General features: G+C 60.7%; 193 protein-coding genes and 1 pseudogene (1 of these 194 cut by a window edge). 93 read left to right on the plus strand and 101 right to left on the minus strand.

The genetic code is table 11. The features are described from left to right. Nucleotides 1-127 precede the first annotated feature (127 nt). Both AC2FNZ_RS09655 and AC2FNZ_RS09660 read right to left on the minus strand, forming a co-directional pair. Nucleotides 128-535 (minus strand): universal stress protein, encoded by a 408-nt coding sequence (locus tag AC2FNZ_RS09655; protein ID WP_093964967.1) that lies wholly within the window; start codon nt 533-535, stop codon nt 128-130. A 57-nt stretch (nt 536-592) separates the two neighbouring features. Continuing rightward, a complete protein-coding gene (locus tag AC2FNZ_RS09660) occupies nt 593-1042 on the minus strand; it encodes a phasin family protein (RefSeq protein ID WP_170343047.1) in 450 nt (149 codons plus the stop codon). A gap of 201 nt (nt 1043-1243) precedes the next feature. On the opposite strand from AC2FNZ_RS09660, the gene AC2FNZ_RS09665 reads away from it, so the two are divergent. Further along, the gene (locus AC2FNZ_RS09665) at nt 1244-2416 is read left to right on the plus strand and encodes a cation:proton antiporter (protein ID WP_170404229.1); all 1173 of its coding nucleotides are present in this window, start codon (nt 1244-1246) and stop codon (nt 2414-2416) included. Here the strand turns inward: AC2FNZ_RS09665 and AC2FNZ_RS09670 are convergent, their stop codons facing one another. Then, nucleotides 2417-2824 carry a c-type cytochrome gene (locus tag AC2FNZ_RS09670; RefSeq protein WP_496840395.1) on the minus strand — a complete coding sequence of 136 codons (408 nt, stop codon included), beginning with the start codon at nt 2822-2824 and terminating at the stop codon, nt 2417-2419. A 755-nt stretch (nt 2825-3579) separates the two neighbouring features. Between AC2FNZ_RS09670 and AC2FNZ_RS09675 the strand changes: the two genes are divergently transcribed. Then, complete coding sequence (locus AC2FNZ_RS09675; protein WP_093964964.1) at nt 3580-4800, plus strand: APC family permease; 1221 nt, start codon at nt 3580-3582, stop codon at nt 4798-4800. 42 nt (nt 4801-4842) lie between these two features. Continuing rightward, complete coding sequence (locus AC2FNZ_RS09680) at nt 4843-6459, plus strand: MFS transporter (protein ID WP_496840396.1); 1617 nt, start codon at nt 4843-4845, stop codon at nt 6457-6459. Here AC2FNZ_RS09680 and AC2FNZ_RS09685 read toward each other — a convergent pair whose 3' ends face one another. Continuing rightward, nucleotides 6460-8049, minus strand: a complete 1590-nt coding sequence (locus AC2FNZ_RS09685) for a trypsin-like peptidase domain-containing protein (protein WP_093964962.1) — start codon at nt 8047-8049, stop codon at nt 6460-6462. It abuts the gene before it with no gap. Between the two features lie 219 nt (nt 8050-8268). Further along, complete coding sequence (locus AC2FNZ_RS09690) at nt 8269-8853, minus strand: Hsp20/alpha crystallin family protein (RefSeq protein WP_170370239.1); 585 nt, start codon at nt 8851-8853, stop codon at nt 8269-8271. Between the two features lie 197 nt (nt 8854-9050). Between AC2FNZ_RS09690 and AC2FNZ_RS09695 the strand changes: the two genes are divergently transcribed. Together AC2FNZ_RS09695 and AC2FNZ_RS09700 are read left to right on the plus strand one after the other, a co-directional pair. Beyond that, nucleotides 9051-10355, plus strand: coding sequence for a ferredoxin reductase family protein (locus tag AC2FNZ_RS09695; protein ID WP_093964960.1), 1305 nt, complete (start codon nt 9051-9053; stop codon nt 10353-10355). 336 nt (nt 10356-10691) lie between these two features. Beyond that, nucleotides 10692-11258, plus strand: a complete 567-nt coding sequence (locus AC2FNZ_RS09700) for a flavodoxin domain-containing protein (protein WP_496736494.1) — start codon at nt 10692-10694, stop codon at nt 11256-11258. A gap of 78 nt (nt 11259-11336) precedes the next feature. On the opposite strand, the gene AC2FNZ_RS09705 is transcribed toward AC2FNZ_RS09700, so the two are convergent. The 7 genes and pseudogenes from AC2FNZ_RS09705 to AC2FNZ_RS09735 all read right to left on the minus strand — a co-directional run bounded on the left by AC2FNZ_RS09705 (nt 11337) and on the right by AC2FNZ_RS09735 (nt 18071). Next, complete coding sequence (locus AC2FNZ_RS09705; RefSeq protein WP_170370237.1) at nt 11337-12182, minus strand: universal stress protein; 846 nt, start codon at nt 12180-12182, stop codon at nt 11337-11339. An 88-nt stretch (nt 12183-12270) separates the two neighbouring features. Then, entirely contained in the window at nt 12271-12648 is a 378-nt protein-coding gene (locus tag AC2FNZ_RS09710; RefSeq protein ID WP_093964958.1) for a SnoaL-like domain-containing protein, read from the minus strand. 133 nt (nt 12649-12781) lie between these two features. Continuing rightward, nucleotides 12782-12944 (minus strand): annotated as a pseudogene (locus AC2FNZ_RS09715) (IS6 family transposase); the annotation flags it as partial. Between the two features lie 55 nt (nt 12945-12999). Further along, nucleotides 13000-14126 (minus strand): IS3 family transposase gene (locus tag AC2FNZ_RS09720; RefSeq protein ID WP_496840397.1). Its coding sequence is split into 2 segments (ribosomal slippage): nt 13000-13862 and nt 13862-14126, totalling 1128 coding nucleotides; the frame shifts between segments, so codons are not numbered across the junction. Nucleotides 14127-14308: 182 nt separating this feature from the next. Continuing rightward, entirely contained in the window at nt 14309-15841 is a 1533-nt protein-coding gene (locus AC2FNZ_RS09725) for a HoxN/HupN/NixA family nickel/cobalt transporter (protein ID WP_496840398.1), read from the minus strand. A 108-nt stretch (nt 15842-15949) separates the two neighbouring features. Further along, nucleotides 15950-16705, minus strand: coding sequence for a hypothetical protein (locus AC2FNZ_RS09730; RefSeq protein ID WP_496840400.1), 756 nt, complete (start codon nt 16703-16705; stop codon nt 15950-15952). Between the two features lie 31 nt (nt 16706-16736). Beyond that, the gene (locus AC2FNZ_RS09735) at nt 16737-18071 is read right to left on the minus strand and encodes a metal-dependent hydrolase family protein (RefSeq protein WP_496840401.1); all 1335 of its coding nucleotides are present in this window, start codon (nt 18069-18071) and stop codon (nt 16737-16739) included. 155 nt (nt 18072-18226) lie between these two features. Here AC2FNZ_RS09735 and AC2FNZ_RS09740 point away from each other — a divergent pair, with 155 nt between their 5' ends. After that, the gene (locus AC2FNZ_RS09740; protein WP_496840402.1) at nt 18227-19222 is read left to right on the plus strand and encodes an AraC family transcriptional regulator; all 996 of its coding nucleotides are present in this window, start codon (nt 18227-18229) and stop codon (nt 19220-19222) included. Nucleotides 19223-19808: 586 nt separating this feature from the next. Here the strand turns inward: AC2FNZ_RS09740 and AC2FNZ_RS09745 are convergent. Next, on the minus strand, nt 19809-20816 hold the full coding sequence (locus tag AC2FNZ_RS09745) for a helix-turn-helix domain-containing protein (protein ID WP_170357373.1): 1008 nt from the start codon (nt 20814-20816) through the stop codon (nt 19809-19811). Nucleotides 20817-20948: 132 nt separating this feature from the next. On the opposite strand from AC2FNZ_RS09745, the gene AC2FNZ_RS09750 reads away from it, so the two are divergent. The 4 genes from AC2FNZ_RS09750 to AC2FNZ_RS09765 all read left to right on the plus strand — a co-directional run bounded on the left by AC2FNZ_RS09750 (nt 20949) and on the right by AC2FNZ_RS09765 (nt 24807). Beyond that, nucleotides 20949-22346 (plus strand): amidohydrolase family protein, encoded by a 1398-nt coding sequence (locus AC2FNZ_RS09750; RefSeq protein WP_170337131.1) that lies wholly within the window; start codon nt 20949-20951, stop codon nt 22344-22346. A gap of 26 nt (nt 22347-22372) precedes the next feature. Continuing rightward, a complete protein-coding gene (locus AC2FNZ_RS09755) occupies nt 22373-23137 on the plus strand; it encodes a DUF3299 domain-containing protein (RefSeq protein WP_170337125.1) in 765 nt (254 codons plus the stop codon). Continuing rightward, complete coding sequence (locus tag AC2FNZ_RS09760; RefSeq protein ID WP_496840404.1) at nt 23134-24312, plus strand: carbohydrate porin; 1179 nt, start codon at nt 23134-23136, stop codon at nt 24310-24312. Before AC2FNZ_RS09755 ends, AC2FNZ_RS09760 begins: the two co-directional genes overlap by 4 nt. Nucleotides 24313-24426: 114 nt before the next feature. Further along, nucleotides 24427-24807, plus strand: coding sequence for a hypothetical protein (locus tag AC2FNZ_RS09765; RefSeq protein ID WP_170337130.1), 381 nt, complete (start codon nt 24427-24429; stop codon nt 24805-24807). Nucleotides 24808-25262: 455 nt separating this feature from the next. On the opposite strand, the gene AC2FNZ_RS09770 is transcribed toward AC2FNZ_RS09765, so the two are convergent. From AC2FNZ_RS09770 to AC2FNZ_RS09810, 9 genes are all read right to left on the minus strand, one after another. Further along, complete coding sequence (locus AC2FNZ_RS09770; protein ID WP_496840406.1) at nt 25263-25820, minus strand: amidohydrolase family protein; 558 nt, start codon at nt 25818-25820, stop codon at nt 25263-25265. 18 nt (nt 25821-25838) lie between these two features. Further along, nucleotides 25839-26297 carry an amidohydrolase family protein gene (locus AC2FNZ_RS09775; protein ID WP_496840745.1) on the minus strand — a complete coding sequence of 153 codons (459 nt, stop codon included), beginning with the start codon at nt 26295-26297 and terminating at the stop codon, nt 25839-25841. A 21-nt stretch (nt 26298-26318) separates the two neighbouring features. Further along, a complete protein-coding gene (locus AC2FNZ_RS09780; protein ID WP_496840407.1) occupies nt 26319-26585 on the minus strand; it encodes a hypothetical protein in 267 nt (88 codons plus the stop codon). Nucleotides 26586-27079: 494 nt separating this feature from the next. Then, nucleotides 27080-28258: an acyl-CoA dehydrogenase family protein gene (locus tag AC2FNZ_RS09785; RefSeq protein WP_496840409.1), complete on the minus strand. Its 1179-nt coding sequence runs from the start codon at nt 28256-28258 to the stop codon at nt 27080-27082. Nucleotides 28259-28451: 193 nt separating this feature from the next. Further along, complete coding sequence (locus AC2FNZ_RS09790; RefSeq protein WP_496840410.1) at nt 28452-29471, minus strand: AraC family transcriptional regulator; 1020 nt, start codon at nt 29469-29471, stop codon at nt 28452-28454. Between the two features lie 128 nt (nt 29472-29599). Next, the gene (locus AC2FNZ_RS09795) at nt 29600-30784 is read right to left on the minus strand and encodes an acetyl-CoA C-acyltransferase (protein ID WP_496840411.1); all 1185 of its coding nucleotides are present in this window, start codon (nt 30782-30784) and stop codon (nt 29600-29602) included. After that, a complete protein-coding gene (locus AC2FNZ_RS09800; RefSeq protein ID WP_496840412.1) occupies nt 30781-32901 on the minus strand; it encodes a 3-hydroxyacyl-CoA dehydrogenase NAD-binding domain-containing protein in 2121 nt (706 codons plus the stop codon). Before AC2FNZ_RS09800 ends, AC2FNZ_RS09795 begins: the two co-directional genes overlap by 4 nt. A gap of 11 nt (nt 32902-32912) precedes the next feature. Next, a complete protein-coding gene (locus tag AC2FNZ_RS09805) occupies nt 32913-33599 on the minus strand; it encodes a dimethylsulfonioproprionate lyase family protein (protein ID WP_073256178.1) in 687 nt (228 codons plus the stop codon). Next, nucleotides 33596-35200 carry a fatty acid--CoA ligase gene (locus tag AC2FNZ_RS09810; protein ID WP_496840414.1) on the minus strand — a complete coding sequence of 535 codons (1605 nt, stop codon included), beginning with the start codon at nt 35198-35200 and terminating at the stop codon, nt 33596-33598. Before AC2FNZ_RS09810 ends, AC2FNZ_RS09805 begins: the two co-directional genes overlap by 4 nt. Before the next feature lie 237 nt (nt 35201-35437). On the opposite strand from AC2FNZ_RS09810, the gene AC2FNZ_RS09815 reads away from it, so the two are divergent. Then, on the plus strand, nt 35438-36361 hold the full coding sequence (locus AC2FNZ_RS09815) for a LysR substrate-binding domain-containing protein (protein ID WP_093975765.1): 924 nt from the start codon (nt 35438-35440) through the stop codon (nt 36359-36361). Nucleotides 36362-36394: 33 nt separating this feature from the next. On the opposite strand, the gene AC2FNZ_RS09820 is transcribed toward AC2FNZ_RS09815, so the two are convergent. The 3 genes from AC2FNZ_RS09820 to AC2FNZ_RS09830 form a co-directional block, all read right to left on the minus strand. Continuing rightward, a complete protein-coding gene (locus AC2FNZ_RS09820; RefSeq protein ID WP_299830916.1) occupies nt 36395-37453 on the minus strand; it encodes a quaternary amine ABC transporter ATP-binding protein in 1059 nt (352 codons plus the stop codon). A gap of 12 nt (nt 37454-37465) precedes the next feature. Continuing rightward, nucleotides 37466-38494, minus strand: a complete 1029-nt coding sequence (locus tag AC2FNZ_RS09825; protein WP_496840416.1) for an ABC transporter permease — start codon at nt 38492-38494, stop codon at nt 37466-37468. A 67-nt stretch (nt 38495-38561) separates the two neighbouring features. Continuing rightward, complete coding sequence (locus tag AC2FNZ_RS09830; protein WP_058274113.1) at nt 38562-39533, minus strand: ABC transporter substrate-binding protein; 972 nt, start codon at nt 39531-39533, stop codon at nt 38562-38564. Between the two features lie 443 nt (nt 39534-39976). On the opposite strand from AC2FNZ_RS09830, the gene AC2FNZ_RS09835 reads away from it, so the two are divergent. After that, a complete protein-coding gene (locus AC2FNZ_RS09835) occupies nt 39977-40609 on the plus strand; it encodes a tyrosine-type recombinase/integrase (RefSeq protein WP_496840418.1) in 633 nt (210 codons plus the stop codon). A 251-nt stretch (nt 40610-40860) separates the two neighbouring features. On the opposite strand, the gene AC2FNZ_RS09840 is transcribed toward AC2FNZ_RS09835, so the two are convergent. The 6 genes from AC2FNZ_RS09840 to AC2FNZ_RS09865 all read right to left on the minus strand — a co-directional run bounded on the left by AC2FNZ_RS09840 (nt 40861) and on the right by AC2FNZ_RS09865 (nt 47942). Then, complete coding sequence (locus AC2FNZ_RS09840) at nt 40861-42249, minus strand: FAD-binding oxidoreductase (protein ID WP_496840419.1); 1389 nt, start codon at nt 42247-42249, stop codon at nt 40861-40863. Between the two features lie 62 nt (nt 42250-42311). Then, complete coding sequence (locus AC2FNZ_RS09845) at nt 42312-42839, minus strand: TRAP transporter small permease (protein WP_496840420.1); 528 nt, start codon at nt 42837-42839, stop codon at nt 42312-42314. Between the two features lie 54 nt (nt 42840-42893). After that, on the minus strand, nt 42894-43868 hold the full coding sequence (locus tag AC2FNZ_RS09850; protein WP_496840422.1) for a TRAP transporter substrate-binding protein: 975 nt from the start codon (nt 43866-43868) through the stop codon (nt 42894-42896). Nucleotides 43869-43890: 22 nt separating this feature from the next. Beyond that, entirely contained in the window at nt 43891-45174 is a 1284-nt protein-coding gene (locus AC2FNZ_RS09855) for a TRAP transporter large permease (RefSeq protein WP_496840423.1), read from the minus strand. Between the two features lie 4 nt (nt 45175-45178). Continuing rightward, nucleotides 45179-46690 carry an amidase gene (locus AC2FNZ_RS09860; protein WP_496840424.1) on the minus strand — a complete coding sequence of 504 codons (1512 nt, stop codon included), beginning with the start codon at nt 46688-46690 and terminating at the stop codon, nt 45179-45181. Between the two features lie 139 nt (nt 46691-46829). Continuing rightward, nucleotides 46830-47942: a LysR family transcriptional regulator gene (locus tag AC2FNZ_RS09865; protein ID WP_496840425.1), complete on the minus strand. Its 1113-nt coding sequence runs from the start codon at nt 47940-47942 to the stop codon at nt 46830-46832. Nucleotides 47943-48077: 135 nt separating this feature from the next. Here AC2FNZ_RS09865 and AC2FNZ_RS09870 point away from each other — a divergent pair, with 135 nt between their 5' ends. After that, nucleotides 48078-48428: a hypothetical protein gene (locus AC2FNZ_RS09870; protein ID WP_496840426.1), complete on the plus strand. Its 351-nt coding sequence runs from the start codon at nt 48078-48080 to the stop codon at nt 48426-48428. 669 nt (nt 48429-49097) lie between these two features. Here AC2FNZ_RS09870 and AC2FNZ_RS09875 read toward each other — a convergent pair. Next, entirely contained in the window at nt 49098-49499 is a 402-nt protein-coding gene (locus tag AC2FNZ_RS09875) for a helix-turn-helix domain-containing protein (RefSeq protein ID WP_496840428.1), read from the minus strand. Between the two features lie 143 nt (nt 49500-49642). Continuing rightward, nucleotides 49643-50095, minus strand: coding sequence for an Lrp/AsnC family transcriptional regulator (locus AC2FNZ_RS09880; protein ID WP_093963075.1), 453 nt, complete (start codon nt 50093-50095; stop codon nt 49643-49645). Between the two features lie 114 nt (nt 50096-50209). Here AC2FNZ_RS09880 and AC2FNZ_RS09885 point away from each other — a divergent pair, with 114 nt between their 5' ends. From AC2FNZ_RS09885 to AC2FNZ_RS09950, 14 genes are all read left to right on the plus strand, one after another. Continuing rightward, nucleotides 50210-51409 carry a methionine gamma-lyase gene (locus AC2FNZ_RS09885; protein WP_496840429.1) on the plus strand — a complete coding sequence of 400 codons (1200 nt, stop codon included), beginning with the start codon at nt 50210-50212 and terminating at the stop codon, nt 51407-51409. Nucleotides 51410-51423: 14 nt separating this feature from the next. Next, nucleotides 51424-53805, plus strand: a complete 2382-nt coding sequence (locus AC2FNZ_RS09890; protein WP_496840430.1) for a thiamine pyrophosphate-binding protein — start codon at nt 51424-51426, stop codon at nt 53803-53805. Nucleotides 53806-54220: 415 nt separating this feature from the next. Beyond that, nucleotides 54221-54805 (plus strand): ANTAR domain-containing response regulator, encoded by a 585-nt coding sequence (locus tag AC2FNZ_RS09895; protein ID WP_093963078.1) that lies wholly within the window; start codon nt 54221-54223, stop codon nt 54803-54805. Beyond that, complete coding sequence (locus tag AC2FNZ_RS09900) at nt 54802-55971, plus strand: ABC transporter substrate-binding protein (protein WP_496840433.1); 1170 nt, start codon at nt 54802-54804, stop codon at nt 55969-55971. The genes AC2FNZ_RS09895 and AC2FNZ_RS09900 overlap by 4 nt, the downstream gene beginning before the upstream one ends. A gap of 294 nt (nt 55972-56265) precedes the next feature. Beyond that, a complete protein-coding gene (locus AC2FNZ_RS09905) occupies nt 56266-57633 on the plus strand; it encodes a CmpA/NrtA family ABC transporter substrate-binding protein (RefSeq protein WP_496840434.1) in 1368 nt (455 codons plus the stop codon). 72 nt (nt 57634-57705) lie between these two features. Further along, a complete protein-coding gene (locus AC2FNZ_RS09910) occupies nt 57706-58788 on the plus strand; it encodes an ABC transporter permease (protein WP_093963081.1) in 1083 nt (360 codons plus the stop codon). Nucleotides 58789-58793: 5 nt separating this feature from the next. Next, on the plus strand, nt 58794-60473 hold the full coding sequence (locus AC2FNZ_RS09915) for an ABC transporter ATP-binding protein (RefSeq protein ID WP_496840436.1): 1680 nt from the start codon (nt 58794-58796) through the stop codon (nt 60471-60473). A 4-nt stretch (nt 60474-60477) separates the two neighbouring features. Next, nucleotides 60478-62913 carry a nitrite reductase large subunit NirB gene (nirB, locus tag AC2FNZ_RS09920; protein WP_496840438.1) on the plus strand — a complete coding sequence of 812 codons (2436 nt, stop codon included), beginning with the start codon at nt 60478-60480 and terminating at the stop codon, nt 62911-62913. After that, complete coding sequence (gene nirD, locus AC2FNZ_RS09925; RefSeq protein ID WP_170365874.1) at nt 62910-63242, plus strand: nitrite reductase small subunit NirD; 333 nt, start codon at nt 62910-62912, stop codon at nt 63240-63242. The genes nirB and nirD overlap by 4 nt, the downstream gene beginning before the upstream one ends. Beyond that, nucleotides 63242-65905, plus strand: coding sequence for a molybdopterin-dependent oxidoreductase (locus AC2FNZ_RS09930; protein ID WP_496840439.1), 2664 nt, complete (start codon nt 63242-63244; stop codon nt 65903-65905). The genes nirD and AC2FNZ_RS09930 overlap by 1 nt, the downstream gene beginning before the upstream one ends. A 227-nt stretch (nt 65906-66132) precedes the next feature. Beyond that, nucleotides 66133-68232, plus strand: a complete 2100-nt coding sequence (locus AC2FNZ_RS09935; RefSeq protein WP_496840440.1) for a hydantoinase/oxoprolinase family protein — start codon at nt 66133-66135, stop codon at nt 68230-68232. Beyond that, nucleotides 68229-69878, plus strand: a complete 1650-nt coding sequence (locus AC2FNZ_RS09940) for a hydantoinase B/oxoprolinase family protein (RefSeq protein ID WP_496840442.1) — start codon at nt 68229-68231, stop codon at nt 69876-69878. Before AC2FNZ_RS09935 ends, AC2FNZ_RS09940 begins: the two co-directional genes overlap by 4 nt. Then, a complete protein-coding gene (locus AC2FNZ_RS09945) occupies nt 69875-70957 on the plus strand; it encodes a pyridoxal phosphate-dependent aminotransferase (RefSeq protein WP_496840444.1) in 1083 nt (360 codons plus the stop codon). Before AC2FNZ_RS09940 ends, AC2FNZ_RS09945 begins: the two co-directional genes overlap by 4 nt. After that, the gene (locus tag AC2FNZ_RS09950; RefSeq protein ID WP_496840445.1) at nt 70954-71712 is read left to right on the plus strand and encodes a maleate cis-trans isomerase family protein; all 759 of its coding nucleotides are present in this window, start codon (nt 70954-70956) and stop codon (nt 71710-71712) included. The genes AC2FNZ_RS09945 and AC2FNZ_RS09950 overlap by 4 nt, the downstream gene beginning before the upstream one ends. A gap of 51 nt (nt 71713-71763) precedes the next feature. On the opposite strand, the gene AC2FNZ_RS09955 is transcribed toward AC2FNZ_RS09950, so the two are convergent. Continuing rightward, entirely contained in the window at nt 71764-74640 is a 2877-nt protein-coding gene (locus AC2FNZ_RS09955; protein ID WP_496840446.1) for an ATP-binding protein, read from the minus strand. Nucleotides 74641-74791: 151 nt separating this feature from the next. On the opposite strand from AC2FNZ_RS09955, the gene AC2FNZ_RS09960 reads away from it, so the two are divergent. Together AC2FNZ_RS09960 and AC2FNZ_RS09965 are read left to right on the plus strand one after the other, a co-directional pair. Beyond that, nucleotides 74792-75073, plus strand: coding sequence for an Os1348 family NHLP clan protein (locus AC2FNZ_RS09960; RefSeq protein WP_170341959.1), 282 nt, complete (start codon nt 74792-74794; stop codon nt 75071-75073). Between the two features lie 6 nt (nt 75074-75079). Further along, complete coding sequence (locus AC2FNZ_RS09965; RefSeq protein ID WP_496840447.1) at nt 75080-77047, plus strand: RiPP maturation radical SAM C-methyltransferase; 1968 nt, start codon at nt 75080-75082, stop codon at nt 77045-77047. Between the two features lie 43 nt (nt 77048-77090). Here AC2FNZ_RS09965 and AC2FNZ_RS09970 read toward each other — a convergent pair whose 3' ends face one another. The 7 genes from AC2FNZ_RS09970 to AC2FNZ_RS10000 form a co-directional block, all read right to left on the minus strand. Further along, nucleotides 77091-78236: an iron-containing alcohol dehydrogenase gene (locus tag AC2FNZ_RS09970; protein ID WP_496840448.1), complete on the minus strand. Its 1146-nt coding sequence runs from the start codon at nt 78234-78236 to the stop codon at nt 77091-77093. A gap of 66 nt (nt 78237-78302) precedes the next feature. Then, nucleotides 78303-79685, minus strand: coding sequence for an aldehyde dehydrogenase family protein (locus AC2FNZ_RS09975; protein WP_496840449.1), 1383 nt, complete (start codon nt 79683-79685; stop codon nt 78303-78305). A 93-nt stretch (nt 79686-79778) separates the two neighbouring features. Further along, complete coding sequence (locus AC2FNZ_RS09980; RefSeq protein ID WP_496840451.1) at nt 79779-81131, minus strand: glutamine synthetase family protein; 1353 nt, start codon at nt 81129-81131, stop codon at nt 79779-79781. Nucleotides 81132-81217: 86 nt separating this feature from the next. After that, a complete protein-coding gene (locus tag AC2FNZ_RS09985; RefSeq protein WP_093963096.1) occupies nt 81218-82249 on the minus strand; it encodes a TRAP transporter substrate-binding protein in 1032 nt (343 codons plus the stop codon). Between the two features lie 70 nt (nt 82250-82319). Further along, nucleotides 82320-83645, minus strand: a complete 1326-nt coding sequence (locus AC2FNZ_RS09990) for a TRAP transporter large permease (protein WP_170588808.1) — start codon at nt 83643-83645, stop codon at nt 82320-82322. Next, nucleotides 83645-84163 carry a TRAP transporter small permease subunit gene (locus AC2FNZ_RS09995; RefSeq protein WP_093963098.1) on the minus strand — a complete coding sequence of 173 codons (519 nt, stop codon included), beginning with the start codon at nt 84161-84163 and terminating at the stop codon, nt 83645-83647. The genes AC2FNZ_RS09990 and AC2FNZ_RS09995 overlap by 1 nt, the downstream gene beginning before the upstream one ends. Nucleotides 84164-84179: 16 nt before the next feature. After that, nucleotides 84180-84965 carry an N-formylglutamate amidohydrolase gene (locus AC2FNZ_RS10000; RefSeq protein WP_170596399.1) on the minus strand — a complete coding sequence of 262 codons (786 nt, stop codon included), beginning with the start codon at nt 84963-84965 and terminating at the stop codon, nt 84180-84182. A gap of 104 nt (nt 84966-85069) precedes the next feature. Between AC2FNZ_RS10000 and AC2FNZ_RS10005 the strand changes: the two genes are divergently transcribed. After that, complete coding sequence (locus AC2FNZ_RS10005) at nt 85070-85945, plus strand: MurR/RpiR family transcriptional regulator (RefSeq protein ID WP_170341384.1); 876 nt, start codon at nt 85070-85072, stop codon at nt 85943-85945. A gap of 160 nt (nt 85946-86105) precedes the next feature. Here the strand turns inward: AC2FNZ_RS10005 and AC2FNZ_RS10010 are convergent, their stop codons facing one another. Beyond that, on the minus strand, nt 86106-88145 hold the full coding sequence (locus AC2FNZ_RS10010; RefSeq protein WP_496840453.1) for a dockerin type I domain-containing protein: 2040 nt from the start codon (nt 88143-88145) through the stop codon (nt 86106-86108). 235 nt (nt 88146-88380) lie between these two features. On the opposite strand from AC2FNZ_RS10010, the gene AC2FNZ_RS10015 reads away from it, so the two are divergent. From AC2FNZ_RS10015 to AC2FNZ_RS10035, 5 genes are all read left to right on the plus strand, one after another. Beyond that, nucleotides 88381-92199: an Ig-like domain-containing protein gene (locus AC2FNZ_RS10015; RefSeq protein WP_496840455.1), complete on the plus strand. Its 3819-nt coding sequence runs from the start codon at nt 88381-88383 to the stop codon at nt 92197-92199. A 63-nt stretch (nt 92200-92262) separates the two neighbouring features. After that, complete coding sequence (locus AC2FNZ_RS10020) at nt 92263-93087, plus strand: SapC family protein (RefSeq protein WP_496840457.1); 825 nt, start codon at nt 92263-92265, stop codon at nt 93085-93087. Between the two features lie 178 nt (nt 93088-93265). Beyond that, nucleotides 93266-94417, plus strand: a complete 1152-nt coding sequence (locus tag AC2FNZ_RS10025; protein ID WP_496840458.1) for a TolC family protein — start codon at nt 93266-93268, stop codon at nt 94415-94417. Next, entirely contained in the window at nt 94414-96561 is a 2148-nt protein-coding gene (locus AC2FNZ_RS10030) for a type I secretion system permease/ATPase (RefSeq protein WP_496840459.1), read from the plus strand. Before AC2FNZ_RS10025 ends, AC2FNZ_RS10030 begins: the two co-directional genes overlap by 4 nt. Further along, complete coding sequence (locus AC2FNZ_RS10035) at nt 96545-97855, plus strand: HlyD family type I secretion periplasmic adaptor subunit (protein ID WP_496840461.1); 1311 nt, start codon at nt 96545-96547, stop codon at nt 97853-97855. The genes AC2FNZ_RS10030 and AC2FNZ_RS10035 overlap by 17 nt, the downstream gene beginning before the upstream one ends. Here AC2FNZ_RS10035 and AC2FNZ_RS10040 read toward each other — a convergent pair whose 3' ends face one another. The 12 genes from AC2FNZ_RS10040 to AC2FNZ_RS10095 all read right to left on the minus strand — a co-directional run bounded on the left by AC2FNZ_RS10040 (nt 97856) and on the right by AC2FNZ_RS10095 (nt 113081). Further along, complete coding sequence (locus AC2FNZ_RS10040; protein WP_496833463.1) at nt 97856-99622, minus strand: ABC transporter ATP-binding protein; 1767 nt, start codon at nt 99620-99622, stop codon at nt 97856-97858. Between the two features lie 214 nt (nt 99623-99836). Further along, nucleotides 99837-100538: a response regulator transcription factor gene (locus AC2FNZ_RS10045; RefSeq protein ID WP_496833465.1), complete on the minus strand. Its 702-nt coding sequence runs from the start codon at nt 100536-100538 to the stop codon at nt 99837-99839. Next, the gene (locus tag AC2FNZ_RS10050; protein ID WP_496833467.1) at nt 100538-102433 is read right to left on the minus strand and encodes a PAS-domain containing protein; all 1896 of its coding nucleotides are present in this window, start codon (nt 102431-102433) and stop codon (nt 100538-100540) included. The genes AC2FNZ_RS10045 and AC2FNZ_RS10050 overlap by 1 nt, the downstream gene beginning before the upstream one ends. Before the next feature lie 77 nt (nt 102434-102510). Next, entirely contained in the window at nt 102511-103269 is a 759-nt protein-coding gene (locus AC2FNZ_RS10055; protein ID WP_496840463.1) for a methyltransferase domain-containing protein, read from the minus strand. Beyond that, complete coding sequence (locus AC2FNZ_RS10060; RefSeq protein ID WP_496833471.1) at nt 103266-103883, minus strand: pimeloyl-ACP methyl esterase BioG family protein; 618 nt, start codon at nt 103881-103883, stop codon at nt 103266-103268. Before AC2FNZ_RS10060 ends, AC2FNZ_RS10055 begins: the two co-directional genes overlap by 4 nt. Beyond that, entirely contained in the window at nt 103880-105166 is a 1287-nt protein-coding gene (gene bioA / locus AC2FNZ_RS10065; protein ID WP_496840464.1) for an adenosylmethionine--8-amino-7-oxononanoate transaminase, read from the minus strand. Before bioA ends, AC2FNZ_RS10060 begins: the two co-directional genes overlap by 4 nt. Beyond that, the gene (bioD, locus tag AC2FNZ_RS10070) at nt 105163-105783 is read right to left on the minus strand and encodes a dethiobiotin synthase (protein ID WP_496840465.1); all 621 of its coding nucleotides are present in this window, start codon (nt 105781-105783) and stop codon (nt 105163-105165) included. Before bioD ends, bioA begins: the two co-directional genes overlap by 4 nt. Further along, nucleotides 105780-106910, minus strand: a complete 1131-nt coding sequence (locus AC2FNZ_RS10075) for an 8-amino-7-oxononanoate synthase (RefSeq protein ID WP_496840467.1) — start codon at nt 106908-106910, stop codon at nt 105780-105782. The genes bioD and AC2FNZ_RS10075 overlap by 4 nt, the downstream gene beginning before the upstream one ends. Continuing rightward, nucleotides 106907-107887 (minus strand): biotin synthase BioB, encoded by a 981-nt coding sequence (gene bioB / locus AC2FNZ_RS10080; RefSeq protein ID WP_170341916.1) that lies wholly within the window; start codon nt 107885-107887, stop codon nt 106907-106909. The genes AC2FNZ_RS10075 and bioB overlap by 4 nt, the downstream gene beginning before the upstream one ends. A 116-nt stretch (nt 107888-108003) precedes the next feature. Next, the gene (locus tag AC2FNZ_RS10085; protein WP_496840469.1) at nt 108004-109620 is read right to left on the minus strand and encodes a bifunctional aspartate transaminase/aspartate 4-decarboxylase; all 1617 of its coding nucleotides are present in this window, start codon (nt 109618-109620) and stop codon (nt 108004-108006) included. A 19-nt stretch (nt 109621-109639) separates the two neighbouring features. After that, nucleotides 109640-111325, minus strand: coding sequence for an aspartate-alanine antiporter (gene aspT, locus AC2FNZ_RS10090; protein WP_496840471.1), 1686 nt, complete (start codon nt 111323-111325; stop codon nt 109640-109642). Between the two features lie 220 nt (nt 111326-111545). After that, nucleotides 111546-113081 carry a sulfatase-like hydrolase/transferase gene (locus tag AC2FNZ_RS10095; protein ID WP_496840472.1) on the minus strand — a complete coding sequence of 512 codons (1536 nt, stop codon included), beginning with the start codon at nt 113079-113081 and terminating at the stop codon, nt 111546-111548. Nucleotides 113082-113278: 197 nt separating this feature from the next. On the opposite strand from AC2FNZ_RS10095, the gene AC2FNZ_RS10100 reads away from it, so the two are divergent. From AC2FNZ_RS10100 to AC2FNZ_RS10115, 4 genes are read left to right on the plus strand one after another with little or no spacing between them, the layout of a single operon-like run. Further along, nucleotides 113279-114403: an ABC transporter permease gene (locus tag AC2FNZ_RS10100; protein WP_093963726.1), complete on the plus strand. Its 1125-nt coding sequence runs from the start codon at nt 113279-113281 to the stop codon at nt 114401-114403. A gap of 1 nt (nt 114404) precedes the next feature. Next, nucleotides 114405-115220, plus strand: a complete 816-nt coding sequence (locus tag AC2FNZ_RS10105) for an ABC transporter ATP-binding protein (RefSeq protein ID WP_496840473.1) — start codon at nt 114405-114407, stop codon at nt 115218-115220. A 5-nt stretch (nt 115221-115225) separates the two neighbouring features. Then, complete coding sequence (locus AC2FNZ_RS10110; protein ID WP_093963117.1) at nt 115226-116542, plus strand: MlaD family protein; 1317 nt, start codon at nt 115226-115228, stop codon at nt 116540-116542. Further along, nucleotides 116539-117195, plus strand: a complete 657-nt coding sequence (locus tag AC2FNZ_RS10115; RefSeq protein ID WP_093963118.1) for an ABC-type transport auxiliary lipoprotein family protein — start codon at nt 116539-116541, stop codon at nt 117193-117195. The genes AC2FNZ_RS10110 and AC2FNZ_RS10115 overlap by 4 nt, the downstream gene beginning before the upstream one ends. Nucleotides 117196-117212: 17 nt before the next feature. On the opposite strand, the gene AC2FNZ_RS10120 is transcribed toward AC2FNZ_RS10115, so the two are convergent. The 4 genes from AC2FNZ_RS10120 to AC2FNZ_RS10135 are packed head-to-tail and all read right to left on the minus strand — an operon-like array spanning nt 117213 to nt 123091. After that, complete coding sequence (locus tag AC2FNZ_RS10120; protein ID WP_496840475.1) at nt 117213-119144, minus strand: vWA domain-containing protein; 1932 nt, start codon at nt 119142-119144, stop codon at nt 117213-117215. After that, on the minus strand, nt 119141-119686 hold the full coding sequence (locus AC2FNZ_RS10125; RefSeq protein WP_170341899.1) for an RNA polymerase sigma factor: 546 nt from the start codon (nt 119684-119686) through the stop codon (nt 119141-119143). Before AC2FNZ_RS10125 ends, AC2FNZ_RS10120 begins: the two co-directional genes overlap by 4 nt. A gap of 54 nt (nt 119687-119740) precedes the next feature. Next, entirely contained in the window at nt 119741-121321 is a 1581-nt protein-coding gene (locus AC2FNZ_RS10130) for an FMN-binding glutamate synthase family protein (protein WP_496840476.1), read from the minus strand. A 24-nt stretch (nt 121322-121345) separates the two neighbouring features. Next, nucleotides 121346-123091: a thiamine pyrophosphate-dependent enzyme gene (locus AC2FNZ_RS10135; protein ID WP_496840478.1), complete on the minus strand. Its 1746-nt coding sequence runs from the start codon at nt 123089-123091 to the stop codon at nt 121346-121348. Between the two features lie 224 nt (nt 123092-123315). On the opposite strand from AC2FNZ_RS10135, the gene AC2FNZ_RS10140 reads away from it, so the two are divergent. Both AC2FNZ_RS10140 and AC2FNZ_RS10145 read left to right on the plus strand, forming a co-directional pair. Continuing rightward, nucleotides 123316-123687 carry a fluoride efflux transporter FluC gene (locus tag AC2FNZ_RS10140; protein WP_496840479.1) on the plus strand — a complete coding sequence of 124 codons (372 nt, stop codon included), beginning with the start codon at nt 123316-123318 and terminating at the stop codon, nt 123685-123687. Next, entirely contained in the window at nt 123684-124046 is a 363-nt protein-coding gene (locus tag AC2FNZ_RS10145; protein WP_170341325.1) for a fluoride efflux transporter FluC, read from the plus strand. Before AC2FNZ_RS10140 ends, AC2FNZ_RS10145 begins: the two co-directional genes overlap by 4 nt. A 7-nt stretch (nt 124047-124053) precedes the next feature. Here AC2FNZ_RS10145 and AC2FNZ_RS10150 read toward each other — a convergent pair whose 3' ends face one another. From AC2FNZ_RS10150 to AC2FNZ_RS10165, 4 genes are read right to left on the minus strand one after another with little or no spacing between them, the layout of a single operon-like run. After that, entirely contained in the window at nt 124054-124380 is a 327-nt protein-coding gene (locus AC2FNZ_RS10150) for a cytochrome o ubiquinol oxidase subunit IV (protein ID WP_254435610.1), read from the minus strand. Next, nucleotides 124373-125005 carry a cytochrome c oxidase subunit 3 gene (locus AC2FNZ_RS10155; RefSeq protein WP_093963125.1) on the minus strand — a complete coding sequence of 211 codons (633 nt, stop codon included), beginning with the start codon at nt 125003-125005 and terminating at the stop codon, nt 124373-124375. The genes AC2FNZ_RS10150 and AC2FNZ_RS10155 overlap by 8 nt, the downstream gene beginning before the upstream one ends. Further along, on the minus strand, nt 125002-127092 hold the full coding sequence (locus AC2FNZ_RS10160; RefSeq protein ID WP_496840480.1) for a cbb3-type cytochrome c oxidase subunit I: 2091 nt from the start codon (nt 127090-127092) through the stop codon (nt 125002-125004). The genes AC2FNZ_RS10155 and AC2FNZ_RS10160 overlap by 4 nt, the downstream gene beginning before the upstream one ends. Further along, nucleotides 127089-128051: a cytochrome ubiquinol oxidase subunit II gene (locus AC2FNZ_RS10165; RefSeq protein ID WP_496840482.1), complete on the minus strand. Its 963-nt coding sequence runs from the start codon at nt 128049-128051 to the stop codon at nt 127089-127091. Before AC2FNZ_RS10165 ends, AC2FNZ_RS10160 begins: the two co-directional genes overlap by 4 nt. 139 nt (nt 128052-128190) lie before the next feature. Here AC2FNZ_RS10165 and AC2FNZ_RS10170 point away from each other — a divergent pair, with 139 nt between their 5' ends. From AC2FNZ_RS10170 to AC2FNZ_RS10205, 8 genes are all read left to right on the plus strand, one after another. Then, nucleotides 128191-129426, plus strand: coding sequence for a lytic murein transglycosylase (locus AC2FNZ_RS10170; protein ID WP_496840484.1), 1236 nt, complete (start codon nt 128191-128193; stop codon nt 129424-129426). Nucleotides 129427-129844: 418 nt separating this feature from the next. Next, a complete protein-coding gene (locus tag AC2FNZ_RS10175) occupies nt 129845-131473 on the plus strand; it encodes a peptide ABC transporter substrate-binding protein (protein ID WP_170457629.1) in 1629 nt (542 codons plus the stop codon). Nucleotides 131474-131541: 68 nt separating this feature from the next. Next, nucleotides 131542-132465: an oligopeptide ABC transporter permease OppB gene (gene oppB, locus AC2FNZ_RS10180; protein ID WP_093963128.1), complete on the plus strand. Its 924-nt coding sequence runs from the start codon at nt 131542-131544 to the stop codon at nt 132463-132465. Nucleotides 132466-132477: 12 nt separating this feature from the next. Further along, entirely contained in the window at nt 132478-133407 is a 930-nt protein-coding gene (locus AC2FNZ_RS10185) for an ABC transporter permease subunit (protein ID WP_170341315.1), read from the plus strand. Nucleotide 133408: 1 nt separating this feature from the next. Continuing rightward, nucleotides 133409-135214, plus strand: a complete 1806-nt coding sequence (locus AC2FNZ_RS10190; protein ID WP_496840485.1) for an ABC transporter ATP-binding protein — start codon at nt 133409-133411, stop codon at nt 135212-135214. A 218-nt stretch (nt 135215-135432) separates the two neighbouring features. After that, complete coding sequence (gene galU, locus AC2FNZ_RS10195) at nt 135433-136326, plus strand: UTP--glucose-1-phosphate uridylyltransferase GalU (RefSeq protein WP_093963131.1); 894 nt, start codon at nt 135433-135435, stop codon at nt 136324-136326. A gap of 72 nt (nt 136327-136398) precedes the next feature. After that, nucleotides 136399-137835: a mannose-1-phosphate guanylyltransferase/mannose-6-phosphate isomerase gene (locus AC2FNZ_RS10200; RefSeq protein ID WP_496840487.1), complete on the plus strand. Its 1437-nt coding sequence runs from the start codon at nt 136399-136401 to the stop codon at nt 137833-137835. Between the two features lie 255 nt (nt 137836-138090). Further along, nucleotides 138091-139167 (plus strand): DUF2793 domain-containing protein, encoded by a 1077-nt coding sequence (locus tag AC2FNZ_RS10205; protein WP_496840489.1) that lies wholly within the window; start codon nt 138091-138093, stop codon nt 139165-139167. A gap of 33 nt (nt 139168-139200) precedes the next feature. On the opposite strand, the gene fcl is transcribed toward AC2FNZ_RS10205, so the two are convergent. Together fcl and gmd are read right to left on the minus strand one after the other, a co-directional pair. Next, on the minus strand, nt 139201-140178 hold the full coding sequence (fcl, locus tag AC2FNZ_RS10210; RefSeq protein WP_496840490.1) for a GDP-L-fucose synthase: 978 nt from the start codon (nt 140176-140178) through the stop codon (nt 139201-139203). A 10-nt stretch (nt 140179-140188) separates the two neighbouring features. Beyond that, nucleotides 140189-141313, minus strand: coding sequence for a GDP-mannose 4,6-dehydratase (gmd, locus tag AC2FNZ_RS10215; protein WP_496840491.1), 1125 nt, complete (start codon nt 141311-141313; stop codon nt 140189-140191). Nucleotides 141314-141474: 161 nt separating this feature from the next. On the opposite strand from gmd, the gene AC2FNZ_RS10220 reads away from it, so the two are divergent. Further along, the gene (locus AC2FNZ_RS10220; protein WP_496840493.1) at nt 141475-142779 is read left to right on the plus strand and encodes a UDP-glucose dehydrogenase family protein; all 1305 of its coding nucleotides are present in this window, start codon (nt 141475-141477) and stop codon (nt 142777-142779) included. Between the two features lie 47 nt (nt 142780-142826). Here the strand turns inward: AC2FNZ_RS10220 and AC2FNZ_RS10225 are convergent, their stop codons facing one another. Beyond that, complete coding sequence (locus tag AC2FNZ_RS10225; protein ID WP_496840494.1) at nt 142827-143705, minus strand: phytanoyl-CoA dioxygenase family protein; 879 nt, start codon at nt 143703-143705, stop codon at nt 142827-142829. A 106-nt stretch (nt 143706-143811) separates the two neighbouring features. On the opposite strand from AC2FNZ_RS10225, the gene AC2FNZ_RS10230 reads away from it, so the two are divergent. After that, nucleotides 143812-144702: a LysR substrate-binding domain-containing protein gene (locus AC2FNZ_RS10230; RefSeq protein ID WP_496840495.1), complete on the plus strand. Its 891-nt coding sequence runs from the start codon at nt 143812-143814 to the stop codon at nt 144700-144702. Here AC2FNZ_RS10230 and AC2FNZ_RS10235 read toward each other — a convergent pair. From AC2FNZ_RS10235 to AC2FNZ_RS10250, 4 genes are all read right to left on the minus strand, one after another. Further along, nucleotides 144675-145754, minus strand: a complete 1080-nt coding sequence (locus AC2FNZ_RS10235; RefSeq protein ID WP_496840497.1) for a helix-turn-helix domain-containing protein — start codon at nt 145752-145754, stop codon at nt 144675-144677. The genes AC2FNZ_RS10230 and AC2FNZ_RS10235 overlap by 28 nt on opposite strands. A 55-nt stretch (nt 145755-145809) precedes the next feature. Beyond that, nucleotides 145810-146541 (minus strand): hypothetical protein, encoded by a 732-nt coding sequence (locus AC2FNZ_RS10240; RefSeq protein WP_496840498.1) that lies wholly within the window; start codon nt 146539-146541, stop codon nt 145810-145812. After that, on the minus strand, nt 146538-147080 hold the full coding sequence (locus tag AC2FNZ_RS10245; protein ID WP_496833510.1) for an RNA polymerase sigma factor: 543 nt from the start codon (nt 147078-147080) through the stop codon (nt 146538-146540). The genes AC2FNZ_RS10240 and AC2FNZ_RS10245 overlap by 4 nt, the downstream gene beginning before the upstream one ends. Nucleotides 147081-147173: 93 nt before the next feature. Beyond that, complete coding sequence (locus AC2FNZ_RS10250) at nt 147174-147863, minus strand: GntR family transcriptional regulator (protein WP_496840500.1); 690 nt, start codon at nt 147861-147863, stop codon at nt 147174-147176. A 132-nt stretch (nt 147864-147995) separates the two neighbouring features. Here AC2FNZ_RS10250 and AC2FNZ_RS10255 point away from each other — a divergent pair, with 132 nt between their 5' ends. Further along, nucleotides 147996-149012, plus strand: coding sequence for an Ldh family oxidoreductase (locus AC2FNZ_RS10255; RefSeq protein ID WP_093963141.1), 1017 nt, complete (start codon nt 147996-147998; stop codon nt 149010-149012). On the opposite strand, the gene AC2FNZ_RS10260 is transcribed toward AC2FNZ_RS10255, so the two are convergent. From AC2FNZ_RS10260 to AC2FNZ_RS10285, 6 genes are all read right to left on the minus strand, one after another. After that, entirely contained in the window at nt 149009-150034 is a 1026-nt protein-coding gene (locus AC2FNZ_RS10260) for a trans-3-hydroxy-L-proline dehydratase (RefSeq protein WP_093963142.1), read from the minus strand. The two genes, AC2FNZ_RS10255 and AC2FNZ_RS10260, sit on opposite strands and share 4 nt — an antisense overlap. Before the next feature lie 7 nt (nt 150035-150041). After that, nucleotides 150042-151280, minus strand: coding sequence for an NAD(P)/FAD-dependent oxidoreductase (locus tag AC2FNZ_RS10265; RefSeq protein WP_496833514.1), 1239 nt, complete (start codon nt 151278-151280; stop codon nt 150042-150044). After that, on the minus strand, nt 151277-152212 hold the full coding sequence (locus AC2FNZ_RS10270) for a 4-hydroxyproline epimerase (protein ID WP_496840501.1): 936 nt from the start codon (nt 152210-152212) through the stop codon (nt 151277-151279). Before AC2FNZ_RS10270 ends, AC2FNZ_RS10265 begins: the two co-directional genes overlap by 4 nt. After that, a complete protein-coding gene (locus AC2FNZ_RS10275; RefSeq protein WP_496840503.1) occupies nt 152203-153162 on the minus strand; it encodes a dihydrodipicolinate synthase family protein in 960 nt (319 codons plus the stop codon). The genes AC2FNZ_RS10270 and AC2FNZ_RS10275 overlap by 10 nt, the downstream gene beginning before the upstream one ends. 170 nt (nt 153163-153332) lie before the next feature. Further along, nucleotides 153333-154391, minus strand: a complete 1059-nt coding sequence (locus AC2FNZ_RS10280; protein ID WP_496840505.1) for an ABC transporter ATP-binding protein — start codon at nt 154389-154391, stop codon at nt 153333-153335. Continuing rightward, on the minus strand, nt 154388-155182 hold the full coding sequence (locus tag AC2FNZ_RS10285; protein WP_496840506.1) for an IclR family transcriptional regulator: 795 nt from the start codon (nt 155180-155182) through the stop codon (nt 154388-154390). Before AC2FNZ_RS10285 ends, AC2FNZ_RS10280 begins: the two co-directional genes overlap by 4 nt. Before the next feature lie 142 nt (nt 155183-155324). Here AC2FNZ_RS10285 and AC2FNZ_RS10290 point away from each other — a divergent pair, with 142 nt between their 5' ends. From AC2FNZ_RS10290 to AC2FNZ_RS10335, 10 genes are all read left to right on the plus strand, one after another. Beyond that, nucleotides 155325-156584: an ABC transporter substrate-binding protein gene (locus AC2FNZ_RS10290; RefSeq protein WP_093963148.1), complete on the plus strand. Its 1260-nt coding sequence runs from the start codon at nt 155325-155327 to the stop codon at nt 156582-156584. A 91-nt stretch (nt 156585-156675) separates the two neighbouring features. Next, entirely contained in the window at nt 156676-157599 is a 924-nt protein-coding gene (locus AC2FNZ_RS10295) for a carbohydrate ABC transporter permease (protein ID WP_170341260.1), read from the plus strand. A gap of 1 nt (nt 157600) precedes the next feature. After that, entirely contained in the window at nt 157601-158449 is an 849-nt protein-coding gene (locus AC2FNZ_RS10300) for a carbohydrate ABC transporter permease (RefSeq protein WP_093963150.1), read from the plus strand. 22 nt (nt 158450-158471) lie between these two features. After that, complete coding sequence (locus AC2FNZ_RS10305) at nt 158472-159812, plus strand: alpha-glucosidase/alpha-galactosidase (RefSeq protein WP_496840508.1); 1341 nt, start codon at nt 158472-158474, stop codon at nt 159810-159812. 55 nt (nt 159813-159867) lie between these two features. After that, on the plus strand, nt 159868-161574 hold the full coding sequence (locus tag AC2FNZ_RS10310) for an IlvD/Edd family dehydratase (RefSeq protein WP_496840509.1): 1707 nt from the start codon (nt 159868-159870) through the stop codon (nt 161572-161574). Further along, a complete protein-coding gene (locus AC2FNZ_RS10315) occupies nt 161574-162341 on the plus strand; it encodes an SDR family NAD(P)-dependent oxidoreductase (protein WP_496840511.1) in 768 nt (255 codons plus the stop codon). The genes AC2FNZ_RS10310 and AC2FNZ_RS10315 overlap by 1 nt, the downstream gene beginning before the upstream one ends. 4 nt (nt 162342-162345) lie before the next feature. After that, nucleotides 162346-163239 (plus strand): 2-dehydro-3-deoxygalactonokinase, encoded by an 894-nt coding sequence (locus AC2FNZ_RS10320; protein WP_496840512.1) that lies wholly within the window; start codon nt 162346-162348, stop codon nt 163237-163239. Then, entirely contained in the window at nt 163236-163841 is a 606-nt protein-coding gene (locus AC2FNZ_RS10325; protein ID WP_496840514.1) for a 2-dehydro-3-deoxy-6-phosphogalactonate aldolase, read from the plus strand. Before AC2FNZ_RS10320 ends, AC2FNZ_RS10325 begins: the two co-directional genes overlap by 4 nt. Then, entirely contained in the window at nt 163838-164698 is an 861-nt protein-coding gene (locus tag AC2FNZ_RS10330) for an SMP-30/gluconolactonase/LRE family protein (protein WP_496840515.1), read from the plus strand. The genes AC2FNZ_RS10325 and AC2FNZ_RS10330 overlap by 4 nt, the downstream gene beginning before the upstream one ends. After that, the gene (locus AC2FNZ_RS10335; RefSeq protein WP_496840517.1) at nt 164695-166614 is read left to right on the plus strand and encodes a beta-galactosidase; all 1920 of its coding nucleotides are present in this window, start codon (nt 164695-164697) and stop codon (nt 166612-166614) included. Before AC2FNZ_RS10330 ends, AC2FNZ_RS10335 begins: the two co-directional genes overlap by 4 nt. 42 nt (nt 166615-166656) lie before the next feature. Here AC2FNZ_RS10335 and AC2FNZ_RS10340 read toward each other — a convergent pair whose 3' ends face one another. The 9 genes from AC2FNZ_RS10340 to AC2FNZ_RS10380 all read right to left on the minus strand — a co-directional run bounded on the left by AC2FNZ_RS10340 (nt 166657) and on the right by AC2FNZ_RS10380 (nt 177806). After that, entirely contained in the window at nt 166657-167913 is a 1257-nt protein-coding gene (locus AC2FNZ_RS10340) for an ABC transporter permease (protein ID WP_170461554.1), read from the minus strand. Beyond that, nucleotides 167910-168830, minus strand: coding sequence for an ABC transporter permease (locus AC2FNZ_RS10345; RefSeq protein WP_093963158.1), 921 nt, complete (start codon nt 168828-168830; stop codon nt 167910-167912). The genes AC2FNZ_RS10340 and AC2FNZ_RS10345 overlap by 4 nt, the downstream gene beginning before the upstream one ends. 12 nt (nt 168831-168842) lie before the next feature. Beyond that, nucleotides 168843-169955, minus strand: a complete 1113-nt coding sequence (locus tag AC2FNZ_RS10350) for an ABC transporter ATP-binding protein (RefSeq protein WP_093963159.1) — start codon at nt 169953-169955, stop codon at nt 168843-168845. A 124-nt stretch (nt 169956-170079) separates the two neighbouring features. Continuing rightward, the gene (locus AC2FNZ_RS10355; protein WP_170341229.1) at nt 170080-171204 is read right to left on the minus strand and encodes an extracellular solute-binding protein; all 1125 of its coding nucleotides are present in this window, start codon (nt 171202-171204) and stop codon (nt 170080-170082) included. A 351-nt stretch (nt 171205-171555) separates the two neighbouring features. Next, nucleotides 171556-172638 carry an ABC transporter ATP-binding protein gene (locus AC2FNZ_RS10360; protein ID WP_496840518.1) on the minus strand — a complete coding sequence of 361 codons (1083 nt, stop codon included), beginning with the start codon at nt 172636-172638 and terminating at the stop codon, nt 171556-171558. Between the two features lie 3 nt (nt 172639-172641). After that, nucleotides 172642-174297 carry an alpha-glucosidase gene (locus tag AC2FNZ_RS10365; protein WP_496840519.1) on the minus strand — a complete coding sequence of 552 codons (1656 nt, stop codon included), beginning with the start codon at nt 174295-174297 and terminating at the stop codon, nt 172642-172644. 9 nt (nt 174298-174306) lie between these two features. Continuing rightward, nucleotides 174307-175455 (minus strand): carbohydrate ABC transporter permease, encoded by a 1149-nt coding sequence (locus tag AC2FNZ_RS10370; protein WP_093963163.1) that lies wholly within the window; start codon nt 175453-175455, stop codon nt 174307-174309. An 11-nt stretch (nt 175456-175466) separates the two neighbouring features. Then, nucleotides 175467-176474 carry a carbohydrate ABC transporter permease gene (locus AC2FNZ_RS10375; RefSeq protein WP_093963164.1) on the minus strand — a complete coding sequence of 336 codons (1008 nt, stop codon included), beginning with the start codon at nt 176472-176474 and terminating at the stop codon, nt 175467-175469. A gap of 63 nt (nt 176475-176537) precedes the next feature. Then, nucleotides 176538-177806: an ABC transporter substrate-binding protein gene (locus AC2FNZ_RS10380; RefSeq protein ID WP_093963165.1), complete on the minus strand. Its 1269-nt coding sequence runs from the start codon at nt 177804-177806 to the stop codon at nt 176538-176540. Between the two features lie 231 nt (nt 177807-178037). On the opposite strand from AC2FNZ_RS10380, the gene AC2FNZ_RS10385 reads away from it, so the two are divergent. Genes AC2FNZ_RS10385 through AC2FNZ_RS10400 form a run of 4 tightly spaced genes read left to right on the plus strand, consistent with a single transcriptional unit; the run spans nt 178038 to nt 183049 of the window. Further along, complete coding sequence (locus AC2FNZ_RS10385; protein WP_093963166.1) at nt 178038-179069, plus strand: LacI family DNA-binding transcriptional regulator; 1032 nt, start codon at nt 178038-178040, stop codon at nt 179067-179069. Nucleotides 179070-179071: 2 nt separating this feature from the next. Then, nucleotides 179072-181399, plus strand: coding sequence for a GH1 family beta-glucosidase (locus tag AC2FNZ_RS10390; protein WP_496840522.1), 2328 nt, complete (start codon nt 179072-179074; stop codon nt 181397-181399). A gap of 39 nt (nt 181400-181438) precedes the next feature. Continuing rightward, the gene (locus AC2FNZ_RS10395) at nt 181439-182365 is read left to right on the plus strand and encodes a carbohydrate kinase family protein (protein ID WP_496840523.1); all 927 of its coding nucleotides are present in this window, start codon (nt 181439-181441) and stop codon (nt 182363-182365) included. A gap of 18 nt (nt 182366-182383) precedes the next feature. After that, nucleotides 182384-183049, plus strand: coding sequence for a D-lyxose/D-mannose family sugar isomerase (locus AC2FNZ_RS10400; RefSeq protein ID WP_496840525.1), 666 nt, complete (start codon nt 182384-182386; stop codon nt 183047-183049). Here AC2FNZ_RS10400 and AC2FNZ_RS10405 read toward each other — a convergent pair. Together AC2FNZ_RS10405 and AC2FNZ_RS10410 are read right to left on the minus strand one after the other, a co-directional pair. Beyond that, a complete protein-coding gene (locus tag AC2FNZ_RS10405) occupies nt 183046-183972 on the minus strand; it encodes a cation efflux transmembrane domain-containing protein (RefSeq protein WP_496840527.1) in 927 nt (308 codons plus the stop codon). The two genes, AC2FNZ_RS10400 and AC2FNZ_RS10405, sit on opposite strands and share 4 nt — an antisense overlap. 71 nt (nt 183973-184043) lie before the next feature. Beyond that, nucleotides 184044-185669, minus strand: a complete 1626-nt coding sequence (locus AC2FNZ_RS10410) for a GMC family oxidoreductase (protein ID WP_496840529.1) — start codon at nt 185667-185669, stop codon at nt 184044-184046. 161 nt (nt 185670-185830) lie between these two features. Between AC2FNZ_RS10410 and AC2FNZ_RS10415 the strand changes: the two genes are divergently transcribed. Continuing rightward, the gene (locus tag AC2FNZ_RS10415) at nt 185831-187381 is read left to right on the plus strand and encodes a trimethylamine methyltransferase family protein (RefSeq protein ID WP_496840530.1); all 1551 of its coding nucleotides are present in this window, start codon (nt 185831-185833) and stop codon (nt 187379-187381) included. A 41-nt stretch (nt 187382-187422) separates the two neighbouring features. On the opposite strand, the gene AC2FNZ_RS10420 is transcribed toward AC2FNZ_RS10415, so the two are convergent. The 7 genes from AC2FNZ_RS10420 to AC2FNZ_RS10450 form a co-directional block, all read right to left on the minus strand. After that, nucleotides 187423-188763, minus strand: a complete 1341-nt coding sequence (locus AC2FNZ_RS10420) for an NAD(P)/FAD-dependent oxidoreductase (protein WP_496840531.1) — start codon at nt 188761-188763, stop codon at nt 187423-187425. Next, the gene (locus AC2FNZ_RS10425) at nt 188760-190256 is read right to left on the minus strand and encodes an aldehyde dehydrogenase (RefSeq protein WP_496840533.1); all 1497 of its coding nucleotides are present in this window, start codon (nt 190254-190256) and stop codon (nt 188760-188762) included. Before AC2FNZ_RS10425 ends, AC2FNZ_RS10420 begins: the two co-directional genes overlap by 4 nt. A gap of 3 nt (nt 190257-190259) precedes the next feature. Then, nucleotides 190260-191177, minus strand: coding sequence for a dihydrodipicolinate synthase family protein (locus AC2FNZ_RS10430; RefSeq protein WP_496840535.1), 918 nt, complete (start codon nt 191175-191177; stop codon nt 190260-190262). A gap of 152 nt (nt 191178-191329) precedes the next feature. Then, nucleotides 191330-192481, minus strand: a complete 1152-nt coding sequence (nagA, locus tag AC2FNZ_RS10435; protein ID WP_496840536.1) for an N-acetylglucosamine-6-phosphate deacetylase — start codon at nt 192479-192481, stop codon at nt 191330-191332. Then, a complete protein-coding gene (locus AC2FNZ_RS10440) occupies nt 192478-193509 on the minus strand; it encodes an SIS domain-containing protein (RefSeq protein WP_093963177.1) in 1032 nt (343 codons plus the stop codon). Before AC2FNZ_RS10440 ends, nagA begins: the two co-directional genes overlap by 4 nt. Before the next feature lie 8 nt (nt 193510-193517). Beyond that, nucleotides 193518-194285: a GntR family transcriptional regulator gene (locus AC2FNZ_RS10445; RefSeq protein WP_496833551.1), complete on the minus strand. Its 768-nt coding sequence runs from the start codon at nt 194283-194285 to the stop codon at nt 193518-193520. Continuing rightward, nucleotides 194282-195169, minus strand: coding sequence for a glucosamine kinase nucleotide-binding domain-containing protein (locus tag AC2FNZ_RS10450; RefSeq protein ID WP_496840537.1), 888 nt, complete (start codon nt 195167-195169; stop codon nt 194282-194284). Before AC2FNZ_RS10450 ends, AC2FNZ_RS10445 begins: the two co-directional genes overlap by 4 nt. 157 nt (nt 195170-195326) lie before the next feature. On the opposite strand from AC2FNZ_RS10450, the gene AC2FNZ_RS10455 reads away from it, so the two are divergent. The 6 genes from AC2FNZ_RS10455 to AC2FNZ_RS10480 all read left to right on the plus strand — a co-directional run bounded on the left by AC2FNZ_RS10455 (nt 195327) and on the right by AC2FNZ_RS10480 (nt 201362). Further along, a complete protein-coding gene (locus AC2FNZ_RS10455) occupies nt 195327-196220 on the plus strand; it encodes an N-acetylmuramic acid 6-phosphate etherase (protein ID WP_254920163.1) in 894 nt (297 codons plus the stop codon). A 32-nt stretch (nt 196221-196252) separates the two neighbouring features. Continuing rightward, nucleotides 196253-197503 (plus strand): ABC transporter substrate-binding protein, encoded by a 1251-nt coding sequence (locus AC2FNZ_RS10460; RefSeq protein WP_496840539.1) that lies wholly within the window; start codon nt 196253-196255, stop codon nt 197501-197503. A gap of 68 nt (nt 197504-197571) precedes the next feature. Beyond that, nucleotides 197572-198486 (plus strand): carbohydrate ABC transporter permease, encoded by a 915-nt coding sequence (locus tag AC2FNZ_RS10465; RefSeq protein ID WP_093963180.1) that lies wholly within the window; start codon nt 197572-197574, stop codon nt 198484-198486. 14 nt (nt 198487-198500) lie between these two features. Next, on the plus strand, nt 198501-199340 hold the full coding sequence (locus AC2FNZ_RS10470) for a carbohydrate ABC transporter permease (RefSeq protein ID WP_170341791.1): 840 nt from the start codon (nt 198501-198503) through the stop codon (nt 199338-199340). Beyond that, nucleotides 199337-200365 (plus strand): Gfo/Idh/MocA family protein, encoded by a 1029-nt coding sequence (locus tag AC2FNZ_RS10475; RefSeq protein ID WP_496840541.1) that lies wholly within the window; start codon nt 199337-199339, stop codon nt 200363-200365. Before AC2FNZ_RS10470 ends, AC2FNZ_RS10475 begins: the two co-directional genes overlap by 4 nt. A 1-nt stretch (nt 200366) precedes the next feature. Then, nucleotides 200367-201362 (plus strand): ABC transporter ATP-binding protein, encoded by a 996-nt coding sequence (locus tag AC2FNZ_RS10480; RefSeq protein ID WP_496840543.1) that lies wholly within the window; start codon nt 200367-200369, stop codon nt 201360-201362. 10 nt (nt 201363-201372) lie between these two features. Here AC2FNZ_RS10480 and AC2FNZ_RS10485 read toward each other — a convergent pair whose 3' ends face one another. Further along, entirely contained in the window at nt 201373-202074 is a 702-nt protein-coding gene (locus AC2FNZ_RS10485; protein WP_496840544.1) for a Crp/Fnr family transcriptional regulator, read from the minus strand. Nucleotides 202075-202253: 179 nt separating this feature from the next. Between AC2FNZ_RS10485 and hemA the strand changes: the two genes are divergently transcribed. Further along, nucleotides 202254-203477: a 5-aminolevulinate synthase gene (hemA, locus tag AC2FNZ_RS10490; protein ID WP_496840546.1), complete on the plus strand. Its 1224-nt coding sequence runs from the start codon at nt 202254-202256 to the stop codon at nt 203475-203477. A gap of 58 nt (nt 203478-203535) precedes the next feature. Here hemA and AC2FNZ_RS10495 read toward each other — a convergent pair whose 3' ends face one another. From AC2FNZ_RS10495 to AC2FNZ_RS10520, 6 genes are read right to left on the minus strand one after another with little or no spacing between them, the layout of a single operon-like run. Then, entirely contained in the window at nt 203536-203811 is a 276-nt protein-coding gene (locus AC2FNZ_RS10495) for a cytochrome C oxidase subunit IV family protein (RefSeq protein WP_170421557.1), read from the minus strand. Nucleotides 203812-203815: 4 nt separating this feature from the next. Further along, nucleotides 203816-204364 carry a cytochrome c oxidase subunit 3 gene (locus AC2FNZ_RS10500; RefSeq protein WP_496840548.1) on the minus strand — a complete coding sequence of 183 codons (549 nt, stop codon included), beginning with the start codon at nt 204362-204364 and terminating at the stop codon, nt 203816-203818. Continuing rightward, complete coding sequence (locus AC2FNZ_RS10505; protein WP_496840550.1) at nt 204361-206283, minus strand: nitric oxide reductase activation protein NorD; 1923 nt, start codon at nt 206281-206283, stop codon at nt 204361-204363. The genes AC2FNZ_RS10500 and AC2FNZ_RS10505 overlap by 4 nt, the downstream gene beginning before the upstream one ends. 8 nt (nt 206284-206291) lie before the next feature. Then, complete coding sequence (locus AC2FNZ_RS10510) at nt 206292-207107, minus strand: CbbQ/NirQ/NorQ/GpvN family protein (protein WP_093963187.1); 816 nt, start codon at nt 207105-207107, stop codon at nt 206292-206294. Beyond that, nucleotides 207104-208504: a cbb3-type cytochrome c oxidase subunit I gene (locus AC2FNZ_RS10515; protein WP_093963188.1), complete on the minus strand. Its 1401-nt coding sequence runs from the start codon at nt 208502-208504 to the stop codon at nt 207104-207106. Before AC2FNZ_RS10515 ends, AC2FNZ_RS10510 begins: the two co-directional genes overlap by 4 nt. Before the next feature lie 15 nt (nt 208505-208519). Continuing rightward, nucleotides 208520-208969, minus strand: coding sequence for a c-type cytochrome (locus tag AC2FNZ_RS10520; RefSeq protein ID WP_093963737.1), 450 nt, complete (start codon nt 208967-208969; stop codon nt 208520-208522). Between the two features lie 244 nt (nt 208970-209213). Between AC2FNZ_RS10520 and AC2FNZ_RS10525 the strand changes: the two genes are divergently transcribed. Beyond that, nucleotides 209214-210320, plus strand: coding sequence for a Hint domain-containing protein (locus tag AC2FNZ_RS10525; protein WP_496840551.1), 1107 nt, complete (start codon nt 209214-209216; stop codon nt 210318-210320). A gap of 5 nt (nt 210321-210325) precedes the next feature. On the opposite strand, the gene AC2FNZ_RS10530 is transcribed toward AC2FNZ_RS10525, so the two are convergent. Then, complete coding sequence (locus AC2FNZ_RS10530) at nt 210326-211519, minus strand: NnrS family protein (protein WP_496840553.1); 1194 nt, start codon at nt 211517-211519, stop codon at nt 210326-210328. Nucleotides 211520-211752: 233 nt separating this feature from the next. Between AC2FNZ_RS10530 and AC2FNZ_RS10535 the strand changes: the two genes are divergently transcribed. The 18 genes from AC2FNZ_RS10535 to AC2FNZ_RS10620 all read left to right on the plus strand — a co-directional run. Continuing rightward, entirely contained in the window at nt 211753-213429 is a 1677-nt protein-coding gene (locus AC2FNZ_RS10535) for a cytochrome D1 domain-containing protein (protein WP_093963191.1), read from the plus strand. Nucleotides 213430-213574: 145 nt separating this feature from the next. After that, nucleotides 213575-215362, plus strand: a complete 1788-nt coding sequence (locus tag AC2FNZ_RS10540; RefSeq protein ID WP_496840555.1) for a NapC/NirT family cytochrome c — start codon at nt 213575-213577, stop codon at nt 215360-215362. A gap of 54 nt (nt 215363-215416) precedes the next feature. Continuing rightward, entirely contained in the window at nt 215417-215824 is a 408-nt protein-coding gene (locus tag AC2FNZ_RS10545; RefSeq protein ID WP_496840557.1) for a cupredoxin domain-containing protein, read from the plus strand. A gap of 212 nt (nt 215825-216036) precedes the next feature. Beyond that, nucleotides 216037-216798 carry a uroporphyrinogen-III C-methyltransferase gene (cobA, locus tag AC2FNZ_RS10550; protein WP_093963194.1) on the plus strand — a complete coding sequence of 254 codons (762 nt, stop codon included), beginning with the start codon at nt 216037-216039 and terminating at the stop codon, nt 216796-216798. Beyond that, nucleotides 216791-217141, plus strand: a complete 351-nt coding sequence (locus AC2FNZ_RS10555; protein WP_261392159.1) for a c-type cytochrome — start codon at nt 216791-216793, stop codon at nt 217139-217141. Before cobA ends, AC2FNZ_RS10555 begins: the two co-directional genes overlap by 8 nt. After that, nucleotides 217138-218286: a cytochrome D1 domain-containing protein gene (locus AC2FNZ_RS10560; protein WP_496840559.1), complete on the plus strand. Its 1149-nt coding sequence runs from the start codon at nt 217138-217140 to the stop codon at nt 218284-218286. The genes AC2FNZ_RS10555 and AC2FNZ_RS10560 overlap by 4 nt, the downstream gene beginning before the upstream one ends. A gap of 3 nt (nt 218287-218289) precedes the next feature. Continuing rightward, on the plus strand, nt 218290-219279 hold the full coding sequence (gene ahbB, locus AC2FNZ_RS10565; protein WP_496840561.1) for a siroheme decarboxylase subunit beta: 990 nt from the start codon (nt 218290-218292) through the stop codon (nt 219277-219279). Further along, complete coding sequence (locus AC2FNZ_RS10570) at nt 219276-219728, plus strand: Lrp/AsnC family transcriptional regulator (protein WP_496840562.1); 453 nt, start codon at nt 219276-219278, stop codon at nt 219726-219728. Before ahbB (AC2FNZ_RS10565) ends, AC2FNZ_RS10570 begins: the two co-directional genes overlap by 4 nt. Further along, nucleotides 219725-220207, plus strand: coding sequence for a siroheme decarboxylase subunit beta (gene ahbB / locus AC2FNZ_RS10575; protein WP_496840564.1), 483 nt, complete (start codon nt 219725-219727; stop codon nt 220205-220207). Before AC2FNZ_RS10570 ends, ahbB (AC2FNZ_RS10575) begins: the two co-directional genes overlap by 4 nt. A 5-nt stretch (nt 220208-220212) precedes the next feature. Continuing rightward, entirely contained in the window at nt 220213-221427 is a 1215-nt protein-coding gene (nirJ, locus tag AC2FNZ_RS10580) for a heme d1 biosynthesis radical SAM protein NirJ (RefSeq protein WP_496840566.1), read from the plus strand. A 70-nt stretch (nt 221428-221497) separates the two neighbouring features. Next, entirely contained in the window at nt 221498-223006 is a 1509-nt protein-coding gene (locus AC2FNZ_RS10585; protein WP_496840746.1) for a cytochrome D1 domain-containing protein, read from the plus strand. Beyond that, entirely contained in the window at nt 222963-223226 is a 264-nt protein-coding gene (locus AC2FNZ_RS10590) for a hypothetical protein (protein ID WP_093963201.1), read from the plus strand. Before AC2FNZ_RS10585 ends, AC2FNZ_RS10590 begins: the two co-directional genes overlap by 44 nt. Before the next feature lie 120 nt (nt 223227-223346). Then, complete coding sequence (locus AC2FNZ_RS10595) at nt 223347-223811, plus strand: DUF2946 family protein (protein WP_254444321.1); 465 nt, start codon at nt 223347-223349, stop codon at nt 223809-223811. Then, nucleotides 223808-225982: a 4Fe-4S binding protein gene (locus AC2FNZ_RS10600; RefSeq protein ID WP_496840747.1), complete on the plus strand. Its 2175-nt coding sequence runs from the start codon at nt 223808-223810 to the stop codon at nt 225980-225982. The genes AC2FNZ_RS10595 and AC2FNZ_RS10600 overlap by 4 nt, the downstream gene beginning before the upstream one ends. A gap of 14 nt (nt 225983-225996) precedes the next feature. Beyond that, on the plus strand, nt 225997-227904 hold the full coding sequence (gene nosZ / locus AC2FNZ_RS10605; protein WP_170369480.1) for a TAT-dependent nitrous-oxide reductase: 1908 nt from the start codon (nt 225997-225999) through the stop codon (nt 227902-227904). A gap of 3 nt (nt 227905-227907) precedes the next feature. Then, nucleotides 227908-229164 carry a nitrous oxide reductase family maturation protein NosD gene (locus tag AC2FNZ_RS10610; protein ID WP_496840568.1) on the plus strand — a complete coding sequence of 419 codons (1257 nt, stop codon included), beginning with the start codon at nt 227908-227910 and terminating at the stop codon, nt 229162-229164. Then, nucleotides 229154-230047 carry an ABC transporter ATP-binding protein gene (locus AC2FNZ_RS10615; protein WP_480776281.1) on the plus strand — a complete coding sequence of 298 codons (894 nt, stop codon included), beginning with the start codon at nt 229154-229156 and terminating at the stop codon, nt 230045-230047. The genes AC2FNZ_RS10610 and AC2FNZ_RS10615 overlap by 11 nt, the downstream gene beginning before the upstream one ends. Then, a protein-coding gene (locus tag AC2FNZ_RS10620) for an ABC transporter permease (RefSeq protein WP_170369486.1) crosses the window boundary here: on the plus strand, nt 230044-230686 show its 5' portion. 179 nt of this gene lie beyond the right edge of the window; the window shows 643 of its 822 coding nt (coding positions 1-643); it begins with the start codon at nt 230044-230046; its stop codon lies off the right edge, out of view. Before AC2FNZ_RS10615 ends, AC2FNZ_RS10620 begins: the two co-directional genes overlap by 4 nt.

Genomic DNA, 230686 nt, shown 5'->3' on the forward strand with positions numbered 1-230686 from the left:
AAGAGGCAGGTTTGGTCATGGGCAAAAGCTACGCAACCGTCCTGCCTGCCTCAAGACAAGTTCTTCTGACAAGACCCCAAGTTCTTCTGACAAGACCCCACAGAGATCTCGCATCGCTAGCTTTGGATCACCGAATTACGTGAACCGAACACTTGGCATGATGCACGACTCTGTTCGCAGTGGAACCTAGAAATATGTCCTCGAATCCGGGCTTATGCGAAGCTAAGACGATGCAATCGGCGTCGCTCTGGTTTGCGAATTCGACAATTGCCCTACCCGCATGCCCGGAGATGAGCTGTACCTTCGCGTCTGAGATTTCAGAGGCAGTGTTATGCAGATTCTCCAATATCTCATGCCGCGTATGTGCAAGCACTTCACTTGGAATCTGAGAACCCACATATGCCGGAATAGGTTCTTGGACGTGCACAACGGTGAAAACAGCGTCGGCATCAGCCAATTGGCGCGCAGCCTTAAACGACGCTTGAGTGTCGTGTTCTTTGTCCAGAGCAACCGGGATCAGGATGTTTTTGTACATTTGACCTCCTATCTACTGCTCCGATGATTTCAGTTTGGTTTTTCGGCGGCACGAACCCTAAACAGGCTCAGACTTTGAAGATTTCCCCGCGCTGTTTGTAGCGGCTACGACATCATCAACTGTTTTCTCAACAGCTTCAGCTTCGGTTTCAGCGACATAAGATGCACAACGAGACACGGTTTCGAACCATTCCTGCGCGTCAGCAACCAACCGCTCAGCCGAATGGCGCTGCCACTCCGTCATACTCTGAAGGGCTTTCGATGGATCGGACGGGTTCGCAGAAGACACTTTGCGTGCAGCTTGTAGAGCCGTCCGAACCGCCTCATGACGCCGTTCGAACCAATGCTGCGCAAAGGCCTCTGTTTCTTCGAGCATTTTTTCTTGTGCGTCCCAAAATTGTTCGATCTGGGCACCGAAGGCTGGATTGCCAGACATGGGCGGCTGCATTTGCTTGAAAACATCCACAAGTGAGGTCGGGCTATTTGTGCTAGATTTCTTTGTCGGCATCGAAAGTTCCTCCTCATTTCCTTAATGAGCTATTGTGCCACCTGCGGCGCGCTTTCGCCTTAATACAGATCAATATCCCCCATTTTTTAGGATCTTCGGCTTAGGCTGCCACGGGACATTGGCATTCTCTCCGACATCGGTTCCAAGATGGCAGGGGTGGAGTTAAAGTAGTTTAGACAAGAACTTAACGCTTGGATCTCTATGCACATTGCCGGCTTTCTGATTACCCTAGGTGTCCTCTTCCTTGCCGGATTGGCGGCCGACCAACTTGGCCGGGTAACGCATCTTCCTCGTGTTACAACCTTGCTTTTCCTCGGTCTGATCGCCGGGAACGCCCGAATGGGTTTGATCCCACTCGACGTTGCAATGTGGTTCGACGAGATTTCCATTGTGGCTTTAACGATGGTCGCGTTTCTTCTTGGAGGTTCCTTAACCCGCGAGAACCTGGTTCGGCATGGCAGAGCCATTCTGACGATTTCGATTTCAATCGTGGTTGCAACCCTTGTTATCGTGTCTGCTGGATTGACCGCAATCGGCGTACCCTTCGGGTTGGCACTGGTGCTGGCGGCAATTGCTACGGCTACGGCTCCGGCCGCCATGACAGACGTGATCAAGCAATCTGGGGTGTCCAACAGCTTCACAGAGACATTAAAGGGCGTCGTCGCAATTGATGACGCTTGGGGTCTGATCGTTTTCAGCATCGCCTTGGTTCTGGCCGGTCATTCGGATGGTTGGGCCACCGTCACGACCACAGCGATGTGGGATTTCGGAGGGGCTATTTTGTTGGGTTCCGCGCTAGGCGTGCCATCCGCTTACCTCACAGGTCGCTTGAAGCCGGGAGAGCCAATGCAAGCCGAAGCGGTGGGAATCGTGTTTCTGACAGCAGGCCTTTCGTTGTGGCTAGAAGTTTCGTTCCTTGTCGCAAGCATGGTTGCTGGCGCAGTTATTGGGAATCTTGCCCGCCATCACGACCGTGCTTTTCATGAGATCGAGCACATTCAGTGGCCGTTCATGATTTTGTTCTTCCTACTGGCTGGCGCCACGCTGGATATTGAAGCCTTCGGCTTGATGGGCTGGGCTGGTGGTCTTTTCCTATTCTTGCGCGCCGTAGCCCGCCTCGTCGGGGGTTATTGTGGAGCGAGACTTGGCGGCCTGCCTAGCCGTCAGACCCGCTGGTACGGCCCAGCTTTGTTACCACAGGCCGGTGTCGCGGTAGGAATGGCCCTCGTCGCCGGAGAGCAATTTCCACATTGGGCCGCGTCGATCATGGCCTTTACTCTAGCCAGCGCTGTGGCCTTCGAGGTGTTGGGGCCGCCGTTGACTCTCATGTCAATCAGACGAACGGCTGACACAGATGAGCAGATTGGTCAGTAACTATTCAGACTGGATCGATTCAAGAAAGGCGAGCAAATTCGCCAACGGCAGGCCTACCATCATAGGTTGCCCATTAGGCAGAGCCACCGCGATTTGTTGGTCTGTCTCAAACACCGCGCCAAAGATTGGCATTTCGCCCCCATGGGCGAGCAATTGTGAACGACCGTCAATCTGTTCAGCTGTAAGATCTATCGGAAACACACCGCCGTTCTCGCCCGCCAATTTGGTAAGGTCAGGTGTTCGAATAGCCAGCATTTCCGCCATTGGCCCGTCTCCGGTTGCTTCGAAACCGTGACATTGCCAGCAATACGTCCGGTACAAATCACTTCCCTCATCAACGCTGACCTCCTGCGCTAGTACGGGCCCCGTGACGAACAGTGCCAGTAAAATCCCTCGAAAAATCTGCATATGCTCCTCCAATTTGCTGCCCCGGAAGAAGATCTAATTATAAGGCATCCTTAAGAAAGCACTTTGACCTTGCTCATTTTGGACGCTCCTGTACGAGGATTGGCGTTTCAGTCGAATAGCGTTTGGTGTACGCGCCTAATTTATTCCTGCCGGCCTACAACTACGCCACCTCATCGTTGACCTCACCACCCTTGCGCGCAGACCGTTCTCCTTCCAATATATTCATATACCTGAGAATTCGTCAGAGGTGATAAGGCACGCGATGCAACCATCTGAGCGCATCCATCCGAGCCCAAGACTGGTAACAGGTTCCAAAGCGTCACGAATTGCTTTCCACCCTAAATCTGAAACCATCGAACATGTTTGCTTTGCCTTTAAGTCCGACGACAAACGACAGTTGGGTTGCGTTCAGCCTCGCAGACCCGTCGCAGCGAGGTGATTGACATAAATCAAAGCACCAACATGAATTACATAGTAAAATTCGAATGTTTCAACATATTCTACGTTCACCGTCCTGTCCCCAAGTAAACACAAAGGTGAATGGAATTTTGAAGGAGTGGAAGTTCCACCCACGGGGGCTCGGCAGGAGTGATGGCGAGCCCCCAGTTAGTTGATTGGCGCCCAATGTGCCCAGGTTGAGACACACGGCATTCGGTGCAGCTTTGACCATAGGATTAAGCCGCTGCGCCAATCGAGACAAAAAGAGAAGGACGCCACTGACGACGTTCGGAGTGGGCAGTTGGCGGAAATCACTTATGAACTCTGTTGATCCAAACGAACAGAAACTCAGGCGGGCCCTTACAACCCCGTTGCTCACGCTTTATGGCCTTGGGGTAACGGTCGGAGCGGGCATTTATGTTTTAGTCGGCGCGACAGCAGACATTGCTGGACCGTTTGCAGCGTTTTCGTTCGTTTTAGCCGCGCTCGTCGTATCACTCACCGCGCTTTCGTATGCAGAACTCGCAACACGATTTCCCGTCAGCGCAGGTGAAGCGGCCTATGTTGAAGCGGGATTTCAGAAAAGATGGATGGCGGTTTTCGTCGGCCTCGCGGTCGCAGCTTCGGGGATTATCTCTGCCTCTGCAGTTGCAATTGGCGCAGCATCATACCTGCATGCTTTAACCGGTTTTGCGATCCCTGTTTTGACCATCAGCGTCGTTTTGATCATGGGTTTAATCGCACTTTGGGGGATCACTGAGTCGGTCTTTGTTGCGGCTGTCATTACGATCATCGAGATCGCAGGCCTTATCTTTGTGATTGGCTGGGGCATGTCGGTTCACGATCCGCAGGGATACGGAATCAGTTCGATGCTTCCACCGCTTGAATTCGACGCGTGGAGAGGCATTTTCGCGGCATCACTTCTCGCCTTCTTTGCATTTGTTGGCTTCGAGGACATGGCCAACGTGGCAGAAGAGGTTAAAGACCCGGTCCGCACGATTCCAAAAGCGATTTTACTAACCCTCGTTTTGGCGACCGTGTTGTATCTAGGAACCTCAATGACGGTTCTACTTGTTGTTCCGATCGATGTTCTTTCGACATCCGCAGCCCCCCTCGCGCTTGTGTTTTCAAACGCGCCCGAGGTGATCAAACAGGGCTTTTCCGCAGTCGCGATTGTGGCGACAGTCAACGGAGTACTGATCCAGATGATCATGGCCTCGAGGGTGATCTACGGCCTAGCTGACCGTAACCATTTACCGAAGGTTCTGGCGATTGTCCCAAAAGCAACTCAGACACCAGTTATCGCTACTTTGCTGGTCGTGGCGATCATCGTTTTGCTGACCCAAACTATACCGCTTGGTATTCTGGCAGAGCGCACGTCTCAGATCGTTCTCGGCGTCTTTGTACTGGTCAATATTTCGCTGATCCTGCTGAAGATGAAGCCGGACGAGTCCGCAAAGCACTTCCGCGTTCCTCTTGTGATACCGATCCTTGGGGTGATCACCAGTGCATTGCTTTTCGGATCTGGATTTCTCTAACTGATACAACGACCCAAAGGCCTCAACGAGCTGCCACGGCATATGACGACTGACCAAACTTCCATAGGATCAAAACTTTCGGCCTGGTGGCATAGAACGTTTGTGGATCTGGTTCAGCAGCTGCAATGGTCCTATCTGCCACCACTGATGGTCTATTTTGCGGCCGGCGTGTCCGGCCTGACCTCGGTCGTTGGTGCTTTTTTCCTAAAAGACTACCTCGATTTATCCGCCTCTTTCGTTGCAGGGCTAGCATTTTGGGCTGGTATCCCGTGGATACTAAAAATGCCGCTTGGTCATGTCGTGGACCTGTTTTGGCGCTGGAAGTCCCTGCTGATCTTGTTCGGCGCGTCCTTGATCACGTTGTCTTTGCTCACCATGTACGGGCTCGTGACCGCACCTGCGCAGATGTCCAGTTTCATGCCGCTGGAAGACTGGTATGTTGTTGCCTTGCTCTTGGCGCCTTCGGGCTATGCCATTCAGGACGTTGTTGCCGACGCCATGACGGTTGAGGCGGTGCCGAAGGTTGACCAGCACGGCCTACCATTTTCGCCTGAAGAAACCCGTGCTCAGCACACGACGATGCAAACCTTGGGCAGAGTTTCCATTATTTCTGGGTTTGCCGCTGTTGCGGCTGTAAACATCTGGATTTTCTCTGGAACAGAGGATCTGCAAAAATCCGATCGCCTTGCGCTTTATGGCCAGGTGTACCTGATAGCTCTGGCCATCCCTGTGTTATCCGTCAGCGGTGTCGTTCTTCACAGCTTGATCCAGCGTCAGCGTATAAGATCGGGCGACCCGCCCTACGCGCCGGATGAAGTCACCGAAGTCAAATGGTCCATATTGCTGGGCGGCTTCGCATTCGTTGTGCTTAGCATCGTGTTGGGAACCGCCGATTTCGAGTTTGCGCAAGAAACAGTCTTTGCGGTTTCTCTAACGGTGATCCTGTACCTTATGTCGCGCCTGTTGAAAGAGCTGGAACCAGCACAAGCCAGAGCCCTGATCGGGACAGCGACAATCATTTTTGTGTTTCGCGCTGTGCCGCTATCAGGACCAGGCCTGACTTGGTTTGAAATCGATGAACTGGGGTTCGATGAGCAATTCTTGGCAATCCTGGCATTGTTGACCTCGCTGCTGGCCTTGCTCGGGTTAATTGTTCTGCGGCCATTCATGGCCAACCGTTCGATTGCGCACGTAGTGGTACTGTTGACTATTGCGGCGGGCGTGCTCGCGCTGCCCAACCTTGCCCTCTATTACGGTGTGCATGAATGGACGGCGGCGCATACCGGTGGTGTTGTCGACGCAAGATTTATTGCCATCCTCGACACTGCTGTTGAATCGCCGCTTGGACAGATTGCCATGGTCCCGATGTTGGCTTGGATTGCACGCAATGCCCCTGTTCAGTTGAAAGCGACCTTTTTTGCGGTGATGGCATCATTCACAAACATGGCTTTGTCGGCGAGCAGCCTCAGCACCAAATACCTCAACCAAATATACGTCGTCACACGCGCCGCCACATATCCAGAGACCGGTGAGGTCACGTCTGCCGCGGACTACAGTCAACTTGGATACTTGCTGATCTCCGTAGCCGTGATCTCGGTGATCGTTCCACTGGCCACAGTGTTTTTCGTTCAAAACTCGCGCTTCCGAACGAGTGAATGATCACTGGCTTTCAACCTCTCTCAGCAGAGCTCTGAGATGTGAAACCGGGACGCCGATGTTTGAGCCACCAAACTCGGGCAGGATCGCAGCATTGATCGCAACGACCTCGCCCCGCCGATTCAATGCTGGCCCCCCGCTCCCACCGGTCGTGGTCTCGGCGTCATAAACGATGGCGCTCTCACTTGTTCGTGCAACGATCCCCCGGCTTGCGAGTGGGTGAATCTTGCTTTGAGTAGAAAGCCGGGACGCGATCGACCAAAAGTTCAGCGTTCCTTCTGCCTCCAGTTCCTCTAGAAAGCCCGGACCGGCCTGCGCGATCAAAGCTTTCAAACCCGTTGGATATCCCAACAGAAAAAGCTCTTCACCGACGCGCGACGTGGCATCCGCCAACGGAATTCCGAGGTCTTGAACGCTTGGCTCAACTGCCAAAATCGCCAAGTCTGCTGCTTCGCTGAACCGAACCAAACGCGCCTCTATTGGTTCCGTTTGATCAGGCAAATAGGCCAACAGCCTCAACATTTCAGGCTCAAGGCCAGCGTCGCTCAACGCCTTCTCTCGGTTCCCCGAAGTCCAGGGCAAAGCGACATGGCGGTTGGTGGCCATCAACGGTACCCCAGCAATCAAAAAGCCGGTTCCGGTGAATTGAAATTCTGCAGGTTCGCCGGTCCCGTCCGGTTCGATCCAAGGTTGGCCGAATGGGGTTTTCAGGTTTTCTCCATTCGGTCCCAATACATGCCGCAATATCTTCCCGCTTTCCACGTGGCGCAGTCCATAAGCCCCCTGAAGGAAAGCGACGGACCGGGTCGAGGCAGCGATCACCCGCGTGGGGGCTCCGGCCCGCTGCTCCAAGGTTCCAAGACGCTGCTCGGTCGACAGAACCTGGTTCTTAAAAGCTTCACGCAAAGAAGCCAAGTCATCAGGCGTAAGTGCATCTTCTCGCGTCTGGGCGAGCATAATCGCGACCGCTTCGATCTTGCGGGACTCCTGTTCAATACTATCCGCCAAGCGCCGGTCGTTTTGGTAAAGCAGGTACCCAAACCCCGCGATCACAAGAAGCGTCGCAAGTACTGTGATCCTGAACAGTATCGTGGTCTGAGACGCAAGCCGCCGCCCGCTGTCGCGCAGGGCACCAGACATCTTTTTAGCGAAGGGTCGACGGCTCGTTCGGGTGTAAGCATAGGCGTCACTGAGGATATCTTCGACTGTGTGGTGCGCGGGAAATGAGTGATCGCACAACCTGTATCGAGACATTGGGCCCTTTTCGCCGAACTCGATCATATCGCCATGCCTCAGAAGCGCCGATGAGGCTTTTTGTCCGTTCACCCATACATTGCGCCCTGCTGACGCGGCTATCGTGTAACCGTCGTCAGCCCACTTTAAGGTGGCAATATCGTTGTCATGCGGAGGCAGGTCGTCTTTAGGTCGAAGGCTTAACACCCTGCCATCGTTAACAGAAACGGTCAGGGCTTTATCGACCAGCCAGTTCACGTAGCCGCGCGATGGTCCGGTCAGGCTCTCCAGAAAGGCCCGCACCTCACCTTCACCAGCATGTCCTGAGGGTGTCATGCCACTCTCTTCTGGTTTTCGCATTGTGGCCCCCTACCCAAACGCGTGAGGGCATTCTACCACGCTTAAACGCCAAACCCATGGCCTGGTACGAATGTACAAAAAACACATTTGTACAGGTGCTTGCGGTGCCTGCGCGGATTCAACCAAAGACACTTATCAGGCCGCAACTCTAAGAAGGTCGATCCACGATCGACCCTCTGCTTTGCTCTTTTCAAGCACGGTATCGAGCCACCAGACCGTCTATTTCGACGATACCTTGATCTTACGGCTTGGGTCCTGAGGCTCAATCTTCGGCATTTCTATATGCAGAACGCCCTTGTCGAACGTCGCTGAAATCTTGTCGATTTCTACAGTATCTGGCAGCGACATGGCTCTTGAAAAGCTGCCATAGCTTCTTTCGCTGACACGAAGATCGCCCGTTTCATCATGCGCAATCTTCTTCTGACCGCGCAGGATTAGCCTGCGATTCTTGATTTCAATTTCCACATCATCTTCTTCGAGCCCCGGCAATTCAGCCGTCAGGACAATCGCAGAATCCGTTTCTTGGACATCGATTGCCGGTGAAATCGCACCCGTCATATCAAGGGACGGAAAACCCGTGCGTTGCGCAGCCGTTTCCATCGGCAGGAAGGGTGATCCTTCCCCAAGAAAACGCGACATCAGGGTTTCCATTTCACGCCGAAAGTTGTCAGAGAGCGGATGCATTCCAGTGAAAAGTTGCGGGGACTTTTTGTCTTCTAACATTTTGAGCCTCCTCCATTGGCCTGATTTCACGCGCGCAACATTATGACAGGAAAAGCGGTCAAGGACCTTGATCTTGCGCAAGCATGCAACCTCAGGATCAGCCAGACCGAACGCGGCGGCTGAACGAACAGAAACGGGAAACTTCGTTCACTAAACTTGCCTCGTCGTGGTGAAGTTAACACCATTCTCAGTAGTCTTGATCGGAATCCCAGGTCAGCTTAGCGTTTATTTTGAATGAGCCCGAGCTGCCTAGCTTTAGCACAGTGGAGCAAAACTGTATGAAATGGCCTTATCTGGCGCTGATTTACGTTTTGCTGATCTTGGCTCCCTTGGGTTTTTCTTGGTCCTTGGGGTGGCCACCACGATCATTTAATCAAGAGCTCGCGTCCGGGCTTGGGATGCTGGCTTTTTCAATAATCTTAGTCGAGTTCCTGCTGTCTGGGCGGTTCAGGTTCATCTCTTCCGGTCTGGGTATGGATGTAACCATGCGGGTGCATCAGTTGATGGCGCGTACAGCACTCGGCTTTGCGCTGATACACCCGCTTCTCTATCAGGGTACGCCTTCGGGCGGACGCCGCCCGTGGGATGAAACAAACCAACTTACGATTTCCACCGACTTTTCTACGCTGGTATCGGGCATCGGCGCATATCTATTTCTGTTCATTTTGGTCGCCTCGGCAATTGCCCGCAAATCCCTTGATTACAAATACGAAACATGGCGCCTCTTACACGGGCTGGGAGCCTTGGTGATCGCATGCCTGTTGTTGCATCACACGGTCTATGCTGGGCGCTACGGTGGGCATCCGCTACTAACCTATCTCTGGCTTGCCCTAACCAGTATTGCAGTTGGAACTTTGCTGTATGTCTATCTCGTTCGCCCTTTACGTCAGAGGAAGAGACAGTGGCGCGTCACGTCTGTGTCTCGACTAACACCGAAGCAATGGGAGTTGCGCGTCGTTCCAGATGGTCACAACGGACTAAACTTCGAAGCAGGGCAATTTGCTTGGCTAAACGTCGGCCACAGTGTTTTTTCGCTGCATGAGAACCCATTCTCGATTAGTTCGGCACCAGCCGAAGGCCCCGAAGTTTCATTCATGATAAAGGAGCTTGGGGATTTCACATGCGGCCTCAGACAGATCGCTCCGCAAACCACGGCCTATCTGGATGCCCCGCACGGAAATCTATCGATCAGCCACCGAACTGAGAAAGGCATTGTTCTGATCGCAGGTGGTGTCGGGATCGCGCCCATGTTGAGCATTGTGCGTCAGGTACGGTTGAGTGGAACACAGTACGAGCTCAAGCTTATCTATGGCAACCGGGTGGAGGAGCAGATTGCTTTTCGCCAGGAGTTGTCCAAAGAAGAAACAGTATTTGTTCTATCCGAGCCGCCAGAGGATTGGTCCGGAGAGACAGGCTTGATCGACGGTCATCTGTTGGACCGCAATTTGTCTTCTGAACAATTTGAAAGCTGGCTTTTTGTTCTCTGCGGCCCCCCTGCCATGATGGACACGGTCGAAGATCATCTGATTGAGCGGGGCACCGCGTCACACCGGATTTTGTCTGAAAGGTTTGACTATGATTAGACTGCTCAGAAACCTGCCCGCACGCCAACAAGTAAAACTCGCAGTTTGGTTGATCAGTATTTCAATCTTCGTCGCTGTCTTGGCCTTTTGCTTAAGGTAGAAAGCTAGACCGCCAGGGGTTGGCTAGCTTCAAGGCTGCCGGCCGAAAAGGCAGGTATTCTTGGAGATGGATGCCGTCACGAACTTCCTAATAAACATGCTCCGCGTGGACAGCATGAGCATACCGCAACGATCCAGATATGCCCCCATGAAACGCCTTTGATGGAGATCAAGGGCAACGCACGTCACTTATTCATAATAAGCAATCTATTCAGACCGATTTTTGGGAGGATCGGAATGACTTTACTCATCGCCTTCGCCACGGTCGAAGGCCAAACAGCAAAGATTGCGCGCTTCATCACCGATCTCGCGAAGAATGCCGGTTTCGATGCAAAGCTGATCAATACCGATGAAACGCCCAGCCACGTTTCACTTGACGAAGTGGTCAAGGTTATTCTCCTGGCCCCTGTCCACGAGCGTAAGCACCCCAAGTCATTCGAAGCATTTGTCGCTTCAAATAGAGATGCCTTAATGAAGCGAAAGTCTCTCGTGCTTTCCGTCGGTCTAAAAGCTGCTTTCGCGTCAGGTCGAGAAGAAGCACGCGACTATCTTGACGAAATGCTTCTTCGAACAGGTTTTGAACCAAATGCGACGGCTTTGATCGCAGGCGCGGTGAGGCCCGAAAACTACGGGTATTTTGAGAGGGAGATTCTTCAGCGCGTCGTCTTGCTCGGTCGAAAAATCGATCCACGAGAAGGGGCAAGGGAGTTTACTGACTGGGATGAACTCACGTTAATTGTGATAGAGTTCCTTGGCGAAAACGGGCGGGCAAACACGCTTCAACCTCAAGCGAGTACCCAATAACAACTGGCTGTTCCCGTATTAACCGATGAACGTATAGAGCTACCTATACCAGCAAATCACAGTCGCCAGTTCTCTTCATCAGTGCCCGAACAGCACTGGCAACCTTGTCTGCTCCAACATTGCTTGTGTCGTTCCCCCAAATACCGACTGACGCAAATGGGAATGCCCGTAAGCGCCCATAACAACGAGGTCGGCCCCCAATTCTCTTGCGCGTTCCTGAATGCAGTGTTCAATTGAATTCCCGCCGCACCGAAACTGCGACACGGTCACAGTGCAACCGTGATGGCTGAGCCATCCAGCTAGGTCGGTTCCGGGCGCTTGACCTTCTACGTCATCAGGCGACGGCAAATCAAAACACCCAATCACAACTTCGTTGGCCGCCAGAAGAATGGGTAAAGCTAAATGCGCAACCCTAGACGCAGGCAGGCTATCATTCCATGCCAAAAAAATGCAGTCGCGTTGGGCAAACGGATCTCCATTTATCATCAGGCCTACCGGCGAATGGAACAATACTCCGTACGCGATCTTATGAAACAAATCGGGGTCTTTTCGCAACTCAGCGTCTAGAAAGGCGATATCAGAGCGATTGGCTTGGCCAGCCACAAGATGCTTCAACTCTGCTCCAGATCCCATAAAGGCAATTACATTTGCAGATACGCCTTGCCCTACCAGAAGCGCTTCAACTTCTGTGGCGCGGGACTTCAAGGCGGCATTTTTTCCGTTAAGAACATCCAACCAGTTTGAGGGAAGACCCGCCTCAACGAACCTGTTTGATCCATACTTTAGGTACGGCAGGTTGGGTAAGTCCGCGATCAACACGCAATTCAAGTGAATGTTGTGGTTACAAGCAGTTTCAGCGCATTCCAAAATCGACGCGTCGTCAGCATCAACTCCTACATAATATGCCACTGTTTTGTGTTGCATTCCCGACCTCCGTCCGGAATTTCAATTCGCCCAAAGGCCGTGCGCACGGATTAAACCTACGAAGAGACAGTGTTGTTGGTCGCTCTTCTTATTTCGGCAGCATGAAAAACTCTTCCAGCACAATCTTGCCTTCCGCCACCGAATACACCGCGATCTCGCGCAGGGTCATACGCTCACCCGTGGCCTTCTGAACGACCTCGGCTCTGAAGCGCACTCCAAAGCGGTTGGGTGGGTGGACGTAGGGGCCATCCACTTCTAGTTCTTGGATTTCATGCGATGCCAACCAATCCTCTCTTTTTCCCTTGATGGCTTCTCGCCCCTTTGAAACGCGGAATTGTCGAACCGGAGGCACGACTGCCTCTATCGACTGTGCGTTTTCGGCATACATTTCATCAACACTTGCAAGGCCCCTGCGCTCACGCATGGCCTGGGCGAATGATCTTCCGATTTCGATCAACTCTTCCATGAGCCCCCCCCTGAATTACCATTGACAGTACCACGTCTTGCCCGCGCCAATCTTGACAAGGATCAATAAGAATATCGATGGATACTGTGAGGCCGGTTCGAACAAGTCTCAGCTAGGCCAACAGACATGTCGCTTATAGCGCGCCAAGTTCGCGCCACTCGGCAAGAGCGGCGGCGCCGTGACAACTTGAAGGTGTCTCGGTTGGGAAGGGATCGCCCCAGGCTGAAGTGATTGGAGACGGAGGAGTGAACGGCGACGAGCTTCTGCAAACTTCGCATCCGCCTTAACCGCTGCATCGTATGTCGCGAAAGGTTGTTTGAGCAGCCCCAACTGACTGGTCCAAGTTGATTGTTAGTGCATCATCGGCCTGTGATCCATCGGGATGATGGTTTCGGGCGCTGGCGGGCGGTAACCCAGAGCACTGTGGGGTCGTTTTGTGTTGTAGTGTTTTCTCCATTGTTCGATCAGAATTTGAGCTTCGCGCAGGCTGTAGAAGATCTCACCGTTGAGCAACTCGTCCCTGAACCTGCCGTTGAAGCTTTCACAGTATCCGTTCTCCCAAGGGCTGCCAGGTTCGATGTAAGCCGTCTGGGCGCCAACTGCGGCGATCCAGTCTCGGACGGCCTGGGCGATAAATTCTGGCCCATTGTCTGAACGTATGAAGCGGGGTGCACCGCGCAGTATGAACAGATCCGTCAGGGCATCGATCACATCGACCGAGTTCAGCTTGCGCTTCACTCTGATCGCAAGGCACTCCCGGCTGTGCTCATCAAGGATGTTCAGCGTCCGAAAAGCTTTGCCATCGTCGGTTCGACAATGAACGAAGTCATAGCTCCATACATGATTGCGATACTCCGGCCTCAGCCGAACACACGAGCCATCGTTCAGCCAGAGCCGCCCCTTCCTCGGTTGTTTTGCGGGAACCTTCAGCCCCTCTCTCCGCCATAGTCGTTCGACACGGCCATCGCTGACCGACCAACCTGCCTCTCTGAGCAAGGCCGCAATTCGACGATAGCCGTATCGACCATACTGCCTGGCCAATTCGATCATGTCGGCAACCAACCGATCCTCATCGACACGGCCTCTCGGGATGTGCCTCTGTGTGGAACGATGTTGTCCCAGCACGCGACAGGCTCTGCGCTCAGACACTTTGAACTGGCGACGCACATGTTCGATGCAGGCGCGACGGCGAGCGGGGCTCAGAAGTTTCCCTTTGCAGCCTCCGTCAAGATCAGCTTGTCGAGCGTCAGGTCTGACACAGCTCGTCTCAGCCGATCATTTTCCTTCTGAAGCCGCTTCAGTTCCTTCAGTTGATCTACACCCATTCCGCCGTATTGCTTGCGCCATCGGTAATAGGTCTGTTCAACAACACCAATCTGTCTGATTGCATCCAGCCGGGGCATGCCTTGCCCCATCAGCACCTCAACCTGCCGTAACTTTGAGACAATCTCTTCCGGCTTCGGTCGCTTGTTTGCCATTCTTGGTCCTCCGTTTCCTAAACATAGCGGTGGACCAGTTCAAATGGGGAGGCTCAGCGTAGATCCACAGGTGAGCTGTCAGAACATGTTGAATTCTTCTAGCTCGACGTACCGCTCGCCAGATCAAGATTAATAGAAGCGGGGCGAGTAAACCTGCTGTCGTCAATTTACAAAAACTCTCGCTAATAAAAGCTTGAAGCCAACTCTGCTTGAGGCAAAGTCGCAACGGGTGAATGCTTGTAGTTGATCCAGAATAGGGTCACGCCGATTGCAAGAACACAAATGGCACCTACCAAGCGCGTACTCAGTTCGAAGGTTTGTCGCCGCTTATCCGTCATGTCAAAGCGGCCATGGGCCCAGCTGCGGCCCCAAAGGGCAGCAATGCCAATGGCTGACATTGCCATAGCCATGCCGAGTGATATTGCGCAAACCATCAGAATTGCTGGTACGATTAAGTCGTTTGCAAGCCCAAAAAGCATGACAATTAAAGCGCCGGTGCACGGCACTATACCGACAGCCGCCGCGATCCAAACGCTGCCCGCTGGAGCAGTGCTCGCGGCGCAGGCGGCGCATCCGTGAACATGGTGATCGTGGTGATCGTGATCATGTGCCTGGGCTCCGAGATCCCCAGCTTTCAACGCAAGCCGCGTTGCTGAAAGCGCTTTCCATAGCATGAACATACCAATCGCAATAATCAGCCCGTAGCTGACTAGGCGAATGGCTCGATAGTCTGAAGGTGCTGCACCAGTGGTTTGACGTACGGCGAAATCCAACAAGAACACAACTACCACGGCCGAAACAACGTGAATTATTGCTATACGGAAGCCCATCACGAGTCCGCGCCGCAAGCTACCGCCAGAGCCGATAAAATAGGAAATAACGACCGCTTTTCCGTGCCCCGGGCCCAAGGTGTGTAAAGCGCCGTATCCGAAGGCAAGAAATAAGGCTGTAAACAATGCCCCGGTTGTTTCTCCGTTCCGGATAGATGTCATGGCCGTTGTGAAAAGGCTGTTTACCCATACCTGCGCGCGGTCCAGAACAGGCAGATCCGACATTGATGATGCAACAATATTCTGCGGCGTTCCGGATATTGTGACGTTTGCCATACTGTATGACACAGGGATGTCAGTAGATCCGTCGACGAGGAACAGTTGATGTACCCCAGGCTCGTGCCGCAGAACGCCGGACAAACGAATACTTTGAAAACGGTTTTCTAGAATCAAACCTTTTGGGACCGACACATGGACGATCTGGTTTGGCAGTGGAGGCGGAGTGTGGATACAAGCGCCTATCCAAGGCACCAGAAGGAATTCATAAACTTTTCCCGCCGTGACAGACAGTGGCAGCGCATAGCCGTCCAAAGTCAGCTCAGCACCTAGGAGTCTGGTGGTCACACCCGTTGATTCTTCTTCGCGCCGCTCCATGACAACTAGACGCTGTTCCAAAAGCTGGTCGGCATTGAGCCCAGCTGCATCTAACCTGTTGCGGGCCTGCTCGGCTGCTTTGCTGGCTTCGGCGTCATTTTGGCCTTGTTCCTTGCCAATTTGGTCAAGCAGAATTTTCCGCAGGTCGGACTTATGCTCGTACTTCATTTCCAGAAACGGGTCGTCATAAGGCTCTACCGAGGGCACAAGGGCATCCCACGAAACAAGGTTTTCTTCTGCGGCCGGCAACGGCACTGCCGCAAAGAAGAAAGCGAATGTAAGAAAAGCCATTGCGGCTCCGCGCATCGACAATGTTGGCATCCGGCTAATCCCTTCCGTTCAGATTTTTAAGTCGAACCATTCGAGTTTCGCGGGGTTCAACTTTTACGTACCGCAACGTTAGAAAGGTACTTTTACTCCCAAAAATGCGCCGGAAAGGGTAACTTCACTGAAAGGTCCAAATTCGCCTAAGTCCCAGTCCAAGTATCGGTAGCCGACGGTTAGGTCGACGGAATTTAACCTGTAGTTAATGGCTGCCGCTGCTTGCCATGTTAGATCACTGTCGCCGGTGCCGATGTCAGCGTAGTAGCTGAGATACCAATCCTCATTGATGTTTGTCTCACCTCTGAAGCCAATCACCGCATCCCAGTTTGTGCCAGATTCCGACTCGGCGATTGGAGCGCCAAGTCCACTAACACTCACGTCGCCATCTAAATACAAGGCCCTTGCACCACCGGTGATATCAAGAGACCCACCACTAGTCTCAAGCACGCGGTAGCCGGCTCCTAGCGTGGTTATGAAGCCTTTGAGACCAATATCCGCAGTAACTGGAACACTTGCTCCACCCAAGTTGACGGAAGTGCTATCAGACTCATCTACATCAAGATAGATGACGTCAGCTATCAAAGACAATCGGTCGTTTCGCGCGACGAGAGTGCCCATGACACCAAAATTCAGGTCCTCGATAATCTTGTCTATGCTGATATCGACATTGCCACCAGTTGTGGTTTCTCCTCCAACGGACGCTCCCCAGAAGTAGAGTTGGGCACCCCATTGCCAATCTTCCTCAGCTGCTGCCGTGGATGCTGTAAGTGTCGCTGCGGCGAGGGTAGATAGTGTAAATTGTGATAGGCTTTTGGGTTCGAGAAAATTCACTTTTCATCCCTTCCGATTGCGTACAACACCTTCACTCGAGAGTGTTTTTGTAGATCACCCCGTCTTTCATGATGATTTTGATGTTTTCGCGATCCGTCACTGCGCTTAGGTCTTCGAGAGGGTTGCCGTCGACTAGCAACAAGTCCGCCAACGCGCCTTCTTCAACGCGCCCGATCACACCTGGGTATGGGTTTCTTGGCCCGGAAAGCTGGAGCAACTCTGTAAAGTTACCGGTCGACATTTTCAGTATTTCGTAGGGGGTAAACCAGTCCAGAAGCCGCTCCATCTGTTCGACCTGCTCGCTGACACCGATCCCTGGCCCAGGGCTGATAAAGATGTCGGTTCCGTGGACAACCTTTAGCTCAGGAAGTCCCTTGATCCACTCATAGACTGATCCCGTACCTTGGCACACAATAGCTTGTTTTGCGTTCTGTGCATCATTCAGTCCAGGCTCGCTGCATAACGTAAACGGTTGAATACTTAACCAGATCCCATCTTTCGCCATCCTCTCCAACGTCGGCTTGTCGAGAAGTTGACCGTGCTCAACAACCTTAATTCCGGCATCAATTGCTTGATTAACGGCTCGAGGAGTGTAGCCGTGTACGGTAACGTAGGTTCCCCAGTTTTCCGCGGCTGCTGTGGCTGCTTGGATTTCTTCAAACGTGAACTGCGTTGTGTCTAAGGGGTCGTTGGGTCCGCTTACAGAGCCGCCAATTGCAAGTTTGACCTGTGATGCTCCAAGCCGCAGTTGCTCGCGTGTCGCCGCCAGCACTTTTGGGACCCCATCTACCAGTGTACTGTTTCCCGTTAAATCAGTGATTGGCGGCTTTCCACCCAGCAATGGGTTGCGCTCGTTCCTAAATCTGAAATCCGCATGGCCGCTTGTTTGAGATATCATTGAACCTGACGGGTAAATACGAGGTCCGACAATAGAACCCTCGTCAATCGCACGCTTGAGGCTAAAAACCTCACCGGCCATATCGCGTGCTGTGGTCACACCATTCATCAGCATGTCTCGAGCGGTATCGACCGAACGGATGGATTGGTAACCTGGCAACTCGAAAAGCACGTCAGCGAACGTAATCCCAGACAAAGCTAAGTGAGAGTGTCCCTCAATGATGCCGGGCATCAGAGTGTGCCCATTGCCCTCAACAACCAGGCCGTCGTTTGCCGAAAGTTCTTCTTGCGAAATCTTTGAGATAATATTGCCGTCGATGAGGACGTTCACATCTTCTATGAGCGTTTCATTTACGCCGTCAAAAACATCAACATTGGTAATGAGTACAGAGCTATCTTGCGCGTTCGCTGTGGCTCCAAAGATCGAGGCCGTGTAAAAAATTGCTCCGAATAATCTGTTGCAAGTCATGATGTTCTCCTTGATTTGGAGGGTACTTTGAAACTTGGCGTGGTAACCAGCGTTCCATCCCAAGTGCTATCAACAAAGAAGATTCAGTGTTCATTTCTTCCGGTGCCTAACATTTGTGCGACTTCCAGTTTTCTTCAGACCTTTGACAACTTTAGTTGGCGAATTACACTCTTCAGAATAAATGCCGGGAGCCTGAAAGATTCTGGATTGCAATGTGGTCACCTAAGACGACTTTTAACACCTATATGAATGACTTCCCGGTCAGAGAGACCGAGTTGGTTCAACTGGGTGGTGGGCCGCTTGGGTTGCGTGCAGAGATGGTATTTGGCGCCGACACTGTCCTGTCAAAGGTCGAATGTGATGCCAATACAGTTTGGAGAATGCTCGCTGAAAAAGACTGGGTCGGGCTTGTCCTGCCGGTCATTTGGCAAGGAACCTACAAGTTGGATGGTTGGGACGCGGCACCAGGGGATGTGTTCTTTCTTGATGGCAGAGTTGAGTTCACTACCAGCGCAAGCAACCGTACATCCATTATGCTTGCAATACGCAGAACGCGGTTGATCGAGGTCATTCACCGTGTTGCTGGATCTAATTTCTTCGAGATCGGCCCGAACCACGTGCTACTGCAACTCGACGACAATCAACTACACCAACTTAGATCTCGCATTGCACGCATGTTTTCCGTCGCTAAATTCCATGGAGACTTCACTGGCCATTTATTCATGCCACCAACACATGAAAAAGATATGCTTTCCTTTCTAGGCGAATTTCTTCTGAAATGCGTGCCTCAGAAGGCCTACAAGAATTTGCTTCCAAGCCGCGATTTTAAGACTGTGGGTCGAGCTCTCCAATTCGCGCGAAAGAACAGATATGAAGATGTTAATTTGGCTACTCTGTGTGAAGGCGCCGGAGTAGGAAGAACCACCTTATATCAAGCGTTTGAAGGAGTTTATGGAATTACACCTATGCAGTTCATTTATAAGTTGCGACTGACTGGCGCTAAAGAGTGGCTGTCAGATCCTTCTGACCCACCTCAATCTGTCAAGCAGGCCGCACTGAAATACGGATTTGTAAGCTTTGGACGTTTCGCAAAGAATTATCGTGAATTGTTTGGTGAAAGCCCTTCTGAAACTCTCCTCAGGGCACGATAGCCGTTTGAACAATCGTCAGTATCAGCGCGACATCGAAATAGGAGAACACAACAGAGTTCTCCGCAGAATGGGCACTTGTTCAATACTGCGAAAATAGGCTTCTGTTGCGACCCGTACCAAAGACTTTGCAAAGTCCGCATACTGTGCATTGCTGTCATTGGGACATCGCGCAGCATCGGTCAAAATGGGCTCAGTGTTGCCGTTCTCCGCAGCAAGCATGATTGGCTGGTCCCAGCCTGAAGCAGGCATTCACAATCACGCTTTTCAGTTTTGCACCAAGCCATTGACTAGGACATGCGCGACGTTCAGGAAATCATGTTGTCTGCTGTAAACGACTGAATTGGGCTCGGTGCCATCGTTGTCTGCTGTTAGCATGATTGGCCGCACGCAGCCCGAAGCGGACCTTCGCAACCAAGCTTTGCTAACTCCGAAATACACAACGAAACGGCCAGTTGCAGAGGTTGTATCGGCGGTGGCAACCAACCATTCATGTCGTCGACTAACCTGTTCAACGTCGCACTACAACTTCTCCGAACTGATCCCACGAGGACCTAATCTTCGAAGCGTTCATTTGGCTCGACCACATTTACTTGCTTCGGAACTTGGTCGGTGTCATTCCGGTCTGACCTCGGAAAAAGCGAGTGAAATGGGACTTGTCAGAATAGCCGAGCATCAGTCCGATCTCTGCAATTGTCATCTGGTTTTGTTTGAGGTGCTCCTTGGCGACATCGATACGCAGCCGTTTGATTTCGCGCGGTAGCGTTGTGCCTTGTTTTTGAAGCGCTTTCAGAAACCGTTCCGGTTGTATTCCCAGCATTCCAGCCACCATCTCTGGTCCCAAATCGGTTTCATCCAGTTTGTCGCGTAAGACAGATCGCAAAGCTGCCACCACGGTTACTTCTTCATCTTGTCGAAGTGATGCTATGGGCTTGGCAGAACCCTCAGAGACGTGGTGCAAAAACAACCATTCCACAGGAAAACTAATTTGCATTCCGGGATCAGTCCCAAGGCCAACCTCGATCCCTTTGTAGTCGATAGGCAGCCCATTGATGTATCTGCTTTCCCATCGCACACGGGAAGAGTCCCAGGACTCTCCGACGACGGTCTGCAATAGGCGTACATAGATTGCGGCACCAAAACCGGTCACCTGAATGGGTGGGACGGTTGGTTCCTGTTGCCTCTCGATACGATAAGTCGCTTTGTCTGCTTCAATGACAAGGCTGTGCCGCACAGAATTGGACTCCTGCGGCACGAGCTCAACAAAGCGGGTAAAAAACTCGAACAGCGTTTTTGTAGATTGCAAGGCTTGAGCGAAGGGCGGCCATCCTTGTAGGTCAAACGCTTCCCCTACATTCAGTCCTAGGTATCGATCCCCTGATACTTCTGAGAAAGCATTTACCAAGCCGTAAACCAACTCGGAGTGAACGAACACGGATGGGTTAGTCATCAGTTCAGCTTTCAAGCCGACCTGATCCAATGCTGGTTGCGGATTGATCTTACGTTCGGTGAGATATTGCAGAAAGGGAGCGGCTAAAGAGAGGCGAACAAAGCCCTCGCTATGCTCTCGGGAGGTGGAGTTGAAAGGCAAGCTCATAACCCTTGTTGGATTAGCTTTAAGAAGTGGCCATTTTTGCAGTCACATTCGTACATCCTAATTCAAAAGGGGCAACCGAGCCAATGAATTCCAGACTATAGTTGGCAAAACATGAATATGAAGGGAGTACTTATGTCCGGCTTACGAATGTCTCTTTGCTCGACGGCAATTGTCGCGGCAGTTCTTTCTTTTTCGGCGACCGCGCAGGCTCAGGATCAAGAAGAACCCCAAACGCTGTTTACCAACGTGCATGTCTTCGACGGTGTGAATGAGCAACGCATTGAAAATGCCAGTGTTCTGGTCGAGGGCAATCTGATCAAGTCCGTCTCAACCGATGCCATTGATGCGCCGAGCGCGACGGTTATCGACGGCGGTGGGCGCACTCTGACACCGGGCTTTATAGAGAATCACGCGCACCTGATGCTCATGGGGCCATCGATTGCCGAGATGGAAACCAACTCGACCTGGGAGGATTTCGCCATCCACGGGACCCGGATGGCCGAAATGTACCTGATGCAGGGCTTCACGACCGTTCGCGATGCCGGGGGCGCTGGCGGCGGGCTGCGGCGCGCAATTGACGCCGGCCAGATCGTCGGCCCCCGCTTTTATCCTTCCGGGGCATTTCTCGGAACACGTGGTGGTCACGCCGATTTCGCATCCTTCACATCTCCGCCGGGTGGGGTGACCAACTTTGGGACTCTGAATATGGCCCAACAGGTCAACGGTGTTGACGAAATTTACATGTATGGCCGCAACAACCTGCGCATGGGTGCCACGCAATTGAAGTTCATGCAATCAGGTGGGGTGATTTCGGCATTCGATCCATGGCAGTTGCTCGCCGGTTCGAAAGAAGAGATCGAGGCCGCTGTTCAGGTTGCCAACGAGTACGGCACCTATGTCATGGCACATTCCTACCGCAAAGAAGCGATCATCAATGCCCTGAATGCAGGGGTCAGAACCATTGAACACGGATTTCACTTTGACTGCGAGATTTCTGCTTTGATGAAAGAAAAAGGAGCGTACATCACGACGAACATCACAGCATTTGATCCAGGCCTACTTGATGTTCCTTCCGTGAAAAACAACCCCAACAGTTTGAGGAAGGCCAAATCGGCCTCGGCGACCTTCGAAGCCTACATTCCAAGTATGAAGGAATGCCCGGCGCCGCGCGGTTTCCAAACCGATTGCGTCGGCTCGGTCGAAGCGTGCAACATCCAGATCGCCTACGAGAAACATCTGAATAACCATTTCTTCGGCCCCTATGCGTCGATGGTAACCCTAACTTCGGTAGGTGGCGAGATCGCGGCACTTAGCGGTGATTTCATGAACCCCTATCCGGAAGGCAAACTGGGTGTGATCGAAGAAGGCGCCTATGCCGACATCCTGCTGATAGACGGCAACCCCCTCGAAGACTTCTCTGTCGTTGGAACAGGCGATCAGTGGTTCGGTGCGGACCCGAGGCCGGACAGCCCGGAAACAATCCGCCTGATCATGAAGGACGGTGTGATCTACAAAAACACACTGGATTGACCAGATAAAGCAGCCGGAGAGCATTCATGCGAAATTGGTTTTGCTCCGCAGTATTCGCAGGGTTGGTTTTGTGCGGTTATGATGCTGCGGCGACGCCTGGAACCGCGTTGGACTGGGCAGATCTGCCAGATCCGTCTGCGCAGGTCTTTGATGACCCCTATCGTGAACTCAGCCCCGAACAGTTCGACGATGTTCTTTTCGTTGTGCGTATACGCGGCAGGTTGCAGCAGGAGGTTGGCAGCGCCGAAGAACGGCAGAAATGGCAATTGCTTTTAGCAGAGACCGAAGACGCCTTGGTGTCAGACGGAATTGACGTCGACTGGTTACTCGATCAGCGCGAGGTTGTGACTGAACGTCGAAGAAAGGCTGGAACGAGCGGAAACCCGCAATTCGACGGCAGAACAATCACACTCGCGGGCTTTGCCATTCCTGCTCCAAGCGATCCGGACGGCCGGCCTGTGGCGTATTTGGTGCCAGAAAGAGGGATGTGCAGCCACATGCCTCCACCTCCGCCTAACCAGATGATCCGTGTGCGGTTGAACGGGGACTGGGCGCCTAGCTATTTCCACGAACCCGTTCGGCTGACAGGCACGCTGACTATCGATCCTTCCGTTCATAATATGATGGTTGTGGATGGCCTCATGCCTATGAATGCGACTTTCCAGCTAGAGGCGGAACGTGTCGAAACTCTGGAAACCGAGGCAGACAGGTTGGAATGGAAGCAGCGTGCTGCTGATCGCATCCGCGCGGCAGGAAATCGCAAGACCGGTGGGGCACAGGCGTCAAAATGATAAGACTTCTGGTTGCCGCATTGAGCATTGCATTTGCTGGCGCAGCGTCGGCTCAGGGACTATCCGGGCCATCTTCAGTCGAAGCCGATCTTGCGCCCGGAGACGGGCTCACCGATCCGCAATATCGTTCCGATTTTCCACGCAACATCGCACCGGGTTGGTTTCAGTGGAAAGACCGACTGGCTGAGGGTGGTTTTCGGTTCAACATTGACTACCTGGCATTGGGCCAAACCACGGATGCTGATCTGGGAACCGGCGAAGCAGCCAGCGGAATTGCGCGGTTCTACGGCAGTTGGCAGGCAACTGAACGGGGGGCTCTGACATTCAAGATCGAAGACAGGCACAGTTATACTGACGTTGCTCCGCAATTTCTCGGGCTGGATGGCGGAGCCCTTTCAATCACGGGAACAGCCTTCAATGACAACGGTTTGCTTCTGACCAATTTGTTCTGGACCCAAAGGGCTGAGAATGGGTCGTGGGCGCTGCAAGTCGGCCAGATTGATGTAACGGACTTTGTGGATATCTACGGGTTGGTAAGCCCCTACAGTGGTTTTCAAAACCTGTCTTTCAATACCAACCCGACAATCAACACGCCCAACCAAGGCCTTGGTATTGCCGGTGGGGTAAAGCTGAGCGAGAACCTCTACGCCGTTGCCAGCGTATCAGACGCAAACGCCGACCCGTCCGATCCAAACTTTGATGTGTTTAGCGACGGCAATCTCTTCAAGTCGCTCGAACTTGGGTACACGTCCGGCTTTGATCGCATCTACTTCGACAATATCCATCTGACCCTCTGGCATGCGGATGCGGCTGACGATGGCAGTCGAGCAGAAGATTACGGCGCAGCGTTTTCCGCCGCATGGTTTGTTGACAATAAATGGATGCCGTTCTTCCGTGCAGGGGCCTCGAAGGGAACCGCAGCGCTTTATGAACGGTCGATTTCTGCCGGTCTCGGTTACTATGGTCGCAACACCGATTTGGCCGGTCTGGGCCTAAACTGGGCCGAAGCAAGAGGCATAGATGGCGATCAGTTCACGCTTGAAGCTTTCTACCGCTTTTCAATCTCACCCGGACTGCAGATCACGCCATCGGTACAATTCATTTCCGACCCGCTTCTAAATCCCGATCAGGACCGGATTACCCTGTTCGGTCTAAGAACCCGGATCGTTTTCTAATGCGGGGTGAAGGCAGTCACTAAGGGGTGTGCCAAAGGGCAACTAAGAGAGATCAAGCGCGTGCCGGAATTTTCAACGCCGGTCGAATGAAGTTGGGAAGCAAAGGAACAATCTATGAAGATTGCATACGGAATTCTTGCAGCCTTAGCAGTTGTGTTTTTCATCCTTGGAGGCAGCGATGCCCATGCCAAAGACAACAAGGGTAAAAAGCCGAACAAGGGGGGCAAGAACGGTGATGTCAGCATTCAGATAGAAGACAAACCCGGCAAAGGCCCAAAAGCTGTACCACCTGGACAGATCAAGCGCTACACGCGCGGTGCCAAGCTCCCATCTGACCTGGAGTTCGAGGATATTGGGGACCTTTCCAAATGGAAGCTTGGGGAGCCGGGCAAAGGAAACCGCTACATTCTGGTCGATGACGAAGTCCTCGAAGTTACGAATGACCTGTCTACCGTGGTCGATGCCGTCGGCATCGTCGGTGATCTTCTAAATTAGGCGAAAGTACGATGTTTCAGGGCAAGAACTACCTCGTTTGCCCTGACGCTGGCCGGGGCGATCATTTGTGACCCCCGGCCCAAGTTCAAAACCCGGATCCGAGGCGCTACGATGATAAAGGCCCTTCTTGTTCTTTTTGCGCTTGCTACCTTTTCGTCAGCACGCGCCCTACTCGCTCAGGAAAACGGTGCAACTGAAGTCCCGCAAACAATACGCTTTGAGGGCTATGTATAGCCCAGTCGCGAAGCAGAACTGTCGCCTTTGGTGGACAATGTGGTCAACCGGACTTTGCAAAGTCTGCTTTCTGCGCATCGCTGACCTTAAAGCGCGTTGAAGCATTTTGTATTTTGGGCTCGTAGCGGTCATTTGTTGCATTCGCCATGAGCAACCGCTGTGCGGACTCTTCGATCATTCGCATGCAACACCAGTGTCTATCTTGACCCTTGGCAAATGGCTCAGGCCAGATTGTTCTTGTGCGCTTTGCCGTTCTTCATAATCACATCGAAATTGTCCGCAGAGCCCATGATCGTAAGGTCGGCAATCGGGTCTCCGTCCACGAGCAGAGTATCGGCGTAGGCCCCGGGTTGGATGACACCGACTGGACCAGCCTGGTAGGGATTACGCGGGCCGGTCAAGTCCCAAAGCTGACCATTTAGACCAGTTGCCTGCCGCAAAATCTCGGCGTTGCTGAACCATGGCGTCCTGAGCTGCAATTCCTCCAACTGCGTTGCTTTCGTTTGCCTCGATCCGACGAAGTCTGTTCCGAGTGCAATCTTAGTGCCGGACTCTCGCGCTAATCGAAGCATGGCGTCGAGACCATCAAACGCCATCTTTTGGCGCTCTGCCTGGGCGGGTGTGAACCCTGCCGGAATTTCTGCTGCAAAAAAGCCAACCTGGGTTGAAAGCCAGACCCCTTTTTCCACGACCAACTCCATCGACTCAGGCGTCATGAGGTTGCAATGTTCAATACATTGGTAACCCGCCTCAATGGCGGCCCGAACCGATGTGTCCATGTATGCGTGCGAGGTCGCCTAAGTGTTCCAACGTTTGGCCTCCTCTACTGCCGCTTCGAGTTCTGCCGGCGAATACTCGTTGATATCCAATGGGTCGTAGAGGCCAGTCACGGCGCCGCCTGAAAAGACCTTGATGAAGTGCGCACCCTGCCGGAACTGCTCGCGTGCAGCCGCCAGAACTTCAGGAACTCCGTCTGCGAAAAGTGTGATCCCAAGTCGCTCCGCTTCTGTGAACGGCGGCCCGCCGAAGGCTCTCGGACGCACGGATCGCGGCCGAAGGTCGCCATGACCGGCGGTCATTGAAATCGCAGCGTTTGACGCCTGAATGCGCGGACCGGGGTGAAGGCCCTCGTCTATGGCGCGCGCCAAACCGAGAATGCCGCCACCAGTATCACGGACACTGGTAAAGCCACGCATCAGGGTGGCTTCACTTTCGCTCAATGCCAATGCAGCAATGTAATCTGGACGTGCTGTCAGGAAGCCAGCAGGGTCCTGGTTTCACTGCAGGTGCACATGCATGTCGAGGAGCCCCGGCATCAAGGTCCGTCCATCTCCATCGACGCGCGGCACTTCTGGCGCGGCATCAACAGCGGGCGAGACATCCTTGATCATCTCCCCTTCGACAAGAACGTTCGTGAGTTCGGTCAACTCATCGGACATCCCGTCATAAACACGCACGTTCGTGAAGAGCGTTGCATCTGGAGCTTGAGCTCGGGCTCGCGCCGGCACCAGCGCCAGCGCAGCGGTCGATGCAAGGCTGGACAAAAAATACGCGTTTGGAGATCATAACTGAACCCTCAAGATGGCGAAGAAGTTATTGAAGGCTACCTCAGGCTCGCCTGTAAAACCATCTGGTAAACCTGATGAAGAGGGTGACGTAAGGTATCGAGCTATTAGGGCGTTAAACTGAAGGTAATCCTACGTAGCAAGAACGCCCGCTTTGGGCTCGAAGCCGACCTGTGGCGGCGCGGCATGCATCGCGAGCGCCCACCCCTCAGATCGACATCAACGGCCCATTGCTGCCGTTCACCACCACATCTCGCTGCTGCGGTCGCAGCCCGCTTTGCGGTCATTCGCTGCAGGCGCAAACTCCGGGCTTCGTCGAACTCACACATCGCGGACAAAGGGTGAATCCGCTGCGTTTGCACCAAGGTCTGCAATCTCGAGTAACCGGCCGCACGTGTGCGGCTGGACTTTCGACTTTACCGATTTCTGAGGAGATTTTCAGGTCGGCTCCGCTTCTCCGGGAGCTGGGATGTTCAGCCGGTTTCACCGAATCCTTTCGGTACTGGTAGATCAGGCAAGGTCACCGCACGTTTTTGCAGGGCCCGCCCGATGACCACGCGGCTGATTTCCGTCGTCCCGTCCACGATCCGCAGCATTTGTGCAAGACGGGACAAACGATCCAGACCATAAGGCTGCAGCAGACCCATGCCGCCCAACACTTGCGTACAGGTGTTCGCAGCCTTCACTGCGGCATCTGGCACAAACCGTTTGGCATGAGCGGCCATCAGAGGGCCTTCGGGTGTGCCAAGGGATTCTGCCGCCTTTCGGTAAAGCAGCTTGGAGGCTTCAAGATCGGTTGCAACCTCGCCCAGCATCCACTGGATTCCGTCCAGATCGAGGTTCTTGCCGCCAAACATCTTGCGGTTCTTGGAATAGGACAGAGCCGTATCCAAGGCAGCTTGCATCAATCCACAGCATCCTGACGCAATCGACACACGGGCGATATCGATCGCCATGAGCGAGCCTTGCAAGCCCTGACCGATCGGCAGGATGATGTTGTCTTCGCTCACCACCACCTTGTCCATGTACATCTCGGCCAGCGGCAGGAAGTTGTAGGACGGGGTGTCGTAGAGCGGACCAAAGCTGAGGCCCGGCGCGTCGGCGGGAATGGCGATCATCGCCATATCCTTGTGGCCGGGTGCGTCACTGGTCTTGACCACGGTGAAATAGATATCAGCCTCGGTCGCCAGGCTGACCCATGCTTTGGCTCCGCTGATCGTCCAAGTGCCGTCATCATTGATCACGGCCCGCGAATACATGTTTGTGGCATCCGATCCCGATTGCGGTTCGGTCAGTGCAAAGTTCGCCAGTTTGCGGCCCGAGGTCAGATCCCGTGCCCATTTTTCCTTGAAGGTATCTGTGCCATAGCCGCAGCCCGCGAAGGTACAGATGTTATGCATCGACAGGGCAAAGGCATAAGCGCCGTCCCCCAGCCCCAGTTGTTCATAGACCTGAATGCCCTCTGCCAGCGGCAAGCCCTGACCACCAAACTCCTCGGGGGCGTAGAGCCCCGTCAGGCCAGCGGCCCCGGCCTTGTCAGACGCATCACGGGGCCATGTCTTTGCGGCGTTCCATGCGTCCACATTGGGCAGGATGACCTGCTCGGTGTGGTCGCGTGCGGCCTGGAGTATGGTGGCGAGATTGTCTGACATTGGCGGATCCTTTCAAGGGCGGCCGTTCTCATATGACGCCACATCCCAGCACCTGCTGAGGGGCCGCCGATCAAGCTTCTTGAGTAGAATCAGATGAGAATGCTTTGCATTGCGCAAGGTTTAGCAAGGGAAACTTCTTCGCTCTATCTCGTGCAGTGACAGGTTATTGTCCAAAAGTGACAAAAAGCACGTCTCAAATGCTCGCCTTTCGGTACGAGCTGGGGGTGCTGCCGGTCCAGCGTTGAAAGGCCCGGTGAAAATTGGCAGCCGAGGAGAATCCGACATCATGTGCGATGGCCTCGACGCTTTTGCGTCCCGCCTGCAGGTCGCGGATCGCGATGTCGCGGCGCAGGGCATCCTTGATCGCCTGAAACGATGTGCCATCCGCCTGCAACCTGCGGATCAGGGTGCGCGGGGTCATGTGCATTGCGGATGCTGTCTGGGTCAGGGTCGCCGCGTCCCATCCCGTTTGACCCAGATAGGTGCGCACCCGCAGCGATTGGGTGTGCTCGCGCGAAGAGGTGAAGATCCAGTCCCGGGGCGCGTTTTGCAAAAACCGGTCAAGGTCAGCGGTGCTGCGCGTCTGCACGGGACCCAGTGTATTCGGATCGAACGACATTGCGGTGGCGGGCTGGCCAAACCGCAGCGGTGCAGGAAAGATGATCGCGTAATCCTGATCAAAGTCCGGGCGGTCAAACGCGAAATCGACAGCCTTAACCGGAACCTCATGCCCTGCCAGCCAAGACATGAGCCCGTGGGCAAGTTTGAGGATCAGCATATGCCCAAACCGCTGAATCGGAGCGTCGCCTTGTGGTTTCAGGGTAAGCACCAATGCGCCTTCGGATTCATCCAGATCAAACTGATAGTCATCCAGCAGCAAATTCCAGAAGGTCGAAAACCGGTAAAGAGCCGATGACAGAGACGTGGCCTCTCTGACAGTCGTCAAAAGGTGTTGTAGGGCCCTTGGCCGGACGGGTCTGCTCCAAAGCCCCATCATCTCATCACCGGTCTCAACTGCGGCGAGTTGATAGAGACATACGATCTGATCCAGCGTGACGCGACCATTCGGCGAGCGCGAGTCGGCGTTCAGACCGGACCGGCTAAGCAGCGACGCCATCTGCGCCTCTGGGCACAGGGCACGCAGCGCCGCCAGCCAGTCATCGACAAACTGGCTGGAAACCGTGGAAAGGATCGTTGGCGCGACATTGGTCATAACGCCTCAGGAGGTATCACCAATTCCGGTCGACATGAAACGCAGGCTTTCAGATGGTGGCCTTCGCAGATACCAGAATGTCAATGTCCCAAACAGATAACGCTCTGCTTGAACTCATTTCAGCAGGGTCAGGCGACTTCGAACAACGCTGCGGCCCCCATGCCTCCGCCAACACACATGGACGTAACCACGTATTTTACACCACGACGCCTCCCCTCAAGCAGAGCGTGCCCGACTTGTCTCGCGCCTGTCATACCATAGGGGTGGCCAATCGATATCGCACCGCCGTTCACGTTGTAGATTTCGGGATCGATCCCAAGATGGTCGCGGCAATAGAGAACCTGGCAGGCAAAGGCTTCGTTAAGTTCCCAAAGGCCAATGTCTTCGATGCGAAGACCTGCATTCTTCAGCAGCTTTGGAATGGCATAGATCGGGCCGACACCCATCTCTTCCGGTGCGTTTCCTGCAACTGCCATACCGCGATAAATACCTAGCGGTGTGAGGCCCCGCTGCTCAGCCATTTTGCCTTCCATGAGAACACAAGCCGAGGCCCCGTCAGAAAGCTGGCTTGCGTTTCCGGCAGTGATCACGCCGCCTTCGACAACCGGGTTCAACTGGCCAAGAGTTTCGGCCGTCGTGCCCGGCCGGTTGCCTTCGTCTTTTGACAAGGTCACCTCTTCCAGGGTTTCCTCTCCGGTTTCGCGGTTCTTGACCCGCTTAATCGCTGTGATCGGGACGATCTCGTCATCAAAGGCGCCAGCGGCCTGAGCCCGGGCGGTCCGACCTTGCGAAAGTGCGGCGTATTCATCCTGCACCTCGCGGCTGATCCCATAGGTCCGGGCCACATTTTCCGCCGTCATCAGCATCGGCATGTAGGCATGCTCGGACCTCGCGATAACGTTTGGATCTTTCTCATCGCCCGCCCATTTCAGATAGGCATTCTGAATGGCGGAAATATTTTCCTGCCCGCCTGCCACGGCGACATTCTGACCATCCACAATGACCTGCTTTGCAGCCGTCGCGATGGCCATCAACCCGGATGAACATTGCCTGTCGATCGTCTGTCCTGCCACCGTATTGGGAAGGCCCGCCGCCAGCGCCGACAAACGAGCGACATTCATGCCTGCGGTTCCCGCTGTCAAGACCGATCCAATGACGACATCTTCGATCGAACCGGGGTCCACGCCTGCACGTTCAACCGCGTGCTGAATGGCGTGCCCCATCATGGTGGGGGATTTGATGTTGTTCAGCGCACCTTTGAAGGCCACCCCAATAGGGGTTCGTGCGGTTGAGACGATAACGGCTTCTCTCATGATTTTTCCTTTTTGGCATCAAAATGTGCGGCAAGTGTCACACCCGAGGTTGCAAGTTGTTCCAGCAAAGGCGCAGGCGTGAACCACATCTCACCATAGGCGCCAAGCGATTCCCGATAGTGGTTCATGCGTTCCAGCACGTGGCTCAATCCAATCTCGTCGGCATAGTGCATCGGGCCGCCGCGCCAGTTCGGAAAGCCATAGCCGTTGGTCCAGATCAGGTCGCAATCACCCGAGCGCGTTGCAATGCCCTCTTCAAGAATCAAGAAGCCCTCGTTGATCAGGGGGAACAGACAACGCTCAAGGATTTCCTGATCGTCGATTTCCCTGCGCTTCACGCCATGCAAGTCCGCCAAATGGGCACTGATTTGAACAATCTCAGGGTCTTCGACTCGTGTCCGCCCCTCGTAGACATAGCTTCCTCGCCCGGTTTTCTGACCCAGTCGGCCCAGTTCAAACAACCTGTCCTGTACAGTCTGGTATGTCCGGTCATGTGCGATTTCACTGCGCCGTTCCTGACGCACGCGGGCGCCCACATCGACCCCGGCCAGATCCGCCATCGCGTGAATGCCCATGGCCATGCCGAAGTTCTCAAGGACGTCATCCACCTGTTTCGGCGTCGCCCCCTCAAGAAGCAGACGAGACCCTTCGCGGAAGTATGGCTCTAGCATCCGATTTCCAACAAAGCCGTAGCACACGCCAACCGTGACAGGGAGCTTTCGGATCTTCTTTGCGACCGTGATTGCCGTTGCAATGACATCGGGAGCGGTCTTGGCGCCCCGCACCACCTCTAGCAAGCGCATGACGTTCGCCGGGCTGAAGAAATGGAGACCAATCACATCCTCCGGACGGGACGTGACCGCAGCTATTTCATCAAGATCCAACGTCGATGTGTTTGAAGCCAGTATTGCGCCAGGTTTGGCGTGTCGGTCTAACGCTTCGAAAATCTGGCGTTTGACATTCATGCTTTCAAACGCCGCTTCAATAATCAGGTCAGCCTTCGCAAGGCCTGCATAGCTGAGCGTCCCGGTGGCGCTGGCGGAAATTGCCTCTGCCCGATCGGCACTGAGCCGCCCTTTTTGAGCCGCACGCTGGAAATGCTCCCGGACCTTTTCCAGCCCCTGCTCGAGCGCGCCTTGCGTAGTTTCAAGAAGCGTGACCGAATACCCCGCCTGCAGAAAGGCGATGGCAATGCCACGCCCCATTGTTCCCGCGCCGATCACGGCGACCGATGCAATGTCACGTGGTCGGTCCGCACGGGTAACTCCCGGAACCTTGGTGCATTCACGCTCTGCAAAGAACAGATGCCGCCCGGCGCGCGATTGAGGTGTGTCGAGCAGTTCAGCAAAACCTGCCTTCTCTTGTGCCAACCCCTCGGACAGCGGCAATTCGCACGCGGCCTCGATGGATACCAGGCAGCGTTCAGGGGCGACAAGGTTTTTGGACCTGTGCGCTATCTGGTCTCGGAAACCCGCGAGATAACCCTTCGGATCAGGGTGTGTGACGGTCATATCCGCGCAACTGCGTTTCGGATCGCCCTCATGGCTGACACGGGTGGCGAAACCCAAAACATGCGCGCGAAAATCCTGGTCGTTCTCAAACAGTGCATCGATTAGCCCGCAAGACAGGGCAAATTCGCCTGTCACGGGATCACCCGAAAGGATCATTTGCGTTGCCGCTTCCAGTCCGGCAATCCGTGGCAACCTTTGGGTGCCCCCGGCGCCTGGCAGCAACCCCAGCTTGATCTCTGGCAGCCCCATCACTGCATCCGGCGTTGCGACACGGTAATCACAGGCAAGCGCGATCTCAAGCGCGCCACCCATCGCGGGACCTGCTATCGCGGCGATAATGGGTTTCTTGCAGGTTTCAATCGTTACACACAGGTCTGGCAGGTCCGGCTTGTCCCAAACTGCCCCGGTGCGGAACTCAACGATATCAGCGCCGCCGCAAAAGAGCGGTAGAGCCGAACACAGAACGATGGCTTTGACCTGGTCATCAGTTTCCAGGTCGTGAATGGCCGAAGAAAGCGCCTGTCGCATCTTCAGGCCAAGGGCGTTCACCGGTGGGGCATTCAGCTCAATGAAAGCGACACTCTTGGTGTGTTTAATGGAAATCATGTTCGGAAACCTCAATTGGACTGTTTGGCAAGATCCTGTTCGACCTCTGCCCAGTCGTCGAAATGGATTACATTGCAGGGTGAATGCACGTTCTCGAGCCAGACAAAGACCGAGATGAACGGTTGATCATAGACCCGGGTGGCGTGGGGATCGCCCGCTGCGTTCCAGATAAGTGATCCAGCCGGATAATCCTGCCAATCGCGAGTGCCAAACCGCCAACCCGATTTTTCGGACAGGTTCAGATAGAGCTCTGGCGCGTCGTGGTTGTGGTCGCGATACAGCGTCCGTGGACCCAGCATGAAAATGCCAAGGTTGAAATCGGGATGGTGATGTCCACATGCGTCTGGCCCAATCAGCAGAGTATGTAGGTTACACTTTGTGTATCCCTCGCCCAATTCGGCACCAGGGGGATAGAATTGGGCGTTGTCTTCGCGCCAAATCAGATCATCCTTGGCGGCTTTCAGACAACCTGCGATGTCCTGCAATTCGGGGGCGACAACCCCGTCGATGGCGTTCTTCAGAACCTCATCATGCCGGGTTCCTTGGGAGGGTAAGTCAATGAGCCTCTCGTCAGACAGGTCCATGGTTGCCAGCTTGTCCAACGTCAGATCAACGCCGCGCGTGGCAGCTCTGTGAGCCTGCAGATAGGTGACAATGGATTGAATAAGCGCCTGAATGCGACGTTGTTTGTCTGTCATGATTTTAAGTCCGAGCGCGTCGAAATATCTTGCCGCACGAGTTTCTTATCGAGTTTGCCGACGCTGGTTTTTGGAAGGCGGTCGACAAAGATTAATTCGTCCGGAACTGCCCATTTTGATATCTCACCTGCGTCGACACGCGACTGGATTTCTTTCATAACGCTCTGGCGTACAAGATCCGGGTCGGCATCCTTTGCGACTTGAGCGACCAACACTGGCCTTTCGCCCCACTTCGCGTGTGGCAGCCCGATCGCGGCGACGTCCTCGATGCCATCACAAGACGATGCTATGTTTTCCAGTGCCAGTGAGGATATCCATTCGCCGCCGGTCTTGATCACGTCCTTGAGGCGGTCAGTAACCTGCAACGATCCATTCTCGCGGATATACCCAACATCCCCGGTATGCAGATACCCACCGTCCCAAAGCGCGTCCGAGGCTTGCGCATTGTCCAGATAGCCTTGTGTCAACCAGGGAGCCCGAGCAACAACTTCGCCGGTTGTTTCACCGTCATGCGGAACGTCCTGCATATCCGGTGTCACAACACGAAGGTCGACAAGCGGGCCGGGAAAGCCGGTTTGCGCCTGCATCTCGGGGTCATTGCTGGACAAATCGGCCACCGTCAGAAACGGACAGGTTTCGGACATACCATAGGCCGCATGCAAGGATATGCCTGCCGCAGCAGCACGGTCTTGCAGACTGCGCGGCAAAGCGGCCCCGCCAATGATCACTTTCCATCTGTGCAGGTCAATTTGTGGGCAGTCCGGATGGTCGAGCACCATTGACAGAACCGTGGGCACGCAATGGGAAAAGGTGACGCCTTCGGCTGCAATCAATCCCAAGATTGTGTCAGGGTCATATCGACCGGGATAGACCTGACGCAGCCCCAGCATCGTTGCGGCATATGGAAATCCCCAGCCGTGGACATGAAACAAGGGTGTCAGCGGCATGTAGACGTCGCCGCGATGAAATCCGGCATTCCCGGGCCATGCGCCGAAACCTGCGATCAAGCCCAATGTGTGAAGGACCAACTGCCGATGTGAATAGCTCACCCCCTTGGGATTGCCGGTGGTCCCGGTTGTGTAAAACAAGGTTGCCGTTTGGTTTTCATCGAAGTCTGGGAAGTCAAAGCTGCCTAGGGCCTTACCTATCCACTCTTCATACCCTTCACCGTCTCCAATCGGTACAACGATGATGTCCCGATCAAAGCCCGATTTGATATCATCAATGAGCGGCATGAAGTCCCGATGAACAATGATCAGGTCCGGTTTGCCGTGGTTGATCGTATAAAGTACCTGCGCAGGAGACAGCCGCACGTTGATCGTGAAAAGGGTTGCGCCCATCATCGGGACCGCAAAAAAACATTCAAGATAGCGGTGCGTATCCCAATCCATGACACCGACGCGCATGCCCTCATGTATCCCGCTGGCCTTTAGAGAATTGGCAAGTTGGCGCACGCGTTTGCCCAACTCCGCGTAGCTCAGCCGCATTTCGGTGCCGCTGACGATCTCTTGGCTGGCTGACGCAAGCTGAGATCCGGCCAGCAAGTGTTTAATCAGCAACGGATAGCCATATGCATTTGACGAAGGTGATAATGGTGGCATGAAGGTGGAATCCTTGAGCGTCTTTAGCCCTTAATCTGGCATCTCTTCCCCAGCTGAAGAACTGAAAGAAATTTCCCTTCATCAAGATTTTCTAACCGATCGCGTCGTGCCGCACATTGCGTGTCATCCTTTGAAAAGCTATGAGAAGGTGCATAACAAGTCTGCTGCTATTACGCCCGTCGTCGGTTAACTGTGCTTGAGGGTAAGCAGTTTTTGTTTCTTCAAGGAGATGCAGTAATGACCACTCACATGCCCACGCTGGTTTCACTGCGCGCTTTTGAGGCGGTGGCACGTCACAAGAGTTTCCGAAAGGCCGCTGACGAGATTTGCGTGACCCATGCGGCAGTCAGCCACCAGGTCAAAGCACTGGAAACATCAATCGGCGTTAAACTGCTGGAACGCACAAGCCGTTCGGTCGAGCTAACACCGGCTGGCGAGCAGTATTACCCACCAGTACGCGAACACATTCAGGGCATTATCAAAGCCACACGGCGCATCCAGACACCTGAGGAACCGGACGTGTTGCTTGTCCAGTCCTACGCAAGTTTCAACACAATGTGGCTCCAGCCCAGATTGGCAGACTTTCTTCAGGATAATCCGGACACACGCGTGCGCATCGTCTCTACCTTTGAAGACGGTGATTATGACATGCACCGGTTCGATGTGGGCGTGTTCAACGCGCCACCATTTGACAAACGGTTTGACTATAGCCCCTTGTTCGAAACGGATATCTACCCGGTATGTGCTCCGGAGGCCTTGAATGCGCCAAGCGGTGGAATGCCGCTGGAAGAGCTAGGAAACTACCTATTGCTGAGCGTCCCAAGCACATGGAATGAGCCGGATGACTGGGACTGCTGGTTGGATGCGGCGGGCTTAGATCGCGAAACGATGAAATTTGGCTCTGTTTTCGACAATTACCCACTAGTCCGTGAGGCTGTTCTAAATAATCACGGTATCAGCGTCGCAAGGGCACCATTTTGCGCGCGTGATCTTGAGAGGGGGCGTCTGGTCAGACCCTTTGACATTTCGGTGCCAGAGCCAGGCCGCTGGTATCTGGCGACGCAAAAAGAACGTGCACCCAACCCCAAGCTCGATACATTTATCGACTGGCTGTTCGAACAGATCGAGGCCGACCCAACCATGCGGCTATTTCGGGCCTGATCTGATGAATTCCAGCTCTGCGGTCAGCGCGCGTCAGGACTGACGCGCACCGGCCTCGGATGCGACGCGAGGGACAAGAGCGCGAACCAGTTCGGTCATATCCAGTGTGCCGACCGTCTGCTCCCCATCTTTGACGATATAAGCGTGTGACGTATCCCCGCCGGACCGCGCGATCATGCTTTCGAGCGTGTCGTTCACGTCCACTTCGCCATGGGCATCCGCAGGCACTTTGTCCCCCCCAAGTGGGGTCATAATCGAGCGCACCCGCAGAACCCGTGCGCGGTTGATGTCGCTCACGAAGTCTTCGATGTAGGGATCACCCGGGTTCAACAGGATGTGCTGCGGCTCGCCCTGTTGCACGACAAAGCCGTCCTTCAGGATCACAAGGTGATCGGCCAGCTTCAGCGCCTCATCAAGATCGTGAGTGATGAAGATGATGGTCTTGTGCAGCTCTTTTTGCAGCTCGAGCAGCAGGTCCTGCATATCGGTTCGGATCAGCGGATCAAGGGCCGAGAAAGCCTCGTCCATTAGCATGATCGGTGTGTTTGCGGTCAGCGCCCGGGCAATGCCTACCCGCTGCTGCATCCCTCCAGACAACTGCGCTGGATAATGGTTCTCGAACCCGCTCAGACCGACGCGGTCCAGCCATTTCGCGGCTTCGCGGTCACAGGTGACCTCGTCTTCGCCACGCACCGACAAGGGCATGCCTGCATTCTTCAGCACGGTCTTGTGCGGCAACAACGCGAACTTCTGGAAAACCATCGACATCTTTTCTTGACGGGCATGACGCAGCCCGTCCTCGGACAGTTGCATCACGTCTTCGCCTTGCACGATGATCTCGCCCGCTGTGGGTTCGATCAACCGGTTCAGGTGGCGGATCAGCGTGGATTTACCCGAGCCTGACAGGCCCATGACCACTGTGATTTCCCCCGCCTGCATAACGACGTTGATGTTGTTGAGGCCCAGAACGTGTTTGTGCTGCGCCAGCAACTCTTCCTTGCCCATGCCGCCCTGGACATGGTGCAACACGTCCTTGTCGCGGGCGCCAAAGATTTTATAGAGCCCGGACAGGCGGACCATTGGTTGTGTCATTGAACCGGCTCCTTAATGTTTGACTTGGGTCTTATCGACTCGTGTGAGAGCTGCCTTGGACACGCGGTCAAGGATCACGGCCAGCAGAACAATGCCGATGCCAGCGACGATGCCCACACCCAGTTCAAGGTTTCGGATACCGCGCAACACGTTCACGCCAAGGCCAGGGGCCGAAACAAGAGAGGCGATCACGACCATGGCAAGGCTCATCATGATGGTCTGGTTGATCCCGGCCATGATGTTCGGTAGCGCCAGCGGCAATTGTACCCGCACCAGTTTCTGACGGTCATTCATGCCAAAGGCGTTGGCCGCTTCGATCACATCCCTGTCGACAAGACGGATGCCCAGATCGGTCAGGCGGATCACCGGGACAATCGCGTAAAGGATGATCGCAATCCCGTACAGTTTGGATTCCGTGACCGAGAACAAGAAAATCAGAGGGATCAGGTACACGAAGGTCGGCAGGGTCTGCAGCAGGTCGAGTAACGGAACGACGCTTTTTTGCAATCGGTCGGATTTCGACATGGCAATTCCAATGGGCACACCGAACAGCACCGATATCGTCGTACATACAAAGATGATCGACAGAGTCTGCATCGCCACATCGTAGTGGTCTACGACGGCCAGCAGCATAATCGAGACGGCGACGAAGATCGTCACAGGGCGCGAACGCGACGCGTACCAGGAAATCGCCACCAGAAGCGGGACCATGATGAACCATGGCGTCGCTTCAAACAGCCAAAGTGCGCCATCCAATATCCAGCTCAATGGCTGTGTGATCGGGTCCAGAACGGTTTTCAGGACCGGTTTGGCTGCCAGAAACCCTTCTTCGATCCCGTTGGTTACATCGCGCGACTGCCATATGCGGTTGCAGCTTTCGTGCAGATTATCAAATGAGGGAATTGGAACGAACGGCCCAGAGGCCTCTTCTCCTCCTGCTTGCGCCGCAAGGTCCGCCAGCGAAAGAGGCGCTTTGTCATCTGACGTGCCACACCATTCGCTCAAACCCAATGCGCTGAATAACTTGTCATAGAAGGCCATTTATCCCACTTTCCGATCTACTTCAGTGCGTTAGGGGCATCGCTGAGGATGCCCCTGTCCATGCAGTTTACTGCAGCAATGCGGAAAGTTTGTCGCGCGCAGCATCGTTAAGCCACGCTCCCCAGACATCCTTGTAGGTCGTCAGAAAGTGCACCGCACCTTCATCGTAGGAGGCATTGTTGTCCTCGACCCATGCCAGCGTTTCGCCCATCTGTGCGTTGGTGAAGGACAGATTTGTCATCAGGTCAGACACTGCTGCGTTTTCGGCCATGAATTCTTTCGACAGAACTGTAACGACTTCACTGCGGGGGAAGGCGCTCATTTCTGGCGTCGCGCATTCCGCTGTGATGTTGCAGGCGTGCTTTTCAGGGTCATGGGGGCCCATATCGACCAGGGTCATCGGGTATTTGCCCAGTACCGATGTCGGTGCCCAATAAAAGCCGAACCACGGCTCTTTGTTTTCGTAGGCGGCAGCGATCGAAGCCGCAAGGGTTTCGCCTGATCCATGCACGAAGTTTTCAATGCCTGCATCAATCAGCCCGCCTGCCTTCATCAGGTTGGTGCTGACATTCAGACAGGTCCATCCCTCTGGGCAATTGTGAAAGCGATTTCCGACGAGTTCGGGGTTGGCTGCGATGCCTTCAATTGTTGCCAGTTCCGGATGCTCCTCCACAAGGTAGTTCGGAACAAAGAACCCTTCGACACCGCCATCTGACAGAACTTCGGTCACAGGAATGATTGCACCTGAGTCAACCAGCCCTTGGTAAGCCGGCGCGCCGTTTGTCCAGATTTCAGTCAGAATATCGGGCTCTCCTGTCTCGGAAACGGATGCCAGCGCAGGGTTGCTCGAGAGCGGAACCGTGGTCACTTCGCAACCATAGCCTTGCTCCATCAGAAACTTCGAGACCGCGGTCACAATTTGCGCTGACCCCCAATCGGCCTGCATCAGTGATACTTCACCGCATTCGTTTGCCTGGGCCGCCGAAGCGGTGATTGCCGCAGCAAATACACACCCGAGACCCGCTGATATCTTGAACATTTCTTTCCTCCTTGTCATCGGCGAAACAGGGGCAGAGAAACGATCCAAGCCAAAATTCGCCTTGTTTGTAGCGAAGAGTTGTACCGACAGGTCTATGAGCAAAGAACTGAAAAGAATTTTGAATCATGTACAGTTGTTTACAGGTGGAGAGATGAAGCCAGGCTCGAATTTAGCGACCTTCGTTCCAACGAAAGCTTCTTAGATGTAAATCCATAGGTGGCTTATGCGTGTGTATAATTGCCTCTTCTCAAGAGTCGGCAGGAGGAGTGATCAAACCCGGGGACGTCCGTTCTGTGCTCATCACGCCCATTCGAACCAGCTGCAGCATCGGTAGATTTGGGCTCCAAGCCGACCTCGGATGCGACGCAGCATCCTGTGATATGGTGGCATCGTCAACGTCAGGTTGTCGTTGTGGGAGGGTGTGGCGGATCGGAGGATCAGTCATGCAAACACCAAACCTACCAGCCATTCGCGCACTCCGTCCCGCTTGGAACAAGGGGCGGATCGTCGGGCAGAAACGGCCATTGAAACCAAAACACGTTTGGGCAATCCGTGTTCGACTTGAACTGGCCGAGAACCATCGAGACCTCGCGCTGTTCAATATGGCCATCGACAGCAAGCTGCGCGGCTGCGACCTTGTGAAGATGAAAGTCGTCGACGTCATGGCGTCTGGTCAGATCAAGGAACGGGCATCGGTTCTGCAAAGCAAGACACAGAAACCTGTGCGTTTTGAGATATCCGAGGGCACACGCGCCTCGGTAGAAAAGTGGATGGAAGATGAGCTCATGGTTAGCTCGGAGTACCTATGGCCGGGGCGGTTCCATGAACGTCTGCACATCTCGACACGCCAGTACGCCCGGATCGTCCGCGATTGGGTCACGTCGATTGGTCTGGAGGCCAGCGCATACGGAACGCATTCGATGCGGAGGACAAAAGTCACACAAATCTACATGAAGACCGGCAATCTGAGGGCGGTCCAGCTGCTACTTGGGCACACCAAAATGGACAGCACCGTCAGGTATCTCGGCGTTGAACTGGAAGATGCCCTTGCGATTGCAGAGGCCATTGAAATCTAACAACTTGGGCCGTCTTCGCGGACGGCCCCAAACGGACCTTGATCCAGCAGCATTTCGCTGCGTTGCAGTTTCGCCGAAGCGGTCGTTCCAAAATGGATGAAACCGCATCAAATGGTTGCTGTAACTTAGGTCATCCGATGCAACCGAGTTGTTAAAACACTAAATGCCTCCCTCAAGAAATGCATCGCGTAAGCGGCCAGTGGCTTTTTACCCCTGTTTCAACGAGCCTCGATCACTCGTTGAAACAGAGGCTATATATGAACTTCAACTGTCTTCCCGGGATTCATGATATTCTTCGGATCGACGGCCCGTTTCAACGTTGCCATGAGCGCATAGGCGGCGCCGTGCTCTTCCTCCATGTAACGCTTCTTGCCAGTGCCCACGCCATGCTCACCAGTGACGGTCCCGCCAAAAGAAAGAGCGAGCCTATTGACCTCCGAGGCCAGTGACTTGGCCCGCGTCAGTTCGTCGGGGTCGTTCGGGTCAATCAGAATCATGAGGTGGAAGTTGCCATCGCCGACGTGACCGACAATTGGGGCGATCATGCCGGAGGTCTCCACCATGTCCTTTGACCGCGAGATGCATTCGGCCAGCGCCGAGATCGGAACACAGCAATCGGTAATTAGACCTTCGCAGCCTTTGCGTAGCGATTTCCCGGCGTAATAGGCGTTGTGCCGCGCGGTCCACAGCCGATTGCGATCTTCGGCCTTGGTGGCCCACTGAAAGCCCGACACGCCGAACTCCTCGCCGACGCTTTCGAACATCTCGACCTGCTCTTTCACGCCGGCGTCAGACCCATGAAATTCCAGAAACAGGTGCGGTTTTTCGGGCAGGCTCAGATCGGGGTTGAAGATGTTCATGCCTTTCATCTGAACCTCGTCCAATAATTCGATCCGCGCCATCGGTATGCCCATCTGAATGGCCATGATCACCGCGTTCACGGCGTCGTCGACGGTCTCGAAGGAACAGGTCGCGGCCAGGATGGTGTCGGGCTGGCCGAACAGCCGCACCGTCAACCTGGTGATGATGCCGAGCGTGCCTTCTGAACCAACGAAGAGGTGTGTCAGGTCATAACCGGCCGAGGATTTTCGCGCGCGGGAACCGGTTTCGATGATAGTGCCATCGGGTAGTACGACTTCGAGCGCCAGAACGTTTTCGCGCATGGTGCCGTAGCGCACGGTATTGGTCCCCGAAGCTCGGGTGGCAGCCATTCCTCCCAATGTCGCATCCGCGCCGGGATCGACCATGAACATCAGGCCCGTTGCACGCAGCTCATCGTTGAGTTGCGTTCGCGAGACGCCAGGCTGCACGACGGCGTCCAGATCGCTGTCATGAATTTCGAGGATCCTGTTCATGCGGCTGGTGTCCACACTGATCCCGCCGTAAATCGGGATCACGTGGCCTTCGAGCGACGTGCCGATGCCGAAAGGGACAACCGGAACCGCGTGGCGCGAACAGATCTTCATGATCGCGGAGACTTCTTCGGTGGTTTCAGGAAAAGCGACCGCATCCGGCAAGGCGGGCTCTGAATAGGCCTCGTCCCGGCCATGTATTTCCCGGATGGACTCACCGGTTGAGAGGCGCTCGCCCAACAGGTTTTTCAGGTCGGAGATGGCTTGAGCGGTCGGCTCCGTGGTCATGGAAGGTCTCTTTGAAAAATTGTCTAATGGTGTGGTTCCGGCTTGTCTGACTTGGGCCAATCTCAGTCCAGTTGCGTGTCGGCGGTGTCGATCTGATCATCGCCGGCCCAACGGGCGGCGAGGTGCAAGAGTATGATGATCATGGCAATCGGCACCGACATGGAGATCCAGACCATCGGAATGCCAAGCGTGTCGGCGGTCAAGCCGGATTGGCGGGCCAGGTAGCCCTTGGCAAAGCCACCTCGCAAGCCAATGAAGCAGAAATAAACAACAGGCAGAACGAAGATCAGAACCGCCGCGCTTTGAACCGCTTCAGCAAGATGGCCCAGCAGGTGAGGCCGCTCAGGCGCGACGCTTTGCATCAGCACCGCGTCCGCGCGCGTCTTGAATGACAGGGTCGCCCCCAGCAATCCGGTCCAGACCATGGCATACCGTGCCACGTCTTCGGTCCAGACGGGGGGCGCGGAAAACACGTAGCGGGCGATGATTTGCAACACCACGGTCAGGAACATCAGGCAGACGGCGAAGACGGCGGCGCCACGCGCGACGCGGTGAACGCTGTTGCTGGCTGTGATGATGGCATTGCGCATGCGTCGTCTCCTGCCGAAGGAGCCGGGCCTCGGATAAGGCCCGGCGGTTGCGCGTCAGCGGTTGGCGTCGGACAGTTCGGTCCAGGTTGCCACGTCTTCCGAAGGCATCAGGCCAGAGTCGTATACCGGCTTGGAGGCTTCACGGAACACCGCGCGCTCTTCCGCAGTCAGGCGCTGTACGGTGACGCCTTTTTCCTCCAGAGCCACGAGGCCGCGCTCGGAGGCTTCCGCCAGCCACGCGCGGGCCGCTGCATCGGCGGTTTCGACGGCGCTGTCCACGGCGGCCCGGTCGGCCTCGGACAGGCCGTCATACCAGCTCTTGGAGACGAGGACAGCGCGCATCGGGATGATCACGCCGGCATCCGAGAAGTTCTTGACGAAGTCGGTCTGCCCGAACATCACCGGCACGAAGGGCGAGTTCAGATAGCCGTCGATCACGCCGGTTTGCAGGCCGGACGGCACTTCGCCCCACGGCACGATGGTGCCGCTGGAGCCCCAGGCCTGGTACATGGCGATCTGCGCATCGTCGAGCGCACGCATCCGCAGGTCCGACATGTCGGCGGGCGACCGAACGACCGCATCGGTGGTGATGATGCCCGACAGCGGTCCGAGCGGGGCCAGCGCTAGCACGACGACATCCTGATCGGCCAGCTTTTCGTTGACGCGGTCAAAGACCTTGCCCGCTTCCAGCACGCGGTCCATGTGGTCGACATCGTCGAAGATATAAGGCAGGCGCACGCCATAGATGAACGGATCGACCTGGGCGATAGCGCGCACATCCGACAGCGACACTTCGAGCAGTCCGGTCGACACCTGGTCGAACTTCTCGGCTTCGTTGCCGACTGCGCCACGCGGCATTTCGCGGACTTCCATCCCGGCTTCGGTCAGGGCCGCTCCGAAGGCATGTGCCCAGTTGTAGGATCCGCTGGTCTCCAGGTCCGGCGCGCTGTCCAGTGCAATCTTGACTTCCGCGCTGACCGCGCCGGACATCGCCAGCAATGCCGCCAGTGAGAGTGCCTTGAGTTTCATGATAGTCTCCTCCTTGAGTATTCTAGTTGACTGAAAAGCCGAACAAGCCGGGCAATGCGAGCGATAGGGCGGGCCAATAGACAAGCGCCATCAGCAGCAGAACCTGAACGACGATGAACGGCAGAGAGGCGTAGGCCAGCCGCCAGTAGTTGAGGTTTGTCAGCGCCGAGACGACCACGAGGCACTTGCCCAGCGGCGGCGTGATCAGGCCGACACACAGGTTGAAGCACAGCACGATGCCAAGCTGGATCGGGCTAATGCCCTGTTCCAGCGCTTGCGGCGCGAAGAGCGGAATGAGCAGCGTCAGGGCCACGGGCGTGTCCATGAACATGCCCGCAATCAGGAAAATCGCGACGAGGAAGAACAGGTATTTCGTGCCAGTCAGCCCAAAGGACCCAACCCAATCCGCCAGAGCGCTCGACCATCCGAGTTGCCCGGCCAGGTAACCAAGCACCGAAATCGCGGCCAGGATGATGAAGATCGTGCCGGTCATCTTGGCCGTCGCCTCGACCGCGTCGAATATCATGCGCAGGGTCAGCCCCTTGTAGAACTGGCCCGCCATCAGCGCGACCAGCACCGCGATGGCCGAGCCTTCAGTCGGCGTTGCCAGCCCGAAGACCAGCGATCCGAGGATCACAACCGGCAGACACAAGGCTGGCGCTGCGTTCAACAGGCTGGGTAGGAATGGCGGCAGGTCGTCCGACTTTCCACCGGGATGTCCCTTCATCGCGGCGATACCGGCATTCAGCGCCATCAAGGACGCGGCCAGAAGCAACCCTGGAACCACGCCTGCGATGAACAGCGCGGCCACCGATGCGCCGGTCAGACCGCCGTATATGATCATGATTATCGAAGGCGGAATGATCGGCCCGATCATCGAAGAAGCCGCGGTGATGGCTCCGGCGTAGTAGGGATCATAGCCGCGGGCCTTCATCTCGGGCACGAAGGTGCGAGATAGGGCGGCGCTGTCCGCGATGGCCGAACCTGAAATGCCGGCAAAGAACACGCTGGTCAGGATGTTGACATGCCCCAGCCCGCCACGAAAGCGGCCGACGATGGACATGGCGAAATCGATCAGGCTGCGCGTGACCCCCGCGCGGCCCATGATCTCGGCGGTTAGGATGAACAGCGGCATTGCCATGAAGGCAAAGACATCGAGCTGGGCAAAGATGCGCTGCGGCAGGATCGACAGGAACTGGCTCTTGTCGAGGGCCACGAAGGTCAGCACCGAAACGGCCCCCATCAGATAGGCAAAGGCTGTTCCGCTGATCAGCAGTATGATGAAGACGATCGGGATCAGATACATGGTGCTACACGGCCGTCCGCATGGCAGCCGTCTCGGACTGACCAGCGCCGTTCAGGATCGGCGGATGGGTCACGATAGAACGCAGGTCGGTGTCAGACGGCGCAAGCCCCGACATATCGGGGCATGGTCGCTCCGTTTCCGGGTCTGCCGCGAAAAAGGCCTCGACCGCCTTGGCCGCAGCCAGAACAGCCTCATCCTTCCGGACCGGCCCCAACATCTGCAGCCCGAACGGCATGCCGTAGGGATCACGGCCGCAAGGTAGCGTGATCGACGGGCCGCCCATAAGCGAGCCGCGATAGTTCAGCGCCAGCCAGCGGTAGTATATATCCATGCTTTGGCCGTCGATTTCAGTGGCGTGCCCTTGGGTCCAGGGAAACGGAGAAACCGGCGAGGTGGGAAGCAGGATCACGTCGACATCCCGCATCACCTCGTTAAACCGACGCAGGATGCGGGTCTGTTCGGCATGGGCCCATGCCCGGTCGGACAGCGACATGGACAGCCCCAGTTCGACATTGGCGGCGATATCGGGACCGAAGGCGTCCGGGTCGGATTTGATAACCTCGCCAAAGGCCGAGACGAAACTCTCGGCGCGCAATATGTCGAAGCACCGGTCCATGTCTCCAAGCGCCAGATCAGCCGCGCGGCAGTCCCGAACATGCGGCGCGATCTTCTCGACACGCGCGCGGAACGTCGCCCGAATGGCGGGGTCCACCGGCGCCCCGCCGAAATCCTCACTAAAACCCACGCGCAAGTTTGAGAGGTCGACCGCCGGCAGCGTCGCAAAACGGTCCGGCGCGGCCGGTGAAGACAGCGGATCGTCGGCGTCAAACCCTTGGCAGACTTGCAACATCAGAACCAGATCATCCATCGTGCGCGCCATCGGACCCAGCACCGAAATGCCCGACCATCCCAAAGGCCGCGTCGGATGGGAGATGACGTCGACGGACGGCCGATAGCCTACGATACCGCAGAGTGCCGCCGGCAATCTGAGAGACCCGCCCGTGTCCGACCCGGTGCAGAGGGGCAGAAGATCTGCCGCCAACGCCGCCGCCGATCCGCCAGAAGACCCGCCAGCGATCAGGTTGGCGTCGAACGGATTGCCTGTCGCGCCCCAGACCGGGTTGCGGCTGTGGCCGCCGGCGCCGCATTCCGGAACATTGGTCTTGGCCAGAATGATCGCGCCCGCGGCGCGCAGCCGCGCTACCATGGGCATATCCACCTGTGGACAGTTGGCCCGCATCCGAGGGCTACCATGGGTGGTCAGCAACCCCTTGGTGTCCTGAAGATCCTTCACACCCACCGGCAAGCCGTCCAGCGGCCCCTTGGGCGCTCCGGCCCGCCATCTGCCTGTTGCCTGGACCGCTTCGCCGACCGCGCGTTCGGCATCGATCGCGGTGAGGGCGTTGATCTTGGGATTGACCTGCGAGATCCGCTCGAGGCAGGCCGCCAGATACTCGCTCGGGGTCAGCCTGTGGTCCGCAAAGCGCTGCAACACCTCGCGTGCAGACAGGGCCATCATTGTGTCCCCTCTCATGCGCCTACACGGACCGACTCTAGCCAGATCGAACCTGCCATCGCCTTCCCTCCCCAGAAACGATTTCAGTTAAGATAAAGCGGGTCGTTCCCGAAGGATATTGAAAGTTCCGTCAGTAACCTTAACCAAAAGGAATGGTTTTCAGGTCTTCCGTCGCCTTCTCCAGACACTTCAAGAAGAACGTCAGGGTCGGATTCGTGTCGACCTGTTCGCTGCGCCAGAAGCAGCGCGCTTCGGACAGGAGACCGCGGGTGTCCAATGGAAGCGAAACGATGTCGCCGCGCGCTGCATGGGCCTGAGCTAGGCGTTGCGGCATGAGACCCAGTGCGGGGATCGCCTCCAGCAGGGCGAGGTTCAACGTCAGCGATAGGGAGGCAATCGTGTTGGCCGGTGGGGTCAGCCCGTACCCGGCAAAAAGCGCATCAATCGCGCGCCGTGCAACCGAGTTTGCCTGAGGCAGAATCCACGGAAAATCCACGACATCGCCCCAGTCCAGTTCAGCCAGTTTTGCCAGCTTGTGATTGCGCCCGGCCACGACGACCACCGGCTCCGCAAACAGGCCGAGCTGCGCGATACCGGGCAGTTCCTGGGGCTGCCAAATCCGGGCAATGAGAACATCCAGCTCACCGGTCTCCAACTCGGGCAGAAGTTCGACGAAATGGCCTTCCTTTACCGAGATGCTGGCCTGCGGCGTACTGCCTTTGAACAGCGCAATTGCGCCGGGCAAAAGGGTGGGAGCAACCGAGCTGACAACCCCCACCGAGACCGATCCGGAAACTCCGCTCGCCATGGCCTCGATGTCAAAGGCAGCCCGGTCCAGCTGATTGAGCGCCTGCCTCGCGTATTCTGCGAGCCTTTGCCCGATCGGCGTCAGAAACAGCCGGTTCCGCTCGCGCTTCACGATGGGAGCGCCGACAATCCTTTCCAGTTCCGCAATCTGCTTGGACACGGCGGGCTGTGAGACATTAAGCGCTTCGGACACCCGTGCGACCAATTTCAGCTCTGACAAGGCGGCAATCACCCGCAAATGGCGAATTGTGATCGCCTTCTGGAACGCAAGGCTTGGAATGGTCAATACTCCCGGAGCTCTTTGGGTCGACACTACCATCATGTTTTGCTTGAATGAATACTGGTCGAGCAGCGGCTCAGCAGGGATGACTGGAGAGAACGGAAACCAGTGGGCGGAAGAGCATGCCTTGGATAGGACGCCGCTCCCACACAAGATTTTCAGCAAAGCTAGCTTGCTTTCGGCCGGGCGAGGGCGATGTCCGCTCCCCACAGAGCACTCTTGTGATCCCGCTTCTGCCGCAAATCGCTGCTTTCCACCCGTCGTGTCGATCTGGCCAGCGCCTGAGTGACGACTGGCTAAATGTCCGCTCCCAGCTTTCTCGCATCTTCATATCGCGCCTGCCGCGAAGGTCCGGAAGCCGCCCTTGATTGTCGTTTGTTCAGCTTGCAGCGTCGGCAAATCTGGCTTTTCTACCGTAATCTGGAGGCCTTTGTCGAATGGCTCCTTATTGTCGGTCTGCGCACATCTCTGGCCTGTTTTCATCGGTTTCTACACCGTGCCACAAGGACAGCAGGGGGCATTTCGCATCTGTTGTGGCTCGAATACGAGCGTCTCCATCGCAGCAAGCGCCTGTCGCCGGTGACGCTTGCTCCACCGACGCCGGTCAAACCGCTGCCAAATGCTAATGTGGCGACGGAAATCGAACGTTGAGGAAGTTTGAGCAGTTCTAGCGCTCATCGCTCTATTCGCTCTTCGCCAACCAAGCCTCCGCTACATCGTTCGATACTCGACTAGGAGAGGTTTGTGCCGAGCGAAACATCCACCGCATGACTAAGCAAGACAACAAGCCATTGGATGCGACAGAGTGCGGGAAACCGTCTTGCCAATGACACTGAGCTCCGCGACCGCACATCAGAAAAACGAACAACTGCGCCAATCCAAAGTCATTCACTGCAAGGTCGAACCTTTTGCGCTGGGTTGCTGTATCAAGGTTTACATTTTCGACGAAAAAACCGGATTCTCGGGCAAATCTGTCAACTTAGGGTAAACTTAATGTAAACCTTTTGGCTAAAAATCCGGCTTAGGAAGCAAAAAAGGTTTACTACTGAGAGCGCTAGGCAGAGGCGATGTAAACCTTTGTCAACCTTGCGCAACCCGGCCGGGGCTTCCAAGACGGATTGAGGAGGCAGCCCAGACAATGATGGCTTGAACTGCCCCGGCGCTCACGGCGTTATTTCGGTCTGCGAGAACAGACGCGTCTCAACAGCTGGACCCGATGCAATGTGGGTTCCGGGTCGCTGTGATTGCTCAAATCACGCAGGAAGCGTAACCAAGCCTGCTCGTTGGACGTCAATGCTTCGTTGTGCATGCTCTCGTCTCTCATTTTCCAAAGATCGACTTGATCGCGGCCTGTGACCGGCTGGTCAGCCGGGGATCGGAATTGTCGGAGGCCTCACGAACCGCTTTCAGCCAGGATCGCTCGTTCTCGGTCACCGGATCTCCGAAAATCTCGACAACGGACGCAGCAGCGGTTTCTCCAATAGCCTGCTCCAATGAAAGACGCATCAAGTGGGCAGGATCGCACTCCAAAGCCTTGGCGAGAGCAGGCACGCGATCAAGCGCAACCTTTGAACTGCCCTGTTTGATCATCGTGATCATGTTGGCGTTGGAATAACCTGCCTGTGATGCAATATCGGCCTGGCTCTTGGTCGGTTTGAGTTCAAGCACCCGGCGTTCAACGAACTTTGCCAGACGCGAGCTATCATACGGTTTCTTGCGCATCGCTTTCCTTCCTGAAGTAACGCAGCGCTTACTGCATGTCTTCTCTATAGCGACGGCGACCTTGGGACTGCGCCGAGGGAAAACTGGAAAACAGAGGCAGTGATCATCCAACCGACTAGCAGCTCGGAAAACGAACCGATTGATTACGATGGAAAAACCTCCGTCTCTTTGACGGTTCCGTAGACAAAACTGGTATCGATCGAAGCAATCCCGCCAATTGGATGGATCCGGTTGCGGATAAAGCTTTCATAGGCTTCGAGATCAGACACCAAGACCCTCAACTGATAGTCCATTGCTCCAGTTAGAACATGACATTCGAGCACTTCGTCGATCAACCGAACCTGTTTCTCGAATTTCTGCACATCTGTTTCATTGTGACGTTCCAAACGAATGCGAACGAAGACGGTGATAGGCAATCCATAGGCGGCTGCGTCAACGTTGGCGCTGTATCCCCTTATTACCCCGCTTGCCTCAAGGTTTTTGACACGGCGCAGACACGGCGATGGGGAAAGATTCACTTCATCGGCAAGATCCTGGTTTGTCATACGTCCGTATCTCTGCAGCGCTCGGATGATTTGTCTGTCCTTGGCGTCCAATTTTCCACCTCCTTAGCAGATTCTGCCAATATTTGGTCATAGGTTGGCATATTTCGCAATCTATTACCTCATGTATTGGCGCAAACTGGTTTCAACATGAACCAGGAGCTAGCCATGACCAGTTCGACAGGATTTGCCACCCGCGCCATCCACCACGCCTATGATCCGCTGGAAAATGGCGGTGCCTTGACCCCGCCACTACATCTGACTTCGACGTTTTCATTCGAAACGGCTGAAGCCGGGGGTGAGATGTTCGCGGGAGAACGTCAGGGTCATATCTACAGCCGTATTTCAAACCCTACATGCGATCTTCTGGAGCAACGCATAGCCAGCCTCGAGGGGGCGGAGGCCGGACTGGCGTTGTCCAGTGGCATGGGAGCCATCACTGCTGTGTTGTGGACGCTGTTATCGCCGGGGGATGAGATCATCGTGGACAAGACGCTCTATGGCTGCACCTTTGCCTTCATGCGGCACGGGTTGGCGAAATGGGGCGTGAAGATAACCCATGTGGACATGACCGATACGAAGAACCTCAGTGCCGCAGTTTCGGAAACGACGCGCGTGGTGTATTTCGAAACGCCAGCCAACCCCAACATGCGCCTTGTTGACATTGCCGCCTGCGCCAAAATCGCACATTCGGTCGGCGCACAAGTTGTCGTCGACAACACTTATGCCACCCCCTATCTGACGCGCCCGATCGAATTGGGGGCGGATATAGTCCTGCATTCGGCAACCAAATATCTGGGCGGTCATGGTGACGTGGTCGCTGGTCTGGTAGTCGGGTCTGCCGACCAAATCGCGGAAATTCGGCTGGTTGGGATGAAGGACATGACTGGCGCGGTCATGGCCCCTTTCAACGCGATGCTGATACTACGCGGGTTGAAAACTCTGAATCTGCGCATGGATCGACACTGCGCGTCAGCCCGGGTTGTCGCTGAATTTCTCGAGGGACATCCGGCCGTTCGAAACGTGTTTTTCCCGGGTCTGGAAAGCTTTGCCCAGCACGATCTCGCGCAGCGACAGATGTCACAGCCAGGCGCAATGATTGCATTCGAAGTCAACGGCGGCCTGTCCACCGGGATCGCCTTCATGAACAGTCTGAAAATGATTCAGCGAGCCGTTTCACTCGGCGACGCGGAAACCCTGATCCAGCACCCGGCCTCGATGACCCACTCGACCTACGCGCCCGAAGAACGAGCCGAACACGGGATCAGTGACGGGCTGATCCGCCTCTCGATCGGGCTGGAGGATGTCGAGGATATACTTGCCGATCTTGCACAGGCCCTGCCCCACCCCGCCAGCAAAGCCGCCTGACACCGGAGAGTTCCATGCCCATTGATCCGACCCAGTTGAAGATCGTCGAACAACGGCTGCTGTGGCTGTCGCATTGGATGATCCATCATGCCAACCATGTCCGACCCAAGGTCGACGGGATCAAGGTCGGTGGGCACCAGGCCTCTTCGGCGTCTTTGGTGTCCATCATGACGGCACTGTATTTTTCGGCCTTGCGGCCCGAGGACAGAATTGCCGTCAAACCACATGCATCACCCGTATTTCACGCGATGCAATATCTGATGGGGAACCAAACCCGCGAAAAGATGGAGAATTTCCGCGGTTTTGGCGGCGTGCAGAGCTATCCCAGCCGAACCAAGGATGTCGACGACGTTGATTTTTCAACCGGTTCGGTTGGGCTTGGCGTTGCAACCACCTCGTTCGCCTCGATCATTCAGGACTACATAAAAGCCAAGACTTGGGGCGCTGACGCCCCCATAGGGCGGATGGTTGCCTTAGTGGGCGATGCCGAGCTCGACGAGGGGAATGTCTACGAGGCATTGCAGGAAGGTTGGAAGAACGACCTGCGCAACACTTGGTGGATCATAGACTACAATCGCCAGTCGCTGGACGGGATCGTGCGCGAAGGGTTGTTCGAGCGTATCGAGAAGATCTTCGATGCCTTCGGGTGGGATGTCATCCGCATAAAATACGGGGTGCTGCAGCGCGCGGCTTTTGCTGAACCCGGCGGTGACCGGTTACGGGACTGGATCGACTCTTGTCCGAACCAGGAATATTCGGCCCTGACATTTATGGGAGGTGCGGTCTGGCGACAGCGCCTTTTGGATGATCTTGGGGATCAGGGGGAGGTTTCTGCCTTGATCGCGCGGCGCAGCGACGTCGAACTGGCCGCATTGTTGGAAAATCTCGGCGGCAACTGCGTTGAGACCATGGCACATTCCTTTGCCGCAATCAACCATGACCGACCGACGTGTTTTCTGGCCTACACTGTCAAGGGTTGGGGCACCCCGATCGCAGGCCACAAGGACAATCACGGCGGATTGATGAATACCCGCCAATTCGCAGAGTGGCAGGCGCATATGGGTGTGCCAACGGGCGATGAATGGGAGCCCTTCGCCACCGTCAAGGACCCTGCCGCGTTCCGACGTTTCCTGGCCCGGGTGCCGTTCTTTGCCAAGGGGCCACGCCGATACACCGATGAAAAGCTGGATGTGCCCGCGATAGCAGTCGACACCGGTCGAGAGATTTCAACCCAGATGGCGTTCGGAAAAATTCTGGATCACCTGTCAAAAGGCGACAGCCGCCTGGCCGAGCGGATCGTCACGACCTCTCCGGATGTCACCGGCACAACAAACCTTGGCCCGTGGGTCAACCGTCGCAAGCTGTTTGCCCGGACCGAGCGGGCCGACACCTTTATCGAGCATCGGATTCCATCAACGGCCAAATGGGAATTCACCCCCGATGGACAACATATCGAACTAGGAATCGCCGAAATGAACCTGATGCTGCTGCTGGGAGCGGCAGGCTTGTCGCATTCCCTGTTCGGCAAGCGATTAATCCCCATCGGCACGGTCTATGACCCGTTCGTTTCCCGCGGTCTCGACGCGTTGAACTATGCTTGCTACCAGGATGCACGTTTCATTCTTGTAGGCACACCGTCAGGCGTGACACTAGCGCCGGAAGGCGGAGCGCACCAATCCGTTGGCACTCCGCTGATTGGAATGAGCCAGGACGGCTTGGCAGCCTTCGAACCGGCATTTGCCGATGAACTGGCGGTGATCATGGAATGGAGCTTTGATTACGTCCAGCGCGCTGGTGATGGCCAGCCTGACGAACGCACCTGGTTGAGGGACGAAACAGGGGGCTCGGTCTATTTGCGCCTGACAACGAACCCGATCGAACAGCCGGGTAGGCGCGTTGATGACAGCTTCCGGCGGGGCACCATCGACGGCGCGTATTGGTTGCGCCCGCCGGGTCCAAACTGTGAAGTCGTGATCGCTTACCAAGGCGCTGTCGCCCCGGAGGCGATCAAGGCAGCGGGAATGATCGGAGAAGGCCGCCGGGACATCGGGGTGCTGGCTGTCACCTCGGCGGACAGGTTGAATGCAGGATGGACAGCCGCACAGCGGGCGAGAATGCGTGGGAACACCGGCGCTAGATCGCACATCGAGGCCGTGCTGTCACAGCTGCCGCGCCACTGCAAGTTGGTCACCTTGATCGACGGACACCCCGCGACGCTGGCTTGGCTCGGTTCAGTCCAAGGCCACCAAACAGTTCCGATGGGCGTCGAGCACTTCGGACAGACTGGCACGATCGGTGATCTCTATCGACACCATTTCATAGATGCGAGAGCCATCGTTGAAGCAGTGAGCAACTTGACCCGAGGCAGAGACCTTGCGCCTGCCCTTCTGGATTAAACATGGGCCTTGAAGGCAAAGAAAGCCGTTTATCCAATCCTTTCGGAAGTCATGTAGACAGTGCTCTTTGGTTCATTGAACCTGAGGCACCAAGACTAAATTCATTTCATGGGCAAAACGCTTTGTAAAACAGGGCTCTCTTGACCAAAAAACAACAACTTGGCCATTGCCCCCGGTCTTCGGGAGGCAGGGGTCGGAGGTTCGAATCCTCTCACTCCGACCAATAAAACAAGGCGCTCTGTGGCGCCTTTTTTGTTGGCTGTCCGTATCTCCAAAAAAGTCCGGGGCAGCAACGTGCTGAATTAAGCGGCATCTGCGCGCAATCTGCCATCAGGATAGGCGCTTTCCGGAGAATTGAGCGTTGTGCCCCGGGGGTGGCATTGCCTCGCCCAGCCTGCCTGGTCAGTTCGATGCCATGAACCACACGTTGACCGTTGTTGTTGTCGAACAGAATCCGGACCGCGCCGATGCGATCCTCGAGGCCCTGAAAGCGGCGGGGAGCGTCGAGGCGCACGTGATCGATGGCGTGTCTGAATTGCCGCGCAAGATTGCTGTCCACAATCCCGATGTCGTTCTGATCGACATCGACAATCCATCTCGGGACATGCTTGAAGAACTGACAACCGCCTCTGGCCCGATGGAGCGGCCGGTTGCCATGTTCGTATCCGGCGCTGCAGGCGGCCTGTCCAAAGCTGCGGTCGAAGCAGGTGTCTCGGCCTATGTCGTCGACGGTCTGCATCCCGAAAGGGTCAAGCCCATCATCGACACCGCCATCGCCCGTTTCCAAGTACTGCGCCAAATGCGGACCGAGTTGGCCGAAACCAGACGCGCATTGGAAGAGCGCAAGGTGATCGACCGCGCGAAAGGGCTGTTGATGAAAGCAAAGGGCATTCAGGAAGATGAAGCTTATGCCCTGCTGCGCAAGACCGCCATGAATCAGAATCGTCGGGTGGCCGATGTGGCCGAGGCTTTGGTGACCGCTTCGGGGCTGCTGTCATGAGGGCGGTCTCGCTCCGAGCGGCCTATATGCCGTTGGTCGATGCAGCCCCCCTGATCGTGGCGCACGAGATGGGATATGATCAGGCCGAAGGCATCTCTTTGGACCTGCGCCCTGCCCCGTCCTGGTCCTCGTTGCGGGACATGCTGGCCTTCGGACATGTTGATGCGGCGCATCTGCTGTCCCCTGTCCCGGTGGCCATGGCGCTGGGGCTTGGGGGGATCGTCACACCCCTTGCGGCCGTAACGGTCTTGTCGGTCAATGGAAACGTGATCGGCGTCGGCCGCCAACTGGAGGCGCGGCTACGCGAAAACGGTTATGCCTTCGATTTCAGCGACGCTTCTGCGGCCGGAGCGGCCTTGGCAAAGGCGGCCGGTGGAACGCTGACCTTCGGGGTTCCGTTTCCGTTTTCCATGCATGTGGAACTGCTGCGATATTGGGTCAGCGGCACGGAACTCGCCTCGACCCAGGTTGAGATCCGCACCGTTCCCCCACCGCTGATGGCCCAGGCCCTGGCCGCCGGTGAGATTGATGCTTTCTGCGTGGGTGAGCCCTGGGGGTCGTTTTCCGTCGATGACCGGGTGGGTGCGCTCCTGCTGCCGGGAAACGCGATCTGGTCCTGTGCCCCTGAAAAGGTCCTGGCCGTGCGAACGGAATGGGCCCAGACCGAACCGCACCTGACGGGCGCGCTGCTGCGGACGATCTGGCGGGCGGGCCGGTGGCTTTCAAATCCCGAAAGCCTGACTACGGCGTCGGAGATGCTGGCGCAGAGGCTCTATCTGGATGTTCCGGCGGACCTGGTCGACCGGGCATTGACCGGTCAATTTGCGATTTCAGCGCGCGGTGACCAGCGTCAGGTCGACCGTTTTGTCACTTTTCATGAAGGCGCGACGGGCTTTCCGTGGCGCAGTCAGGCCAAATGGATCGCGCATCACATGGCGCGAAGATATGGTCTTGATCCGTCAGATGCCGAGCGTACGGCGGCCGATGTGTTCCAAAGTGACCTTTATCGGCGCGAGTTGCAGGGAATCGGTGTTGTCATGCCCACCGAATCTGAAAAGCCCGAGGGTGCCGGCAACGACCCGACGCTAGTGTCCGGCCCGGGTGGAAAGTTGATGTTGCCGCGAAACGTCTTTTTCGACAGTCGGATTTTTGAGCCTTCCCAGTAAGTGCGCCTAATTTTTTTGCACTGCAGCGTCAAATTATGCTGCGTCGCAGAATTTTCACCCGATGGCCGTCAATTTCGGATGACTCATCTGCTCGCCGATGCCTTTATCAAGACAACGGCAGGCAACGTCGCCCACCGTAGGAATTCGCCCGATGTCTTGGGCAAAACTTCTGAGCAAAGCCGCTCGACCAACCGCCTTCTCCTTCCGGCGGTGTGTGTCGGCGGCTTTTTTTTGGCCCGAACGTTGCTCGGGTCGCCACCCAGCCCGGTTTGGGCCGGACCGAAAGGAACAAAGATGAAAAAACTCATTCTGAGTCTTGTTGCGACGACAGCCCTTGTTGCGCCGGCCACCGCAGAAATGCTGGAGCTGGAAAAGGACGAGCTGACCTTCGGCTTCATCAAGCTGACCGACATGGCGCCGCTGGCCGTGGCCTATGAGCAGGGGTATTTCCTGGACGAAGGCCTGTTCGTGACGCTCGAGGCGCAGGCCAACTGGAAGGTTCTGCTGGACGGCGTGATCGGCGGCCAGCTGGACGGTGCGCATATGCTGGCCGGTCAACCGCTGGCGGCGACCATTGGTTATGGAACCGAGGCGCATATCATCACGCCCTTCTCGATGGACCTGAACGGCAACGGTATCACGGTATCGAACGAGGTCTGGGCGGAGATGAAACCCAACATCCCGGTGATGGACGACGGCCGCCCGCACCACCCGATCAGCGCCGAGGCGCTGGCTCCGGTGGTCGAGAAGTACAGGGCCGAGGGCAAACCCTTCAACATGGGGATGGTGTTCCCGGTTTCGACCCACAATTACGAACTGCGCTACTGGCTGGCCGCCGGGGGTCTGAACCCGGGCTATTACAGCCCCGAAAACGTGACCGGCCAGATCGGCGCGGACGTGTTCCTGTCGGTCACCCCGCCGCCGCAGATGCCGGCCACGCTCGAGGCTGGCACGATCCATGGCTATTGCGTGGGCGAGCCGTGGAACCAGCAGGCGGTGTTCAAGGGCATCGGCGTTCCGGTCATCACCGACTACGAGCTGTGGAAGAACAATCCTGAAAAGGTATTCGGCATCACCGCCGAATTCGCCGAGGAATACCCGAACACCACCTTGGCCGTAACCAAGGCGCTGATCCGTGCGGCGATGTGGCTGGACGAGAACGACAATGCCAACCGTCCCGAGGCGGTCGAGATCCTCAGCCGCCCGGAATATGTCGGGGCCGATTACGAGGTGATCGCCAACTCGATGACCGGCACGTTCGAATACGAAAAGGGCGACAAGCGCGAGGTGCCCGATTTCAACGTGTTCTTCCGCTACAACGCGACCTATCCGTTCTATTCCGACGCGGTCTGGTACCTGACCCAGATGCGCCGCTGGGGGCAGATCCCCGAAGCCAAGGCAGACAGCTGGTATGACGAGGTCGCCAAGTCGGTCTACAAGCCCGAGATCTATCTGCAGGCCGCGCGCCTTCTGGTCGAGGAAGGCCTGGCGGACGAGGCCGACTTTCCCTGGGACAGCGACGGCTACAAGGCACCCACCCCGGCCGAGGACATCATCGACGGCATTCCCTTCGATGGCCGCGCGCCGAACGCCTATCTCGAAAGCCTACCGATCGGCCTGAAGGGCGACCAGAAGGTCGTCGGGACCGAAGTTCAAGGCTGACCCCGAACCGCCCTGCCCGGCTGCGGTCGGGCAGGGCCCCTGAAACGCCCCGCCATCGCAAGGACGCATCAGATGACAACGGTCGATCCGGAATTCAACGCAGACGCCGCACGGGACGCGCGCCGCGCCCGTCTTTTCACCCGCATCAACGCCGCCGACAAATGGTTCCAGGTGCTAGGCCTCAGCTGGGCCACCCCGGTCCTGAAGGCCGCCGCCGGCGACAATCCCCGCGCCCAGATGGCCGAGATCTGGCGGCTGCTGATCGTGCCGATCCTGTCGATCTGCGCCTTTTTGCTGCTGTGGGCGACGCTGGCGCCCAAGGTGCAGACCTCGCTTGGGGCGGTGCCCGGCCCGGCGCAGGTCTGGGAGGAAATGGTCAACCTGAATCAGGACGCTCAGGCCAAGGCCGCCAAACGCGCCAAGTTCGAGGCGATGGTCGAAAAGCGGAACCAGAAGCTGATCGAGGCCGGCCGCGCGGACGAGGTCAAGCAGGTCGCCTATACCGGCGCGCCGTCCTACTACCAACAGATCTGGACCTCGATCAAAACCGTGTTCTTCGGATTCCTGATCGCCACGGTCGTGGCGGTGCCGCTGGGCATCGCGGCGGGTCTGTCGCCCACCGCAAACGCGGCGCTGAACCCGTTGATCCAGGTGTTCAAGCCGGTCTCACCACTGGCCTGGCTGCCGATCGTGACGATGATCGTCTCGGCCGTCTATGTCACCAATGACGGCTTATTCGCGAAATCCTTCCTGATTTCGGCCATCACGGTGACGCTTTGTTCGCTGTGGCCCACGCTGATCAACACCTCGTTGGGCGTGGCCTCGATCGACAAGGATCTGGTGAACGTGTCCAAGGTTCTGAAGATGAACACCTGGACCAAGATCACCAAGCTGGTGCTGCCCTCGGCGCTGCCGCTGATCTTCACCGGTTTGCGCCTGTCGCTGGGCGTGGGCTGGATGGTCCTGATCGCGGCCGAGATGCTGGCGCAGAACCCGGGCCTGGGCAAATTCGTCTGGGACGAGTTCCAGAATGGCTCGTCCAGCTCGCTGGCCCGGATCATGGTTGCGGTTTTCACCATCGGCATCATCGGTTTCCTGCTGGACCGGGTGATGTACGCGCTGCAGTCCCTGTTTACCTTTACCAACAACCGGTGAGCGTGATGAGCATCCTCAGCTTCGAAAACGTCTCGAAATCCTTCGGCGAAGGCACCGGGCGCACCGACGTTCTGAACGGCATCGACTTGCAGGTGCAGGAGGGCGAGTTCCTGGTGATCATGGGCTTTTCCGGCACTGGCAAGACCACGCTGATCAACCTGATGGCCGGGCTGGACATGCCCAGCCGCGGGCAGGTCACCTTCAAGGGTGCGCCGATCAAGGGGCCGGGGCCGGAACGCGGCGTGATCTTTCAGAACTACTCGCTGATGCCGTGGCTGACGGTCAGCGGCAATGTCGGGCTGGCGGTCGATACGGTCTTTCCGGGCCTGCCCAAGGCCGAGAAGGCCGCGAAAGTGGCCCATTACGTCAAGATGGTCGGCCTCAGCCACGCCGCGGCGCGCCGGCCGGCCGAATTGTCGGGAGGGATGCGCCAGCGGGTCAACGTGGCGCGGGCGCTGGCCATGAACCCCGAGGTCTTGTTGCTGGACGAACCGCTGTCGGCGCTGGACGCCCTTACTCGCGCCAACCTGGCCGACGAGATCGAGCGCATCTGGGAAGCCGACCGCAAAACCTGCGTGCTGATCACCAATGACGTGGACGAGGCGATCATCCTGGCCGACCGGATCATCGCCCTGAACCCCGACGGCACGCTGGGGCAGGAGTTCCTCGTCTCGATCCCGCGCCCGCGCGACCGGGCGGCGATGAACACCGATGAAACCTTCAAGCGCCTGCGCGCCGAGGTCACCAAATACCTGATGGATGTGGGGATCGAGGCCAAGGTCGAAGGCACTCGCATCCTGCCCGAGGTCACGCCGATCCACGGCGTGCCCGCCGCCGTGACCGAGGCGCAGAAGGGCATGATCGACAGCCGGTTCCTGGATTTCTCGCAACTGCACAAGGTATATCCCACGCCCAAGGGGCCGCTGACCGTGGTCGAGGATTTCGACCTGAAGATCGACAAGGGCGAGTTCATCTCGCTGATCGGCCATTCGGGCTGTGGCAAATCCACGGTGCTGACCATGGCGGCGGGGCTGAACGAGATTTCCAAAGGCGCGATCAAGCTGGATGGCCGCCACGTCGAAGGTGCCGACCCGGAACGCGCGGTGGTGTTCCAGTCGCCCAACCTGTTCCCGTGGCTGTCCGCGAAAGAGAACGTGGCGATCGGTGTCGACAAGGTCTACCCGAACGCAAGCCAGGCCGAACGGCAGGACGTGGTGGAGTATTACTTGGAACGCGTCGGTCTGGCCGATGCGATGGACAAGCAGGCCAGCGACCTGTCGAACGGCATGAGACAGCGCGTCGGCATCGCCCGGGCCTTTGCCCTGTCGCCCAAGCTGCTGTTGCTGGATGAGCCTTTCGGGATGCTCGACAGCCTGACCCGCTGGGAGCTGCAGGAGGTTCTGATGGAAGTCTGGTCGCGCACCAAGGTCACCGCGATCTGCGTCACCCATGACGTGGACGAGGCGATCCTGCTGGCCGACCGGGTGGTGATGATGACCAATGGCCCGCAGGCCACGATCGGCAAGATCACCCGCGTCGACCTGCCCCGCCCGCGCACCCGCAAGGCGTTGCTCGAACATCCCGACTATTACGCCTACCGGCAGGAAGTGCTGGATTTCCTCGAAGAATACGAACACGGCGCCAAGCCGAAATCGCCCACCCCCAAGGCCATTGCAGCGGAGTGACCCCATGAAACAGAAACTTGTCGTGATCGGTGCCGGGATGGCGTCGGGCCGCGTGCTTGAACATCTTACCGAGACCGCGCCGGATGCGTTCGACATCACCCTGTTCAACGCCGAACCGCGCGGAAACTACAACCGCATCATGCTCAGCCCGGTTCTTTCGGGCGATAAGACCTATGAGGACATCGTCACCCATGACGGCAACTGGTACGCGCAGCGGGGCATCGCCTGCCGCTTTGGCGAGCATGTGGTGAAGATCGACCGCGAGATGAAGGTGGTCGAGGGCGAAAACGGCCATGTTCCCTATGACAAGCTGCTGATCGCCACCGGCTCGGCCCCGTTCATAATTCCGGTTCCGGGCAAGGATCTGCCCGGCGTCATCACCTATCGCGATCTGGACGATACCAACGCGATGATTGACGCGGCCGCCAAGGGTGGCAACGCGGTGGTTATCGGCGGCGGGCTTCTGGGGCTCGAGGCCGCGGCAGGGCTGGCCGAGCGCGGCATGACCGTCACCGTGGTGCACCTGATGGGCCACCTGATGGAACGACAGCTGGACGAGGCCGCCGGATACCTGCTGCGCAAGGATCTGGAACGCCGTGGGATTACCGTGCGGACCCAGGCCTCGACCAAGGCCATTCTGGGCGAGGGTCGCGCCGAGGCGGTGCTGCTGGAAAGCGGCGAAACGCTGCCCGCCGATCTGGTGGTGATGGCCGTCGGCATCCGCCCCGAAACCCGACTGGCCACCGATGCCGGGCTGGACGTGGCCCGCGGGATCGAGGTGAACGCGCAGATGCAGAGCTCGGACCCGGATGTGCTGGCCGTGGGCGAATGCGTCGAATTCGACGGCCACCTGTTCGGTCTGGTCGCGCCGCTTTACGATCAGGCCAAGGTCGCGGCCAATACCCTGCTTGGCCAGCCGGATGCCTTCGTGGTCAAGGAACTGGCCACCAAGCTGAAGGTCACCGGCTGCGACCTGTTCAGCGCCGGAGACTTCGCTGAGGGCGAAGGACGCGAGGATATCGTGTTCCGCGACCCGGCGCGCGGGGTCTACAAGCGGCTGGTGATCGAAGACGACCGCCTGATCGGCGCGGTCATGTATGGCGACACCGCCGATGGCAGCTGGTTCTTCGGCCTGATCAAGGACGGCACCGACATCGACGAGATGCGCGACACGCTGATCTTTGGCCCGGCCTATCAGGGGGGCGACACCGCGGACCCTCTGTCAGCCGTTGCAGCATTGCCGCCTGAGGCGGAGATTTGCGGCTGCAACGGCGTATGCAAGGGCACCATCGTCGAGGCGATCGCCGCCGGGGCCACCGATCTGGCCGCCGTGCGCGCCGGCACCAAGGCCAGCGCATCCTGCGGGACGTGCACGGGTCTGGTCGAACAGGTCTTGCAGGTCACGCTCGGCGATGAGTTCCAGATGCCGGCGGCGCAACCGATCTGCGGGTGCACCGACCTGACCCATGAGGACGTGCGCCGCTTGATCAAGGCGCAAGAGTTGAAAAGCCAGGCCGCCGTCTGGCAGGAGCTGGGCTGGAAAACGCCCAATGGCTGCCATGTCTGCCGGCCGGCGATCAACTACTACCTGCTGGCCGACTGGCCGCTGGAATACCAGGACGACCCGCAAAGCCGGTTCGTCAACGAACGCAAACACGCCAACATCCAGAAGGACGGCACCTTCAGCGTTGTGCCCCGCATGTGGGGCGGCATCACCAACCCGGCCGAGCTGCGCGCCATCGCCGACGCGGCCGAGAAATACGACGTGCCCACCGTCAAGGTCACCGGCGGTCAGCGCATCGACCTGCTGGGCGTCAAGGGCGAGGACCTGCCCGCGATCTGGGCCGATCTGAACAAGGCCGGCCTGGTCTCGGGGCACGCTTATTCCAAGGGTCTGCGCACGGTCAAGACCTGTGTCGGCACCGATCACTGCCGCTTCGGAACCCAGGACAGCACCGGCCTTGGCATCAAGCTGGAACAGATCCTGTGGGGGTCGTGGACACCGCACAAGCTCAAGCTGGCGGTCTCGGGTTGCCCCCGCAACTGTGCCGAGGCGACCTGCAAGGATATCGGTGTGGTCTGTGTGGACTCGGGCTATCAGATCGGTATCGGCGGGGCGGCCGGGATGGACGTCAAGGAAACCGAGCTGCTGTGCCAAGTCCCGACCGAGGACGAGGCGATCGAGGTTGTGATGGCCGTCACCCAGGCCTATCGCGAGGGCGGTAAGTATCTGGACCGGTTGTACAAATGGCTGGCCAAGGTCGGCATGGACTGGGTCAGGGCCGATGTGGTCGACGACCTCGAAAACCGGCGGGCATTGGTCGAGCGGTTCGAACTGTCGCAGAGCATCTATCGCAAGGACCCCTGGGCCGAGCATGTGCGCGACAAGGCGCCGAGCTATGCCCCGATTGCAGATTTCACCCTGGAGGCCGCGGAATGAGCTGGATCGACATCGGACATATCGACGACGTGCCGCTGCGGGGCGCACGTCTGGTGAAAACCCGTCTTGGCTGCATCGCCATCTTCCGCACGGCCGAGGCCGAACTGTTCGCGGCCAGCAATGCCTGCCCCCACAAGGGCGGCCCCCTGTCCGAAGGCATCGTGCATGGCCAATCGGTGACCTGCCCGCTGCACAACTGGGTGTTCGACCTGAATACGGGTGAGGCCCAAGGCGCGGACGAAGGCCGGATCACCACCTATCCGGTTCGGCTGGAGGCCGGGCGTATCCTGCTGGACGCCCGCGCCGTCACCGAGCGGAGCGCCGCGTGATGGACGGCTCGAACCTGCCCGAGGTCCGTTCCACCTGCGCCTATTGCGGCGTGGGCTGCGGCGTGCTGCTGCGCCCGGACGGGGCCGGCGGTCTGACCGTGCGGGGCGACCCGGACCACCCGGCGAATTTCGGACGGTTGTGTTCCAAGGGCACCGCGCTGGGTGAAACGGTCGGGCTGGACCACCGCCTGCTGACCCCCCGCGCCTTTGGCCGGGACTTGGGCTGGGACGACGCGCTGCAGCTGGTGGCCGACCGGTTCCGCGAAACGATCGCGGCGCATGGTCCCGACAGCGTGGCCTTCTATGTCTCGGGGCAGTTGCTGACCGAGGATTACTACGTGGCCAACAAGCTGATGAAGGGCTTCATCGGATCGGCCAATATCGACACCAATTCCCGGCTGTGCATGGCCTCGACCGTGGCCGGGCACAAGCGGGCCTTTGGCACCGACACCGTGCCCGGCACCTACGAGGATCTGGATCAGGCCGATCTGGTGGTGCTGGTCGGGTCGAACCTGGCGTGGTGCCACCCGGTTCTGTATCAGCGCGTCTTGGCGGCACGGCAGGCGCGCGGCACCCGGATCGTGGTGATCGACCCGCGGCGCACCGCCAGCTGCGATCAGGCCGATCTGCATCTGGCGCTGAACCCGGGCAGCGACGTGGCGCTGTTCAACGGGTTGCTGACCGAGATCGATCGGCGCGGGGCCGTGGACCCGGACTTTGTCAAGCAAACCTCGGGTCTGGAAGCCGCTCTGGAAACGGCCAGAAACGACCAGATCTCGGAAACCGGCCTGCCCGCCGAAACACTCGCCGCTTTTTTCGATCTATGGATCAATACCCCGCGCGTGGTGACGGTCTTCAGCCAGGGAGTGAACCAATCTTCCAGCGGGACTGACAAGGTCAACGCCATTCTGAACTGCCATCTGGCCACCGGTCGGATCGGGCGGCCGGGAATGGGCCCGTTCTCGGTCACCGGCCAACCCAACGCGATGGGTGGGCGCGAAGTGGGTGGTCTGGCCAACACGCTGGCCTGCCATCTGGACATCGAAAACGCCGATCATCGCGCCGCGGTTCAGGCGTATTGGCAATCCCCTGCGATACCGCAGTCTTCGGGGTTGAAGGCCGTGGACATGTTCCGCGCGGTCGAAGATGGGCAGATCAAGGCCCTTTGGATCATCCACACCAACCCGGCGGTAACCATGCCCGAAGCTGGCAGGGTCACCCGCGCAATCGCCGCCTGCCCGTTCACGGTCGTCAGTGATCTGACGTTGCACACCGATACGGCGCGTCTGGCCGACGTTGTGCTGCCTGCCGCCGGGTGGGCCGAAAAGAACGGAACGGTCACGAATTCGGACCGAACCATCAGCCGGCAACGCGCCGTTCTGCAGCCGCCCGGCCAAGCGCGCCCGGATTGGGACATTCTGGCCGAAGTTGGCCGCCGCATGGGATGGAAAACCGCGTTCGACTACGCTTCACCGGCCGAGATATTCCGGGAATACGCCGCCATGTCCCAAATCGCCGCGCGGTTCGGGAAAGACCTCGACATTTCGGGCTTCTCCGACATTGACGAGGCGGGCTATGCCGAATTGGAACCCACCCGCTGGCCATTGGGTCGCAAGCGTGCAGGTGGGAGATTTTTCGGTGACGGACATTTCTTTCATTCCGACGGGAAGGCCCGGATCGTTCCCGTTGCCCATCGGCGTCCAGCAGCCTTGCCCGGACAGCAATATCCCTTTGTAATGAACACCGGACGCACACGGGATCAATGGCACACCATGACCCGGACCGGTCTTTCAGCCCGCCTGTCCGCACATCTGGCCGAGCCGTTTGTGGACATTCATCCCCAGGACGCCGCCCGCGAGGGGATATCCAGCGCAGATCTTGTCGAGGTCACCAGCCGCATTGGGCGTGGTATTTTTCGCGCGCGCATCACCCAAGATGTTCGCATCGGTCACGTCTTTGCTCCCATCCATTGGACTGCGGAAACGGCCCCTTCGGGCCGGGTGGACATGCTGGTTCCCGGCACCACTGATCCGATTTCCGGACAACCTGAAAGCAAGGCCACACCCGTTTCGATCTCGGTCATGCAGGCGGCGTGGTACGCCTTTGCCGTCTCCAGGAGACCCCTGCTGACCCCCTCGGTCGCCTACCGCGCGACGGTCCGAACGGACAACGGTTACAGGACAGAGCTGGCTGATCATGCCCGGATACAGGATTGGGAACAAACCGCCCGCGAATGGTTTGCGCTGGCCGATACGGACGCGGTCACGGCAGGTGATCCGGCCCGAGGGTCTTTCCGCATTGCGTTGTCGCAGGACGGATGCCTGCAAGCGGCACTGTTCGTTTCGCCGCGCCCCCTGCCCTTGATGCGGGACTATCTTGCGACGATGCCGGACATACCACCCGCACAGGTTCTGACCGGCCGCGCCCCCGCAGATGCCAAGGACACCGGACCGATCATCTGCGCCTGTTTTGGCGTCGGGTTAAAGACGATCGTCGACGCGATCTCGTGCGGGAAAGCGATCAGTGTCGACGCTATCGGCGCGGCGTTGAACGCCGGAACAAATTGCGGGTCTTGCCGCCCTGAATTGGGTGCCCTGATCGACCGGTATGCCCCGGATGCCGCCGACAACCTAAGCCTACAGTTGCAGGGAGACGTCGCCTAGGCCGGTCGCATTTCTGTTGACAGGTGATCCCGCGATGGGCAGCATTTTTCCATCGGATCGACAATCAGAGTGACCAAGCCGTGATTGACTGCGCCAAAGACACCCAAGGCCGCCGGGCAACCGGTTGTAACCTCGTCGTCTGACGAGGGACGGATCTTTTGCGCAGTCTCCGGATGCTGAACCAGCATCCCGGAATGATCTGAAACTTCTGCCCATGGCTTCATTTTATGCACAATCACGCTGGGCTTCGGCTGGCCGTCGATATTGGCGGCACCTTTACCGATACCGTTCTGATGGACGGGCAATCCAATATCCTCGCAACGACCAAAACTCCGACGACACCCGACAATCCAACCGCCGGCGCCTTGACTGGTGCAACGCGCGTTCTGGATGACGCCAACGCCAGTTTCTCGCAGGTTTCCGGGTTCATTCACGGCACCACTCTGGCCACCAATGCCCTGATCGAGAGGCGCGGTGCCCCGGTTGCGACAATAACCACCGACGGGTTTCGGGACATACTCGAGATTGGGTATGAACGTCGCTACAGCCAGTATGACATCAATCTAGTCAAGCCCGACCTGCTGGTCCCGCGCGCCCGTGCCTTCACGATCGGCGGGCGAATGGATGCACGTGGTGACGAACTGACACCGCTGGATGTCGCCGGAATGGACGATCTGGTGCGCCAGATTGCGGATAGCGACGCCCAGGCCGTAGCGGTATGCCTGATGCATTCTTATGCCAACCCAAGGCACGAGGTGGCTCTACGGGACCAGTTGCTCAGGGCGCTCCCCGACCTGACCATCTCGCTCTCGCACGAAGTCAGCCCCGAGGCGCGCGAATTTGACCGCCTGTGCACCACCATCGCCAACGCCTATATCCAGCCCCAGATGGCCGGGTATCTGGCCGAGTTCCAGTCCCGCTTCGCCGCAGAGGGGCTGACCTGTCCCATTCTCATGATGACGGCCGGCGGTGGCATGACAACACTAGAAACGGCCGCCCGCTTGCCGATCCGATTGGTCGAATCCGGCCCAGCCGGCGGGGCCATCCTTTCCGCACGGATCGCAGCTGAAACCGGTGCGCGCGCCGTAACCAGCTTTGACATGGGGGGGACGACTGCCAAGCTGTGCCTGATTGATGCTTTCCGCCCGCAGACCGCGCGCAGGTTCGAAATCGCAAGGGCCGCACGCTTCATCAAAGGCTCAGGCATGCCGGTGCGCATCCCCGTGATCGAGATGATCGAAATCGGCGCAGGCGGCGGCTCGATTGCCAGAGTCGACCGGCTGGGTCGCCTGCAGGTTGGCCCCGAAAGTGCCGGCGCACAGCCAGGCCCTGCCGCCTTCGGCAATGGCGGCAGGGCGGCGACCGTGACAGACGCCGATGTGGTGCAGGGCCTGGTCGAACCCGGCCGGTTTGCCGAAGGCCGACTGACGATTGACACGGCAGCCGCCGAACAGGCCATCACAGTTGAAATCGGGAGCGCGCTGGACCTGGCGCCGGACCTGGCCGCACGTGGTCTCAGCGAAATCGTCGACGAAAGCATGGCCGCCGCAGGTCGGATGCACGCGATCGAGTCCGGCAAAGAGTTGGCAACCCGAGTGATGATCGCCTTTGGCGGCAATGGGCCATTGCACGCAACGCGAGTGGCCCGGCGGTGTCAGGTCGACCAAATCGTGATCCCGAAGGACCCGGGCGTGGGGTCAGCGGTCGGATTTCTGTATGCGCCGGTCGCCTTCGAAATCGTCCGGTCGCGCTATGCCACGCTGGACCAGCTGGATCTCGACAGCCTCAACGCCTTTTTTGACGAAATGACAGCCGAGGCGCTGACCGTGGTCCGTGCCGGTGCACCTGAAGCCGAGTTGTCGATCCGCAAACAGGCCTTCATACGTTACCACGGCCAAGGCCACGAGATCGAGATCGCGCTTCCGGATCGGGCACTGGGGCCTGCAGACATCGAAACCCTGCGCCGGGATTTCGAATCCGAGTACAGCCGGTTGTTCCGCCGCGCGGTACCGGGAATGTCGATCGAGATTCTCAACTGGTCTGTCGAGGTCTCGTCGCCAGCCCCTGCCCTCAGCCGGGTTCCTGACGCAGCCCAACAGCGCATGGTGCGCCCGTGCGGCCATCGCCGGATTCTGTGTGATGTCAGGGGGCATTGGTGCGACGCCGGTATCTACGATCGATCCGGGCTTGAACCCGGCGATTGGCTGCGCGGACCGGCGCTGATTACCGAGCCTCAAACCACCACATTCGTCAGCGCGGATTTTCAGGCCAGCGTCGATGGCGGCGGCAATCTCTGGCTCAACGGGATACAGGAGGACGCCGAATGAACACGACGAATACCCGTCTGCAGGTCATGTGGAACCGGCTGCTAGCGGTGGTCGAAGAACAGGGCCAGGCGCTGATCCGCGCCGCCTTTTCTCCGATTGTTCGTGAATGCGGCGACATATCCGCCGGTATTTTTGATGTACGCGGCCGTATGCTGGCCCAGGCCGTTACCGGAACGCCGGGTCATATCAATACGATGGCCGAAGCGGTGAAGACCCTGTGCGGGCGATACTCCCGCTCCGAAATGAAGCCGGGCGACGTTTTTCTGACCAACGATCCTTGGATCGCATCCGGCCATTTGAACGATTTCCTGCTGATGATGCCGGTCTTTCATCGTGGCAATGTGGTTGGGTTTACGGCCTGCACCTCGCATCTGGTCGACCTTGGCGGTTTGGGCATGGGTCCCGAAGGCTCGGATATCTTTGATGAGGGGCTCCGTATCCCGCCGTGCAAACTGGTCGACCAAGGTCAGTTGAACGCGCTGCTGATGGATATCGTCAAAGCCAACTCGCGCGAGCCCATCGCCAATGAGGGCGACATCTACGCATTGATCGCCTGTTGCGAAACAGGCGCAGCGCGTCTGGCCGACATGATGGCCGAGTTTGGCATCGACACTTTGGACAGTCTGGCCGATTACATTATCGAAACCTCGCGCCGTGGCACGATCGAGGCCATCTCGGCGCTGCCAAAGGGTACTTGGCACAATGTGCTGACCGTCGACGGGTACGAGTGTGAGATCGACTTGCGCGCGGCCCTGACCATCAAGGACGACCGGGTTCTGGTGGACTTTTCGGGCACATCGGGCCTGTCGCGCAAAGGCATCAACGTGCCGCTCAATTATGCAACAGCTTACACGGTATTTGCCCTGCGCTGCATCATTGGCCCAGACATCCCCAACAACGCAGGCTCATTGGCGCCATTCCTCGTGACCGGCCCGCCGGATTGCATTCTGAATGCACAACCACCCGCTCCGGTGGCCATGCGCCATACGTTGGGACAGATGACCCCGGATCTGGTCTATGGCTGCCTGTCGCAGGCTCTGCCGGACGCCGTGCCGGCCGAAGGCGCCTCGTGCATGTATGATCTGCCCCTGCGCCACGCTCCCGAGGCGGTTTCGCGTGGCGGCACGCAGTTTGCACTGGAACTGGTGTTCAGCGGCGGAACCGGCGCAAGGCCAAGCCTGGATGGCCTGTCGGCGACGGCCTTCCCCTCAGGTGTTTGGGGCAGCCAGGTCGAGACAACCGAGGCTGTCGCGCCTGTCCTGATCACACGTCGCGAGTTGCGCCAGGACAGCGGTGGCCCCGGTCGCCTCCGCGGCGGATTGGGGCAGGACATCGAAATTCGCTCCTCCACCGGCGAGGATTTCATGCTGTTCCTCTCGGTCGAACGCATCGCAAACCCTGCCAAGGGACGGCACGGCGGACTGGCGGGCGCGCCCGGACGCATCCGTCTCGGCCCCGACGGTGCGGACTTGCCGGGCAAAGGTGAGGTGCGGATTGGCGGCGGCAAAACGCTGATCTTCCAAACTCCGGGCGGCGGCGGATTTGGGCCACCCGGTGAAAGGTCACCCGTGGCTGTTCGACAGGATGTGCGGGACGAGCTTGTGAGCGCCCGGGCCGCACAGCATGTCTATGGGGTAAAGCCATGATCCGTCCCGTTTCCCATGTCGCTGCCATGTCGCCCTACGCGTTGGCCCAGCTGGATCCGCCGGCAGGACAGCGCCTTGTTTCGCTGTCGCAGAACGAAAGCCTGCGCCCGCCAAGCCCCTTGGTCGGACAGGCCGTCGCAGAGGCGGCCGCAAACGGGCACCTCTACCCGGACCCGGACTGGACGGCATTGTGTGCGCGACTGGCCGAGCTTCATGATTTGCCTGAGCAAGGTCTGTTGTGCGGGAACGGGTCGATGGAGTTGATTGCGGGTCTGGCGCAGGCCTTTGCCGGACCAGACGCCGCCGTTCTTGCTCCTGCGAACGCATACCCGTTTTTTCGTACCGTGGCGCAGTTGGCTCGCGCCCGTTTCGACACCGCCGCCGAGGTGGACGGATGCGTATCCGTCGACGCGCTTCTGGCCGCCGTGCAACCAGATACCAGGGTGGTATTTGTAGCCAATCCCGGCAACCCGACAGGCACCCGTATCTCCCGCCGCGATCTGGTGCGGCTTCGGGAAGGGTTGCGGGAAAACACCCTGCTTGTGATCGACGAGGCCTATGGCGAGTTCGCCGATGATCTGAATGAGCCGATGTTCGACCTTGTCGCGCGGGGGGACACGGTCGTTCTTCGAACTCTGTCCAAGGCCTACGGGCTGGCCGGGTTTCGCGTGGGCTGGGGCCTGTTCCCGCCGCAGATCGCCGTCCAGATACGCAAGGTGATGAACCCAAACAACGTGTCGGTGTGCGGACAGGCCGCCGCCTTGGCCGCTCTGAACGATCAGGACTACATGCACGAGACATGTGACCTCACGGCCGAGCTGCGCGACCGGTTCGCCGATCGACTTCGGTCCGCCGGGTTCGTCGTTCCCAAAAGCCATACCAACTTTCTTCTGATCCGCTTTGCAGACCAATCCACCGCGACCGGAGCCGACAAAGCCCTGCGGGAAAAAGGCATTTTCCTGAGACCGCAATCCGGCGCGGGACTTGCCAATTGCCTACGTGCCACCATCGGTCAGACTGCCGACCTCGAACTTATGGCCGCGATTCTGGAACATTGGGCCGAGGAGTTTCAGCCATGACACAGCCAGATTTCCACCCATCCAGAGGCCGGTCCCGTTTCGGCGTTCTCGTGCCGTTCACGAACACCAATCTCGAACCCGACATGACGATGCTGCGGCCCGAGGGCGTTTCACTGCACTTTGCCCGGATGGGCGGCTATGATCAGGAAGAAATACCCGATGCCGCCCAAATGCACGGTCTTGGCGCCGCCGATCTGGATGAGCCGCTCAGGCTTTTGCTCGGTGTCCGGCCGGATGTCATTCTTTATGGGTGTACCTCGGCAACGCTGACCCATGGCCCGGCCTTCGATCGCGAACTTGCCGACCGTATCAGGACGAGCAGCGGGGCGCAGACCGTTACGGCCGCGGGCGCCCTGGTGCATGCGCTGCGTACGCTGGGGGCGACACGCATCGGCTTTGCCTCTCCCTATGTCGCAGACATCAATGACTCGGCAATCCGGTTCCTGGCCGAGACTGGCATTTCAACCGTGTCGCGGTCCGAAGTAGCAGGCCAGCTGGACAACTACGGCCAAGGTTCTCTGACCCCACAGGCAGTATTTGATCTGGGTTTGGCTGCAGACTGCCCCGAGGCCGAGGTGTTGGTTTTGTCCTGTACGGACATGCGCAGTGTGGAAATCATCGACCGGCTTGAAAAAACTGTTGGCAAGCCCGTTGTCACTTCAAATCAGGCGATGGCATTTCAGGCAATGCAAATGGCCGGGATCACCACGCCGCCGGCCGGATTTGGCCGGCTGATGCTGAACCTGCAACGCTGAAGTCGTAGCGCCAGAATGCGCAGTCGTTTCAGCCGCGTCTTTTCGGGGTGTTCAAATCTTAAACGCCCTCAATGCCTTGGATTGCTCGTGCTGGAAATACCCGTTGCGGTCACACAGGTCGTTCAAATCGGATTGCAGTTCCTTGGCCTCCTTCGTTCTACCTTCCTGCGCCAGAACCTGCACTTCGGCCGACAGCAGCCAGGCGACGAAGGCCTCCATCTCCATGTCCCGCGCCAGTTCGAGACCTCGGTTCAGGACCAGCCGGGCATCCGGAAGCTCACCCAAAACCGACTGCACCCGAGCCAGGGGAGCTGCTGCGAAACAGCACAGAACATCGATTCCAGCATCGTCCGATACGCGCAAGGCGCGGCGCAACGCGATGGCAGCGTCGGCCGGTTCATTGCGTTGCCAGCACCAGATCCCCCGCGCGATCAGCGCAAAACTCAGGTCATAGGCCTTGCCGGTTTCTTCGGCGATGGACAGCACCTCGCGGATACCGGCATCCGCTTCGTCAAACCGATGCATCATGCTGTTGGCGTTGGCACGAGTTGCAAGCCCGAGTACCGAAATCGACCCGGTGGTGCCCGCTTCGGCCACACGGAACACCGTCTGGAACAGGTCCGCATGTTGATCAATCGCCGACCGTGCGGCCGCGAAGTTACCGTGAAACCACGCAGCCTGGGCCAGCGCAAAGGCCGCGTTTGCCTGCAGTCGCGGATCTTCGGCGTCGGTTGCGGTCCGCAGCGCGCGCTCAGACACCTCCATCGCTTGCCGCACATCCGCCAGGATCGTGAGCATGATCGCCTGGTCGACCTGAAACGCAACGCGCGCGGATGTGTCCCCCAACGCGTCGGACAAGGCTTCCGCCTCGCGTGAGATGGTCAGGATACGGTTGAAGTTCCCGCTGGCCACCAGCGAAACGCGCAGACCGCGCCGGGCGCGTAGCCCAAGGTCAACAGCCACCTGAGTGCCGGTCCGCTTTTGAACTTGGTCGATGCACCGCAGGGCGTTTTCGAAATATGAGACGGCGGCCTCGAATGAAAACAGCTTGATCGACATCTCGCCGCACCGCGTATAAGCCTCGGCAGCCTCCAGCCATAACTCGCCCTTGTCCGCGTGACGGGCGATGGACTGTGCCACGTCCAGATCGTCGGATGTTCCGCGGCTCAGCAGAGTTTCATAAATCGCACGGTGCAGCCTTGCACGGCGCTGGCGTGGAATACTGCGATACCCGACCTTCTGCACCAACGCATGGCTGAACCGCAGCTGCTGGCCGTCCTGAGATTCCGGCAGTTCAAGAAAACCGCGTTCAACCAAGGTCGAAATCTGGGTTTTGGCGTCGAAGCCCAGCCGTTGAAGCGTGTCGGCCAGAACGCCCCACGTCCACTGCAACCCGCCGACGGCAACCAGCTGCAGAGCTTTGCGGTCCTCGCTTTGCAGGGCATCAATCCGGGATGCGATCAACGGTTGAACTCGGGCGGGGATCTCGATGTCGCCCAGGCTGTCCATCGCTCCGTCCTTGAACCCGGCTTGCGACATGCGGTCCCGCATGTGGTGGGCAAATTCTTCAACGAAAAGCGGTGTGCGGCCGCTCATGGCTTCGATGTATGAGCCCAGCTGACCATCGATGTCGCTCTGGCCCAGCAAGCGCGTGATCAGATCCTTGCAGGCCGCCTCGCCCAGCGGGGCGACCGGAACGACCTTGAGCAAACCCATCGGGTCGTTCGTGAACAGGTTCGCGTTGCGCGAGGTCAGGAGGATCAGAACATTCGTTCCCCGCACCTGACCCAGCAGGTTGTCGATGACGTCCAGAGTGCCCTGGTCGGCCCAATGCAAATCCTCGAACAACAGAAGCAGGGGCTTGTCCTGCTTCATCGACAGAACCAGCCGCGACAGCATCTGGTTCAATTGCCTCCGTCGGCGAGACGGGTCTACAGCCGACAGTGCCGGTTCCATTTGGAAACGGCTGAACAGCGAATACAGGGCCGATCGGGTATGCGCATCGAGGAACTTGGTCCCGCCCAGAACGTCGGACAGCTTTTGGTCCAATTCTGCATCGGATTTGGTGTCCGACAGTCCCAACCGGGCATTGATCACGCGGGTGATCGGCAGATACGCAGCTTCCTGATCCAGCGAAAAGCAGTTGAACTCCAGAACCTGGTGCGCGCCCAGAGGCCAGTTCTCGACCAACTCATGCAGCAGCCGAGATTTGCCAACGCCAGCCGCCCCCAACAACAGAACCGAGTTGCCCTTGCCGTCGCGCGCCAGGTTCCACGCCGCAACAAGCTCGGCCAGTTCCCTTTCGCGTCCGACAAATGGCGAACGTTCGCGGCGCGCCCGCGCCATCCAGCGCGACACCTGTTCTTTGCGGCCGGTGATTTCGAACAGTTTGATCGGACCCGCACCCCCGTCCAGCTCGAGATCGCCCACATGGGTATGGTCGAACAGATCGCCGGCATTCTCCAAAACCTGACCGGAAACCGTGACCACGTTCTTTCTGGCTGCGGCCTCGATCTTGCTGGCGATGTTCATGACCGGTCCTAGAAAGGCCTGCTCTTCCCCGAGGGTGTGTTGCAACTGGCCCACCAGCAATTCGCCGGAATGAACGCCAACCCGCACATCCAACTGCCGATCGTCCAGCTTGCCGATGCGTTCGATGATCCGCTGGGCGCTGGCTATTGCCTTGACCGCGTGATCCTCGTCCGCGTTCGGTGATCCAAAAACCGCGAGCGCTCCATCGCCGGTGAACAATGTCGTTGCGCCGAAATTTTCGCAGATCGACATGATCAGTTCGATGGCAGGGCCCAGATGGCTGACGGCGTCTTCGGGATCCAAACTGCCGATCATCATCGTCGAACGAACAATGTCGGCGAACAGAACCGTGCACATTCTGCGCTCGGTCGGTTCGATCTGGACCTGTTTCCTCATGTTCAAGCGCCCCCCGACTGCCCGAGTACAGTATGTCGCTGATCCCGGCCTTTTTCCAGACACCACGCAAGGGTGGCGCGGACCATCCACGGCATTGATATTGAGTAAAAAAACTATTAACAATTGGCCTTGTATTGCGAAAGGAACAATTATGAGTGACCACCATACTCGGGGTTTGACCCTGGAAGATGTTCAGCAGATCATTGGCCGCGGCATCCTTGACGAGGCCTTTCGAAAAGAATTCATCGACAACCCCGAAGGCGTAGTAAACCGCTTGGGAATCTCGCTCGATCAGGATGGCGAGGCGCGCAAGCTGTTGGCCGCGATTGGGAACGTCTTTTCCGGTGAATCCGACCTGAAGTCGGCGATGCAAGACATCAAGAAAGCCTATGAAGATACGTCCGACGGTGTGATCCGGCCCCGCTGCGCGTAACTTCGCATGAGCGAAAGCGCGACCGTCTCCAGTCAGGACCAAGGCGCAGCCCTGCATCAGCTGTGTCTGGTGTCCATGCCGTTTTCTTCCCTGCAACATCCAGGGCTTGGGATGTCTCTTCTTGCGCAGCTGGCACGGGACAACGGCTTTGCGACGACCGAGAAGTACTTCAGCTTCGACTATGCCGAGGCGATCGGCCTCGATGAGTATTTCATGCTGTCTGATGGCCGCTGCTATCAGGCGCTGCTGGGTGAATGGATATTCAGCGATCTGATCTATCCGCGCAGCGATCTGGACGCGATGGACTACCTGACTACGGTTCTTGGTGACTATGTGTCGGGTGTCGAATGGCTGGCGTTCATGCAAAACGCCATTGCCGCCCGAAAGCAAGCCGGAGCATTCGTCGAACGTTGCGCCGATGCGGTGATGGAACAAAACCCGACCGTGATCGGGATTACGTCTTCGTTCCAACAGGTCATGGCCTCGATCGCACTGGCCCGGGCCGTGCGGAAACGGTCAGCCGACGTGATCATCGTCATGGGCGGCGCAAATTGCGAAGGGCCGCTCGGGCGCGCGCTTTTGCAGGCCCATCCTGAACTGGACGCGGTTTGCATTGGCGAGGGCGACCATGCTTTTCCCGAGTTTTTGAAAGCCCTGGGGCCCAGCAGACCCTTGCCTGTGGTCGAGGGGTTTCTGAACCAAAGCCAATTGGATAACCCGCTGGAGGAGTCTCGACCGCGCCTGACCACGGATCTGAATACGCTGCCCATCCCGGATTTCAACGCTTTCTTTGAACAATTTCAAAGCACTCCGGGGCTATCAAAGCGCCTTGTGCCATCTGCGACGATCGAAACATCGCGCGGCTGCTGGTGGGGCGCGAAACACCATTGCACTTTCTGCGGGCTGAACGGCCAATCGATGACCTACCGGAGCAAGTCCGCCGAGCGGGCTTATGCCGAATTCTGTACGCTTGCCGATCTCTATGGCCCGGATCTTGTCGTGGTCGACAACATTCTGGATCACCGCTACCTCAAGACCCTGATCCCAAAGCTTGCGCAGGATTCCAGACCATTCCTGATGCATTACGAGGTCAAATCGAACCTCTCGCCGACCGTGATCGCCCGTCTGGCTGACGCCGGCGTTCGAAAGATCCAGCCGGGGATCGAGACCTTCGATACTCCGACCCTTGCGCATATGAGAAAAGGGGTCAGCGGAATTCAGAACATCCAGACGCTGAAGCTGTGTGCCGAGGCCGGGGTTTTTGTCGAATGGTGTTTCCTCTACGGGTTTCCCGGAGAAAGCGCAGCAGCCTTTGGACGGATGGCAAAGCTCATTCCGCTGCTGCATCACCTGCAACCACCCGGCTCGATTGGACCGGTGCGAGCGGACCGGTTCAGCCCGTATTTTGAACACCCCGAGGCATTTGGAGTCGAGGTCGAACCAGCGAAGCCGTATTCATTCATATTCGACCTGCCGCCCGAAGAAGTCTGGAATTTCGCCTACCATTTCGACATCGTCGACAACGGTCCAAGCCCGCCAGCGCAACGCGCGGCGTCGACGTTGGATGCGCTTGCCGCATGGCAAAACGAGGCCGGTACGTCAGCCCTCTACGTCGAGGGCGACACGGTGATCGACCTGCGGGCGTCAGGACAAAGAATTGTTCACCAATTGGACGAGACGGCTCGGGCCATCCTTGACCTGAGCCCAGTGATCATAGGCAGGGCGCTTCTTGGCGATCAGGTGTCCGATTTGTACGGGGTGGACGCGTTTGAAGCCGCGATGGACCGCCTTGAGAAGCTTGGGCTGATCTATGTCGAGGACAAATCCGTACTGTCCCTGGCCCTCAGGTCCCCAGGCTTCCAGCGGGCGCCGACCTGGTCCGAGATCCGCAATGCGCCTGAACGTGCTTTCGCCGCTCAATTTCCCTCAGAATTCACAAGTGCACAGGTACCGGGACCACAACCGGCGGCATAAGACCGGACCCGGAGCGTATCGACGCCCCGGATCCGACTGACACTTAAAGAGCGGCCCTGAACAATCCGGTCAGGTTTTCCTCGGTCAACTCGATGGGGTTGCCACCGCACGAGGGGTCAATGATCGCACCCTTGACCAGCTCCGGGGTCGCATCCTCGGTCACACCCAGATCGGACAGCTTGCGCGGGATACCCAGCGAGTCGTTGAACTCCTGCACGAAGGCCCGGAACCCGTCGAAGCCGCCCGAAATGCCCAGATAGGCTGCGGCTGCTTCGAACCGGTCGGCGATTACAGGCGCATTGAACTCCAGAACCGCAGGCATGCAGACCGCGTTGGTGGTGCCGTGATGGGTGTTGAACACCGCGCCGATCGGGTGGCTCATGGCGTGGATCGCGCCCAGCCCTTTCTGGAACGCCGTTGCACCCATGGCGGCCGCGCTCATCATCTGGGCGCGGGCCTCGATGTCGGTACCATCGGCATAGGCGCGCGGCAGGTACTCCTTGACCAGCCGCATTCCTTCCAGCGCGATACCTTGGCTCATCGGATGGTAATGCGGGCTGGAATAGGCCTCGACACAATGCGCAAAGGCATCCAGGCCGGTGCCGGCGGTGATGAATTTCGGCATGCCCACGGTCAATTCAGGGTCGCAGATCACCACGGTCGGCAACACCTTGGGGTGGAAGATGATCTTCTTGGCATGGGTTTCCGAATTGGTGATGACGCTGGCGCGGCCCACTTCCGAGCCGGTGCCGGCCGTCGTCGGCACCGCGATGATCGGCGCGATCGCCTCGGCGTCCGCGCGGGTCCACCAATCGCCGATATCCTCGAAATCCCAGACCGGGAGGGTCTGACCGGCCATGAAAGCGACCATCTTGCCCAGATCCAGCCCCGAGCCGCCGCCGAACGCGATCACACCGTCATGCCCGCCCGCCTTGTAGGCGGCCACGCCAGCCTCGAGGTTCTTTTCGTTCGGGTTCGGGTCGACCTCGCTGAACAGGCCCCGGCCCAGCCCGGCGGCCTCGAGAATCTCCAGCGTCGCGGCGGTGATCGGCAGATCGGCCAGGCCGCGGTCGGTCACCAGCAGCGGGCGTTTGATCCCCGCCGCCGCGCAGGCCTCGGGCAGTTCCTTGATTCGGCCCGCACCGAATTTGATCGTGGTCGGATAGGACCAGTTTCCAACAAGACTCATGTCAGCTTTCCTTGTGTTTAAGGCCTGCCCCGGCGAGGGGGTCGGTCCGGGGCAGGCAAATCGTCCTCAGCCCGTCACCTTTTTCAGGTGGTAGGATTTGGGACGTGTCAGGTTGTGATATCCGATGATCGACAGGCCGCCGCCGCGGCCCGTATTCTTGCACCCGGTCCAGCACAGACCCGGGTCCAGATAGTCGGCCCGGTTCATGAACACGGTTCCGGTCTCGATCCGGTCGCCGACGCGTTCGGCCCGCGCCACATCGCGCGTCCACAGCGAGGCGGTCAGGCCGAACTCGCTGTCATTCATCAGCGCGATGGCCTCGTCATCCGAGGACACTTTCATGATCCCCACGACCGGGCCAAAGCTTTCGTCGCGCATCACGCGCATGTCGTGGGTGACGTTGGTCAGGATCTGCGGCGTCAGATAGGCGCCGCCGTCATCCTCGGCAAAGGTCTCGATATGCGCCACGGCACCGGCGGCCACGGCCTCGGCGATCTGGGCGCGCACCTCGTCGGCAAAGCGCACGTTGGCCATCGGCCCCAGCGTCGTCTCCGGATCCAGCGGATTGCCCAGCTTGTAGGCCTTGACGATCTCGACCGCCTTGGCGACGAAATCGTCATACAGGCTTTCATGCACATAGATCCGCTCGATCCCGCAACAGCACTGGCCCGAATTGAACATGGCCCCGTCGATCAATGTTTCGGCCGCCGCATCCAGATCGGCGTCGTCCATGACATAGCCCGGGTCCTTACCGCCCAACTCGGTGCTGACGGGGGTAAAGGTGCCAGCCGCCGCACGTTCCATCGCCTGCCCCCCGGCGACCGAACCGGTGAAGTTCACGAAATCGAACGCCCGGCCAGCGATCAGATCGTTGGTCACGTCATGGCTTAGGAACAGGTTCTGGAACACGTCCTCGGGCACGCCTGCCGAGTGAAAGGCCCGCGCCATCCGCTCACCCACCAACAAGGTCTGCGTGGCATGTTTCAGCACAACCGTGTTGCCCGCGATCAAGGCAGGCGCCACCGTGTTGATCGCCGTCATGTACGGATAGTTCCAGGGCGCCACGACGAACACCACACCATGCGGCGCGCGCTTGATGTACCTCTTGAACGTCTCGTCCTCGCCCACGGCAATGTCGGCCAGCGCATCGCGCGCGATGCTCGCCATATAGGTCGCGCGTTCGTTGAAACCGCCGAACTCGCCGCCATACCGTACCGGCCGACCCATCATCCGCGCCAGTTCCGGTACGATCTCGTCATTCATCGCCCCCACGGCCGCGACGCCGGCCATCACCAGATCGATCCGCTCCTGCAGGGGTCGCGCCGCCCAATCCGCCTGCGCCGCCCGCGCCCGAGCCGCTGCGGCGAATGCCGCGTCACGATCCAGCGTGTCCCGCTCGGCAAACACCGATCCGTCGATCGGCGAGATACATTTCAACACCTGACCCATTGGTCACTCCATCCTCAAGCAAAGCAGACCCGCTGCTTCATCTGGCCAAAAAATTCCGGGGAGCGTGAGGGGCTGGCCCCTCACATCCGCCCTCTACGCCCGCTCGAACCCGCGGGCAATCTCCCAATCGGTCACCACGCGCTCGAATTCCTCGATTTCGACCTCGGCGGCGCGGACATAGTGGTCGACCACGTCATCGCCCATGGCCGCCCGCAGCATGGCCGAGCCATGCAGCGCATCCCGCGCCGCGCGCAGGTTGCCCGGAATCATGCCGGTATCCCCCTGATAGACATCGCCCTTGGTCGGCGGCTGCAGCTCCAGCCCTTCCTCGATGCCCGCGATCCCTGCGGCCAGCATGCCCGCGATGGCCAGATAGGGGTTCATGTCCGAACCCGGAATCCGGCACTCCACGCGCACCGCCTTGGTGCCATCCCCACACAGCCGGAACCCCGCGGTGCGGTTGTCCACCGACCAGATGATGCGCGTCGGCGCAAAGGTGCCCTTCATGAAACGCTTGTAGCTGTTGATGTAAGGCGCCATGAAATAGGTATAGTCGGGCGCGTATTTCAGCAGGCCCGCCATGTAGTTTTTCATCAGGGCCGACATGCCCAGCGGATCGGCCTTGTCAAAAAATGCCGGTTGCCCGTCCGCCCACAGCGACTGATGTACATGCGACGAACTCCCGACCCGGTCGTGATGCCATTTCGGCAGGAAGGTCGCCGCATGGCCGTGCTGCCACGCGATCTCCTTGACCGCGTTCTTGGCGATCGAATGATACTCGGCCGTCTGCATCGCCGGGGCGTATTTGATGTTCAGCTCTTCCTGCCCGGCCTCGGCCTCGCCCTTGGAATTTTCGACCGGAATGCCCGCATTCCACAGGTGATTGCGGATCGGCCGCATCACATGCTCTTCTTTGGTGGTCTGAAGGATGTGGTAATCCTCGTTGTAGCCTGAGATCGGTTCCAGATCGCGGAAACCCTCCTTGCGGATCTGGTCAAAGCTCTTCTCGAACAGGAAAAACTCCAGCTCTGTCGCGCACATCGCCTCATAGCCCATGGCCTTCAGGCGATTGAACTGCTTCTTCAGAATGGCGCGCGGAGAATGCGGCACCTCTTCATGCGTGTGGTGATCCAGCACGTCGCACATCACCATCACCGTGCCCTCCAGCCACGGCACCGGGCGCAGAGTGCTGAGGTCGGGCTTCATGACATAGTCGCCATAGCCGCGCTCCCAGCTGGTCGAGGCATAGCCGTCCGGCGTCGCCATCTCGAGATCGGTGGCTAGCAGGTAGTTGCAGCAATGGGTTTCTTCCCAGGCCCCGGCCACGAAATGCCCCGCGTGGAATCGTTTGCCCATCAAGCGGCCCTGCATGTCCACCATGCAGACCAGAACCGTATCGACCGAGCCTTCGGCAACCTGGGTCTTGAGCGTGTCGAAGTTGAGCATGAGCCACCTATTTCTGCGCCGGCGCCACCTGCCGGACTGACGTTTTCAACGGCCTGCCCCCGGTATGAGGGCAGGCCGGTTTCACATTAGCCGTACCGGTAGGGACGGCCAGCCTTTTGCATGTCGGCATTGTACTTCTTGATGATTTCGACAACCTTCGCCTTGGTCTCGGACTCGGCTGCAATCTCATCCCAGAACGCCACTGCTGCGGCTTCGACCTGCGCCCATTCTTCATCCGGGATCGAGGTCAGCTTCATCTTGTCACCATTCACGCGAAGCGATGCCTCGCCGCCCCAATACCACCACTGACGGTAGTAATGCGACTGGTCGGTGCAGACGCGGAACAGGGTCTGCAGGTCTTCGGGCAGTTCGTTCCAGCGGTCCATGTTGGCAAAGAACGACCCGGCCCAGGCGCCCGAGATGTTGTTGGTCAGGAAGTAGTTGGTCACATCCGCCCAGCCGACGGTGTAATCCTCGGTGATGCCCGACCAGGCGATGCCGTCCAGCTCGCCGGTCTGCACGGCAACCTCGATGTCCTCCCACGGCAGGGTCACCGGGACCACGCCGAACTGGGACAGGAACCGGCCCGCCGTCGGGAAGGTGAAGACCCGCTTGCCCTGAAGGTCCGCCAGGCTGTTGATCGGGTCCTTGGTGGCGAAATGGCACGGATCCCAGGCGCCGGCCGAGATGTGCTTGACGCCCACTTTGGAATACTCTTCGTCCCAGATCTCGTTCAGACCGTACTGGTTGAACAGGACCGGAACATCCAGCGAGTAGCGCGAGGCAAAGGGGAAATAGCCGCCGAACACGGTTACTTCGGTGGGCGATGCCATCGAGTCGTCATCCGACTGCACCGCGTCGATCGTGCCGCGCTGCATGGCGCGGAACAGCTCGCCCGTGGGCACCAGCTGGTCGGCATAGAACAGCTCGATCTGCATCCGGTCGCCGGCGATCTGGTTGAACATCTTGATGGCCGGATCGATCACATGCTCGGCCAGCGCGGGGCCGGCATAGGTCTGCATGCGCCAGCGGATCGTGGATTGCGCCAGCGCCGGGGTTGCCAGCGCGGCGGCCGGGGCCGCGGCGGCCCCTTTCAGGAATGTGCGTCTGTTCGTCATCTTCTCTCTCCGTTGTCGGTTTCGATGGGCGAGAGACCAATCTCTCGCATGTGCCTCGGTATGTCCGGGGTCATTTGTTGTAGATGTAGTCGGGCAGCCACAGCGCGATCTGCGGGAAAGTCATGATTATGGCCAGCGCCAGCGTCATCACCATCACGAAGGGCAGGATCGAACCGTAGATGTCGCGCAGCGAAATCTCGGGCGGGGCCATGGCCCGCATCAGGAACAGGTTATAGCCGAAGGGCGGCGTCATATAGGCGATCTGCGTGGTGATCGTATAAAGCACCCCGTACCAGATCAGGTCGAAGCCCAGTTCCCCCACCAGCGGCACGTACAGCGGCGCCACGATCACCAGCATCGCGGTGTCGTCCAGGAAGGTGCCCATGACGATGAAGCTCAGCTGCATCAGGATCAGGATCAGCCAGGGGTTCAGGCCAAGGCGCTCGGTGAACAGGGTCTCGATCGCGCGCACGGCGCCCAGCCCGTCGAACACCGCGCCAAAGGCCAGCGCAGCCAGGATGATCCACATGAACATGCAGGTGATGCCCAGGGTCGAGCGCACCGAGACCTCGAACACCTGCCGCGTCATCCGCCCTTTCAGCACGGCGGCCGCAAAAGCCGTCAGCGCACCGATGGCCGAGCTTTCGACCAGCGAGGTCCAGCCATTGACGAATGGCACCATCATCGCCGCGAAGATCGCCAACGGCAGCAGTCCCGCGCGCAGCAGCCGCAGTTTTTCCGCCATCGGCACGTCGCGCTCTTCCTTGGACAGGGCCGGGCCGAGTTCCGGGTTTATCCGGCAGCGGATCACGATGTACAGGATGAACATGCCCGCCATCATCAGGCCCGGCAGGATGCCCGCCAACCACAGCTGCCCCACCGGCTGACGCGCGATCATCGCATAGAGAACCAGTACAACAGAGGGTGGCACAAGTATCCCAAGTGATGATCCGGCCTGGATCACTCCGGTCACCATCCTCTTGTCATAGCCCCGTTTGAGCAGTTCGGGCAGCGCAATCGTGGCCCCGATCGCCATGCCTGCCACGCTCAGCCCGTTCATCGCCGAGATCAGCACCATCAACCCGATCGTGCCGATGGCCAGCCCGCCATTCAGTCCACCCATCCAGACATGAAACATCTTGTACAGGTCGTCGGCGATTTTGGACTCGGCCAGAACATAGCCCATAAAGATGAACATCGGCAGCGTCAGCAGCGGGTACCATTTCATCAGTTTCATCGCCGCCGAAAACCCGATATCATAGCCGCCGCGGTCTCCCCACAGCAGCAGCGCAGCCACCACGGCCACAAAACCGATGGCGCCGAATACGCGCTGACCGGTCAGCAGCATCAGCATCATGGTCGAGAACATCAGGATGGCGATCAACTCATACGACATCAGATCACCTCGCGCGGGATGTCATCGCCCTTGAGGCGCAGAATATCTTTGAAAAGCTCGGAAATGGCCTGCAGCAGCATCAGGATCAGCCCCACGACCATGATCACCTTGATCGGCCACAGATAGGGGCGCCACGCGGTCGGGCTGCGCTCGCCATATTGCAGGGAATAGCTGAGCGAGTCGAACCCGCCATAGATCATCACGCCCAGGTAGAAGATGAGGAACAGAACGGTGAACGCGTCGGTCCAGGCCCGTCGCCGGTGCGACCACTCGCTGTAGAGAAGGTCCATCCGCACGTTCGAACCCATCTGGATCGAATACGGCCCGCCTAGGATGTAATAGGCGACCATCGCGAACTGCGCGACTTCGAGCGTCCAGAGCGACGGAAGGAAAAAAGTCTTCGAGATAGACGACCACAGCAGGATGCCCATCATCACGAAGATACCGTACATGACGATCCGCCCTATCCAGCGGTTCATGCGGTCGATGACCGCAATATATCCCCGCATGAAACTCATACCTGCACCCCTGCCCTCATGTGTTCTGCCCTGCGTCCGAAAAGGTTTCGACCGTGGCGGCCAGTATTGGCGTCAATAGCCCCACGATCCGATTGACCCCGGTCGGCGTGTCGATCAGATCATTGCGGATCTCGATCATCACGTTGGGCAAGCCCCGCGCGATACCGTGCTCGCGCAGGGTGTGCGTGACGCCATCCTCTGGCGAATAGGGTTCGTTCAACGCCACTCTCAGCCCGCAATGCGCTGCATGGTTCAGCATGACCTGAGCCGCCCGGTCATCAGAGTCATGCAAAATCCCCAGTTCGACCGCCCGGGTCTTGCCGTTGTAGATTGGTGTGAAACTGTGGATCGTAATCAGGACAGGCGGTTCTGGGCGGCGGTCCAGCGTCTGCGACAAGAGACCCCGGAACGGTTCGTAAATGTCGCGAACTCGCTGGGCGCGCTGATCCACCGTCAGACCGTGATTGCCGGGCACCGCAAACACCTCGCTGCGCGGAGGCATCGAATCTTCTCGTTCGGGCGGACGATTGCAGTCATAGACCAGCCGACTGACCCGCGAATGTACGAGAGGTGCATCCAGGGCGCCGGCCAGTTCAACCGCAACCTCTAGCGCCCCGATATCCCAGGCGGCGTGTGAACGGGCCGCCACGTCGTCCAACCCCAGCCCATCCAATGCCGCAGGTATGAACCGGCTTGCGTGTTCGCACACCAGAACCGCGCGTGCCACGCCACGCGCGTTCAACACACGTGCGGCGGGCGCTTCCAGCGGGGATAACAGGGATGACTCGGTCTTGGACTGCATGCGTAGCATTTGTTACAGTGGCCTTGGGCCTGTCAAGAAAATTTCTGTAGACAAAATTACAATCACTCATATCCTGTAACAAATTGAATAATATGAGGGCGCCGATGGCCTCTGTCGCCAAAACGGTCAAACAACGCATTCAGGACGAACTTGAAGGCCTGACCCGCTCGGAACGGCAGCTGGGATCGGTCCTGTTGCAGGATTATCCGATGGGTGGGCTGCAATCGATCACCAAGCTGGCCGCGGCGGCCCAAGTGTCCACCCCGACGGTCATTCGCATGGCGAGAAAACTGGGTTTCGATGGGTTCCCGGCGCTGCAGGAGGCGTTGCGCGAAGAAGTTGCGGCACAGATCCAAAAGCCGATCTCGAAACGCGACGCCTGGATCGTGGATGATGAAACCGAGCATCCGATCACGCGTTTTGCCCAAGCCGTTTGGACCAACATGCGCCACACACTGGAGCGGCTGGACAAGTCGATGTTCGACGCGGTAGCCCAGTTGCTGGCCAATACCGAGCGCCATTTGTATGTCGTCGGCGGTCGGATCACCCGATCGAACGCCGACTATCTGTTCAACCACATGCAGATCATCCGGCCCAACGTGACGATGCTGGGCAACTCGGCCAACGTATGGCCGCAATACCTGCTGGACATGGACGAAAGCTCGGTTCTGGTCATCTTCGACATCCGCCGCTACGAGGCGCATCTGGAAAAGCTGGCGCAAGTTGCGTCCGATCGCGGGGTGACCGTCGTGCTGTTCACCGACCAATGGGGGTCGCCCATCGGCAAATCGGCCAACTATACCTTTCACGCTCTGGTCGAAGCTCCATCAAGCTGGGATTCGACGATCGCCCTTCAACTCATTTCGGAAACCTTGATTGCGGAGGTTCAGGAGGCGCGCTGGGAAGAAAGCAAGGAGCGTATCGAGGAGTTGGAGCGCTATTTCTCGACCACACGGATCTTCCGCAGCCACGAGGCGTGACGAACGAACCATCGCCTGTGCGCCGGATTTTGGTTGGAAATGCCGCATGTGCTTGGTAGCCATTGGGCAATCTCTAAAAAACCGGGCTAGGCTGTTCTGCTAAGATTAGCCTACGTCTGCGCGGAAGCGCGATACCTTTTGCGTTCCGCGAATAGCCAGTTCACACCGCTTCGAGATTCCCAAGCAGGATCGACGTCATGTCCACACTGAACATCCCATCCAGGGCGGTAACCGCAGCGCCGGTTTGATAGTCGACATTCGTGGGCGTGATTGAGGAAAGATCGGCGTTCTGGTCCAGATAGACCCATTCCGGCTCGTGTGCGGTGGGCAACCCAACGGCAACCTGCAGGATCGCCAGGGCATCCAGTGCATTGACGGTGCCATCCCGGGTGATATCGGCCGCGATCAGGTTTTCGGGGGCTGCGGGTCCCCAGGTTGGTCCCAAACCGACCGCTATCCGCAAAACCTGCAGCGCATCCAGGGCCGTGATCTCTCCGCTGGCATGGGAATAGGACTTGATGATGTCCACGTGACCCGGCAACGAACCTGATGGCAGGTCAAGATCGAATTGGCCCTGATCGTCGGCCCGTACCGATATCGGGCTGTTTCCAACTGGCGTGAACACGATCTCAGCAGCGCTCAGCGCGGGGTTTGAACCGGAAGAATCTACCGTGACTGGACCCGTCACACCGGCCGAGGCCTCGGGCCCCGTGAGCACGCCAAAGTCAACAGGGATGTGATCCGGCCCCTCGAAACCGGACCCGAAGATTTCGGCGCTAGTGAGTGTGCCGCCGTCGGCCGAAAAAAGCTCAACAGTCTCATCCATGAACTCAATCCGAGCCCCTTGTGCCGTTGACGTCACGGTCAGCTGCCCGGGGTTGCGCAACATCGGGTAGTCGAACAGATCCAACCGATCGGTTCCGGCCTCGAAATCCGTGATCGTCGTCAATCCACTGCCGAACCGCATAACGAAGATGTCCGCGCCGGAACCACCCTGCATGGTGGTTTCACTGCGACCGGCAATCAGAATGTCGTCACCGGCACCGCCCTGCAGATTAGTGTCCAGAACGCCGGCGCTCAGCATGTCGTCCTGAGCGGTTCCGGTTACGATTCCATTCCCCTCGATGACATTGCCCAAGGAGTCCAAAGACACTGTCAGCTGGGTTAGCCCTGCATCCTGCTGCGATGCCACAAAGATCTGAAGGTCGTCCCCAACATGGGCCACCTCGATTGTCTCAACATTCTGAAGACCGCTATCCAGCGTATCCGCAAAGCTGTCCAAGTAGATCAGCTTGCCATCAGGGGTCATTGTCAGCAGGGTCACTCCGTTATCTCCGCCGCCGGCGATGACAAAGACGCGTCCATCGACTTCGACGACCTTCATGTCCTGAACTGCGCCAAAACGGGTGCCCAACGTGTCCAACGCATGATCCTTTGGAACCAGTGTTCCGTCTGCGCGCAGCTCTATCACACTGATGGAGTTGCTGCTGGACCCGGCCACTAGAACCCACGTGTGTCCATACGCATCAACGGTTTCCAACGCTGTCGGAGAACTGATCCCAAGCGTTTGGGTTGTCGTGTTGTCAACTTCGATCAGCGTCCCGCTTCCCTGATCGGCGTTGAACACCCGGATCGTATTGTCAGTGGCATTGGCAGTGACGACATACTGGTTGCTGCCCACGGCCGCGGTCTGCATCGTCCCGGCATTGCCCGCGACCGAGCCGACATGACTGAGTGCACCATTCGAGTTCACCACGTAGGTGCCGATGAGCCCGCTGTCCTGATGGGCCACCGTCAGGTAGTCGACCGCACCCACCGAGTATTGGACCAATGCTGTGACATCACCGCCTCCGGGAATCGCCGCCGTTTCTTGCAGCGCCCCGATCGTGCCATCCGTATTCAACTCGTATCCAACAAGGCCCGTGGCGGTATCGACGTCCAGTGCCAACAGATCGCTTGCGCCCAATGCGACCAGAGCACCAAGGCTGCCGACCTGCAACGATATGGTGCCGCTGAAATACTGATCGTCGTGGAATTGCGGAGCCCCGCCGTCCACAAGCTGCCAGACAACGATGCCGCCGCCAGCCCGGGTCGTGCTGTACAGATACGTAACACCGTTAAACGTTTTTAAAGCCGTATCGCCGATACCAGAATCGAGCGCCGGACTCCCCGTTGCAACCACTCTTTCGAACTGAAGCATCAATTCAGATCACCCCCAATGCCATCGCTGGCAGTCCTTTCGAGGGTGACGCGGTGCCAAGGCAAAGACGAGAACGAAATTGTGGTGAAAACGAGGAATTCGGCTCCAGATTAACTCAATTTTTCAAGGTCCGACCGCATGAATAACTCGGCAGCAGGAAAGAAGAACAGAACTTGGCTTCTTCGTTCTTGTCGCGCGGGTATCCGCGGCCACCGATTGTGAGGACATGATGACGATGAAACCTGTTTCGCACGAAGTCTCCATCCAGAAGGACTCACCAGATGCAGGGCATGAGAAGCATGTCCGCAAATGGATCAAAGCGCGTCTGCGCCGATGGGCCGGATCGGGAGTCGGCGGTGGTTTGGCCTCTGCCTTGCTGGCCTTGCCCGCGCTGGCCCAAGCCACTGAGAAGGAGTTGAGCACATTTCAGTTTGCCGATGTCCTGCCCGGTGTCAAGTCGGTCAAACTGCTGCCAAACGGCGACGTTCAACTGAAGCTTTTGGACGGTCGCACAGTCCTGGTTTCCGCGGAAAACGTGCACGTTCTGGACAACGGGTCGATCATGATCGCCGAAGATGTGGCCGTTGAAGTCGCGCAGCTTGCAGTGGCCGCAGAAGCCGCCGGAGCAGCGGCAGCTGGTGGTGGCGGTATGGGAGCCGCAGGCGCGGTGCTGGGTGGTTTGGGTCTGGCCGGCGCGGCCGCCGCTGGCGGCGGTGGCGGCGAAGATGCCGCGACACCCGCGGAATCGCCGCGCCCGTCCAGTCTGAACCTGTCCCAGTTGCAGGGAAATTCGCTCAACAGCACCACCGCCAAGGCGTCAGCACCTGATGGCACCGTTTCGGTCGAAGTAACCATCGGGTCGGTCACCAAAACCGTATCAGCGGGGCCGGACGGCAGTTGGAGCGTTTCGCTGAGCCAAATCGAGGCGGCAGGGTTGCCTCAGGGGGTCACATCCGTGACGATCCGGCACCTGGATGGCGCCGGAGGTGAGATCGCTGTCGAAACAGCCACGTTCAACATCGACACCATCGCTCCGGCCATCGCGATAACAGGATTTTCCCACGGGGCGGTCATGAATGCGGCCGAGAGCGCGTCAGATCTGGAAATCCGTGGTACGACCGATGCGGAAAATGGTCAGATGGTGACTGTGGGGTTGAACGGTCAGATCTATACCGCAACGGTGTCCGGCGGCACTTGGAGCGTCACGGTTCCGGCCGCCGATCTGGCGTCTCTGCCCGATGGTGCGACCGTCAATGTGACCGCTGATGTGGTGGATCGCGCAGGCAATCCCGCGGCTCAAGCCACCAACAGCTTTGATACTGACTTTTTCGCTCCAGCCATAACAATAGACCCTGTCGCAGGCGGCCAGATCGACCTTGTGGACGTCGGATCGGACCTGACGATTACCGGCACGACGACCGGCGAAGATGGCCAACCGGTTGTGCTGACTTTCAATGGCCAGACCTACAGCGGAACCGCTTCAGGCGGTGTTTGGAGTGTGACAGTTCCCACAGCCGACCTCGGCGTTCTGGTCACCGGTAGCCCCATCAACATCAGTGCCACGATCAGCGATGCCGCCGGAAACCCGGCCACGCCTGCTGCGGTTTCGGTGCCCGTGGACCTGAGCGGACCGTCTATCTCTATTTCGCCTCTGCCCGTCGGTGCGGTCTTGAACGCGGCCGAAGCCGGAGCAGATCTGACGATCAGCGGCACAACCGGGAATGTAACCGATGGCCAGACAGTCACGGTAACTTTGGACGGTCAGACCTACACGGGCCCTGTGTCCGGAGGGACGTGGAGCGTGACCGTGCCGAACGCGGATTTGATTGCCCTGGCCGACGGCGCAACTTTCACCATCACCGCCGACGTGACGGATGCCGATGGCCTCGTGGCCCCACAGGCGAGTGCAGGAGTTTCCAAAGACGCGACCGCCCCAACGATAAGCATCGACACGTTTTCGGACGGCGCGGTCATGAACGCGGTCGAACAGGGAACCGACCTCAGCATATCCGGAACGACGACCGCCGAAGACGGCCAGGTCGTGACCATTGGAATGAACGGTCAAACCTACGGCGCCACCGTTTCAGGTGGCAACTGGAGTGTCAGCATTCCCACAGCCGATCTGGTCGGCCTCTCCGACGGTGCCACCGTCACCGCGACCGCCAATGTTTCGGACCTTGCTGGGAACCCGGCCGCACAGGCCACTGGCAGCTTCGACACGGACTTTACGGCCCCCGCCCTGTCAATCTCGACGGTATCGGCCGGGGGCACCATGAACCTGGCAGAGCAATCCGGCGGAATGACGGTCTCTGGCTTTTCCGACGCGCCTGATGGAACGGTCGTCTCGATCCAAGTTCAACGAGCGGATGGGACTGTGGATGTCTCAGGCACCGCTACAGTGACGAGTGGCGCGTGGACCTACACCGCTTCACCCCTCGACCTGAGCGGCCTGCAAGATGCCGAATCCTACACGGTTTCCGCGTCAGTCAGCGACGCAGCCGGAAATACACAGACGACTTCGACTGGGTTCAACACCGATTTCAGCGCGCCTACCATCTCAATGAACCCGCTGGAAACCGGATCCGTGCTGGACGTCACCGAAAAGGACAGCAACCTGACAGTATCGGGGACAACGACAGCCGAAGATGGGCAAACCATTACTGTCGGGCTGAACGGGCAGACCTATACCGCCACCGCTACGGGTGGGGTCTGGTCGACCACCATTCCTAAAGCTGATCTGAACGCGCTTTCTGACGGAACAACCTATTCTATCACCGCATCGGTTTCGGACATGGCTGGCAACCCCGCTTCTCAAGCAACGAACTCGGTGACCACGGACTACCGACCCATCCTGACCTTGAATGAGGTCGGAACCAACGACGCGGTTTTGCTGAGTGACGCGCAATCCAGCGGCCTGACCGTCAGCGGGTCATCCATAGGCCTCACCGCGGGACAAACCGTTGAGGTGATGCTGAACTCGGTCTCTGTCGGAACAGCCACGGTTGCGGGCAACGGCACGTGGAGCCTGAACGTACCTGCGACAGCATTTGCCGGCACAACAGCGGGTAATCTTTTGGATTTTTCGGTTTCAGCGGCGGTTGCCGGAGGACCGAACCCCCTACCCACGACAGACCAGGCGACAGCTCACGTTCCAGCGGCCTATTTCATCTCCGAGGCAGGCCGGAGCGGGTCGACGATAACTTTCGAAATACATGCCGAGGCGGACCGGGACACATCCAGCGGGATGGCTTTCACGGCCAACTTGGGTTTTGACCCTGCGGTCGTGACCTATGACACGGGTTCCGAGGTCGAAAGCACCGATTTTGATCTGTTTCTGGCAAACCCGAACGGGGCGGCGGAAATCGGTTTTGCCGGCGCCGCGACAAGCGTCAGCGACCTGACCCAGCCTGTCGTAACGTTCACGATGACGGTGTTGGACCCGACGAAGCCGATCGAGTTGACGATCAACACGCCCGACGGCGGCCCCACCCATTGGGTATTGGGAACAGACGGCGCGGACACATTGGCGGCCACTGGTATCGACGATGTCATCCGCGGTGGGGACGGTGACGATGTGATCGATCTATCCGGCGCTGGCCGAGATCTTATCGTTTTTGAAGCGGACCCGACGGAGAACGGCACCGACATCGTAACGGGTTTCACCCTGGGGCCCAAAGCCGACATGGCCGACGCCATTATGTTCAGCGGGTTAGATGTCTCATCGCTTCGCGGTGATGGAACAGGTGTCGAAACACTGGCGATTGGCGACATGATCGCGACCAACACAGGGTTTGTAGGGCTGGCAACCACACTCACCGATCTGACAACCGGTACTCTGGAAGCCGCCGCCGAAACGCTTGCCGGGGCTCACGCCGGAGATGAGATCTATCTACTGGCCAGCGATGGAACTGACAGTGTGCTGGTCAAGGTGGACTATTCCGCCCCAACCTCCGCCACGGTCAGCGCGGTCGCGCAGTTTGACGGCCTGGGTGATCTGAGTGGTCTGAGCAGCGACAACATTCTGCATACCGATCCGACCGGCGCGTCAAGTTGATCCTGACAGGCATGAAAAGGTGGGGCCGCCCCGGCCCTTCCTAACGGACCAGCGGAGACATAAATGGCACAGAACGGCCCAGTACCCGTCACTTTCGACAGGCATTCCGATTGCTCGTGGCACAGATTTACATCCTACGATTTCGCGCGCTGCAGATTTGAGTGCGAGATCGTAAGTGCGGAAGTCTCAGAAGCCGCCGCCTCTTTTCCAATTGCTTTTCGATCCTCGGGGGGCGGAGTATCACCTCATGCTATTCTGGCGACAACAGCTTCTTCGGAAACACCATTCGTTTCGGACCAAGGACGCTGGCGGGCCACCTATGTTCCTTCCTTGCTGAGATGCCATCCGTTTTCAATCGAACTGGTCGGTGGTGAAGCGGAACCGTGTGCCGCTTCAGGCAAGCTAGTCGTAGACGAATCCACCGGACTCGTGTCCTGTGACCAATCCGGCAGCCCGTTCTTCGCAAAGTACGGCTTGATCTCCTCTGAACTGGAAACCCTGAAGGCCTTCTTCAAGAGCTTTCTGGCTGATCGCAACGTAACCCGACGTGCCTGCGCGCTAATGAGGGAATTGGGCCTATTCGTCGAATTGACCCGTTTTCAGGATGCGGAGTTGCCCGACGGTTGGATGAGCGTGGACTTTCGACGCTTCAACCAGCTTGGGCCGGCGCAGATAGCAGTTCTGCAATCAAGCGGTGCGATGCAGTTGATTTTCGCTCATCAAGTCTCGCTCAACCATCTTCGTTGGATGCACCATTGCCAGAGGCGTTCTCCCAACGTGGTCAGCAGTCCCTCCAACGGCAGGGAATCCGACCTTGTGGGGTTCTTGGATGCCATTGCCAGGGAACCAGACTTGTCGGACGTGGAGGCCAAATATGCCTACCTCTGATCGACTCATCTTGCCTCTGCTGGTCGGTTTGGTGGCTCTGCTCACTGCGGCTTGTGAGCCGGTCCCGGATCTTGCTCCGGTTGAGATGGCTTTTTCAGAAGGATCAACGGGCGCCGGTGCGACAAAGCCGTCGGGCCATCTGACTCGCAGTTCATTTGGCCAGAGAATACGGCGCGCTGTGGAAATCAGCCCGAACCTCGCGCAAAGCGGGACCGGCGTTGACGCCGCCTTTGCCGATATGGACGCGGCAGAAGGAGCCTTTCTTCCCCAGGTTTCACTTGGTGTGAATGCCCGATCGGAACGGGTGGACTCGGATATTGCGAACGTATCGCCATATCTGCGGGTTTCTCAGCTTGTATACGACGGGGGAGCTGCCGCCGGAGACTTGGCAGCCGCGCGGGCCCGTGTGCTCGTAAGCCGTGGCGATCAGCTTCAAACGGCAGCCGCGACGGCCCTTGCCGCAATTGAATCCTATGTGTTGGTCATCGACCGGCGGAAAATCGTTGAAATCGCGTGGGAAAACGTCCGCCGCCATGAGGAGATCGAGAAACAGATCTCCGACCGCGCCGCGCAAGGGGCCGGCTCCGCTGCCGATGTCCTGACGGCGCGTTCTCGGGTCGCGGATGCCAGGACCAAGTTGGCGGATTCCCGGGCTCAGGCTGATCGCGCCAATGCGCGATTCCAAGAAATTTTTGGGGCCCCGCCGGACAAACTGGATCCCCCTGTCCCAGCGCCCAACCTGTCGAGAAGCGACGCCGTCATCGTGATGGACAGCCCGCAGGTTCGACGCGCAGACGCGGCGGTTCTGGCGGCAAAGGCAGACCGCTCTGCCGCAATCGCGCGGCGTCAGCCGGACGTGCGGGTTTCGGCATTTGCCAACGAGGACGACAGCAGGGACGCGAATTTCGGCGTAGACCTGTCGGTCAACTACGAGCTGGACAGCACCGGTCAACGGCGGGCGGCAATTGCCGCCGCCGAAGCGCGGGTCAAACAAGCAGAATTTGCCCGCGAGGTTCTTGTTCGGGAAATCCAGCGCGAGCTAGGTTTCATTCGATCCGACCAAAAGGCCGGCGCCCAGCGTCTGCGCGAGGCCCGCATCGCAGTTGCCGCAAATGCCGACAGCGTTGCCGCCACTCAAGAGCAATTCCAGATCGGGCGCAGCAGCTTAATCGAAATCCTGGACGCGCAGCGCGATTATGTGAACGCACAGGAGCGCCTGATCCTGGCGGAGCAGAATTTCTTCCTAACGAACTACGCCGCGCTCAGCCTTACGGGCGACATCATTGATCTGCTCGGCATCCAGCTCAGAACATGGGGCAACAGACCATGACCCAACGCAGCCAGCCTCCTACATCCCTGCCCCTCACCAACTTTGAGGCATGTCTGCTGCATGTGGCGGCAGAGCTTGGCCGGCCATTGACCAAAGCCAGCCTTTTGGCAGCCCAATCCTCGGTCTCTGGTGGGTTGAAGGTACAGGACGCGATCGCACTGGCCCATGACCATGGATTGCAGGCGGGCTTCGGGCCGCGCCGCCTGTCGGAGTTTGATCCCGGCCTCGCACCGGCGATACTGTTGCTCGAGGACCATCGGGCCGTGGTTTACCATGGCCGTTCGAAGTCTGGCCGTCTGTTGATCCACGACCCAGAGCTTGGAGACAGCATTGGTGAGATGGATGAATGCCAGCTCGAGGCCGTCTATTCCGGCTATGCGATGTTGTTTCGTCGAGCATACTCCGAGGAAATCAAAAACAACCCAAGCCAGCCGAGCCGTCACTGGTTCCGATCAGCGCTTGTGGCCAATCGTTGGTCGTACTTGCAGGTTGCTCTGGCCGCGGCTTTGACGAATATCCTGGGGCTTTCAACCTCGGTTTTCATCATGACCGTCTATGACCGGGTTCTGCCAAATGAAGCCGTGGAGTCTCTGGTCGCCCTGACCATCGGTGTCGGCATCGCGCTGTTTTTTGATTTTGTGCTGAAGATCCTGCGCGCCAGTTTCATCGACAGGGCAGGTCGGAATGCCGACATGTTGATGGGCCGGCGTGTTTTTGATCAACTTCTGAATATCCAGATGAAGTCCCGAACCGGATCGACCGGCGCCATGGCGAACACGGTGCGTGAGTTCGAAACGCTCCGCGAGTTCTTCACATCAGCTACGCTGGTCATGGTGGTTGATTTGCCGTTCATCGGTCTGTTTCTGCTTACGATCTACATGGTCGGCGGGCCGCTGGTTCTGATCCCAGCTCTCGCCGTACCAATCGTGCTGATCGCCGGGCTCGCCATTCAGCCGCTTTTGTCCCGCTTGGCGGAACGCAGTTTTTTTGATGGCCAGTCAAAGCAATCCGTGCTGATCGAAACTCTGGCCGGTCTGGAAACGATCAAGACGACAACTGCGGCCGGTACGATGCGGCGACGCTGGGAAGAGGCGATCGAACAACAATCCGGCAACAGTGTTCGGTCGCGTGCCATCACTCAATTCGCATTGAATCTGACCGGTTTCACGCAACAGGCGGCCCAGGTTCTGATCGTGTTTTATGGTGTTTTTCTGATCGCGGACGGCCTGACCAGCATGGGCGCTTTGGTCGCCTCAGTGATGCTGACTGGACGGGCTTTGGCACCCCTTGGTCAGCTGTCACAAACCCTGACCCGGTTCAACCAGGCGCGCAGTGCTTACCGGAACCTTGACGCAATGATGCAAGCCGACAGCGAGCGGCCATCGGGTCGCACCTGGATCAGCCGCTCCAACTTCAAAGGGCGTATCACGTTCAACAACGTGTATTTCGCCTACCCAGACCAGGATGAGGACACACTGAAAGGCGTGTCCTTCGACATCAAACCGGGGGAGAAAGTTGCGATTCTCGGGCGGATCGGATCAGGAAAAAGCACCATCGCAAGACTGCTTTTGGGATTGTATCAGCCCCGTGTCGGTTCGGTTCTTTTGGATGGGATTGACATCCGCCAGATTGATCCGGGGGACCTTCGGCGCAACATTGGGTCGGTCATGCAAGATATTTGGCTGTTTTCGGGCTCGGTCCGCGAAAACATCGCGGCCGGTGCCGTCCGCCCGCGCGACGAAGATCTGATCCGGGCCGGGCGCATTTCGGGCGTCGAAGACTTTGTATCGCGGCATCCCAGCGGGTACGATCTGATGCTGGCCGAACGTGGCGAGGGGCTCTCGGGCGGGCAACGCCAGACCATCGCCCTAGCCCGGGCATTGATCGGGCAGCCGCCCGTCCTGTTGCTGGACGAACCCACCAGCGCGATGGATCTCAAGAACGAGGCGAACATCATTCAGCGGCTGAAGGCAGCGGCTGCGGATACGACTATGGTCATCGTTACCCATCGGGCCAGTCTGTTGGAACTGGTCGACCGGGTCATCGTGATCGAAAACGGCAAAGTGGGCGTTGACGCCGTCAAGTCAGTTCTCACCAGCCGAGCCAAAGACGCGCGGAGGCACATGAATGTCGCGGCATCCTGACCTTGCAAAACTGGCCCGCGAGATGAACGGCGGCTCGGGGTTTCGCGGCTCGGTATTGCTGCTGGCCATAATGGGCTGCATGCTGACCGCCGGCGCATGGGCTTTCGTCACCGAACTGGACGACGTGGTCCGCGCGGACGGTCGCGTCGTACCGTCAGGCGACGTTCAGGTGATCGAAGCAACCGAACCTGGGGTTCTTCAAGCTGTTCATGTTCAAGAGGGTCAGATCGTCGACAAGAACGCTTTGCTGCTGGAATTGGACGCGACCCAAATCGGCAGCGAGTTGGACACAGAGCGGCAACGGGCATTGGGACTAAGGGCGCGTATTAAGCGATTGCAGGCCGAAATTGACGGATCCGATTTGCGGTTCGAGCCCGAGCTTGTGCAACAAGCACCGGACGTCGTTCGCTCGGAAACGGCTCTGTATCTCGGCCGAAAATCGGAGTTGGCCGACGAAATTGCCATTCTGGAACGCCAACGTGAGCAGAAGCAGCGCGAATTGGAAGAGGGGTTGGTGGACCGGGTCACTGCAGAAGAAACACTCAAGGTCCTGTCCGAAGAACGCGCTTTGATGGAACCTCTGGTCCGCCGCAAGATGGAACCTGCGACAACTCTGCTGGCCCTGCGACGCAGCGAGGCGGAATGGAAGGGCCGCAAGGTAAGGGCCGAGGCCGCTGCAAGCCGTCTGGAAACCGGGCTGAGTGAAATCGATGACCGCATCACGGCCGCCAAAAGCCGGTTTCGCAGCGCCGCACTGACCGATCTTGCAATTGCCACTGCGCAGCTTGCGGCGCTTGAGCCCGCCCTGCCCGCGTTGGAGAACCGCGCGGCGCGCGCGCAGGTTCGTGCGCCAGTCAGGGGCATCGTCAACCGAATCCACCGCACGACCTTGGGCGGCTTGGCCCGCAGCGGCGAGGATCTGGTCGAAATCGTTCCGCTGGATGACAACCTTCTGGTCGAAGCCTATGTCCGCCCCGACGACATCGCATTCCTGCGCGCGGGTCAGCAGGTCAAGGTCAAGATCACCGCTTACGATTTTGCCAGATACGGCGCGCTGGACGGCGAAATTGTTCGCATCGGCGCGGATACAATTACACGGTCAGAGCGGCAGGACGAGGAAGTCTTCGTGGTCGAAATCCGAACCAGCGGCACCTTGTTGGACGCCGCTGGACTGGCGGTAGAGATCATTCCGGGAATGATCGCACAAGTTGACATTCTGGCCGGCAGGAAGACCGTTCTCGACTATCTCATCCAGCCTGTTCTCAAGGTAAAAAACCAGGCTTTACGGGATTGATCACGCAGCCGGTGTCTTGAATTGCTGATCGAACAGGCGGCGGAAGCTACCATTCTGTTCCATCAACTCATCCAACTTGCCCTGTTCGATCACCTGACCATCCTGGACAACCATGATCTTGTCTGCCTCAAGCACGGTCGATAGCCGGTGAGCGATGACGATCGTGGTCACGTTCTCCGTCAGCTTGTCCAACGCCTGCTTCACCAGAGCCTCGGACTCAGCATCCAACGCGCTGGTGGCTTCGTCGAGCAGCAGAATTTCAGCCTTCCGAAGAATGGCGCGGGCAATTGCCAGACGCTGTTTCTGCCCTCCTGACAGAAACGCACCGTTCTCTCCGACTTCGGTGTTGTATCCCTTGGGCAGCGACATGATGAAGTCATGCGCATGCGCGGCTTTGGCCGCATCGCGAATCTCGTCCTCGGTCGCATCGGGACGGGCATATCGGAGATTTTCCATGACCGTCGCGGAAAACAAAAACGTATCCTGGCCAACATAAGAAATCTTGCGCCGCAACGAGGCAAAGCTGACATCCTGCAAATTCTGTCCGTCGATCTCGACATAGCCTTGGTCAGGATCGTAGAATCGCATGATGAGCCCGAAGATGGTCGACTTGCCTCCACCCGACTGCCCCACCAGAGCGGTTGTCTTTCCGGCCTCGAAGGTCAGGTTCATTCCATTGATCACAGGCATACCACCGCTGTAGCCAAAGGTGACGTTCCGCAGGCGCACCTCGCCCGGACCGGACCGCAGCTCTTGCGGTTGAGGGCTTTCGCGCATTGGGTCTTCCTGATCCAGCAGTTCGAACATCATCTCGATCGGAACCAACGTGGATTCAATGGTCACCCGCATCCGGGACAGCCGCTTGGCCGGTTCATAGGCCATCAGAAGCGCCGTGATAAAGGACATCAGCTGACCCGCGGTCGGCGGTTCAGTTCCGGCAATTCCCATTGTGCTGACGACCAACACGCCGGCAACGGCTACACCGGCCAGAAATTCCATCATTGGGCTAGCGATGGACTGCAGTTTGGCAATTTCGTTCGATCGCTTTTCGACGCTGCGCACGGCTGCGGTCATCCGCTCGGTCATTCGGTCTTCCAGTGCGAAAACCTTGATGATTTTAATCCCTGAGGATGTTTCTTGCAGCACGCGGATGATCTCGGAAACAGACCTCAACTCGGATTGCATGATCGCGCGGACGCTTTTCAAAAGATAGCGCACACTCAGCAGCGCAACCGGCCCAACGATGAAAAACAACGCCGAAAGCACAGGCTGCTGATAGACCATCACAAAGATGAGACCCACGAGTGTCAGCGCGTCCCGAACGAACGTGGTCACGATCACGTCGACCAGCGTTCGCGCTGCACCCGCGCCCCGGGTCACACGCATCAGAAGGTCCGAAGACTCGCTTTTGGAAAAGAAATCCACTCCACGCCGAAGCAGTTTTTTGTATAACTTCTCCTGTTGCTCGGCGATGATGCGGTTGCCGGCGCGCGCCAGAAACACGGACTGGACGTAAGAAGCCAGCGCCTTGACCAGGAACAGCACGATTACTGCTGACGCGATGATATGAACCTGAGACCGCATGTCAGGCGAAGTCATGGCATCGACGATGTTTTCCATCATCCAAGCCGTCCCTGCGGTGGTCGCGGCAACGATCATCATGGCAAACATGGCAACCGCATATTTCTTGCCTTGCGCCCGCAAGCTGTCGCCCACCAGCCGACCGATATGGCCGGATCGCCACTTGGCCCAGGTTTTCCTGATCATAAGGGTCTCCAAATCAAGCTGACGCTTTCTTGCGCGTCAGCGCAGAGTTTGCAAGCTGCCATAACTACGCGCTTCAACACTGCACCGCAAAAGTGCAGCCGGCAGAAGTTAAGGTCACTTCAGCTGGATTTCCAGAGGCAGCCTAAGAAACAGGAGCGCTTCACCAGTAGTTTGGTTCGGCGTCGCGTAAGTCAAATCCAGCCCGCGGAATTGGTCAATCCCATGCTACATCCCCCAGAAAGATATACCCCGCGCCGTATATCGTCTTGATAAGGCGCGGGTTTTTCGGGTCTTCGCCGAGCTTCGTGCGCAGGCGGGAAATACGCACGTCCATCGCCCTGTCAAAGCTTTCACCGGCCGCGCCACCCAGTGTTTCCTGCATCTGCGCACGACTGATCAGGCGTTTGGGACTTTCCAGGAACAACCGCAACACTTCGCCTTCGGCATGGCTGAACGGTGTTTCAGCGCCGGTATCGGACACCAACACATAGCGATCGAAATAGGCGGTCCAGCCGTTGAACCGAGCCACATCCGAAGGGTGTTGCTGTGCCTTGGGCGCACGCAGACGGGCGCGGATGCGGGCCACCACCTCAGCCGGGTCAAAAGGTTTGGTGATGTAGTCATCAGCCCCCAACTCCAGCCCCGTCACCCGGTCCTGCACCTGCGCCCGACCCGAAATGATGATGACCGCCGCCCCCTGTTCCAGTGCCAGCCGGTGCACCAGCGCCAGCCCGTCGGTATCCGGCAGCGACAGGTCCACCAAGCAGACATCCGGCGTGACCCGTTTCAGTGACGCCTCAAATTCACGGGCGCGGGCAAAGCTCTGCGTTCGAAACCCGGCATCCTCCAACGCCTCAGTCAGAATCCGGCGGATTTCGGGTTCGTCGTCCAGAATGGTCACCAGGGGTTGGGTCATCAGGCGGCCTCGGTTCGGATCAGCGCGGACAATTGCGCGCGGGTGAAGGGTTTGCGCAGGACCGGCGCCTTGGCAAGAGCCTGACGGTGCAGCGGATCATCATAGGGCAACGAGGTCATCAGGATCACCGGAAGTGGTAGAGCAAGTCGTTCGATCAGATCAATGCCGGTGGCAGCGCCCTCCAGCCGGATGTCCGACAGGATCACCGATATGTCGTCCAAGCTGTTGGCCAGAACCAGGGCCTCATTCGCCGAGGTCGCCTCGATTACCGACAGCCCCAGATCGACCAGCATGTCGCGGAACTGGTGGCGCAGATCGTCGCTGTCCTCGACCAGCAGCGCCAAGCCCGACTGAACTGGCGGCGCGGGCCGGTAGGGCAGCCGCAGCATTACGGATGCGCCCGAGGGCGTGTTGCGCAGTTGCAGGTCTCCGCCTGCAAGCTTCACCGTGTCATAAACCATCGGCAGGCCCAGCCCCGACCCCTTGCTGCCCTTGGTGGTGAAAAACGGGTTCAGCGCCTTGTCCAGCGCATCCGGCGAAAACCCCGGACCGGTATCGGACACGGTGATTTCCACCCAGATCCGGCCGATCGCATGGGCACTGATGGTGATCTGACCGCTGCTGCCGCAAGCGTCGCGGGCGTTCAGCACCAGGTTCAGCAACGCGTCCTGAACCATGCCCGGGTCCAGCATCAACGCCTCGTCCGGCAGGGTGTTGACCACCGACAGCCCCACCCCACGCGGGAGCGAAGGCGAAGCCAGCACCCGCAGATCCTCGAGCAGGCCGCGCATGTCGGTGGCCTGCGGCTGCGGGGTGCGGTTGCCGGTCATGTCGGCGATGCGGTTCAGCAGCTGCCCACCGCGCCGCGCGGTCTGCTGGGTTGCCGCGACAAGCTCGGCGGCGTCTTCGGGCAGGTCCATCTTTTCCAGCTTGGCCTGCATCCCCAGGATGATGGTCAGCAGGTTCGAGAAATCATGCGCCAGCCCACTGGTCATCTGCGCGGCCATCGCCCGGCGTCGGGTCTGCTGCAGGGCCACGCGGGCCTGAGTTTCCTCGGTGATGTCCACCGACATGATATAGACGCCGCCCGTGCCATCGGGCGTGAACGAGACACGGATACGGCGCGAATCCTGATCCTCGGTGAATTCGAACACCGAGGCCTGCCCGTCATAGGCTTGTTGCAGATGCGGCCGGACCCTCTCGTAGGCGTGCGCGCCGAGCGCCTGCGAGATGTGCAGCCCCAGGATGTCCGACGGCCGGCCCGGCAGGACCGAACTGAGCCGCCGGTTGGAATAGTCGTACCGCCCTTCGGCATCCAGATGCGCAATATGGGCCGGCATCATCTCGGTGGTCATGCGGGTGCGCGCTTCGATCTCGGTCAGCTGGCGCTTGGCCTCTTCCAGCGCGCTGATCGTGGCGGCCAGTTGCCGGTTGGTGGCCGAAAGCTCTTCGGCATGGCCCAGCAACTGGTCCGACAGCTCCTCAGACCGGCTGCGCAGCAGCTCTTCGACCCGCTTGGTGCTGGTGATGTCGGTATAGACGGCGACCCAGCCACCGTTGGGCAGCGGCGCGCCCTCGATCGAGATCACCTGGCCGTTGGGGCGCACGCGCTCCATGTAGTGCGGCTCGAACGCCAAGGCCTGTTCGACCCGGACGCTGACCAGATCATCGACCGATTGATCGTGGCCATACTCGCCCCGGCTAGCCAGAAAATGGATCGTGTCGCTGAACAGCGCGCCCGGCTGCACCAAGGCTTCGGGCAGGTCGAACATTTCCTGAAAGCGTTTGTTGCTAACCACAAGGCGCAGCTTGTCGTCATAGATCGACAGGGCCTGACCGATCAGGTTCAGCCCTGCGGTGGTCATCTCTTTGATGCGCTGTTCGGATATGTCCAAGCCGATCCTCCCCTGGGCACAGGCCTATCACCAGTTTCCAGGCAGGTGTAGGGGGGCCGGATGCGACCGGTTGGCCCCTAGCCGGGTTTGCGGGCGATGATCCAGACGGGGTGATAGGTCAGGCGCACGCCTTCGGGGCCGGAAAACGCGGCGCGATAGCGCGTGCTGAAGTCAGTCAGATCGGCGCGGGTCCAGACCTGCGCCGCGCGGCCGTTCACCCCGGTCTGACGCAGGTGGCGCAGCACGTCCAACGGCGTGTCGAACCACAGCGGTTGCCGGTCTTGCCACAGGTCGAGGATTTTAACCTCAGGGCCGATGCCTGCGGCCAGATCATCGGGGGCGCGCAAGCCGGGCGCGCGGGCCGCCGACCCCAGCGCGGAAAGCTCGGTGTACTGGTCGGGGCCGAATCCCGAAATGGCCACCCAGCCACCGGGTGCGACCTGATGCATGGCGCGGCGGACCACGGCCGCCGGATCGTCCAGCCATTGGACCGTCGAGGCCGAGGCGATCAGGTCGGGCCGCGCGGGCCATGTCACATTTCGGATATCGCCGTGCAGGAAATCCGCGCCCCATCGCCGCGCAGTTTCCTGGGCCTCGGCCATAAGGTCGTTGAGCGTGGACCGGGTGAACGAAAACTGCTGGTGCAGCGCCTCGGTCAGATGGCCGGTGCCGCAGCCGATTTCGAACAGGGTGCCAAAATGGCTGGGCGCCCCGAGATCGACCAGCCGCTGCGCCAATGCGCGGGCGATCCGGGCCTGCGGGCCAGCGGCGCAATGATAGCTGCCGAAGCTGCGGCTGAAACTGCGCCGGATGCGGTCGGTGGGCATGGCGTTCATGCGAACCACTCCGCCCAGGTCTGCCCCGCCGCGAAAGGCTGGTGCGGGCCAGGGATGCGGCGCACGGTGTCCGATTGGCCCCAGGCCATTTCCTGCGCAGCCGTCGGCACGATGCGGTCCGAAGCGGAGATCCAGACCCGGTCGAACCCGGGATCGGGCGCAGGTCCGCGCGCCGCGATGGCCCGCAGTTCCTCGGCCGCGGCGGCAAAATCGATCCCGGGCGCGGGGCCTTCCAGCCCGGCGCGGCGGCAGAACCGGGCAAAGCTGGCCGCGCTCAGGCCATCAGCCGTGGCCGCCACAGTCTCGGGCGCGATGCCCCGGTCTGCATCTGCAGGAAACAGCGTGCCGTTGATCGCAACCTTGCGGACACAGGTCAGCCCGTGCCCCGCCAGCCAATGCGCGGCCGACGCGACGCCGAAGGAATAGGCCAGCAAGCGGACCGTGTCATAGTCGCCGGTTTCGGGCAACGCGTCATCGAGGTTGCGATAGTAGTCCACCACTAGAACATCCGCCGCCCCGGTCAGGCGCGCAAACGGCGCAGGACCCAGCGCCCACCCGCCGAACACCAGCGTCAACTGCGCTCCGCCGTCACGGGTCAGCCAGTGCCGCCTCATGCGTCGCCTCGCGCCAGTTCGACCATGGCCGCCGTCACCAGGCTCAGCGCGTCGCCCGAGATCACATAGGGCGGCATGCAGTAGATGTTTCGCGCGAAGGGACGCAGCCAGACCCCGGTTTCCGGCGCCCGCCGATGCGCGATACGAGGATCGACGGTGTCCGTCATCTCGATCACGCCGATGGCGCCCAGCACCCGTACATCGGCGACGCCGGGCAGGCTGCGCGCCGGTTCCAGTTCGGCCTTCATCTGCGTCTCGATGGCCCGTACACGGGACTGCCAGTCGCCGTCTTCAAGCAGCCCCAGGCTGGCGATGCCAGCCGCACAGGCCAGCGGATTGGCCATGTAGGTTGGGCCGTGCATGAACACGCCGGCCTCGCTGTTGCCGATGCCATAAGCCACCTGTTCGGTGGTCACCGTTGCGGCAAACGAGATATGCCCCCCCGTCAACGCCTTGCCCAGGCAGATGATGTCCGGCGTCACCACCGCATGGGTGGCGGCAAACAACTCTCCGGTCCGGCCGAACCCCGTGGCGATTTCATCGAAGATCACCAGAACGTCGTGGGCCTGACACAATGCCTTGGCCCGGCGCAGCCACTCGGGGTGATAGAAATACATGCCGCCCGCGCCCTGCACGACCGGTTCAAGCACCAGCGCAGCCAGCCTGTGCGCCTTGTCCCGCAGCAACTGTTCCAGAGCGTCGAGTCCGTTCTGCGCCGGGTCCCCTGGCCAGTCATCGCCCAGACGAACGGACGGGCGCGGCAGGAAATGCTGGATCGACAGCGCACCGCGGAACAGCCCGTGCATGCCGTTGACGGGGTCGCAGACGCTCATCGCCTTCCAGGTGTCGCCGTGATAGCCGCCGCGGATCGTCGCGAACTCGACCTTGTCGGTGCGGCCATGGGCCATCTGGAACTGCACCGCCATCTTCATCGCCACCTCGATCGAGACCGAGCCGCTGTCGCAATAGAAAATCCGGTCCAGCCCCTCGGGCAGCAAGGCCACCATCTTGCGGCCAAGATCAATGGCGGGCCGGTGGGTCAGACCGCCGAACATGACATGGGGCATCCGGTCCAGCTGCTGCTGCATGGCGGCGGTGATCGCCGGGTGACGGTGTCCATGGATGGCGCACCACCAGGAGGACATGGCGTCGATCATCTTCACCCCATCCTCGCGGAACAGATACACGCCCTCGGCCCGGTCGATCAGATGCATCGGGCCCGGGTCGGCCACGTTCGTGTAGGGGTGCCACAGGTGGCGGGCGTCAAATTCCAGCGGGGTCACAGGGCACCTCGGATCGTGTCCATGTCGATCGCCTCGAAGGCATGGCGCAGGGTGTCGGGTGTCAGACTCTCGATCTGGCCGAGGCGTCCCAGGTGGGGCACCTGCGACATCTGGATGATGGTCTGTTCGACCTCGGGTTCGGGGTCGCCGATGAAGGCAACGCCAACCACCGGGCAACCGACCCCGCGCAGCGCCATCAGCGACAGGGTCGTGTGGTTGATCGTGCCCAGGGCCGTTCGGGCCACCAGAATCACGGGTGCCTGCCAGCGGGCGAACAGGTCAAGGTAATAGGCCTGCCGAGTCAGCGGCACCATGACGCCCCCTGCCCCTTCGATCACCAGCGGGCCATCGGTCTGCGGCAGGGTCAGCCGGTCAAGGTCGATCTCGACCCCCTCGGCCTCGGCCGACAGGTGCGGCGAGGCGGGCAGGTTCAGCAGATAGGTCTCGGGCAGGACCGGTTGGCCGGACAGGCGCGCCACGATCTGGCTGTCGGTCTCCTCCTCAAGCCCCGACTGCACGGGCTTCCAGTACCGCGCGCCGAGGGCGGCGGTCAGCCCGGCGGAAAACACGGTCTTGCCGACACCGGTGTCGGTTCCGGTCACGATCACTGAGGTCATGCGGTTCCTGCCTGTTGTTCGGCGATGGCCTGAAACACCGCCGTGATGTCCTGTGCGCCCACGTTGCCGGTGATCGAGACCCGCAGCCGCGAGCTGCCGCGCGGAACGGTGGGTGGGCGGATGCCGCGCACGTCAAAGCCTCTCTGTTGCAGTCGCACAGCGCGATCCATCGTGGCCGCATCCTCGCCCACGATTACGGGCATGATCTGGCTGTGAAATCCGGTCAACCCGCACAGGCGCGCGGCCTCGGCATGGGCATGGGCCATCCGGTCGCGCGCGGCCAATGTCAGGCCAGGATCCTGCCCCACGGCCCGCAGCGCGCCCCGCACGATGGCGGCGTCCAACGGCGACGGTGCTGTCGCAAAGATGAACGGCCGTGCCCGGTTGATCAGTGTGTCGATCATTTCACGCGGTCCGCAGATCAGCCCGCCACTGGCGCCCAGCCCCTTGCCGCAGGTGTGCAGGGTAAGCACCTCGGCGTCCAACCCATGGGCCAGTCCCTGCCCGTTCGGGCCGAAGACGCCCGTGGCGTGGGCCTCGTCCACAACCAGCACCGCCTGCTCGGCTCGGGCCAGCTCGGCCAGGGCGGTCAACGGGGCCAGATCGCCCTCCATCGAATAGACGCTTTCGACCGCGATCCAGACCTGGCCCGTGCCGCCTTGCGCACGCCAGTCGGCCAGCACCGCGCGGGCCGCCGAAATGTCGTTATGCGCAAAGCCACGGGTCTCGGCCCGACCCAAGCGCATCCCTTCATGCGCGCTGGCATGAACCAGCTCGTCATGCAGGATAAGATCCCCGGCTGCGGGCAGGGTCGAAAAAATGGCTTGATTGGCCTGAAACCCGCCGCCCATGTACAGCGCCGCCTCGGCGCCGAAAAAGGCGGCGGCCTCGGCTTCCAGCGCCTCGTGCTCGGGGTGGTTGCCGCGCAGCAGGCGCGACCCGCCCGAGCCCAGCGGAACGCCGCGGTCCAGCGCGTGCTGCGCCGCGCGTTTCAGAACATCGGAACCGGCCAAGCCCAGATAGTCGTTGGATGCAAAATCAAGCCCCGTGCGGGGCGCAAGCCTGCGCAGCCGATGGCGCGTTTCCAGCACCTTCAGCGCATTGCCCAGCCTTGCGGTCGCTGTCATTCGGCCGCGTCCACGCGGGCCTCGGACTCCGCCTCCATCGGCTGGATGCCCAGCTTGGCGAACAGGATCGCGTCCTTGCTTTCCTCGGGGTTTTCGGCGGTCAGCAGCGTGTCGCCGGCAAAGATCGAGTTGGCACCGGCAAAGAAACACATGGCCTGCATCTCGTCGCTCATGTCGCTGCGGCCAGCGGACAAACGAACGTGGGACTTCGGCATCATGATCCGCGCCAGCGCGATGATGCGCACGAAATCGATCGGGTCGACCGGCTTGGCGTCAGCCAACGGGGTATCAGCCTGCGGCATCAGCATGTTGATCGGAACCGAGTCCGGCGCCTCGGGCAGGTTGGCCAACGTCACCAGCATGTCGATCCGGTCCTCGCCATTTTCGCCCATGCCCAGAATCCCGCCCGAGCAGACCTTCATACCCGCCTCGCGCACGCGGTTCAGCGTATCGATCCGGTCGGCGAAGGTGCGGGTGGTGATCACCTCGGGGTAGTAACGCTCGGACGTGTCGATGTTGTGGTTGTAATAATCCAGCCCGGCATCGCGCAGCTGCACCACCTGGGTGTCGTCCAGCATGCCCAAGGTCATGCAGGTTTCCATGCCCATCGCCTTGACGCCCTGAATCATCGCCACCAGCGCATCCATGTCGCGCGCCTTGGGTTCACGCCAGGCGGCGCCCATGCAGAACCGGGTCGAGCCGGACTCGCGCGCCTTGCGGGCCTCGGCCAGGACGCGTTCGACCTCGATCAGTTTCGAGGCGCTCAGCTTGGAGCCGTTGCGCGCGGATTGCGAGCAATAGGCGCAATCCTCGGCGCAGCCGCCGGTCTTGATCGACAGAAGCCGCGACATCTGCACCTTGTTAGGGTCAAAATTCTCGCGATGTACGGTCTGCGCCCGATACAGAAGATCCATCAGCGGCAGGTCATAGATGGCCTGAGCGGTTTCGCGGGTCCAGGTGTTCGATGTAGCCGACATTTTATAGATAATTTTTCCCGATGATTCAGATTTACTCGGGTTTATCAATAAAGCTGGAAAACGCAACATCCGCGATGTCACAGGCGCAGAAAATGACCGTGACCGCTAACGGCGATTCAACCGTGAAGTGGCTTGTTGTTCGCCGCCCGATAGGCCTGCACATAACCGCGCGCGACCGAACGGACAGCGCGACCGATCTGGGTGTATGCCTCATCCGGCAAATTGGCGAAAGATACTCGTGCGGACCAGTTCGGCGCATCGAAACCGCTGCCGTTCAGCAGCACGATCCCATAGTCCTCGGCCAGTTTGAACGCGATGTCCAACGGGTGGACGTTCTTCTTGATCCAGTCCACGACCTCTTCGCCGACGTATTTTCGCAGCCAGAATTCGAAGTCGATGATCCCGTAATAGGCATCATAGTGATCACCCGGCTGGACCTCGATCCCCAAGGCTTCGGTCAGCAGGTGGAACCGTCGATGCACCAGTTCGATACAGGCGGCCTGATAGGCTTTCTTTGTGTCGACCAATTCGCAGAGCGAGAACAACGTCATCATGACTTGCTGCGGCAGGGATAATCCGGCGGTGTGGTTCAGGGCCACATCCCGGCTGTCGGCCACCAGCCTGTCGACGAATTTGATCTCGCTGGGGTGCAGGCTGAGCGTGCCGTAACGCTTGTCGAGCTTCTGCTTGATCTCGGCCGGGTGCGCGGCGAGCTTTTCGTCAAAGATATTATCCTGGGCGACAGCAATCACGCCGAGCCGCCAACCGGTGCAGCCGAAATATTTCGAATAGGAATAAACGCCGATCGTGTTGCGGGGCATGTAGCCCATGACCGAGGTGAAATCATGTACGAAAGTGCCGTACACATCATCGGTCAGGACAATCAGGTCCGGCCTGTGGTTCTCGATCAGATCCGCGAGTTTGCGCAGAGAAGCATCGCTGAGGGCCACCGACGACGGATTGCCCGGATTGACCAGAAAGAAGGCCTTGACCTTGGGGTCCTTCAGCTTTTCGACTGCAGCATCGGTCAGTTGGAACCCATCCTCCTCGTCCGTTTCAACGTGAACGGACTCGAGGCTGTAATCCTCAAGTTCGGGCATCTCGAGATAGGGCGTGAAGATCGGCGTGCACAGGGCAATCGTGTCGCCCGGGTTCAGCAGCCGGTTGGCCTTGAGCGATTTGAAGATATAGCACATGGCCGCCGTGCCGCCTTCCACCGCAAACAGGTCGAACTGCGCATCGGGACGGTGCCCGGCACACATGGCCCACATCAGGTATTCGTGGGCGATGGCGGCGTTGTGTTTCAGAATACGGTCGGGAACAGGGTAGTTGTCGCCGATGATCGAGTCCGTCAGCTCGTGCACGAATTCGTCGGCGTCGAAACCAAAGGCCCGGATGGCGTGGTCGACCACATCCAAAAGCGTGTCGGCGCCCGGCATCTCGGAATTTGCCTTGCCCCACTCCAACAGACGGTCATGGCAACCTGCCATTGCCGGCATCCCCCCTAGACCCGCCGGATGATTCATGACGCGGCGCGACTCGGTCACGGCAAACTGGCCAAGCGCAAAGAACGCTTCACGCGGGCGGGTGGCGACCCAATTGGGATTGCCCCGGCCGGCATTCAAAAAGGCGCTGTTGGATTTCCGCGCCTCGACCGAGGCCAGCTTGATCAACTCGTCCTTGATCTGAAAGGGGCTGAGGGCTTCGTAATCGTGCAGTTTCAATCTGTCCATGACTCAAGACCTTTCCAAATCAACTGAGGATCAAAACGACGACCATCCCGAATATCGTCAGCAGGGTGTTTCCGATCGCGTAGGGCATGCCGTAGCCCAAGGCCGGAATCCGGCTTTGCGCGGCCTCCTGGATCATGCCGAGCGCAGCCGTCGTGGTGCGGGCGCCCGCGCAGGCACCAAACAGGATGGCAGGGTGGAATTTGAATACGTAATGCCCGACATAAACCGAGAAAATCATCGGCAAAGACGTGGCCACAATGCCCCATAACAACAGCGCGACACCCGCCTGCTGCAAACCGGCCACGAAACCGGGCCCGGCCGATATCCCGATGACCGCGATGAAGACATTCAGGCCCAGCGTATTCATCAACCACAGCGACGGTGCGGGAATGCGACCGAAGGTCGGGTGAACGGTGCGCAACCACCCCAGCAGCAGCCCGGCCAGCAACGCGCCACCAGTGGTCGACAGGCTGATTGGAAAACCGCCCATTGTAATTGCAAGCGTGCCGATGACACCCCCGATGAAAATGCCCCAGCCCACAAAGGCCAGATCGGTCGTGTCAACGGGCCGGTCGGCGTACCCGATTTCGGTAATGGCCGCCTCGACATGGCGCTTGCTGCCCAGAATGGTCAGAATGTCACCGCGATGCAGAACCGTGCCCGGCAGCAGCGGCAGATCAATCATGTTGCGCGTCAGCTTCGACACATACACGCCACGTGCCTGAGGCATCTTGCTGAGCTCATCCAATGTCTTGCCGTGCACGTCCTTGCTTGTGATCAAAACGTCCAGTTTTTCCGATGGGATGCTCAGCAGTTCGGGCGCATCGGCTTCCTTGAGGCTGGGCTCGAGCGCTCCGACAAGATCACCGCGCCGGCCTGAGAACATCACGACATCACCCGCTTGCAGCACCGTGTCCGCGTCAACCTCGACGATCTTGCCACCTCGGCTGAGTCGTTCGGCATAGACGCGGACGCCCGGCAACAGGTCCTTGACCGGCTGGCCGAGCAATTCGCTGCTTTCGGGAATCTCAAAGGCGCGCGCCTCGATCGCGCGATAGGCCGAAACGATGCCGCCGCCGGTCTCGACATCCTCGCCGCCACTCAGCTTGGCCTCGTATTCCTTGCAGGCGGCCATCAGGTCAACACCGATCAGGCGCGGGCCGATCTTGGCCAGAATGATCGCCGACCCGATCGTGCCGTAGATATATGTCACCGCATAGGCGACCGGGATCTGGTTGGAATAGGTTTTGGCCTGCTCGGCCGACAAACCCAACTGGTTGATTTGGTCGGTCGCCACTCCGATCGCCGCAGAAATCGTTTGCGAGCCGGCATACAGACCCGCGGCGTAGCCAAGCTCGAGCCCGGCGATCTTGGCCGACACGGCCGGCACGACCAGACACAGGGCGAGAACGCTCAGCGCAAAAAGCACCTCGCGCGCGCCGTCAACTTTGAGGCCGCGAATGAACTGTGGCCCAACGCCGTAGCCAACTGCGAAGATGAACAGGATGAAGAAGGTGGACTTCACCGCTGAATCGATACTGATCTGTGCCTGCCCGATCACGACGGCCGCCAACAGGGTGCCCGTGACCGAACCCAGACTGAACCCCATGACCTTGATTGGTCCGACCAAAAAACCGATGCCGATGGCGAGAAAGACAGCCAGTTCCGGATAGGTTTGCAGAATATTCGCCAGCCAATCGACCATACTGCGCCTTTCGGGTTTGTTGCGTCGCTCAGACCACCCTGAACGTCAGCTGTCCGGAGGCCCGGACGATTGCGATCAGCGCAGGAATTTCCAAGGTCACGATACCCCACGGGGACCGTTTGTCCATTGAGTTATCTGAATTTGTTTGGCTACCGAGCCGCTCGCAACTGTGTCCGCCAGCGGCGGCACAGGTCTGGAAAATCGTCGGCAACCGCCTGGATCAATCGAACCTGCGCACTGATTTCGGCCCCTGCAATGTCACGGAATGCAGGGACAGGGAATGATCCATGTTCCGCATACGGTGGCGCAACATTTCACGACCAAGCCGCGCCAAATCAGCTGCGTAGTCAGGGTTTGCGGCGACATTCTCTGCCTCGCCCCGACCGTGGTGGTCGAACAACAACGGCGGCAGGTCGGCTGCAAACTCGACCAGGGTAAAGCGTTCGTCACGCAGGATGCCCAGACACGAGTCGCTGTGACCCGTCCCAAGCTCACTCTGAAACTGAGTGGGCGTCAGCGGATCGGCAAAGTCCAGCTCACTGAAGGAATACCGGCGCCAGTCCTGTGGCACGGCCCCACGAAGCAGCGGCAGCAAGGATCGACCATCCATCGAGTTCGGTATCTCTTGCCCTACCCAGTCCAGGATCGTGGGTGCGACATCAATTGACTCGGTCGGCACTTCGACACGCTGGCCGGCCATCTGAGCGTTGCCTGGCATGCGAATGATCAGCGGCGTGTGGTAGGCCGCGTCATACACTGACATTTTGCCCCAGGAATAATGATCGCCCAGCATCTCGCCATGATCCGCGGTGATCACCACCAGCGTGTCATCGTACTGGCCGCTGTCCTTGAGAAACCGGATGACCCGGCCGATATGATGGTCAACCTCGGTTGCCAATCCAAGATAGACGGCCCGCAGGGTCTGAATGTTCTCATCCGTCGGCCCAACTTCGGAAAAACCTTGCACGCAGTCTTTTGGTGTATTCGAGTCCAGAGCGGGTCCAAAGAACGGGTGCACGGCCTTTTCGTCCTCGGGGCTGGGTAGACGGTTTGGCAAAGGCAACGCGTCGGGATCGTACATCCGGTTGTAGGGCGCGGGGGCCACCAGTGGCGGATGCGGACGGATATACGTCAAATGCGCGAACCATCCCGAGTTCCGATAGGCGGCAATTCCGTCCAGAAAACTGTTGGTTAGAAATGCGGTGTCGCTGTCCTCGGCCGTGTAGAGGGCCGGGTCGTTCAAGTTTGGGGCCGACCCATCCAGCGAAACCGGCTTGTAGAGATCCCAGTAGTCTTCGAACTCGTATCCCCGGCGCATCAAGTAGGACCGCCAAGGAAAAGACTCCTCAAGGCGCATTTCGAGTACTTCGTGAAACCCGTGCATCGGGTTTTCGTAGGTCTTCACCGACGGATCATTCGGATGATGAACCCGTGGATCGGCCGAGGTGTCCGTATAGCCGAACAGCATCGGCAGATAGCCGGCTTTTCGCATCTCGGTCGCGATGTTCGGCGTGTCATGGCGCAGCGGCGTGCCATTGCGGACCGAACGATGGTTCATCGCGTATTGCCCGGTCAGAATAGAGGCGCGGGACGGCCCGCAGGGATTGGTAACGGAAAAATGCCGGTCGAACGAAACGGCCTCGTCCATGAAGGCGCGCAGATTGGGCAGGTCGACATGATCAGCCAGAGCACCGCGCAGACAATCGGCCCGCAATTGGTCGATGATGATGAAAAGAACGTTTCCTGCTTGGCTCATGCCGTGATTCCCATTGGAAAACTGGTGTTCGACGGTGCGGACTGTGTCGGGGTTCCCTCGGGCAGGCAACCGGTTTTGTGCCAATTCTCGCCTCTTGGGCGACCCGGGCCGTGCAAACCGGTAACCCCCGCACCCAAATCGCCGCCCGGTTGAACAAAGCCATTGCGGGTCGGAACAGTTTCCCGTCTGATACCGGCATGACGAAGCCCTCGATCGCAGTCGAACAGGAAGGCGGCACAGCGCGCGTGATTGTGTCTGGCGAAATGCTGACACAGTCGTTGAGTGGCGTCGAAGACGCCTTTCGCGCCACCCGCCCGGATGCGGCGCATGTGACGGTCGACATGTCCGAAATCGATGCGCTGGACACCGGCGGCGCGTGGCTGATCGCAGACCTGAAAAACCGGTGCTCGGCCATGGGAGCGACCGTGGCTTTCGACGGGTTGAAACCGGCACATTCCGCGCTGCTGGAAACCGTCTCGGAGAACATTCCGAAGGACATTCCCGCCGAGGCCCCGCCAAAAGGCTTCATGCCATGGCTTGAGAGCCTGGGTCAATCAACAGTGGGCGCCGGGCGCGACACCATGTCGATCCTCGGCTTTCTGGGCCTGACCCTGCACCGGCTGGGCCGCACGATGATCATGCCGTGGCGCCTGCGCCGCGCCGCGGTCGTGTCGCAGATGGAGGAAACCGGATTCAAGGCCCTGCCCATCGTGGCGCTGATGGGGTTTCTGATCGGCGTGGTTCTGGCTTTTCAAGGGGCCACCCAATTGAAACAGTTCGGCGCGGAAATTTTCGTGGTTGAGCTGATCTCGATCTCGGTATTGCGCGAGCTGGGTATTCTGCTGACCGCCATCATCGTGGCTGGTCGATCCGGCTCGGCCTTCACCGCCTCGATCGGGTCCATGAAAGTGCAGGAAGAAATCGACGCCATGCGCACGCTGGGCCTAGACCCGATCGAGGTGCTCGTCATTCCACGGGTTCTTGCGCTGCTTATCATGCTGCCGATCCTAGGCTTCGTGGCCGACATCGCCGGCCTTTTTGGCGGTGCCCTGATGAGCTGGATCGATCTGGGCGTCAGCCCCGGAATGTTCATTACGCGCCTAAAGGAGAACACCAGCGTCTGGCATCTGGCGGTTGGGCTGATCAAGGCGCCATTCTTTGCCATGGTCATCGGGGTAATCGCTTGTTGGCAGGCAATGCAGGTCAAGGGGTCAGCCCAAAGCGTCGGCCAGCGCACCACTGCGTCGGTTGTTCAGTCGATTTTCATGGTCATTGCCATTGACGCGCTGTTCTCCATTTTCTTCTCCGAGATCGGTGTCTGACATGGATGGATCCGCTCAGACATCGACCGCCAAGCTGGACGCGCAGCGCGAAGCGGTGATCCGTGTGCGCAATCTGCGCAACCAGTTCGGTCCGCAGGTGGTGCATGACGACCTGAACCTTGATGTCTGGCGCGGCGAAGTGCTGGGCATTGTCGGCGGGTCCGGAACCGGCAAGTCCGTCCTTCTGCGCACCATTGTCGGGCTGAACAAACCCGCTGCGGGTAGTATCGAAGTTTTGGGCGTCGACGTGCTGAACGGCCCAGAGGCCGACCGACGCCGCATCGAGAAACGCTGGGGCGTTGCCTTTCAGGACGGGGCACTGTTTTCCTCGCTGACCGTGCTTCAGAACGTCATGGCCCCGTTGCGCGAACACACCGGCCTGAGCGAGAGCTTGATGCGGGCGCTCGGCAGCCTGAAAATCGGTCTGGTCGGTTTGCCGCAACTGAGTTGTGGCAAGTTCCCGTCAGAGCTGTCAGGCGGGATGCGCAAGCGGGCCGCGCTGGCCCGGGCGCTGGCATTGGACCCCGAGATCGTGTTTCTGGACGAGCCCACCGCCGGGCTGGATCCCATCGGCGCCGCGGCCTACGACGAATTGATCGGAGAATTGCAACAGGCCTTGGGATTGACCGTTTTCATGGTAACACATGACCTAGACAGCCTGTACGCGATCTGCAACCGCGTTGCGGTTCTTGCAGAAAAGCGCGTGCTGGTGGAAGGTCCGATTGAAGACATGACCAAGGTCGACCACCCTTGGGTGCAGGAGTACTTCACAGGCCCCCGGGCCCGCGCGGCGCAACAGAAGGGGCAGGACAGGTAAAGGCGATGGAAACCCGGGCGAACTATATCCTGATCGGCGCGTTTACACTTGCGGGCATCCTCAGCGCGTTCGGCTTCTTCCTGTGGCTGGCCAAGTTCGAAGTCACCCGCCAATACGCGTACTATGACGTGCTGTTCGACAACGTGTCGGGCCTGTCAGCCGCCGGTGGCGTCAGCTATAACGGCCTGCCCGTGGGACAGGTGATTTCGCTGGACCTGGATGACGATGACCCATCCAAAGTAAGGGTCCGGCTTGAGGTTGATGCAGACATTCCGGTGACCACGGACACGATCGCGCAGTTGCAGTCGCTGGGGGTGACCGGCGTCAGCTATGTCGAGCTGTCGGGCGGGTCGCCCGATGCCGAGAGGTTGCCGCAGAACAGTGTCATCAAAAGCAAGCGCAGCGCCATCCAATCCCTGTTCGAAGGCGCACCCAAGGTCCTGGACGAGGCGGTGACCTTGCTGGAAAACCTGAACGCGGTGGTGGATGACAACAATCGCAAGGCCGTGTCGGACATCCTCGACAACCTGGCTTCGGCCTCGGGCCGGCTGGACAAGACCCTGAACGATTTTGAATCCCTGTCCAGCGATCTGGGCGGCGCGGCGAAGGACATCGGGGCCTTCACCAAACGCCTGGATCAGTTGGCCGATACTGCAGAAACCACGCTGACCACCGGAACTGATACGCTGAACAGCATCAAAACGGCCTCGGAATCGGCCAAAACCGCACTGGACAGCGCGAACCAGACGCTGGCCAAGGCCAACAAGGTCATCGAAGACGACGTTCGCCCCTTCATCGAACGCGGGTCGCAACTCGCGGACCGCCTGATCGGGTTGTCGGATGAAGCCGCGGTCACCATGGCAACCGTCAACAACACGTTTGCCAACGCCAACCAAACGCTCGACTCGGTGACCTCGGCCATGGATACGGCGAAAGGAACTCTGGCATCCGCAGAACGCGCGTTCGACTCAGCCAATCGCGTGATGGACGAAGACGTTGCACAGGTTGTTGCCGACATCCGAAACGCCGCCACCAAAGTGGCCGAAACGGTAACGAACGTAACCGACAAGATCGACCAGATTTCAGCGGACGTTCTGAGCGCGTCGCAATCGGCATCGGACCTGTTGGGAACGATCGACGGCATCGTTCAACAAAACCGCCGGCAGGTTTCGGACTTCCTGCGGGTCGGACTGCCACAATTCGTTCGTTTCGTGGAAGAATCCCAACGCCTTGTCATCAGTCTGGACCGTCTTGTCGACAAGGTCGAGCGCGACCCCGCGCGTTTCCTTCTGGGCACCCAAGCATCGGAGTTCCGTCAATGATCAGGTCCCTTCTTCTGACCCTTGTTATCACGACGCTGGGCGGATGTGCCGGTCTGGGCACGTTGAAACAGGCCTCGAAACCGAACGACCTTTATCTGCTGACCCCCAAGAGTACATTCTCGCAGTCTTTGCCCCGGGTGCAGAAACAGATCGTCATCCAGGAACCCACTGCAACCGCTGCGGTCAATACCGACCAGATTGCCGTGCAGCCAACGCCCCTGCAGGTCCAGTATCTGCCGCGTGCCCGGTGGGTGGATCGAGCACCTTTGATCGTTCAGGCGTTGATGGTCGAAAGCTTTGAAAACAGCGGTCGCGTCGCCGCCGTGGGCCGTTCGACGGTCGGCCTGCGCGCCGACTACGTCATCGTTCCGGACCTGCGCGAGTTTCAGGGGATTGTCGTCGGAGAAACCGAAAACTCGAAAACCGTAAAGATCGAAGTGCGAATGAACATCAAGATCATCGACGAGTTCGAAGACAAGATCATCGCCTCAAGCTCGTTCCAGGAAGCGGTTGTTTCGACCAGCGACGAGACGCCGGATCTTGTCGCCGCTTTTGACACCGCCTTGGGCAAAACCATGCGCGACGCGGTTGAGTGGAGCGTGCGGAAGATTCATTCACACGCCGCCAACAATCCGCGCCCGTCGTTGAACTGACGCGGATTGCCCACCCTTTATTTTGACAGGGATTGCGCCAGACGCATCAGGGTCACGGCTTCGGCCCGGTACCCGAAAGGATCGCTCCCACGGGCCGTGTTGCCCATCGCAATTGCATCATCATAGCTCCAGTCGGACAGGTAAGTGCCGCCGCGCAACAGCTGGCCGAAACCTGCAATCGCGACCGAAAACCTCACGTCATCCGTCTGGCGGCCCTGCCCGTCCAAGATCGGTCGCTCGATCAACTGGCTGCGCGTGTCGCCGGGTGTTTTGTACCGCAGCTTAAAATAGCCGATTTCATTACTGTCCGAAGCGGGGGCGGTGTTTCCATACCGTAGCGGTGCATTGCGAATTGCGTTGGAGCCGACCGGCGTGACTTCGTAGATCGCGGTCACGCTGTGGCCTGCGCCGATGTCGCCCGCATCAACAGCGTCATTCGAAAAGTCCTCGCGGCGCAAAGCGCGAGTTTCGTACCCGATCAGGCGGTACTCGGCGATTTGGGTAGGGTTGAATTCGACCTGAATCTTGACGTCGTTGGCAATCGGAAACAGCGCACCGGTCAGTTGGTCAACCAGCACTTTGCGGGCCTCGCTCAGCGTGTCGATGTAAGCCGCCTGTCCGTTTCCGTTCTGGGCCAGGGCCTGCATCGTAGCCTCATCAAGGTTACCGCGCCCGAAACCCAAAACGCTCAGATATGTTCCGCTGTCGCGCTTGTCAGAGATAAACTCCTTCAGAGCTTCGGGATCGGACAGGCCAACGTTGAAATCCCCGTCCGTGGCCAGAATGACCCGCGTCACCTCGCCCTCGGCGGCCATGTCTTCAGCCACCTGATAGGCTTGCTGAAGCCCGGCTTGTCCCGCTGTGGATCCGCCCGCGTCCAATTGTTCGAGCGCCCGCAGGATCTTGGCCTGGTCGGCTGCGGATGTCGGCTCCAGAACCTGGCCCGCACTGCCTGCATAGGTCACGATCGATACCTGATCCTCGGGTCGCAACTCGGGCAACATCAGGCGCAGGGACTGTTTCAACAAGGGCAACTTGTTGGCGTCCTGCATCGAACCTGAGGTGTCGATGAGAAAGACAAGATTGAGCGCCGGGCGCTCTTCGATCACCGGAAGCGTTCCCTGAATGCCGATATGGACCAGCCGAGTACCGGGATTCCATGGGCTGGGCATGACCGTGATGCTTGGCTGAAACGGCACCGCGCCGTCCGGCGCCGGATAGGTGTAGGGAAAGTAGTTTACCATTTCTTCAATCCGCACCGCGTCACGCGGGGGCAAGTGACCAGCCAGAAGCGAGGACCTGACGATGGCGTAAGATGCGGTGTCGACATCAATCGAAAACGTCGAAACCGGTTCTTCCGCAGTGACCTTGAGTGAGTTGGTTTCGGCGTTTGCAAATTCTTCGGACGACTGCTCGGGTCGCGCTGGCGGACGAAAAGCGTCACTCGAAACCGAAGGGGCCACTGTGCTGTCACCGAGGTGGCCTTGCGAGAGAAGGCTGCGTTTTGCTAGAGGTTCCCGCGCTTCTTCCACAACTATCGGCGCTTCGACAACGGGTTCCTCAAGAACCATCTCAGCCGTTTCAGCGTCTGATTGTCCGGATGGCCGAACCGCCTGCGGCTGGCCGATCACCCGGGTCTCGGTATCGAAACTCGGGGACAGCACACCGTCCCGTGTCTGCGGCACGATCATGATCAGCGTCACGGCAGCGATGGCTGTTGTGGCGGCCAGCGCGCCGCGGCTCGAAATTGCATTCAACATGGCTTTGGTTCCTTCTGTCACGCGGGCCAACGGGCCTCGCTTGACATTGGGACGCGTACCGGGTCGGGATCCTTGGAGATCAGCAAAGTTTTTTCTGGCCAGTTCCAGATTGACGGCCCGCCGCTTTTCATCCGCTGCAGGCGTTGCGGCATCCAACAGTGTTTTCAGATCATCGAGCTCATCACTCATTGGGCAAGCTCCTCTTGTTTGATCGCGCGCAGGCGCTTTCGGGCTTCGGACAGGCGCCATGAGACCGTGCCCTCGGACACGCCCAGCACGTCGGCGGCCTGTGCATGGGTCATTTCTTCATCCAGCGTCAGCGCCAGTGTCTGACGCAGATCTTCGGGCAAGCTCTGCATGGCCCTTTGCAGCCATGACAGGGCCTCGGCCGCCTCGACGGCTTCAGCGCGCCGCATCTTTTCCACATCGCCCCAGCCGATTGCTGCCCGGTTTCGGCTGGCCGTTCGACGCCGCGCATCGTGTGCCGCGTTGCAGACGACCCGATACAGCCAGGTCGTGAACTTTGCATTCGCTCGAAACCCGACAATTTTTGCGGGCAAGGCTGCACATATGTCCTGCGTCAGATCTTCGGCGACCTCGGCGCTGCCGGTCAGCCGAAAGGCCAGCCGGAACACGCGGTCATAATGCCGTCCAAGCAGCGTCGCGAACGCTTCCGCGTCCCCGTTGGCGGCCCCATGGGCTAATTCTTCATCCGAGGTCAGTTTGCTCATTCTGACTATTCAGACGCAGGACAGGAGCGGATCCTTGGACCATTCGAGAAAAAACTAGAAATGGCTGGCCGACGCCTTCTGCCAATCCGCCGCAAATTCCTGCGGCACTGTATCTTTCAACAAGGCACCTGGCTCGATTAAGGTGTAAAGTTCCGCATATGAGCACTCGCGCTCGTTGGCAATTCGGCGGTAGATATCGGATGGGCCAAGGTCAGATACGCGCTCTTTCCCCATGGCACCCAGTATTTCGCGAAAGCTTTCCAGGGTGGCGTCATGAAAGCGGTGAACCCGTTTGCGTTTCTGCGGCACGTTGACCGCGCGGCCACGAATGGGATCCTGTGTTGCCACGCCCGACGGGCAGCGGTTCGTATTGCAATGCAGGGCCTGAATGCAGCCCACGGCGAACATCATCGCCCGCGCCGCATTGCACATGTCGGCTCCAAGCGCGAATTTCTCGATCATGTCATAGCCGGTTGCCACTTTGCCTGAACAGATCACCCGGATCTTGTCCCGCAGACCTACTCCGCGCAGACAGTTGTTCACGAAGATCAGCCCTTCGTTCAACGGTACGCCCAAACGGTTGGTAAATTCCACAGGCGCAGCGCCGGTCCCTCCCTCGGCCCCGTCAACGGTGATGAAATCGGGCAGTATGCCCGTTTCCAGCATGGCCTTGCAGATCCCCATGAACTCGGACCGGTTGCCGATGCACAGCTTGAACCCGACCGGTTTGCCCCCTGACATTTCGCGCAGGTGCTGCACGAAATGCATCAAGCCCGTTGGCCCGTCAAAGGCCGAGTGAGTGGGTGGCGAAATCACATCCTGATGCACGGGTACGCCGCGAATAAGCGCGATCTCTTCATCGACCTTGGCCGCCGGCAGAACACCACCATGGGACGGTTTCGCGCCTTGGGACAGCTTGATCTCAATCGCCTTCACGACCTCCTTCTGGGCATTCTGGGCGAACTTGTCCTTGTCAAAGCCGCCCTCTGCCGTCCGACATCCGAAGTATCCGGTGCCAATCTGCCAGATGATATCGCCGCCTTCGGCAAGATGGTGCGGCGACAGCCCGCCCTCGCCCGTGTTGTGTGCGAAACCGCCATCCTTGGCCCCGCCGTTCAAGGCGCGGATCGCGTTGGCGCTAAGTGCTCCGAAGCTCATCGCTGAAACGTTCAGCCGCGATGCGAGATAGGGCTTTTCACACTGAGGACCGCCAAGCATCACACGCTTCTCGCTTTCCGGAACGTCCTTGGGCGCAAGCGAGTGGTTGGCCCGGTGATACCCGACTTCGGTGATATCGTACTGGGTGCCGAAGGCCTGAGTGTCGACCTGTCCTTTTGCTCGTGAATACACCAGCGCGCGAATGATCCTGTTGAAGGGCCGCCCGCTTTCGTTGGTTTCCACGAAATACTGGCGGATTTCCGGGCTGACGAACTCCAGCATATACCGGAAATGGCCCAGAACCGGATAGTTGTTCAGTACGTTGTGTTTGGTGGTCAGCATGTCGTACAGCCCGACCAACGCGTAAGGGACCAGCAAAATCAGCAGCCAGAATGCCGGAGGCCAGTACAAACCCCAGACCACGGTCAAAGGCAGAACCACATAGGTCACGACATAATAGATTCGACGTACGATCATCTTGCTCTCCCTTGGGCCAATCGGTCAGAGGTTGGCCTTGAGTTCCTTGACCCAGTTGTCCCACTGAGCGTGTTCACCCTTGGCCAGCAGGATGCCTTCTTTCAGTTTCGACATGCCGAAACCCCAGGCCATCTTGGTATCGATATGCGGAGGCATGACCAACTCGCCGGGTGTGACCATGGCTTCGATGATGAATGGCTTTCGGCTGGCTTTGGCCCGCGCGACGGCCTCGGGGATGTCAGCCGCATGTTCCACACGGACACCATCCCCACCGCAAACCCTCGCGTATTCCGCAAAGTCCGGGTTCACCAGATCGGTAGCAGCGGGATTCAGCGGATAACCCGCCACCTCCATCTCCATCTTCACGAAGCCGAGCGTCTGGTTGTTGAAGACCAGCACCTTGATGGGCCACTCGTAGCGCACGGCAGTCACGAAATCCTGCATGGACATGCCAAAGCCGCCGTCCCCGCAAAAGGCCCAAACCTCGCGCTGCGGATCCAGTGCGGCGGCTCCCAACGCCGAAGGCAACCCGGACCCCAGTGACGAATGGTTGAACGACCCCACCATGCGCCGTCCGCCTTTCATCCGGGTATGACGCGCCACCCAGACCGTGCATTCGCCGATGTCCATTGCAAATATCGCGTCATCGGCAGCCTGGTCGGAGACCTGCCGCGCGAACAGCTGCGGGTGGAGTGGCTCGGTGTCGCGCTCGAGGCTGGAGTCGCGGTCTTGCTGCGCAAGCCATTTCGTACACAGCTTGACCTGGTGATTGGCAAACGACCTGTCATCCTTCGCTGCCAACTTAGGCAAAAGCAGATCCAGCGTCGCGCCCACATCTCCCAGCAAGCCCGATGCGATGGGCGCGCGGCGTCCCAGATGTTCGACGTTGCGATCGATCTGGATGATTTTCGCTTTTTCCGGCAGGAACCACTCGTATGGGAAGTCCGTCCCCAGCATCACCAGCACATCGCAGTCGCGCACTGCATGATACCCGCCGGGATTGCCGATCAACCCAGTCATCCCGACCACGTTGGGATCATCATAGTCAAAGATGTCCTTGCCCTTGAGGGAATGCGTGATCGGCGCATTTAGCCGCTGGGACAGAGCCAGAACCTTGTCCTTGGCTTCTCGGCATCCCACGCCGGCGAAGAGGGCGACTTTCCTGCCCGCGTTGATGATCTCGGCCGCCCGGTCGATTTCGGCTTCGGGCGGGATCAGCGTTGATGGCGTTTTCAGGATCGGGTGCAATTGGTGCAAGCTGGGCACCTGCTGTTCGGATACGTCGATAGGCAGTTCGATCCGCACGACCTCGCGGTTGATCAAGGCGCGTTGCACGGCGATCTGAGCCAGTCGCGGCATCTGGTCCGGCGAATTGATCACTGCCTGATAGCCGCAGACATCCTCGAACACCTTCTCCAGATTGACTTCCTGGTGGTACCCGGTCCCGCGCTCCCGATGAGCGACCTGACCTGTGATCGCCACGACCCCTGCACCCTCGCGCCGGGCATTGTACAGCCCATTGATCAGGTGAAGCGCTCCGGGACCGACAGTTCCGGCACAAATCCCGATCCCGCCGGTCAGATGCGCCTGGGCATAGGCTGCATAGGCTGCGTTTTCCTCGTGCCTGACCCCGATCCATTCGAACCGGCCATCCCCGCGCATGGCTTCGAGCAGGGGGTTGAGCGCATCGCCCGTCACGCCGAAGATCTGGCGTCCTCCGGCATCCGCGAGAATATCCAGCAATACCTTGCATACGGAATTGGACGTCATGACCTGCCCTCTGGTTCCGACCCCATCGGGCCTGTCCCGATAGATCGTGGGCAGGTTGCCCTTTGATTGCAAGCCTTTGTACGGCCACCCCAAGCATCGGGCGGATTTGCGGTGGCTTAGTTGCGGCGGTTGAACCCGGGCGGCACAGCCGCTATCCAAATCCAAACCCCACAGGCGGAGAAGCGTCCTTGGCCAAAACTCAGGCGGCAGTTTCGGGGAAGCCCATGATGTACGCTGCCGTCTTTGTCGGCGGGGCGGCCGGGTCGATCCTGCGCGAACTGTTTGCGCTGGAAATTCCGGGGATGCCGTTGCTGACATCGACCTTCGGCATCAATGTCGTGGCCTGTTTCATTCTGGGATGGCTCTACGCCATACGAGGCCGGGTGCATGCCCATGTTCTGCACCTCGGGGCAGTTGGTTTCTGCGGCGGATTGTCGACGTTTTCGTCCTTTGCCGCCGAACTGGAACGGATCGCTGAAACCGACGGCTGGTCGGTCATCTTCCCGTTGGCGGCCGAAGTCATCTGCGGTTTGGGCGCGGCCATTCTGGGCGAGGCAGTCGGACGCCGCCGCCACTCAGGGGAGCGGGCCGAATGACCGATCTGTATCTGCATGCGGTGTTTGGACTGGGCGGCGGACTGGGAGCAGTCCTTCGCCACTGGGTCGCGCGGGCCATCACCCACGACCTGCCGGTCTCGACGCTGGTCGTGAACGTATTGGGCAGCCTGTTGTTGGGGCTTTGGATCGGCTACCTGGGCGGGCCCGTGGAGATGGCCGAAGAAGAAAAGCGCCTGGTTTTCGGTTTTTGCGGAGGGTTCACGACATTCTCCAGCTTTGCCTACCAGTCTCTTGAACTGCAGCGTGAGCGGACGATTGTCCTTGCGGGTGGAAACATCCTGCTCAGCCTCGGACTGTGCTGGCTGGCCCTGTGGCTGGGACTGTGGGTGATGGGCTAGCCGGTCGCTACATGCCCGGCATGTGCATCCGCATAGCCAGATTGCCCAGAATCCAGACCGTTCCAAGAATGATGATCAGCAGAACCAGCGTCGAGAACAGGACCAAATCCAGATCTTCGCGGCTGCTGCGGCGACGGTCGATATGCAGGAAATAGACCAGTTGAACGATCAACTGCGCCAGACCCAACAGCCCAATTGCAAGATAGACACCCTTGGTCTCGATGCCGAACCAGTAGGCGATCGCAAACACGATGAGTGTCAGCAACAGCGAGCCGCCATAGCCGACGACATACCGGCGCCGCTCACGCCTGTGCATCTCGGACCGTTTATCCATAGGTCAGCCCTCCGAAATACACGATGGTGATGATGCCGATCCAGATCAGGTCAAGGAAGTGCCAGAACAGGGCCAGCCGCACCACGCGCGAGATCACGAGGTCGGTCATCCCCATGACCCGCAGTTGAATGCCCAGAACGACCAGCCACACACAGCCCGCCGCCACATGTAGCCCGTGCAGAGGCACCAGCCCGTAGAAGGCGGACAGGAAACCGCTGCGCTGCGGGATGCCGCCCTTTTCCGCCATCGACATGAAATCGCGGATCTCGAGGACCAGAAAACTCAGCCCAAGCAGCAGTGTAACCCCGAACCACAGGACGATCCGACCGCGCGGCAGGTTGTATTTCAGCGCCAGCATGGCAAGTCCAACAGTCAGGCTGCTGGTCAACAGGATCAGCGTCTGGGCAAAGATGCTATAGAGATCGAACAACTCGTGCGGGCCTGGCCCACCGGCCTGTGCGTCGATCATGGTGATGTAGACGCCGAACATCAGCCCGAAGTAGACCAGATCGCTCATCAGAAAGACCCAGAAACCGAAGGTCACCACTTCGGTCGCCTTGTGCGCGCTGGCATGACGACGCCCAAGGTTCAGACCAGGGTAACTGTGGGTTGGTGCAGGCTTCATGTCGCCGCCTCCAGATCCGGTCGGGCAAGCCCGGTGTTTTCTGGCGCGCCTTCGTGATCCCGGTTCACAGGGGTCGCGTTGCGGACAAGGTCCAGCCAAGCCTCGTGCTGCCTGCGCACGTCTTCAGCAGATACAACTTCTTCGGTATCGGTCTGAAAGGTCCACAGGATGAATGACAGGATCATCATCACTGTCACCAGCGCCGCCAGCCACCAGATCCACCAGACCAGCGCAAACATCCACACACCGCTGAGCACGCAGAGCACGAAACCGATGCTGGTGTTGCGCGGCATAGTGATGTCCTCGTACCGGTCGGGGTGCGGGTAGGCCTCGCCACGCTCTTTCGCGGCGGCGAAATCGTCGCGGTCCGTGACATGCGGGATGATCGCGAAATTGTAGGGCGGCGGCGGCGCGGGGATCGACCATTCCAGCGTGCGGGCGTCCCAGGGGTCGCCAATCGGAACGCGGCTCTGTTCGCGGTTGCGGATACTGACCCACAGCTGCATGACGACCGACAACAGCGCGGCCAGAATGACCAGCGCGCCGATGACCGCAACAATCATGTAGGGGTGAAAGCTCGGGTCCTCCCAGCTGTAGGAACGGCGCGGCATACCCATCAGGCCCACGAAATACAGCGGCAGGAAGGTCAGCATGAAGCCCACCGTCCACAGCACGACTGATATCCGCCCCCAGGCCTCATCCAGGCGGAAGCCGAACGCCTTGGGAAACCAGTAGTTGTAGCCAGCGAGCAAGCCGAACAAGACACCCGGCAGCAACACGTTGTGGAAATGCGCGACCAGGAACAGCGTATTGTGCACCTGATAGTCGACGGTCGGATTGGCCAGGATCACACCGCTGAGCCCCCCGATCACGAACAGCATCAGAAAGGCCAGCCCGTACAGCATCGGCACCGAGAACCGGATGCGGCCGCGATACAGGGTGGCCATCCAGTCATAGACCTTAACGCCGGTGGGAATGGCGATCAGCATCGTGGCGATCCCGAAGACCGCGTTGATCAGGGCGCTTTGGCCCATGGTGAAGAAATGGTGCAGCCAGACGGTGAACGACAGCACCGCGATCGACATGGTCGCGATCACCAGCGAGTTGTAGCCATAGAGCCGCTTGGCCGAGAAGGTCGCGAAGACTTCGGAATAGATGCCATAGGCCGGCAGAACCAGCAGATAGACCTCGGGGTGGCCGAACAGCCAGAACAGGTTGGCATAGTTCATCATGTTGCCGCCCAGGTCATTGGTGAAGAAATGGAAATCAAGATACCGGTCGGCGGCCAGCAACAGCGCCGCCACCCCCAAAGGCGGCATGGCGAACACGATCAGGATCGAGCTGCAGATGATCGTCCAGCAATACATCGGCAACCGCATGAATTTCATCCCCGGCGCGCGCAGCTTGTAGATCGTGACGGCAAAGTTGATCCCCGTCAGGGTGGTGCCAATGCCCGACACCACGATCGCCCAGATCCAATAGTCCGGCCCCACGCCTGGATTGAAGGCCGCGCCGGTATAGGGCGGATAGGCCGTCCAGCCGCCGGTGGAAAACTCGCCCACCACCAGGCTGACCATCAGCATCATCCCCGCCGAAACCGTCAGACCGAGGCTGATCTGGTTCATCACCGGAAAGGCCACGTCGCGCGCGCCGATCATCAGCGGGACGAGGAAATTCGCCAGTCCGAACACGAAGGGCACCGCAACGAAGAAGATCATGATCGTGCCGTGGGTGCTGAACAGCTCGGCAAAGTGTTCGGCCTCGAGGAACCCCTCGCCCGGCCCGGCCGCCTGTTGGGCGCGCATCACGACGCCTTCCAGAACGCCGCGCGCCAGCATGACGATGGCAAAGACGATATACATGATGCCGATCTTCTTGTGATCCGCGCTGGTCAGCCAGTCACGCCACAGCGGCCGCCACAGGCGAAACAAGGTGAGCAGTCCCAGAACCGCGACCACACCGACGATCACCACGCCCGCCGCGGCATTGGCCACGATTTCATTCGTGTTGGGATCCTGGATCAGCCCGGCGATGGGGAAGGCATCCCAGTTCAGACGGCCGAAGAAACCGGACTCGGCAGATGTCATTGCTTGTCCTCCTGGCCGAATTGGGCGGTTCCCGGTTGCTGATCCTGCGGCAGAGGTTGCCCGTTGTGATACCGGCCCAGGATGCTGTGGAACAGATCGCCATCATCCAGACGGAAATACAGCGCATTGTCCGGCATCTGCGCGGTGCCAAGCGCGTTCTGAACCTCGTCCCGGTCCGTCCGCATGGCTAACATCCGGTAGGTTGAAGGGTCCAGAACGATACCGTTCTGCCGAACACGGTCGACCCATGAGTCGAAATCCGGCGGCGGCATCGCGACCGTCTGGAACTTCTGCTTGGTGAAGCCGCGCCCGTTGTACTGGGTGTTTTCGCCCTGCATTTGTCCGGGGGCATCAGCCACGAGATGCAATTGGGTCGTCATTCCCGGCATCGCATAGATCTGCCCTGCCAGGGCTGGAACCATGAACGACTGCATCACCGTGTCCGTCGTCAGTGTCAGGGCGACCTGTTGTTTTGTCGGTACCCCGAACTCACCCACCGTCGCGATGCCCAGGTCGGGGTAGATGAACAGCCATTTCCAATCCAGCCCCACCACCTGCACGCGCAGGGCCGGTTCATCGCCGAACGGGGCCGCGTAAGGGTCCAGCCGGTGGGTTGCTTTCCAAAGATAAAAGGACAGCAGCGCCACGATCACCACCGGCACACCCCACATCGCGGTTTCCAGCATGGGCGAGAAATCCCATTTGGGCCGATAGGCAGCCGGGCTTTGCGCGCGGCGCCGATAGCGTAGAGCGATCAAGGGGACCAAAACCAAAACCGGAATGACCGCGATCAGGATCAACGCGGTTGCGCGCACCAGGTGTGTTTTTTGGACCGCCGCAATAGGGCCTTGAGGATCCATGAAACTGTCGCTGGCCAGAGCCGATTGCGCCGTGCCCAACCACAATACGACCACGATCAGCGCTGTCAGTACCGCAGGTATAGTCCTGTTTCCACTCACGCCGGATCGCCCTCATCAAACCTCAGGTTGGTGCAACTATCGGCAGAGTCAGCAAATTTCACAAGGTTTTTCCCCGGCGGCCAGGAACCACGTCACCGTCGAGTTGACTTGACCAGTGGCTCGGGTCAGTCATTGTGTCATGCGTTTACTGCTTTTTCTGATTGGACTGATCGCGTTTTCCGGCGCAGCGATCGCGCAGGACCGAGCTGTGGTCGAGCGGCAGTTTCAGGACTGGTTGCAGCAACAGGTGTGGCCGTTGGCCCGGGCACAGGGTGTATCGCGCCGCACGTTTGACAGCGCAACCGACGGGGTTCGCCTGTATTGGGAGCTGCCTGATCTTGTTCCGCCGGGCTCCCCTACACGGGCACCCAAAAAGCAAAGGCAAGCCGAGTTCGGGTCCCCCGGCCGGTATTTCAACGCAAATTCGGTTCAGGGTGCCGCCACCGGCGGTCGGGGTATGGCCAAGCGTCATGCGGAAACGCTGCGCCGGGTCGAGGAACAGACCGGCGTTCCCGCCCGGATCATCCTTGCGGTCTGGGGCCGAGAAAGCGGCTATGGGCAGGTTCCGATCCGGCATGACGCGATCCAGGTGCTGGCCACCAAAGGTTTCATGAGCACGCGCGCGGATTATTTTACCGGCGAACTGATCGCCGCGCTGCAGATCGTCCAGGGCGGTCACGTGAATGGCCGCGCGATGAAAAGCAGCTGGGCCGGCGCGTTGGGCCAGCCGCAATTCATGCCGACCAGCTTTTTGAACCACGCGGCCGACGGCAACGCAGACGGCCGGGCCGACATCTGGGGGTCGGCAGACGACACGATTGCATCGATCGGAAACTACCTCGCGTGGCACGGTTGGGTCAGCGGCCGCGATTGGGGGTTCGAGGTGACCGTACCGGCGTCTGTGTCCTGCGCGCTTGAGGGTCCCGACCAGGGCCGGGCGATCCGCGACTGGGTTGCCATGGGCATCACACGCGTCTCGGGCCGCCCCTTCCCCGAACACGAGCTGCGCGGCGAGGGCTACCTGATGATGCCAGCTGGCCGGAACGGTCCGGCCTTTGTCGTAACGCCCAATTTCTACGTTCTCAAAGACTATAACATGAGCGACCTCTACGCCCTGTTCGTGGGCCATGTGGGCGATCGCATTCAGTATGGCGTGGGCGATTTCAAAGGCCGCTGGGGCAAGGTGGGCGGTCTCTACAGGTCGGATATCGCGGCCATGCAGCAGGCGTTGATCGCGATGGGGCATGACGTGGGTGGTGCCGACGGGCTTCCGGGATACAAAACCCGCCGGTCGATCGGCCGCTGGCAGGAAGAAACTGGCCAGCGCGCCACCTGTTTCCCAGAGGCCGACATGAAATCGCGGTTGCGTCCCTGACCGCTGGCGATTCGCCTGATTGGGCGAAAGCGGGCGGCGAAATTCTGCCGAAACAGATCGCGCCACAGACTGCAATCCGAGCGGCCTGGGCACGAAAATATCGCAACGATACACGCCATCGTTACAAAATTTCAGCGACCACGCGTCACGAAGTTTCTTTCTACCTTTAGGCGATCCGGACTCATGGGAAGGCTTTAACCCTGCCCAAAATAGTGGCACGGTCTCGGCCAGCGAGAGGAAGCTCTTGCATCCACTTCACCGACTGCAATCCAGAAAGCTGCGACGCAGTGTTCCTTGCGAATTGGCACAACCCAAAATCGAAAAAAACCGGGTCCCAGCGGATGTCGGGCAACCAGGGCCGCCGGACGCCATCCCATATGGATGCGCAGACCGCCGCCACAATAATTGGGAGAAGATCATGAAAACCATCCTTCGAAACTCGGTGGCGGGCCTGCTGTGCTCGACCTTCATCACCGGTGCCGCGCTGGCCGCGGGCACCCATCCGGTCACCGGCGAGCCGCTGGCCGATGACCAGACCTTCGTCTACCGCGTGCTGGACGAGCACAGCTCGGTCGACCCGCAGGTGGTCGAGGACGTGTCGGGCGCCGAGATTGTCCGCGACCTGTTCGAAGGTCTGATGAATCAGGACGAAGACGGCAACCTGGTTCCGGGCGTGGCCACCGGCTATACCACCAACGAAACCAAGGACGTTTACACCTTCACCCTGCGCGACAACGCCAAGTGGTCGAACGGCGATCCGGTCACCGCACATGACTTCGTTTTTGCCTGGAAGCGTGCCGTCGATCCGGCCCTGTCCTCGCCCTATGCCTGGTTCATGGAGCTGATGTCGATCGAGAACGCCGCCGAGATCATCGCCGGCGACAAGCCGGTCGACGATCTGGGCGTCAAGGCTATCGACGATCACACGCTGGAAGTGAAACTGAGCGCGCCGCTGCCCTATTTCCCGCAGATGACCACGCACTCGACCACCTTCCCGGCCCCGCAGAAGGTCATCGAGCAGTTCGGCGATGAATGGACCAAGCCCGGCAACATCGTCTCGAACGGCGCCTATGTCCTGACCGAGCACCTGCCCAACGAACGCTCGGTGCGCGAGCGCAACCCGATGTACTGGGACAACGACAACACCATCATCGACAAGGTCGTGGCCCTGGTCATCAACGATGAGAATGTGGCCCTGACCCGTTATCTGGCCGGTGAGCTGGACCGAACCGAGGTACCCGCAGGCCAGTTCCCGCGCCTGAAGAAGGAATACCCGAACGAGGCGATCAGCTTCCCGCGCCTGTGCAACTACTACTATACGTTCAATCTGTCCGACGGCGGCCCCGAGGCCTTCAAGGACCCGAACGTGCGACAGGCCCTGTCGCTGGCGGTTGACCGCAAGATCATCACCGAGAACATCCTGGCCGGCGGTCAGCCCGAAGCCTACACCTTCGTGCCCGAAGCCACCGCAGGGTTCACTCCGCCGGTCGTGGAAATGGCGTCGATGACTCAGGCCGAGCGCGACGAGCTGGCTAAGGAATTGCTGGCCGAGGCCGGATACGGCCCGGACAACCCGCTGAGCTTCGCGATGGTCTACAACACCTCCGAGGCGCACAAGAAAGTCGCCGTGGCCCTCAGCCAGATGTGGAAGCAGAAGCTGGGTGCGCAGGTCGAGCTGGCCAACATGGAATGGAAGATCTTCCTGGAAGAGCGCGGCAACCAAAACTTCGAGCTGGCCCGCGGCGCATGGTGCGGCGACTACAACGAAGCCTCAACCTTCCTGGACCTGCTGCAGTCGGATTCCGGCTACAATGACGGCAAGTACAACAATGCCAAGGTCGACGAGCTGCTGGCCCAGGCCAAAACCTCGGACGATCCGGCCCCGTTGTACACCGAGGTTGAGCGGATCATCGCACAGGAAACCCCTGTGATCCCGATCTACCACTATGCCGGTGTCTACATGATGGACAGCGACGTGGGGAACTGGCCGGTGAACAACGTCGAGCAGAACTGGTACTCGAAGAACCTCTACAAGATCGCCGAGTAATCATCATCCTTTGATCGCGCCCTGCCCCGGACCGGCTCCGGGGCAGAGCCAATAATTGGGGGCATGAAATGCTTGCCTATGTCATCCGGCGACTGCTGATCGCCGTTCCGACGATCCTGTTGCTGATCGTCGCCAGTTTCTTTCTGATGCACTTCGCGCCCGGCGGGCCCTTCACCTCGGAGCGGCCGTTGCCGCCGCAGGTTCTGGCCAATATCGAGGCGCGCTACGGGCTGGATCAGCCGCTGTGGAAACAGCTGTGGGATTACCTGTACAACATCGTCGTGCATTTCGATTTCGGCCCATCCTTCAAGTTCAAGGACCGCGACGTGAACGACATCATCGCGCAGGGCTTTCCGATTTCGCTGACCTACGGGATGCTGTCCTTCCTCGTGGCCACGCTGGTGGGCGTCAGTTTGGGCATCGCCGCTGCGATCCGCCACAACAGCTGGATCGACTATTTCGCCGTGGGTCTGGGCATCGCCGCCCAGGCGCTGCCGAACTTCATCATGGGCCCGATCCTGATTTTGACCTTCACCCTGTGGCTGGGCTGGCTACCGGGCGGCGGCTGGAACGGGGGTCAGTGGCAATACCTGATCATGCCCGTCATCGCACTTGCGACCTCGTACATGGGCTCGATCGCGCGGATCACCCGGTCATCGATGCTCGAGGTTCTGAACTCGAACTTCATCCGCACCGCGCGGGCCAAGGGCCTGCCGACCCGCACCGTGATCTGGCGTCACGCGCTGAAACCCACGCTGCTGCCGGTGGTGTCCTATCTGGGGCCGGTCTTCGTCTATGTGCTGACCGGTTCGGTCTTCGTTGACATCTATTTCTCGACCGGCGGGCTGGGGCAGGCCTATGTGGGTTCGGCCCTGTCACGCGACTATGCGGTGCTGCTGGGGGTCACGATCCTCTATGGCGTTCTGACCGTTCTGGTGAACCTGCTGACCGACCTGGCCTATGCCTGGTTCGATCCGAAAATCCGTTACTGAGGGGGCTGGCAAATGCTTGGAAAATCTCAGAAAGCCGCCCATCTGGCCGAAGACATCACCGATTACACGGTCATTCAGGGGCGTTCGCTTTGGCAGGACGCGCGGATGCGTTTTGTCCGCAACAAGGCCGCCATGGCCAGCGTGTTCATCCTGGGCCTGATCGTTCTGTTCACGATCATCGGGCCCTACTTTGCCGTCTGGAGCAACGAGGAAATCGACTGGAACGTCATGGGCGACGTGGCCGGCATGGGTATGCCGTCCATCGAGACCGGCCACTATTTCGGCGTCGACGATCTGGGGCGCGACCTGTACAGCCGGGTCATCCAGGCCACCACCACCTCGTTGCTGGTGGGCCTGATCGGGGCGGCCACCGCGCTGATCGTCGGCACCTGCTACGGCATCGCCGCCGGTTACATCGGCGGGCGCGTCGATGGCGTGATGATGCGCTTCGTCGACATCCTGCTGGCCATTCCGGCCACGCTGGTCATCATCCTGCTGCTGGTCGTGGCGGGGCGGTCGTTCTTCATGCTGTTCATCGCGCTGGGTGCGGTGGGCTGGCTGACCATGGCGCGGATCGTGCGCGGCCAGACCCTGACCCTGAAGAACCGCGAGTTCATCGAGGCCGCCCGTGCCGCCGGTGTCAGCGAGTTCACCATCATGTACCGCCACATCCTGCCCAACCTGCTGGGCGTGGTGATCGTCTATGCCTCGCTGCTGGTGCCCGAGATGATCCTGACGGAAAGTTTCATCTCGTTCCTGGGGCTGGGGATTTCTGAACCCTATACCTCGTTGGGTCGTCTGATCGCCGAGGGCGCCGGAACCATGGGTTACGGCACGTTGTGGCAACTGATGTACCCCCTGGCATTTTACGTCACCATCATCATCACGATGTTCTTCATCGGCGATGGCCTGCGTGACGCACTGGATCCAAAGGACCGCTGACATGAGCCTGCTTTCCGTAAAGAACCTGAGCGTTCAGTTCGACACGCCCGACGGGGTGGTCGAGGCCGTCAAGAACATCAGCTTTGACATCGCTCCGGGCGAATGCCTGGGCATCGTCGGCGAAAGCGGGTCGGGCAAAAGCCAGACCTTCATGGCCGCGATGGGGCTGCTGCCGCCGGCGGGCCGGGCCACCGGGTCGGTGCTGCTGAACGGGCAGGAAATTCTGAACCTGCCCGTGAACAAGCTGAACCAGATCCGCGGAGATGACGTGGGCATGATTTTTCAGGACCCGCTGACCGCCCTTACCCCGCATCTGCGGGTTGGCCAGCAAATGCGCGAAGTCTTGCAGGTGCACGAAGGCCTGCAGGGTTCGGCCGCGCGGCAACGGTGCCTGGAATGGCTGGACCGCGTGCGCATCCCCGAGGCCGCGCGCCGTCTGGACCAGTTCCCGCACGAGCTGTCGGGCGGGATGCGCCAGCGGGTGATGATCGCCATGTCGATGCTGTGCAATCCCAAGCTGCTGATCGCCGACGAACCGACCACCGCGCTGGACGTGACCGTTCAGGCCGACATTCTGGACCTGATGGTACGTCTGCAAAAGGACGAAGGCACAGCCATCGCCCTGATCACGCATGACATGGGCGTCGTGGCCCGCATGTGTGACCGGGTGCAGGTCATGCGATTGGGTGAGTTCGTCGAGGCCGGTGACACGCGCGAGATCTTTCACGCGCCCAAGCACGACTATACCCGCACCCTGATCGAGGCCATGCCCCGCATCGACGCGGGCGACGCGCCCAAGGCCGTGCAGACCGACGAGGCGCCGCTGCTGAAGGTCGATGACGTCAAGGTGCATTTCCCGATCCACGTTCCGGGCGGCATCTTTGGCCGCAAGGTGCCGTTGAAGGCGGTGAACGGCGTCAGCTTTGACATCCGCAAGGGTGAAACCCTGGGCGTGGTCGGTGAATCGGGCTGCGGCAAGTCCACCCTCGCCCGTGCCGTGCTGCAGTTGATCGAGCCGAGCGACGGCAATGTCAGCTGGCTGGGCCATCCGATCGTCGGGCTGAAACGGGCCGAGCTGAACAAGTACCGCAAGGATCTGCAGATCGTGTTCCAGGACCCGCTGGCCAGCCTGGACCCGAGGATGACGATCTCCGCCTCGATCGCGGAACCGCTGAAAACCTATCGCCCCGACCTGACCGAGCGCGAGCGCAAGCAGATGGTCGCCGAGATGATGGAACGGGTCGGCCTGAACGCCAACATGATCAACCGCTACCCGCACGAGCTGTCGGGCGGGCAGAACCAGCGGGTGGGCATCGCACGGGCGATGATCAACAAGCCCAAGCTGATCATCTGCGACGAGGCGGTCTCGGCGCTGGACGTGTCGATCCAGGCGCAGATCGTGCAGCTGCTGAAGGAACTGCAGCAGGAGTTCGGCCTGTCGATGATCTTCATCAGCCACGACCTGTCGGTGGTGCGCGCGGTGTCGAACCGGATCATGGTTCTGTATCTAGGTCGGATCGTCGAACTGGGCGATGGCGAGGTGATCTGCGCGAACCCGGTTCATCCCTACACGCAATCGCTGATCTCGGCGGTTCCGATCCCGGACCCGGATGTCGAGCGCAGCCGCCAACGACTGAAACTGCCGGGCGAGTTGCCCTCGCCCATGGATCCCAAGGCAGCGCTGCGGTTCCTGCCCAGCCGTCTGGCAGCGGGTCAGACCGACTATGTTCCCGCGCTCAGCGAGATTTCGCCCGGGCATTTCGTGGCTGAACACGATCCGCTGGAAGCGATCATGGCGAGCGCTTGATCCTGTCCCCGAAGCCGGGCAACCGGCTTCGGGGTGCTTGCCCGTTAGGGCAGAGATATTGGAAATGGGTATTTTGACTTTGCCATGACCAGATGGCACCCTTCGGTCGTTTTCGGCCTGTTTCTTCGGGCATCATTGATTGATCCGGTTTCGCAGCCTAAGAGGAAGCCCCGGATGCACCACGTCCGCCGGCTAAGTTTTTGAATTTGAGAGGTCACATGTCACGCAAGGTCACCAAGGCGATTTTCCCTGTCGCAGGATTGGGCACCCGGTTTCTTCCGGCAACGAAATCCGTTCCGAAGGAAATCATGACGCTGGTTGACCGGCCCCTCGTTCAATATGCCATCGACGAAGCCCGCGCTGCGGGTATTACCGAGTTCATCTTTGTCACATCACGCGGGAAATCGGCACTCGAAGACTATTTCGACCACAATCTCGTGCTGGAGCAGGAACTGAAGGCCAAAGGCAAGGATGATTTGTTGGAGGTTCTCGAGAACACCAACATGGAAAGCGGTGCTATCGCCTATATCCGCCAACACAAGGCTTTGGGCTTGGGACACGCCGTATGGTGCGCCCGCCGCCTGATCGGCGATGAACCCTTCGCGGTCATGCTGCCCGACGACGTTATTGCCGCCGACAAACCCTGCCTGCAGCAGATGGTCGAGGCTTACGAGGAAACCGGCGGCAACATGGTCGCCGCGATGGAGGTCGCACCCGAAAAAACCAGCTCGTACGGGATTCTGGACGCGGCCGACAGTTCCGGCAAGGTGATCCGCGCCCGCGGCATGGTCGAAAAGCCCAAGGCCGACGAGGCTCCGTCGAACATGGCGGTGATCGGTCGATACATTTTGGGGCCATCGGTTCTGTACAACCTCAATCAGATGAAGAAAGGCAGCGGCGGGGAGATCCAGCTGACCGATGCCATCGCCGAAGACATCGGCAACGGGGTCCCGGTTTTCGGATACCGCTTTGATGGTCAACGGTTCGACTGCGGATCCAAGGCAGGCTTCCTGCAGGCCACGGTGGCCTTTGCGCTGGCCCGGAATGACCTGCGCGACGATCTGAGCGCCTATCTGAATGATATTGTTGCCACAGGTCGGGCCGCCCAATAAGCGGCGGTCCTTCACCCACCCTGTGATGACTGCGATAAAACGTCAGAAAACCAGCCGAAAAGCCCATTCGTCATGACCACCATCTATCCTGTCATTCTGTGCGGCGGCTCCGGAACCCGACTTTGGCCGCTGTCCCGAAAAAGCTATCCCAAACAGTTCGTGCCTCTGGTCGGAAGCAGCAGCCTGTTGCAGAACTGTGCGGACAGGATGCGAGGGCCCAAGGACACACCGTACGCCAAGCCCCTGATACTCACCAATGAATCGTTCCGCTTCATCGTCACCGAGCAGCTTACCGCCATTGGTGTCGACCCCGGTCCGATCCTTATTGAACCTGAAGGCCGCAACACGGCTCCGGCGGTCTTGGCGGCCGCGCTTTACCTGTCCAAGGTAGACCCGGATGCTTTGATGCTGGTGGCGCCGTCCGATCACGTCGTTCCCGACAAATCCGCGTTCCACGCGGCGGTTTCTCAAGGTGTGACCGCCATCGAGAGGGACCACCATCTGGTGACGTTCGGAATCACTCCGGACAGGCCGGAAACCGGATATGGATATCTGAAGCTCAGCGCTGCGCCCGACGCGACAGGTGCTGCGGTCGCATTGGACCATTTCGTTGAAAAGCCCGATCTGGATCGGGCCAAGGCCATGATTTCCGATGGCAGTTACCTGTGGAATTCCGGAATTTTCCTGTTTGCGGTGCGCGACATCATCGCTGCGTTCCAGGATCATGCACCCAACCTGTTGCCGCCGGTACAGACTGCAGTCGAGGACGCGAAGGCCGATCTTGGCTTTCTGCGACTGGACGCATTGGCCTGGGGGAAAGTCGAAGACATTTCGATCGACTACGCGGTCATGGAACGGGCCAAAAACCTGAGCGTTGTTCCCTATGCCGCCGGCTGGTCGGATGTCGGCAGCTGGTCGGCCGTCCAGGAACTGAGCAGCCCTGACAAAAACGGCGTTGCGACCACCGGTGAGGTGACGACGATCGACTGTAACAACGTGTTGATCCGGTCCGAGTCAGCCTCCCAAGAAGTCGTGGCCATGGGGCTCGAGAACATGATCGCTGTGGCCATGCCGGATGCCGTTCTGGTGGCCAGCATGGACAAGGCACAGGACGTCAAACAGGCCGTGGCTGCCCTGAAGGAGAAAGGGGCACCGCAGGCCGAAGCTCTGCCGGTCGACCATCGCCCCTGGGGCTGGTTCGAGAGCCTGGTCGTGGGCGAACGATTCCAGGTCAAACGGATCCACGTAAACCCCGGCGCGGCCCTGAGCCTGCAATCCCACCACCACAGGTCCGAGCATTGGATCGTCGTGGAAGGTACCGCCAAGGTCACGATCGATGACGAGGTTCGTCTGGTCAGCGAAAACCAGTCTGTCTACATCCCCCTTGGCGCGGTTCACCGCATGGAAAACCCCGGCAAGGTGCCTATGGTCCTGATCGAGGTCCAGACCGGCGCCTACCTGGGAGAAGACGATATTATCCGATACGAGGATGTCTACGCCCGCAACTGATCGTGGCTGAACAACGCAGCTCTGGCCGCTAACGGTTCACGCTTTGGGCGTACAGAATAGAATCAGCTGGTCGACCTCCATCGTAAAACCATACACAGCCGCCCCAAAAGGGCGGCTTTGTTTCGTATTTGGAAATCCATAAGTAACCAAATCCTTTTTGTGCCGTTCGCACGTGAAAGCGGGGATTCATCCCATCCGCGGCAGGGTGGCGCGCAGCGAATTCCATGAATCGATGGCCCAAGGAGGTTCCCGCCCGTGTCTCAAAACACCCCCCGTTTGAATCTGCCGTTTCTGCAACCCTCACAGGCGCAAAAACACGTCACCCACAACGAAGCGCTGCGGCAGCTGGACCTGATCGTGCAGCTGAGCGTTGTGGCTCTGGATGAAACCATTCCGCCTGCGGCACCAGATCAAGGTGCCATCTACGGCTTGGGGGCCAGCCCGACAGGCGCCTGGGCGGGGAAGCCTGGGCAGCTCGCAGCATGGTTGGACAATGCTTGGGTCTTTGTCACTCCGGCAAACGGATGGCGGGTTTGGGATCAAGCCAGCGCCGCGCTCAAGGTCTGGGACAACGGGGGATGGATCGATCCTCCGGTCAATACAGCAAACCTTGCCGGGGTCGGGGTCGCAACCGGATACGATCCGACCAACCGCTTGTCGGTTCGGGGTCCCGCCACATTGCTGAGCCACGACGGAAGCGACCACCAGTTGAAGATCAACAAGGCGAGCGCGACTGACACTGCCTCCCTTCTGTTTCAGTCCAACTGGACCGGTCACGCCGAGATGGGCCTTGCGGGCAATACCGATTTTTCCATCAAGGTTTCACCTGACGGAGGCTCTTGGACAGAGGCGGTGCGCGTGGATGCCACATCGGGAACGATCAGTGGCGCGGCCGTTCAAGCCAACCCTGAAGATGTAACACCCGGACGGCTGATGCGAGCCGACTACGGATATTGCCCCGGCAACCTCTTGGGTCAGGTGACGCAGTCTGGCGGGACCCCTACCGGCGCAGTGATCGAGCGCGGCGCAAATGCGAACGGCGAATTCGTTCGTTTCGCGGACGGAACTCAGATCTGCACTCTCGCGGCGAGCGCGGTGACTTGTACCGCCGGCATGGGGCCACTGTTTGCAAGCCCTCAGAATACTTGGGCTTTCCCCGCGCCTTTTGCTGCGGGCAGCACTCCGACCCTGAGCGGCAGCGGTAATGCACTGGGACGGTTCATCAGCTTCGATTTGCCGACCGAAACGCAGGTAGCGTGGCAAGTTCTGGCGGCGGTGTCCGATCCGGCAGCGATAAGCCCGACAGTCGCAGCCATCGGCCGCTGGTTCTGATCACCGAACGCACCCGGTCTTTGGGCCGGGTGCCTATTTGGCCCGCAGGTCGCCGGCCGATTGATCAAGGAACCAAGCATAGGTCTCGCGGATACCATCTTCGAGACCTATGCGTGCTTTCCAGCCCATCTCGGCCAACCGAGAAACGTCCATCAGCTTGCGCATCGTACCATCAGGCTTGGTGGTGTCCTGCGTGATCCGGCCGGAATACCCGGTGATTTTGGCGATCAGTGCGGCCAGTTCGGCAATCGAAACGTCCTGCCCGCAGCCCACGTTTATGTGGCTCAGCATGGGGTGCGTATTGGCCTGATACACGTCCTGCGGCAAATCCATTACGAACAGCGATGCCTCGGCCATGTCATCGACATGCAGGAATTCACGCCGCGGCTTGCCAGTTCCCCAAATCAGCACCTCGTCCAGCCCGTCGCGTTTGGCTTCGTGGAAGCGGCGGATCAGTGCTGGAAGAACATGGCTGTTCTCAGGGTGGAAATTGTCGCCCGGCCCATACAGGTTGGTCGGCATGACCGACCGATAGTCGACCCCGTGCTGGCGGTTGTAGCTTTCGCACAGCTTGATCCCGGCGATCTTGGCAACCGCATAGGGTTCGTTCGTCGGCTCCAAAACACCCGTCAACAACGCGTCTTCGCGCATCGGCTGCGCTGCTTCACGCGGGTAGATGCAGGAACTGCCCAGCTGCAGAAGACGCCGTACACCGGCCGCAAAAGCCTGATGGATCACGTTGCACTCGATCATCAGATTTTCGTAAATGAAATCTGCAGGATACGTGTTGTTGGCGTGGATCCCCCCCACCTTGGCAGCGGCCAGGATCACGACGTCTGGGCGCTCGGCCTGCATGAAGGCGCGGACGGCCGCCTGATCCGTCAGATCCAATTCGGAATGGGTTCGGGTCACCAGTTCAAGCGGCTCGCCATCGGCCTGGCGCGCCTTGAGCTGACGCAGGATTGCTCCACCTACCATGCCACGATGTCCGGCGATGTAGATCTTGCGCATTTCTGCCTCCTCAGCCGTTTTCCAGGCTGACCGGCAATTCGAATCCATGCTCTTTCAACAAGGCGTGGCGCTTGGCGGTTTTGAGGTCTTCCCGCACCATCTCTGCGCACATTTCCTGCACGGTCAGCTCCGGCTCCCATCCCAATTTGGCCTTGGCGTTCGACGGGTCACCCAGCAGCGTCTCCACCTCGGCTGGGCGGAAATACTGCGGGTCGATCCGCATGATCACGTCGCCGGGTTTCAGCGCTGGGGCGTTGTCGCCGTCGATCGCCGTCACCGTTGCGACCTCGTCGACACCGCTGCCCGAAAACTCCAGGGTGAGCCCAAGCTCGGCCGCCGACCATTCGATGAACTGGCGTACGGAATACTGCTTGCCGGTGGCAATAACGAAATCCTCGGGCTTGTCCTGCTGCAGCATCATCCACTGCATCCGCACGTAATCCTTGGCATGGCCCCAATCGCGCAGGCTGTCGATGTTCCCCATGTAAAGGCACTTCTCTAGGCCCTGGGCGATGTTGGCCAGACCACGCGTGATCTTACGGGTGACAAAGGTTTCGCCGCGGCGCGGGCTTTCGTGATTGAACAGGATTCCGTTGCAGGCATACATCCCGTACGCCTCACGGTAATTGACCGTGATCCAATACGAATACAGCTTGGCCACCGCGTAGGGCGAGCGCGGATAGAACGGGGTCGTTTCGCGCTGCGGAGTTTCCTGGACCAGCCCATAAAGTTCCGAAGTTGACGCCTGATAGAACCGGGTCTTGTTCTCAAGTCCCAGGAACCGGATCGCCTCAAGCAGACGCAGGGTGCCGATGGCATCGACATCCGCGGTATATTCCGGAGACTCGAAGCTGACGGCCACGTGAGATTGGGCGCCCAGGTTGTAGACTTCGTCCGGCTGAACCTCCTGGATGATGCGGGTCAGATTCGAGGTATCGCTCAGATCGCCGTAGTGCAGGCGCAGCTTCGGATCAGGCTCGTGGGGGTCCTGATAGATGTGGTCGATCCGCTGGGTGTTGAACGAGGATGCCCGACGCTTGATCCCGTGAACCTCATAGCCCTTTGCCAACAGAAATTCGGCCAGGTAAGACCCGTCCTGTCCGGTAATTCCGGTGATCAGCGCTTTTTTGGTCATCAGTTTGTTCCACCAGTTTTATGGACGCCCATTTGTCGCCCCAAAAACAGCAAGATGTCATGGAATGCAACCCGAGGCCACTGTCAGGCATTGAAACCGGCGGAAGTTTCTCCGAATGTGTGGCCGCCCGAGGTGGCATTGGTAACAAGGGAATTTGAATAATGCGTATTGCGATGATCGGCACCGGATATGTGGGTCTGGTGTCGGGTGTGTGCTTCTCGGATTTCGGCCATGACGTCATTTGCGTCGACAAGGCCGAAGCTAAGATCCAGATGCTGCAGGCCGGAAAGGTTCCGATCTACGAACCGGGGCTGGATGTTCTGATGGCCAAGAACGTAGCCGCCGGCCGGCTGAGCTTTACCACCGATCTGGCGAATGCGGTGAAGGGCGCGGATGCCGTCTTTATCGCTGTAGGGACTCCGACCCGCCGCGGCGACGGCCATGCGGATCTGACCTATGTGATGGCAGCGGCCGAGGAAATCGCCCGTGCGATGGATGGCTACACCGTGGTGGTGACCAAATCCACGGTTCCGGTCGGGACCAACCGCAAGGTTCAGGAAGTTGTCGCGGCAGCCAACCCCAAAGCCGACTTTGATGTCGCCTCGAACCCGGAATTCCTGCGCGAAGGCGCCGCGATCGACGATTTCATGCGTCCGGACCGCGTCGTTGTAGGGGTCGAGAACGACCGCGCCGCCGAGGTGATGGCCGAAATCTACCGCCCACTTTACCTGCGCGATTTTCCGATCCTGACGACGGATCTGGAAAGCGCCGAAATGATCAAATACGCGGCAAACGCCTTTCTCGCCACTAAAATCACATTCATCAACGAAATCGCAGGCCTGTGCGAGCGGGTCGGTGGCGACGTCAAGGAAGTGGCGCGCGGCATCGGCTTGGATGGGCGTATCGGAAACAAGTTCCTGCATGCCGGCCCCGGTTACGGTGGATCATGCTTTCCCAAGGACACCGCGGCGCTTGCGCGGATCGGGCAGGAACATGCCTTTCCAATGCAGATCACCGAAACCGTCATGCGCGTGAATGATGAGGTCAAAAAACGCATGATCGCAAAGATCCGCGAAGCCTGCGACGACAGTTTCAACGGCAAGACCGTGGCGGTTCTTGGGGTGACGTTCAAACCCAACACCGACGACATGCGCGATGCTCCATCACTGACCATCGTGCCCGCCCTGATCGGTGGCGGCGCCAAAGTTCGCGTGGTCGACCCTCAGGGCCGGTCCGAGGGTGAGGCTCTGCTGCCGGGTGTAGAGTGGGTCGAAGACCCGTATGCCGCAGCCAAGGACGCGGACGCAGTGGTGCTGTTGACCGAATGGAACGAGTTCCGCGCGCTGAACCTGATGCAGATGGCCGCTGAGATGAAATCTCCACGCATGGTCGACCTGCGCAACATCTATTCACGCGACAAGGTCAAGAAATCCGGTTTCGAAACCTATGTCGGGGTTGGGCGCTAAGCGTCCAATCCCCTGGCCTCTCCTGGCTTTTGGGTTTCGAACCCGGCTCAATCATAGAGTGGAACGGTGGCCTTGGCCCCAGCTGCCAGCGCCTTGCCCAGATCGCGCCGCACCTGTTCGTACAGGGCAAGCGACTCGTCAGAAAACAGGGTGACGGGCGGATCGACATGGATGAAGTTTCCCTGCCGGTCCTCTCCGCGCGCGACCATCGCGTAGTCGCAGTCCGCCACCAACTGCTTCGCATTCGGGCTGATATAGCGGATGGCCATCCCGATACGTCGATCGTCCGACCGGTTCGGACCCGAGCCATGAATGGTCAGCCCGTGGTGCAGTGACATCTGTCCGGGCGCCAGTTCGATATGGGTTTTGTCTTCCTCGGCCACTTCGACCGCAATCTCTTGCCCGCGCGACAACAGGTTGGTTTCGGAATAGGTGTCATTGTGCGGAAGTATTGGGTTCTTGTGGCTGCCCCGGACAAAATCCATGCAGCCGCTTTCCACGGTTGCCGGCGACAGGGCCAGCCAGGCCGTAACCTGATCCGGGGTCTCGCCCATCCCCCAATAGGTCAGGTCCTGATGCATGCCAACCGTCTGGACGGTGCGCGGCTCTTTGATGAAAAACTCGGCCGACCAGATCATGATGTCCGGACCCAAGACGCCTTCGACGGCATCCAGTATACGCGGATCCATAGCCAGTCGCGCCGCCAGCGGCATGACGAGGTGTGAATTCACGCGCTTGTAGGTATTCAGCGGTAGAGGCAGATCGGCGGCCATCCAGTCGCGTTCAATCTGTTCGAGTTCCGAGCGCACCTGCGCGGCCTCGTCAGCAGACAGAATATCCAGCGGAAACAGGAAGCCGTCTTCCCAGTATTGCGCTGCTTGCGATGGGGTCAGTTTGTGCCGGGCCAGGTCTTGGATGTCGGGCATGGGTGCACCTTTTCGGATCGGTTCACGCACAGCCTAGCCGAACCGGTCTTGCGACGAGAACGCAAAGCCTTGCCTGTCAGGATAAGTTCAGCTTAGCCTGGTTGCCATGTCGACCCGCATCCCCTCTCTCAACTGGCTGCGCGTTTTCGAGGCCGCGGCCCGAACCGAGAGCTTTGCCCGTGCTGCCGCCCAGCTGAACATGTCGGCCGCCGCCGTCAGCCAGCAGGTCAAGGCGCTGGAAACTCGTCTGGGGACACCGCTGTTTCATCGACATGCCCATGCCGTCACTTTGACCGAGGCCGGGCGGGCCTATCTGCCGGTCGTGCAGCAATCGCTGGTGATGCTGGAATCGGCCACTACTGGCCTGTTCGGCCAGACCCGGGACCAACGGCTGTATGTCCAATCCGTGTTGTTGTTCGCGCAAGGGGTGCTTGCGGCCGGCCTGACCCAGTTCCAAGAATCCCATCCTCAGATCAACCTGTCCCTGACGACGGGGAACCGGATCGCCGACTTCGCCAATCGTTTTACCGACCTGCAGATCGTGTTCGGCAACCCGACGCTGTTCGGGGCCGAGGGTGACATGCTGTTGACCGAGACCCTTTTTCCCGTGGCGCCACCGGACATTGCCGAACAGATCCGCACTCCACTGGATCTGGCCCGGTTTCCGCTGATCGAGGTTTCGACCCACAGGGCCAGCTGGCCGCACGTTTTCGAAACCCTCAGGCTGCCGGCCGGGCAGGCCCAGTATTTCTTCGCGGACAACTCGGTGATGGCGGCCGAGCTATCCGCGCAAGGGGTCGGGATCGCCCTGGCCCGCGCGCCCGCGTCTGACCGGATCATGCGGATGTCGGGCCTGGTGCCGTGTCTGCCCGAGGTGGCCGTGCCGGGCCGGGATGCCTACCACCTGATCTACCCGTCGCGGGCCACCTTGCGGCCGCCCGCGCGTGCGTTCCGCGAGTGGTTGCTGGACTATAGCCCGGCAGCCCAGACCCGATAACGGCCCTGCCCGGTCACTTCGCGGATCAACCCACGTTCGGTGAACTTGTCGAGATTGCGCTGCACGGCTGCACGCGATGCCTGCGTCAACTCCTCGGCCAATGGCGCAGATACCATGGGCCACGCGGTCAGCACATCGATCAGGACCGGCGGCGTCCGCCCGCTGAGATTCGTGGTGGCCTCGCGTGCCCGGGCCTCCCACGCGCTGACGCGATCCAGATGCAGCAGCGCGGCCAAGGCTGCCTGCCCTGCCCCCCGAACCCAAACGTTGAGTTTTTCCTCCGGCGAGCCGATGCCGCGCAGCGCCCCGGGGCCCGACAATGCCAAGGGCATGAACAATGCCCCGCCCCGACCCATCGTGGCCGCATGCCGCGCAGCGATCACCGCTGCTTCGGTATCCTGTCCCATTCCCTGCGACAGCGCGCGCCACGCGTGAAAGGCAATGGCCGACTGCGTGACAGGGTGCAGGGCTTGCGCGCTGTCCATCACTTCGGCCAAGTCCGCGACCGCCTCTGGGACTTCGTCTATCCCCTGTGCCATCCGGTCCAGAAATGCGGCCAGTCCCGATTGCCAGCCGCCGTCCGACGGCCCCGCGCCCGACGTCAGTCGCCGAACCGCCCAACCCGCCCGAAACAATGCTTGCACATCGTCCCCGGTGGCTCCGATGCGCAATCCGGTCCACAGGGCAAGCCGATCAACACTGATCCGGTCACCGGTCCACCACCCCAGGTCGGATACGTCCATCAGGGCCAGCCGGTGGGTCCACCCCTTTGGACCACTGCGCAGCCGCTCGTCCAGCGCCCCGAAGGTCAAGGCCAGATCCGCCAATCCCTGCGCCACTTCAGCTTGGGCGGCGCGCCAGTCCCGTGGGTCGAACAAAGCGCCCCGATCGGCACGCGGACCCGGCGGCAACATGTCCTCGGGCGCCACTACATCTTCGGGCGGCAGAAACCAAAGGTCTTCGTCGTCCGGCGGGTCGACGTCATAGATACTGCGCGGACCGTCCATGACATCGTCCTCGTCGGGGTCCGGGTTCGTGGCCTTGGTCGTCATGCCAGCATTGTTCGGCCAATCGCACCGGTTCACAAGAGGTTTCGCGCAAGGCGGCTCAGCCGGCGAATGTCTGAGCCAGATAATCCAGTTGCACGGTCAAATCGCTGTCCGGCCTGTTCCCCAACAGCATGTATCCGTATCCGTCCCTCGCCCACCGGGCCGTTGCAAGCCCGCTCAGGACTTCCTGCTTCAACGCTGCATTCGGCGCGCCATCGCCCTGACGGATCACGCACAGCGCAAAGGGATTGCCATCAGCGTCGGCAAAAACGATCTGAACCAATGGTTTGCCCTTGAAGGACAAAACCTGCGCGGCCTTCAGTTCCAGCCCAGGCAAACCTTCAAGCGAATCCCGGTTCAGCGGGCGGCCCAGTTTCTCTTCGGCCAATGAGATCTGGGCGTCGACGACCGCCGGCGGGTATTCGAGCGTTGCAATCGAATCCGGCGTGTAAAGCGATTGATACAAGGCCGCCTGTTCTGCCCATCCCATCGGTTGTGGGCGGGTCAGCCAAAATGTCAGAGATACGGCCAACACGGCCGCGGCAGCCGCGACGCCCAACAGGCGCCAGGGCCCCGCCGAAGCCGGAATCCTAGGCGGCAGTTCAACTTGTGGCGCGGCGGCGGGAATGTCACGGAACACCTCGCGAACCACCGGCGCAATCGGATCCAGATCCATCAGGCGCTGTTCCAGTTCCGGATCATCCTCAACAGCGGCCTCTATGGCATCGCTCTCCTCAGACCCCAATGAGCCTTGCAGATAGGCCTTTAGCGTATCGTCGGAAAAGGTCATGAGTCCCTCCGTCGGTCGGACGCACTGGCATCCTGCGGCATCGCAGCTTGCAGTTTCTTGCGGGCATTGGAAAGCCGGCTCATGATCGTACCAATCGGAACCTCCAGCAACGCGGCGGCCTCGCGATAGCTGTAGCCCTCGACAAAGACCAGCATGACTGTTTCGCGTTGTGCCTCGGGCAGTTGCATCACCTGTGTAAACACTTCCCGCGCAAAAATATTCATTTCGGCGTCGGTACCCGGCGCGATCAATTCGGCGTCCGGCGTTGTGGCCAACCCCTGGGACTTGCGCACGGTCCGCGCCCGCAGTTCGTTCAACCAGATCGACCGGCAGATCGTCATCAACCACGAATCCAACCGATCAGTATGCGTCACCTGATGGCTTCGCTCCAACGCACGCAGGCAAGTGGCCTGGGTCAGGTCGTCGGCAACATCCTGCGCCCCCGACAGAGCCAGCGCAAACCGCCAGACACGTCTGGAATACGCCCCAATCGCCTGACGCACGGCCTGTTCCGAACTGTTGAGGTCATCACTGGGCACTTGGTCGATCCATGTTAAGGCACGCATCCCACGACGCCAGAACTGGCACAGACAGAGAAGAATTGAAAACGCTTTCTTTACGGTCGCTTGGCGTCAGCGTCCGATCGCCTCCTCGGACGCTCGCTTGGCAGCCACCAGCGCCAGCAGTTGGTCCTTGGTTCGTCCGATATGCGCGGACAGAAGCGCACAGGCCTGCTCGACCTGCCCATCCCGGGCGAGGCGCAGCAATTCGCGATGCTCTTTGCGGGCCGGTTCGCGTTGTTGCATCACACTGAGATGCATTCGGATGTACCGGTCCGACTGAAGACTCACGCGGTGCAGCAGCTCGTTGGTCAGGCTTCGGTTCGCGGCCGCGTAGAGGGCCGAGTGGTACTGATAGTTCAGCGCGCCCCACCGGCTGACGTCATTGGCGTCGTACGAGGCCTCCATCTGCTCCAACAGGTGTTCGCAGCGCGCGAAGTCAGATTGGATCATCTGCGGAATTGCCCGACGGAACAGGTCGGTCTCCAACAGCGACCGCAGGTCGAAGATCTCGCCGATTTCGGACAGGGAATGGCGCGTGACCCGTGCCCCGCGATTGTTCGTCAGCTGCACCAGACCTTCGGCATCAAGCTGTTTCAGCGCCTCGCGCACCGGCATGCGCGACACGTCATAGTCTTCGGCCATTGCCTCCTGACGGATGGTTTCGCCTTCCGCCAGATCACCGCTGAGAATGCGTTCACGCAAGTCGGACGCGATTGCATCGGGAAGGCTTTGACGGGTGATTGCACGTTTTGCTGCCAAGGGTCTGTCCGCATTTGCATTTTGGATACAAATATCCGCCCCGTGCCGCTTTTCCAACCGCCTATTGGGTTGAACAGGGCTAGGGTTCCCCGCTACCCATTTGGCAACTGAGATCAAACCGAGGGACGGACCATGAGCGAAACGGTACGGCTGACGCCCGAAGAAATGACCGACCTGAGCCTGAAGGTTCTGTCCCATGTGGGTTATGGCCCTGACCACGCTCAGGCGATCGCGGAACTTTTGACCACCTGCCAAATGGACGATTGCCAGTCGCACGGGCTGTTTCGCCTGTTCATGTGCGCCCAGACCATGCAGGCCGGCAAGATCGACGGCCATGCGCAGCCCCAGGTCGCCCCCTCGGACAATGCCATCGTCCGTGTCGACGCGCAGGGCGGCATGTCGTTGCTGGCGTTCCAGAAAGGCCTGCCGCATCTGGTCGAGAAGACCCGCACCCACGGGATCGCGGCCATGGCGATCAACCGCTGTTTTCATTTCTCGGCGCTGTGGCCCGAGGTCGAGGCCCTGTCGGCCGAGGGGCTTGCGGCCATGGCGATGGTACCCAGCCATTCCTGGGTGGCCCCTGCGGGGGGCACACGCGGCAGCCTGGGTACCAACCCGCTGGCCTTCAGCTGGCCACGCATGGGCAAGGACCCGTTCACCTTCGATTTCGCCACCAGCGCCTTCGCCCGCGGCGAGATCGAGCTGTACAAGCGCGCGGGCAAACCCCTGCCCGAAGGCGTGGCGATCGACAAGGACGGCAACGCCACGACCGATCCGCAAGCGGCGCTGGACGGCGCGATGCTGACCTTCGGCGGCTACAAGGGCTCGGCCCTGTCGATCATGATCGAGCTTCTGGCCGGCCCGCTGATCGACGACCTGACCAGCCTCGAGAGCATGGAGTTCGCCCAAGGAACAGGCGGCGCGCCATACCACGGCGACATCATCATCGCCTTCGACCCCGACCAGTTCAGCGGCGGGCGGCGACAGGCCAACGACGCGCGGGCCGAGCGCCTGTTCGCCGATATCCTTGATCAGGGCGCGCGCCTGCCGTCACAGCGCCGCTTTGCCGCCCGCGCGCGCAACACCGCCCGGGGATATGCCGAGGTTTCCGCGCAACTGCATCACGACCTGCTGGCCCTTCTGGACTAGCGCCCCCAGGTGTCGCGCAGGCGGTAGCCTTGCGGCCAGGGGTCGTCGGGGTCCAGCATGTGCTGGTGGATGCCGGTGATCCATCCGCGGCCCGAGATCTCGGGCAGAATGGCGGGGCGGTCGCCAACATGGGTTGTGCCGAGTATACGGCCGGTAAACCGCGAACCGATGATCGAGACGGCCTCAAAGCTCTGGCCCGGGCGCATCTGCCCCCGCGCGGCCATCAGCGCCATGCGGGCCGAAACGGCCGTGCCGGTGGGCGAGCGGTCGACCTTGCCGGGCTGGATCGCCACCGCGGATCGGCCAGTCAGGCCGGTTTCGGTTTCAGTCAACGGTCCGCAGAACGCGCAGAACGAGATGTGGTTCCAATCCGGGTTTTCGGGATGCGCGAAGCCCAGCTGCGCATTGGCGGCATCGGTGATCGCCACCCCCAGGCGGGCGATGTCGGCGGCCTCGTCCTCGGTGATGCGCAGCCCCAGCGCCGCCGCGTCGACCACCACGAAACTGTCCCCGCCATAGGCGGTGTCCACCGTCAGGGCCCCCAGCCCCTCGACCTCGAGCGGCGCGGCGAGGCGGTCGGCAAAGCTGGGCAGGTTCTGGACGAAGATCCGTTCGGCCTTACCGTTGCGGCATTCGGCCCGCACCTGCACCAGCCCGCCCGGCGCCTCGAGCGTCAGGTGGGTCTCCGGCTCGGTCATCGGCAGGATGCCCCCGTCCAGCAGCACCGTCGCCACGCAGATCGAGTTCGAGCCGGACATGGGCGGGGTGTCCTCGGGCTCCATGATGATGAAGGCGGCGTCGGCATCGGGGTGTTTGGGCGGCACCAGCAGGTTGACATGGCGGAACACGCCGCCGCGCGGCTCGTTCAACACGAAGTTGCGCAGGGTCTGGTCGCGGGCGATGAAGCTGCGTTGCGCCCAGATCGTGTCGCCGGGCGGCGGGGCGACGCCGCCGACGATTACGTCGCCCACCTCACCCTCGGCATGGGCCGAGATCACGTGGATGGTCTTGCTGCTGCGCATCACCCGCTCAGAACCGGGTGGCGGCGAAGGGATCGACCGGGATGGCCGGATCGGTGCCGTCGACCAGCGCGCCCACCAGCTCGGCGGTGCCGGCCGACTGGGTCAGGCCCAGATGGCCGTGCCCGAAAGCATAGACCAGGTTCGGCGATTTCGAAGACCGCCCGATCACCGGAATGCTGTCGGGCAGCGAGGGACGGAACCCCATCCACTGCGTCCCGCCTTCGGTCTTCAACCCCGGCAGGAACTGGCGCGCCTTGTTCAGCAAGGTATCGGCGCGCTTGTAATTGGGCGGCAGGTCAAGCCCGCCCAGTTCAACCGCGCCGCCAATGCGTACACCGCCGTTGATCTTTGTGGCCACGAAGGCATGCCGCGAGAACGCCAGGTGCAGCCGCAGGTCGAACGCGCCCGGCGGCAGGGTCGTGTTGTAGCCGCGCTCGGTCTCCAGCGGAATCCAGTCGCCCACCGTGCGGGTCAGGTGGTGCGACCATGCCCCAGCGGCCACCACGACCTTGCTGGCATCCGCCGCACCCTGATCGAAGCGCACCCAGACGCCCGTGTCCGACAGCTCCAGCGCGCGCACGGGGCGCGTCTCGATCACCCCGCCACGGTCGCGGAACACCTGTGCCAGATGCTCGACCCAGCGTTTGGGATCGACGGTATTCCACCAGTGCGGCGTGAACCCGGCATGGGTAAAACGCGGGCTGAGCCCGGGCTGAATCTCGGCGATCGCTTCGGGGCTTTCCAGCAGATCGAAGGCGATGCCATGCTGGCGACGCAGCTCCCACGTGGGCAAAGCGGCGCGGAACTCGGCCGCGCTTTCGTACAATTGCAACTGCCCGTCGCGCTGCATCATCGCCTCGCCACCCGTATCGGCGATCTGCCGTTCGGTCGCGGCCTGGCACAGGCGCATCAGGCTGGCCTGCGCGGCGACCAACGCCTGGTAACGGCTGGGGCGGCTGGCCCGCCAGAACCGCCACATCCACGGCGCGATCTGCAGGGCATAAGCGGGCGGGATCGACAGCGGCCCCAACGGATCGAGCAGCCATTTCGGGGCCTTCTTCATGATCCCTGGGGTGGCCAGAGGTTCGACCTCGGGGAAGGCGAACGCCCCGGCATTCCCCGCCGAACTGCCCGCGGCCACGCCTTCGCGGTCCAGTACCTGAACCGTGTAACCCCGACGCTGCAATTCCAGCGCCGCGCTGATACCAACGACGCCGGCACCTATGACGATGACATCTTTCTTCATGTGATCTCTATACCCGAACGGAAAGGATCGGCGGGATCAAAAATCAGGCGGCTTTCGGCCATCACGAAAGCCTGACCGGTGATCGAGGGGATCACCCCGCCGTTCGGACCCGGCTGATAGGACAGCCGATAGGGGCTGCCGATGACGCTGGCCTGTACGATTTCTTCACCCGGCGCCAAGCGCCCGTCAGCCGCCAGACACGCCAACCGCGCCGAACTGCCTGTGCCGCAGGGCGAGCGGTCATAGGCGTCATCGGGGCACAGAACGAAGTTTCGGCTGTGCACGACAGGGTCCGGTGCGGCCTCCTGAAAAATCACATGATCGATCGGCTCGCCTGCTTCGCCGCCCACGCCCTGCGCGACCGAGGCCTGCCGAATGGCGACGCCCAGATCGGTCAGTTGTCGGATGTTCGCGGGCTCGACCGGCACCGGGCTGGGATCGACGATAAAGAACCAATTGCCGCCATAGGCCACATCACCTGTAACCGGCTCGAAATCCGGAACCTCGATCGTAACGGCCTGATGCACCCGCCGGCTTTCTATGTTGGTCACCGTCACTGTGTTGGGATCGTGCAGCTCCACCGTGACCACACCCGCGGGCGTTTCGATCCGGTGCGAACCAACACCGATCCGCCCCAGATAGGCCAGCGTCACGGTCAACCCGATCGTGCCATGCCCGCACATGCCAAGCACCGCATCCACGTCGAAATAGATCACCCCCGTCACGCAGGACGGATCGACCGGAGGCACCAGCAGCGCCCCCACCATCGCTGGCTGACCGCGCGGCTCCAGCATGACCGAGCGCCAGAACGGGCGGTGCTGGGTCGCCAAAAGCCCTGCGCGCGCGGACAGAGGACCGCTGCCCAGATCGGGCGCGCCGTCCAGAATCACGCGCGTGGGCTCTCCGCCGGTATGGCTGTCGATCACATGCACGTGGCAATCACCCCGCCTTGCCTTGACCAGTCTGCAAACCAGGCGCGGAACAAGCCGTACTGCTGTTCGCAATAGTGGCGCTGCGCATCCGTCAGCGCGTCGGTTTCATTGAAGTGCAAGCGGTACTCTTCCTCGCCGTTCAGCACCAGAAGGTGCTTGTAGTACAGAACCAGATCGGGGCCTTCATCGAAACTGGACAGCACGTGGATGGCCTCTGTCAACTCCTGCGCGCGCTGGCGAGCCTCGGCGCTGCCAGAAGCCGCTTTTTTCGACAAAGCGGTAAGCAGCAGAACCTCTTTGGGCAGTACGTTGCCGATGCCGGTGATTGCGCCGGTTGCGTCGCAATTGACGATGCCATGATAGACCGCCGTATCGACCCCCACCATCAGCGTCACCTGATCATCGCGGCTGGTAATGTTCTCAGCCGCGTATCGCAGATCGTCCTTGCCACCGAATTCCTTGAAGCCCACCAGATTGGAGTGCTCGGCCCGCAGCGCAAAGAAAAGGTCGGCGCGGGTGGCAAACCCGTAATGCGGACTGTTGTAGATGACCGCCGGAATATCCGGTGCCGCCGCCAGGATGGCCTTGAAATGGTTGCGCTGTGCCATGACCGAACTGCCGCGCGACAGAACCCGGGGGATAACCATCAGCCCCGCAGCACCCACCTTTTGCGCATGCGCCGCATGCGCCACGGCGGATTGCGTGTTGACCGCCCCGGTGCCCACCACCACGGGCAGGCCCGCGCCGACCAACCGCTCGACCCCTTCCATCCGCTGTTCGTCGGTCAGCAGTGGCCAGTCGCCCATCGACCCGCAGTAGACGACCGCGGACATGCCCGCCTCGATCATCTGCTGGCCCTTTCGCACCAAGGCGTCAAAGTCGGGCTGACGGTCGGGCGTACAAGGGGTCATGAGCGCCGGCATGGTGCCGGTAAAGACGTCGGGTGACATGTGGCCGATCCTTTCCAAGTTGCCCGCGTCCATCGCCGGGCGGTCAGATTTACTGTCTCAGTCCCGCAGTATCGGTTTTTGTATCCAAAATCCATCCGATTCGTCTGACAAAAGAAAAACGCGCCAGGCAGATTGCCCGGCGCGTTGACACTTTCCAACTGAACAGCGGTTCAGCGCAACCGCATCCCGCTTTCCGGGTCGAACAGCATGGCCCGTTCAGGCCGGACCGAGATTCCGATCCGTTCTCCCGTTTTGCTGCGCTGGTCGTCCCGCTCTTCGACGATCAACTTGTCGCCGTTGGGCGTCAGCAAATAACTGTAGGAGACGCCGCCAAGCGCCTCGGTCAGATCGACAGTACAGGTGTCGCCGGATCGATCCACGGCAATATGTTCCGGACGGATCCCCAGGATCACCTTCCTGGCATCGGTCGGCACGCCATTGGTGACGGGGATCGAGTCCGTCAGAGCGGGGTGACGCACCGTTCCATCGACGACATCGCATTCCAAAAAGTTCATTGCGGGCGAGCCGATGAACCCCGCCACGAACCGGTTGTCGGGGTCGCGATACAGATCCATCGGAGCGCCGACCTGCTCGATCCGACCATCGCGCAGCACGACGATCTTGTCGGCCATGGTCATCGCCTCGACCTGGTCGTGGGTGACGTAGATCATCGTCGCGCCGATCTCCTGGTGCAGACGGGCGATCTCAACCCGCATTTCCACGCGCAACTCGGCATCGAGGTTCGACAGCGGCTCGTCAAACAAGAAAACCTCGGGGCCGCGGACGATGGCCCGGCCGATGGCGACCCGCTGACGCTGGCCACCCGACAGGGCCTTGGGCTTGCGCTTGAGATACGGGTCCAGTTTCAAGATTTCCGACGCTTCGGCCACCTTCTTGTCGATCTCGGCCTTGGGCACACCGTTCATGCGCAGACCAAAGCCCATGTTCTCGGCCACGGACATGTGCGGATACAGGGCGTAGGTCTGAAACACCATCGCGACACTGCGCTTGGCCGGGTCCATGTGGGTCACATCGCGCTGACCGATACGGATTTCGCCCTCGGTGGTTTCCTCCAGCCCGGCGATCATCCGCAACAGGGTGGATTTGCCACAGCCCGACGGCCCGACGAAAACGCAGAACTCGCCGTCCTCGATTTCCAGATCAATGCCGTGAATGACCTGGGTCTGGCCATAACGCTTGATTGCGCCCTTCAGGGTAACGCCTGTCATGATGCTTGCATCCTGTCCTTGCGGCCCTCGGGGAACCGCCATGCTTCGGCTTCAGCCCCGATCTGGTCGGCCGATCGCCGAACCCGAGGGACCCATTTCTTCAACTGGTCGAAATCCATGCGCTGGGTCGATCCGGTAATCGAGATCGCCCCCAGCACCCGCCCGCCCGATGTCAGGATCGGACAGGCCACGCAGATGATGCCGGGCTCGTGCTCTTCATCATCCATGGCGAACCCCCGTTCGCGGATCCGGGCCAAATCCGCCCGCAGCACCTCCTCCGAGGTCAGCGTCTTGTCGGTAAAGCGGTGAAAGCTTTGCTGCGAGATCGCCTTGTCCAGCCGGTCATCATCCAGAAAGGCGAGCATCGCCTTTCCCACACCGGTGCAATAAGCCGGGCCAACTTTTCCGGCCTCGGAATACATCTCGACCGGGTTCTTGGCATTGCGCTTGTCCACATACAGAACTTGGCTCGAATCCAGCTGCGCGAGGTGCACCGTCTCGCCGGTTTCCAGGCTGAGCGCATCCAGGATCGGCCGCGCGATCGGCGCCAGCGAGCTTTGCGTCCAGGCCGAATGCGCCAGCCGCACCAGCCGCAGGCCGGGCGAATAGGTCTGCCGGTCTGGGTCGTAAGACAACATGCCCTGATTGGTCAGCGCCTGCAGAAACCGGTACAGGGACGCCTTGGGAAAGCTGCTGCTTTCCAGCAATTCGGCAAACCGCACAGGCCGGCCGAACGCCGCGACCTGTTCCAGCACGTCACATGCTTTGCCGATGGTTCCGTCACCTGCCACGGGTCTGATTTCTCCTCCACTTCCCCTTGCGGACGGGCCGCGAGGGTATTGACAAGCCTAGCCGATTCGATGTGTAGTTTTCAATATATAAAACTTGGTTTCACTATTTGGAACCACTGAATGGAAGCTAAGGGAGGAAACCATGCATTCCATGTTCAAGCGCACTGCGGCGGCTCTGGCGGCCAGTGTGGCACTTGCAGCGCCCGTTTCGGCAGAACTGACCGGCGAGCTGCGAATCTTCCTCGACACATCGAATCCGGCGCCGCGCGCGACGATGGAAGCGATGATCGAGCGGTTCGCGGCTCAGCACCCGGGTTTGGAAATCGAGACCACGGTCATCGACCGCGAGGCGTACAAGACCCAGATCCGCAACTTCCTGACGGCGGATACGCCCGACGTTGCGACCTGGTACGCGGCCAACCGCATGAAGCCTTATGTCGAGGCCGGACTGTTCGAAGATGTATCGGACCTGTGGGCCGAGCCGGAAATCGCCGAAAACCTGGCCTCGACCAAGGGTGCGATGACCATCGACGGCAAGCAGTGGGGCGTGCCCTACACCTACTATCAGTGGGGCGTCTACTACCGCAAAGACATCTTTGACGAGCTGGGCCTGTCCGAGCCGACCACCTGGGAAGAAGAGCTGGCCAACTGCCAGAAGATCGTCGACTCGGGTCGCGCCTGCTATACCATCGGCACCAAGTTCCTATGGACGGCTGGCGGCTGGTTCGACTACCTGAACATGCGCACCAACGGCTTCGACTTCCACCAGCAACTGGCCAATGGCGAGGTCAGCTGGGAAGACGACCGGGTCAAGCAGACCTTCGCCAACTGGAAGCAGCTGATCGACATGGGCGCGTTCATCGACAACCACCAGACCTACAGCTGGCAAGAGGCCCTGCCCTTCATGGTTCAGGGTGACGCCGCGGCCTATCTGATGGGCAACTTCGCGGTGGCTCCGCTGCGCGAGGCCGGTCTGACCGACGACCAGCTGGACTTCTACCAGTTCGTCGCGATCAACCCCGATGTCGAGCTGGCCGAAGATGCGCCGACCGACACGTTCCACATCCCGGCGAACGCGTCGAACAAAGAAGCCGCGCGCGAGTTCCTGCGTTTTGTTGTTTCGGCTGACGAGCAGACCGAAATCAACAACGGCAAGAACCTCGGACAACTGCCCGTCAACGCCAAATCCTCGGTTGATGACGACAAGTTCCTGCAGGAAGGCTTCAAGATGCTGTCGACCAACAGCCCTGGCGGCGTCGCCCAGTTCTGGGACCGCGACGCGCCGGCGGAAATGGCCAAAGTGTCGATGGAAGGCTTCCAGGAATTCATGGTCAAGCCGGACAACCTGGACAGCATCCTGGCCAAGCTGGAGCGCGCACGTCAACGCATCTACGACAACTGATCGGGTGGTGGCCGGGGCAACCCCGGCCACGCCCTAGCCAAACGCAGGACGGGCACGATCCCGTCCTGCCCATTCCAAACCGGGATTGACCATGACCGCAGTCGACGTCACCGAACACGAAAGCTGGTTCCACAGAAATCAGCAACGTATCGCACCCTGGCTGTTTCTGGCTCCGGGCGTGCTGTTCTTTATGGTCTACGTGATCATCCCCGTATTCCAGTCCTTCAACCTGTCGCTTTACGAATGGGACGGGCTGGGCGCGGCCGAATATGTCGGTATGCGCAACTATGAGGACCTGTATTGGGAATGGGTCGACCGTGACGCCTTTTATGTCTCGCTGAAGAACAATCTGATCTGGCTGATCATGTACCTGCTGGCGATCCCGGCTGGTCTGTTCATCGCACTGTTCCTCAACCAGACGGTCTGGGGAATCCGGTTGTACAAATCCTTGTTCTTCTTTCCCTTCGTCATCAGCCAGGTCGTTGTCGGGCTGGTCTTCACCTGGTTCTACGACCCCACATTCGGGCTGCTGAACGAGCTTTTGGGCTTGGTCGGGCTGGGCCCTGTGAACGTCCTGGGTGATGAACGCTTCGTAACCTACGGCATCATTTTCGCGGGCCTCTGGCCGCAGACCGCCTATTGCATGATCCTGTATCTGACCGGCCTGAACGCCGTAGACCCCGAACAGATCGAGGCCGGCCGGCTGGACGGCGCCAAGGGCGGGCGGATGCTGTGGCATATCATCCTGCCGCAACTGCGCCCGGCAACCTTCATCGCCTTCGTGGTGACCATCATCGGCGCGCTGCGCTCGTTCGACCTGATCTCGATCATGACGCAGGGCGGGCCGTTCGGATCCTCGCGCGTGCTAGCCTATTACATGTTCGAGGTCGCCCTGTCGGAGTACGGGTTCCGCATGGGCTATGGCGCGGCCATCGCCGTGATCCTGTTCCTGATCATGCTGTGCTTCATCGCCTACTTCCTGTGGTCGATGTACCGCGAAGAAAAGGGGCACTGAGATGTTTCCCAAACCGATCGAAAAACAACCCCGCGCGGCGCAGATTTCCTATCAGGCGATGCTGCCGGTCGCCCTTCTGCTGTGGCTCGGCCCGCTGCTGGCGGTGGCCCTGTTCTCAATCAAGCCCGAGGCGGATTTCACCAACGCCAACTACTGGGGTCTGCCCTCCAGCTTTGAAGGCGCCAGGAACTACGGTCAGGTCTTCTTCAACTCGGACATGCCGCGCTATTTGCTGAACTCGTTCCTGATCACGGTTCCCACGGTGATCGGCGCGGTGGCGCTCAGCTGCATGACCGGATTCGCGCTGGGGATCTACAAGTTCAAATCGAACCTGTGGATCTTCTTCATGTTCGTGGCCGGCAACTTCGTACCCTTCCAGATCCTGATGGTGCCGGTGCGCGACCTGACGCTGGACTTGGGGCTGTACAACACGAAAACCGGGCTGGTGCTGTTCCACATCGCGTTCCAGACGGGGTTCTGCACGCTGTTCATGCGCAACTTCATCCGCGCCCTGCCCTTTGAGTTGATCGAGGCCGCCCGGGTCGAGGGCATCAGCGAATGGCGCATCTTCTGGTACGTCGTCCTCCCGCTGATGAAGCCCGCGATCGCCGCGCTCAGCGTGCTGATCTTCACCTTCATCTGGAACGACTATTTCTGGGCCGTCGTGCTGACCCAGGGGGCCGAGAGCCAACCCGTCACCGCCGGGATCACCAGCTTCAACGCGCAGTTCCGCGCAGCGTATCACTTGATGAGTGCCGGCTCGATCGTCGCGGCCCTGCCGCCGGTGGCCATGTTCTTTCTGATGCAGAAACACTTCATCGCGGGTCTGACCCTCGGTGCCGTAAAATAACGCCTAGTCAAGGTTTACAGTCATGACCAAGATCACCTTCATCGGTGCAGGTTCCACGATTTTCATGCAGAACATCGTGGGCGATGCCCTGCTGACCCCGTCGCTGGCCGACAGCCATTTTGCCCTGATGGACATCGACACCGAGCGTCTGGCCGAAAGCGAAACCGTCGCGCGCGCGATGATCCGCTCGGTCGGGACCGGCGCGACCGTGTCCACCCATACCGACCGCCGCGCGGCGCTGGACGGGGCCGATTTCGTCATCACCGCCTTCCAGATCGGCGGCTACAAACCCTGCACCGTCACCGATTTCGAGATCCCCAAGCAATACGGCCTGCGCCAGACCATCGCCGACACGCTGGGCGTGGGCGGCATCATGCGCGGCCTGCGCACCGTGCCCGTCCTGTGGGATGTGGCACGCGACATGGCGCAGCTGTGCCCGAATGCCACGCTGCTGCAATACGTCAACCCGATGGCCATCAACACCTGGGCGCTGGCCGAACGGTTCCCGGCACTGAAACATGTGGGCCTTTGCCACTCGGTCCAGAACACCGTCGAGGAGCTGGCCCATGACCTGGACCTGCCTAAGGATGAAATCCGCTATCGCGTCGCGGGCGTGAACCACGTGGCGTTTTTCCTGCGGCTGGAACATCAGGGCCGCGACCTGTATCCGGCGCTGCGCCGGGGCTATCACGCGGGCCAGCTGCCCAAGGCGCCGCTGCTGATGCCACGCTGCCCCAACAAGGTGCGATACGAGGTGATGGATCACCTTGGCTATTTCTGCACCGAAAGCTCGGAACACCTGGCCGAATATGTCCCGTGGTTCATCAAGGACGGGCGTCAGGACCTGATCGACCAGTTCCAGATCCCGCTGGACGAATATCCCACCCGCTGCGAAGAGCAGGTCGCGAATTGGAAGGAACAGGCCAAGACCCTGACCGACGGGCGCGACATCAAAGTGATCCGCAGCCACGAATTCGCCGCCGACCTGATGAACGCAATCGTCACCGACACGCCGTACGTCGCCTATGGCAACCTGCCCAACACCGGGCAGATCCCGCAGCTGCCTCTGGGCGCGGCGGTCGAAACGCCCTGCCTGGTCGACAGCAACGGTGTGCAGCCCTCGGTCGTGACCGACATCCCGCCGCAGCTTGTCGCCCTGATGCGCAGCCAGATCAACGTGCAGGAACTGACCGTGCGCGCCTTGGTCGAAGAAAACCCCGAACACATCTACCACGCCGCCATGATGGACCCGCACACTGCCGCCGAACTGGACCTGCGCCAGATCCGCAGCCTGGTCAGTGACCTGCTGACCGCCCATGCCGACTGGCTGCCAGATTGGTGCCGCCCAGCCCGCGCGGCCTGATCATCCAGCAAACACACAAGAAAACCACGACCCAATACGAAAAAGAAACACAGACATGAAGAAACGCCGCTCACAGCACTGGTACGGCAAGCTCGATAAGGACGGGTTCATCCATCGGTCGTGGATGAAGAATCAGGGCTTTCCCGATCATGCTTTCGACGGACGCCCGATCATTGGCATCTGCAACACATGGTCGGAACTGACGCCGTGCAACTCGGGCCTGCGCGACCTCGCCGAAGGCGTCAAGCGCGGCGTGTGGGAGGCCGGCGGCTTTCCCGTCGAATTCCCGGTGATGTCTCTGGGCGAAACCCAGATGAAGCCCACCGCCATGCTGTTCCGCAACCTGCTGGCCATGGATGTCGAGGAATCGATCCGCGCCTATGGCATCGACGGCGTGGTGCTGCTGGGCGGCTGCGACAAGACCACGCCGGGCCAGCTGATGGGCGCGGGCTCGGTCGATCTGCCCACCATTGTGGTCAGCTCGGGGCCGATGCTGAACGGCAAGTATCGCGGTCAGGATATCGGCTCGGGCACCGATGTCTGGAAGTTCTCGGAAGCCGTGCGCGCCGGCGAGATGACTTTGCAGGATTTCATGAACGCAGAATCCGGCATGAGCCGGTCCAAGGGCGTGTGCATGACTATGGGCACGGCCTCGACCATGGCATCGCTGGTCGAGGCGATGGGCATGAGCCTGCCCACCAACGCCGCCCTGCCTGCCGTCGATGCCCGCCGGATGGCGCTGGCGCACATGACCGGCAAGCGCATCGTTGAGATGGTGGACGAGGACCTCAAACCCTCGGACATCCTGACCAAAGCGGCGTTTGAGAACGCCATCCTGGCCAATGCCGCAGTGGGAGGGTCAACCAACGCCGTGGTGCACCTGCTGGCGCTGGCCGGCCGGGTGGGCGTGGACCTGACCCTGCAGGATTTCGAGATCGGCTCGGACATTCCGCTACTGGTCAACTGCATGCCCTCGGGCAAATACCTGATGGAGGATTTCTGCTATGCCGGCGGGATGCCGGTGGTCCTGTCCGAGCTGAAATCGCATCTGCGCCCGGCCAGAACCGTTCTGAACAAGGACATCTCGGCCCACTATGAGGGCGCGGTATGCTTTGACCGCGACGTGATCCATTCCTTCGACGACCCGGTAAAACCGGCCGCCGGGCTGCGCGTTCTGCGCGGCAACCTGGCGCCGAACGGGGCGATCGTGAAACCCTCGGCCGCCACCGACAGCCTGCTTGAAACGGAAGGTGAAGCCTATGTCTTCGACAGCATCGAGGACCTGAAAGCCAATATCGACCGCGACGACCTGCCGGTGACGCCCGAGACCATCCTGGTGCTCAAGGGCTGCGGGCCAAAGGGCTATCCGGGCATGCCCGAGGTCGGCAACATGCCGATCCCCGCCAAGCTGGTGAAACAGGGCGTGCGCGACATGATCCGCATTTCCGACGCACGCATGTCGGGCACCGCCTTCGGCACAGTAATCCTGCATGTCAGCCCCGAGGCGCAGGCGGGCGGCCCCCTGGCGCTGGTGAAAACCGGCGATCGCATCCGCGTGTCCGCCAGCAAGGGCGCGCTGGAACTGCTGGTCGACGAACAGGAGCTGGCTGCCCGCCGCGCGGCCTGGCGGCCCGACGACCCGCATTACACCCGCGGCTATGCCAAGCTGTATATCGACCATGTCCTTCAGGCCGACCGCGGCGCTGACCTTGATTTCCTGGTGGGCAAGGACACCCGCCTTGTGACCAGAGAGAGCCATTGATGACCCACCCAGCCACCTTCCATGACCTAAACGGCGCATCCGTCTTCATCACCGGTGGCGGGTCGGGCGTGGGCGCGGCCCTGACCGACGGGTTCCTGGCCCAGGGCGCCAATGTCGCCTTTATCGGCCGGTCGGACGCCAGCGTGTTCGTCGAAGAGATGCGCGCCAAACACGGCCGCGCGCCTTTGTTCCTGCAGGGCGACATGACCGACACTGCGCTGCTGCACGAAACCATGACCAAGGCCGCCGAGGCCCACGGTCCGCTGAACGTACTGGTCAACAATGCCGCCAATGACAAGCGCCACAGCCTCGAGGAAACCACGACCGAGTTCTGGGACTGGATGATCGAGGTCAACCTCAAGGCCTATTACTTTGCCTGCCAGCAGGCCGCGCGCCAGATGGCCGAAACCGGCGGGTCGATCATCAATTTCAGCTCGATCAGCTACATGATGGGCAATGCGGGCTATCCGATCTATACGACGGCCAATGCCGGAATCACCGGCATGACCCGCTCGCTCGCGCGCGAGCTGGGGCCTAGGAACATCCGCGTCAACGCGCTGGCGCCCGGCTGGGTGCTGACGCAGAAACAACTGGACATGTGGGCCACGCCCGAGGATCTGGCCGCGCATATGGATCGCCAGTGCCTGAAGGAACATCTGAGCCCGGACGACATGATCGCGCCGACGCTGTTTCTGGCATCGACGGCCAGCCGCGCCATGACCGGGCAATGCATGGTCGTCGATGGCGGCGTGGTTACAACGGGGTGAGGACATGAACACCGAGTGGATCGCAGTAGACTGGGGCACCACGCATCTACGCGCCTGGGCGATGCAGGGCGACACGGTGCTGGACCACGCCCAATGCGACCGGGGCATGGCAACGCTGGGTCGAGATCAGTTCCAGAACGCGTTGCTGACGCTGGTCCAGGGCTGGCTGGGCGCGGCGCCCGTGGATGTGATCGCCTGCGGCATGGTCGGTGCCCGGCAAGGCTGGGTCGAGGCGCCCTATGTGGCGGTTCCGGCCAAGCCGATCTCGACCGTTCCGGTGCGCGTGCCCGGCACCGATCCACGCATCCGCGCCTTCGTGGTGCCCGGTCTGAAACAGGACGACCCCGCCGACGTGATGCGCGGCGAGGAAACCCAGATCGCCGGCTACCTGTCCACGCGCCCACATTGGGATGGCGTGATCTGCCTGCCCGGCACCCACACCAAATGGGTGCAGGTCAGCGCCGGCGAGGTCGTCAGCTTCCGCACCTTCATGACCGGTGAGCTGTTCGATCTGCTGGGACAGCACTCGGTGCTGAAACACTCGGTCGGTGAAGGTTGGGACGACGAGGCCTTCACCACGGCCGTGGCGGACACGCTGTCCAAGCCCGAGCAACTGGCCGGGCGGCTGTTCGGGCTGCGCGCCGCTGACCTGCTGCACGGGCAGGACCAGGCCACCGCCCGCGCCCGCCTGTCGGGCGCTCTGATCGGTGCCGAACTGGCCGCCACCCGCCCCTATTGGCTGGGCCAGCAACTGGCCATCATCGGGGCAGAGGCCCTGTCGAACATCTATGCCACCGCGCTGCAGCAACAGGGCGCGTTCGTCGAAACCGCCGACGCGACCCGGGCCACGCTGGCCGGTCTGCTGCAGGCCCGCACCCTCACGAGGCAAACCGCATGAGCCGCCCCATCATCGCCATTCTGCGCGGGCTTGACCCGGCGCAGGCCGAGGCCGTCGGCCAGGCTATTCTGGACGCCGGCATTGACCGGATCGAAGTACCGCTGAACTCGCCCGACCCGCTGGACAGCATCGGCCGTCTGGTCCGTTCGATCGGCGACCGCGCGCTGGTCGGGGCCGGAACCGTCCTGACCGTGGACGAGGTCGAACAGGTGGCCGCCGTGGGTGGCAAGCTGATCGTATCGCCCAATTGCGATGCCGAGGTGATCGCGCGCACGGTGGATCTGGGCCTGCAGAGCTGGCCCGGGGTCTATACCCCGACCGAGGCCTTCACCGCCCTGCGCGCCGGGGCCACCGGGTTGAAACTGTTTCCCGGCGTGATGACCGGACCGGTGGGGCTGGCGGCGATGTGCCCGATCCTGCCCAAGGGCACGCAGGTCTATGCCGTTGGCGGCGCGGGGCCCGAGAATTTCGGCGACTGGCTCAAGGCCGGGGCCGACGGGTTCGGCATCGGCTCGGCTCTGTTCAAACCCGGCATGTCCGTGGACCAGATCGCCGAGAACGCCCGCCGGATCGTCGCCGCCTATGACGAGGCCACGCGATGAGCCATGTCTTTGACGACCGACCGTGCGAGTTGGGCGAGGGCCCGCTGTGGCACCCCGAACGGCAACAGCTGTTCTGGTTCGACATCGTCAACAAACGCCTGATGACCCGCGACGCGAATGGACCGCAAAGCTGGGATTTTGCCGAGAACGTCTCGGCCGCAGGGTGGATCGACCGCGACACGCTGCTGATCGCGTCGGAAACCGGCCTGTGGCGGTTCGGGCTGGAGACCGGTCACAAGGATCGCATCATCGCGCTCGAGGCCGACAACCCGGTGACCCGCTCGAATGACGGGCGGGCTGATCCGTGGGGCGGGTTCTGGATCGGCACAATGGGCAAGCGCGCGGAACGGGGCGCGGGGGCGATCTATCGCTTGTGGCGGGGTGAGCTGCGGCAGCTGGTGCCGGACGTGACCATCTCGAACTCGATCAGTTTTGCGCCCGACCGGTCCTGCGCCTATTTCTGCGACACGGCCACCGGGCAGGTGCGGCGCTGGGGTCTGGACCCGGAAACCGGCTGGCCCGAGGGCGACAGCGCGGTGTTTCTGGACCTGCGCGCCGAGGGTTTGAACCCCGATGGCGCGGTCGTCGATGCCATGGGCAATCTGTGGCTCGCGCAATGGGGCGCGGCGCGGGTTGCGGCCTATGACGCCGGCGGAGCCTTCCTGCGCGCGGTGCCTTTCGCGGCGGCCCATACCTCGTGCCCCGCATTCGGCGGGCCGGAACTTACGACGCTGTTCTGCACCTCGGCCCGCGAAGGGCTGGATGCGGACACCATTGCGTCGCACCCCACCAACGGAATGACCTTTGCCGCCGAAAACGCGGGCCAAGGTCAGGCGGAATACAGAGTCATCCTATGAACCCCGAACTTGGCGTTTGCTATTACCCTGAACACTGGCCGCAAGAAATGTGGGCCGAAGATGCCGCGCGCATGGTCGAGGCCGGTCTGCGTTGGGTCCGGATCGGCGAATTCGGATGGAGCCGGATGGAGCCGGAACCGGGCCGGCTGACACTCGACTGGCTGGATCAGGCCATCGAGACCCTTGGTGCGGCCGGGCTGAAAGTGGTGCTGGGAACCCCCACCGCCACGCCGCCGCGCTGGATGCTGGACCGGCACCCGGACATGCTGGCGGTGGACGAAAACGGGCAGCCGCGCAAGTTCGGCTCGCGCCGGCACTATTGCTTCAGCCATCCCGGATATATCGATGAGTGCGTCCGCATCGCCCGGATCATGGGCGAACGCTATGGCCGCAACTCGCATGTGGCCGCCTGGCAGATCGACAATGAATATGGTTGCCACGACACCACCGTCAGCTACAGCGAGCCCGCGCGGCAGGCCTTCCGCCGCTGGTTGGCCGAACGCTATGGCTCGGTCGAGGCGCTGAACGCGGCCTGGGGCAACGTGTTCTGGTCGATGGAATACGGTGATTTCGATCAGATCGACCTGCCCAACCTGACTGTGACCGAACCCAACCCAGCGCATGTGCTGGCCTTCCGCCGGTTCAGCTCGGATCAGGTGATGGCCTTCAACCGGGCACAGGTTCAGGTGCTGCGGCCCCTGACCGACGCGCCGCTGCTGCACAACTACATGGGCCGGATTCTGGATTTCGACCATTTCGAGGTGGGCGCCGATCTGGATATCGCCACCTGGGACAGCTACCCGATCGGGTTCCTGTCCGACCGGCTCGAGGCCAACGCGGCGCACAAGGCAGCCTTTCTGCAACAAGGCGACCCGGACATGCAGGCCTTTCACCACGATCTGTACCGCGCCGTCGGACGCGGCCGCTGGTGGGTGATGGAACAACAGCCCGGACCGGTGAACTGGGCGCCCTACAACCCGGCCCCCCTGCCGGGCATGGTGCGGCTTTGGTCGCTTGAGGCCGTGGCCCACGGGGCCGAGGTGGTCAGCTATTTCCGCTGGCGGCAGGCACCCTTTGCGCAGGAACAGATGCACGCGGGCTTGCTGACGCCGAACAACCACCCCGCCCCCGGTCTGGCCGAGGCGCAGCAGACGGCCGAAGATCTGGCCGCGCTGGGACCGGTCGAACCGGTGCAGACGCGGGTGGCCATCCTGTTCGACTACCCGTCGGACTGGGCCTGGTCGACCCAGCCTCAGGGCGCGGGGTTCAACTATTTCCGGCTGGTGTTTTCCGCCTATCGCGCACTGCGCCGCGCCGGGCTGTCGATCGATGTCTTACCGGCCTCGGGCCTGTCAAGCGCGGACTATGATCTGATCCTCGCCCCCGGGCTGGCCACGCTGGACGACGCGCTGGCCGACCGCTTGCAGACGGCCGCGAAACTGACGGTTCTGGGCCCGCGCACCGGAGCAATCACGGCTGATTTCCAGATTCCGGCCCAAGGCCGCCCCGGCCTGCGCGCGCTGGACTGCGACGTGGCGCTGGTGGAATCCCTGCCGCCCGAAATCACCCGCCCGGTTCAGAGCGGCGGAGCGGCGCAGCACTGGGTCGAGCGGCTGACCGGTGACGCGCCCGACCTGCAGACCTTCGAAGACGGGACCCCTGCGCTGAAGGGCAGTGACCAGCTTTGGTATCTGGCCGGGTTCCCGGACGAGGACCTGTGGAACCGGATCATTGAGATGGCCGCGCAGAAGGTCGGGCTGACCCTGCACCCGATGCCGCCCGGCCTGCGGCGGCGCGAGACCGCGACCCATGACTTCCTGATCAACTACAACGCCACACCGGTGGATTGGAACGGCCACAGAATCGCTGCCTGCGGGGTCGCCATCCTGAAACGCAATCCGCCCGGCCAGGAGTGAACCTGAACCGGGCGGATGTGGTGCCTTGGTAGGCGCTTCTTCCTACTCGTCGGTCTTCAGACTATTTGGATCGAAGACGTTGCCGAACCCGCTGTTGCCCGAAGGCTGATCGTCAGGCTCGGCTGAGCTTTCTTCGTCCTGACCACCCAATGTGTTCGGAGCGAACACATTGCCAAAACCGCTGTTGTTCGACGGTTTGGGCGTGGATTGCTGAGCGTCGCCTTGCTCGGCCTCGCGCTGCTTGCGCTGCTCCTCGCGTTGCTTGCGCAATTCCTGAATGCGCTGCTCGGCTTCCAGACGCTTTTCTTCCTTGACGTCCGCGATACACTGGGCCGGGTTGTAGGCCATGGCCGTCCCGACGACAGTGATCGTTGCCACGGCGAACATGACCAGCAGCACGGCCGCCATGTTCCCCGAGAAAAAGCTGGGCAACTTGATCTTGCCTGCCAGTTCCTCGACCGTGGCTTCCTTGCGCGCGGCGGCGACCAGTTCCTGACGCTTCAACTTGGCTTCGTTCAACAGGGCGAAGAAAACGGTCAGCGCCACGATGATAAAGGCCAGCGCCGAAATCGCAGGTGTAATGCCGTAGCGCACCTTCTGAGCCAATTCGATTGTCAGTGTCGGATATTCGCCGAACGTGAAGGTGGTGGTGTTGTAGTTCTCGAACGAGGCAAGAAACGCAAGCACCGCCGCCGAAGCAATCGCCGGACGCATGAACGGGAGCAGGATCTTGCGAAACGCCTGTGCATGCGTTGCGCCAAGGTCCAGTGCCGCCTCGGTCAGCGCCAGGTCATATCGCTGCAGCCGAGCCACCAGAACCAACATGCAATAGCTGGCGATGAAGGTGGATTGGCCAATCACGGTCAGGAAAATGCCGTTCGACAAGAAACTGTCGGCACCCAGCCCCAGCATCCGGTTGATCCGGTCCCAGAAGACCAGCGTCGAGATACCCAGAACAACGCCCGGGATCAGGATCGGTGCGATGATGATCGTGTAGTAGGTGGCGCGCAGCTTGGGCCAAATCTGGGTCAGCATCAGCGCTCCGGCCAAGCCCATCGCCACCGACAGAACCACGGTTCCCGCGCCGATGATCAACGAGTTCTTGATGCCGTTCAGGATGCGTTGGTCCTGAAACAACTCGCCGAACCACTGGAAGGTCAGGCATTCCCACGGGCTCATGCGCGGGAAACCAGATGAGTTGAAGGCGGTGATCGACATGATCACCAGCGGACCCAGCAGGTAGGCGAAGAAGATCGCCAGATAGACCCAGATGCTGATACGGAGGAAGGACATGTTCATTTCCCGATATCCCCCATGTTCACCTTGAACAGGCGCATCATTGCCAGCACGAACAGGATACAGGTGACCAGCAGAACGATGGCGTAGGCTGCGCCTTGTGGCCAGTCGTTGTTGTCATTGAACTGCTGATAGATCAGTTGCGTGAACCACAGACTGGATGGCCCGCCCAGGATTTGCGGTGCGGCCAGCGCACCGGCCGACAGCATGAACACCATCGTACAGCCGGAACTGATGCCAGGCTTGGCATAGGGAATGACCACCCTCCAGTGGATCCGCCACCACGGAGCGCCCAAGTCGCGCGCCGCTTCGATCTGGTTTCCATCCAGGCTTTCGATGACGTTGTACATCGGGAAGATCATCAGCAGGATGTACGCGTAGCCGAGGCCCGCATAGAGCGCGATGTCGTTGCGGATGAAATCAAACGGCGTGTCCCAGATCCCCAATCCGACGAACAGCGTGTTCAAAACACCCGTCTCTCCGAAGATGATACGCAGCGCAAAGGCGCGCAGGATCTCGTTGATCCAATAGGGGATGATCAGCATGATCGCGAAGATACGGATGTGATTGCCCTTGGACTGACCCAGGTAATAGGCAATCGGATAGCAAATGATCAGGTTGAAGATCGTCACGCAGACCGCGGCGATCAACGTCCGGAAGAACACACGCAGATCAACGGCGTTGTAGGACTGGCTGCCGCCTTCCGGGCCGTAGATCAGGTATTTGTAGTTCTCCAGCGTGTACACGTCCTTGGGGCCGCCGATTTCCGGCGGCGGCAGGTTGGGACGGAAGGAAAAGTCCAGCATCGACAGCTGCGGCAGGATGATCAGGCCGATCGTCCAGAACAGGACAAGTCCCAGAATCGCGATCCCCATGCCGAAACCGTTGCGGTTGAAGAAGTCCCTGAGGAAGCCAGGCATCGTCGGGCCTCCTTATTCCGCAGCCAGCTCACCCGCCGGAACGACGACCGCGTTGCGGGTTTCGTATTCCAGCGTGATGTTCTGCCCGGTGTGATCTTTGAACGACTGCCCGTGGTTCGGGATCGAGACCTTGATCTCTTTGCCGCCCTCTCCTTCGGTGAAGATGTTGAAGACGTTGCCTTCGAATTCCTCGTGGGTCACCCGTGCCGTGACGAAGTGATCACCGCTCGTCCCCTCGGGTGCAATCGAGAACGCCTCGGGTCGGATGAACATCATGGCGTCGTCACCTTCGGCCAACTTGCCCTGATTGGCGGTCGATATCCGCGCCACCAAATCGCCGGACCGGTTGGTCGAGATCAGGGCCTCTTCGCCCATCACTCTTTTTACCTTGCCGCGGAAGACGTTGTTTTCGCCCACGAACGAGGCGGCAAAAGCGGTTGTCGGGTCGTTGTAGATGGTCTTGCCATCGGCGATCTGGTCAATCACGCCAGCGCGCATCACGGCGATGTTGTCCGACATTGTCAGGGCCTCGCCCTGGTCATGGGTGATGTAGATGAATGTGATGCCCACACGCTTTTGGATTTCGCGCAGCTCGGTGCGCATGTGCTGGCGCAGCTTGAGATCCAGCGCCGACAGCGGTTCGTCCAGCAGCAGCACGTCTGGCTCGGCGCATAGAGCGCGCGCGATGGCCACTCGTTGGCGCTGACCGCCCGACAATTCGCTGGGCAGCTTGTCGCCCTGATCCGGCAGGGCGATCATGTCCAGCAGCTCGTCCGCGCGTTTGCGCCGTTCGGCGGCGCTGGCCCCTTTGATCTCCATCGAAAAAGTTATGTTCTCCCACACCTTCATGAGCGGAAACAGCGCGAGGTTCTGAAAGATCAGAGCAGTAGGACGCTTGTTCGGCCCGATGCCCTTCATGTTCTTGCCGCCGATCAGGACATTGCCTTCGCTGGGCTCGAGGAACCCCGAGACCGCCCGAAGGATCGTGGTCTTGCCGCAGCCCGAAGGCCCAAGGAACGAAAAGAAATCGCCCCCGTTGATGTTCACGTTCGCATCTCGCACAGCGACAAAATCGCCGAAGCGGATCCACAGGTTTTCCAGATCAACTCCGATCCCTGCACTCATTTTTGGTATCTCCCTGTGATGCAGCCCCAGGCCGCACCGCATCGTTGTCCGTCACGCAGGGCAAACGCGTGCGGGGTCCAAAGGCCCCCCGCGCGACAACGCGAGGGGCGCGATCTCAAGGCGATCAGGCGCTCTTGAACTTGTTGACGAACTCGGTCCGGGTCTCGGCATACCACGGTGCTTCGGCAGGCCACGGGTTCAGGTTGGCCAGCGAGTCGCCCGGATAGGCCTCGGCAAAGTTCTTCTTGTAGGTGTCGCCCGAATATTGGTCGGCACCCAGAACCGGCGAGTTGTAGCCGTGGCTGTCGATCGCGACACCGGCCGGCTTGGCCTGATAGGCGAAGTCGATGAAGGCGTAGACCTGGTCGATATTGGTTGCGCCGGTCGGCATCGACATACCGTCGACCCAAGCCATCGCACCCTCGACCGGAGCCTGGTAGTGCACCGGTTCGCCAGCGGATTTCAGTGCCAGCGGCGGACCATCCCAAGTCTGTCCGACGACAACCCCTTCGTTCAGCAGGCCGTTCTTCTGGGTGTCGGCATCGTTCCAGATCAGTTTGATCCGGTCCTTGCGGGCGATGCACCAGTCGGTGATCTGACCCCAGACCTTGCGCATGGTGTCTTCGTCGCCATATGCGGCCCAGACCGAGCCGGGCTCCATCTCGCCGATGCGCTCCATGTACAGACCCGCGCCCAGCATCATCGAATGCGCGCGACCCATGGTCTTGCCGGCGTTTTCTTCCGACCAGACGTCACCATAGGACGGAGCGTCGCCCTCGGGCAGCCACAGGTCGGTGCGATAGGCAATGCCTTCGGTACCCCAGATATGCGGCAGCCAATGCGCGCCGCTGTCACCAAAGTTCCAGGCATCGGTGCCGATCTTGGCCATCGCCGGGTTGACCTTGTCGATCGGGACCCTGTTCATGTCGAACGGCTGCAAAAGCTCCAGCGGCTCCCACTGCAGCGAGCGGTTGTTGGTCGGCGAAACGATATCAAAGCCCTGGCCCTTGGTGGCCTTCATCTTGTTGATGATCTCTTCGTTCGAGCCAATTCCGGTGTAGTTCACCTTGATCCCGGTCAGGGTTTCGAACTCTTCGATGAAGCTGGGCGGCAGGTAATCCGACCACATCAGGATGTTGACTTCGCCCGAAGATGCAAGGGCGCTTTTGCTGTACAGAGGTGCCGCCAGCGCAGCTGCGCCGGCCCCTTTCAACACCGTACGACGGCTGAAGTTTGACGATTTGGTCATTCGTGTTTCTCCCGTGTTTGGACTGAGTTTTGTTTTTTATCCGTGCGTCACGTTAGAGTTTTGCGGTCGCCCCGTCAGTCCAAAAAGTGACAGTTTGCGAAATTCTTAGGTCCAGTTCCCTCGGAAGCCCAAGCCCGGAGCCTGCCCAAACAGCACGCGACTCTGCGGGAATTCGCGCAAGGATCATATATCAAAAGGGTCGACGATACCTAACGGCGCATCGGAACTGGCCTCATGCCGCGAAGGGAGATCTCGCGAATTTTTTACGCAGCCGCCTAATCGATGCGCATCATTTCAGCCGCAAAAATCGATTTGCGACAAATTCAGACCAGAATCACGACGCGGTCGGAGCTATTTGCGCATTGACCGGCCGTCATGAAACAGATGGATCTTCTCCGGCGCGGCAGTCACCGAAACCGTCTGGCCACGCAAGCCACGATGGATGCCCGGCAGTTTGCCGATCACCGACTCAGCGCCGGGGGCTTTCGCGAAATAGAGCAGCGTCACCTCGCCCAAGGCTTCGGTAAAGTCCACGGTCCCGGTCAGGATGGGGTCACCGTCGGCGACCACCAGATCCTCGGGCCGCACACCCACGTTGACCTTCTTGCCGGCGTCGGCGTCCTCGGTCGGTATGGCCGAAACTGCCGTTCCGCCACAGTCCAACGCAACGGTCGTGGTGGCACCGGTGCCGGTGATCGTGCCCGGCAGCAGATTCATGGCGGGCGAGCCGATGAACTGGGCCACGAATTCATTGTCGGGCGTCTCGTACAGCTCCAGCGGCGTACCAACCTGTGCGATGCCCTTGTTGGCCAGAACCACGATCCGGCTGGCCAGGGTCATCGCCTCGACCTGATCGTGGGTCACATAGATCATCGTGCTGTCGGGCATCGCCTCTTTCAAGCGCGCGATCTCGATCCGCGTGGCCACCCGCAGCGCGGCATCCAGGTTCGACAGCGGCTCGTCGAACAGATAGACCTTGGGGTCGCGCACGATGGCCCGGCCGATGGCGACCCGCTGACGCTGACCGCCCGACAGAGCTTTGGGCAGACGGTCCAGAAACGGTTCCAGCTGCAGGATCTGCGCCGCGCGGTTCACCGCGGCGTCGATCTGATCGGCGGGCATCTTGGCGATCTTCAGGGCAAAGGCCATGTTCTCGCGCACGGTCATGTGCGGATACAGCGCATAGCTTTGGAACACCATGGCGATGCCGCGCTGTGCCGGGGGCACATCGTTCATCATCTGCCCCTCGATTTCCAACGTTCCGCCCGAAATGCGTTCCAGCCCCGCGATCATCCGCAGCAGGGTGGACTTGCCGCAGCCCGAGGGGCCGACGAACACGATCAACTCGCCGCGCTCGATCTCGAGGTTGATGTCTTTCAGGACATCGACATTGCCATAGGTCTTGGCGACATCGGTCAGCTTGAGCTCGGACATGGGTTACCCTTTCTCTCGGACCATCAGGCAGAACTGCGAGGACGCCAGCGTGGCGCGGCCCTGTGCCTCGACTGCGCCCAGATCCTGACCGATGCAGCGCCAGTTGCCCTTGGGCAGGGCGATTTCGGCGGCGCCATCGCCCAGGTTGAAGGCACAGAACACCTGCTGGGTGTCATCCTCGCGCAGGAAGCTGAGGATCGGGCCGGTTTCGCGCATGTCGGACTGGGTGCCCGACATCAGCGCCGGATATTCATGGCGCAAAGCGATGGCACGGCGATAGTGGTTCAGCACCGACTGCGGGTCGGCGTCCATCCGGTCAACGGCGCGCTCGGCCTGCGCGGTGCTGACGGGCAGCCAGGGCGCACCGGTGGTAAAGCCTGACTGTTCGTCCTGCGCGGCCCAGACCATGGGCGTGCGGCAGCCGTCGCGGCCCTTGTATTCAGGCCAGAACTCGATGCCATAGGGGTCCTGCAGGCACTCAAAGGGCACGTCGGCCTCGGGCAGGCCCAGCTCTTCGCCCTGATACAGGCAGGCCGAGCCGCGCAGGCACATCATCAGCACCGCGTGCTGCCGGATGCCGGCCTCGTCCAGATCCCAGCGCGAGGCGTGGCGCTGTACGTCGTGGTTGGAGAACGCCCAGCACGGCCAGGCGTCGCCGGCCTTGGACAGAAGCTGGTCGAACACATGCTTGGTGTATTCTGCTGACAGGCGGCGTTTTTCCAGAAACTCAAAGGCATAGCACATGTGCATGCGCTTGTCGCCACGGGTGTATTCGCCCATGATCTCGAGCCCACGCTGTGCGTCGCCCACCTCGCCCAGACAGGCGCGGCCGTCATATTGGTCGGTCAGGGCGCGCAGACGTTCCAGGAAGGCGATGTTTTCCGGCTGGCTCTTGGAATACAGGTGGTCCTGATGGTTGTAGGGGTTGACCATCGGCGCGATGGTTGCGTTGCGCTGATCCAGCGGCAGCGCCGGGTTGTCGCGCAGTTGCGCGTCGTGGAAGTAGAAGTTGATCGTGTCCAGCCGGAACCCGTCAACGCCCATGTCCAGCCAGAACCGCGCCACGTCCAGCAGCGCGTCCTGCAGATCGGGGTTGTGGAAATTCAGGTCCGGCTGCGAGGTCAGGAAGTTGTGCAGGTAATACTGCTGCCGGCGCGTATCCCATTGCCAGGCCGAGCCGCCGAAGATCGACAGCCAGTTGTTGGGCGGGGTCCCGTCAGGTTTGGGATCGGCCCAGACATACCAGTCGGCCTTGGGGTTTTCGCGGTTGCTGCGGCTTTCGACGAACCACGGATGCTGGTCCGAGGTATGCGACAGCACCAGGTCGATCATCACCCGCAGACCCAGACCATGGGCGCGGTCCAGCAACGTCTGGAAATCCTCCATCGTGCCGAACATCGGATCGATGGCGCGATAGTCGCTGACATCGTACCCGAAATCCTTCATCGGCGACTTGAAGAAGGGCGAGATCCAGATCGCGTCGACCCCCAGACCCGCGATGTAGTCCAGCCGCCGGGTGATGCCCCGCAGGTCTCCGATGCCGTCGCCGTTGCTGTCCTGAAAGCTGCGCGGGTAGATCTGATAGATCACTCCGCCGCGCCACCAGTCGGACGCCGTCTTGGTTGAGTGCTTGAGGTCCACGTTGTTCTGCACGTTCATCACACGCCCTTATTTGACTGAACCGGCCAGCAATCCGCGGACCAGGTATTTCTGCATTGCAAAGAAGACGACCAGCGGCACCGCGATCGACACGAATGCGGCCGTTGCCAGGATTTCCCAATTGCCGCCCCGCGTGCCCAGAAGCTCGACGATACTGTTGGTCATCACGGTGGTTTCGCCGGATGCGTCGATCAGGAACACCTTGGCCACCAGCAGGTCGTTCCATGTCCACAGGAACTGGAAGATGGCGAACGAGGCCAGCGCCGGAAAGCTCAGCGGCAGGATCAGCTTGGTGAAGATTTGAAACTCGGTGGCGCCATCGACCCGCGCATTCTCGATCAGGTCGCGGGGCAGCCCGGCCATGTAGTTGCGCAGAAGATAGATCGCCAGCGGCATGCCAAAGCCGGTATGGGCCAGCCAGACGCCCAGATACCCTTTGCCGATGCCGATGTTCAGGTGGAATTTCAGCAGCGGGATCAGCGCCAGTTGCAAAGGTACCACCAGCAGACCGACCACCGCGGCGATCAACAGCGCACGGCCCGGGAAATCCATCCAGGCCAGCGCATAGGCCGCGAAAGCCGCCACCAGGATCGGGATGATCGTGGCCGGAATCGTGACCGTCAACGTGTTGAAGAACGCCTTGGCCATGCTGTCAGTGCTGTCCTCGGCCAGCAGGACCTTGTGGTAATTGTCCAGCGTGAATTCGGGCGGCAGTTCGGCGGTCACGAAGACCCGCGTGCCCCGGCTGCCGGTGAATTCCTCGGTGTTCTCCATCCGGTAGTCGCCATTGGCCTGAACGGTGACCGTGCCGCCCTTGCGCAACTCGGCCGTCTGGCCCGGCTCAAACGCATCGATCTCGCGCGAACTGATGCCCCATTTCGAGATGCGCGCCGTGGTTCCGGCGTCAAACAGGTTGCCCTCGATCACATACAGGCCGTTTTCCTGCACCTGGGTGTCGGGCGCGGCGCTGCGCAGCGTCAGGTTCTGCTCGGACGGGAAAATCGCCCGCCACCAGCCGCTGGTCGCGATCTGGTCCGCCGTGCGGAAGGACGAGATGAACAGGCCCAGCGTGGGCACCACCCACAGCACCACCAGAAACAGAACCGAGGCATGTACGGCCCATCTGAGCGCCGGGCGGGTTCCTGCGATCTCACTCATGACGCACCCTCCTATTCCATTTCCTTGCGCGCGTTGCGCACGTTCCAGACAAGGATCGGCGTCACCAGCAGCATGATCACCATGGCCGAGGCCGAGCCCACGCCCCAGTCATTGGCGCGGAACAGCTTGTCGAACATGTAGTTGGCCAAGACCTGTGTCTCCCACTGGCCGTTGGTCATGGCGAACACGATGTCGAACACCTTCAGCACGACGATGGTGATCGTTGTCCACACCACCAAAATCGTGGTCTTGATCTGCGGCACTTTGATCTTGAAGAAGATCTGGAACGGGCTTGCGCCATCCAGAATGGCGGCCTCGACCGTTTCTTCGGGAATGCCGCGCAGGGCCGCCGACAGGATCACCATGGCAAAGCCCGTCTGAATCCAGACCAGCACGATCATCAGAAAGAAATTGTTCCAGAACGGAATCGTCAGCCAGGTCTGCGGGTCGGTTCCGCCAAAGAAGATGTACAGGGCATTCAGCATTCCGATCTGGTCCTGCTCGACCGGGCGAGTGTCATAGACAAGCTTCCAGATCACCGAAGCGCCCACGAACGAGATCGCCATCGGCATGAAGATCAACGACTTGGCGATATTGCCCCAACGGATGCGGTCGGTCAGCTGGGCGACCAACAGGCCAAATGCTGTCGACAGCGCCGGGACCACGATCAGCCACAGCATGTTGTTGCGCATCGCTTCCCAGAATTTGGGCTCTCCCATCATCTGGGCGTAGTTGTCCAGACCCACCCACTCGTATCCGCCGCCGGGCACCCGGTCGGTCAGGGACAGGCGCAGCGTTTCCACCACAGGATAGGCCAGGTACAGCCCCAGCGCGACCAGAGCGGGGAATAGAAACAACCATGGCCGGACCATGTTTGCCCGATTGATGTTGCGCCCGGCGTTCGGGCCGCGCGGCGGGAACAGAATCTTGTCCAGAAACTGGTTGGACAGATAGAAGTAACCAACGCAGGCGGATACGCCGATGGCGATCGTCAGCAGACCTTGCAATGCGGGATGCATGTCACCCTCCCTGGCGACAATGGGTCGGGCAACCCGAAGGTCGGGTTGCCCGGTTTCACGGCTTTACTGGATCGCGTCCCAAGACGCCTGGATCTCGTCGGCCACTTCCTGCGCGGGTTTGCCACCGGCATAGTCGACCATGCCGGTCCAGAACGTACCAGCGCCAACCGCACCCGGCATCAGGTCAGACCCGTCAAAGCGGAAGGTGGTCGCACCCAGAAGAATGTCATTCATCTTCTTCAGGGTCGGGTCCGAGAAGGCCGAGGTATCGACACCCTTGTGCGGGGTCAAAAAACCGCTGAGCGCCATCCAGGTCTCATGCGCCTCGGGCGTCTGCAGATAGGCGATCAGGTCATGCGCGGCGGGACTGTCATTGGTGATCGCCCACAGGGTGCCCGCGCCCAGAACCGGGCTGCCCAGATCCTTGCCTTCATAGGCCGGGAAGTAAAAGAAGTCCGCATCTTCACCCACGACCGTGCCTTCGGGGAAGAAGGCCGGGATGAACGAGGCCTGACGGTGCATGTAGCATTGCGGCGGCGAGCTGAACATGCCTTTGGGGCTGTCGCGGAAATCCGTGGTTGCAACCGCACCGGCCCCACCGGCGACATAGTCGTCATTGCGGGCGAATGCGCCGAATTCCTCGATCGCGGCCACGACCTTGGGATCGTTGAATTTCAGTTCGTTGGCAACCCACGCGTCATAATCCTCCGGGGACTGGGTGCGCAGCATCATGTCCTCGACCCAGTCGGTCGCAGGCCAGCCTGTTGCGCCACCCGACCCCAGGCCGATGCACCAGGGCGTGCCACCATCTGCGACGATCTGGTCGGTCAGGGCCTTGAGTTCTTCCATCGTGGTCGGGACTTCATATCCCGCGTCCTCGAAATTCTCGGGCACGTACCAGACCAGCGATTTCACATCGACCTTGTAGAAGAAGCCGTAGAGATGATCCTGACCGTCCGGCCCAGCGTAAGTGCCCAGATCGACCCAGGACTGCCCGGCCGCGTAGTTGTCCCGGATCCAGTCGGCGGTCCCGTCAGCAAGCGGCGTCAGAAACCCGGCCTTCGCCATGTCGGCAGCAAGACCCGGCTGGGGGAACACGGCGATGTTCGGTGCCGATCCGGCCTCGGCGTCGATGCGGATCTGCTGCTCGAAGCTGTCCGACCCGACATAGGCATATTCATGACCGGTGGCCGCGGCAAAGCCGTCCAGAACCTTTTCGACATTCTCCTGGTCCGGGCCAAGCCACGGGCCGAACACGGTGACCTTTTCGGCCTGCGCCGCGCCCGCCATCAGGGCGAACGTGGCCGCACCTGCCAAAAGCGAGTGTTTCATTGATTTTCCTCCCAACTGTATCCGCGCGTGTGAGACTCAATTTTCAAAGCGCTTTGAATGCGGCCGTTATCCGCTAACATGTTGGCCCTGTCAATGGCTAGATTTTTTCTTGGGCCGCCTGTGCCCATGTTTTCAAGGTATATTGCAGAGAGTGGCAAAACAACTTGACGCAAGCGGCAAATCCCCACACAACAGAGCGCACACAAGCATTGAAAGCGTTTTGAAACCGCTATGAACCTCAAGCAGCTCTCTCAGATCTTGGGTCTGTCACAGACGACAGTCAGCCGCGCGCTGAACGGTTACCCAGAGGTGAACGAAGAGACTCGCATGCGGGTTCAGGCGGCGGCGGCCAAACATGGCTATCGGCCGAACGCGCGCGCCAAGGGGCTGGCGACGGGTCGTTCGATGGTGATCGGCCACGTGATCCCCAGCTCGTCGCGCCACGAGATGGTGAACCCGATCTTCGGCGATTTCGTCGCCGGCGCGGTCAAAAAATATGCCGAGCACGGCTATGACATGATGTTCACCAATGCTGACGACACCTCGATCGAGGACGCCTATCGCAGCCTGTTCCAGCGCGGTGCGGTCGACGGCGTGGTGCTGCAGGGCCCCAAAGTGAACGAGCCGCGGATTGAGGTTTTGACCCGGATGCAGGTTCCGTTCATCGTGCATGGCCGATCCACCGGCGTCAGCGTGCCCTATGACTGGATCGACGTGAACAACAAAAGCTCATTCCTGCGCGCCACCCGCTTCCTGATCGACCTGGGCCACCGGCGGATCGCGCTGATCAACGGGCTGGAGGACATGGACTTTGCCCAAAGGCGCCGCGACGGGTATCTCGAGGCGCTGAAACAGGCCGGCCTGTCGCCCGACCCGGCCCTGATGCGCAGCGCCGAGATGACCGAGGTCTATGGCCATCACGAAACCCGCGACATGCTGCGGCTGGACGATCCGCCCACCGCGATCCTGACCTCGTCGATGATCTCGGCCATCGGGGTGCGGCGCGCGCTGGACGAGGCCGGGCTGAAAATGGGCCGCGACGTGTCGGTGATCGCCCATGACGATGACCTGTCCTATCTGAAGAACGGGCAGGACGTTCCGATCTTTACCGCCACCCGGTCTTCGGTGCGCCACGCCGGCGAACTGGCCGCCGAGATGCTGATCGAGCGCATCCGCGCGCCACACGATCCGGCCAAGACTAGATTGCTCGAGGCCGAACTGGTAGTCGGCGGCTCGACCGGTCCCGCCCCCAACAGGTTCTGAACATGAAATACACCCGCGCTGATTTCCCCAAAGACTTCCTCTTTGGTGTCGCAACCTCGGCCTATCAGATCGAAGGCCACGCACAGGGCGGCGCCGGCCCGACCCATTGGGACAGTTTCGCGGCCACGCCCGGCAACGTGGTGCGTTCCGAAAACGGCGATCTGGCCTGCGACCACCTGCACCGGTTCGAACAGGATTTCGACCTGATCCGCGAGGCCGGGTTCGACTGCTATCGCTTTTCCACCAGCTGGGCGCGCGTACTGCCCAAAGGGCGCGGTCCGGTGAACCAGGCCGGGTTGGACTATTATGACCGGCTGGCCGACGCCCTGCTGGAACGCGGCATCCGCCCCTGCGCCACCCTGTATCATTGGGAGCTACCCTCGGCCCTGGCTGATATGGGCGGCTGGCGCAACCGCGACATCGCCGACTGGTTCGCCGATTTCACCGAGATCATCATGGGCCGCATCGGCGACCGCATGTACAGCGTCGCCCCGATCAACGAGCCCTGGTGCGTCAGCTGGCTGAGCCATTTCGAAGGCCACCACGCCCCCGGCCTGCGCGACATCCGCGCCACGGCCCGCGCCATGCATCACGTCCTTCTGGCCCACGGCCGCGCGATTCAGGCGATGCGGGGCCTTGGCATGTCGAACCTGGGCGCGGTGTTCAACCTGGAATGGGCCGAACCTGCCGATGACACCCTCGAGGCCCGCGCGGCCGCCGATCTGTATGACGGTATCTACAACCGGTTCTTCCTGGGCGGCGTGTTCAACAAGGCCTACCCCGAGAACGTCCTGCAGGGGCTGCAGGCCCACCTGCCCGATGGTTGGCAGGATGATTTCGACACGATCGGCACGCCGGTCGACTGGTGCGGGCTGAACTACTATACCCGCAAGCTGATCGCGCCCGCCGACACGCCCTGGCCCGGCCTGCAAGAGGTCCCCGGCCCTCTGCCCAAGACGCAGATGGGGTGGGAAATCGAGCCAAGCGCGCTGACCCGGTTCCTGACCCGTACGGCCCGGGACTACACGGGCGATCTGCCGATCTATGTCACCGAAAACGGCATGGCCAGCCCCGAGCGGCAGCAGGATGACGACCGCATCGACTATCTGAATCAACATCTGGCGGCGGTGCAGGACGCGCTGGATCAGGGCGTTCCGGTCAAGGGCTATTTCATCTGGTCGCTGCTGGACAATTACGAATGGGCGCTGGGATACGAAAAGCGGTTCGGCCTGGTCGATGTCGATTTCGACACGCTGGAACGGCGCCCCAAGGCCTCGTTCCGGGCGATCCAGGCCGCGTTGGCCCAGGGCGATCCGGTCTCGGTTCCAATGGCGCAGCCTAGGGGCGCGATGCACGACCACTGGAACCTGGTGGCCGATATCGGCGGCACCAACACGCGACTGGGGGTCGTCACCAATGGCACCCTCACCGATCTGCGCAAATCGCCCACCGGCACCCTGCCCGAGTTTCTGGCCGCCCTGCACGACCTGTGCGCCGAGATCGGAACGCCGCCGCGCGCCGTAGTCGCCGCGGGCGCGGGCCCGGTGCGCAATGGCACGATCCGTCTGACCAATGCCAATCTGGACCTGTCCGAGGCTGACATCGCCTCGGCCACCGGCGCGGACCACACCTTTGTCATCAACGACTTCACCGCCGCTGCGTGGTCGGTGGCCGAAATCACCGGCGATGACGTGCAAGCCCTGCAAGGCGACCCGACCCCGCCCAAGGGCACCCGACTGGTGGTCGGCCCCGGCACCGGGCTGGGCGTCGGGGCGCTTTTGTATTCCGAAGGCCACTATCACACCGTCTCGGGCGAGGGCGGCCATGTCGGCCTGTCACCCCGCACCCGCGACGAGGTGGACGTGTTCGAAGCCGCCCGCCGGATCGCGCCCGAGTGTTTCTTTAGCGACAGCCTGACGCTCGAGGCCGAGATGTTCCTCAGCGGTACGGGCCTGCCGATCCTGTATCGCGCCGTGGGCATGGCCGCGGGCCAGCCCGACACGCCCGCCCTGCCCGCCAAGGACATCCTGCAGGCCGCGCGCGACGGGTCCGATCCGCTCGCCATGCGCGCCGCGCAGATCTTCACCACCCATCTGGGCGCCGTGATGGGCGACATGGCCGTGACCCTGATGCCCACGGGCGGCGTCTTCCTTGTGGGCGGCGTGGCCGAGAAGAACCGCTGGCTGTTCGGCGACGACTTCCTGGCGGCCTTCAACGCCGGAGGCCGGTTCGACGCGCTGCGGCGGGGCTTTGGCGTTTATGTGTCGGAACAGGCCGAATTTGGCATTGTTGGCGCTAACAACTTCTGCAAAAATGCGCTCGCGCGGTAAACTCACCGCCAGATCTTTGCAGAAGGAAGGAGCCGGGACATGATCCTGTGCTGTGGCGAGGCCCTGATCGACATGATCGCAGAGCCGACGGTTTCGGGCGCGCAAGGTTTCGTGCCGCATTCGGGCGGCGCGGTGTTCAACACCGCCATCGCGTTGGGCCGATTGGGTGCGCCTGCCGGAATGCTGACCGGGCTGTCGAGCGACATGTTCGGCCAGCAACTGTCTCAGGCCCTGAAAGACAGTCATGTGGATGGCTCGCAGGTTGTTCTTTCGGACCGTCCGACCACGCTGGCCTTCGTGCAACTGCAGGACGGGCACGCCACCTATTCCTTCGTCGATGAAAACTCGGCCGGGCGGATGCTGCGCCCCGAGGACATGCCGGACCGGTTGACCGCGACCTCGGCGCTGTATTTCGGCGGCATCAGCCTGGCCTGCGAGCCCTGCGCCGATGCCTATGCCGCCCTGCTGGACCGCCACGGCGCCGAGCGCGCGGTGATGATCGACCCCAACATCCGCCCCGGCTTCATCCAGGACCAGACCCGCTATCGCACCCGGCTGAACCGGATGATTGCGCAGGCCGACATCGTCAAGGTCTCGGACGAAGATCTGGACTGGATCGTCCCCGGCCCCGAAACGCTGGAAGAAAAGGTGCCGCTGCTGCTGCAGGCCGGCCCCGCCGTGGTCATCGTCACGCGCGGCAGCCAGGGCGCGACCGGGTATCTGGCCGATGGCCGCACGGTTTCGGTGCCGGTCACGCCGGTTCAGGTGGTCGATACGGTGGGCGCGGGCGACACGTTCAACGCCGGGGTGTTGGCGCAACTGCACCGCGCCGGGTTGCTGACCAAACAGGCGCTCCGTGCGATCTCGCCCGACGACCTGCGCGCCGCGCTGGAACTGGGCGGCAAGGTCGCCGCCGTCACCGTATCCCGCGCCGGGGCCAACCCGCCCTGGGCGCACGAGCTGTAAGTCATCGAAAGCACCGATATGAAACGATCCGAGATCAACCGCATCAAGGCCGAGGCGCAGGCCTTCATCAATTCGTTCGGCTTTGCCCTGCCGCCCTTTGCCGACTGGACGCCCGAGCAGATGCGCAGCCCGCAGGCCGCCGGCATCCGCGCCCGCGGCCTTGGCTGGGACATCACCGATTACGGCCAGGGCAAGTTCGACGAGCTGGGCCTGTTCCTGTTCACCCTGCGCAATGGCGACGAAAAGGACCTGAGCGCAGGACGGGGCATGCTCTATGCCGAGAAGCTGCTGATTTCGCGTGACAAGCAGCTGTCGCCGATGCATCGCCACATCGTCAAGGCCGAGGACATCATCAACCGCGGCGGCGGCGATCTGGTGATGGAGATCTACGCCTCGGCCCCCGATGGCAGCATCGACCGCGATACCCCCGTCACCGTACCCAGCGACGCCTGCCCGGTGACCATCCAGCCGGGCGAGCATCTGCGCCTGAAACCGGGCGAAAGCGTCACGCTGATGCCCGGCATCTGGCACGCCTTCTGGGCGGAAAAAGGCGATTGTCTGATCGGCGAAGTCTCGACCGTCAATGACGACCGCACCGATAACGTGTTCGAGCAGCCGATCCCGCGCTTTGCCACGATCGAGGAAGACACCGCGCCCGAGTTCCTGCTGGTCGCCGACTTCTAAGCGCGCGGGGCCGGGCCAAAGGGCGGATCCGAGGCCAGCGTCAACGCGACCCGGCCCGGGCTTGCGGCCTGGGCCAGCCGGTCTCGGACGGCCTGGAAGGCTTCGATCGTCACGGGTTCGGCGGGTTTCAGATAGACAAGATGGAACAGTGCCCGCCCGCTGCGCACCGTCGCCACGTCCAGCACCTGAAACGGGCTGTCGGCACAGATCCGGCGGGCCTGCCCAATGATCTCGGCCCGGGCATCGGCCGGCAGCGCCACACCCACGATATCGCGCAGCGCGCCCAGAAACACCTTGATCGGCTGCGGCAGCAGCGCCAGGCACAGCAGCAACACCACCAGCGCATCCGACACCGGAACCAGACCGGCAAGCGGCCCGCCTTCAAGCAGGTTGATCGCGAAAAACGCCGCCCCGGCCCCAAGGCTCAGCACCCCGTCGACCATCGCGGCCCGGGACTCGACCCGCAGCAGATCGCTGGCCTTTCCCGTGCGGCGCCAGTTCCAGCGGTGATAGGCGAACAGCGCCAGACAGATTGTCGCCATCGACCCGGCGTAGATCAGGATCCATTCCAGAACCACCGGCGCGGCTTCGCCCGTCTTTGCATAAGCCAGCAGACGGTTCACCGCCGAACCAGCCGCCATCAGGATGATCCCGAACAGCAGCAGGCTGCGGAACATCACGAAGACGGATTCGTCGATCTCGTATCCGAAGGGGCGGTTCTGGTCCGGGGCCCGTCGGATCGAGGCGGCGACCCATCCCGCCACCACAGCTGTTGCGAAATTGAGCCCCGAGAACAGCCCGTCCAGCAACAGCGCATCGGAGTTTGCCAGCAACCCGGCCACAACCCCGGCACCCGCCATGAACAGGCTGGCCCATTTTGCCGCGTTCAGCGACCGGCGTTCAAAGATCAATGTGTCCTGCATCGGCTCAGCTTTTCCGGTTGATGAGGCTGGCGGTCATTTATGTCCGACGGGCCAAGGCGCAAGCCCCGCGCTCATGCCCGTCCGCGTATCATGTCGGCAGCCTTCTCCGCGATCATGATCACGGGCGAGGCGGTATTGCCCGAGACGATCTTAGGCATCACCGAGGCATCGACCACCCGCAGCCCCTCCAGACCCCGAACGCGCAATTGTGGATCGACCACCGCGGCGTCGTCGCTTCCCATGCGGCAGGTGCCGACCGGGTGAAAGATCGTGGTGGCGATGTCGCCCACCGCATCCAGCAGGCCCTGTTGGTCGTTGATCTCGGGGCCGGGCAGAACCTCTTGCGGGTGGTAGGGTGCCAACGCCCGCGCCGCCATCACCTGCCGGGCCTGCTGCACGGATTTGACGGCTACCTGCCGGTCACGCTCGGCCGAGAGGTAATTCAACCTGATCTCGGGCTGGGCCGTCGGATCGGGCGTGGTGATATGGCAGTGCCCCCGGCTTTCGGGTCGCAGATTGCAGACCGAGACGGTGATCGCGGGGAACGGATGCAGCGGGTCGCCCAGCCGGTCGGTCGACAGCGGCTGCACGTGATACTCCAGATCCGGCGTGGCCAGCATCGGGTCGGATTTGGTGAACATGCCGAACTGGCTGGGCGCCATCGCCATCGGGCCCGACCGGGTCAGGGCGTACTGCGCCGCGATGCGCGCCTTGCCCCACAGGCTGTTGGCCATGGTGTTCAGAGTTTTGGCATTTTGCACCTTGAACACGGTTCGGATCTGCAGGTGGTCCTGCAGGTTCGCCCCCACGCCCGCGCTTTCATGCTGAACCGCGATTCCGTGCGCCGCCAGCACCTGGGGGTCGCCGATCCCCGACAGTTCCAGCAGCTTGGGCGAGTTGATCGACCCCGCCGCCAGCAGAACCTCGGCCCCGGCCACAGCGCGGTATTCGGTGCCCCCCCGCGCAAAGCGTACGCCTCGCACGATCTTGCCCTCGAGGATCAGGGCCAGCGTCTCGGCCTCGGTCAGGACTCGCAGGTTTGGCCGTTTCATCACGGGGCGCAGAAATCCCTTGGCCGTGTTCCAGCGCACGCCGTTCTTCTGGTTGACCTCGAAAAACCCCGAGCCCTCGTTGTTGCCGTCATTGAAATCGGCGCGCGGCTGGATGCCGATCTCGCGCGCGCCGTCCTGCACGGCTTTCAGGATCTCCCAGCTCAGCCGCTGTTTCTGAACCTTCCACTCGCCGCCGGACCTGTGCATTTCGCTGTCGCCGGCGTGGTGATCTTCGGATCTCAGAAAATAGGGCAGCACGTCGTCCCAGCCCCAGCCCGCATTGCCCAGCTGCCGCCAATGGTCATAGTCGGCCGCCTGCCCGCGCATGTAGATCATCCCGTTGACCGAGCTGCACCCGCCCAGCAACTTGCCGCGCGGATAAACCAGCGACCGCCCGTTCAGACCCGGCTCGGGCGCGGTTTTCATCATCCAGTCGGTGCGCGGATTGCCGATGCAGTACAGATACCCAACCGGGATGTGGACCCAATGGTAATTGTCCGACTTGCCCGCCTCGAGCAGCAGAACCCGTGTCCTGGAATCCTCGGTCAGCCGGTTGGCCAGCACGCAGCCCGCGGTACCCGCGCCTATGATGATATAGTCGTATTCGCCCTCAAGCCGGGCGGTTTCAGATGTGGCGGAATTCATTCTCGGTCTGCTCTGTGCATTGTTCCTGATCCTGCGGAGCGCAGCTTAGCAGCTGTCGCCGGCAATGCACGGGCTCGATGTCGCATTCCGCAACAGTATTTCGCAATCCTGCAGGTCGCGCCCACGGTCGGCGGTCAGACTGGTGTCAAAGGAGGCCCAGAATGACCCAGACCGCCACCCGTGTCCGAACCGGAGGCCGCGCCGCCCGCCGCGCCCTGCGCACCGCGCCCTGCTTTGACATGTTGCCGGGCCTGACCCGCAACATCCCACTGTGCGAAGTGATGGACGGATCACAGGTCGAGCGGATCGACGCGGCTTCGATGGACATCCTCGAAAACGTGGGCGTGCAGTTCCGCGACCCGATCGCGCTGGCCGACTGGAAGGCGGCTGGAGCCAAAGTTGACGGCGAGCGGGTGTATCTTGATCGCGGGCTGGTCCGCGAATTGATCGCGACGATCCCCTCGGATTTCACCTATCACGCCCGTGACCCGCGCAAGAATGTGCGCCTGGGCGGGCCGCACGCGATCTTCGTGCCGATGACCGGCGCGCCGTTTCTGCGCGATCTCGACGACGTACGCCGCAACCCGACGCTGGACGATCTGGCGATGTTCCACAAGCTCAGCCACATGCTGCCGGCGCTGCATTCCAGCGCCCATCACATCGTGGAACCCTATGATCACCCGATTAGCCAGCGCCATCTGCGCATTACCTATTCGTCGATGAAGTATTCCGACAAGACCTTCATGGGCATGACCACCTCGCCCAGAAACGCCGAAGATGTGATGGAGATGTGCGCGATCCTGTTCGGCGAGGAGTTCATGGAGGATCACCCGGTCACCACCGGCAATTGCAACGGCAACTCGCCGCTGGTCTGGGACGAGACCATGCTGGGGGCGATGCGCGCCTTCTGCCACCGCAATCAGCCGGTGCTGTGCTCGCCCTTCGTACTGGGCGGGGCCAACACGCCGGCCAGCGTGCCGGCGACGGTCGCGCAGCTGAACGCCGAGGCACTGAGCGCGCTGGCCTATACACAGGTGATCCGGCGCGGCTGTCCCGCGATCTACGGGCACTATCTGTCGACCGTCAGCATGAAATCCGGCGCGCCGATGTCGGGCACGCCCGAGATCAGCCTGATGAACTTCATGATCGGCCAGATGGCCCTGCACTACGGCGTGCCCTGGCGCAGCTCGAACACGCTGGGCGGGGCCAAGACATTCGATGCGCAGGCAGGCTACGAATCCGCCACCACGCTGTCGGCGGTGATCCATGCCGGGGCCAACTATATCTGGCATTCGGCGGGCTGGAACGAGGCCGGGATGCATTGTTCGACCGCCAAGTTCGTTGTCGATGCCGAGCAATGCGCCATGGCCTACCGCATGGCCGAGGGCCCGAAATGGCACGACTTCGACGAGGCAGTTGCCGCCGTGTCGGATATCGGCCCGGGCGGACACTATCTGGGCCATCCGCACACACAGGACAATTTCCAGGAGGCGTTCTTCATGCCCGAACTGTTCGACAACAACTCGATCGAACAATGGGTGGCCGAGGGCGGGGTCGAGATCACCGAGCGCGCCCTGAACCACGCCCGCAAGCTGCTGGCCGAGTATCAAGAGCCCCGAATGGACCCGGCCACCGACGAGGCGCTGCGCGATTACATCGCCCGGCGCGAGCGGGAAATTCCCGCCGCCGACGAATTGAACCAGCACTATTAGGAACACTCCACTTGCCCGCCTGCCTGTCAGGCGGGCCTTTTTCATTCGTCGCGCGCGCGCCATTCCTTCCAGCGCAGCACCATATTGGCACCGATCTCAGACAACGGTCGGGGCGGCAGGCGTTTGGGCCGGTCCTCGGCACCGAAATGATCGCTGATCCCGGACCGCACGCCACAGGCCATTTCGGCCGCGGCGATCCCGGTCAGGGTGCCGCGCGCGGTGCCCAAACCGTTCTGGACGCAGGCGGAATAGACGCCGGTCTCGATCTCGCGGGTGACCGAGACGCCGTTCAGGCTCAGGCACAGATGGCCGGCCCATTCGTACTCCATCGCGATGCTGCGCAGCTGTGGAAAGCGCCGGTCGAACTTGCGCCGCATCACCGCAGCTGCGCGCCGCAGGTCCGATGCCCGCGCCTCCATGCCCGGACGCAGCACGGCACAGGTGCGGGTAATGATCCGGTTGCCGCCCTGCCCGGTGTCGATCCGGCGCATGGTGGTGCCCATCGGATCGGACGGGGTCACGCCCCAGCGCGGCTGGCCACCCAGCCGGGCCAGCGCATCGGCCTCCAGTTCTCGCGTCATCGCCGCGAACAGAAACAGCTGCATCAGCCGGCCACGTTCCACCCCGAAACTTTCCAGATGACCGTTCACCGACAGGATCAGCCGGCCGGTCGAGACCTGCCCGCGCGCGATCTGCACACGCCAGCCCGCCCCGTCGCGCTGGAATGCGTTGACCGCACTGTGTTCATAAATCTGCACCCCATCGGCCGCCAAACCCGCCGCCAAACCGCGCACATAGCCCGCCGGCTGCAGCATCACCGTGCCCGGCGTATACAGCCCCGAGACATAGTGCCCGGACCCGGTAAGTTCCTGCATCTGCTGCGGGTCCAGCATCTCGAACCGCTCGCCGAGGCTGTCCAGATGGCGGGCATAGCTTTGGTTGTGCGCATGTCCCGCCGGGCTGGCCGCGCCGTTCACTTTGCCCGCCGGATCGAAATAGTTGGGGTCGATGCCGTATTCTTCAACCGCCGCGCGGGCAAAGGCGATGGCCCGCCGGTTCAGCCCGATCATCGCCCCGTCATCGCCCGCCCCGGCATAGTCGTCCGAGGCTAGGTCATGGGGCAGATCGATCATGAAGCCCGAGTTGCGCCCCGCCGCGCCTTCCGCCACGCGCCCGGCTTCAAGCACCACGATCCGCGCATCGGGCACCAACTGCCGCAGACGCCGCGCCGCAGACAACCCGGCAAAGCCTGCGCCCACGATGGTGAAATCTGCGGTGATACTGCCCGCAAGCTGCCGCGCGGGAGGTTGCGGGCCCAGCAGGGCATTCCACGCAGCCGAGCCGCGCTGCACCGGCAGGCGGCAAGCGGTGAACCGCGTCAATCCACCGCCTCGTCGGCATCATCCGACAGGTCGATCCACAGCGTCTTCAGCTGCGTGTACTGGTCATGCGCGTGCAGCCCGTTGTCCCGCCCGCCAAAACCAGACTGCTTGTAGCCGCCAAACGGGGTCGAGATGTCGCCCTCGCCAAAGCTGTTCACCGTCACGGTTCCGGCCCGGATCGCGCGGGCGCCGCGCAGGGCGCGCTTGGCGTTGGCCGTAAACAGCGATGCGCACAGCCCATATGGCGTGTCATTGGCCATCGCGATGGCCTCGTCGAACCCCGCGACCTCGATCACCGACAGAACGGGCCCAAAGATTTCCTCACGCGCCAGCGGCGCGTCATTGTCGGGCAGCTCGACCACGGTTGCCTCGACGAACCCGTTTTCGGCTTTGCCGCCCAGAAGGACTGAAGGCGCCTTGTCCAGATAACCGCAGACCTTGTTGAAATGGTCTTTGCTGACCAGCGCGCCCAGACGGGTTGCAGGGTCCAGCGGGTCGCCCACAGTCCACTGGCGGGTGTGGTGGGCGATGCGCTCCAGCAGGTTAGCCTTGACCGCGCGGTGCACGATCAGGCGCGACGTAGCCGAGCAATTCTCGCCCATGTTCCAGAACGCCCCGTTCACCACATGGGCGGCAACCCGGTCGAGGTTCTCGGCATCCTCCATCACGATAGCCGGGTTCTTGCCGCCCATTTCCAGCACCACCTCCTTGGCGTTGCTTTCGGCCGCATAGGACAGGAATTTCTTGCCCGTCACGGTCGAGCCGGTGAATGACACCATGTCGATATCCATGTGCCGTCCGATGGGTTCGCCCACCTCGGCGCCGCCACCCGGAACCACGTTCAGAACCCCGCGCGGCAGCCCGGCCTCGGCCGCCAGTTCGGCCAGACGCAGGGCGGTCAGCGGGGTCTCCATCGCCGGCTTCACCACCACCGAGCACCCGGCTGCCAGCGCCGGGCCGATCTTCCAGGCCAGCATCAGCAGGGGGAAGTTCCACGGCAGCACCAGCCCCACCACCCCGATCGGTTCGCGCAGGATCATCGCGATGTGGTCGTCGCTGGCAGGCGCGACTTGATCGTAAATCTTGTCAACCGCCTCGGCATGCCATTTCAGGCAGTGGATGGCCTCGGGGATATCCACGGTTTCGCAGTCAAAGATGGTTTTGCCGCTGTCGATGCTTTCCATCACCGCCAGTTCGCGAGCATTGCGGGTCATCAGCTTGGCCAGGCGGATCAACACATCCTTGCGCGCCGACGGGTGCAGGCGCGACCAGCGGCCGTCATCGAAGGACTCGCGCGCCTTTTCCACGGTCAGGTCCACATCGGCGGCGGCGCAGGCCGCGACCTCGGTCAGCACCGTGCCGGTGGCCGGATTCACCGTGGGAAACACCGCGCCCGAGATCGCCGGGCGATAGCCGCCGTCAATGAAGGCGCCGGTGGGCAGGTCCAGCCCGGCGGCGATGGATGCGTATTCGTCCCGTGTCAGCAAGCCCATGCCTCAGCCCTCCGCCATGATGTCTGCGATCTTGCTTTTCAGCACGCGGGTCACCTGTTCCAGCGCGCGCTTGTCATCCTTGTTCAGCCCCTTCACGGGCGGCCGAACCGCGCCCGCCGGGATGCCGTTCATCGTAACCCCATGCTTGATGGTCTGGATGAACTTGCCGCCCTGTTCGAGCACCCGCATCAACGGCATCAGCGCCGACATGATCCGGCGGCCCTTGGCGAAATCGCCTTGCAACACGCAGGTCTCATACAGCGCCACATGCTCGCGCGGCAGAAAATTCGACCCGCCACAGACCCAGAACGGCGCACCCCAAGCGAAGAATTCCAGCGCCTGATCGTCCATGCCGCAGCCCAGCTGGATATGCGGATAGTCCCGCGCCAGCATGTGCACGCGGTTGATGTCGCCCGAGCTTTCCTTGATGCCGCAGAAATTGCGGCTGCGCCCGACGCGATCGAGGAACTCAGCCCCCATCATCGTGCCGGTGCGGTGCGGATAATTGTACAGCATCACCGGCAACTCGGCCGCCTTGTCGATGGCCAGTGCATTCAGGGCGTTTTCCCGATCCGTCGGCACCGAATAGGGCGGGCTGGCCAGCAGGATGGCATCGGCCCCGATCTGGCGCGCGCCTTGGGCCAACGCGATCGAATCCGGCGTCAACATCGCGCCGGTCCCGACCACCAAAGGCAGCCGACCCTTCAGTCGCTGGTGAGTAAAACGCGCCAGTTCCAGCCTTTCATCGACGGTCTGGGCATAGTTTTCGCCCGTGGACCCGCCCGAGATCATCCCGTGCACGCCATTCTCGACCAGGTATTCGATCACCTCGGCCAAGGCATCCCAATCAACGCTGAAATCCGCGTGATACGGGGTCACCACCGGGGTGTAGATCCCCTGAAATCTGAACACAGGCGTCATCTCATTCCTCTTGCCGGGCACGCGTGAAACTTGCGCCCGACACCAAGGCTAAGAAAAATACAAGATGTGCACAATGCAGATTCCCGACATGAACAGCCCAGGGTCCGACATGTCGTAGGAAATCCGGCGACCAAGGGTCGGCGTGGACACCGTCAGCCCAATGCCTGACCTTCCTGCCAGACCTGGAGCAGCCGTTGGTCAGAGACATGCAAAATATTTGCGCGGGCACCAACCGCCAAACGGCCAAGATCTGATCTGCCGATCAGGTCCGCGGGAAACCGGGTCGCCATGTCGAAAGCAGCTTGCAAAGGCAGTTGCGCGAATGCAACGACGTTGCGGACCGCGTCCAACAGCTCGAGATGCGCACCGGCCAGCGTTCCATCGGCGAGGGTCAACCGGTTGCCGTCGCGCAAGATCTGCCGGCCGTTCAGCAGGAAGCTGTCGATATCCGACCCGGCGGTCGCCATCGCGTCGCTGACAAGGAAGACACAGCCTGGGTCCGCTTTGGCCCGAATGGCATTGCGCACTGAAACCGGGTGGACGTGAATTCCATCAGCGATCAGGCCCGCCGACAGCTCGCCAAGCGCCAGCGCTGCGCCTACGACGCCGGGCTCTCGATTACCCATCTGGCTCTGAGCATTGAACAAATGTGTGACGCAACGCGCCCCGGCCTGAACGGCTCTCTGACAGGTTTCAAAACTCGCATCCGTATGGCCCATCGAGACGACGATCCCCGCTTGGGTCATGGCGCGTATCTGATCATCGGTCACACTTTCCGGCGCCACCGTAACCTTGAGAACCGGCAACTGCGCGGCTGTGTCCAGCAACAAATCCAGATCAGCCTGCGCCATCGGTCGGATCAGGGCAGCGTCATGTGCACCTTTGCGGGTTTGGGACAGGTGCGGGCCTTCCAGATGAAGGCCGACGATGCCGGGAACACCCACGGTCACGGCCGCAATCGTGGCCGCGATCGCCCGGCGCGTGATCTCAGGCGTATCCGTGATCAGCGTTGGCAAGATCGACGTTGCTCCGATACGCGCATGTGCCTGCGACATCGTGCGGAGCGTGGCCAGATCTGGGGCGTTGTTCAGCATTGCCCCGCCGCCGCCATTTACCTGCAGATCGACGAAGCCCGGGACCAGAAGGCCACCGTCCAGCCGCGACACCCTCGCTGTGCCAGGAGTGTCGGAGACAGGCGTCACGCCCCCGATACGCCCTTCCGCGAACAGAAGAGTATGATCCTGCAGGATACCTGCAGGTGTCAAAATGTCCGCGCCCGCCAGAGCCTGCAATTCGCTGGTCATACGGTTTCCGTCACCTTGTTCAGGTGCCGCGGTGCGTCCGGGTCGATCCCGCGCGAAGCGGCAAATGCCTCGACCATCGCGTAGAAGGAGACGATCAGGCTCAGCGGGTCGGTCAGAGCATGGCCCGTGCGGACATGCGGAATGCGCGTTGCTGCAGTAACCCTGTCCGTGGTCGCAAAGACACGGGCACCCTTGGCGCTGATCGCGTCGGCCACCTCCGCCAACGCAGGCTCCGCCGCATCTGCCGCTGCAAAGCTGAGTACCGGAAAACCGTCCTCGACGATGGACACCGGCCCGTGCAGAACCTCGGCCGAGGAATAGCTTTCAGCGTGCAGCTGGCAGGTCTCCTTGAATTTCAGCGCAGCTTCGTTCGATACGGCCAGTGCCTGGCCCCGGCCAAGCGTGAACAGCGACGGGTGAGCACCGATAGCGTCACGCACTTCGGGCCAATCGATCCGGGCCGCCTGATCCAGCTGCTCGGGCAGGTCGCGCAACGCCGCCAGCAACGCCGCATCCTGCCCCCACTCTGCCAACAGCCACAAGCCGGCCACCGCCGATGTGACGAAGGTCTTGGTTGCCGCAACACTCAGTTCGGGGCCCGCCTGAATATCTATGGTGTGATCGCTGACCTCGGCCAACGGTGAAGCGGCGTCGTTGGTCAACGCTACTGTCAATGCGCCGTCGCGCCGGGCATTGCGAGCCATGGCCACGATGTCAGGGCTTTTGCCGGATTGCGACACCGACAGGCACATCGCCTGACGCATGCGCAGAACGGAATCGTAGATCGATCCGATCGACGGCCCGACCGAGGCCACCGGCACACCCAATAGGATCTCCGACGCGTATTTGAGATAGGTGCAGACGTGATCGGAAGACCCGCGTGCGACCGTCACGACAAATGTCGGGTCCAGTTCGCGGGCAACCGAGGCGACCGCCTCAATGTCGGTCTGGCCCCGACTCAGAAGCCTTTCTACGGCCACGGGGATTTCATCAATTTCCCGGCGCATCCGGGTGATCTGCTGTTGCATGATGTGTCCTAGCTGTTGGCCAACCGCAATTCGGCGACAAAATCATAGGCGTCGCCGCGATAGATCGACCGAGTGAATTCAACGACCCGCCGATTGGACAGGTATGATGTTCGAACGATGCGCAGTCCGGCCGCACCGGGTTCGACCCCAAGCAAGCCCGCGTCGGCGCTGTCCAGATTGATCGCCGATATGCGCTGCAGCGCCCGTACGGGCCGGTTTCCATCCCGCTCCAAGACTTCGTACAAGGAGGCTTCGACCTCCTGCGGGCGCGGCAGAATGTCGATTGGCAGCGAGGCCCGTTCGATCGCCATGGGCCGATCGTTGGCCATACGCAGGCGCGAGATGCGCGCGACCGCTTCGCCCGAGGACAGGGCCAGCGCCACCACCTCCTCGGGCGACGGAGTGTGAACACCGCGCTCGAGCCACTCGCTTGAGGATTCAAGACCGCGTCGGTTCATGTCCTCGGTGAACGAGGTCAGCCGTGACAGGGATTGCTCGACCCGAGGCGTTCCGTCGGCCACAAAACTGCCCGAGCCCTGGCGCTGAATGACGATTCCCCGATCTACCAGATCCTGCATCGCCCGACGCACGGTGACGCGGGAAAGGCCCGTGAGGTTTGCGATCTCGCGTTCGGCCGGGAGCGGTGCACTTTCCGCCAGCAGACCATTCTCGATGCCCTCTTCGATCCGCTTGCGCAGCCGAACGTACCGAGGCCCCACGGCCTGCTGCATCCAGTCACCGGTCCTGAGGAAAGTTTCGATCGTTTCGGCGGTCATGCTGCCCCCAATCTGGCGCGCTCGGCCAGCTGTGCGGCGAGCTGCAGCGCCCCGTCAAGGGCGGTGCCCGCCGGTTCGATCATCGCGCTCTGCACCTCGGCGGAAAGATAGTCGATGTAATGCGATGCCACCCCGCCTACTACACAGACCGGCTCGTCAGCATCGCGACCAAGGGCCTGAAGCCCTGCAGCGACATAGTCGGCGCCCTCGCGCATCAGGGCCACGGCCACCACATCGCCTTTTTGAGCCGCCGCAATGATTTCGGGCGCGAAGTCTGCGATTTCGGCCGGCCGCGCCTGCCCCGCAAATCGCACGATCTGCATCGGGTCATCGTCAAAACGTCTGCGTATGGACCGCGTCAGCGCGCTGTCGGGGATTATTCCGTCCGCTGCAAGCAACACCCGCCGCAGCAACTGCTTTCCCAGCCAATATCCGGACGCATCATCACCGATGAGCGCGCCGTATCCGCCAAGCAACCGGATTTCGCCATCACTTTGCCGGGCCAGGAACGATCCTGTGCCGATCCCGATCAAACATCCATCGACCGGACCCAACGCCCCAACCACGGCCGAGCGACGGTCATCCTCGACTTGCACAATGCGCGATGGCAGGTGCCGTGCGATTTCAGCACCGGTGTCCGCGTCGGTCACGCCAGCCAGCCCTGCGTAGATCGGAATCCCGGTCAAAGCCGCTTCGGGCATCGCAGCACGCTCGGCCAGAGCCCGCAGCCCGGCATTCAGCGTTGAGATAGCCGCCGCACGATCGGAATAGACATTGGCGCTTCCCAGAACCAGATCATGCCGCCCGGTGGGGCCGACCATGGCAAACCGGCAGCGTGTACCGCCACCGTCAATTGCAATGAGATATTGGAGGGACTCATCCATATAGATACCTTTACGATACCTTTTGTCTGAAAAAAAGACCTCTTGTGTGCCGAGATCGTGATTTTTCATGCTTATCGGTCGATATTTCGTGATTTAAAACTAATGGTAGACAAAAGGTATTATATAGGTATTATCTTCGATGCCAAAGGGGAATCACATGACGCCGCACATGCTGCCGCAAACCGAAATGCTGCGCGACGAATCCGAGGGACTGGACCTGCGCCCGGACGCCGAAGTTCTGCGCCTGCTGCTGGATGCGCAGAAAGCCGCACTGAACGGGCTGGATGCATGCCTTCAGGATATCTCAAGAGGTGCGGCATTGATGGCAGAAACCATCCGCACCGGGGGGCGGCTCTATTATGCCGCCGCCGGGTCGTCCGGGCTGATGGGCTTGGCCGATGGGGCGGAGATACCGGGGACATTCGGCCTGTCTCCAGAGTCGATCGCCATCTGCATGGCCGGCGGCATACCGACCGGGGCAGAGATGCCGGGTCACACCGAAGATGACACCCGAACTGCCGAAATCGCAGCCGCCGACCTCCGCCCCACGGACACGGTGATCGCGATATCCGCCAGCGGCACCACGCCTTACCCGTTGACCTTTGCCGGAATTGCAAGGTCCCGCGGCGCCAAAACCATCTGCATTGCCAACAACGCCGACGCTTTGCTGTTCGAGCACGCCGATTGCGCAATTTGCCTGAACACCCCGCCCGAAGTCATTGCCGGATCGACCCGACTGGGCGCCGCAACCGCGCAAAAGGCGGCGCTCAACATGCTCTCGACCCTCATGGGTGTCAGGTTGGGCCATGTGCATGACGGCATGATGGTCAACGTGGTGGCCGACAATGCCAAGCTGCGTCAGCGCGCAGAAGGAATCATCCGGAACATAACCGGCGCCACACCTCAGCACGCCGCTGATGCCCTGAATCGTGCCGAAGGCAACCTGAAGCTTGCCGTACTTTTGGCCGCCGGTGCCGCAACACCGGCGCAGGCCAGTGAACTGCTGACGGCATCGGGCGGCCATCTGCGCCCTGCGTTGGACCAGATTTGAACCAAGAAGAAGACCAAAAGGGAGAATACATCATGAGAACAACCACACTGACCGCCGTGCTGCTGGCGTCATCGGCCCTGGCCGGTGCGGCAATGGCCGAAACCACGCTGACCATCGAAAGCTGGCGCAACGACGACCTGGCCCTGTGGCAGGAAAAGATCATCCCGGCCTTTGAGGCCAAGCATCCCGACATCAAGATCAAGTTCACCCCATCGGCCCCGGCGGAATACAACGCCGCCCTGAACGCCAAACTGGATGCCGGCTCGGCCGGAGACCTGATTACCTGCCGCCCCTTCGACACCTCACTTGGCCTGTACGAGGCAGGCAAACTGGCCGATCTTTCTGATCTGGAAGGCATGGCGAATTTCTCGGACGTCGCCAAATCAGCGTGGCAGACCGATGACGGCTCGGCCACCTTCTGCGTGCCAATGGCCTCGGTGATCCACGGGTTCATCTACAACAAGGACGCGTTCAACGAGCTGGGCCTGTCGGTTCCGGAAACCGAAGCCGAGTTCTTTGCCGTTCTGGACAAGATCAAGGAAGACGGCACCTATATCCCCATGGCCATGGGCACCAATGACCAGTGGGAAGCCGCCACCATGGGTTACAACAACATCGGGCCGAACTACTGGAAGGGCGAGGAAGGTCGCCTCGCCCTGATCGAAGGTTCTCAGAAACTGACGGACGAGCCGTGGGTCGCCCCCTACCGCCAGCTGGCCAAATGGGGTGCCTATCTGGGCGACGGGTTCGAAGCGCAGACCTATCCTGACAGCCAGAACCTGTTCACGCTGGGCCGCGCCGCCATCTATCCGGCCGGCAGCTGGGAGATCAGCGGCTTCAACAACCTGGCCGATTTCGAGATGGGCGCTTTCAAGCCGCCAGTCCAGAATGCCGGGGACGAGTGCTATATCTCGGATCACACCGACATCGCCATTGGTCTGAACGCGGCGTCGCCCAACGCCGATGCGGCACGCACCTTCCTGAACTGGGTCGGGTCCGAGGAATTCGCGCAGATCTATGCAAACGCCCTGCCCGGCTTCTTCTCTCTCTCCAGCTTCGATGTGGCGATGGAGGACCCACTGGCACAGGAATTCGTCAGCTGGCGGAACGAGTGCAACTCGACCATCCGGTCCACCTATCAGATCCTGTCGCGTGGAACGCCCAACCTTGAGAACGAGACCTGGAACGCATCGGCTCAGGTGATCAAGGGTGAGGAATCGCCAGAGGACGCCGGCAAGCGCCTGCAGGACGGGTTGGCCAGCTGGTACGCCCCGCACCAGTAACCCGTCTATCGTGACACAAACGGCTCTGGCCAGGCGGCCAGAGCCACCCTGAGCTTTCGAGGAACAACATGGGCAATCGCCGGATCAAATGGCACATCGTGGTGTTTCTGGCACCCGCAGTGCTGGTCTACTCGGCCGTCATGGTCTTTCCGCTGTTCAACACGCTGCGGCTGGCACTGTACACCGAGGTCGATCAGGCCCGTGTGTTCGTAGGCCTGGACAACTTCCGCACCCTGTTCGGCGACCCGATTTGGTCGGATGCGTTCTGGAACGCACTGGGCAACAATTTCTGGTTCTTCTTCATTCACATGCTGGTGCAGAATCCGATCGGGATCGCACTGGCGGCAATCCTCAGCCACCCACGCCTGCGCTTTGCTGCGTTTTATCGATCGGCCATCTTCATCCCGACGATCCTGTCCTTCGTGATCGTTGGCTTCGCCTGGAAGCTGATCCTGTCGCCGATCTGGGGCATCGCCCCCGATATGCTGGCCGCGGTGGGACTCAAATCTCTGTTCGCGCCTTGGCTGGGCAAAGAAGAATACGCGCTGACCACGCTGGCCCTGATTTCGGTCTGGCAGTTCGTGGGCATTCCGATGATGTTGATCTATGCCGCCCTGCTGTCGATCCCCGAAGAGATCCTCGAGGCTGCCGAAGTCGAAGGCATCACCGGCATGTCCGCCTTCTGGAAGATCAAGCTGCCGCTGATCCTGCCTTCTATCGGCATCATCTCGATCCTGACATTTGTCGGCAATTTCAATGCGTTCGATCTGATCTACGCATCCCAGGGCGCTCTGGCGGGGCCGGACTTCTCGACCGACATCCTTGGCACGTTCATGTACCGGACCTTCTTCGGGTTCCAATTGCAACTCGGTGACCCGCATATGGGATCGGCCATCGCAACGGGCATGTTCGCCATCATCCTGACAGGGGTCTGCATCTATCTGTTCCTGATCCAGACCCGCATCCGCCGGTATCAGTTCTGAGGGGCCCGAAGAGCATGAACAAAGCCCGCAGAAACCCCTTCAACATCGCCGCCATGCATGGCGCGCTGATCCTCTATACGCTGATCGCCCTGTTTCCGGTCTTCGTGATCGTGATCAACAGCTTCAAGTCGCGCAAGGCGATCTTCCGTGAACCGCTGGCCCTGCCCGATGCCGACTCGTTTTCGATGATCGGATACCAGACGGTGATGAAACAGGGCGACTTCTTCCTGTATTTTCAGAATTCGATGATTGTCACCGTCGTGTCGCTGTTCCTGATCCTGCTGTTCGGCGCAATGGCGGCTTTCGCGCTCAGCGAATACCGGTTCAAGGGCAACACGCTGATGGGCCTGTACCTTGCATTGGGCATCATGATTCCGATCCGCATCGGCACGGTTGCGATCCTTGACATGATGGTGGCGACCGGTCTGGTCAACACGCTGATGGCGCTGATCCTCGTCTACACCGCACAGGGCCTGCCGCTGGCCGTATTCATCCTGTCCGAGTTCATGCGGCAAGTCAGCGACGACCTCAAGAATGCAGGCCGCATCGACGGGCTGAGCGAATACACCATCTTCTTCCGCCTGGTTCTGCCTCTGGTGCGTCCGGCCATGGCGACCGTGGCCGTGTTCAACATGATCCCGATCTGGAACGACCTGTGGTTCCCGCTGATCCTGGCCCCGGCCGAAGAGACCAAGACCCTGACCCTCGGTAGCCAGGTCTTCATCGGTCAGTTCGTCACCGACTGGAACGCGGTGCTTTCGGCACTCAGCATGGCGATCCTGCCGGTCATGGTTCTGTATGTCATCTTCTCGCGGCAACTGATCCGCGGGATCACTTCGGGGGCGGTCAAATGATCCGGGTTCTGATCGCAGGTTTGGGAAACATGGGCCTCAGCCACGCGCTGGCGCATCATCACCATCCCGACGCCCAGATCGTGGGTCTGGTGAACCGATCCGGGACAGTGGATCACCCGGATTTGCAGGGGTATCCGGTCTTCACCGATTTCCATACGGCGCTTGCAGACACCAACCCTGATCTGGCCGTGATTGCCACCTATTCCGACAGCCATGCCGATTATGCCTGTGCCGCAATGGACGCCGGTGCGCATGTATTTGTCGAGAAACCCCTGGCCACCACGGTCGCAGACGCACGCCGTGTCGTCGAGAAGGCCACTGACGCCAACCGCAAGCTGGTGGTTGGTTACATCCTTCGGCATCACCCCTCGTGGATGCGACTGATATCCGAGGCGCGTTACCTGGGCGGCCCCTATGTCTTTCGCCTGAACCTGAACCAGCAGTCCGACGGCCCGACATGGGAGACGCACAAGGCGCTGATGCAAACCACCTCACCCATCGTGGACTGCGGTGTGCATTACGTCGACGTCATGTGCCAGATTACCGATGCCCGGCCGGTTCGGGTCAACGGCATGGGCCTGCGACTGTCGGACGAAATCGCACCCGACATGTACAATTACGGCCAGTTCCAAGTGGTGTTCGAAGATGGCTCGGTTGGTTGGTACGAGGCCGGTTGGGGTCCTATGATGTCCGAAACGGCGTTCTTCGTGAAGGACATCGTTTCACCCAATGGCGCGGTTTCCATTACCGAAGGCAACAAGGGCGCATCCGACGATGTGGACGGCCACACAAAGGTGGGCGGCATTCTTGTGCACAAATCCAGCGGCGACACCCTGATCGAGATGGATGGCGAACCTGGCCACCAGGAACTGTGCGACGCCGAACAAGCCTACATGCTGCAAGCCATCGCGCAGGACATCGACCTGACCCGCCACATGAATGACGCGGTGCAATCCCTGCGGATCTGCCTTGCCGCCGACCAAAGCATTCGATCCGGCCAGCCGGTCGACCTGAAGGAGACGTGACGTGACCGCCCTGAAACTGACCAATGTGTGCAAGTCCTTCGGACAGGTAAACGTGCTGAAGAACATCGACCTGACCGTCGAGGAAAACGAATTCGTGGTCTTTGTTGGCCCCTCGGGTTGCGGCAAGTCCACCCTGCTGCGCGTAATCGCGGGGCTTGAAGAGGCGACCTCGGGAACGGTGGAAATCGATGGCCAGACCGTCAACGAGGTCCCACCTGCCAAGCGCGGCATCGCAATGGTGTTCCAGTCTTATGCGTTGTATCCGCATCTGACTGTTCGGGGGAACATGGAACTGGGCTTGAAACAGGCCGGGCATCCCAAGAACGAAATCGCGCGCCGCATCACCGAAGCCAGCCGCATGTTGTCGCTGGATCCCTATCTTGAACGTCGCCCGGCCGAGTTGTCCGGCGGTCAGCGCCAGCGCGTCGCGATCGGCCGCGCGATCGTGCGCAACCCCAAACTGTTCCTGTTCGATGAACCGCTGTCGAACCTGGATGCCGCGTTGCGCTTGAACACCCGGGTCGAAATCGCAAACCTGCACCGCCAGATCGACGCCAGCATGATCTACGTGACCCACGACCAGACCGAGGCGATGACTTTGGCGGACAAGATCGTTGTGTTGCGGGACGGCCGGGTCGAACAGATCGGCAGCCCGATGGAGCTCTACAACAACCCCGCCAACCGTTTCGTGGCCGAGTTCATCGGGTCTCCGGCGATGAATTTCGTGCCCGCCGATCGGATCGGTGGGTCTGGCCGGCAACTCATCGGCATTCGCCCTGAATACGCTCGCCTTGGGCAGTCGGGTCCGCTGTCAGGCACAGTCGTTCACGTGGAAAACCTTGGCGCAGATACCAACGTGTTGGTCGATATCGGTACCGACAAGCCTTTTACCGTTCGGGCCTTTGGTCAGCATCAGGTGTCCCCGGGGACGCAGGTCGGCATCGACTATGATCCGGCCAATGCACTGACGTTCGGAGAGGACGGGTTGCGGGTTTGACCGGGCGCGTTCAGCGCCCCCAGTTGTCGGCCGGATCGCTGTCGGCATAGTCGCGCAGCAGCGGAATGTCCGAGATTTCCGCGTGGTTGCGGTTGATCTTCACCCCCACCGCCTTGAGCCGCGAAAACGCACGGCTCAGGCTTTCGGGCTTCATGCCCAGACGCCCGGCGATCAGCATCTTGTCATAGGGCAGCTCGACTTGGCAGGCGCCTTCGTCGCAGTCACACAGGTTCAGCAGGAACTCGGCCACCCGCTGCGCCCCGGTCTGGGCCTTGAGCTGTTCCAGCTGGGACACCAGCGAATGCAAATGTGTGAAGGTCGAAGCCAGGATCGAGATCCCGATCTCGGGGTCGGCCTTCATCAAGGAAATCAGCACCGGGCTGGGAATGTGCATGATCTCGCAGGCCGAGACCGCCTCGGCCGAAACCGGATAGGGCACGTTGCGCAGCGCCACCGCCTCGCCGAAACTTTCGCCGCGGGTGAAAACGCTGACCACGGCCTCGGCCCCGGTGGGCGACATGCGGAACAGCTTGACCCATCCGGCCAGGACGACATGCACAGCCTGGGCGCTTTCTTCCTGCACAAAGATCGTCTCGCCACGGTCATACTGGCGCCAGATCGCATGGCTCAGCAAGGTTTCGACATGCTGATCCGGCAGGCTTTTGAGCAGCAGCGACTGCCGCGCAATGGCTTTTTGTGCTTCATGCGCCACGAAGGCATCCCCTTTTGTCCGGCCGAATAACCGGCCCATTCATCCGTGCGCCAGCCTATGCCAAACCCGCGCGCCGCGCACCACCCTTTTCCCGGCGTCGCTTGACTATTGTCATGTTCCCGACGCGCGCGCGCCCCTAGATTTTGGTCCAACAGCCAGTTTTCCGGGGAGATCGAGACATGGATTACGAGCGTTTCTTCAGCCAGAGCCTCAGCGACCTGAAGGCCGAAGGCAACTACCGTGTCTTCATCGACCTGCAGCGCAAATGCGGCGCCTTTCCCAATGCCCGCCAGACTGATGGCGCGGCGGCAAGGAACGTGCGCATCTGGTGTTCGAACGACTATCTGGGCATGGGCCAGCACCCTTCTGTTCTGGCGGCGATGCATGACGCGCTGGACCGTTGCGGCGCCGGTGCGGGCGGCACCCGCAACATTTCCGGCACCACCCATGACCACGTCCTGTTGGAACGCGAACTGGCCGACCTGCACGGGAAAGAGGCGGCGCTGCTGTTCACCTCCGGCTACGTCTCGAACTGGGCGGCGCTGGGGACGCTGGCGGCAAAGATCCCCGGCCTGATCGTGTTCTCGGACGCGCTGAACCATGCCTCGATGATCGAGGGCATCCGCCATTCGCGGGCGCAGAAGGTGATCTGGAAGCACAACGATCTGGACGACCTGCGCGCCAAGCTGGCCGCCGCCGACCCCGAGGCGCCCAAGATGATCGCCTTTGAATCGGTCTATTCGATGGATGGCGACATCGCGCCGATCAAGGAAGTCTGCGACCTGGCCGATGAATTCGGCGCGATGACCTATCTGGACGAGGTGCATGCCGTCGGCCTCTACGGCCCGCGCGGCGGCGGCATCGCCGAACGCGAGGGTCTGATGGACCGCCTGACCGTGATCGAGGGCACGCTGGGCAAGGCGTTCGGCGTTGTGGGCGGCTATATCGCCGCCTCGGCCGCGCTGTGCGATTTCGTCCGCAGCTTTGCCAGCGGCTTCATATTCACCACCGCCCTGCCGCCGGCGATCGCCGCCGGGGCGGCGGCCTCGATCCGGCATCTGAAACAATCAAATGCGGAACGCGACCTGCAGAAGGAACGCGTGGCCCAGGTTCGCGCCCGGCTCGACGCCGAGGGCATCCCGCATCTGCCCAACCCCAGCCACATCATCCCGGTGATGGTGGGCGACCCGGTCAAGTGTAAGTTCATCTCGGACACGCTGTTGGAAGAGTTCGGCATCTACATCCAGCCAATCAACTATCCCACCGTCCCCAAGGGCACCGAGCGGCTGCGCATCACGCCCTCGCCTGTGCATACCGATGCCGATATCGACCATCTGGTCGGCGCGCTCTCGGCGCTGTGGCAGCGGTGCCAGATCGCCCGGATGCCGATGGCCGCGCAATAGATTTCTGTCCCTGAACTGGCAAGCCGCCGTGCCCCTGTGCGCGGCGGTTCTTTTTGCCTCAGACCAGGTAGAGCGCGAAGATCAGTGCCGCAAAGGTGCTCAGCACCAACGTGAAGCCCCGCAGCCAGGCGGGGCTGCATTCAAGGTCGAGATACCGCGCCAGGATGATGCGGGCCTTGAACAAGGCCAGCAGCAGGATGCCGCCCCCGACCAGCCGGGGCTCAACCGGCACGAGGGTCAGCAGGGCCGAGGCCAGGCTGAGAGCGATCAGGCCGGCCCAGGCGCGGGTCAAGCGATCCGCATGGGTGTATCGGACAAAGGAAAAACTCGGCATCGCATCACCCCAGCAGGTAGATCACCGGAAACAGCAGGATCCAGACCAGATCGACCATGTGCCAGAACTGGCCGCCGGCCTCGATATTGCGGGGATCGTCGCGCCAGGCGACCAGCAGCAGAATGGTGACCCCGGCCAGCACATGCGCGGCATGGAACCCGGTGAGAAGGTAGTAGAACAGGAAAAACGGGTGGGTCTCGTAGCTGATGCCCTGGGCGGCCTTGCCGGCATATTCCGCGCCCTTGATGATCAGGAACACCACGCCCAGCAGGGCCGCGCCAATCAGGGCCAGCCTTGCGGCGCCGCGGCGCGCTGCCTGTCGCCAGCGCAGGGCCCGCGCAGCCAGAAAGCCCGAGGTGACCAGAACCCCCGTGTTGAGCGCGGCCCCGGTACGGTACAGGTGTGATTGCGCCTCGGCAAAGCCCGCCGGGTCGGTCAGGCGGACACCCATGAAGGCGATCAGCCCGGCCCCGAACACCAACAGTTCCGAAACGATCAGAACCCACATCAGCAATTCGCCGGGCAGCTCGTCGATCAGGGACGCATCGCTCATGCGCCGACCAGTTGGCGATAGATCTGCGGCAGCGCCATGGTCAGGCGGTTGGGGTCGGGGATCACCGCGAACCCGCCCTGCCCGAACATGCGCGGGAACCAGCTTTTGCCGGTCTTGTCGATGGTGACGCCGAAGACCGACTGCCCCGCCCGGCGCGCCTCGCGTATGGCCATGCAGGTATCTTCGATACCGTGGCGGCCCTCGTAGTGGTCCAGATCGTTGGGCTTGCCATCGGTGATCACCAGCAGCAGCCAGCGTTTGCGCGCCTGCGCCGCCAGATCGGCCGAGGCATGCCGGATCGCCGCCCCCAGCCGCGTGTAATGGCCCGGCCGCAGCGACGCGATGCGCTGTTCCACGGTGGCGGTCATGGGCTCATTGAACTTTTTGCAGCGCTGCACATAGACCCGCTGGCGTTTCAGTGAACTGAAGGCGTGGATGGCGAAATCGTCGCCGCAGGCGTTCAGACCCCAGGCGAGCGCCGCCAGCGCCTCGCGTTCGATGTCGATCACCGCGCGCCCCGTGACCGCGCTTTCGGTCGAGCGGCTGACATCCAGCAGGATCGACACCGCCAGGTCGCGCGCCTCGGGGCGGGATTGCATCCAGATACGCTCGTTGCCCTCGCCATTGGCGTGGCGGTCTACGGCGCTGCGCACGGCGGCCTCGATATCCAGCTGGTCGCCGTCCAGATGGCCGCGGGTCATCACGCGGCCCGGGCGCAAGGCCTCGAACTGGCGCTTGACGGCGCGGATGCGGCGGGCGGTGGCCGGGTCCTTGCCGAACTCGGCGGCATCCTCGCGGATCTCGGCATCCGAGGTCAGAACGTTGACGTGATCGGGCAGATACTGCCCCGTGCGCACGTCCCATTCGGGGTAAAGGATGCGGCCCGAGAGGCGTTCGCGGTCCACGTCCTCGGGGGCGAGGTCGAGGTGCAGCTTCAACCGTGTCGGCGGCGCCTTGGAAATCTGGCCCAGCCCGATCTCGTCCTGATCGTCGGCAGCCTTTTTCGCGTTGTCCGGGTCGTCATCGTCGATCCGGCGGTTGAGGTTGAGGAACTCGGCCCAGCTGAGGATTGCCTCGAACTTGTGCAGGATCAGACTGTCCTGCCGCTCGGCCTGGTCGGATTTGCGGCGACGGGCGCGGTGGGTCTTTTCGCCCGATTCCTCGGGTGGGCCGTCGGTGTCGCGGCTTTCGACCTCGGTGTGTTCGGAAAAGGCGACCGCGCGCAGTTCGGGCCACAGGGGCACCGGACGGAACGGCTGGTACCCGCGCGGGGCGGCCACGTCGTCGCCCAGGTCGTCGTAAGCATGGGCGCGGGTGGACAGAGGCGCAGGGTCGCCCAGCATCCGGCGGATCAGCTCTTCGACGGCGGCCTCGGCCGTGGGCAGGCCGGGCAGGTCACGCTGATACAGCACGCCCTTGCACAGTTCGGTGTAAAGCGGGCGCAGGCCCGGCGCGTCTTCGAGCGTTGCGGCGACCATCGCGCGGGCCGCCTGCAGGGCGCGCAGATCGGCGCGCAGGGGGTCGTCCTCGTCGATGCGGGTTCCGGCATGGGCGGCCACCGCCGCCAGCCAGACATAAAGCGCGCCATTGGCTTCGCGCGCGGGAAACACCGCCAACCGGTCGGGCAGGCGCAGGACCTCGCCGTCGAAACTGGCGCGTGGAATCAGCTCGGCCTCGGTGGCCAGCTTGCGCCGCCAGCCCAGCCGGTGGCGCGAGAGCTCGGGCGAAACCGGGCGCAGCTCGACGCCCGGACTGCCGCCCAGCCCCCGGAAAAGAACGGCCAGCCGCCCCGCGACCTGCGACAGGTCGACCGCGGCTCCTTCGTGCACCTCTGGTGCATCAAGGCGGCTGGCAAGGGTGTGCCACAGTTTCCCGATCGTTTCTTCGGGTTCCCATGGCTCAAAGTCGATCCTGACCATCGCCGGCCTCACCCAAAGACGGCGGTGACAAGATCGAGGAGCCCGCGTTTGATATCCTCATCATCGGTCAGAGGTTCGATCATGGCGGCAAGGATGGCGCGGTCGGTGGACATGCCCTGCGCGATCAGCGTCGCGGCATAGACGACCAGGCGGGTGGATACGCCTTCCTCGAGGTCCTGACCCTTGAGCCCGCGCAGTTTTCCCGCCAGCCGCACCAGCGGCTTGCAGCGTTCCAGCGGCAGTCCGCTTTCCTGCGCAACCACCTCGGCCTCCATCTGAGGCGAGGGAAAGTCGAATTCCAGCGAGATGAACCGTTGCCGGGTCGAGGGTTTGAGGGTTTTCAGAATGTTCTGATAGCCGGGGTTGTAGGACGCCACCAGCATGAAGCCGGGCGCGGCTTCAAGCTCTTCTCCGGTGCGGTCGATCGGCAGGATGCGACGATCGTCGGTCAGCGGGTGCAGCACCACGGTCACGTCCTTGCGCGCTTCGACCACCTCGTCCAGATAGCAGATCGCGCCTTCCCGCACCGCGCGGGTCAAGGGGCCATCGACCCAGACCGTCTCGCCGCCTTTCAGCAGGTAACGCCCGATCAGGTCGGCGGCGGCCAGGTCGTCATGACAGGCTACGGTATAGAGCGGCCGGCCCAGGCTGGCAGCCATATGGGCCACGAAGCGGGTCTTGCCGCACCCTGTTGGCCCTTTCAGCAGGACCGGCAGCTTGTTTGTATAGGCGGCGGCGAACACGTCGCATTCATCGCCTTGGGGCAGGTAGAAGGGGGCGTCCGCCGCCCCCTTTCCCAGTTGCATCGATCCATCCATGTTCATGACTCCGCTGCCACGTGGTCAGGATCGCTTTCCAGGCGCTCGCGTTCGACCGGTCCGGGTTCGACGATCTCTTTGCGCGGAACCCAGATCGAGTAGATGAACAACAGCGCACCGATGACCGCGACCAGACCGGAGCCGAAGCGCATCCAGTAGAAGATCGCGATCTGATCCTGCACATCCATGTAGTAGTCACCCACCACGCGCTGCATGTGCGTCTGGACGGTACCGGCGAAGGTCAGCACGAAGGTCATGAAGACCATGCCGCTGGTCATCAGCCAGAACGAGGCCATGTTCAGCACCTGATTGTACGGATCCCGGTTTTTCAGGATCGGCATCGCATAGGTGAAGATCGCCAGGTTGAGGCAGACATAGGCGCCGTAGAAGGCCAGGTGCCCGTGAGCCGCGGTGATCTGCGTGCCGTGGGTATAATAGTTCACCCCGTGCAACGTGTGCAGGAAGCCCCAGACCCCGGCACCGAAAAAGGCCAGCGTGGCACAGCCCAGCGACCACAGCAGTGCGGCCTTGTTGGGATGGTCCCGACGGCCTTTCCAGACCATGACGAAGGCAAAGGCCATCATCGCGAAGAACGGGATTACCTCGAGGCTCGAGAAGATCGACCCGATCCACTGCCAGTAGCCCGGCGTACCGATCCAGTAATAGTGGTGCCCGGTGCCCAGAATGCCCGAGAACAGCGCGGCGGCGACGATGACATAAAGCCATTTCTCGACCACTTCGCGGTCAACACCGGTCAGCTTGAGCATCAGGTAGGCCAGAATCGAGGCCATGATCAGCTCCCACACGCCTTCGACCCACAGGTGGACGACATACCACCAGTACTGCTTGTCCAGCGACAGGTTGCCCGGGTTGTAGAAGGCGAACAGGAACAACAGAGCCAGACCCCACAGGCCCAGCAGCAGGATGTTTGTGATGGCGGTCTTCTTGCCCTTAAGAACGGTCAACGACACGTTGTAGAGGAAGATCAGCGCCGCCACGACGATGCCGGCCTTGACCCATTTGGGTTGCTCAAGGAACTCGCGCCCCTCTTTGCCCAGCAGCCAGTTGCCTTCGAACAAGTTGAAGACATAGGTCAGCACCACACCCAGCGTGCCCAGGATCAGGATCGCCAGCTGGATATAGGCCAGCTTGGTCGAGTGGATCTCGCGCTCGGCCTCTTCGGGGATCAGGAAATAGGCCGCGCCGAAAAAGCCGGTGATCAGCCATACGATCAGCGCGTTGGTGTGCAGCATCCGCACGATGTTGAACGGCAGAAGCTCGCTCAGAAAGTTGGGGGATACATAGATCCAGCCGGCCAGCAGACCGCCGATCACCTGGATCGCGAACAGGGCCATTGCGAATGCGAAATAGGCATAGGCCACTTTTTGGGATTCGTATTTCATTGCTCCGTTCCCTTCTCAGCCCGCGTCATTCGGGGGCCAGTCCTGAGCGTCGATATTGTCCGTCCAGATCAGGAAGTTGGCCAGATCACGGATCTCTTCGTCGCTGAGGTTGAATTGGGGCATCTGCCGGCGACCGGGAATGCCGGTGGGTTGCGCCTCCATCCAGCCCTTGAGGGATTCAAAGGCCGATTCCGGGTCGTCCAGAACGCCCCAGCGGGTCATCACGTTGGCGACCTCGGGGGCGAAATAGGCACCCTCACCCATGATCGAGTGGCAGTTGATGCAGGCGTGTTTTTCCCAGACATGCTTGCCCCGGATCACGCTTTCATCCAGCTTCGCCGAGTTCGGCGAATTGACGATGTACAAGTGTGAATGGGCCGACAGGGCCAGAAAGATTAAGATGAAGAACAGTGACCCGCCATAGAATATGTTGCGGGCCATGCTCTTGGTCATGACTTCTCGCATTGCGCTCTCCTTTGCGCCGCTTTGCTGGTAGTGGGACAATGGCGGGATGGGCGGTTTGCCGCCTTAACGAAAGTCAAGACTCTGTCCTGCCACGCGGCCAATAGGCTACATTCCCTTAAAATAAGCGTGAAATGCCCCGAAATCGCCTTGAACCGCTGCTATCAGGGTGCCAAGTCAGATGGAGTTGCCGGATCTGTGTTGTGCGGTTCCGGTGTCTTTGAATGAGTGAGTGAACGAGTAAAAGATGGCGAACTATTCCTATATCGGCTACGCGCCGGGGGTGATTTCACTTAGTTTTACCGGGTTTAACTCCGGTACCATCACTCTGAGTTCAGGCTACGATCCGAACACCGATCGCCGGGTATTTGACGTAACCGATGCGGCCGGTGGAACGCTCGTGAACGGGGACCCGGACAATGGAACTGATTTTAACGGCGACCGTTTCAACAACGAAGTCGGCGATGACCTGACACAGACAGGCGTTGTCACCAGTCTTGACGGATCAACCACCTTTGATTCCGGCGCTATCTATCTGGAAGAATCCTACGCCCTGACCAAACCGGGCGGCGGTACGATCGATGTTTTTCGGGTCGAGGTTGAAGGAAGTCTTGTAGGATACATCACGTCCGAACCTTTGGTACCCGGTACCGCCTATTCCTTCATTCGTTCGAATGTGACCCCGTCGAACGCGCCGGACACCACCGATCCTACAGCGATCGTCGACGTGCCCTGCTTTACCGCCGGTACGCTGATCGATACGCCCACCGGCGCCAAGGCGATAGAAGATCTGGCCGAAGGCGACCTGGTTCTGACGCTCGATCACGGCCCGCAACCGATTCGCTGGATCGGCTCGCGCACCTTGACGTCGGCCGAGCTGCGAGCCAAGCCACGGCTGCGGCCGGTCTGCGTGTCTGCGGGTGCGCTGGGGGCGGGTCTACCGCGGCGCGATCTGCGGGTCTCTCCGCAGCACCGGATGCTGGTCCGCTCGGCGATTGCCGTGCGCATGTTCGACGCCCAAGAAGTGCTGATCCCCGCCCATAAGCTGGTCGGCGTTCCCGGCGTTCATGTCGATGAAACTGCCAGCAGCGTGACGTACTACCACATTCTGTTCGACCGCCATGAAATCGTGACCGCCGAGGGGGCTCCGTCGGAAAGCCTGTACACCGGGCCCGAGGCTCTCAAAAGCATTGGCCGCGATGCCCGAGACGAGATCTTCGAGATATTCCCCGAGCTTGACGACCCGGATCATGTCCCGATCGCCGCTCGGCCCATTCCCGAAACCGGCAAGCGTGCGCGGCACATGATCCATCGGCATGTCAAAAACGCGCGACCATTGATCGACCGGGCCTGAGCCTCTCAGGACGGTACCGCACGCGGACCCACCAAGGCCGGCCACATCGCCACCACATACAGCGCCATCGCGCTGATCCACAGCCCGTCGGCGACCAGCATGGTGGTCAGAAATTGCGCGTCCAACCCGGACCCAATCCAGCGCAAGATCGCAGCCAAAGCCATCGCTCCGTAGGCGACGACCACCGGAGCGGGGGCGACCAGCGCCCGTCCGCTATGGCCAAGCGCAGCGCGGCTCATGACCGCCAGGGTCATCCCTCCCACACAGCCGATTCCCAACACATGCAGCGCACCAAGTTCACTGCCGAGGCCAAACAGGCCCATTCCCCACAGAACCAAGCCAAGGCCCAGCATCCCCAGGGCCAGATGCAGCGCAAACAGGATCGGCTGCCGGAGCGCCCAAGCCCCCCGCCAACCTGACAGGCGCAAGCCCTGTATCACTCCGAGGACCAGTGCCATTATCGCGACTGCGTACCCGGCCCCGAAGATCAGCATCGCAGCGGGCAGCAGCAGGGCCAGCACCATGTTGCTTTTTTCCATCCAATCACGACTGACAGGCCAGTCAGCTTCGGGTACGCCTGCGCGCTTCATTGCGTTGCGCGTAAAGGCCGGAGTGATCCGACCTCCCAGAATGGCGATCATGGAACACAAGGCAAGCAGTCCTGTGCGGAGGCCGACATCGAGGGTTCCGGTCGTCACACCGCTCCAGTCCAGATGGGTCAACAGGTTGGACACCCAGATGTAGGCCAGCAACAGAAGAAAGATCATGTTCTGCGGTTTTGGTCGCCGGATCAACTGGGTGGCGATCTTGGCCGCAAGAACCGGCACGAAGGCGAGGTCGAGCACCGCGACAATCACCGGGTCGATCGCACCCGAGAACCACAGTGCCACGCGCCCGGCCAACCACAGCGCCGCTGCAGCGGCAATAAACAAGCGCCGCGCCTCGGGGGCGCCGGTCCAGTTGGGGACGGCGGTCAGAAAGAACCCGCCCAGTGCGGCACTGGCATAGCCGAAAACCATCTCGTGCGCGTGCCACATCGGCGGGCTCATGGCATAGGGCGCCTCGGTCCACATTTCGACCCCGGCCAGCGTTGCCAGCCACCCTCCCCAGGCCAAACCGGCAAACACGCCGTAAAGACCTGCAAACAGAAAAAAGACCCGGAACCCCTCACCCATAACGCGCGTGATTGCCGATGGCATGCCTGCTCTCCTTGGCCAAACTGTTCGATGGCCAAGCACTAGCAACCGCCGGGCCCGCCCCCCTTAACCAAAATCAAGCGTCGGCGAAAACATGACCCCAAAAAGCACTTATTTTCATGGCTTTTTTCGGCCCCATTTCCGTCTGAACACCCCCTCCGTTGACTTTCGTCAAGGAGAAGACGCCCGTCCCGGCGCAGTGTCCGGCCTGCCTCACCAGCAAACGGAGAGTGATCATGTCACTTGGAATCAGCCATTACACCACCGGCCGCGCCTTCAGGGTCGGTCTGGCCATGTTGTTGGGCAGCGTCGCTGCTCCGACATTCGCCGAAGAGCCAACCCTGAGCGACGAGGCCTTCGAGGCTTCGAAACAGCTCTACTTCGAACAATGTGCCGGTTGCCACGGCGTGCTGCGCAAGGGCGCCACCGGCAAGAACCTCGAGCCGCACTGGAAGAAAACCGCAGCCGACGGCACCGTGACCGAAGGCGGCACCCTGCAACTGGGCCAGGAGCGCCTTGAAAAGATCATCGCGTGGGGCACCGAAGGCGGCATGAACAACTTCTCGGACATCATGACCGAGGAGCAGATTCGCGACATGGCGACCTACATCATGATGGACGCGCCCAAGCCGCCGGAAATGTCGCTGGAACAGATGAAGGCGACCCGCAAGGTCTATGTCGAAGAGGCAGACTATCCGACCGAGCCGCTGCACGGTCGCAACTGGGAGAACTTCTTCGTCGTCATCGAACGTGACGTGGGCAAGGTTGCCGTAATCGACGGCGACACCAAAGAGGTACTGACCCACATCCCCACCGGCTATGCCGTGCACGTTCTGAAAGCGTCCGAACACCATAGCCTGACCGAACCGGAACACCCGGGCCGTTTCTGGTACACCATGGGTCGCGACGGCAAGATGACCAAAATCGACCTCTGGCAGACGCCGGACAAGATGTTGGTCTCGGAGGTCAAGATCGCCTATGACGCCCGCGACGTCGCAGTTTCCGGCGATGGCAAATACGTCATCGGTGGTGGTTACTGGCCGCCGCACTTCGCGATCGTTGACGCCAAAACCATGGAACCGCTCAAGGTCGTTTCGACCCGCGGCGTGAACGTGGACGGCGACTATGTCGAAGAAAGCCGCGTGGCCGCGATCTACACGACACCGAACGAACCCACCTGGATCGTCGCCGTGAAAGAGTTGGGCCAGTTGTGGCAGGTCGATTACACAGACCTCGACAACCTGCGCATCGACAAGATCGACAGCGCCAAGTTCCTGCATGACGGGTTCTTTGACCCGACGGGCCGCTATTTCCAGATCGCCGCGAACGCGTCGAACAAAATGGTGGTCGTCGATACCGAAACCCACAAGCTGGAAGCGATGATCGACACCGCTGCCTTGCCGCACCCCGGACCGGGCGCAAACTGGGTCGATCCGAACTGTGGACCCGTCGCCGGTACGACCCACCTGGGTGTGGGTACCGTGACCGTTTGGGGCAACGACCCTGAAGGCCACCCGGATCAGGCTTGGAAGGTCTGCTACGAAGTGGAGACGGACGGCCCCGGCCTGTTTGTCCGCACCCACCCGAACTCGGACTACATCTGGGCTGACCAGACCAAACACCCCGAGCCGGAAATCCAGCAGTCGGTGCAGGTCATCTCGAAAGAGACCGGCGAGATCGTGAAAACCATCCAGATCACCGAAGACGAAGGCAGTGCCGCCGTTCACTTTGAATTCAATGCCGACGGCACCGAGGTCTGGGTCTCCAAGTGGAACCTGTCGGACTCCAAGGAGCCCAACGGTCAGATCGTGATCTTCGACGCCAAAACGCTGGAAGAGATCGGCCGCATCGACGGGCTCTATGCGCCGACCGGCAAGTTCAACGTCTACAACCGTTCGAACCACGTCACCTGACGGGTTCGGACCAGACACCGGAAAGGGCGGGCCCCTCGCCCGCCCTTTCCACGTTCGCGGGGCCGCTCTGGCCCGGTGAAACCTCAGCCAATTTCACCGGCCTGACACCCAAGGCCAGACAAGACAGCCAAAACGGAGCCTGGACATGACCCAGTCCGAACCGGAAAAGAAAAAACCGATCTGGCGCCGGTATTTCCTGTGGGGAATGCCCGTGGCCGGCATCGCCGCGGCCTTTGTCGCCGGCATCATCTTCTGGGGCGGGTTCAACACCGCAATGGAAGCCACCAACACCGAGAAATTCTGTGTCTCGTGCCATGAGATGCGCGACTATATCTATACCGAGTACAAGGGTACGATCCACGACGTGAACCGCTCGGGCGTGGGCGCGGTCTGTTCGGACTGCCACGTGCCCAAGGACTGGACGCATAAGATCATCCGCAAGATCAAAGCGTCGAGAGAGCTGTACGGCAAGATGGTCGGCTCGATCAGCACGCCCGAGAAATTCGAGGCCAAGCGCATCCACCTGGCCATGAACGAATGGCAGCGGATGAAAAAGACCGACTCGCGCGAGTGCCGCAACTGCCACGATTTCGAGTCGATGATGCCCGAGTTCCAGAAACCGCGGGCACGGCAGCAGCACCTGAACGCGATGGAGCTCGGCCAGACCTGCATCGACTGCCACAAGGGTATCGCACACTCGAACATCCGTGACCGCGCACCCGAAGATTTTCTGGAAGAGCTCGAAGCCCCGAACCCGGCCTTCGCCCGTCCGATCCCGCCGGAATACCTGGCCAGCCTGGAACGGATCGAAGCCAAGGAGGCCGCCGAGGCCGAAGCCGAGAAAGCCGCCCGCAAGGCCCAGCAGGAGGCTGTGCAGGCGCAGATCGCCGCCGCGGTCGACGCTGCAGTGGCCGAGGAGCGCGCCAAGGCCGATGGCACCGCAACCGACGCCGCGGCCTCGGGCGGCAGCGACGTGGGCGGCAACATCGACTGGAACGCCGTGGCCAGCACCGATCTGAAACTGTTCTATCCGGGACAAGCTTCGTTCGAATGGGTGCAGAACGGCAAGACCCACGGCGGCGCACGCCCGCTGACCAAGGGTGGCGACCAGTGCTCGACCTGCCACGCCAAGGAACTGGACGCGATCGGCAACAAGATTGTCGCCGGCGGTGATCTCGAACCGACCCCGATCCCCGGCAAGCGCGGGGTGATCGACGCCACGGTTCAGGCCGCGCATGACGACGAAAACCTGTATATCCGGCTGCAATGGGCGGATGCGGGTCACAATCCCGTGCCCTTCGTCGACGGCGGCAAGATGGACCCGGACAACCCGATCAAGGTCGCCATGATGATCACCGGTACCGGGATCGAGCTGGGCGAACAGGTGGGGTGCTGGGCCTCGTGCCACGCCGACAACACCTATATGCCCTTTGCGCCCGATGCCGAAACCATCGCCGCCAACCCGGACGTGGCTGGACGCCTGACGGCCAAGGACACCGTCACCAAGTACATCAGCGAAAGCCGCACCGAGGTCGAAGTCAAAGGCCGGCGCGGCAAGCCGCTGGGCGGCTGGGACAAGCTGCAGGCCGAAGAGCAGATCGCGCAGTACCTGCAGGACGGCACTTTCCTTGACCTGATGCGCGTCTATGCCGACGGCAGCGCCACCAACGGCTATCTGCTGGAACAGCGCGTGGTCAATGATGGCGAGATCTCGGCCTCGGCCAGCCTGTCGGGCGGCATGTGGACGGTGGTGTTCTCGCGTCCGCTGAACTCGGGCGCGCCGGGCGACGTCCCGCTGGAGCCGGGCAAGACCTACACGGTGGGCTTTGCCATCCACGATGACCATACGGCGGCGCGGTTCCACCACGTCACGCTGAACACCAGCCTCGCGCTGGATGACGACAGCGCCGACATCAACGTGGTCAAACAGTAACGAAAAGGGGCCGGCGATCCGGCCCCTTTTCCACAGCCGAGGAGACATGGGACCATGACGACCAAGCCCCTTCTGACCGCAGTCCTGGCCCTTGTTGCGGCCCTGCCGGCCCTGGCCGATGAAACCGACCAGATCTGCGCCGAGGCCGAGGCGCGCTATGTCGAACTCTTCGGCGAACCCTCTGACGCAGCGCAGGATGCCGAGGTGGTGCTGATGTACAAGTACAACTTCTGCCCGGCCCGGATCACGGTCAAGCCCGGCACCACGGTTCGCTGGGTCAACGTGGACAAGCGCACCAGCCATTCGGTGCTGCTTAAAGATGGCAGTCAGCCCGAATCCGACCGCATCTTCCCCGAGGAGTCGGTCGAGATGACGTTCCTTGAGCCCGGCCCGCAGGACTATCTGTGCGGCCCTCATTGGGAAACCCAGAACATGGTCGGTATGGTCACCGTCGAACCCTGAACGCAGCAGACATACAGGCAAACAACAGGAGCGCGGGCGCAAATCCCGCGCTCCTTAACTTATGTCAAGGAGGCCCCTTTGCGAATGCGCCAGTCTGCGGCCATGACACGCCCGGCCACCCCAGCAACGTCCCGATCCGCCGCTCTGTCCGCGCTCGGAACCTACCGGAACACCCGGGTCCCGATGACATTCAGACCAAGCGAGATTGCACCATGAGCGGTAAGGTTTTTCTGATCGGCGCCGGACCCGGAGACCCCGAGTTGATGACCCTGCGCGCCCTGCGGATGCTGCGCGAGGCGGATGTGGTGGTCTACGACCGCCTGGTCTCGGACGAGATCCTGGCCATGCACGCCCCCGGCGCGCGGCTTATCCCCGTGGGCAAGGCGCCCAAATGCCATACCGTGCCGCAGGACCGGATCAACCAGATCCTGCTGGAACAGGCCCGCGCGGGCCACAGGGTTGCCCGCCTCAAGGGGGGCGATCCGATGATCTTTGGCCGCGGTTCGGAAGAGGCGGCGTTTCTGACGGACCATGGCATCGCCGTGGAATACGCGCCCGGCATCACCGCGGCGCAGGGGGCAAGCTGTTCGACCGGCGTGCCGCTGACCCATCGCGGGTTGGCCACATCGGTGCAATATGTCACCGGCCATCGTCAGGCCGACAAGGTGTTGGACCTCGACTGGAAGCGCCTGGCGGACCCTGACACCACTCTGGTCATCTACATGGGCGTCGCCAATATCGGCCAGATCGCCATGGGCCTGATGACCGAGAATCTGCCGGGATCGACCCCCGTCCTGGCCGTCGGCAAGGCGACCACCCCGGACGAGCGCCGCCTTGTCTCGCGTCTGGACCGTGTCGCCGCCGACGTGCGCGCGGCCGGTCTGGCCGCCCCTACCCTGTTCATCATCGGCAAGGTCGTGTCGCTGTATGCCGAACGGCCCGTTGCCGAGTTGCTGGAGCACGCTCATGGCTAGGACTCTGCCCATTGAACCGGCCCGCCGGGACTGGCCCGGGCGCGCGGTGCTGACCGCCGCCGTGCTGGTGGCCACTTCGGCCTTTGCGGCCGATGCGCTGGACCCTAACGCGCTGAAACGTCTGGTGCATCAGGATTGCGGGTCCTGCCACGGCCTGACCCTGAAAGGCGGGCTGGGCCCCGATCTGCGCGCAGGAAACCTGCAGCACTATGACCCCGAAATCCTGACCGGCGTAATCCTGGACGGCATCCCCGACACGGCCATGCCGCCCTGGCGGCCCCTCATCACCGAGGAAGAGGCCGAATGGATCACCCGTTATCTGCTGAAACCGGAGGCGCAATGAAACAGTTTGTCCTTGGCCTCGCGGCCTCGCTGCTGATGACCGCAGCCCATGCCGAACCCACCGCCACCGGAGACCTGGGGCTGGTGATAGAACGGGCCGCCGGTTCGGTCCTGCTGGTCGATCAGTCCGACCGCGCCGCGCTGGCCCGGATCGAGGGGCTGGGCGATCTGTCCCATGCCTCGCTGGTCTATTCGCCGGATGAACGTTTTGCCTATGTGTTCGGGCGCGACGGCGGGCTGACCAAAGTCGATATCGTGACCCGGCAGATCGCCAATCGAGTCGTACAGGCCGGCAACGCCATCGGCGGGGCGATCTCTGACGACGGCACGCTGGTTGCGGTGTCGAACTATGAACCCGGCGGGGTCCGCGTCTTTGACGCCGACACGCTCGAGATGGTGGCCGACATCCCCACCGGCAGCAAGACCATCGGCTTGGTCGATGCGCCGGGCCGCCGTTTCGTGTTTACCATGTGGGATACGGGCGAGACCTGGATCGCCGATTTCGCCCGCGGCACCGACCCGCAGATCACCAAGATCACCGACATGGGCAAAAACCCCTATGACGCGCTGATCACCGCCAATGGCCGCACCTACATCACCGGTCTGTTCGGGCAGGACGGGCTGACCGCGCTGGACCTGTGGGCAGACACCCCCGAACCGATCCGGGTGCTGCCCGGCTATGGGCGCGGCCAACAGGAGATGCCCGTCTACAAGATGCCCCATCTGGAAGGCTGGGCGCATACGGGCGCCGAATTCGTATTGCCGGCCGTCGGCCATCACCAGGTGCTCTGGGTCGATGCCGACACACTCACGGAAACCGGGCGCACCCAGACATACGGCCAGCCCGTCTTTGCCATGGCGCGGCCCGACGGCCGGCAGGTCTGGGTGAATTTCGCCCACCCGCTGAACGACACGATCCAGGTGATCGACACGGTCAGCAAACAGGTCATCCACGAGTTCAAACCGGGCCCGGCGGTCCTGCACATGGAGTTCACCCCGCGCGGGCACGAGGTCTGGATCAGCGTGCGCGATGCAAACACGGTCATGGTCTATGACACCCACAGCTTTGAAAAGCTGCGGGAAATTCCGGCCGACAGCCCCTCGGGCATCTTCTTCACCGCGCGTGCGCACAGAACGGGGCTGTAAGCGATGTGCCACATCACCGACCCGATCGACCGCAGGCTGCTGGATGACTGGCAGCGCGATTTTCCTGTTGCCGACCGGCCGTTCCAAGTGCTGGCCGCGGCGCTGGGGCTGGATGAGGCCGAGGTGATCGACCGCCTGTCCCGCATGCGCGCCGCCGGGCGCATCACCCGCGTCGGCGCAACGGTCGCGCCCGGCGTGGCGTCGGCCAGCACGCTGGCCGCCGTTGCCGCGCCCGAGGAGAAGGTGGAACAGATCGCCGCTCTGATCGACGCCGAGCCTGGCGTGAACCACAATTACCAGCGCGAGGATGACTGGAACCTGTGGTTCGTGGCCACCGGGCCTGACCGGGCGCATGTGAACGCCACCCTGGACCGGATCAGCGACCGCACCGGGCTGCGCGTGCTGGATCTGCGGCTGGTCCGCCCGTTCAACGTCGATCTGGGTTTTCGCATGTCGGATTGCTCGCGGCGTGTGCCACGGCCGCGTGCGGTCGACCGGAGCGTTCTGCGGCAAGGCGACCGCGACATCCTGCAGGCTCTCAGCGCGGGGCTGCCGCCGATGGCCGACCCTTACGCGGCGCTGGCCCGGTCCTTGAACCGCACCCCCGAGGACGTAATGAACCGCATCCGGGTGTTGCACAAGGCTGGCGTCATCTCGCGCCTGGGGGTTATCGTGCGGCACCGGGCGCTGGGGTGGTCGGCCAACGCCATGGTCGTGTGGGACCTGCCCGCCGAGCGGATCGACCACGCGGGCCCCGCACTGGCCGCCCATCCCGGCGTGACCCTGTGCTATGAGCGCCAGCCGGTCGAGGGCGTGTGGCCCTATCGGCTCTATTCCATGATCCACGCCCGGTCGCGCTCCGAGGCGCGGGGCATCCTGGCCGGCGCCGCCGCCCTGCCCGAACTGTCGGGCGCCGCGCACAAGGTTCTGTTCTCGACCCGATGCTTCAAGCAGACCGGCGCATTGATCAAACCGAAAGAGGCCGCCGCATGACCCCACTGGACGACACCGACCGCCGCCTGCTGAACCGATTGCAAGAGGACCTGCCGCTGACCGCCCGCCCCTATGCCGACGTGGCGGCTGAATTGGGGGTCACCGAACAGGACCTGCTGGACCGGCTGGCGCGGATGAAGGCCGACCGGATCATCACCCGGTTCGGCCCGTTCTTCGACGCCGCCGCAATGGGCGGGGATTTCTGCCTGTGCGCCATGGCGGTGCCGGAGGCCGAGTTCGAAACCGTCCTGACCAAAGTCAATGCGCACCCTGAGGTGGCACATAATTATGAGCGCACGCACCGGCTGAACATGTGGTTCGTTCTGGCGACCGAAACGCCCGAAGCGATCACCGCCACGGCCGACGCGATCGAACGCGATACGGGAATCACGGTTCACCGGTTCCCGAAACTGCAGGAATTCTTCATCGGCTTCCGGGTGGCAGCATGATAGACGCAACCGACAGACGGATCATCGAGGCACTGCAGGGTGGGCTGCCCCTGGTGCCCGCGCCCTATGCGCAGGTCGCCGACGATCTGGGGATCGAGGAAGCCACCCTGCTGGACCGGCTGGCGGCGCTGAAGGCGCGCGGGGTGATCCGGCGGATCGCCGGGGCCCCCAACCACTACAAGCTGGGCATGACATCGAACGGCATGACCGTCTGGGACGTGCAGGACGACCTGATCACCGAACTCGGCGCCCATATCGGAGCACTGCCCTTCGTCACCCATTGCTATGAACGGCCCCGCGCCCTGCCCGACTGGCCCTACAACCTGTTTGCCATGGTTCATGGCAGCTCGCCCGATGAGGTCGAAGACAAACGCGACCAGATCGCCGCGATCCTGGGATCGGCCTGCCGGGGCAGCGACATCCTCTATTCCACGCGCATCCTGAAAAAAACCGGGCTGCGCCTGAAAGCGAAAGGCTGAGACCGATGTTCCGCCTGACAGAATACATGCAGCAGCTGGTCAACCCGACGCCGGTGCGCAAACGCCGCCCCGGACCGGTGAAGCCGGTGGTGATCTGGAACCTGACCCGGCGCTGCAACCTGAAATGCCGCCATTGCTACACCGTGTCTGCGGATGTGGCCTTCCCGGGCGAGCTCAGCCACGAGCAAGCCATGGTCACCCTTGAGGATCTGGGCCAGTTTCGCGTCCCGGCCCTGATCCTCTCGGGCGGGGAGCCTCTGGACCGGTTCGATTTCTTCGACATCGCCCGGCGCGCGCGCCAGCTGGTGCCGATGCTGGCGCTATCGACCAACGGCACGCGGATCCACGACGAAACCGCAGACATGATTGCGGAAGTCGGATTTAATTACGTCGGTATCTCGCTGGACGGGATCGGCGCCACCAACGACTGGTTCCGCGGGGTCGAGGGTGCCTTCTCTGACGCCCTGCGCGGCGTCCGCGAATGCAAGAAGCGCGGCATCAAGGTGGGCCTGCGGTTTTGCCTGACCGAAGGCACCCGGCACCACCTGCCCGACCTGCTGAAACTGTGCGACGACGAGGGGGTAGACAAGTTCTATCTCTCGCATCTGGTCTATGCGGGGCGCGGCGACAAGAACCGGGGCGAGGACGCGGAACATCAGCGCACCCGGCAAGGGCTCGACCTGTTGCTGGACCGCGCATGGGAGGCTGCATCGGGCGGAAGCCCGCTGGACATCGTGACCGGCAACAACGACGCGGATGCCGGGTATTTCCTGAACTGGGCCGCCGCCCGGTTCGACGCCGACGCCGTCGCGCATGTGCGCGAACACCTGGCCCATTGGGGCGGCAATTCCAGCGGTCTGGGCGTGGCCAATATCGACAATCTGGGCCGCGTCCATCCCGACACCTACTGGTCGGACTACACGGTGGGCAACGTCAAACTCACTCCGTTTTCCGAGTTGTGGTCCGGGGATGACCCGATGCTGGCCCTGCTGCGCACACGGCCGCGCCCGTTGAAGGGGCGGTGCGGCGCCTGCCGGTTGCAGGATGTCTGCGGCGGCAACACCCGCATCCGGGCCCTGCAGCTGACCGGCGACCCGTGGGCCGAAGATCCGGCCTGCTACCTGACCAATGATGAAATCGGCGTGGACGGTGCCGGCGAGCGCCTGCAGGTCACGCCTTTCCGGGGGAAAAGCCATGATCCGGCGCATCAGTTCTTCTGACGACCGCGGCCCTGACGCATCGAAAAATGCCGCGCGCAGACGCATCACCCGCACCACGACGGTCGCCGTGATGTGCTCGCTTCTGGCGGTCGGGGCGGCATTGGCCGACCCGGAGGCGGATTATGCCGAACACTGCGCCAGCTGCCATGGCGAGGCCCGGCTGGGCGGCGTCGGTCCGGCGCTGATCCCCGAAACGCTCAAACGCATGCGCGGCCCCCGCGTGGCTGCCGTCATCGCCGAGGGGCGCCCGGCCACCCAGATGCCCGCCTTCGCGCACGAGCTGGGCGCGCTGCAGATCGAGGAACTGGCGGGCTGGCTGAAATCTCCGCTGGAGGTGGACCCCCAATGGGATGCCGAACAGATCATGGCCAGCCGCACGCTGGATGCCGATTACGCACCGGTCGATGCGCCGGTTTCGGACAGCGACCCGATGAACATCACGCTTGTGGTGGAAACCGGCGATCACCATGTCAGCGTTCTGGACGGCGACACGTTCGAGGTTCTGGAACGGTTCGAGACCCCCTTTGCCGTACATGGCGGCCCCAAGTTCAGCCCCGATGGGCGCTATGTGTTCATCATGTCACGCGATGGCTGGGTGCAGAAATACGACATCTGGGCGCTGAAACAGGTGGGCCGCATCCGCGCCGGCCTGAACAGCCGCAACATCGCAATGTCGGGCGACGGCAAGTGGCTGGCCGTGGCAAACTATCTGCCCAACAGCCTGACCCTGCTGTCGACCGAGGATCTGTCGGTCGCCAAGGTAGTCGAGGTCAAGGGCAAGCAGGGCAAGCCCAGCCGGGTCTCGGCCGTTTACCAGGCCCCGCCGCGCGAAAGCTTCGTGCTGGCGCTCAAGGACGTGCCCGAGATCTGGGAAGTGTTCTATGGCGACAACCCGCCGCAATTCGGGCTGGGCCATGACTTCCGGATCGAGGGGCAGTTCAAGAACCCCGACCCCTTCCCGGTGCGCAAGATCACCACGCCCGACTATCTGGACGATTTCTTTTTCGACCAGAGTTATGAATACGTCATGGGCGCGTCGCGCGATGGCAAGGGCGGTCAGGTGATCGACCTCGTGATCGGGCAGAAAGTGGCGGATCTGGACCTGCCCGGCATGCCGCATCTGGGCTCGGGCATCACCTGGCAGCGGGGTGGCACTACGGTGATGGCCACGCCGCACCTGACCGACGGCATCATCTCGGTCATCGACATGGGCACCTGGGAAACGATCAAGCGGATCGAGACCGAAGGCCCAGGCTTTTTCATGCGCAGCCACGAGAACTCGCCCTATGTCTGGGCCGACGTATTTTTCGGCCCCAACAAGGATGCGATGCATGTGATCGACAAGCAGAACCTCAAGATCGTCAAAACCCTGCGGCCCGCGCCGGGCAAGACCGTGGCGCATGTGGAATTCACCCGCGACGGCGCCCATGCGCTGGTGTCGATCTGGGAGGATGACGGCGCGGTGATCGTCTATGACGCGCAGACGCTCGAGGAAATCAAACGCCTGCCGATGCGCAAACCTTCGGGGAAATACAATGTCTGGAACAAGATCACCTTCTCGGAAGGCACCAGCCACTGACGGGCGTTGGCCGGTCTGGAAGCTGGCCATTCTGTTGTATCCGGCGACGGCGCTGACCGTCGCCATCAACCTGTTTCTGGCCGGGTTGATCGCCCATGCGCTGGGGTTCGGCGCCGTGACACCGGTGGCCGCGCTGATCTGGTGTGTGCCCCTTGGGGTTCCGGCCAGCTGGCTGGCGGGGCGCTGGGTGCGGCGGCTGATGGATGAGGCCGACGGCTGATCGCGGGCGAACGGCCGCCAAACCGAAGTGCCATTTTTTTGACCACCTGATCGAAGTCAAGTCGCGCCGCCAACAATTCACTTACGACTCGGGCAACATCAAATTCGAGTCGGAGTCTCCATGCCCGCCGCCCGCCAAAACCACAGCCTCCCTGTCCGCGCGATACGCGTGGCACCCGGGCTGGCGGGCATCCTTCTTTTGATGTTGCAGGTGCTTGGGCCAGCGCTGGCGAGTCCCGGCCAGGGCACCTGGATGGAGATCTGCTCGGAGGCAGGCGCGGTCTGGGTGCAGGTGGACCTGGAAGGCGACACTGGCGACCCGACCGCGGCCTGCCCGAAATGCGCCGATTGCGCCCTGTGCGCGATCACGGCGGCGGCACCGGTCCCGGACCTGCCGCAGGTGCAACAGCCCGGATTTGTGCAGATAACACGTTGTGAGTGCGCCGATCTGTTGGATTCGTACAGCTCCGAACGGCTGTGGCCCGAAACCCGCGGCCCCCCGGCCGCGCCCGAAATCAGAACCGAACGCGCGCCCCGCGCGTCCATGGCGTCAACCCGAACCGAAGGAGGTGCGCCGTGGTCGTGACCCGCGCTGCCCATTTCCTTGTTGCCCTTGTCCTGTTTTGCCTGCTGGCGCTTGGCGCGCGGGCCGACAGCCTGGCCAGCTTCCTGCCCGAGATCGATCCCGCCGAACTGGCGCCTGGTGCCGATGCCATCGGTCCGGTGCGTGATGACGTGCCGGTAGCCCCGGTGCTGAAGGGCGGCGAAACCGTCGCCTGGGCCTTTCTCACATCCGATTTCGTGGGCACCACCGGCTATTCCGGCAAGCCCATTCACGTCGTCGCCGCCATCGACGGTGATGCGGTGCTGACCGGCGTCAAGCTGGTCAAACATTCCGAACCCATCGTTCTGATCGGCATTCCCAACGCGCGCATGGTCGAGCTGACCGAAGGCTATGCCGGTCTGGACCTCAAGCGCGAGGTCGAGACAGGCGGCGAGGGACATGATCTGGACATCATCTCGGGTGCGACCGTTACGATCATGGTGATCGATGACAGCCTTGTGCGCGGCGGCATCAAGGTGGCCCGCGCCTTGGGTCTGGGCGGTCTGTCCGAAGTGCAAGCCGACGGCCCCCAGCGCCAAGTCGACATGACCAAGGCCGACACTCATGACTGGTCAACGCTCTCGGGCGACGGCTCGACCCGGCGGCTGACGCTGGACGTGGGTCAGGTCAACGCCGCCTTCGAGGCCACCGGCGACCAGCGCGCGATCAAGCGCCCCGAGAAGGGCAACCCCGAGGACACCTTCATCGACATGCATGTGGCGCTGGTCTCGGTGCCTTCGATCGGCAAGTCGCTGCTGGGCGAGGCCGAGTACCAGAACCTGGTCAACTGGCTGGACGAGGGCGAACACGCGATCTTGGTGCTGGGCCGCGGCAAGTACAGCTTCAAGGGCTCGGGCTATGTGCGCGGCGGGATCTTCGACCGGATCCAGCTGATCCAGGGCGACAATTCGGTACGGTTCTTCGACCGTCAGCACCGTCGCCTGGGCACGGTGGCCGCCGAGGATGCGCCCAGCTTTACCGAGCTGGACATCTTCAAGATCCCCGCCGATGCCGAGTTCGACCCGACCGAACCGTTCCGCCTGCAACTGCTGGTGCAGCGGGCCATCGGCGCGGTGGAAAAGACCTTCCTGACCTTTGATCTGGGTTACAATCTGCCCGAACAATACCTGTTGCCGGTCGCGGCGGCGCCCAAGGTCGTGAATGATGCCACCGGCGAGGCCGCCGCCAAGTCGGCCCTGTGGCAGCGCATCTGGAAGGACCGCCAGGTCGAGATCGCCGTCTTGGGCGCCATGCTGCTGGTGCTGACGATCACTTTCTTCTTCCAGTTCCACGCCACGATGAACGCGCGGGTCTTCTACTGGTTCCGCATCGGGTTCCTGACGATGACACTGTTCTTCATCGGCTGGTACGCGAATGCGCAGCTGAGCGTGGTGAACATCATGGCGCTGGCCGGCAGCCTGCGCGGCGGCTTCACCTGGGATGCCTTTCTGCTGGACCCGCTGGTGTTCATCCAATGGTTTGCCGTGGCCGCCGCGCTGCTGTTCTGGGGGCGCGGGGCCTATTGCGGCTGGCTGTGCCCCTTCGGTGCCCTGCAAGAGCTGACCAACAAGATCGCCCGCGCGCTGAAAGTGCCGCAATGGACCCTGCCCTGGGGCCTGAACGAGCGCATGTGGCCGATCAAGTACATGATTTTCCTGGCGCTGTTCGGCCTGAGCATGGTGTCGATCCCGCTGGCCGAGAAATATGCCGAGGTCGAACCGTTCAAGACCGCGATCATCCTGAAATTCATGCGCGATTGGCCCTTCGTGGTCTTTGCGGTGGGTCTGCTGGTAATAGGTCTGTTCATCGAACGGTTCTATTGCCGCTATCTGTGCCCGCTGGGCGCGGCGCTGGCGATCCCCGCCCGAATCCGCATGTTCGACTGGCTGCGCCGCTACAAGGATTGCGGCAATCCCTGTCAGACCTGCGCCAACGAATGCCCCGTTCAGGCCATCCACCCCACTGGCGAGATCAACCCGAACGAGTGCGTCACCTGCCTGCATTGTCAGGTGCTCTATCAGTCCGAGAGCAAATGTCCCGTCGTCATCCGCCAACTGAAACGGCGGGCCAAGACCGGGTCGGTCAAGATCAAGACCCCCCTCGGACAACCACCGGCGAACCATCCGAACGCCAAACCGCAAACCGTTTCCTAAAAGGAGGAACGACCATGTCGGACCACGACACCAAACTGAACATCACCCGCCGCGGGATGCTGGGGGCCACGGCCACCGGGGCCGTGCTGGCCGGAACCGGCCTTGGGTCCACGATGATGACCGCCAAACAGGCCAGCGCCGCGGCCAAGGTCGAACTGGCGCCAGGCGAGTTGGACGAGTATTACGGCTTCTGGTCTTCGGGCCAGACTGGCGAGCTGCGCATCATGGGCTTCCCCTCCATGCGCGAACTGATGCGGGTGCCGGTGTTCAACCGCTGCTCGGCCACCGGATGGGGCCAGACCAACGAGTCGCTGAAGATCATGACCGAAGGCCTGCTGCCGGAAACCAAGGAGTTCCTGGCCAAGCGCGGCATGAAAACCTATGACAACGGCGACTTGCACCACCCGCACATGTCGTTCACCGACGGCACCTATGACGGCCGCTATCTGTTCATGAACGACAAGGCCAACACCCGCGTGGCCCGCGTGCGCTGCGACGTGATGAAATGCGACAAGATCATCGAGATCCCCAACGCCAAGGCGATCCACGGTCTGCGCCCGCAGAAATTCCCGCGCACCGGCTATGTCTTTGCCAATGGCGAGGACGAAACCCCGCTGATCAACGACGGCAGCGTGCTGGACGATCCGTCGCAATACGTCAACATCTTCACCGCCATCGACGGTGACACGATGGAGATCGCCTGGCAGGTGATGGTGTCGGGCAACCTCGACAACACCGATTGCGACTATCAGGGCAAATACGCCTACTCGACCTCGTACAACTCGGAAATGGGCATGAACCTGGCCGAGATGACCGAGAGCGAGATGGACCACGTCGTCGTCTTCAACCTCAAGGAAATCGAGGCCGGCATCGCCGCGGGCGACTATCAGGAGATCAAGGGCGTCAAGGTTCTGGACGGGCGCAAGGGGTCGAACAAGAAGTATACCCGCTACATTCCGATCCCGAACTCGCCGCACGGCATCAACACCGCGCCCGACGGCAAACATGTCTGCATCAACGGCAAGCTGTCGCCGACCGTGTCGATCATGGACGTGACCAAGCTGGATGCCCTGTTCGAAAGCGACGCCGATCCGCGGTCGTGCATCGTGGGCGAGCCGCAGCTGGGCCTTGGCCCGCTTCACACCGCCTATGACGGTCAGGGCAACGCCTTCACCACGCTGTTCCTGGACAGCCAGATCGTCAAATGGAACCTCGACAAGGCCATCCGCGCCTACAACGGCGAGGACGTCGACCCGATCATCTCGAAGGTCGACGTGCACTACCAGCCGGGCCACAATTCGACCTCGATGGGTGAAACCAAAGAGGCCGACGGCAAGTGGCTGATCTCGATGAACAAGTTCTCGAAGGACCGGTTCCTGAACACCGGCCCGCTCAAGCCCGAGAACGAGCAGGTGATCGACATCTCGACCGACGAGATGAAGGTGGTCCATGACGGCCCGACCTTCGCCGAGCCGCATGACTCGATCATCGTACGCCGCGACATCGTCAACCCGGTCAACGTCTGGGACCGCAACGACCCGACCTGGGAAGATGCGCGCAAACAGGCCGAGGCCGATGGCGTCGATCTGGAGGAAGGCGCCGAAGAGCCGATCCGCGACGGCAACAAGGTGCGGGTCTACATGGTCTCGCAGGCGCCGACCTTCAGCCTCGAGAAGTTCACCGTCAAACAGGGCGACGAGGTCACAATCTACGTCACCAACCTGGATGACGTGGACGATGTGACCCACGGCTTCTGCCTGGGCAACTACGGCATCGCCTTCGAGGTCGCGCCACAGGCCACCGCCTCGATCACCTTCACTGCCGACCGTCCGGGCGTGCACTGGTTCTATTGCCAGTGGTTCTGCCACGCGCTGCACATGGAAATGCGCGGCCGGATGCTGGTCGAACCGCAGGGAGCCTGACCCATGCGCTGGCCCTTGCTCATCCCGCTTCTGCTCGGCTCGCCGCTTTGGGCGGCGGACTGGGACGTGCCCAACCGGGCGGGGGCCATCACTGAGACACTGGCGCAGGCGGCGGATGGCGACACCCTCCGCCTGAGCCCCGGCGTCTATGCCGAACGCTTGGTTCTGGACCGGCCCGTCACCATCGACGGGCAGGGCCAGGCCACAATCGACGGACAAGGCACCGGCAGCGTCATCACCGTGACCGGACCCGACATCAACCTGCGCGGCCTGACCGTGATCGGGTCGGGGTCGGACCATGGTGAGATCGACAGCGGCATCCAACTGACCAAGACGGCCCGCGCCGCCGTGGTGGAAAACAACGTGCTACTGGGCAATCTCTATGGCATCGACATCCACGGTGCCGATGACAGCATCGTGCGCGGCAACCGCATCGAGGGCCGGCAGGACCGCCGGATGAACGACCGCGGCAACGGTGTTTATGTCTGGAACGCGCCTGGCGCGGTGGTCGAAGGCAATGACATCCGCTTTGGCCGCGACGGAATCTTCGTGAACTCGTCGAAGAAGAACACCTTCACCGGCAACACCTTCCGCGATCTGCGCTTTGCCGTGCACTACATGTATGCCGACGATTCCATCGTCAGCGACAATCTCTCGATCGGCAACGATCTGGGCTATGCGGTGATGTTCACCTCGAACGTGCAGGTGATCAACAACGTCTCGGTCGGCGATCGCGAACACGGGGTCATGCTGAACTATGCCAATGACAGCGTGATCTCGGGCAACGTGGTGAAAGGCGCCAAGGAGAAGTGCACCTTTCTGTACAATTCCAACAAGAACGAATTCACCGACAACCGGTTCGAAGGCTGCGGCATCGGGATTCATTTCACCGCCGGCAGCGAACGCAACCGGATCGTCGGCAACGCCTTTGTCGGCAACCGGACACAGGTGAAATACGTCTCGACCAAATGGGTCGAGTGGTCGGAAGACGGCCGCGGCAACTACTGGTCCGATTTTGCCGCCTATGACGTGAACGGCGACGGCATCGCCGACTCCCCCTATCGCCCCAACGATAGCATGGACCATGTGCTGTGGACCCAACCCGCAGCCAAGCTGCTGCTCGGCTCGCCCGCCGTGCAGCTGGTGCGCTGGTCGCAATCGGCCTTCCCGGCGCTGCTGCCGGGCGGCGTGATCGACAGCCACCCCTTGATGCAAGCCCCTCAACCCCCAGCCATGAAAAAGGTGCCTCATGACGGATAAGGCCCTGACCATCGAAACGGTCTGCAAGGATCGCGGCAAGACCCGCGTTCTGAGCGATATCTCCCTGACGCTCGAGCCCGGACAGCGCGTGGCGCTGCTGGGCCACAACGGCGCCGGAAAATCCACCCTGATCAAGTCGATCCTGGGCCTGACGCCTATCCAGGCCGGCACGATCCGCATCGGCACCGCCGCCCCCGGCAGCGCGCAGGCGCGTCGCGACACGGCCTATCTGCCCGAGGCGGTCTCGTTCCACCCGGCCCTGACCGGGCGCGAACAACTGACCCTGTTTGCCAAGCTGTCAGGCACCCGCACCCACGTGCCCGCCTTGCTGGACCGAGTCGGGTTGGGCGACGCGATGGACCGCCGGATCGGCGCCTATTCCAAGGGGATGCGGCAGCGGCTGGGCCTTGCGCAGGTGCTGCTGGGCCAGCCGAAACTGGCGCTGCTGGACGAACCCACCTCGGGATTGGACCCAATCTCCCGCCAGGACCTGTACGCCATCATCGACGAGCTGGCCGCGCAGGGCACCGCCGTGCTGATCGCCAGCCACGCCCTGACCGAGGTCGAGGCCCGCACCGACCGCATCGCCATCATGCGCAAGGGGCGGATGGTGGCCGATGACACGCTGGCCAACCTGTCGGCGCTGGCAGGGTTGCCGATCCGGCTGCGGGTCCGCGCCCGCGCCAATGCCGACGCGCTGGCCGCCGAACTGGGCGGCAACCGGATCAACGGCGCCTCGGTCGAGCTGCTGTGTTCGCCCGCCGACAAGATGCAGGCCCTGCGCCGCATCGCCGGGCTGGGCGATGCGGTGGCCGACGTGGAAATGACCCCGCCCAAGCTGGAAGACCTCTATCGCCACTATGCTCAGGAGGCGCTGCAATGACCCGTTTCCTTGCCATCACCCGCACCGAGATGTTGATCCTGCGCCGCAACCGCTGGCTGCTGGTGGCCACGCTGATCATGGTTCTGTTCGCGCTGGCCCTGACTTTTGCCGGCAGCGCGCCCACCGGCACGCTGGGGGTCGACATGCTGACGGTGTCGGTCGCCTCGATGACCACGCTGTCGGTATATCTAGCGCCGCTCTTGGCGCTGATGATTTCCTTTGACGCCATCGCCGGCGATGTGGACCGGGGCAGCCTGTCGCTGCTGCTGTCCTATCCGGCGGGGCGGGGCGAGATCTTGCTGGGCAAGTTCACCGCCCATCTTGCGGCGCTGGCCTTTGCCATGACGGTCGGTTTCGGCACCGCCGGGGCGGTCGCCGCGTGGTTCGGCGGCGCGGGCGCGGACAGCCTGTTCGCGCTTGGCCGGCTGATCGTCACCTCGATTCTGCTGGGCGCCGTGTTTCTGGCGCTGGGATACCTGCTGTCCGCCCTGGCGAGGGGCGCAACGGCGGCGGCAGGTCTGTCGGCCGGGCTCTGGCTGGTGTTCGTCGTCCTCTATGATCTTGGGCTGTTGGGAGCCGTCGTCATGGACAAGGGCGGCGTCTTCACCCAATCCGTCTTTCCCTGGGTGATGGTGGCCA

Source organism: Ruegeria sp. SAZA006 (assembly GCF_059613465.1).

Coding starts and splice junctions, on each gene's coding strand:
- AC2FNZ_RS09655 (WP_093964967.1), bottom strand. CDS start 535: ATGTACAAAAACATCCTGATCCCGGTTGCTCTGGACAAAGAACACGAC.
- AC2FNZ_RS09660 (WP_170343047.1), bottom strand. CDS start 1,042: ATGCCGACAAAGAAATCTAGCACAAATAGCCCGACCTCACTTGTGGAT.
- AC2FNZ_RS09665 (WP_170404229.1), top strand. CDS start 1,244: ATGCACATTGCCGGCTTTCTGATTACCCTAGGTGTCCTCTTCCTTGCC.
- AC2FNZ_RS09670 (WP_496840395.1), bottom strand. CDS start 2,824: ATGCAGATTTTTCGAGGGATTTTACTGGCACTGTTCGTCACGGGGCCC.
- AC2FNZ_RS09675 (WP_093964964.1), top strand. CDS start 3,580: ATGAACTCTGTTGATCCAAACGAACAGAAACTCAGGCGGGCCCTTACA.
- AC2FNZ_RS09680 (WP_496840396.1), top strand. CDS start 4,843: ATGACGACTGACCAAACTTCCATAGGATCAAAACTTTCGGCCTGGTGG.
- AC2FNZ_RS09685 (WP_093964962.1), bottom strand. CDS start 8,049: ATGCGAAAACCAGAAGAGAGTGGCATGACACCCTCAGGACATGCTGGT.
- AC2FNZ_RS09695 (WP_093964960.1), top strand. CDS start 9,051: ATGAAATGGCCTTATCTGGCGCTGATTTACGTTTTGCTGATCTTGGCT.
- AC2FNZ_RS09700 (WP_496736494.1), top strand. CDS start 10,692: ATGACTTTACTCATCGCCTTCGCCACGGTCGAAGGCCAAACAGCAAAG.
- AC2FNZ_RS09705 (WP_170370237.1), bottom strand. CDS start 12,182: ATGCAACACAAAACAGTGGCATATTATGTAGGAGTTGATGCTGACGAC.
- AC2FNZ_RS09710 (WP_093964958.1), bottom strand. CDS start 12,648: ATGGAAGAGTTGATCGAAATCGGAAGATCATTCGCCCAGGCCATGCGT.
- AC2FNZ_RS09725 (WP_496840398.1), bottom strand. CDS start 15,841: ATGGCTTTTCTTACATTCGCTTTCTTCTTTGCGGCAGTGCCGTTGCCG.
- AC2FNZ_RS09735 (WP_496840401.1), bottom strand. CDS start 18,071: ATGACTTGCAACAGATTATTCGGAGCAATTTTTTACACGGCCTCGATC.
- AC2FNZ_RS09745 (WP_170357373.1), bottom strand. CDS start 20,816: ATGAGCTTGCCTTTCAACTCCACCTCCCGAGAGCATAGCGAGGGCTTT.
- AC2FNZ_RS09750 (WP_170337131.1), top strand. CDS start 20,949: ATGTCCGGCTTACGAATGTCTCTTTGCTCGACGGCAATTGTCGCGGCA.
- AC2FNZ_RS09755 (WP_170337125.1), top strand. CDS start 22,373: ATGCGAAATTGGTTTTGCTCCGCAGTATTCGCAGGGTTGGTTTTGTGC.
- AC2FNZ_RS09760 (WP_496840404.1), top strand. CDS start 23,134: ATGATAAGACTTCTGGTTGCCGCATTGAGCATTGCATTTGCTGGCGCA.
- AC2FNZ_RS09765 (WP_170337130.1), top strand. CDS start 24,427: ATGAAGATTGCATACGGAATTCTTGCAGCCTTAGCAGTTGTGTTTTTC.
- AC2FNZ_RS09770 (WP_496840406.1), bottom strand. CDS start 25,820: ATGGACACATCGGTTCGGGCCGCCATTGAGGCGGGTTACCAATGTATT.
- AC2FNZ_RS09785 (WP_496840409.1), bottom strand. CDS start 28,258: ATGTCAGACAATCTCGCCACCATACTCCAGGCCGCACGCGACCACACC.
- AC2FNZ_RS09790 (WP_496840410.1), bottom strand. CDS start 29,471: ATGACCAATGTCGCGCCAACGATCCTTTCCACGGTTTCCAGCCAGTTT.
- AC2FNZ_RS09795 (WP_496840411.1), bottom strand. CDS start 30,784: ATGAGAGAAGCCGTTATCGTCTCAACCGCACGAACCCCTATTGGGGTG.
- AC2FNZ_RS09800 (WP_496840412.1), bottom strand. CDS start 32,901: ATGATTTCCATTAAACACACCAAGAGTGTCGCTTTCATTGAGCTGAAT.
- AC2FNZ_RS09805 (WP_073256178.1), bottom strand. CDS start 33,599: ATGACAGACAAACAACGTCGCATTCAGGCGCTTATTCAATCCATTGTC.
- AC2FNZ_RS09810 (WP_496840414.1), bottom strand. CDS start 35,200: ATGCCACCATTATCACCTTCGTCAAATGCATATGGCTATCCGTTGCTG.
- AC2FNZ_RS09815 (WP_093975765.1), top strand. CDS start 35,438: ATGACCACTCACATGCCCACGCTGGTTTCACTGCGCGCTTTTGAGGCG.
- AC2FNZ_RS09820 (WP_299830916.1), bottom strand. CDS start 37,453: ATGACACAACCAATGGTCCGCCTGTCCGGGCTCTATAAAATCTTTGGC.
- AC2FNZ_RS09825 (WP_496840416.1), bottom strand. CDS start 38,494: ATGGCCTTCTATGACAAGTTATTCAGCGCATTGGGTTTGAGCGAATGG.
- AC2FNZ_RS09830 (WP_058274113.1), bottom strand. CDS start 39,533: ATGTTCAAGATATCAGCGGGTCTCGGGTGTGTATTTGCTGCGGCAATC.
- AC2FNZ_RS09835 (WP_496840418.1), top strand. CDS start 39,977: ATGCAAACACCAAACCTACCAGCCATTCGCGCACTCCGTCCCGCTTGG.
- AC2FNZ_RS09840 (WP_496840419.1), bottom strand. CDS start 42,249: ATGACCACGGAGCCGACCGCTCAAGCCATCTCCGACCTGAAAAACCTG.
- AC2FNZ_RS09845 (WP_496840420.1), bottom strand. CDS start 42,839: ATGCGCAATGCCATCATCACAGCCAGCAACAGCGTTCACCGCGTCGCG.
- AC2FNZ_RS09850 (WP_496840422.1), bottom strand. CDS start 43,868: ATGAAACTCAAGGCACTCTCACTGGCGGCATTGCTGGCGATGTCCGGC.
- AC2FNZ_RS09855 (WP_496840423.1), bottom strand. CDS start 45,174: ATGTATCTGATCCCGATCGTCTTCATCATACTGCTGATCAGCGGAACA.
- AC2FNZ_RS09860 (WP_496840424.1), bottom strand. CDS start 46,690: ATGGCCCTGTCTGCACGCGAGGTGTTGCAGCGCTTTGCGGACCACAGG.
- AC2FNZ_RS09870 (WP_496840426.1), top strand. CDS start 48,078: ATGTCCGCTCCCAGCTTTCTCGCATCTTCATATCGCGCCTGCCGCGAA.
- AC2FNZ_RS09875 (WP_496840428.1), bottom strand. CDS start 49,499: ATGCGCAAGAAACCGTATGATAGCTCGCGTCTGGCAAAGTTCGTTGAA.
- AC2FNZ_RS09885 (WP_496840429.1), top strand. CDS start 50,210: ATGACCAGTTCGACAGGATTTGCCACCCGCGCCATCCACCACGCCTAT.
- AC2FNZ_RS09890 (WP_496840430.1), top strand. CDS start 51,424: ATGCCCATTGATCCGACCCAGTTGAAGATCGTCGAACAACGGCTGCTG.
- AC2FNZ_RS09895 (WP_093963078.1), top strand. CDS start 54,221: ATGAACCACACGTTGACCGTTGTTGTTGTCGAACAGAATCCGGACCGC.
- AC2FNZ_RS09900 (WP_496840433.1), top strand. CDS start 54,802: ATGAGGGCGGTCTCGCTCCGAGCGGCCTATATGCCGTTGGTCGATGCA.
- AC2FNZ_RS09905 (WP_496840434.1), top strand. CDS start 56,266: ATGAAAAAACTCATTCTGAGTCTTGTTGCGACGACAGCCCTTGTTGCG.
- AC2FNZ_RS09910 (WP_093963081.1), top strand. CDS start 57,706: ATGACAACGGTCGATCCGGAATTCAACGCAGACGCCGCACGGGACGCG.
- AC2FNZ_RS09915 (WP_496840436.1), top strand. CDS start 58,794: ATGAGCATCCTCAGCTTCGAAAACGTCTCGAAATCCTTCGGCGAAGGC.
- nirB (WP_496840438.1), top strand. CDS start 60,478: ATGAAACAGAAACTTGTCGTGATCGGTGCCGGGATGGCGTCGGGCCGC.
- nirD (WP_170365874.1), top strand. CDS start 62,910: ATGAGCTGGATCGACATCGGACATATCGACGACGTGCCGCTGCGGGGC.
- AC2FNZ_RS09930 (WP_496840439.1), top strand. CDS start 63,242: ATGGACGGCTCGAACCTGCCCGAGGTCCGTTCCACCTGCGCCTATTGC.
- AC2FNZ_RS09935 (WP_496840440.1), top strand. CDS start 66,133: ATGCACAATCACGCTGGGCTTCGGCTGGCCGTCGATATTGGCGGCACC.
- AC2FNZ_RS09940 (WP_496840442.1), top strand. CDS start 68,229: ATGAACACGACGAATACCCGTCTGCAGGTCATGTGGAACCGGCTGCTA.
- AC2FNZ_RS09945 (WP_496840444.1), top strand. CDS start 69,875: ATGATCCGTCCCGTTTCCCATGTCGCTGCCATGTCGCCCTACGCGTTG.
- AC2FNZ_RS09950 (WP_496840445.1), top strand. CDS start 70,954: ATGACACAGCCAGATTTCCACCCATCCAGAGGCCGGTCCCGTTTCGGC.
- AC2FNZ_RS09955 (WP_496840446.1), bottom strand. CDS start 74,640: ATGAGGAAACAGGTCCAGATCGAACCGACCGAGCGCAGAATGTGCACG.
- AC2FNZ_RS09960 (WP_170341959.1), top strand. CDS start 74,792: ATGAGTGACCACCATACTCGGGGTTTGACCCTGGAAGATGTTCAGCAG.
- AC2FNZ_RS09965 (WP_496840447.1), top strand. CDS start 75,080: ATGAGCGAAAGCGCGACCGTCTCCAGTCAGGACCAAGGCGCAGCCCTG.
- AC2FNZ_RS09970 (WP_496840448.1), bottom strand. CDS start 78,236: ATGAGTCTTGTTGGAAACTGGTCCTATCCGACCACGATCAAATTCGGT.
- AC2FNZ_RS09975 (WP_496840449.1), bottom strand. CDS start 79,685: ATGGGTCAGGTGTTGAAATGTATCTCGCCGATCGACGGATCGGTGTTT.
- AC2FNZ_RS09980 (WP_496840451.1), bottom strand. CDS start 81,131: ATGCTCAACTTCGACACGCTCAAGACCCAGGTTGCCGAAGGCTCGGTC.
- AC2FNZ_RS09985 (WP_093963096.1), bottom strand. CDS start 82,249: ATGACGAACAGACGCACATTCCTGAAAGGGGCCGCCGCGGCCCCGGCC.
- AC2FNZ_RS09990 (WP_170588808.1), bottom strand. CDS start 83,645: ATGTCGTATGAGTTGATCGCCATCCTGATGTTCTCGACCATGATGCTG.
- AC2FNZ_RS09995 (WP_093963098.1), bottom strand. CDS start 84,163: ATGAGTTTCATGCGGGGATATATTGCGGTCATCGACCGCATGAACCGC.
- AC2FNZ_RS10000 (WP_170596399.1), bottom strand. CDS start 84,965: ATGCAGTCCAAGACCGAGTCATCCCTGTTATCCCCGCTGGAAGCGCCC.
- AC2FNZ_RS10005 (WP_170341384.1), top strand. CDS start 85,070: ATGGCCTCTGTCGCCAAAACGGTCAAACAACGCATTCAGGACGAACTT.
- AC2FNZ_RS10010 (WP_496840453.1), bottom strand. CDS start 88,145: ATGCTTCAGTTCGAAAGAGTGGTTGCAACGGGGAGTCCGGCGCTCGAT.
- AC2FNZ_RS10015 (WP_496840455.1), top strand. CDS start 88,381: ATGAAACCTGTTTCGCACGAAGTCTCCATCCAGAAGGACTCACCAGAT.
- AC2FNZ_RS10020 (WP_496840457.1), top strand. CDS start 92,263: ATGGCACAGAACGGCCCAGTACCCGTCACTTTCGACAGGCATTCCGAT.
- AC2FNZ_RS10030 (WP_496840459.1), top strand. CDS start 94,414: ATGACCCAACGCAGCCAGCCTCCTACATCCCTGCCCCTCACCAACTTT.
- AC2FNZ_RS10035 (WP_496840461.1), top strand. CDS start 96,545: ATGTCGCGGCATCCTGACCTTGCAAAACTGGCCCGCGAGATGAACGGC.
- AC2FNZ_RS10040 (WP_496833463.1), bottom strand. CDS start 99,622: ATGATCAGGAAAACCTGGGCCAAGTGGCGATCCGGCCATATCGGTCGG.
- AC2FNZ_RS10045 (WP_496833465.1), bottom strand. CDS start 100,538: ATGACCCAACCCCTGGTGACCATTCTGGACGACGAACCCGAAATCCGC.
- AC2FNZ_RS10055 (WP_496840463.1), bottom strand. CDS start 103,269: ATGAACGCCATGCCCACCGACCGCATCCGGCGCAGTTTCAGCCGCAGC.
- AC2FNZ_RS10060 (WP_496833471.1), bottom strand. CDS start 103,883: ATGAGGCGGCACTGGCTGACCCGTGACGGCGGAGCGCAGTTGACGCTG.
- bioD (WP_496840465.1), bottom strand. CDS start 105,783: ATGACCTCAGTGATCGTGACCGGAACCGACACCGGTGTCGGCAAGACC.
- AC2FNZ_RS10075 (WP_496840467.1), bottom strand. CDS start 106,910: ATGACAGCGACCGCAAGGCTGGGCAATGCGCTGAAGGTGCTGGAAACG.
- bioB (WP_170341916.1), bottom strand. CDS start 107,887: ATGTCGGCTACATCGAACACCTGGACCCGCGAAACCGCTCAGGCCATC.
- AC2FNZ_RS10085 (WP_496840469.1), bottom strand. CDS start 109,620: ATGGACAGATTGAAACTGCACGATTACGAAGCCCTCAGCCCCTTTCAG.
- aspT (WP_496840471.1), bottom strand. CDS start 111,325: ATGGTCGATTGGCTGGCGAATATTCTGCAAACCTATCCGGAACTGGCT.
- AC2FNZ_RS10095 (WP_496840472.1), bottom strand. CDS start 113,081: ATGAGCCAAGCAGGAAACGTTCTTTTCATCATCATCGACCAATTGCGG.
- AC2FNZ_RS10100 (WP_093963726.1), top strand. CDS start 113,279: ATGACGAAGCCCTCGATCGCAGTCGAACAGGAAGGCGGCACAGCGCGC.
- AC2FNZ_RS10105 (WP_496840473.1), top strand. CDS start 114,405: ATGGATGGATCCGCTCAGACATCGACCGCCAAGCTGGACGCGCAGCGC.
- AC2FNZ_RS10110 (WP_093963117.1), top strand. CDS start 115,226: ATGGAAACCCGGGCGAACTATATCCTGATCGGCGCGTTTACACTTGCG.
- AC2FNZ_RS10115 (WP_093963118.1), top strand. CDS start 116,539: ATGATCAGGTCCCTTCTTCTGACCCTTGTTATCACGACGCTGGGCGGA.
- AC2FNZ_RS10120 (WP_496840475.1), bottom strand. CDS start 119,144: ATGAGTGATGAGCTCGATGATCTGAAAACACTGTTGGATGCCGCAACG.
- AC2FNZ_RS10125 (WP_170341899.1), bottom strand. CDS start 119,686: ATGAGCAAACTGACCTCGGATGAAGAATTAGCCCATGGGGCCGCCAAC.
- AC2FNZ_RS10130 (WP_496840476.1), bottom strand. CDS start 121,321: ATGATCGTACGTCGAATCTATTATGTCGTGACCTATGTGGTTCTGCCT.
- AC2FNZ_RS10135 (WP_496840478.1), bottom strand. CDS start 123,091: ATGACGTCCAATTCCGTATGCAAGGTATTGCTGGATATTCTCGCGGAT.
- AC2FNZ_RS10140 (WP_496840479.1), top strand. CDS start 123,316: ATGATGTACGCTGCCGTCTTTGTCGGCGGGGCGGCCGGGTCGATCCTG.
- AC2FNZ_RS10145 (WP_170341325.1), top strand. CDS start 123,684: ATGACCGATCTGTATCTGCATGCGGTGTTTGGACTGGGCGGCGGACTG.
- AC2FNZ_RS10150 (WP_254435610.1), bottom strand. CDS start 124,380: ATGGATAAACGGTCCGAGATGCACAGGCGTGAGCGGCGCCGGTATGTC.
- AC2FNZ_RS10155 (WP_093963125.1), bottom strand. CDS start 125,005: ATGAAGCCTGCACCAACCCACAGTTACCCTGGTCTGAACCTTGGGCGT.
- AC2FNZ_RS10160 (WP_496840480.1), bottom strand. CDS start 127,092: ATGACATCTGCCGAGTCCGGTTTCTTCGGCCGTCTGAACTGGGATGCC.
- AC2FNZ_RS10170 (WP_496840484.1), top strand. CDS start 128,191: ATGCGTTTACTGCTTTTTCTGATTGGACTGATCGCGTTTTCCGGCGCA.
- AC2FNZ_RS10175 (WP_170457629.1), top strand. CDS start 129,845: ATGAAAACCATCCTTCGAAACTCGGTGGCGGGCCTGCTGTGCTCGACC.
- oppB (WP_093963128.1), top strand. CDS start 131,542: ATGCTTGCCTATGTCATCCGGCGACTGCTGATCGCCGTTCCGACGATC.
- AC2FNZ_RS10185 (WP_170341315.1), top strand. CDS start 132,478: ATGCTTGGAAAATCTCAGAAAGCCGCCCATCTGGCCGAAGACATCACC.
- AC2FNZ_RS10190 (WP_496840485.1), top strand. CDS start 133,409: ATGAGCCTGCTTTCCGTAAAGAACCTGAGCGTTCAGTTCGACACGCCC.
- galU (WP_093963131.1), top strand. CDS start 135,433: ATGTCACGCAAGGTCACCAAGGCGATTTTCCCTGTCGCAGGATTGGGC.
- AC2FNZ_RS10200 (WP_496840487.1), top strand. CDS start 136,399: ATGACCACCATCTATCCTGTCATTCTGTGCGGCGGCTCCGGAACCCGA.
- fcl (WP_496840490.1), bottom strand. CDS start 140,178: ATGCGCAAGATCTACATCGCCGGACATCGTGGCATGGTAGGTGGAGCA.
- gmd (WP_496840491.1), bottom strand. CDS start 141,313: ATGACCAAAAAAGCGCTGATCACCGGAATTACCGGACAGGACGGGTCT.
- AC2FNZ_RS10220 (WP_496840493.1), top strand. CDS start 141,475: ATGCGTATTGCGATGATCGGCACCGGATATGTGGGTCTGGTGTCGGGT.
- AC2FNZ_RS10225 (WP_496840494.1), bottom strand. CDS start 143,705: ATGCCCGACATCCAAGACCTGGCCCGGCACAAACTGACCCCATCGCAA.
- AC2FNZ_RS10230 (WP_496840495.1), top strand. CDS start 143,812: ATGTCGACCCGCATCCCCTCTCTCAACTGGCTGCGCGTTTTCGAGGCC.
- AC2FNZ_RS10235 (WP_496840497.1), bottom strand. CDS start 145,754: ATGACGACCAAGGCCACGAACCCGGACCCCGACGAGGACGATGTCATG.
- AC2FNZ_RS10240 (WP_496840498.1), bottom strand. CDS start 146,541: ATGACCTTTTCCGACGATACGCTAAAGGCCTATCTGCAAGGCTCATTG.
- AC2FNZ_RS10255 (WP_093963141.1), top strand. CDS start 147,996: ATGAGCGAAACGGTACGGCTGACGCCCGAAGAAATGACCGACCTGAGC.
- AC2FNZ_RS10260 (WP_093963142.1), bottom strand. CDS start 150,034: ATGCGCAGCAGCAAGACCATCCACGTGATCTCGGCCCATGCCGAGGGT.
- AC2FNZ_RS10265 (WP_496833514.1), bottom strand. CDS start 151,280: ATGAAGAAAGATGTCATCGTCATAGGTGCCGGCGTCGTTGGTATCAGC.
- AC2FNZ_RS10275 (WP_496840503.1), bottom strand. CDS start 153,162: ATGTCACCCGACGTCTTTACCGGCACCATGCCGGCGCTCATGACCCCT.
- AC2FNZ_RS10280 (WP_496840505.1), bottom strand. CDS start 154,391: ATGACAGGCGTTACCCTGAAGGGCGCAATCAAGCGTTATGGCCAGACC.
- AC2FNZ_RS10290 (WP_093963148.1), top strand. CDS start 155,325: ATGCATTCCATGTTCAAGCGCACTGCGGCGGCTCTGGCGGCCAGTGTG.
- AC2FNZ_RS10295 (WP_170341260.1), top strand. CDS start 156,676: ATGACCGCAGTCGACGTCACCGAACACGAAAGCTGGTTCCACAGAAAT.
- AC2FNZ_RS10300 (WP_093963150.1), top strand. CDS start 157,601: ATGTTTCCCAAACCGATCGAAAAACAACCCCGCGCGGCGCAGATTTCC.
- AC2FNZ_RS10305 (WP_496840508.1), top strand. CDS start 158,472: ATGACCAAGATCACCTTCATCGGTGCAGGTTCCACGATTTTCATGCAG.
- AC2FNZ_RS10310 (WP_496840509.1), top strand. CDS start 159,868: ATGAAGAAACGCCGCTCACAGCACTGGTACGGCAAGCTCGATAAGGAC.
- AC2FNZ_RS10315 (WP_496840511.1), top strand. CDS start 161,574: ATGACCCACCCAGCCACCTTCCATGACCTAAACGGCGCATCCGTCTTC.
- AC2FNZ_RS10320 (WP_496840512.1), top strand. CDS start 162,346: ATGAACACCGAGTGGATCGCAGTAGACTGGGGCACCACGCATCTACGC.
- AC2FNZ_RS10325 (WP_496840514.1), top strand. CDS start 163,236: ATGAGCCGCCCCATCATCGCCATTCTGCGCGGGCTTGACCCGGCGCAG.
- AC2FNZ_RS10330 (WP_496840515.1), top strand. CDS start 163,838: ATGAGCCATGTCTTTGACGACCGACCGTGCGAGTTGGGCGAGGGCCCG.
- AC2FNZ_RS10335 (WP_496840517.1), top strand. CDS start 164,695: ATGAACCCCGAACTTGGCGTTTGCTATTACCCTGAACACTGGCCGCAA.
- AC2FNZ_RS10340 (WP_170461554.1), bottom strand. CDS start 167,913: ATGAACATGTCCTTCCTCCGTATCAGCATCTGGGTCTATCTGGCGATC.
- AC2FNZ_RS10345 (WP_093963158.1), bottom strand. CDS start 168,830: ATGCCTGGCTTCCTCAGGGACTTCTTCAACCGCAACGGTTTCGGCATG.
- AC2FNZ_RS10350 (WP_093963159.1), bottom strand. CDS start 169,955: ATGAGTGCAGGGATCGGAGTTGATCTGGAAAACCTGTGGATCCGCTTC.
- AC2FNZ_RS10355 (WP_170341229.1), bottom strand. CDS start 171,204: ATGACCAAATCGTCAAACTTCAGCCGTCGTACGGTGTTGAAAGGGGCC.
- AC2FNZ_RS10360 (WP_496840518.1), bottom strand. CDS start 172,638: ATGTCCGAGCTCAAGCTGACCGATGTCGCCAAGACCTATGGCAATGTC.
- AC2FNZ_RS10365 (WP_496840519.1), bottom strand. CDS start 174,297: ATGAACGTGCAGAACAACGTGGACCTCAAGCACTCAACCAAGACGGCG.
- AC2FNZ_RS10370 (WP_093963163.1), bottom strand. CDS start 175,455: ATGAGTGAGATCGCAGGAACCCGCCCGGCGCTCAGATGGGCCGTACAT.
- AC2FNZ_RS10375 (WP_093963164.1), bottom strand. CDS start 176,474: ATGCATCCCGCATTGCAAGGTCTGCTGACGATCGCCATCGGCGTATCC.
- AC2FNZ_RS10380 (WP_093963165.1), bottom strand. CDS start 177,806: ATGAAACACTCGCTTTTGGCAGGTGCGGCCACGTTCGCCCTGATGGCG.
- AC2FNZ_RS10385 (WP_093963166.1), top strand. CDS start 178,038: ATGAACCTCAAGCAGCTCTCTCAGATCTTGGGTCTGTCACAGACGACA.
- AC2FNZ_RS10390 (WP_496840522.1), top strand. CDS start 179,072: ATGAAATACACCCGCGCTGATTTCCCCAAAGACTTCCTCTTTGGTGTC.
- AC2FNZ_RS10395 (WP_496840523.1), top strand. CDS start 181,439: ATGATCCTGTGCTGTGGCGAGGCCCTGATCGACATGATCGCAGAGCCG.
- AC2FNZ_RS10400 (WP_496840525.1), top strand. CDS start 182,384: ATGAAACGATCCGAGATCAACCGCATCAAGGCCGAGGCGCAGGCCTTC.
- AC2FNZ_RS10405 (WP_496840527.1), bottom strand. CDS start 183,972: ATGCAGGACACATTGATCTTTGAACGCCGGTCGCTGAACGCGGCAAAA.
- AC2FNZ_RS10410 (WP_496840529.1), bottom strand. CDS start 185,669: ATGAATTCCGCCACATCTGAAACCGCCCGGCTTGAGGGCGAATACGAC.
- AC2FNZ_RS10415 (WP_496840530.1), top strand. CDS start 185,831: ATGACCCAGACCGCCACCCGTGTCCGAACCGGAGGCCGCGCCGCCCGC.
- AC2FNZ_RS10425 (WP_496840533.1), bottom strand. CDS start 190,256: ATGGGCTTGCTGACACGGGACGAATACGCATCCATCGCCGCCGGGCTG.
- AC2FNZ_RS10430 (WP_496840535.1), bottom strand. CDS start 191,177: ATGACGCCTGTGTTCAGATTTCAGGGGATCTACACCCCGGTGGTGACC.
- nagA (WP_496840536.1), bottom strand. CDS start 192,481: ATGACCAGCGAATTGCAGGCTCTGGCGGGCGCGGACATTTTGACACCT.
- AC2FNZ_RS10440 (WP_093963177.1), bottom strand. CDS start 193,509: ATGCAACAGCAGATCACCCGGATGCGCCGGGAAATTGATGAAATCCCC.
- AC2FNZ_RS10445 (WP_496833551.1), bottom strand. CDS start 194,285: ATGACCGCCGAAACGATCGAAACTTTCCTCAGGACCGGTGACTGGATG.
- AC2FNZ_RS10450 (WP_496840537.1), bottom strand. CDS start 195,169: ATGGATGAGTCCCTCCAATATCTCATTGCAATTGACGGTGGCGGTACA.
- AC2FNZ_RS10455 (WP_254920163.1), top strand. CDS start 195,327: ATGACGCCGCACATGCTGCCGCAAACCGAAATGCTGCGCGACGAATCC.
- AC2FNZ_RS10460 (WP_496840539.1), top strand. CDS start 196,253: ATGAGAACAACCACACTGACCGCCGTGCTGCTGGCGTCATCGGCCCTG.
- AC2FNZ_RS10465 (WP_093963180.1), top strand. CDS start 197,572: ATGGGCAATCGCCGGATCAAATGGCACATCGTGGTGTTTCTGGCACCC.
- AC2FNZ_RS10470 (WP_170341791.1), top strand. CDS start 198,501: ATGAACAAAGCCCGCAGAAACCCCTTCAACATCGCCGCCATGCATGGC.
- AC2FNZ_RS10475 (WP_496840541.1), top strand. CDS start 199,337: ATGATCCGGGTTCTGATCGCAGGTTTGGGAAACATGGGCCTCAGCCAC.
- hemA (WP_496840546.1), top strand. CDS start 202,254: ATGGATTACGAGCGTTTCTTCAGCCAGAGCCTCAGCGACCTGAAGGCC.
- AC2FNZ_RS10495 (WP_170421557.1), bottom strand. CDS start 203,811: ATGCCGAGTTTTTCCTTTGTCCGATACACCCATGCGGATCGCTTGACC.
- AC2FNZ_RS10500 (WP_496840548.1), bottom strand. CDS start 204,364: ATGAGCGATGCGTCCCTGATCGACGAGCTGCCCGGCGAATTGCTGATG.
- AC2FNZ_RS10505 (WP_496840550.1), bottom strand. CDS start 206,283: ATGGTCAGGATCGACTTTGAGCCATGGGAACCCGAAGAAACGATCGGG.
- AC2FNZ_RS10510 (WP_093963187.1), bottom strand. CDS start 207,107: ATGAACATGGATGGATCGATGCAACTGGGAAAGGGGGCGGCGGACGCC.
- AC2FNZ_RS10515 (WP_093963188.1), bottom strand. CDS start 208,504: ATGAAATACGAATCCCAAAAAGTGGCCTATGCCTATTTCGCATTCGCA.
- AC2FNZ_RS10520 (WP_093963737.1), bottom strand. CDS start 208,969: ATGCGAGAAGTCATGACCAAGAGCATGGCCCGCAACATATTCTATGGC.
- AC2FNZ_RS10525 (WP_496840551.1), top strand. CDS start 209,214: ATGGCGAACTATTCCTATATCGGCTACGCGCCGGGGGTGATTTCACTT.
- AC2FNZ_RS10530 (WP_496840553.1), bottom strand. CDS start 211,519: ATGCCATCGGCAATCACGCGCGTTATGGGTGAGGGGTTCCGGGTCTTT.
- AC2FNZ_RS10535 (WP_093963191.1), top strand. CDS start 211,753: ATGTCACTTGGAATCAGCCATTACACCACCGGCCGCGCCTTCAGGGTC.
- AC2FNZ_RS10540 (WP_496840555.1), top strand. CDS start 213,575: ATGACCCAGTCCGAACCGGAAAAGAAAAAACCGATCTGGCGCCGGTAT.
- AC2FNZ_RS10545 (WP_496840557.1), top strand. CDS start 215,417: ATGACGACCAAGCCCCTTCTGACCGCAGTCCTGGCCCTTGTTGCGGCC.
- cobA (WP_093963194.1), top strand. CDS start 216,037: ATGAGCGGTAAGGTTTTTCTGATCGGCGCCGGACCCGGAGACCCCGAG.
- AC2FNZ_RS10555 (WP_261392159.1), top strand. CDS start 216,791: ATGGCTAGGACTCTGCCCATTGAACCGGCCCGCCGGGACTGGCCCGGG.
- AC2FNZ_RS10560 (WP_496840559.1), top strand. CDS start 217,138: ATGAAACAGTTTGTCCTTGGCCTCGCGGCCTCGCTGCTGATGACCGCA.
- ahbB (WP_496840561.1), top strand. CDS start 218,290: ATGTGCCACATCACCGACCCGATCGACCGCAGGCTGCTGGATGACTGG.
- AC2FNZ_RS10570 (WP_496840562.1), top strand. CDS start 219,276: ATGACCCCACTGGACGACACCGACCGCCGCCTGCTGAACCGATTGCAA.
- ahbB (WP_496840564.1), top strand. CDS start 219,725: ATGATAGACGCAACCGACAGACGGATCATCGAGGCACTGCAGGGTGGG.
- nirJ (WP_496840566.1), top strand. CDS start 220,213: ATGTTCCGCCTGACAGAATACATGCAGCAGCTGGTCAACCCGACGCCG.
- AC2FNZ_RS10585 (WP_496840746.1), top strand. CDS start 221,498: ATGTGCTCGCTTCTGGCGGTCGGGGCGGCATTGGCCGACCCGGAGGCG.
- AC2FNZ_RS10590 (WP_093963201.1), top strand. CDS start 222,963: ATGTCTGGAACAAGATCACCTTCTCGGAAGGCACCAGCCACTGACGGG.
- AC2FNZ_RS10595 (WP_254444321.1), top strand. CDS start 223,347: ATGCCCGCCGCCCGCCAAAACCACAGCCTCCCTGTCCGCGCGATACGC.
- nosZ (WP_170369480.1), top strand. CDS start 225,997: ATGTCGGACCACGACACCAAACTGAACATCACCCGCCGCGGGATGCTG.
- AC2FNZ_RS10610 (WP_496840568.1), top strand. CDS start 227,908: ATGCGCTGGCCCTTGCTCATCCCGCTTCTGCTCGGCTCGCCGCTTTGG.
- AC2FNZ_RS10615 (WP_480776281.1), top strand. CDS start 229,154: ATGACGGATAAGGCCCTGACCATCGAAACGGTCTGCAAGGATCGCGGC.